The sequence below is a fragment of the Enterococcus sp. ARL09-542 genome, from assembly GCF_005234805.1.
GTDB lineage: Bacteria > Bacillota > Bacilli > Lactobacillales > Enterococcaceae > Enterococcus_D > Enterococcus_D gallinarum.
The window spans coordinates 1-230,686 of record NZ_QPQX01000002.1 but is presented as its reverse complement, the minus strand read 5'-3'; the positions used below and the strand labels follow the sequence as shown (position 1 = coordinate 230,686).

Here is a 230,686-nt window from a genome sequence, read left to right as displayed (position 1 = left end):
CGATCTATCGTTCTTGGATCAGAAGTTATTTTGCAAATAAGGGAAGTTACACGAGTACACTTCGCGATGCTGAAAAGGATGAGAAAGGTGTTTATGAAATGTATTACGATTTTCAGCACCCCATCAATAAAATGGTTTCTCATCGTATTTTGGCAACGAATCGCGGTGAAAAAGAAGATGTTTTAAAGGTTGCCTTAGTCGTCGATGAGTCAAAAATCACTGATTATTTTGAACGGCAACTCATTAAGCACGCCAATTCACCAGCAACTCCATTTGTTCGTGAGGCTTATCTTGATGCTTATAAACGATTCATTGCACCATCGATTGAGCGGGAAATCCGCAATGAATTAACAGAGAAAGCAGATGAACAAGCAATTGCCATCTTCGGTGAAAACTTGCGAAATCTTTTGCTGCAGCCACCTTTAAAAGGAAAAATCGTCTTAGGGTTTGACCCGGCTTACCGAACAGGTTGTAAATTAGCTGTGATTGATGAAACTGGGAAAGTATTAGCCATCGAAGTTATTTACCCTCATAAACCGGCACCGATGAATAAACGCCAAGCAGCTGGTCCAGCACTGCAACGTTTGATCAATCGATACGGTGTCCAAATGATCGCTATTGGGAATGGGACGGCAAGTCGTGAATCAGAACAATTCGTTGCCGAACAATTGAAACAAATCGATCATGAAGTATTTTATGTGATTGTGAATGAAGCGGGTGCATCCGTGTATTCCGCCAGCCCAATCGCCCGTCAAGAATTTCCGGATCTGCAAGTGGAAGAACGCAGCGCCATTAGTATCGGGCGCCGACTCCAAGATCCTTTAGCTGAACTGGTCAAAATCGATCCTCAATCTGTAGGGGTTGGTCAATACCAGCACGATGTTTCACAAAAACGATTGAGTGACCAACTTGATTTTGTGGTCGAAACTGCCGTCAACCAAGTAGGGATCGATGTCAATACTGCTAGTCCTCAACTGCTGCAGCATGTCTCAGGATTGAATAAAACGACTGCACAAAATATTGTTGCTTACAGAGAAGAAAACGGTAGCTTCACGCAAAGAAGCCAATTAAAAAAGGTGCCTCGTTTAGGACCTAAAGCTTATGAACAAGCGATTGGATTTTTGCGGATCCCTGGTGGGAAGAATATTTTAGACAACACTGGAATCCATCCGGAAAGTTATACTGCAGCCAAAGAAATTTTAGAAGTTGCTGGAGTTAAACTAACTCAACTAGGAGCCCAATCAGCAGAAGCCAAAGAACGACTCGCACAGTTAAATGTTGCTGATCTTTCTAAACAACTAGCGATCGGAAAAGAAACGATCACAGATATCTTGAAATCACTGATGCAACCTGGAAGAGATATGCGAGATGAGATGCCGGCACCATTATTGCGTAAAGATGTCCTGAGCATGGAAGACCTTAAACCAGGAATGGAATTGATGGGAACTGTCCGGAATGTGATTGACTTTGGTGCGTTTGTTGATATTGGTGTCAAACAAGATGGTTTGGTTCATTTATCAAAATTAAGCCGAAATTTTGTCAAGCATCCGAAAGACGTTGTCGCTGTCGGAGATATCGTTACTGTCTGGATTGAACAAGTCGATACCACGAAAGGCCGAATCAGCCTGACAATGGTTGATCCAACGCACGGAAAATGACCACCAAAGAATTGCAGCAGCTCGTTGAAAAAGTTTCTCTAGAATCGTTTGGCAAACCATTTCAACATGAGGCGTATTTCAATGGGCGGCTAAAGACCACCGGTGGACGTTATCACTTAAGCGATCATCATTTAGATTTCAATCCGCATTTATTAGCTGAATTTGGTGTAGATACATTCATTCAAATCATCAAGCATGAGTTGTGTCACTATCATCTGCATTTAGCTGGCAAAGGCTACCGACACCGAGATCCAGAATTCAAAGCTCTTTTGGCAGCTACTGGTGGACTTCGTTATGCTCCAAGTATGATGAAAAATGCGAAGTATCAGTACCAGTGTCAACAATGTGGAGCTGTGATCAAGCGAACGAGAAGGCTGAACACTAAACGTTATGGCTGTGGAAAGTGTCGCGGACGCTTGAAAGAAATAGCGATTTGAGCAAAAAGTCAAGCCCAAAAACAAAACTCGTTGCTATTTTTTTCATTTTGTATGATAATGTAGGACGTGCAACAAATCTAAATGTTAATAAACATGCGTTTATTGTAATGTGAACTTGAGAAAAGAGGATTTTAAAAAATGGAAAATCAAGACAAAGTATATCATTTTGTTGGAATCAAAGGTTCCGGCATGAGTTCATTGGCTTTGGTTCTGCATGAAAAGGGCTATCATGTACAAGGTTCAGATGTGGAAGAGTACTTCTTTACACAGCGTGATCTGGAAAAAGCCGGAATCACATTACTGCCTTTCGATAAAGAGAATATTCAGCCAGAAATGGTGATTATCCAAGGAAATGCCTTTCCGGATACCCACGAAGAAATCCTTCGTGCGAAGGAATTAGGGTTAGAAATTACGCGTTACCATGATTTTATTGGTAAATTCATTCAACCTTACACAAGTATTGCAGTCACTGGTTCTCATGGTAAAACCAGTACGACAGGTCTATTGTCCCATGTGTTGAGCGGTGTTCGTCCAACTAGTTTTCTGATTGGCGATGGAACAGGTCATGGAGACCCTAACGCAGAGTTCTTCTCATTTGAAGCCTGTGAATATCGTCGTCACTTTTTAGCGTATTCTCCAGATTATGCGATCATGACGAATATCGATTTTGATCACCCTGATTATTATCAATCGATCGACGATGTTTTCTCAGCTTTTCAATCGATGGCCAAGCAAGTCAAAAAAGGAATCTTTGCGTTTGGTGACGATGCCTATTTAAGAAAATTAGAAGCAGATGTACCGATCTATTATTATGGTGTGAATGATGATGATGATGTACAAGCAAAAAACATTCAGCGTACAACGACAGGTTCTGAGTTCGATGTCTATATCCATAACGAAAACATCGGTCATTTCGTGTTACCGGCATTTGGCCAACATAATATCAACAACGCTTTAGGGGTCATTGCAGTAGCCTATAAAGAAGGGCTGGATATGACAGAAGTTGCGGAAGAAATGTTGTCATTTCCTGGTGTTAAACGTCGTTTCAGTGAGAAGAAAGTCGCTGATATGACAATCGTTGATGATTATGCTCATCATCCGGCAGAAATCAGAGCAACAATTGACGGCGCACGCCAAAAATACCCTGAAAAAGAAATTATCGCTGTTTTCCAACCCCATACCTTTACCCGAACGATTGCATTGATGGACGAATTCGCAGAGGCATTGGATCTAGCCGATAGCGTTTATCTATGCGATATCTTTGGCTCGGCTCGGGAATCTCGCGGCGATGTGAAAATTGAAGATCTTGGGAACAAGATTCAAAAGGGTGGACAAGTGATCAAAGAAGAGAATGTGTCACCATTATTGGATCATCAAGATGCTGTGATCATTTTCATGGGTGCCGGGGACGTACAAAAGTTTGAATCAGCCTATGAAAAGTTGTTGAGTAATACGACTCGAAACGTGTTATAAAAAATACGGAGCGATGACCAAATCAAATCACCCGAGCAGATCAACGAAACAAATGGTATCTCATTTGCACTGGCTGTCAACAGAACTATGATACAAAATCAACCAGTGAGACTTACTATTTAGCCTTCGTTGCTATTGCTCGCATCGATTTGACAAAAGTCAGCGCCCCGTTTTTGCTTTTTTGGGACATCGCACCACGAACTTGCACTTTTATCTGCATCTGATAAAATGAAATCAGAGTAAAATTATTTATTTTGGAGGAAATAAATTTGAACATTGGTAAACCGCGAAAATTAGGTAAGAAAATTGATGAAATCGAGGAAGGCGATTCGTTATCTTTAACAGAATCGATCGAAGACAGTCAGCTTTTGTTGTATCTCGGTTTGACAAATGATGCCAATCCGCTTTATATTCAGCATGACTATACCCAAAAAACAGAATACCAACGGCCAATCGTGCCTTCGGTAATGTTGATGGGGATTATTACAAGTGCGATTTCTAAACATTTGCCAGGACCAGGTTCTCATGTGGTGAATTTTTCGGTGAACTTTATTGAACCTGTTTTTCATTATGAGACGTTGACCTTCGATTTCGAAGTGATCAAAGTCGATAAGATGAAAGACGTAGTGACGATCTCTGTTGAAGCTGTCAATACGCAAGAAGATCGTGTGTTGGATGCAGTAGTGATGGTCCAACCTCCAAAAATCGTAGAGGAAGGTGAAGAAAATGAACAATGAAGTAGTTAATGCCCAAGGGCTCAATCGTTTTTATTCCAAAGTCTATCTATTTTTTGCTGTAGGACTAGGAATTAGCGCAGTGTCTGCCTACTTTTTCGGACAAGTATTTGCAGAACAAACAATGAATTTTATCCGTAATTTTCCACTAGGCTATACAGGGTTATGGATCCTTCAAATTATTTTGGTCTTGGTATTAGGCGCAAAAGCGCAAAAGAATCCTTCGCTGACCATAGCAGGATATCTGGTTTACTCCCTTTTAAATGGGGTGACGCTGTCAGTTACATTAATGTATTATGACTTCGGATCGATCGCAGGTGCATTTGTTTCCGCAGCGATCACTTTCGGCGTAATGTCAGCATTTGGTATCATGACAAAACGTGATTTAAGTGTTGTGGGACGAATCGGCTACGGCATATTGATCGGGATCATCATTTCGACATTGCTGAATGTGTTTATTTTGCATAGTGGTCCAGTTGACTTTTTCTTGTCGATCGTGACAGTATTTGTCTTTATGGGAATCACTGCCTATGACAACCAACAGATCCGTAATCTATACCAAGCAACGAATGGCCAAGCAAATACTGGAATTGCTGTCTTCATGGCATTACAGTTGTATCTTGACTTTATCAACTTGTTCTTAGCGATTTTGCGAATCTTTGGTAAAAACAACTAATGAGGAAATGCGAGGAAACTCGCATTTTTTTTTGCAATTGGCTTAATCGAACAAAGGCAATCCATCGCTTTTCATGGATTTCTTTGATAGAATAAGAGAGAACTTTTGAGGTGAGGAGTTATTCAAATGACAAAAAATAAATTATTGCTAGTTGACGGAAATAGTGTCGCATTTCGGGCTTTTTTTGCACTGCACAATTCATTGGAACGTTTTAAAAACAACAATGGTTTGCATACCAATGCGATTTACGCTTTTCACACCATGTTTGAAAATGTAATGGCAAAAGAACAGCCAACTCATGTCCTGGTGGCTTTCGACGCGGGCAAAACAACTTTTCGGACTGCGATGTATGAGGAATATAAAGGCGGCCGTTCAAAAACGCCTGGAGAATTCAAGGAACAAATGCCCTATATTCGCGAATTGATCACCGCTTTAGGTGTTCGGTATTATGAACTGGACAATTATGAAGCGGATGATATTATCGGCACATTGGCACAAAAAGTTGACAAAGAGCAATTTGATGTTGTGGTATTATCTGGAGATCGCGATTTGACCCAATTGACTACCGACCATGTGAAGGTTGATATCACAGTAAAGGGTGTCAGCGAGATCGAAAGTTATACGCCAGAACACGTTGCAGAAAAATATGATGGTTTAGCGCCATTACAGATCATTGATATGAAAGGATTAGCTGGAGATGCCTCTGACAATATTCCCGGTGTCACAAAAATCGGTGAAAAGACGGCCATCAAACTTTTGAAAGAATATGGTTCAGTTGAAGGAATCTACGAGCATATCGATGAGATGAAGCCAAGCAAGATGAAAGAAAACTTGCTCAATGATAAAGAGACAGCCTTTTTGTCAAAAAAATTGGCAACGATCGATGTGGATGCGCCAGTGGATGTGGCCATTGATTCATTGAAGTACGAAGGAAAAGATCTGGATAAATTGATTCCATTCTATCAAGAAATGAACTTCAATTCTTTCTTGGAAAAATTAAATGTGGTGACTGAACCGGAAGAAATGGAAGATATTCTTTTTGACGTTGTAACAGAGGTCACTCCGGAAATGTTTACTGAGGATATGGCTCTTTATATCGAGATGCTGGGCGATAACTATCATTTAGAAGATATCGTTGGTGTCGCTTGGGGGAATCAGCAAAAAATTTATGTGACCAATCAAGATGATCTCTTTGAAAATGAGTATTTTATTGCTTGGCTAAAAAATGCCTCTTCACAGAAGAAAGTCTATGATGCAAAACGAACGTATGTGGCGCTGAATCGTTATGCGGCTGCACCACAAGGGATTGTTTTTGATACATTATTAGCTGCTTACTTGCTAGATACCAATGATTCAAATAATGATATTGCTGGTGTTGCTAAGCATTATGGATTTGATGCGATTCAATCGGACGAAGCTATCTATGGCAAAGGTGTGAAACGAGGACTACCGGCAGATGAAGAAGTCTTTTTCGCTCATTTAGCTCGAAAAGTTGCGGCGATCAACTACCTTTCTGTCCGTTTGGCGAAAGAGCTAGCAGAGAAAAATCAGACTGCACTCTTTACTGATATGGAATTGCCATTATCAAAAATTTTAGCAGAGATGGAAATCACTGGGATTCGCGTGGACGCTTCTCGTTTGCATCAGATGAAGGGCGAATTTGCAGAACGTTTGCATGAAATCGAACAAAAGATTTATCAAGAAGCTGGCGAAGAGTTCAATTTAAATTCGCCAAAACAATTAGGCGTGATTTTATTTGAAAAAATGGGGCTGCCAGTGATCAAGAAAACTAAGACTGGCTATTCAACGGCAGTGGATGTTTTGGAACAGTTGAAGGAACAGGCACCGATCGTCGAAGACATTTTGATCTATCGTCAAATTGCCAAAATCCAATCCACCTATGTGGAAGGACTGCTTAAAGTGATTCAAGGAGATGGCAAAGTCCATACCCGTTACGTGCAGACTTTAACACAAACTGGACGTTTGAGTTCCGTTGATCCAAATCTGCAGAATATCCCAATCCGATTAGAAGAAGGGCGGAAAATTCGAGAAGCCTTTGTTCCAAGAGCCAAAGATTGGGTCATTTATTCTTCGGATTATTCTCAGATCGAGCTGCGGGTTTTAGCCCATATCTCGAATGATGAGCATTTAAAAGCGGCCTTTGTAGAAGGACAAGATATTCATTCAAGTACCGCTATGCGAGTCTTTGGGATCTCCACTCCAGAAGAAGTTACACCAAACATGCGACGTCAAGCAAAAGCGGTCAACTTTGGGATCGTTTATGGTATCTCTGATTATGGTCTCTCCCAAAATCTTGGGATCACTCGCAAAGCGGCGCAGCAATATATTGATACCTACTTTGAAAAATATCCAGGGGTCAAAACTTATATGGAAGAAGTTGTCCGTGAAGCGAAAGACAAAGGCTATGTGGAAACATTGTATCATCGTCGCCGCTATTTACCAGATATCAATTCCCGCAATTTTAATTTGCGGACATTCGCGGAACGTACAGCAATCAATACACCGATCCAAGGCAGTGCTGCAGATATTTTGAAAATTGCCATGATCGATTTGGATCGTCGTCTAAAGGAAGAAAAATTACAAGCAACGATGCTTTTACAAGTCCACGATGAACTTGTCTTCGAAGTACCAGAAGATGAATTAGAACGCTTAGATGCTCTTGTCAAAGAAGTCATGGAAAATGCTGTCTCACTGCATGTGCCATTGTTGACAGATAGTAACTGGGGCAAAACGTGGTATGAAGCAAAATAAATGAGGTGAAATGTTGTGCCGGAATTACCAGAAGTGGAAACAGTTCGCAGAGGACTAGAGAAACTGATTTTAAATAAAACGATCAAAGAAATGGAGATTCGTTGGCCCCGGATCATTGAATCTCCAGAAGTACCGATTTTTGCAGCGATGCTAAAAGGACAACAATTTCAAGCTTTTGATCGTCGAGGCAAATTCTTGATTTTCAAATTGACCGATTATGATCTGATTTCCCATTTACGCATGGAAGGCAAGTATGAATTTTTTGAAAAAGAAGGGGTGCCGGACAAACACACCCATGTGATTTTTCAATTCACTGATGGCAGTGAATTGCATTATCGGGACGTGCGAAAATTTGGACGTATGACTTTAGTTGAAAAAGACCAGAGCAGTACGTATAAAGGAATCATGCAGTTGGGGCCGGAACCATTGCCGGAACTGTTTCTGTTGACAGACTTTACTCGTGACCTAAAGAAATCAAAAAAAGCCATCAAGCCGCTGCTTTTAGATCAAAAGCTTGTGACAGGTTTAGGCAATATCTATGTGGATGAGGCTTTATGGGAAGCAAAGATTCATCCCGAGCAATCGGCAGCGACACTGAATGAAGCCGAAATTAACTTGTTGCATCGGGCGATCATTGATGTCTTAGCCCGAGCAGTGGAGGCAGGAGGCACAACGATTCGGACCTATTTGAATGCGTTAGGCGAAGCGGGGCATTTCCAAGTCTCTCTACACGTTTATGGTCAAACCGGCAATCCTTGTGTCCGCTGTGGTACCCCGATCGTAAAAACAAAAGTTGCACAACGAGGGACCCACTATTGTCCATTCTGTCAGCAATTACACGCGGGGACAGAAAGATGAGCTTGGTTGTAGGTGTAACGGGCGGGATTGCTACTGGCAAGAGTACCGTTGTCAAGTGCTTTGAAGAAGCTGGTATCCCAATCATCGATGCTGATATCGTTGCTCGCGAAGTGGTGGAGCCAGGGATGCCAGGGCTTGAAAAAATCAAAACTGTTTTTGGGCCAGAGGTCATCAATCCCGATGGGACACTAGCTCGGAAAAAATTAGGAAAAATCATTTTTGCGGATGACAATAAACGGGAATTGCTGAACCGCTCATTAGGACCCTTTATCCGTAAAGAAATCCTACGACAGATTGAAGTCATGAAAGCAAAAGCTGATCTTGTGATCGTAGATATTCCTTTGTTATACGAAACTGGTTATGAATCCCTGCTAGATCAAGTAGCGGTCGTCTATCTTCCGGAATCGATCCAGTTGCAGCGACTGATGAAGCGAGACCATTTAACCAGCATCGAAGCCCAACAACGTATCAATAGTCAGATGCCAATAGAAGAGAAGCGCAAACGGGCAGATATCCTCTTTGACAATCAAGGAACCATTGAAGAAGTTAAGACGCAAGTACAAGAATGGCTTGCTAAAAGAAAGAATTAAGACAGAGACACCGGCACAAAGGAGCCCCCTTTATTTCTGAAAAGCTAACAGTTGACGCATTATTTTGTCGTTTGCTGGAAACTGAAGTTAGAAAGGATATCTGGAAAGAGGCTTTGGTTGTCGCTGTCTCTTTTTTTGTTTCATTTTTTGTTTAGTGAGTTGCTTTTTGGTAAAACTGCCAGGCGATCGGAAGTGACTTCATGGAAAAAAACAGGTTTCCCATAAAAAGCAGATAACGTTTTTTCGTTAAAAATTTGCTGGCGCTTGCCAGAAGCGTGGATTTTACCATTTTTCAGCATCATGATATGGTCAAAAATCGGTAAAATCTCTTCTGTATGGTGGGTCACATAAATCAACGTAGGTGATTCCTTGTGCGCCATCTCGCCAATTCGACTTAGCAATTCTTCTCGAGCAAAAAGATCCAATCCATTACAAGGTTCATCTAAAATCAACAATTCGGGATTTGCCATCAAAGCGCGGCTGATTAAGACTAATTGACGTTCCCCTTGAGATAACTGATGAAATGGCTGGCCAATCAGTTGACTGCCGCCAGTTGAACAAAGAATGGCAATAGCTTGGTTCAAGTCTTTCATTTGGTAGTCTTCATATATACCGATACTAGCATATTTTCCCGATAGAACGACCATTTCTGAGAGCTCCTGAGCAGGAATCTTCTCTTGCAAGGTCGCACTTATCCAACCAATTCTGCGCTGAAGGTCTGGCACAGATGTTTTTCCGTAGACTTGACCTAGGACTTGCCGTTTGCCAGAAGTCGGCCAGATCATCCCAATGATCAGTTGTAATAAAAGTGTTTTGCCAGCACCATTTAATCCTAAAAGTGCCCAATGCTGATTTTTAGCAATTTGCCAGTTGATGTCTTGCAACAAAACAGTTTGCTTGCGAACCAACTGGATGTCTTCAAAATTTAAGATGTCCATAAACTGCTCCTTGTCAAAGAATATTCTGAAAATTTGATTCAGTATACCATATCTTTAAATGAAGCGCATACGTATCTTTTGTCAATCGAAGAAATTCTTGCTATGCTAATAAAAAAGGAGGAATCATCATGGGATCATTGAAAGACGAAAAAGATGTAATTGTTGGTTCTGCAAAAGAAAAAATTGGTGAATGGATCAATAATGAAAAAATGGAACAAGAAGGAAAAGAACAGGCAAATGAAGCAAAAGCCAAAAAAGATCACCGTCAACAACAGGTAGACGAAATTGAGGATCGGCATGATGAATTAGATGCTCAACCAGGTGATAAAACATTAGAAACACTTGGTCGGGACCGATTGCTAAACGAAAATGAAGACACAGATGCTGCAAAGATCTCTTCAACCGAACGACGGGATGCTGATCATTTGAAACATTATACAGGAATCGAAGAAAAACTCTAGACAGGATCTGGAGTTTTTTTTATGATAAACCATATTCGTCAATCAATATAAATAGATAAAAAAGAAGAAAATCCTGTTTTAAAAGGTATCAATAATTCCACTTTGACAAGAAAAGAATGCTGTCTGCGGACAATGATTGACAACCCCTGAAGGAAAAACTATAATAGCCAATGACTTTCCACAAAAAAGGGAAGTCCAGGAGGTGGTCAACAAATGCTGAATTCTGCATTGTCCTTGACTGTGATCAGAGGAATTTATCAGTAATATCTTTTGTTTTTTCATTAAAGAGAGGATCGATATCTATTATGATTACCATTGAACCCTATCAATTTCATTTCATCAAACATCAAGTCCAACAATTAGTTCGGACTTATCAGTCTGTTAATGATCGCCATACGATTCGCACAGTTGAAATGTTAACTGAAGAAGCCATTCAACCATTTTTTTCTGAGGAGGACAAAGAAGCACAGTCTCTGATTCGTCAATTTTTTGATTCATCTTTGACGATGTCAAAGAGCTTGACCATTCTTGAAGCACTAAAAAAGAATGTCCGACCTTTTCAAGTGCTTTCAGTCAAACAAACAGAGAAACTGTTTCGTAAAGTAAAAAAATTAAAAGTACCTGATTTTTCCCAAACAGACCTTCGTGATTATACGTATTTGGCTTGGGATGACATCGGCAGTCAAAGTAAATTTATGATCGTAAATACTCAAAAAGGCTACCAAGGAATCTATGGTCATTTATCTACAGAAGTAAAAAAAGGAATCTGTCCTTTATGTCAACATGAGTCTACTGTCTCCATGTTTTTATCGTTGACAAAAAGTGGTGGCGATGGAACATACACCAAACGAGGAAATTACATTTGTCGCGACAGTGAGCAATGCAACCAACAAATGGAACAACGGGAAACTCTGGATGAGTTTGTGTCACTGTTACAAATGAGATAAGGAGGAGAACGACAGAATTGATTCTGTCGTTTTTCTTTTGTGGCTAAAAAAACAACCGTCACATTATTTAAATTTGTAATATTTCTTTCGCTTGAAAGACTTTACCTATTAGATAGAAGAATTTCATGTTATAATTAAGCATATAAATCATCGCTGTCTCGCTATCATTCGAGACACGGAAGAGAGAACGGGGTGGAACTATGCAATGTCCAAAATGTCATCATAACAATTCTCGAGTGATTGATAGCCGCCAAGCCGACGATGGTCGCGTGATTCGCCGCCGCCGCGAATGTGAAAACTGTGGTTATCGATTTACCACATTTGAACGAATTGAAGAAGCACCATTATTAGTTATTAAGAAAAATGGCGCTCGTGAAGAATTTAATCGTGAAAAGATATTAAGAGGGTTGATACGCTCTGCTGAAAAAAGACCCGTTACAATGGAACAAATGGAAAAAATTGTTGATCATGTGGAGAATCGTGTGCGAGCACTAGGTGAAAATGAAGTTTCGACAACGATGATTGGCGAATATGTCATGGAAGATCTAGTCGACTTAGATGAGATTGCTTACATTCGGTTTGCTAGTGTCTACCGCCAATTCAAAGATATGTCAGTCTTCTTAAAAGAATTGCAGGATATCGTTGAAAAGGCAAAAGAACCAAGTGATCCGCAAGAAACAGCAGACAATCAAGAGGAATAGGAGGTCCCTGAATGGTGGGCAACATATTACCAAATCAATTGTATCGTGTCTTCAAAAGTCGTCCACTAACAACTGAAGGGAAGGATGCGCTGATTCATCTTTATCAGCCAATCATCGAAAGTGATGCCTTAGCACTCTATCTGACACTGACTGCGGATCAGCAGGATCCGCAAGAAAGTGAGTTTATTCATCTAGATATTTTGAATGCGATGAATGTAGGGTTACAGCGTTTTATTCAAGCGCGAAATAAGTTAGAAGGAATCGGCTTACTCAAAACGTTTGAAAAAGAAGATGACGAGTTGGGAATCACATTTTTGTATCACCTGCAAGAGCCAGTTCATGCGAGCGATTTCTTTCAAGATGAACTCTATAGTTTCTTATTGCTTAACCATGTTGGAGAGCGAAAGTTTCGACAACTTGTTTCGTTGTTCCAACCAGCAAAATGGCAAGCAGAAGGCTATCAAGAAGTTACGGCTTCTTTTATGGATGCTTATCGCTTGGATACACAACAATTTGCAGCCAATGAAGAGGAATTACAGGAAGTCAATGGCAAATTCCAAGACACTCAAAGCAGACTGGTGTTAGATGAACAACAACTAGATTGGGATTTTCTTCTTTATGAAGCTCAACGTCGCTACATCCGTGCAGACAATTTCGATAAAGATTTTCGGCAAAAACTACTCCTATATCATTCATTATACGGCTATGATGTGATGGAGCTGTTGGATCTGATGACAGATTCGGTTTCTTTAACTACTGGGAAAATCGATCAGAAGGCATTAGAACAATTGATTTTACAAAAAGCACGGACGCGTTTTACCAAAACTGAAAATAAAGTGGATCCCACTTCAGATGAAGAGATCCGACGATTTAATACATTAAAACAAAATGGGTATAGTGATAACGATCTAGCATTGATCCGCGAAAGTGAGAATAATGCGCCGATGGCATTCTTGAAAGCAATCAAAGCTGAAAAAAAGAGCTTTGTCACAGACTCCGAACAATGGCTGCTAAAAAGCTTAGTGGAACGCTCGCCATTATCCAATAGTGTGATCAATGTTCTTATTCATTATGTGTTAGTGGTACAGAACAATGCGGCTTTGCCAGCAAGTTATGTCAATAACATTGCGGCACAATGGTCTGAATTGCAAGTAAAAACCGCGGAAGAAGCGATCAAGCATGTACGGGACTTAGTTAAAGAAGCAAAAGAAAAACGCACACGGCCGCAAAGCCCGTCTAAAAAGATCATTCGTGAAGAAAAACTGCCAAGCTGGGCCGAAAAACCAGTTGAAGAAACGACATTATCCCCAGAACGTCAGGCAGAGATCGACAAAAAACTGCAAGCCTACTTGCAAAAGAAAGCAGGTGACAATTAATGGAAGATGTTGGGAAGAATCTATCAAAAATTTTAGACAAACGAAACTATCGCGATCGTTTCTCAGAAATGATGGGGGACGTATTGAAAGATCCGGATGTCAAAGAATTCATTTCAGAACATCGGGAGGAACTGACAGATGCAGATATCCAAAAAAGTTATGCGAAACTCTATGAATTTGTTCAAGAAAAACGAAAGTTTCGTTTGAATGACCCTACGATGATTGCACCTGGATATGAGCCACGACTAGCGTTGAACTTTCATTTTATCGATGTCACTTATGTGCCCACGCAAGAGCTTTTAGCGCATCAACGACAAGAAGAGATCCGTAGTCGCATCAAAGCAATGGATATGCCGAAAGATATTCAAGAGGCCAATTTTGCTCAGTATGAAAGTACTCCCGGCCGGGGCGAAGCTTTGATGGCTGCAGTCGAGTTTATTGAAAACCTAAAAAACGATCCAAGGGCTTTTCACAAAGGATTATATCTGGTGGGTAGTTTTGGGATCGGCAAAACTTATTTACTAGGGGCAATTGCCCGGGACCTTGCGGAAGCAGGTTATACGACGACCCTTGTTCACTTCCCGACATTTGCTGTCGAAATGAAACAAGCAATCGGCAAAGACTTGGTTGGCGACAAACTCAATGCAGTTAAAAAAGCCCCCATCCTAATGATGGATGATATTGGTGCAGATGCCATGAGCAGCTGGATCCGTGATGAAGTCTTTGGTGTCATTCTGCAATATCGGATGCAAGAACAACTGCCAACGTTCTTTTCCTCCAACTTTTCCATGCAAGAGTTAGAGAAGCATCTATCCGTTACTCAACGTGGAGAATCAGAGCCATTGAAAGCCAAGCGGATCATGGAACGAATTCGTTACTTGACAAAAGAGATCCAAATGACTGGCAAAAATCGCCGGAATTCGGAAATATAGAAGAGAGGAGAACTTCTTATGAAGAAATTGACGATTTTAGGTTTGGCTTTGACAACCTTATTATTAGCTTCCTGCGGTTCGCCGTCAGATAATGATTCGATGAGTGAAACAACTAAAAACGATGAAAGCACAACAAATAGCACTGTCGAAAGCGAGGCAACGACTATTTTTACAGGAGTTCTTCAAGAAAATGCAACAGCTGGCGACAACGAAACGATACAGATTTTTCTAAATGATATCGAAGCAGTCGACGATCAAGAAACGATTGTTTCTAACTTTCAAACAGACGGCGTGATCCTACACGCACCGCAAGAATCATTTGAAGGTCAAGTTTCTGAGTTGACCAAAGGAACAACGGTCCAAGTCACATTGTCAGGCTTGCCAGTAATGACTATGTCAATCCCACCTCAAGTTCCAGGAAATTCAATCAAAACAGTTGAAATCGTGCAATAACCCCACGCGTTGTCCCAACGGACAACGCGTTTTGCTGCGAATCACTGCGATTGGCTTGCGAAGCAAGACAGAGCAGATGATGAGCAGTACTAGACGACCGAAGGGAGAGTAGTAACCTTCGTATGAATCACTGCGATTGATACTCAACTGGGTGACGGGAGCGCAGTAACCTTCATATGGATCACAACGATTGGTTTGAAAAGCAAGATATGCAAGTTTTCTTTACGAAAAGTGCAAAAGCAACTCTAGGTGAAGTAAAGCCGTAAATAAAAGGAGTAAAAACTCTCCCTTTAAAATGCAATAAAGAATGATATACTATTTCTGAAGGAGTGACGTTATGAACGAACAATCATTATCCCTGCGATTGACTCGTGTTGGCGAACAGATTCCGGATCAAGCCCGCTTGGCAGATATTGGATCAGATCATGCCTATTTACCCGTGGCATTGATGCTACAAAATAAAATTCAGTATGCAGTAGCAGGTGAAGTTGTAAAAGGACCATTCGAATCTGCTTCACGGCAAGTCAAAAAAAATGGCTTGAGCGACAAAATCACTGTTCGCTTAGCAGATGGGTTAGCTGCAATCCAACCTGATGATCAGATTGATACGGTGGTTATTGCTGGTATGGGTGGCACTTTGATTCGAACAATTTTAGAAAATGGAAAATCTCAGCAGAAAATTACTGGGAAGGAGCGCCTTGTCTTGCAACCCAATGTGGGGGAGCGGACTTTGCGAGAATGGCTTCAGGAGAATAATTACATGATTTTACACGAAGAACTGATTGAAGAAAACCATAAAAACTACGAAATCATCGTAGCTGAAGAAGGCAGTAAAATCTATACACCACAAGAATTATTTTTTGGCCCGTGTTTATTGAAAGAAAAAAATCTCGTTTTTTATAAAAAATGGGCCCATGAATTGCAGCAGCGAGAAATCGTTTTGCAAGAACTAGAGAAAGCGGCAATTCCTCCTCAAGATAAAATAAGTGAGTTAAACGAACAGATTGATTGGATCAAGGAGGTGCTGGAATAATGTTAGCTAGAACGTTTATTGAACGTTTCGAAAGATATTGTCCGCAATGGTTAGCAGAAGATGGTGATCCAGTGGGATTGCATATCGGAACGTTGGACAACGAGATCCAACGGGTAATGATGACATTAGATGTTCGTCCAGAAGTCGTTGCAGAAGCAATTGAAAAACAAGTAGACTTCATTGTTGCCAAACATCCACCGATTTTTCGTTCCATACGTCGTTTGAGAGCCGATGATCCGCAACAAAAAATGTATATGGATCTGATCAAACATAATATTTCGGTCTATGCTGCGCATACGAATATGGATATTATTCATGATGGGTTGAATGACTGGTTTTGTGAAATGCTTGGAATAGAAGAAACCACGTATCTCGTTCCCACCCATACAATCAAAATGAAAAAATTGGCTGTTTTTGTTCCAATTGAGCAAGGCGCATCAATGAGGAAAGCTTTAGGAAAAGCTGGAGCTGGACAGCAAGGAAATTATCAAAACACCAGCTACTCACTGATTGGTACCGGCCGTTTTACTCCTCAAGAGGATGCGCATCCTGCGATTGGTGAAATTGGGGAAGAAGAGTCGGTACAAGAAGCAAAAATCGAAGTGATTTTCCCAGAAACCATCACCGAAAAGGTGTTGCAAGCGATGGTTGAGGCGCATCCCTATGAAGAACCCGCCTATGACCTTTATTCCTTGGATAACTTGTCTCAGCATTATGGGATCGGGCGAGTAGGTCAATTAAAAGCACCTGTTTTGTTGGAAGATTTCATCGATGAAATCAAAAGTGTTTTTCAGTTAGAGGGGTTGCGTTTGATCGAACCAAAAGCAAAGCGGCAAAACGTTCAACGGATTGCTATATGCGGCGGCAGTGGCGAACAGTTTTATCAAGAAGCCGTGAATGCCAAAGCAGATGTATATATTACTGGAGACATCAGTTATCACACCGCTCATGATATACAAGCAAACAGCTTGACGGCAATCGATCCAGGTCATAACATTGAACGGGAATGTATCCCTCGTTTTATCAAAAAATTCAATGAATGGAAAGCGGAAGAAGGTTGGCAGGTAGACTTTATTCCTTCAGAGACTTCCACAAATCCATTCCAATATAAATAGGAGTGATCAATTATGTACGAAAATTTATTACCGCGTTTTTTAAGATATGTAAAGACGGAAACTCGTTCTGATGCGACAAGCCAAACAACACCCTCCACACAAACGCAAGTGGCGTTTGCCAAGACATTGCAAAAAGAAATGGAAGAATTAGGACTTCATGATGTCCATTATAATGAGGAAAATGGTTTTGTGATTGGTACGTTACCAAGTAATGTTTCCGAACCAGTTCGTTCCATTGGATTTATCGCACATATGGATACGGCGGATTTTAACGCGGTGAATGTGGATCCCCAAATTATTGAAAACTATGACGGTGAGTCAACGATCAAATTGGATAAAGAGGGCAAATTTACACTGAATATCAAAGACTTTCCTAATTTGAAAAATTATCGTGGAGAAACATTGATTACGACAGATGGCAGCACGCTTTTAGGAGCCGATGACAAAGCAGGTATCGCAGAGATTTTGACGGCGATGGAAATTTTGCTTAACCATCCTGAAATCAAACACGGAGAAATCAAAATCGCCTTTGGACCAGATGAAGAAATTGGGGTGGGGGCTGATAAATTTGATGTGGCTGATTTCAATGTTGATTTTGCTTATACCATGGATGGCGGTCCAGTGGGTGAGTTGCAATATGAAACTTTCAATGCTGCACAAGCTGAACTAACGATCCAAGGGAAAAATGTGCACCCAGGAACCGCAAAAGATACGATGATCAATGCTTTGCAATTGGCGATTGATTTTCATAATCAATTGCCAACAGATCAAGTGCCAGAAAAAACCGATGGTGCGGAAGGCTTTTTCCATTTGATGGCGTTGAACGGAACCGTCGAAGAAGCAAAAATGGCGTATATCATTCGTGATCATGATCGTGAAACGTTTGAAAATCGTAAAAAACAATTGCTTACAATCCAAGAAAAAATGAATGCCCAATTTGACGAAGCAAGAATCCAAATGGATTTATATGATCAATATTACAACATGAAAGAAATCATTGAAAAAGACATGAGTATTATTGAGTTAGCTAAGTCTGCAATGGAAGATCTGGGTATCGAGCCAGTGATCGAACCAGTTCGAGGCGGAACAGATGGATCGAAGATCTCTTATTTAGGGATTCCGACACCAAATATTTTTGCCGGTGGTGAAAATATGCATGGACGCTATGAATTTGTTTCCTTGGAATCAATGAAAAAAGCAACTGATGTAATCGTGAAGATTGCCGAAAAAAACGCACAGTAGAACTTTATTTTGTTTCGTTTTCAAGTGGAAAAATATCGCTTGATAATGAAAAATGAGTTGAATAATGGGCTGAGACTTGATGCAGAAGTCTGCACCATTCGCAGCCCTATTTTATTTAGGAAGTGAAAAATATGAAGATCATGGTTTTATATAATGATACGGCTGGTAAAAGCGATGCCAAGGATACTGCAGAGTCTTTTAAGAACTATCTAGAAGAACATGATCCTAAAAGTGAAGCAGTCTTGCAACCTTCCAATCCTGATATTGAGCCGGAAACAATCCAAAAAAATGCGAAAGAACATCAAATCGATACGATTGCAATCATTGGTGGAGACGGTACAATCCATCATGCGCTGCAAACATTTGTGGATCAGTTAGATAAGCTGACAGTGGCAATTATTCCAGGCGGAACGGTCAATAACTTTGCCCGTATGTTAGGGATTCCTCTCAAACCTGAAGAAGCATTTGAAACGATATTGAATGGGACTGATCGACAAATTGATTATGGATTGGTCAATGACTCCATGATGATCTCGACGATGACCATCGGATTGCTGGCCGATACGGCAGCGGCTACTTCGCAAGAAGAAAAACAACAGTTCGGACCACTCGCTTTTACCAAGCGGTTTTTCCATTATTTATTCAAAAAGAAACAATACAAATTAGAAATTATTGCAGACGGAAAACGCTGGCGTGGCAAGAGTCAATTGTTAACAGTAGTCATGTCCAATTCAGCTGGCGGATTTACCAATTTCGACGAGTTGGCACGACCAGATGACGGGCTGTTTCACATGATTTTATTGCCAAAACTCAATCTATTGGAATTCATTATTTATTTGCCCCGGATCATACGTGGTCATATTGCGAAAGTGCCAGGTGTCGAGTACTTTACTGCAAATGAAATTGAGATTCGTGCTCAGGAAAAAACTGTTTATACACGAACTGATGGCGATCCGACAGATAATCTGCCTGTTAAAATGAAGGTGATGAAACAGGCCCTTCGTGTCCGTGTTCAAGAAGAAGACTTGGATGCTAAATAATATCAACCAGAGGAGAAATGATGACAGAATTTATACAAAATCCATTGTGGTTTTATTTACTTATAGCGAATCTTTATCTTTTTGGCTTGATGGGGTATGATAAATACCAAGCCGTAAGAAAAAAATGGCGTGTCCCTGAATGGAATCTGTTGTTTATGGGATTGATTGGCGGCGGAATCGGTGGATTGATCGCGCAACGCGTTTTTCACCATAAAACACGCAAACGTAAATTTTATATTTTTTTTGCTTTCGGTGTGATTGTAGATCTTCTATTGTTTATTAAGTTTGCCTAAGGAGTTAAAAATGAAAGCAAAAGTGAAATTTGCCTTAAACCTGCTATTAATGGTCGTGATCTTAGGTGCGATGTACTATTTTATTCGCAGCTCTATGACTGATATTTTGGCGGAATTAAGACAAACCAGTCTGTCGATCGTTACAGCAGTGATGGCGTTAGGAACAATTTACTTATTTATTGAAGGACGTTCCGTCAAAGAGATCGCTGTAGGATTTCAACCGGAGTTTACAACGAAAGACGGCTTATTTACCGTTTGTTACTCTGGATTCTATCGAATTATTACTTTTGGTGCTGGGACGTTGATATCAGAAGTCAATTTTTATCGTAAAAATGGATTGAAATTGTCACAAGGTGTAGGTGTGACTACGTTGCATATGGTCATGTATAAATTGGCGGTCTTGACTTATGCTATCGCAGGGCTAGTGATTCAATTTTCTTTATTCTTTGAGAAAGCCCCAAATATGATTTGGGTGATATTAGCTGGTATGGTCGTTACTTTTCTGATTATTGCCTTTTTACTTGCACTTTCTGTAAGTGTCAACGTTCAAGTCGCTTTTGTGGTAATCAGCGACAAACTTTTCAAAAGTAAGAGCATGCGCAAAATCATCGATACTTGCAATACGCAGATTTACTCGTTACGGGAGACAGTCTATTCGATTCTCCGTGATCGTACGGCTTTTTTACGGATCTATTTCTGGAATGTCGTTAAATTGGCTGCTTGGTATGTGATTCCTTATGTAGTATTGGCACCTAAACATCCAGAAATCGACTTCTTACTGACGCTTTCTTTTGTCAGCTTTGCAGTGATCCTATCGGGTGTTATTCCTACGCCGGCTGGAATCGGTTCGTTTGAATTTGTTTATATGTTACTTTTTGGACCAATGGTAGGGACTGTTGATGCAGCGTCATCGATGTTGCTTTATCGATTTGCTACTTTTATTTGGCCATTCGTGATCGGTTTCGTCTATGTCATTTTGGAAAAACGCAAAACCATGAGTGCTGAGTTGGAAGAGTTGAAGAACGAAAAAGCGTGAGCAAAGGAATGAAACTTTTTCTTTCTCCTATTAAATCTAAATCAAAAAAATCTCGAAGGCATGCCTCAAAAACTTCAGCTAGTTCGCTGAAATTTCGGCACTTCTTCGAGATTTTTTAGTGTCGTACTTATTCACTTAATTCAATAATTCGATCTGCAAAGTCTTCGTAGAAATCGGCTTCGTGGGAAACCACTAAGACAGTTCCTTGAAAATCAGCCAGTGCTGCATTCAGATTATCTTTGGTTGCTTGGTCAATATGATTAGTAGGCTCATCCAATAGAAGAAAATTGCTTTTGATCATCATCATTTCGGCAAGTTTGACTTTTGTTTGTTCGCCACCACTCAATGATTTTAGCGCTTCTTGTGCCAGCTGACTCGGCAATCCTGCACGGGATAATTGGCGGCGTAGTTCTTTGATTGTAGCTTTAGGAAATTTATCGTTCATATAGTGCAAAGGATTTTGTAATGGTTGTTCCCAAGTTAAGTCTTGCGAGAAATAATTGAATTTTGTGTGTTGGGGAAATGAAACCGATCCATTGATAGCCGGTATCTGACCTAAGAGTGTCTTGATCAACGTTGATTTCCCAATTCCATTAAACCCGCGAATAGCGATTTTTTCACCGTAGCGTATCGTCAAATCGATCGGTGACAAAAGCGGTTTGTCATAGCCAATTTCTAAGTGTGTTGTTTCCAACGCCAATGTTGTGACGATAGGGGCATAAGGAAAAGCAATATGCGGTGTCGGCGCATCTGTTGGTGGCGTTAATCGTTCGATTTTCGCTAATTGTTTTTCTCGGCTTTTAGCCATCGTAGAACGAGAGCCCGCTTTATATTTTCGAATATAGGCTTCCGTTTTCTTGATATGTGCCTGTTGGGCTTCATATTGTTTCAAATAACTTTCATTTTGCAACGCTTTGAGTTTCAGTGATTTTTCAAGATTGCCGGTATATTTCGTTAATTTGCCAAATTCAATATCAATGATATGCGTCGTGATCTGGTTGAGAAACTGTTGGTCATGAGAAACCACCAAATAGGTGCCATTGAAATCTTGGAGAAATTGAACCAGCCACTTGATGTGCTCATCATCTAAGTGATTGGTTGGTTCATCCAAGATCAGCATATCGGGTTTTTCCAATAACATTTTTGCTAAGATTAATTTTGATCGCTGACCACCACTTAAATTGACCAGTGGGGTTTCCATACCAAGAATGGCAATGCCCAGACCTTCCGCTAAGTCAGCAATCAGTGTGTCCATTTGATAGAAGGAACCTTGATCCAATTGATTTTGTAATTCACCGGCTTTTTCAAGTAACTCATCATCCAATGTTTCAGCATATTCACCATATAGTGAAGCAATTTTTGCCTCTTTTTCAAAATCAGCAGCAAAGGCTGAGCGTAAGAAATCGCGAATGGTTTGGGTTTCGTCCACATTGACATATTGATCCAAATAGCCCATTTTCAGATTTTTTGGGAAAGTGACCTGGCCTTCATCAGGAAGAATCTCCCCGGTAATGATTTTGATCAAGGTACTTTTTCCGGCACCGTTTCGTCCAATCAGTCCGACTTTCTCGCCACGATTGATTTGAACGCTGACTTCTTCATACAAGATTTTGTCGCCGAATTGTTGCGATAGATTTGATAGTGTTAACATGATTTTCCTCCATATAAAAAAGCCATAGACAGTCATTGTCTACAGCTTACAATCTTTTTAGTATCCACCAAAAACCAGGGCATGAGAAAGAAACCTCACTCCGAGTCTTTGATGAAGCAGATGCGCTAGGCGCTTGTAGGCTCTTAACAATGCTTCATCGTGTTCTTGTTAAGAGCAGATTTTCTGATAAATTTAAAGATAAATTTAAAATAGTAGCGTGACATCTGCTTTTCCTCCGTTGAAATGGTTCATTAAGCATACCATCTTAGCTTTCCTTATGTCAACTTTTGCTGATAGTTTGCTAAAAAAGAAAGTCAAAAAGTGCTTGCATATCTTTTGACCATTACTGACCAAAATGGTATACTACAATGTAGGAGAAATCCTAGAAATGACGGGGAGGTAGAACAATGAACCCAGAAAAAATGACAACAACTTTACAAAGTGCCATTGCAGAAGCACAACAAGTAGCGATAACACGCCATCATCAGGAGATAGATATCGCTCATTTATGGAAAATTTTATTGCAAGCCAATCAATTTGGCCGCAATTTTTATACGGACGCTGGTCTTGATGTCGATGCTTTCGAGAAGGAAGTTGACCGACTATTGGATGAAATCCCATCTGTTGAAGGTGGCAATGTTCAATACGGACAAAGCATGAGTCAAAACTTATTTCGTTTGCTTTCTGAAGCAGACCAACTAAAAAAAGGGTTCAATGATGAGTATTTATCGACTGAAGTCGTTTTACTCGCATTAATGAAACTAAAAAACCATCCATTGACCAATTACTTAAAAGGTCAAGGAATCAATGAAAAAGAATTAAAAGCAACCATTGAATCTTTGAGAGGGGGAGAACGTGTGACATCTCAAAACCAAGAAGAACAATACAAAGCCTTAGAAAAATATGGTGTGGACCTCGTTCAACAAGTCCGCAGTGGAAAAATGGATCCGATCATTGGCCGGGATGAAGAGATCCGCGATGTGATCCGTATTCTTTCAAGAAAAACCAAAAATAATCCTGTTTTGATTGGAGAGCCTGGTGTCGGTAAAACAGCGATCGTTGAAGGACTGGCGCAACGAATCGTTAGAAAAGATGTACCGGAAAACTTAAAAGACAAAACGATTTTCTCTTTAGACATGGGCGCATTGATCGCTGGAGCAAAATTCCGTGGTGAATTTGAAGAACGGTTGAAGGCGGTCTTGAAAGAAGTCAAGAAATCTGAAGGACGGATCATCTTATTTATTGATGAGATCCACAATATCGTGGGTGCCGGCAAAACGGAAGGCAGCATGGATGCTGGTAATTTACTAAAACCAATGCTGGCTCGTGGTGAACTTCATACGATCGGTGCAACAACATTGGACGAATACCGTCAATATATGGAAAAAGATAAAGCTTTGGAACGTCGTTTCCAAAAAGTTTTAGTCAAGGAACCAACGGTTGAAGATACCATCTCGATCTTGCGGGGACTAAAAGAACGCTTTGAGATCCATCACGGGGTCAACATTCATGACAATGCACTAGTTGCTGCAGCGACATTATCCGATCGTTATATCACAGATCGCTTTTTACCGGATAAAGCAATCGATCTGATTGATGAAGCGAGTGCAACGATCCGCGTAGAAATGAATTCAATGCCAACTGAACTCGATCAAGTCACGCGACGTTTAATGCAGCTGGAAATTGAAGAAGCCGCATTGAAAAAAGAAACGGATGATGCTTCTAAAAAACGGTTGGCAAACCTGCAAGAAGAATTAGCTGATTTGCGGGAAGAAGCCAATACCATGAAGATGCAATGGGAAACTGAGAAAGATGAAGTCAATGCGGTTTCCAATAAACGGGCAGAAATCGACAAAGCCAAACATGAATTAGAAGATGCTGAAAATAATTATGATTTAGAGCGCGCTGCTGTTTTACGCCATGGAACGATTCCGCAATTAGAAAAAGAACTTGCCGAATTGGAAGCAAAAAACCAAGCGGAAGGCGTTCGAATGGTGCAAGAATCTGTGACTGAAAACGAAATTGCACTAGTTGTTGGTCGCCTAACAGGCATTCCGGTTGCGAAATTGGTAGAAGGCGAACGGGAAAAACTACTGAAATTGAATGAAACACTCCATCAACGCGTGATTGGCCAAGACGAGGCAGTCGATGCAGTAAGTGATGCGGTGATCCGTTCCCGTGCAGGTCTCCAAGATCCAAATCGACCATTAGGTTCTTTCCTATTCTTAGGACCAACAGGAGTCGGTAAGACCGAGTTAGCCAAAGCGTTAGCCGTCAATCTGTTTGATTCAGAAGATCATATGGTGCGGATTGACATGAGTGAGTACATGGAGAAACATTCTGTGTCACGTTTAGTCGGAGCACCTCCAGGTTATGTTGGTTTTGAAGAAGGTGGCCAACTGACAGAAGCTGTTCGCCGTAACCCTTATACGATCGTCTTATTGGATGAGATCGAAAAAGCCCATCCAGATGTTTTCAATATTTTATTGCAAGTATTGGATGACGGCCGATTGACGGATTCAAAAGGTCGAGTGGTAGATTTCAAGAACACGGTCTTGATCATGACGAGCAATATTGGCTCGCAAATACTATTAGATGGTGTGACTGGGGAAGGAACGATTCCAGAATCGGTGGCTGAAAATGTTCGTTCGCTATTACGCGGTCATTTTAAACCAGAGTTCTTGAACCGTATCGATGATACAATTTTGTTCACGCCACTAAGCCTAGCCAATGTTACAGGTATCGTGGATAAAATTATTGCTCAATTGTCTCAACGATTGGAAAATCAAGACATTCAATTATCCATTACAGAAGAAGCCAAAAAATGGATCGCAGAGCATTCGTACGAACCCGCTTATGGCGCAAGACCATTGCGACGTTTCATTACACGGGAGGTAGAAACACCTCTGGCTAAAGAAATCGTTGCAGGACGTGTTCTGCCGAAAACAAAAGTGACGATAGAAGTGTTGAATGACCAGCTTGTTTTTGAAAATACACCGATAAGTGAATAAGAGATTTCTTAGTCATCTAACTTAAACGAGAAAAATAACCCTTGAATTACCTGAATGATAGACGGAATGATACTGTGGGAAAGACCTGAATAAAGTCTTCTGCCTATTCCGCTATTTTTCAGGTTTTTTCTTTTGAATAAAAAAATCATCATGTTATTATGCTACGTCAATGTGGTTTAAGAACTTCCTTTTTATTAAACAAAGATTGGTAAATTTCTCCTAAAAAAAAACTTTCGTAAAAAGATTTTACTTGCCGAAAAGGCAAATTAAACGTAAGATTGAGAAGTAAACGCAAAACGCAGGTCTATTTTCTAATGAAGGATCTACTGAGAAAATAGTTGAAGGAGCAAATAAAATAAGATGCAGAAATTTTTAAAAGAGAATTGGTTTATTCTCGCTTTTATTGTGGTGATTGTTGTCGTTCGATTGTTTATTTTAACGCCTGTCAAAGTCAGCGGGCATTCAATGGATCCGACTTTGTCTGATGGGCAACGCTTGATTGCTTCCAAGATTTCAAGTTATCAGCGGCAAGACGTGATTATTTGCGTAGAACCGGATGATACCAGTAAAATTGCGGTGAAACGCCTAATTGGTTTGCCTGGAGATAAAATCGAGATGAAAAATGACGTCCTGACAATCAATGGCAAAGAGTATCACGAAGAGTACTTAGAAGATTTTAAGAAGCAATTTGCGGATGATCAGTTGCAAAAGGAATATAGCTACCGGGAATTATTCCAGCAAATCGCGGCCAGTGCAACCCAATTCACTGAAGATTTCTCTATTACCGTCCCTAAGGGAAAATATTTTGTTATGGGAGACAATCGTCTGATTTCAAGAGATAGCCGTTCTTTCGGTGTGGTGGATGCCGATCAAATGCAAGGAAAAGTTATCTTGCGTTACTGGCCATTAAGTGAAATTTCATTATTTTAAAAGCACAGTAAAAAAGCATTCTTGCACAGGAGCGAGTCTTCACTCGAAACATGCAAGAATGCTTTTTTAAACGACCCAAGCTACTAGCGCAATCACGGAAAAGAACATTGTCCAAACGGCAATCGCCGCAGAAGCAATGAAAATGATTTTAATAGGCAGGGGTTGGACGAATTTTCGTGCATCTTTAGAAAAGGCATAGGTAATAGATGAAAAGATCATGCAGCACAAAAGAAAAAATACCGTCAAAATCATGGCGATCTCCTTACTGACTTCCAGGTCGACTTATTGTTAAATATTATAACAGACCTTTTGAAAATCGTGAAATCAAATACACTGCATTTCAGGCAATTCTTTTTGCAATTATTGGTATAAAGAGGACTCGTCCAATAACATAAATTATTAAATAACGTTTATTCCTTTATTAATGAAAGCGGGTTCAATGAATTTGGGAGATTTTTGCTAAAAAAAGATCATTGTCAAAATTAGTTTTTGCGAAATCATTCGGATAAAAAAACTGTCTGAACTAATTTTATTAGTTCAGACAGTTGATAAAAATCACTGTTCAATTTTTTTGATACGATAGCTTTCAAAATAATCAGGCTTGCCTCGCCCTTGGAAGTAAGCAATCAATCCCATCAATACAGCTCCGATCGTGTTGGTCAAAAGATCACCCATCGTATCCATCAATGCCTCGCGGCCAATGAATGGGGTGCCTTCTAGCGTCGCATAGCGCTGCAGATTCATTCCACCAAGCGAATCGCAGATAAACTCCCAGAACTCCCAAAAAACACCACACAGGCCTGCAAAAGCAAATCCCATCAGAAGAAAAAGCCATGGAGAAACTTCTCGTACTGGAACATCTTTTAGGAACATACAGATCAGCCCATAACCAACTGCTGTCAGAACCATCGGACTAACTGTGTGCAGTACTTTATCCCAGAAGGAAATAATTTCAATCAGATGCAAAATCGTTCCCATAAAGACCGAGATCAACAGAAAGAACCAATAAAAGTAAATAGTCGCATTGGGCAGTTGAATACGGAACAGCTTTTTACTGAATTCAGGTACATAGATCAACAAAATACCTAGTAATGCTTGAACTAGAAAAATCAGTGCTTGCTGTTTAGGATAGACACCTCGAAAGAATTCCCAAACAGAAAATGCGAAAACAAGGAAGCCAAATAGTGTAAATAGTTTTAATAAACGTTTATAATTCTCACCCATTTATTGTTCCTCCCCGAGATAGGCAGCCAAGCCTTCTAGTAAAGCGTTTTCTGAAGAATAGATCTCTCCATTCAGTTTGATCAAACCGACTGTATAGAGATTCAAATAATGAAATTGATTTTCGGCTACAGTTTTCAGTGCAGTAATCTTTTGCTGATTATCTGCTCCTTGTTGGCGACTGTCTGTATATAACCCTAAGACAGGGATTTCTTTGGCAAAAGCCACGCCGATTTCTGAAGCTACGCCTGGATCGATCGTTAGACCATCTAATAATGCAATCATTAGGTCACTTTCCAAAACTTTTTCTGTATCAGCTTGAGCTATCATTTTACTATCAGCATAAGCAGACTTATCATTAATGGATGCATTTTCTTGTGGCAAATAGATATCTGCTTGTGGATAGGTGCTTCGGATTTGATTGACTAGATCGGCATTATAAAGCAGATCACTTTTAGCAAAGAGGGGGGCTGCAAAGTAAATATTCATTTTCATTCTCCTTCATTTTATCAACATGATTAAAAATAGTCGCCAAAATAAGCTTCCATATCAGGAATAATAGTCTCCAATAACTGTAACGTATCCGAATCGGTATGGAGACGCTCGATTCGAGCCAAATACGCAGGTCTTCGATAATTCATCAGTACGCAAGTTAACGTTTGGATATCTAATTGGACCGCTTTTCCGATCGGATCATTCGAAACGATGACTTCACCTTTAGCATAGTTCAATCCAAAAATACCATTATTCCATTCAGCAACAGGATCGGAGACAACGAAATGAAAAGGCTGATCGAATGCTTTAAAGGGGAATTTTTTCAAAAACTCTGTTACGTCAACGATGCGTGCCATATAGTAAGGTTCGATCGTTTCTTTGATTTGGCTGTCTTCCAACAAGAAAGCCAAAGGTTCATTTTTATAGATATCGCCTTTGACCCAGTAGACCATAGAGAAATGAGCCGAGATAAAGTTCCATAATCCATTGCGGGCTTCTTGATTCAAGTAAAACATTTCTTTTACGTGAAAGACTTCTTCGGCGACCCAATAAAAAAGCACACCAGTGGGGTGACCACTTTTATTATAATAGACAGCTGCTGTTCGGCTTTCTTCGTTTTCGTAGCGCCAGTATTCTTCCCAGTGGAAAGCGGTCCGCTGTAATGCGCCATGATTTTCTCTTGAGAATTGATTATAGACAGTGAAAACGTCAGGATCATCTACCTCTTTTCGTTCAACGATCCCTGGAACTTCCACCGTTTTTGGTAACTGGGTATCACGTATTTTGAAGGTTAATTTATCTGACATCATCTCCCAGCCCTTACGACGATAATAAGGAACATTATAAGGATAGAGATAAGAGATCCATTGCTGATCTGCTCGCATCGTTTCAAGAGCGAGTTTGATCAAGTCTTTCATCAGTCCATGTCCCGCATATTCAGGGTAAGTTCCGACACCGGTCACGCCGCCCATTTTGTAAAGAGTTCCATGAATGTTCACTTCACAGGGATAGACAGCAATTTGTGAAACAAGCTGATCACCGTTGAACCACCCGAACACTTTAGATAATTCCAAGATTGGTCGTTTTGATTTGATCATTTCACGCTTGCTTTCATAACCGCTTTCCTCGATGTCCGACTCAGTGATTTGAAAAACATAGCTTAGAAGCTCATTGAACTGATCGACATCTTTTTCTTCTACTGGTCGAATATGCAAATCTTGATGAAAATTATTGTCCATTCTTTCAACTCCAATTTATTTACTAGCTATAGTATAGCAAAACCTGAACAAATTTGTTTAGATATCGGTCAAGAAAAATACTTTAATTATCAGCATTTCGTTGGTATAATAGAAAAGCTGACTAAAAGAAATGAGGAACGTATCCATGAATATAGAAGAAATGAAAAAACGACAGGAAAAGATTCGTAACTTTTCCATTATCGCTCATATTGACCACGGAAAGTCTACGCTAGCCGATCGGATTTTGGAACAAACTCATACGGTAACGTCCAGAGAAATGCAAAATCAATTATTAGACTCCATGGACTTAGAACGGGAACGGGGAATCACCATTAAATTGAATGCGGTTGAGTTGAATTATACCGCAAAAGATGGTGAAACCTATATTTTCCATTTGATCGACACACCAGGACACGTGGATTTCACTTATGAAGTATCGCGGAGTTTGGCTGCGTGTGAAGGTGCTGTATTGGTTGTGGATGCAGCTCAAGGGATTGAAGCTCAAACATTAGCCAATGTTTATTTGGCTCTGGACAACGACTTAGAGATCTTACCAGTCATCAATAAAATCGATCTGCCAGCAGCAGACCCAGAACGAGTACGTACAGAAATCGAAGACGTTATCGGTATCGATGCAAGTGAAGCGGTTTTAGCTAGTGCCAAAGCCGGAATTGGCATCGAAGATATCTTAGAACAAATTGTCGAATATGTACCGGCACCAGCTGGAGATATTGAAGCGCCATTGAAAGCATTGATCTTTGATTCTGTCTACGATTCTTATCGAGGGGTTGTTCTGAACGTCCGTATCATGGATGGGATGGTCAAACCTGGGGATAAAATTCAAATGATGAGTAATGGAAAAACCTTTGATGTCACCGAAGTTGGGGTATTTTCACCTAAAGCGATCCAACGGGATGCATTGATGGTGGGAGATGTTGGTTATATCACAGCAGCTATCAAAACAGTGAAAGATACACAAGTAGGGGATACTGTGACACTAGCAAATAATCCAGCCCAAGAAGCTTTGGAAGGGTATCGTCAAATGAATCCAATGGTGTATTGTGGACTCTATCCAATCGATACTTCTCGTTACAATGATCTGCGGGAAGCATTAGAGAAGCTGCAATTGAATGATGCGGCACTCCAATTCGAGCCTGAAACTTCTCAAGCGCTAGGCTTTGGTTTCCGTTGTGGTTTCCTAGGTCTCTTGCATATGGATGTTGTTCAAGAGCGTTTAGAACGTGAGTTCAATTTGGAATTGATCACGACAGCGCCTTCTGTTATCTATCATGTCAACAAGACAGACGGAACAACCGTGACAGTCGATAATCCAGCAGATTTCCCTGAACCAGGTACTATTGAAAATGTCGAAGAACCTTTTGTCAAAGCACAAATCATGGTACCAAATGACTATGTAGGTGCGGTTATGGAACTCTCACAGCGTAAGCGGGGAGATTTTGTCACCATGGACTACCTAGATGATTATCGGGTCAATGTCGTCTATGAAATTCCATTATCTGAAATCGTCTTTGATTTCTTTGACAAACTGAAATCCAGCACAAAAGGTTATGCATCACTGGATTATGAAATGTCCGGTTACCGTACCAGCAAGTTAGTTAAAATGGATATCTTGTTGAACGCTGAAAAAGTCGATGCATTAAGCTTTATTGTTCACCGAGATTTTGCCTACGAACGCGGAAAAGCCATCGTAGAAAAATTGAAAAAACTCATCCCGCGTCAACAATTCGAAGTACCGATACAAGCAGCGATTGGCCAAAAAATCGTGGCTCGCTCCGATATCAAGGCTCTGCGCAAAAATGTTTTAGCGAAATGTTATGGTGGGGATGTTTCTCGTAAACGGAAACTCCTAGAGAAACAAAAAGAAGGTAAGAAACGCATGAAACAAATCGGTTCAGTAGAAGTTCCACAGGAAGCCTTTATGGCCGTTCTGAAAATGGATGAGGATGAACCGAAGAAATAGCAAGGGGTTCTTGAAAACAATTGTTGTTTCTTTGTGAATTTTCAAAAACATTCGCCCGATTGTCGCCCATAAATTTAAATGGGCGACAATTTTTTTATCTTTCAGCGGATTTTTTCAATCGTTGGGCGAATATATCAACGGCTTCTGTTTTCATCTTTCTAGTTACATGGACATATTTGTCCATTGTAGTAGCAATCCTTGAATGGCCCAATCTTTCTTGAACAATTTTTGGCTTGACTCCATCTTCTAAAAGCATGGTAGCGTGAGTATGTCGAAGAGAGTGAAAATTAAAATCAATTCCGAGTTCCTTTTTTATTCGAGAAGAGTGCCATTTAATAGAATTTGGTGTCACTGGTTCGCCATTGTCTTTTGTACAGACAAAAGTTGAATCGTAATAGAATTTACCATACCTAAGTTTATTCTCTGATTGACTCTTTCTTGCTCTTCTTAATTCAGCTGCTAATACATCATCAATTGCTATTGTTCTGAAACTTGCTTGTGTTTTGGGAGTGCCAAGCTGAATTCCATGCTTGTCCTGTAACATTATTCGATCTACTGTTATTGTTCGCTCATCCAAAGAAATATCTGACCACTGTAGACCACATACTTCACCTCTCCGCAATCCTGTATGAAAGCCAATCATGAGTGGTAATCTGAAAGGACTGGATGGGGGATTAAATTCAAGTATTTTTTGATACTGATCCATAGTGATAATTTTCATGTCATCCCTTGTTTGTTTGGGTTTATTTTCGAAGGCTGGCATTTCAACGTATACCATAGGATTTGAATTGATTGCTTGCCATGGATAGACAGCTCTTTTAAATGCTCCTTTTAAAACAGTAAGTACAATTTCTACGGAATGTTTAGCAAGAGGGCGGTCAAATCCATTGGGTAACTTGTTCATTAAATCTTGAAGACGAGAGGGGCCGATAGAGCTCAAGTAATACTTGCCTATTTCTGGTTTAATGTATTTATTAATGATGTTTAGATAATTTTTCTGAGTATTGTATTTTAGCTTTTTTTCAACGTAGTTTTCAAACCAATAATCAAAGTAATCAGCAACACTCATGGCATGAGTAAAGTAGAAGATTGGTTTGAGGTTCCGACCGCCGAAAAGAAAGAATCGTCGAAACTAGAACAAGAATTTTCTCAAACAAAGAAAGATCCTTTGAAAGAAGCGAAGGTGACGGATACCGATGGACTTAAACAAGAAGAACTATTATAGCAATGAAGCTGACTGGCAGTATATGTCAGTCAGCCAATTCAAAACATTTCAAGAATGCGAAGCAGCGACTTTGGCAAAATTAAAAGAAGAATGGTCGCCAGAGAGTGATCCTACGACTTTACTAGTTGGAAACTATGTCCATTCCTATTTTAAGTCTCCTGAGGCACATCAAGAATTTATACAAGAGAATGCAAGTGCTATTTATAAAAAGAATGGATCAGAACGGGCAGAGTTTGCTCAGGCGATCAATATGATTGAAACCTTAGAATATGATGATTTTTTCGTTTTGTCTATCAAGGCGAGAAAGAACTGATTCTAACAGGAACGCTATTTGATACGGAATGGAAAGCCAGAATTGATTGTTTCAATTTAGAGAAAGGTTATCTTGTTGATTTAAAAACGACTCGGAGTCTTTCTCAGAGATACTGGTCACAAAAATATAGTGGCTACGTTTCGTTTGTTGAGCAATATGGCTATATTCTACAAATGGCTGTTTATAAAAACTTACTCGAACAAACCTATAACAGGGAAATTACACCTTATATCTTTGCAGTAACAAAAGAGTCGCCTCCTGATATTGCTGGTATCAGTATTTATCCTGGACGCTTTGATTTTGAACTTCGATTATTGGAACAAGAATTACCTCATATCTTACGAGTGAAAAATGGAGAAGAAGCGCCGAAAATGTGCGGGAAATGTGAATACTGTCGCCAACATAAGTCTTTAACAGGATTTTTAGAAGTAGGCGATTTATTGGAATAAGGAGGAGTCGCTTAAAGAATGGCTATTTATAGACAACTCCATACCACTTTTTGGAAAGACAAACGAGTCGGTGAATGGAGCAAAGATCAAAAACTTTTTTTCCTATATCTCTTATCGAATGATTACACAACTCAATGTGGTGTTTATGAATTCAATCTGAGATATGCAACGTTTGAACTAGATATGACTGCAGAAGAAATAAAAACAAACATTGACTTCCTCGTTAGCGAAGGCCGAATCGTCTTTAATGAAAAGTCGGAAGAGTTGATGATAGTCAACTGGCTCAAATACAACAGCGCCAGATCTCCTAAAGTCGCAGCGGTCATCGACAAAGAATTAAAGGAGATAAAGACACTTGAATTTGAGATTGAGGTCATCAAGAAGTGTCAAGAATATAAATACCCTATCCAAACTTTGAAACCAAAAGAAAATACCGTATCGATAGGGTATGGATATGGTATCGATACGATAACGCAACCAGCATCATCACCAGCAACAGCAGAGAATGCGCAGAGCGCTCCGGCTGCTGCTAATCCTTTCCAGCTCTATCAAGAAGTCTTTGGAGTGATTAACGGATTAGTTGCTGATGATCTACGTCATTGGGTTGAGGATATTGGCGAAGAAATGGTTTGTGAGGCTATGAGACGGTCTGCTATAGACCAGAAGTCATACGGATATGCCAAAGGAATTATGCAAAGCTGGGTAAAGAAAAATATCAAAACTATGGCGGATGTTAGAGCAGATGATGTAAGGCACAAGAACCAAAATAGCTATTCTAAGAAACCAATTCGCACAGAACCTATCCCAGAATGGCTCAACGATCCAGAAGGATATAACGCTCAAAAGGAAGCTGAGATCATGGAACGACTACGAAAAGAAGCGGGGGATGATCCATTTGGAAATTGATCAATTAAACCGAATCACTGTAATTAAGCAAATCTACGCTGCATTAGACCCTAGTCACAAGAACTTGATGGAAAACGTTAAGCGAATCCTTGACAGCAATCAGCCAGAAGAGGTCCGCTTTCGAATCTTCATGGTAATGTATCGTCACACTCGAATCAGCTTGGGAAAAGTATCGAAGACGCACTATGGCGAGTTTCTCACTGCCGGAACCACTGAATCAATGTGGCAAGAAGCCAAGTTGCTATATCGAGGACTGATGGCAAGAGAAGGTGCGGCAGTATGAGAGCAACTAAACTATCCAAGAAACCAAAATATAGCAATCGAAAAACTGTTGTCAATGGCATTAAATTCGATAGTGTTGCTGAAGCACGATACCTTCCATTCGCTGCTAAATATGCGGAAACCAATGGTCTTGAACTTCGATTACAAGAAAAATCCGAGCTTCAACCCAAATTTCGCATAGGGAATAAAACCATACGTTCAATCACTTATACTCCGGACTTCACATTTTGGGATGGAAACAAATTGGTCCAAGCGGTTGATGTTAAAGGAGTTCAAACTGAGGCTTTTAAAATAAAAGCTAAACTATTTTGTTTTAGGTACCAAATCGAATTGATATTGGCTAAATATGACCGAAAAACTGGACTATTTATCGAAAGTAAGTTTTATGAGGAAAAATCATGAGAATACAAGACTCTTTTGTTATTCATCCAGAAGGACGTCGCTTCGAGATTCAACCGAAGGTCAGACCAGCAAAAACGAAAGTAAAAGTCGGCAAGATCTACAACTGTGCCATCGAAGGATTTTCGGAATTGGTTAGAGCGGAATGTCTGAAAATTTATGAGAAATCGGCACATGTGAGAATTATTGTCTGTCACAAAGAACAGGACGAGTGGCGGCAGAAAGTTCTTGGTGATCAAACTGTTGTTAAGCTGAAAAATATGATTTTGGCTAAATAAGGGGTTTGTAATCGGAAGAAAGAAGGTATTTTATGGGAGAAATGGCTGAATACTGGAAAGATGCGAAGCCTTACCTGAAAGAGCGTAGAAAGCAGCATGTTATGCGCATGGGCGATTCAGCGATAAAAAATATCAAGTCTTTGGGTTTTGAGTTTACCCATTATCCAATAATCATCAATTTGCGATCAATACGCCAAAAGGCATGATTGATTATTGGGGAACAACTGGTACTTGGATTAATCGGAAATCGAAAAGACGTGGCAGAGGTCTGCATAGTCTGAGGAAATTCGTTAGCGGTCGTTAGTCAGCAATTGGAAGAAATTACCAACTTGGAAAGAAAAAAGACCAACACAAGTTGATCTAATTAATCCTTATAATGAATACTTCCATCTGGCTCTAGTCTTGGTGTAATTGCGACGCCTTTTCCGTCAGAACCGATAACAATTGTTTGAATATATTGTACCTGTGTCTCGGGATCAGTAATAACAAAGATTTCGTTGGTTCTGCCTTTATAAACTTTTTCAACTTCAAATTCAATATTGTTCGCCATAGAATCACTCCTTTTAAATAAAGTACCATAATAAACAAACAAAATAAATAAATACTATAAATGTTTGTAGATATGAAAATTTAGTAACGACAGAAATACACAACTAGAAAGGAAGATGAAAAATGAGATTTTTTGAAATTAATGAGCCATATTTTGCAATTGTAGCAGCTGAAATGAGGGAAAATGTATGGAATTTTATGAAGAAGTAGTGTGTGACGTAGAAGATAAAGAGGACTTTGTAGCTAGTATGAAAGAACTTGAGACGACAGTTGCCATTACAAAAGTTGCGAATACAGTGAGTGAACAAACAGGGGAGCCAGTCGGTAGTGAAGAGGCAGAGGTGCAAGTTTTTGATTGTATTAATGACAATGAACCGACATTATTGGCAGTTGACGGATCGCTGGTTTAGTCAGTTACCCACCAAAAATTGCGGAAATAAAAAAACTACTCTAAAAGAGTAGCAACAGAATCATAAATTATTTTTTTTGGAATCGGAAATTCCGTGTTTAACTGCCAATCTGATGATTCCATAAAGCATAAATCCTATAAAAATATACCAAATAAAAGCTAAAAAAGTTCCCAAAGCAATACCTCCTTTTAGGTATTGTAACATATTTTATATTTTACCAAGTCAGTTATCCGACGAAATGCTTTAATCAGAACAGATAATTAAAAGGATTCAAAATTTCTAAAAACAAGTTAAGAAACAATTCTTTAAAGTTTACAAAGAAAGGTTCTCTTTTAAAAACTAATCTAAAAAAACTGATTATGAGAGATGCGACGAGACACAACAAAAAATATATCAAAGCAAATATTAGTATTACTGAAACTACTTCTTTTACTTTGTCCATAAAAAGACTCCTTTTTAATTAATAATCAAATTATATCATTAAGGAAAGTTAGCAACCCTTACAGTATTGCAAGACGGTAAATAATAAAAGATAGTAGTAAATTTCCGCAATCGTCAGCGATAGCAAACAGGAGGGATAAGATGTCTAAGAATAGTTTTGTGTATTTAGTTTATGTTGAGAATCCATTTTCTGGGAGAGTTCAACTGAAAAAGGTTTGCGAGAGTTTAAAACTTGCGAAGAAGTTGGCGAAAGAAATCGAAGAAAAAAAGGATACATTCACACAAATTGAAATAATGCCTTTGGAGCAGGAGGGATAAGATGGTACCAAAATTTAGAGCGTGGGATAAAGAAAATGACAGAATGATTTATCCAAGTACAGAAGGCGTTTGTTTTGAGTTAGATGATGACGGTACAAACATACTTGATGTAAGCGGAGATTATCCAGAAGATCATACTTTTCCAGCAATTGATTCATTCCTCATGCAATCCACTGGCTTGAAAGACAAGAACGGCGTGGAGATTTTTGAGGGGGATGTTCTTTTGCATACAAGTTCATCCGTTAATTACAGTGATACTTACTGGCACAGCTATGTACAAGTATACAGAATCGATAGCGGTGCATATAGAATCAAAGGGAAGCATATTTATGATACAGAGTTGATGAGTGCTAGAAACCGATTAGAGGTAGTAGGAAACATTTATCAAAATCAAAACTTGTTAGATAAAGAATACTTTAGTACTTCTGACGGCATTGTGGAGCAAGCCAATAAACAGCCCATTCCTAGCGCCGCTTTTGAAGCATTGAACAACTATTGTCAACAGCAAAATGTTTCACCCGGCGGAAGTGCCAATTTATTAGCTGCCAGTTTCTTTCTGCTTTCTTTGGAAAACTTAACGAGTCAGAAACTTTATTTCACTACAGCAAAATAACATATTTATTCCATTCACAAGACTTTTAAAGAGAGTGTTTCTTAAACTCTTTAAAAGTCTTTTTTTATCTGTTCGAAAAACGTGTTATTCAATCGAAATAAATAAAATATAAAAAGAGAAATAATTTATCCGGGGAACCTCATTTAATTGTTTGTTTGGAGGCCGCTAATTCCTAAAAAACTTTTTAAAGTCTTCTCCGATAACGGCGAATGTTGTACTTAAACATTTTCCTTAATTGTTATTTAAAAAGGATAGAAGAGGGGTTTGACACCTGAATTAAAAAATAGTAGTATCTAACGTGAATTGAATATGTTTCTTCGGGGCAGGGTGTAATTCCCGACCGACGGTGACAAGCAATGCTTGAAGTCCGTGACCCGCATTCGTGCGGTTGATCCAGTGAAACTCTGGAACCGACAGTTAAAGTCTGGATGGGAGAAGAAAAACTTACAAGAATATTGACGGGAGGAGTCTATCCTTTTTGTCATCGTTTCTTTGAGTTTGTCTAATCAAGACCTCGTGTACTTATGCACGAGGTCTTTTTATTTAAAGAAAGGAGGAATGTTTATGCATGAAACGTATATGAAGCGCGCCATATCCGAAGCACTAAAAGGCAAAGGACAAACCTTCACGAACCCTTTAGTCGGTGCTGTCATTGTGAAAGATGAGGAAATAGTTGCTGTAGGCAGCCACATGGCTTATGGCCAGCCACATGCGGAAAAGAACGCCATCGATTCATGTAGTTCCCCCGAAAAACTAATTGATTCAACCATTTATGTGACCCTTGAGCCTTGCCACCATTACGGAAAACAGCCACCTTGTACAACTGCTATTCTACAAAGCGGCATCAAAAAAGTGGTAATTGGTCAATTGGATCCCAATCCGTTGGTATCTGGCAAGGGCAAAGCGTTTTTAGAATCACAAGGAGTAGCAGTGATCACCGGTGTTTTAGAAAAGGAGGTACGTGAAATCAATCGCCACTATAATACGTATCACGAAGAGCAACGTCCTTTTGTGGCTTTAAAGCAAGCAACCACACTTGATGGAAAAATCGCTTTGGCTGGTCAGCGAGCAAGGATAACCGGTGAAGCTGCATTGCGCCGGGTTCGTCAGGAACGTTCAGACTACCAGGCTATTTTGATAGGGAGCCGCACTGCCTTAATCGATAATCCTACTTTGCGGACAGAGGCTGCCTTTCCGACTTATCGAGTGGTCCTAGATCGTAAAGGAGAAACCTTGAAACAGCAGCTAACTCTTTTTGAGGATACCAGTAGTCCTGTACTGGTCTTTACTACGAAAAAAGTCCAATCTGTTTTCTCAAATCACGTGAATATCATTACCATGCCTTCACTGACTCTCTCGTTTGTCATGAAAGAATTGTATCGACGCAAGATTCAATCGGTTTATGTTGAAGGCGGAAGCAGCATTCATGATGCCTTTCTGGCGGATGGTTATTGGGATCAAGTTATCACCTATCTTTCGCCAAAACTTATCGGCGGCAATGGAACAGCGAGTTTTGCTAGTTCTCGAGAAGTGAATCAGATGTTTGCGCTAACGGAAGTCACTGTTGAACCGGTCGGAGAAGAGTTAAGGATCGTTGGAAGGAGGCAGGAAAATGTTTACCGGACTCATTCAAGAAAAGGGTAAGATCACACGGATCGTGCCTAGTGGTCGCACCATTGCATTGACTTGTCATGCTTCTGAAGCATTGTTAACGGATTATCGGGTTGGTGATAGTATGGCGATCAATGGCGTATGTTTGACAGCGATCAAGACTGGCAAACAAGAATTCACTGTCGAGATCATGCCGGAAACTTATCAACGAACCACCTTTTCGACCGCAAAAATCAATGACGAAGTCAATTTGGAACGAGCGTTAGCTTTCAACGGCCGCTTGGAAGGACACTTGGTGGCAGGTCATGTAGATACTACGACAACGCTGCTAGAAAAGCGTGTGTTGGAGAATGCGCTGATTCTGACATTTGCTTATCCCGACGAACTGAGAAATGAGATCATTCCACAGGGCTCTATCGCATTGAATGGGGTTAGTTTGACGATTATCGAGACCACACTGCGCTATTTCTCCGTTGGACTGATTCCTCATTCCAAAAATCAAACCAATCTGGGGCGACTTAACCGCGGTGAAGCAGTGAATGTTGAAACAGATCTATTAGGAAAATATGTCAAAGCCAATCAACTGATCCGTGGCGGAAGAAAGGAAATGTCCTATGAGTAAAAATAAAATCGAAACAGCATTAGACTATTTAAGAAATGGGCAATTAATTATTGTTGCTGATGATGACGACCGGGAAGCGGAAGGAGACCTTGTTGGGATCGCTAATCTAGCTACGATGGAAAGCGTGAATTTTATGACGAAATTTGCTCGAGGGTTGATTTGCGCACCTATCTCAGCTCAACTAGCTGACCGCTTGCAGCTAACTGAAATGGTCGCGCAAAATACGGATACTTTCAAAACAGCCTTCACTATAAGTGTCGATCACCGTTCAACGACAACAGGAATTTCTGCTGAAGAACGCGCGCGAACGATCCGAGCATTGGCTAATCCTCAAACTAAGGAAGAGGACTTTCAAAAACCAGGTCATATTTTCCCGTTGATCGGAAGAATAGGCGGGGTGCTGGAAAGAAGGGGCCATACCGAGGCTGCATTGGATTTAGCAAAATTGACCAATCAAAGTGAAGCGGCCTATATTTGTGAGATTCTAAATGAGGATGGCACGATGGCTCGCCGCCCACAATTGGCTCAATTCGCGGAAAAATGGCAGCTGCCGATGATCACTATCGAAGAGTTAGCGACTTATATGGCAACAAGTCAGTTAACCGTTCAATTGCCAACCGCATTTGGATCCTTCGATTTAACCTTATTTGAAGATCAGCATCATCTTGAACACTTAGTATTAGCAAAAGGGGATTTGACTAATCCCGCAAAACCATTATTGGTTCGTCTTCACTCAGAATGCTTGACCGGAGATGTTTTCGGATCCCAGCGGTGCGATTGCGGGGAACAACTACATGAAGCCATGCGTCAAATCGAAAAAGAAGGTACCGGAGCCATCTTGTATTTGCGTCAGGAAGGCCGAGGTATCGGCTTGAAACAGAAACTGCAGGCGTATCAATTACAGGAAAAAGGCTTGGATACGTATGAAGCCAATGTTGAATTAGGTTTTCGTCCAGATGAACGGGATTATGGTTTTGCGGCGATTATTCTGAAGTCTCTTGGCATCGATACGATTCGCTTGCTGACAAATAATCCAGAAAAAATCACCGAGTTAGAAGCTCATGGCATTCATGTTGCTGAAAGAATTCCGTTAGAAATAACTCCAGTTGCAGAAAATAATCGTTATCTTCAAACAAAAAAAGAAAAATTCCATCATTTATTATCACTTTGAGAAAGAAGGAGAGCACAACATGACACAATTTGAAGGAACATTTGACGGACAAGGAATGAAAGTAGGGATCGTGGTTGCGCGTTTTAACGAGTTTATTACGGCGAAACTTTTGAGTGGCGCCCAAGACAATTTGATACGGCATGGAGTAAAAGAAGAAGACATTGATGTTTACTGGGTACCCGGTGCCTTTGAAATTCCCTATATAACAAAAAAATTAGTCAACGTGAAGCAATACGATGGCTTGATCACACTGGGTGCAGTTATCCGCGGTGCGACTACCCATTATGAGCTTGTTAGCAATGAAGTCGCGAAAGGCGTGGCCCAAGTTGGATTAGCGGCAGACATTCCAGTCATGTTTGGCGTTCTAACTACAGAAACTATCGAACAAGCCATCGAGCGGGCCGGAACCAAAGCGGGCAATAAAGGTTCAGAAGCGGCGCAAGGATTGATCGAAATGATTTCATTGAACCGGGTGATTTAATGTTTTAAAGCCTGTCCGCGACTTTCTTATAGTTGCATTTATTTGCTAAAGGCATTCAATTTTTTCTGAAAAACTGCTATGATGAACAAAAAAAACTAGGGGCGAAACGAACGGATGCAAGAAGGAAAAAGACAAGTCAAAGCGATGGGAACGATCATTCAGCTTTGGATCCAACATGAAGATCCCACACCAATTTTGGAAGCAGCAGTCCAACAAATCAGAGCGTTTGAAAAACGGTTTAGTGCCAATGATCCTGCTTCAGATCTGATGAAAGTCAATCAAAACGCCGGAATTCAGCCGACCAAAGTAGCCAAAGACTTGTTTGCTTTGATCGCCTTAGCAAAAGAGCACAGCTTGCCAGAGGATAGTTTCTTGAACATCGCGATGGGACCCCTGATTCAGGAGTGGCGTATTGGTTTCTCAGATGCCAAAGTGCCGACTGCCGAAAAAGTGACGGAATTACTACAGGTGACCGATCCTCAACGAATCGAATTGGATAACAAACAGCAGAGCGTTGCCTTAGCTGCCGGTATGTCAATAGACCTAGGTGCTGTGGCCAAAGGCTATTTCGCAGATCAGCTGGCAGATTTTTTTAAGCAATCTGGTGTCAGTGCCGCTTTGATTGATCTGGGCGGGAATGTTGTTACCTTTGGTGAAACACCAAATCATGCGGATCACTTATGGCGTATCGGAATTCAGAATCCTTTTTTGCCAAGAGGAAATTTCGTGGCAGCCTTAAAAATCCGCGATCGTTCTATCGTAACCTCAGGGATCTATGAACGTTCCCACACCGTCGACGGTAAGACCTATCATCATATTTTCAATCGTAAAACCGGTTATCCGATAGAATCAGCGTTAGCAAGTATCACGATTATTTCCGATCGTTCAGTGGATGGCGAAATTTGGACCACACGTCTCTTTGGTAAAAAACCTGAAGAAATCATGAAACAACTCAGCCAACTCGATGGCATCACTGGATTAATCGTAACCCGACAAGGCCAATTGCTTTATCCCTCTACGCTACAATCACTGATTGAGTTACCTGAAACGAATCAAAAAGTCTAATTGAAACATACTCAAAGATAGAGACGAAACTGCCTTGACAAAGCAGCTTTCAGAGTCTGGTAAATGAAGTAAAATGAAGTATTTAAACTGGTGAAACAAGATAGCAGAACGACTGCGCCCCCTGGCAATTGCACGATCTTAAAGTACCTGCTTAATCTGTTTAGCTCGTTTGACATACCATTACTTCTGACTCTTTCTTCTTTGAGTATGTTTTTTTGACTTTTGATGGCGGTTTTAGCGATCATACTTTTTCTAGAAAATAGCGAATCAAGTTTTGATCAGCTATCGATAACGGACGCTCTGCTTGATGAGCGATAAAATAATTTAACGTTAGCATTTCTTCAGGTATCGGATAAAGGTTGAAAGGCGTCATTGTCGCTGCTTGTAAAACACTTTCAGGAACGATGGCCAACCCGAGATTGTTTTCAGCAAGTGCTGCTGCAGTATAAATATTGCTGCTTTCTACGAGAATGGTTGGTTCAACTTTGTACTTTTTCAATAATTGATCAATTTGCCGACGAATCGCGGAGCCGCTTGTCGTCAATATCAACGGGCTTTGTAACAGTTCTTTCATTGAAACACTGTCTTGAGAGAGAAATTTTTTGTTTGCTTGATACAAAGGCAAAATAGGGGGGATGATCGCAAAATAATTTTCACTCTTTGTGGCGTAAGTCGTCAAATTAGGTGAAATAGTCTCCGGGTTCTGGCCAACAAAAAAATCCAATTGATTACTTAATAAACGTTTCTCATTGTGCTTCGGCAAATCTTCACGCAAAAAAACGGACACATCCTGGTGTTCTGCCAAATAGTCAGGTAAAAAAAGTGGGAGCAAGAACGAGCCCAGACTGGGCAAGATACCCAATCGCAATGTTTTGGTTTCTGGTGATGTGTAGCGCAGTAACCGATGACGAAATTTCGCGGAAGCGGTTTCCAATGTTTCAAGGTATTGATAATAGATTTTACCGGCTTCAGTCAAATGCAAAACACCTGACTGACGAATAATGATGGCCGTTCCCAACTCTTGTTCGACTTTTTTGATGGCTTGCGTAAGATAAGGCTGAGAAATAAATAGGTCTTTCGCTGCTTTGGTATAGTTATTGTACTTTAGTAATGTGTCGATGTACTGCAGCATCAAATGGGAATCTTTAAGAGACATAGAAGTTGCTCCTTCCGTAGAAATATGTCTATTATAACAAAAAAGTTATCATAATATAATTAAATAAATATTTCACAAATGTAAATGGTCAGACTAAACTGTAGAAGTGCTTAATTGGAACAAATAAATTGTCCTTCAGATTCTTCTATCGGAATGAAATCAGAGAGATTTAAGCTGAGTTTGACCATTTTTATCTTTCTAAGACGACTATTTGTACGATTAACTTTTGAAACAATTGATCTAAAAGCGAGTTATAATCGAATCAATTGTTAAATTTATCACATTTAGGAGAGATGAGTATGAAACTGATCGGAATCGTTGGCACTAACTCTGCACGTTCGACCAATCGCCAGTTATTGCAATTTATCCAAACCCATTTCAAAGATCAGGCAGAAATCGAGCTTTGCGAAATCAAAGATCTGCCAGCATTCAATGAACCAGAAGACAGAACAGCACCTGAAGCAGTTCGAGAATTAGCAGAAAAAATCGAGGCTGCTGATGGCGTGATTATCAGTACACCTGAATACGATCATTCCATTCCAGCAGTACTAAAAAGCATGATTGAATGGCTTTCTTATACGACCCGTCCCTTGATCGACAAACCAGTGATGATCACTGGTGCCTCACTTGGTGCTTTAGGTTCTTCCCGAGCGCAAGCACACCTTCGCCAAATTCTTGATGCACCGGAAGTCAAAGCACGAATCATGCCTAGTGCCGAATTTTTACTCGGTCATTCGATGCAAGCCTTTGATGAAGAAGGATGCTTAAAAGATGAGGAAAAAGTCGCTGAATTAGAAGACTGCTTCAATGAATTCAAATTATTCGTGGAAATCACGAATCGTCTCGTCAGTGAATATTCGACTGCCAAAGAGCGCTCAAAGAAATTTTCTTGGGAACAGGTATAAGAAAGAGAGGAAATGTCCATGAAATTTGTCGGTATGATCGGTACAAATGCAAAGAAATCGACTAATCGCCAACTGGTGACATATATGCAACAAGCATTTGCCGATTTAGCAGAAATCGAAATTTTAGAAGTTGATCAAGTTCCTATGTTCAATGAAACAGAGGATCAAACCAATAGTGAAGTCATTCAAACATTAAATCAGAAAATTTTGGCTGCCGATGGCGTGATTATCGCGACACCAGAACACAATCATTCCATTCCATCCGCACTAAAAAGTGTCTTAGAGTGGTTGTCCTTCAATCTACACCCGTTTGATGGCAAACCAGTGATGATCGTGGGTGCTTCTTATGACGTCCAAGGTTCTTCACGGGCACAACTACACTTGCGTCAAATTCTTGATGCACCTGGTGTCAATGCAACGGTTATGCCTGGTAATGAATTTCTTTTAGGTCGTGCGCATCAAGCATTCGATGAAAATGGGCAGCTGAAAGATCAACGGACTGTTGACTTTTTGGAAAGCTGTTTCAGAAAATTCATTCGCTTTACAGAAGTTGCTAATATCTTGAATGTTCCCGAAGAAGTAGTTTATCAGCCTGGGGATTATACTGTCACGGCACCAGGACACAATGGTGATTTACCAATGGTGGTTACATTAAGTGAAGAACGGATCGAAGCAATCAATATCGATACTTCCGGTGAATCGGAAGGAATCGCAGATGTAGTCTTTGCGCGTGTTCCACAAGAAATCATTGAAGGCCAAACATTGAACGTCGATGCGATCTCAGGTGCTTCCGTTACCAGTAACGGTGTCGTTGATGGTGTCGCGAAAGCAGTGAAAATGGCTGGTGCAAACCCAGATGTTTTAAGAAAACGTCCTAAGGCAGCCAGTGCGCTAAAAACGGAAGATGAAACTTACACCACGGATATCATCGTTGTCGGTGGTGGTGGGGCAGGATTGAGTGCCGCAGCAAGTATCCTCCAAGAAGGCAAAGAGGTGATTTTAGTTGAAAAATACCCAGCCATCGGTGGGAACACCGTTCGCACGGGTGGACCAATGAATGCCGCAGATCCGGATTGGCAAAAAACATTTGCTGCGCTTCCAGGTGAACGGGCTGCGCTAGAAGAAATCATTGCCGTAGATGAAGCAACCATTGATGCAGAATACTTGGCTGATTTTCGATTGTTGAAAGAACAAATCACAACGTATTTACAAGCAACGACTCCAGAAAAAGAATTCTTATTTGACTCTGCCATCTGGCATCGTATCCAAACTTATTTAGGCGGCAAACGGACCGACTTAGAAGGAAATGTGATTTACGGTCAATATGACTTAGTAAAAATCCTAACTGATCGTGCACTAGAGTCTGTGAAATGGCTAGAAGAAATCGGCGTTGAATTTGATTACAAACATGTCGATATGCCGGTTGGAGCAAAATGGCGCCGAGGCCATAAACCATTGAAAAATGAAGGGTACGCTTTTGTTTCTGCCCTACACAATTTCGTCAATGAAAATGGTGGAAAAATTCTTACTGACACACCAGTCAAAGAATTGATCATCGAAGAGGGACAAGTCGTAGGGATCATTGGGGAAGGTCGCAATGGACAAAAAGTAACGATCCATGCCAAAGCAGTTATCTTAGCTTCTGGTGGCTTCGGTGCGAATACACAAATGCTGAAGCAGTACAACACGTATTGGACTGAAATCGAAGATGACATCAAAACTTCCAATTCGCCGGCAATCACAGGGGATGGTATCAAACTAGGGGAAAGTGCCGGTGCGGATCTAGTTGGAATGGGCTTCTCACAAATGATGCCGGTATCTGATCCGAATACGGGAGCATTATTCAGCGGTCTGCAAGTACCTCCCGCAAACTTTGTGATGGTCAATCAAGAAGGCAAACGTTTCGTCAATGAATATGAAAGCCGTGATGTATTGACACAAGCAGCAATCGATAATGGTGGCCTATTCTATTTGATTGCTGATGAAGAAATCAAGAAAACAGCGTACAATACGTCCCAAGAAAAAATCGACAAACAAGTAGCTAACGGAACATTATTCCGCGCCGATACCCTTGAAGAATTAGCAGAACAAATTAATGTTGATCCAACCATCTTGAAAGAAACGATCACTGCATACAACGCCTATGTCGATGCAGGAAAAGATCCTGAATTTGGCAAAGATGTGTTTGATCTTAAAGTAACGACTGCTCCATTTTATGCAACTCCAAGAAAACCGGCAGTACATCACACCATGGGGGGGTTAAAGATCGATACACAAACCCATGTGTTATCAAAAGAAAATCAAGTGATCAAAGGTCTATATGCAGCTGGTGAAGTAGCAGGAGGAATCCATGCAGGAAATCGCCTTGGTGGTAACTCATTGACTGATATCTTTACCTTTGGACGGATCGCTGGTAAGACAGCAGTTGCAGAAAATTTTTAATAGGTTAAAAGAAATGTGCAGAGAATCGCACTGCACATTTTCTTTCAAAACGTTATGTGAAATAAGTAACATGAGGTGTATTCAATCAATTTATTTAAACAAAACTATTTTTTGGGGGTAAAACATGGAAACAAAACTCAACCGTTGGCTAGTCTTGATTGCTTCAACTGCTGTTCTGTTATGTACAGGTGCCGTTTATGCATTTAGCGTTTTCGCTGGACCGCTTAGTCAACTAAAAAATTGGACAATGGAAGAAATCATGCTGGCATTTACAATCAATGCTGCTGTCGGACCTATCACAATGATTTTAGGAGGATTCTTGACCGACCGTGGATTGGCAAAATGGACGATTACTTTTGGTGGTTTATTATTTGCGCTAGGTTTCTTCTTAACTGGATTTGTGGAATCACCTGGGATGCTCTATCTAACTTATGGTGTGCTTTCAGGTCTTGGTCAAGGATTTGCTTATTCTGCTTGCTTAAGTAATACGATTCGTTTATTCCCAGACAAACGTGGACTTGCTTCAGGATTGATCACTGCAGGTATGGGCGGTGCAGCCATCATCGCCGCACCGATCGCGAATGCAATTATTGAATCAAGAGATGTGTTGACTGCTTTTCGTTTTATCGGTATTGCTTATATGATCGTCGTTGTAATGGCAAGTTTCTTTATCAAAAAAGCCCCTGCAGATTATCGTCCAGCAGGATGGGTCCCACAAACTTCTGCGGCTAAAGGAACCGCAGCAAATTATTCCTGGCAAGAGATGATGAAAACACCTGCTTTTTATTTGATTATCTTGATGCTCGGTGTTGGTGCATTTTCTGGTTTGATGATTGCTTCCAATGCTGCTGTGATTGGGCAGGAAATGTTCGGATTAACAGCTACAACAGCCGCTTTTTATGTTAGTCTATATTCTTTAAGCAATTGCTTAGGTCGAGTGATTTGGGGAACAGTTTCTGATAAGATTGGGCGTTCCAATACATTGATGATCATTTACGGTGTCGTTGCGTTATCTTTACTCGTTTTGACACTTTCAAGTGCAGCGATGATCTTTGCAGTGGGAATCATTGGGCTAGGACTCTGCTTTGGCGGAGTGATGGGGGTTTTCCCATCGATCGTAATGGAAAATTACGGACCAGCTAACCAAGGAGTCAACTATGGAATCGTCTTTGTTGGTTATTCTACAGCTGCTTTCTTTGGACCACGAGTAGCAGCAGGAATGGCTGCCAGCAACAATGGAGATTTTACAAACGCATTCTATACAGCAATTGCTTTGGCAGTCGTCGGCTTTATTTTGAATATTGCTTATGTTCAACTAAAAAAATCACATAACGTTTCAATCGCCAAATAAACAGCGCAGCATTGAAAGGGCTATAAGTCTCTATAAAAAGATAAATAATCAGTAGTACTAATATAGATATATGCGGATTGACAGACTTGATTGACCATGATCATGGTCAATGAACTTAGAAATGCTTGTACCGGTGACAGGAGTTAGTACGATTGATTGATCAGTTAGATGGAGTAGCTTTTCAAGTACTGAGAATAAAAAAGTGGTAAAGTCTTTAATTTCTTTTTTTTCATGTTCCAGTGCAAAAAGTGATTATACTATTTTTTCCCTAAGTGATAGGATATCAGGTAGAAAGATGATTTTATAGAAGGAAACTCGAATCAGCTGATTATTCATTTTTATACGATAGTCATAATATTCATGAAGGAATGAAAAAATAGATTTGGTAGTGTCAATACACGTCGCTTATCATAAAAAGGCAACGTGAATTTTAATAACCATCAGTAATAGAAGTGCTTGGGGAAGTCTTTTCTTTTTCTGATGGTTTTTTCACAGCGACATCGGATGTTTGACTAAAATAAGAATAAAGAAGGACACTAATCTGCTTTCCTAAGATTAGTGTCCTTCTTATCTTTCATTCAAGTTGGAAGTTAGCAATAATTTTCTGGCTGACCATTTCGGGTGACAACTCAGTATTATCGATTTTCATCGTTTTTACTTTTGGAAAAAGGGATGCCAATTCCGTCGAATGGCTTTCCAAACGGTATTTTTCATTAAAAGTAAGAAGTTCTTGATGCGAAAAAGCAAGATCCCGTTTTGACGGCTTCGCTTTTAAACGTGCTTCCTGACGGTTACGTGCGATGCGCTCCTCTAATTGCGCAACAAGTTCAACAAAATAAACCGGTTGTCCAGCGCTTAAAAAGATCTCACAAATTTTGTGTAAAAAAGCAATATCTTCTTTCTGATCAAATCCCACTAAAACAGTAAATATGATTGTCTTAACTGTATTCTGTTCACCAGCCACAAATGCTTTGAAAAGTTCGATCCTAGTGGAATCAGACAACTTAAATGCCGCAGGCGTATACCCAAGATAATTGGCAAATAAATCAATAGTTTGATGATTAAATAGTAATTTACCATCAATTCTTTTTTAAAGTTCGCGACCGACAGTCATTTTTCCAACAGCCTGAGCACCAATCAAAACCAGTAATGGCATAGAAGCACCTCATTCTTTTAGACTTATTGTAACAGAATGTCAGGAAATAATGGATCCTATTTAGATGCGAAAGGCCAACTTTTCTCCCAATCCTGCTGAGCGTATCTTTTTGTTGCGTTTGGGCATTCAGCTATACTTAAGGCAGACTAGAATAGTGGAGGATGGAATATATGAACGAAATCATTCAAACGTTTAGCGAGCGAAAGGAGGAGTTGCTGCGGGCAATCTTTCAACACTTGGCCATTTCGCTGAGTGCGTTGATTTTAGCCATTTTAATTGCTATTCCATTAGCAATTTTGTTGAGCCAAAAGAAACGAATGGCAGAATTTGTTTTACAGATCACAAGTATTCTACAAACAATTCCATCATTGGCATTATTGGGATTATTGATTCCTTTTGTTGGTATTGGCACCGTTCCCGCTCTAATAGCATTGGTAGTTTATGCGTTACTGCCCATTTTTCAAAACACGTATATTGGGCTTTCCGAAATCGATCCGTCGATTGAAGAAGCGGCGGATGCATTTGGTATGTCTCGCTTGCGAAAACTCTTCAAAGTTGAGTTACCTATTGCAATGCCTGTCATCATTTCTGGGGTACGTACAGCATTGGTGTTGATCATTGGAACGGCCACGTTGGCAGCATTGATTGGTGCTGGTGGATTGGGAACCTTTATTTTGTTAGGGATCGACCGTAATGATCCGAGTTTGACACTCATAGGGGCGGTTAGTTCGGCTCTATTAGCAATCTTATTCAGTGGACTGATTCGTTTTTTACAAAACCGCAGTATGAAAACCACACTGATCTCTTTAGGTGTTATCTTTCTTGGAATCGGCGGAATTCTTTTCGCACAGTATAATCCTATTTCAAATAAAACGGTAACGATTGCTGGTAAACTCGGTTCAGAACCAGATATCCTTATCAATATGTATCAAGCAGTGATCGAAGAAGAAGATCCTAGTTTAACCGTCGAGATCAAACCAAACTTTGGTAAAACAAGTTTCTTATTTAGCGCCCTTGAAAATGACCAGATTGATATTTATCCCGAGTTTACGGGAACAGTATTAGAAAGTCTAGTCAAAGTCCCAGAAAATACCCAAATAGATGGTTCTCCAGAATCAACTTATCAAGAAGCAACAAAACTGCTTAGTGACCAGTTTAATATGCGCCTGTTAGAGCCGATGACCTACGAAAACACCTATGCTTTAGCCATGCGTCGTGAACAAGCAGAAGAGTTGGGTATAACGAAGATTTCTGAATTAGTTGCTCACGAGTCAGAGCTTCGGGCTGGTTTTACTTTAGAGTTTATTGATCGGGAAGATGGCTATCGCGGGATCCAAAAACAGTACGGGCTGACTTTTGATTCTGTCCAAAGTATGGAACCGGCACTGCGCTATCAAGCGATTCAAAGCAAGGATGTCGATGTGATCGATGCTTATTCGACAGATAGTGAGATCAAACAATACAATCTCGTCGTTTTAGAAGATGATCGACAGCTCTTTCCACCTTATCAAGGAGCCGCATTGATGAAAGATGAATTTGCTGCAGAACATCCGCAAGTCGTCAAAGCATTGAAAAAACTATCAGGAAAAATCACAGAGGACCAGATGATTGACATGAACTATCAAGTGAATGTGGAAGGAAAACAACCGGCAGATGTTGCTCGTGAATTTCTAAAAAAAGAAAAGATTATTGGGGAGGGAAACTAAATGGAACCAATTATCGAATTTAAACAAGTTGTCAAAGAATTTGAGGGACAAGTCGTATTAAAAGAATTGGATCTCTCCATTCATCAAGGAGAAATCTTTGTCTTAGTAGGTCCCTCAGGAAGCGGAAAAACAACCTCCCTTAAAATGATCAATGGGCTGATCGAACCGACGGAAGGCAATGTTTACTTCAAACAAAAACGAGTGAAAGACTATCAACTCCAAAAGTTACGTTGGAAAATTGGTTACGTGTTGCAGCAAATTGCTTTATTTCCAACGATGTCCGTCAAGGAGAATATTGAAATCATTCCAGAAATGCTCGGTTGGGATAAAAATCGTCGCAATCAACGTGTCGATGAACTACTCACTGAGGTTGGACTTGAACCAGAGACGTTCAAAAAACGGATGCCGGCTGAACTTTCAGGTGGTCAAAGTCAGCGGATCGGAATCTTGCGAGCGTTGGCTGCAGAACCGGACATCATCTTGATGGATGAACCTTTTAGCGCCCTTGATCCGATTTCTCGAACCAATCTTCAGGATCTCGTATTAGATTTGCATAATAAATTAGGCAATACGATCGTCTTTGTTACCCATAATATGAATGAAGCCTTAAAATTGGGAGATCGAATCGGTGTGATGAATGAAGGCAGACTGGTACAATGTGATACGCCTGAAAAAATACGGACAGAGCCAAAAACGGATTTCGTTCGCGCCTTTTTTGACGAAACACAAGGAGCACAGCAAGAACAACGTCTTCAAGCGATTATTGATTCTGGTTACTACCAACAATCAACTACACAAGAGGGAATGTCCCTCGATGTGAAAGTCCCTCTTTCACAAGTATATGAAGTCTTGGCCAACCACGAACATTTGGTTGTTACAGAACAAGGACAAGCGATTGGTGAAGTTAGCCGTACAGATATCTTTCATTTTCTAAGTCAGGAGGAGCAAGATGCAAAACTATGATGTAATCGTTGTGGGTGGTGGACCAGCCGGAACTGCTGCGGCTTATTCTTTCAGCGAGCAAGGGAAGACTGTCGCAATCGTTGAAGCCGATCTCTGGGGAGGAACTTGCCCCAACCGCGGGTGCGACCCCAAGAAGATTTTAATGAGTGCCGTTGAAGCAAAGGCGAAGGCTGCTCACTTAGCAGGAAAAGGGATCACTGGAGAGCTGGGTATTGACTGGAAAACTTTGATGGCTTTCAAGCGCAGTTACACGGACACTGTTCCCACACAGACGAAGCAGGGCTTAGTGGATACTGGAATCACGACCTATGAAGGAGAAGCGGGATTTATCGATGAACAAACGCTGCGGATTGGTTCAGAAATCGTTTCAGCTGATCAGTTCTTGATTGCTACAGGACAACGACCTGCGCTACTCCCGATTAAAGGACAAGAATATTTGCATACAAGCACCGATTTTCTTGCAATGGAAAAAATGCCCGCGAAAATCACTTTTTTAGGAGCGGGGTATGTTGCTTTTGAACTTGCGACAATCGCTCAAGCAGCAGGAGCAGAGGTACACATTATTCATCATAACGACAGACCACTGAAAGCATTTGATCAAGAATTGGTGAATGCCTTTGTTGAGCAATTACAAAAGCAAGGAATTTCCTTTCATTTCAATGTAGAGATTGAAAGCATCAGCCAAATCAATGAAGGATACACGCTGCAAGGTACAGGCTTTGAGCTGGACACCGATTACGTGGTAAGTGCTGCTGGACGCGTCCCAAATGTTGAATCCTTACACTTAGAAAATGCAGGAGTTGATTATTCCAAACGCGGGATCAAAGTCAATGACTATTTACAAACATCGAACCCACGAGTTTTTGCCTGTGGAGATGTATTGGATAAGGAACAACCTAAACTGACGCCTGTTTCAAGTTTTGAAGCAAAATATGCGGTCGCTTCAATGAGCCAAAAAGGTTCTCGTTCTGCAATCACGTATCCCCTGATTCCTACAATCGTCTTTGGTGGGTTGAAATTGGCTCGGATCGGTCAAAGTGAAAAACAGCTCGCTCAAAATCTGCAGATCCATAGTGAAACAATCAACCTTGCCGATTGGTTTACGTACCGTCGCATCAACGATCCTGTTGCGATGCTTAAACTTGTTTACAATCAAGAGGGACAAATCATTGCGATTACCTGTCTTTCAAGTATCGCAGATGAATTGATTAATTTGTGCTACTTGATTCTGGAAAAACAGCTCACTCACCAAGAAATTGAAGCGCTGATCTTTGCTTATCCAACTCCTGCAAGTGATTTGACTTACATCATTTAACGCTGGAAAACGATCGTGTCTCATAACGAATGCTTTTGAAAGAGTCTCTCCTTCAACTTTTCTGCTGATAAAACAGATCACCATGACAAGTTGAAGGGTGGGCTTTTTTGTGTTCATGTGTTCTACCTGTCTGTTGCTTACTTTCGTGAAAAAGTTTCAAAAGTTTCTTGACTTAAAGTGAAGGTGAAGCAGTATACTATCAAACAGAGAAGGGAGTTTTTTGATGTTATTAAAATCAATTACAGATCCAGCAGATTTAAAGAAGTTATCCGTTGCAGAACTACAACAAGTTAGTGAGGAAGCAAGAACCGTGTTATTAGAAAAAATCAGCCATCATGGAGGACATAACGGACCGAATTTGGGCGTTGTCGAAATGACAGTTGCTTTACACGCTGTCTTTGATTCTCCAAGAGATAAAATGATTTTTGATGTTTCTCACCAAACCTATATTCATAAAATGCTGACTGGGCGAGGTCAAGCCTTCTGGGATCCAGCGCATTATAGCGATGTCTCTGGTTATACCAATCCAAAAGAAAGTGACCATGACTTGTTTACAGTGGGGCATACATCCACGTCATTGTCTTTAGCAAATGGGGTTGCCAAAGCACGAGACTTAAAAAATGAAGAAGGGAACGTAATTGCGGTCATTGGTGACGGCTCATTATCTGGTGGTCTGGCTTGTGAAGGATTGAACAATATCGCGGAGACTGGAACAAACACTATCGTGATTGTAAATGATAACGACCAGTCGATTGCGGAAAACCACGGAGGTCTCTACAATAACTTACGAGCATTGCGAGATACGAATGGTCAAGCGGAAAACAATTTCTTTAAGTCATTAGGGTTTGACTACTATTATCTTGCTGATGGCAATGATCTGACAGCCTTGATGCATCTATTCAAACAAGTGAAAGACAGCAATCATCCTGTTGTCCTTCATATTCAGACCGTTAAAGGAAAAGGCTTCAAATTTGCCGAAGAAAATCGCGAGAAATTCCATGCTGGTGGACCATTTAGTCTTGAAACAGGGGATTATCTTGCAAATTCTGGTGGAGAGACTTATTCAACGGTAACGACCGATTATCTTTTAGAAAAAATGGCACAGGATCCAACAGTCGTTGCAGTAAATGCTGGCACGCCGATGATCCTTTTTACCCCTGAACAACGAAAAATCGCCGGCAGTCAATTTGTTGACGTGGGGATCGCAGAGGAACATGCTGCAACCATGACTGCCGGTCTGGCAAAAAATGGAGCAAAACCCGTTTGGGCAGTTTTTTCAACCTTTATGCAACGAAGTTTTGACCAAATCTCTCATGATTTGTCTTTGAACAATGTGGCGGGAACTATTTTAGTTTATGGCGCTTCAGCTTATGGCATGAATGATGAAAGTCATTTAGGGATCTTTGATATTCCATTTTTGAGTCATATTCCGAATCTTGTTTATCTTGCACCGACCAATAAGGAAGAATATTTAGCGATGCTGGATTGGTCTATTGACCAATCCCAACACCCAGTGGCAATTCGCGTTCCTGTCGGTCCGTTAGAATCAGGTCGTGTCGATCAAACAGATTACAGTCAACTAAACAAAAATCAACTCATTCAAGCGGGCAGCAAAGTTGCCTTACTTGGTGTAGGAAATGCTCTTGGCCTGGCAAAAAAAGCAGCTGCCATGATAGAAACCGAGCTTGGGATCACACCTACGGTCATTAATCCTAGATTTATTTCTGGATTAGATACTGACACATTGTCTGGCTTAATTGCTACACATCAATTGTTGCTCACTCTTGAAGATGGCCTTCTTGAAGGAGGCTATGGACAAGCTGTCGCTAGTTATTTAGGAAAATCTCCGATCAAAATTGTCAATTTTGGTTTAGATAAAGCCTTTCATGACCGTTATCAAGCAAATGAGTTGCTACAAGAAAATGGGTTGACCGTTGATGCCATTCTTCGAGAAGTTCGTCAAGAATTGTCTCTTTAGTCATAGTGAGCTAGTCGCATAGTGAGCGTCCTTTTAAGGAAAGCAGACAATTCGTCTAGGAGTAACAACTGATAAGAATAAATATAGAATCGTTTAAACTGCCCTTTGTTCGATACAAACCGAACAAAGGGCAGTTTTTGATAAAAAAGGCGTCTGCCTTAGTTTCCGCTAAGACAGACTGTAAATTATTCTGTCAAGGTCTATTGTGTCATAGTAACCTTAAAACAACCATAAACTTTTCGAAAAAATAGGCATTTATCTTTTGAAAATAATCATCAGTCCTTCATTCACGATACTTGGTCCAGTTGCCACTGACAGCAGGCTGCTTTTGCTTTAGCATATGACTCTACCCACAATAGTCTTCTTAATTGATTTGAGTTGATAATTGCTTCAAAAAGTGGTTAGATTAATTGGGGAATGAAGTAACAGTCGTTGATTGACGACTTGAAAAAAGGAGCGTGTTCATGAATTACTACCATCGGTTTGTTGCCAATGTTCCATTAAGACGTTGGACAGTGCTGATCTTTCTTTGCGGGATCTTATTTCTGCTTCGCAGTATGATGACTATTATTTTATTAACCTTTATTTTTACTTATTTGATTTTCAAACTGGTCCAGCTAATACGCAAGAAAGTGAATGTGTCAATCAAACTTCTTTCAATCGTGTTGTACTTGATCGTTGTCGCTTTGGTTTACTTAGTCATTACCAAGTATGCACCGATTCTTTTGAACCAATCCGCGCAACTGGTTAAGTCAGTGACCGATTTTTATCAAAAAGCAGACTCTAACAATGAGTTATTAGAGTATTTGCTACATTTGGTGCAAACAAGCGATTATGTCCAAAAAATCCAAAATGGAGTCGTCGTCGTCATCAATTATCTTTACAACTTCGGTGAATTGGCTTTGACTGTATTGATCTCTTTCTTATTGAGTTTTTTCTTTATGATTGACAACAAAAAAACAGTGGCATTTTCTCAGCTCTTTTTGCAAGGGAGTGCTTCCTGGTTTTTTGAGGATGTTTACTATCTCGCAAGGAAATTTACCCGCGCATTCGGAAGTGTGATCGAAACCCAGCTATTGATTGCTATCGTTAATACAGTGATCACAGTGCTTGCTTTAGCTGTCATGGGCTTTCCTCAGCTGTTAAGTTTGGCCATGATGATTTTCTTCTTAAGCTTGATTCCAGTAGCAGGAGTCATCATTTCTTGTATTCCATTAACCTTTATTGCCTATACGATTGGCGGACTCAATGATGTTGTCTATGTTTTATTAATCATTATTTTTGTTCATGCTCTCGAGTCCTATGTTCTCAATCCGCGGCTGATGTCCCATAAAACAGAGATTCCCATGTTCTATACGTTCATTGTTTTATATCTGGGTGAGCATCTCTTTGGTATCTGGGGTCTGATCGTGGGGATCCCACTATTTACTTTCTTATTAGATCTAATGAAAATCAAGCAAGTCCCATCAATCCGCAATGCACTTAAAAAAAGTGAGTCGAATGAAAAAGTGTAAATAAAAAGAAACGTCTAGAATGATTTATCTCAACTAGACGTTTCTTTTTATTTTCTGGTACACTGTCTGTGATAGCTTCACCAATTTAGTGATAGGAGAGAATCATGCAAAAAATATACCTTGTAGAAGATGATGCTACGATCGTTTCAGTACTGGCTGATTATTTAAGACAATGGGGATATGAGTGTTATCCCGCCAAAAAATTTGCTGAAATTTTGCAGGAATTTCGTGCGGTAAGTCCCGACTTGATTCTTTTGGACATTTCTTTGCCTTATTACAACGGGTACCATTGGTGCCAAGAAATTCGTAACATTTCTGAAGTGCCAATCATTTTTCTTTCTTCAATGGATCAACAAATGAATCAAATCATGGCAATGAACATGGGAGCCGATGATTACCTAACAAAACCTTTTGATTTGGCGTTTGTTTTGGCTAAGATCCAAGCGCTGTTGCGCCGCAGCTACCAATATACCCATCAACAAGTCCAGACGTTTTCATTAGGAGATGTCACTTTTCATCCAATAGAAAATTTGCTGAAAAGTAAAACGGAATCTTTGCCGCTGTCGCCAAACGAATCTCGAATCCTTTCCTTACTCTTGCAACAGCAAGGGAAAATCGTTCCCAAAGAAACGATTATTGAAATGCTTTGGAATAGCGAAGAGTTTATTGATAATAATACATTAGCCGTTAACATGACCCGCTTGCGAAAGAAATTAAGTCAAACTGGATTGTCTGATTTGATTCAAACAGTGAAAAACAAAGGCTATTTGATTGAAAAGGAACAAGCCTATGATTAACTTAAAAGAGTATTTTTTGCTTTACGGCAAGTTCTATTTGTTTTTAATTTTGTTTAGTAGCGGTCTTTTAGGCTTGTTCTTTCTCCATGAGCTTCCTTTAGAGCCCTTCATCGATTATGTGATTTTCACAGGAGTGATTTTAGGTATTTTCTCTGTCTGGCAATATATGCGTTATCTACAAAAAAGACGTCAGTTACAAAACTTATTAGCCAAGAAAATGATCACTGAAGCAGCTTTGGCTTTCTTGCCGATTGCGCGAAACAGTATCGAAGAAGAATACCAGCAGCTAATCAAACGACAAGCTAAAGAAAAAACCGCCTCCGAGTATCAAGCAGCCTTGAAGAATGAAGAAATCTACGAAGACTTCGGATTATGGCTGCATCAGATCAAAACACCATTAGCAGCGATGGATTTGTTAGTGCAAAGTGATGGCCTATCGCCCACTGAAGTCAAAGCAGAACTATTTAAAGTGAATGATTATTTGCAAATGATGCTGAATTATTTACGACAAAACTTGAAAAATGATGACTTTGTTTTTGAACCGATTGTGTTAGCACCTCTCATTCACCAAGCAATCAAAAAATATGCCTTGTTTTTTTCAAAAAAAGACTTGCAACTGGATTTGGCTATCGACTTGACCGTTACTTCGGATCGTAAATGGCTGACTTTTATCTTTGAGCAGTTGCTTTTTAATAGCCTGAAGTATACAGAAAAAGGCGGAATCCGGATTTTTACCGAAAACAATTGTCTTTTGATTCAAGACACAGGGATCGGTATTCGTCAAGAAGATTTGCCGCGGGTTTTTGAAAAAGGTTATACAGGACAAAATGGACGCTTTCAGCAGCGTGCTAGCGGATTAGGATTATATTTGAGCCAGCAAGCAGCAGAAAAAATCGGCTGTCAGCTAACGATTGACTCCGAAGTAGGGAAGGGAACTACGGTGACGATCCATTTTCCCACTAAAAATTTTATTTGACCGCAAACTTTCAACACTGTAAGTTTGCGTTTTTTATTGTAAGTCGCTTTTTTCTTCTAAACAGCTTATGCTAAAAAAGAAGGGGGAGAGAACAATGCCACTATTAAACATTCAACAAGTAAAAAAAGTGTATCAAAGTCAGTTGAACGGCCAGCCGGTCGAAGCATTGAAGAATATCACGTTTTCAGTAGAAGAAGGCGAATATGTCGCCATTATGGGAGAATCAGGATCTGGAAAAAGCACCCTACTGAACTTGATGGCCACGTTAGATCAACCGACAGCGGGAGAATTAGCGCTTAATGGTATCGATTTGACGACCATCAAAGAAAAAGACGCTGCAAGTTTTCGCCGAGATCATTTGGGCTTTGTTTTTCAAGATTTCAATTTATTGGATACTTTTTCTGTCAAAGACAATATCTTATTACCATTAGTCTTATCGAAAGTGCCGGTCAAACAAATGGACCAACGACTGCAACCATTAGTGCGAACACTGGGAATTACCGACTTGTTACAACACTATCCCTATGAATTATCCGGCGGCCAGAAACAACGGGTAGCTGTCGCACGCGCGATTATCACAAAGCCGGATCTCTTACTAGCAGATGAACCAACTGGGGCGCTAGATTCAAAAACTTCCGATCAATTGCTGACGTTGTTTCAGCAAATCAATCAGAATGGACAAACGATCATCATGGTTACTCATAGTTCCATTGCTGCAAGCCGCGCGCAACGAGTATTATTCATCAAAGACGGTCACGTCTTCCATCAGCTTTATCGCGGAGAACGAACGAATAGCGCTTTTCTAGAAGCAATCTCAGAAACCATGACAGCTGTCTTTGCAAGGGAGGAGTAAGGAATGTTCTTTCAAAAAATCGCCTTTTCCAATTTGCGAAAAAACACCAAAGCTTATACTCCTTTTTTACTGTCCATGAGTCTTCTAGTTGCAGTGATAATGATGACACAAATCATTGTAAATAATCCAGGAATGAATAAACTGCCAAGCAGTCAAAGTGCTATTTTTATGTTTCGACTAGGAAATATCATTTTAATGATTTTCGCCGCCATTTTTTCGTTTTACACCAATAACTTTTTGATCAAACAACGAAAAAAAGAATTTGGACTTTACAATGTTCTAGGATTAGGGAAACGAGAAATTGCGTTAGTGGTCTTTTGGGAACTTTTTTATAGCTGCCTCATCAGTCTGGCCGCAGGGCTAGTTGGAGGTCTTTTGTTTGCACGATTGGGGTTCTTGATTTTAAAAAGAATTCTAGAGGTGGGAGAATCTTTCGTCTTTGAACTTTCTGTAGAAAGTATCGGTCTTGTGATCCTTTACTTTTTGATGGTTTATGGCTGCCTTTTTCTATTCAATATGCTGCAAGTCCGGCGAACCAAGCCGATCGAACTGCTGCAAGGTAGTAAGCGCAATGAGCAAGAGCCGCGAGCAAAAGGCTTTTTAGCCCTTCTAGGGATCATTTGTTTAGCGGTAGGGTATACGATTTCTGTCACAATCAAGTCGCCCATCAGCGCCTTAGCACTCTTTTTTGTCGCTGTGATTCTTGTGATCATCGCCACGTATCTGTTGTTTATTTCTGGCAGTATTAAAGCATTGCAGTTTTTAAGAAAGCGATCCACTTATTATTATCAGACGACCCATTTCATCAATGTATCAACGATGCTTTATCGAATGAAACAAAATGCAGCAGGTCTAGCAAGTATTTGTATTTTGTCAACAATGGTTTTAGTGACTGTTGCCACAACAGCTAGTCTTTATTTCGGACAGAAGAATGTGGTGGAAACACGATTTCCTTATGACTTTCAGATCGAGTCAGAGGCGAATCTGCAACAATTGAACCAAGCCATCGATAGTCTTGAAAATAAAGTAACGCTCAAAAACCGGAAACAAGTCACTGCTACTAAAGACTTACTTTTTACGGTTGAGGGAAACACACTTACTCCTTCAACAACTTTTGAAGATAACAGCGAGAATTTAGAAAAAGCGGTCTTTCTCACATTTGTTACTAGTACGGAGTACCAAAGAATCACAGGAAAAGAAGGACCAGAAAAAGATGAATTGTTGGTCTTTCCAGAAACTTGGACCCATCAAGCGTTGCCTAAAGAGCTGACGATCGATCATAGTCAGTTCACTCTTCGATCACTAACTGAGCTGCCACCTTTTACTCAAGTGGAGAATCCCGTTCAACAACTTGTGGTGGTAGTCGATGATACTTGGCTTTCTGAGAAATTAACTAGTTGGTATCAGGAAAAAGAATTCCTTATCTATCAACAACCAGTGATCACTACTGTTTTTGACTTCCAAGTGCCTGAAACCAGTGATCGAGAAACAATGGGCAAAGAGATACGAAAGGACCTTCAAGCAGCTGATCCGAATGCACGCATTGAATCAAAAGATCTCTTCCAAGTACAGACCAAAACGTTTACGGGAGGATTCTTTTTCTTAGGGTTGATTTTTGGACTGATCTTTATTTTGGCAGCTACATTAATCATCTATTACAAGCAAGTCTCTGAAGGAATAGAAGATAAAGAACGTTTTGAGATCTTACAGAAAGTTGGCTTAAGTCATAAAGAAGTCAAGCAAGTGATCCAACAACAAGTATTGATGATTTTTTCTTTTCCATTGGTAGCTGCGATCATCCACCTTGCATTCGCGTTTCCGATGATTCGCAAGCTGCTTTTGCTTTTCGGGTTGACCGACCGCAATCTGCTGATCAGTGTGACTGTTGTATCAGTTGCTCTTTTCGCAGTCATTTATCTGTTGGTATATCTTATCACAGCAAAAGTCTATTACCGACTTGTTGAACGAGAGCAATAATTGTTTGTCACTCACTAAGTTAAATTAGTTAAATTGAACAAAAAATACCCAAAGGAATAGAGCCCTCAGTGTTTGCATTACTGCAAAGACCTATCGTCAATGACAACGTCATGACTTGCTCTTTTCTCTGGGTTTTTTTTTAAGAAAATTCTCTATGCTAGCTTCTCCGATTCACTTTCGATACGAATAAATGAAAACTAATCACCGAAGCACGAAAGGTAGCATCCAGATGCCATAAAGAAGACAAGCAACCAGAACACTGCCTAAAAAAGAATTTTCTGAATGCCACATAAATGCAAGTTCGATTGCAAAAAGAACGAGAAGAATAGCGACAGCAAGTACCGCTGACTGATCAGTAAACAACAACCAGCCATAAATAAGTATCAGACAGATAAGATAGAGAATGTACCATTTTCTTAACTTTCTTGGTAGATAACGAACATTGCCAATCATCTGATGCTCCTTTCAATAAATCCACTCTCGGAACTATTTGTTTTTCTTGATCGTCATGACTACTAACGGGATCGTTAATGTGATATACCCAATAATAGAGGCCACCAACAAATAAAATGGCATAGTTGAAATATTGAATAAGTTGGTCAGTAAAACAGCAACCACCATAGATACGAAATAGCAAATAAACAATTGTACAAAACGTTTGAGATTCATCGATTTTCCTCCACAACAAATTTTTGATTATTCCTGCAATATTGTAGTCAAGCTAAGGTTCTGAAAGTTAGGTTCTTCTGAAGTGATTTAGGGAAGAACTTCCTGCATGACATCCATCTGATCTGCAGGAACGTTGCCAGCATAGTTCGGCGTTGCTAGGGAAAGCCCACCATCATGGTTGTAAAACAAATACATTGTACCATGGTAGTCTTTACGATCTTGGGTTCCACCCAGTATTTTACCGATTGAGATTTGTGTATTCACTTTGACTTCACGAATTTGATTCGTTCCTACACTAAAAACGCGAATTGTTTTTGTGGGAACCGTTGCGATTGTTGCTCGGTAGCGGCTAGTCACGGAATCATCGGGTGTAGAACTTTCAAAAGTAACTTCCTCTTTGCTCTGATCAATAGTAACAGTGTCAGGAACGTTGAATCCTTCAAAAGAAACTGTCAGGACATTGGATTGTTGTGACATATCTATTTGATAGGGATATGCGCTTGCTGTTTCTGGAGTCTTTGGTGACTCCGTCTCTGATACCGATTCACTGGTAGACCCGCTAGCAGAAGCCCTCGTAACAGTTTTTGTATCTGAAAGAGAAGATTGCGATGATTCTACGGTTTCGCTAGGCATTTGTTTTTGGCTGCTCGAAGATGTGGTTGCTTCTTCTGGTACGTTTGCAGAACAGCCGCTTAATAGCAAGGATAGCAGCAATGGGACTAGTACCTTTCTTTTCATAAAACAGGTAGACCTTCTCTCGTTAATTTTTGACTATTATAACATAATTATCGGACAAAAAATGATCTCTGATCAACAAACCCAATCAAATCACGATAGTACCAGTCTTTAAAAATCCCAATTCCAAAGACGATCCCCAAGACTAACCCAATAGCTAAAAGAATTAGTAAAAGATTGACGAATATCATCAATCGATAATTGAAATGCCAATTACTGATTATGTAATCTAAGGGATTTTTACGGTGGATTTTTTCAGTGATTGGAATTTTTTTGAGTGCAGGAATCGTGTCATGGAAATGTTGAAACAGTTGATAGTCTTTCTTTGTCAATACATCACTAAAAATATGGCTATCCGATTGAAAATCAAAGTAAGCCCAAAACATGATTTCCTCGTCTTCTGGTTTCTCAAAGCGATTCAGTTTACGCGTCTTCAAAGAAAATGCCGGAATCGAGGAGTAGGGGTAACTGAAATAGGTTTGATCATCTAAAAAGTCGATGATCACAAGAAAAAGGATCCGTTTTTCTGAAAAAACAAATAGACGATTACTCCGAGTATCATTGAACTGTACGACATATTGCTTTGCTCTTTCTGTACGTGCATAAGACAAACCAGCTATCCCTTGATTACTGATTGCAAGGTTGCCTGAAGTTGAGAGAGGGAGATAGCCTTGAACTGTTTCGTCTTTATCTAAGAGTGATTGAATTTCAGTCATCAATTCTTGAAAAAAGATATATGTTTTGCCATTAGCTAAAAGACGATTTTTTTCATCTTGCGTTACTTCATTTCTGAGACGACGATTTTCTGAATCAACGATCTGTTTAAAATTCATCACGATTCATCCTTTCTTTCCAAATCTTTTTCAACAATTTTCTGCCGCGAGATAAGTGATTATAAATAGCTGTTGTCTGCAAATCCAGTTGTTGCGCGATCTCTTCTGGACTTTCTTGATAAAAATAATATAAAAGAAAAATTTGTTGATCGACTTGGGATAACTCTTCGAGCCAAATCAGAAATTCTTCTTCACTTAACGGGGATTCCGTAATAGCTAGCTCTTGATATTCTTCAATACTTTCTTGTTGAAATGCTTTATTTAACTTACGCTTGCGATCGATTCCGCGACTTCGAGTAATCAGCAAGATCCAAGTGATAAAACTACTTTTCTCAGGATCATAGGCCTCGATTTTTTGCCAGATTTCATAAAATACTTCATTTGCTACATCTGACCATTCACTTTGTTCAGGAGGGGCTTGTAAGATTCGATGGATGGTCATAAGAATACTTGACCCGTAGCTATCAATTAGTTGTTCCAAGCCGGTATAATCTTTGTTCTTGATCAAATGAATCATTTGATGATCGTTCATTTTTTCACCTCTTTGTCTATTATACGGACGTCTCAACTGTTTTCTATCAGAGTTGTGAAAAATTCTTTTATCAACAAAAAAAGCTCCTGGTCAAGAGCTCTCATTGATCACCGGGAACGGATTCAGTCAAAGAAGTCGTGATTCGCTGACGTATGAGGTGATGTTTCTCTTCATCATAGGTATTCTGCGGACATGTCCAATATGTTGCTGGATATAGCCAAACAGGTTTTGAACGACGCTCTTCGGTCTCCCAAGAATATCGTGGAAAAACGTGTGCATGAAGAAATTGATCCGTGTTGCCAAGAATATCGTAATTGACTCGCAGTGGTGAACAGGCGGCTAAAATGGCATCACCCAGAACACTCATCGAGACGAGAAATTCTTGTCTTTCTTCCAGTGATAAATCATTTAGGCTTCCGACTGATTTTTTAGGTAACAACACACAGTAGCCTGGTAAAAATTGGGTATCGCCAAAAACCGCAAAACCACCCGATAATTCCTTCATTAACATGGGATTTGTTCCATTTTGACAAGCTTTGATCCGATCATTGCGCCAATCCATCGAAATTCGCTCCTTTAACGAATTATTTTATCAATAAACCAACGAAGTCTAAATCGTTGACAAAAATGATCCCACAAAAATGTACCAAAAAACGCACCCACGAAGTAGAGTGTCCATGAAGCAAGTTCAAAGGGATTTCCAAATAAAAGAGACATGATTCCACCGATAATAAAAAGATAAGTACCAATCAGAATCTTTCGCAAGGTAGAAGGTAACTGGCGAATGAAAAAGGAGAGTAGAATAAATATTAGGAAATTCATTAATTGCAGCACGTCTAACCAAGCGAAATGATGAACGATAACCTGTTTCATAAGATCTGCTCCCATAAGAATCAAAAAGAAAAAAAGCAGTTTTATCCAGGATGGTTGATGTTGTTCCATAAATCCACCTTCTCTTATAGTAATTATCTAGTTTTAAAATACATAATTAATTATAACATAAGATCAGCAACATTATAGAAAGATGATGAAAAGGAACTAGGAAATAAATTGCATAAATAAGGAAAGAAACTGATAAAAGCTAGTTGAGAAAAACGAATGAGTGGGTCCAAAAAACGCTTGTATGAGACCTTTTCGTCAAACTCGTTTGAACTTTCTCTCGAAAAGTATCAAGGAAACAAGAAGTGTTTTTTATTTACCAGTATAATATTATGTAAACAAGATTACCTATGACAGTCGCTCTTTAAGAGACTCTGTCATAGGTAATGGGGAGAAAAGACAATAAGTAATGAGTTTTAGTGGATATGTTTGGTAAGAAATACACGATCCATACCAGTCACAATCGGACTCGTACGATCTGATAGCTGATAACCGAGTGTTTGATAAAATGAAAGTAGGCGGGTTTCTTGCAAAATCGTACTTAGCTGCCATGTCTTAATAGACGAGAATTTAGCTTCGACTAACTGAATGGCCATTTTACCAATCCCATGATTTTCATTAGCAGGCAAAATACAGATGGGGGCCACTCGAGCTACCAGCGCCGGGGCTTCTGATAGAACGATTCGTACAAAACCTACTGCTGATCCGTCGGCTTGGATCAAATAGAAATAATTATTCTCTCGTTGGTACTTTTTAGAGAAATTCTCATACGTTTCCAGATAAGGGGAGGTTTCTGTATCCTGATAGTGTTCAAACAACTGTTTAAAACTTTCTTTTTGTATCCGATACGCTATCGGTAATGTTTGGTAGGTAACTTTTTCTAACTGAATATCCATTGATCATTCTCTCTTTCATTGTTCAATTGACGACTCGTTAATAACCTTCTTACTTTTTACTGTCATGAAAATCGGGCCAAGCATTGATGCCGTCGCCTTCTTTTCGAGGAATCAAATGGATATGCAGATGATTGACGGATTGTTGGGCAGCAGCGCCATGGGCACTTAAGAAATTGATACCTTCAAAGTTACCAGATTTCACGCAATCTGTTGCCACCTTTTTTGCTGTCTTGGTAACTTGCATCCATATTTCTTCGTCACAAGCAAGAATAGAAGTTACATGTTGTTTCGGTATAACTAAGAGGTGACCGTCTGCAGCGGGATTTTTAGGAAGAATCGCCATTGTCCATTGATTTTCATAAATGATTGTTGCAGGAAGCTGTCTGGCTGCGATCTGACAAAAAGGACATCTCATCGTTTTCTCCTTTTTGAATCAATCATAGCCTATTCGTTTCAAAATGATAAGCGCTTTGTTTCATTAGTTAATTAAGGAGACATACAAATAGACAGCGAGAAGGATTCTTGCTTCCATCTGATCGTTTGTTTGACTATAATGGAACTATCATGAAAAATGGGGGCTTTAAACTATGCTAACAATTGCTTATATTGGCAATGGAAAAAGCACTAATCGCTATCACTTGCCGTTTGCTACTAAATTATCCGACAAAATCTACGTAAAAACAATCTATTCCCGAGTGATTCGCGATACTTGGGCAAAACTTCCTGGAACGACCTACACAACAGATATCAACGATATCTATGATGATCCAGCGATTCAATTAGTCGTTGTGACTACTCCTAACCATCTGCATTTTGAAACTGCCAAGGATGCATTGCTTCACGGAAAGAATGTATTGCTAGAGAAACCTTTTACTGAAACATATGCACAAGCTCAAGAACTTTTTGCTTTGGCTGCAGAAAAAGGACTGTTGATTCAATGTTATCAAAATCGCCGCTACGATTCTGACTTTCTGACTGTCCAAAAAGTTATTGAAAGTGGCGTTCTAGGGGATTTACTTGAAGTAGAAATGCACTATGACTATTATCGCCCCGAAATTCCAGAAAATACACAAGAATTCTCATTAAATAGTAGTTATCTTTATGGACATGCTTGTCATACCATCGATCAAGTGCTGTCTTATTTCGGCGAACCAGAGACATACCATTCAGAAGTTCGCCAACTTTTAGGTCCGAATCGCATGAACGATTATTTCGATCTGGACTTCTTCTATGGCCCTTTAAAGGTATCGATCAAATCAAGCTATTTCCGAATCAAAGAACGACCAAGCTTTGTCGTTTATGGTAAGAAAGGCATGTTTGTCAAACAAACCAAAGATCGCCAAGAAGAGCATTTAAAAATGTTTTATATGCCTGATCATGCGGACTTTGGAATTGATCTTCCTGAACATTATGGCTGTCTGACGTATTATGATGATGAAGGAATCTATCATGAGGAAAAAGTAGTTTCTGAAGTAGGAGACTATAGCCGTGTTTATGCCGGACTGTATGAAGCTATTATTAATGGAAAGCCTAAAACAGTCAAAGACGAAGAAACCCTAGTACAAATGAAGATTCTTGAAGACAGTATCCAAGCAGTTTATCCACGATAATTTCACTTCTGGTAATTCTCGTCAGAGAGCAGGCCAAAAGCCATCTGATTCTATTTTTTTAGAGACAGATGGCTTTTTTCAATTAGCGTTTTCTATTTTTTTGCTTAACAAAAGCGATATATTCTAAGATATCCGTGATTTCTTCCTCGGTCATATCTTTGATTTGATGGGCCACTCGCCGTTGATTTTCGTCATAATCCCATTCATCATATGAAACGGATTCACCAATCAATAAAGGCAATGGGACTGAGAGTGCTTTTGCCAATTTTTTTGCAGTATCCACATGGGGTGTCTTACGCTTACCATTTTCAAAGCGGGAAATTTGCGCTGCACTGACTCCAGATTTCAAAGCCAACTGATTGACGCCGAGCTGTTTTTCTTCTCGGAATTTTTTTAGATTTTCGCCAAAACTCATACCAACGCCTCACTTTTTTCTTCTACTCTTTTCATCATAAAGTCAAAAGAAAACAAATGCGATGAAAAGCCAGCGACTTCTTCAAAAACTGTTGTTCCAAGGGAATTTTTCATTTATAATATTACCTATAGGAAATAAACGCTTAGGTTTTTCAATTGTCCGTTGCTTTTGTCTTCTACCCCCTGGAGGAAAATATGATTAGAAGAGATCGGATCTTATTTTTTATTGATGCTTATCAGCAAGAACAGAAACGAGCACCATCTATTCGAGAAATTTGTGCCCATGAAGGAATCAAATCAACTTCTCTCATTCACCGTCATCTACTTCGGATGGAAAATAGAGGCCTAATCACGAGAGAAAAATTTCCAAAATCACGCACATTGCGTTTAACAGAAGCAGGAAATAACTATTTGACAGAGTTACAAAAATCAAGGTGCGAGCAAGCGCTATAAGGTTAACGTGTCGAATAGGGATGCTCTCAAAATAAAAAAGCCATAGGCTTTTTTATTTTGGTGCTCGATAACCAGCAGCTTTGGCTTCCGCAATCGTTTTGAACCATTCTTTTGGATTTGTCGTCTGTTCATAGCCTCTCGTACCTGGCAGATGATAAATGCCATTTTTTGACCCTTTGATCAGACCATTTCCCTTCGCGTCTACATATTCTTTTTCATCTTCAGCAACATTCGATGTAGTATTTTTTGCCGAAGTGCTAGTCGCATCAGATGCTTCTTCAGAAAGCACACTTGTCCCATCTTGGTAATGGATCGTCACACCATCTTGAATATTGAATATATAAATATTGAAGCGGATCGTATTATCGCCAATCGATTGGGCTTGCATTTGAACGCCTCGTGCCACTAATTCATCACCGCGGTAAATAGGAGTCACCGAATAACGAACATAATGGCTGGGATCTTGTTCTAAATAGTATTTGATATCCATTTCATAGCGTAACATTTCGGGATTATTCAACTGTTGTGTACCTGTGATCAGATTTTTCCAGTTGGCATTTTCTCCCGCCAGAGCAAAGCCGATCAAATGAGTTCGATTATAAAGATAACCTTTTTTCAGCTTTTTATTGTGCCAGCCTGTAGGCGTGACACTAGAGATATCCCCGCGTTTTTCAGTAGGCATCAGGGATTGATTCAACATAGCTTCCGCAGAAGTGGCTCGATTTAAGCGATCGAGATCACCATATTTTTCCCATGCACCATTTTTTATAGAGAGGGTATCTTGTGAGAAGGAGGGGACATTGTTGTTGATAGTAATGGTTTGTGTCCCTTGATATGTCAATGCAGCGAGATTATTTGCTGACTGGGTTTCTTTTGTATGCGAATCTGATGCTTTAGAAGACTCTGACTGTTTCACCTGTATAGTAGATGAGTGTCCAGGTGATGAAGTGGGGTTCGGGTCTTTTTGGGTTTGCGTGTACAAGCTGATACCAAGTACAGCAGCAATCAAAAGACCACTGATTGTACCAAGAAGTTTCTTTGCCATGATTTTCTCCTAACATATGGTTTGCTCCTTTGTAAAATCGCGAGCGTAAGATGGGGTTGCGAGTTTCAATAAAGGAGGAAAAAATAAATATTCTGCTGCTATCATACCATTTTTTAAATAACAGTTGAAAAGAAAAAAACTTTTTTTACCAAATATTTCTTATATGAATAAATAGAAAAGAGAATATTATATAACGAATTATTCACAAAAGAACTAAGATTATTCACTAATGGGTAAAGGAGAATGGTCAAAAGTTAATGAACATAGGGAAGATAGGGCAAGAATGGGGATCTCAGAAGAAGATAGGAAGGAACAACGATAATAGTAGAACAGTGATACAAGGGGAGGCTTATTGCTTAATGAGCGAGGAGCTATCTTGAAAAAATCGTAGAGGATGAAGAGAGTTTAAAGAGGACTGTCTATCGCGTGAGTTTCAGCTTTTTCGTTTTAGTGGTTTTGAAGCCATTGACAGGGGATATTCAACGCTCCATAGCATTTCTTGCGGCTAATCATTATTGAGCTATAAAAGAAAAGCTGGTCTGACAATCGCAAGAAATGCTATACTAGGGATACATCAATCGATGAATTTACTCACGAAAGGGGAAATGTCATATGAATACTTATAATGGACGTCAAGATCATGGAGGTTTCCCTTTATAGAGTGGCACCTCCAAACATAAATGGAGGAAATTCATGGAAAATCAAGGAATTGTTATCTTTCAAGCGAAAGATCTGGCAAAAGTAGTCTTGTCTTCAGGAGAAGAACGTTATGCCCGTGTCTCCGGAAAGTTTCGCCAGCAAGCAACAGCATTGAAAGACTATCCGATCGTAGGCGATCGGGTAATGGGGCATTGTTATGATCAAAATCAATTTTTGATTGATACCGTCTTGCCGCGAAAAAGTTTTTTACAGCGGAAAGTAGCTGGAAATCGACCAGACGAACAAGGAATCGCTGCTAATGTGACGACTGTCTTTCTTACAACAAACGCCAATGAAGAGTTTAATCTCGCTCGCTTGGAGCGGTTCGTTACGATTGTTTGGAACAGTGGAGCCAATCCAGTCATTGTATTAACAAAAATCGATCAGATGGACACAACAGAAACAGAAGCAATCATCAACCAGCTGAAGCTGACATTCGCTTTGCCGGTTTTAGCTACCACCATCTACAAAGATGAGCGGACGCAATTCGAACCATTTTTGACGCCAGAAAGCATGGTAGCCTTTATTGGTTCTTCAGGGGTTGGTAAATCTTCTTTACTCAATCAATTACTAGGAGACGAACGGCAGACAACCAAAGCCATTCGTGAAGAAGATGGGCGTGGTCGTCACACTACCACGAGTAGACAGCTGTTCCGCTTGCCAAATGGGGCAATGGTCATCGATACTCCTGGCATGAGAGAAATCAGTTTGGAGACGGTTGCTGCTTCTTCATTAGATCGGCATTACCAGATGATTGAACTTTTAGCAGAAAAATGCCGCTTCAAAAATTGTCGTCATGAATCAGAGCCAAATTGTGCAGTCAAAGAAGCGTTAGCTTCTGGAGAACTCTCGCAAGATCTATTTAACCGTTACCGTAAAATGGAGAAAGAATTGGTCTATTTGAGACACAAAGAACACCTGCAAGCACGTAAAAAAAGAGAAAGATAGCAATACTAAAAGCGCTGTGACCTGAATGCTGTATACATTTTGACTCGTTTTCCTAATCACATTAAGAAAGGGAGGTACCAAAATGGGATTCCTGCAAAAGAGCCACAGCGCTTTTTTTAGACTGAAGTTAAATAAAAAAATCCGTCGGACAGGAATGCCCAACGGATCGAAGCAAACGATTTGCCCCTGCCAAGGTAGTCTCATTTATACGTAATGGACCAATGAAACGCAATAATTATAGAATAGGACCACTTAAAAACTATCCTCGCAAAATTTTTTCAATTGTTTTTCCTCTGGCTAATTCATCAATCAATTTATCCAAGTATCGAATTTCTTGCATTAAAGGTTCCTTGATCTCTTCTACACGAACGCCACAGATAACTCCTTTGATCATTTTTCTTTTCGGATTCAAGTCAGGCGCCTCTGCGAAGAAACGTTCCATTGAAACTTCTTCTGCTAATTGTCGGGACAGACCTTCTTTCGAATAACCAGTTAACCAAAAAATAATCTGATCCACTTCATCTTGGGTACGATTTTTGCGCTCCGCCTTCTGTACATAGAGGGGATAGACACTTGCAAAAGACATGGTGTATATGCGCGGATTTTCCATTTTTTACCTCCGTTGAAAATGTTTTCTTGATCTATAGTATACCATGAATGAAAAGAAGAATGATTGGTTGGTATCTCACAGAAAAAAGATCAGAGAATGATCTGTCGATCTTCTTCACGAAACCCATAGACCTTTTGTCGTTCTTCACCGTCCCAATAGAGCAAAGGTAAGTTTTTGTGCAACATTAAACTCGTATAAAGTTCTTTGATGGATAGTGGGGGACGATTAGGTTCAAAAAATAAAATCAAGTTCCCAGAAGCATCTTGTGCAATCGTCGTGAAAGGGACCAAGGTTTCCTTACGGCTTAAGTAAATTCCCTGATACTCTTGTTGTGTCGTTGTCGTTAATGCTGTCAGCAAATCCCGCGCTCTCATGAAAGAACCGCCTTTCCTCGTTGTTGAGACAATTGTTCGATGTCCATCATAATTTTCGTTTTCCCCCGAACAGCATATTTACGGACAATAAATTGCTTGCGCGCATTCCACTCGCCAACAGCCACCAAAGACATGCCTTCCGTGACATCTGCTAAAAAAGATAAGCTATGGCGATTGATCAAACAATTCGTCGTTCCTACTGTAAAACGGACGAGGGGAGAAGAAGTAAACGTCAGCAATCGAATCTTTGTCACTGTTCCTTTAATCGTTTGCATAGGGGAAACCTCCTTTAAAAAAATAGATTTGCACATTCCGTAAAAAACTTTCCGATAGTACGCTTGTCGTGGCTCATCGCCTACGATTCATTCATCCAGTGCGAACCATTTCGTCTCTTCGAAAAAGGAAATATGCCGGATCTCATCGTAATGTACTTTACGTCCATCAATATAAATGCCTAAAGAATCGTAGCTTTGGATCATGCCGACCACGTCAGGAGGGTAGAGACCGTCTTCATTGACTTCTTCACATTGGATCGCTACTGCTCGACTTTTGATCCTAGCTAAAGTCAACACTTCATTGATCTCTTCGCTAGTCATGGCTGGCTTTGCAGGCCACACAAAGTGACGCTGGCGCTCATCCTGTCCGACTTCTGTTGTATGTTCCGATAGAAAGAATCCCTGCCATTTTAATTTTTTTCGATCTTCGTAGGGTTGGAGCATGCCCATAAGAATCACCTCTCACCACTATAATACAAACATTCGTTCGCATTTGTAAAGCGAACAGTTCTTTAAATTTTGCCGCAAAAATAGATAGGAGTGAGGGCGATCTTAAACTCAAACAGGACAGGGATGGATAGATACACTTTTTTAATGACTTTTATCAGCAAAATCTTTTTCCCTCAACTCACATCAGGTCAGTAGTAAACCAATTTATTTATATGTTGATGAGTAAAGATTATTGAATTAAACAAGAATTAAATTTACAATAAAAATAACATAAAAACCAATAAAAATAAAAAGGATGGAGAAATAATATTATATGATAACGCTTTATTGCAAAACTAATTGTATTCAATGCAAAAAGACAAAATTATTTTTAGACGCTCATCGAATCCCATATATCGAAAAGAACATTGAAGAAAAAGAAGAATTTCGCGAAGAAGTGAAACTATACGGATTCCAGTCCGTACCAGTTTTAATCCCTAATGCCTCAACTGGTTTGAACCCGTGGTTTGGCTTTCACCCAGATGAATTAAGAAAACTCAAACAGAAATGATCGTCGCAGCCGCCAGACACAACCACAGAAATGCATTTTATAACAATCGATCGCTATTTTTTGAAGTAAACTCAAGAATTGATTTTAAGGAAATTAACTCAGCTTAATCTGATACCTGATAAACTTATAAACGAAACATATACAGCAATAGCAACAATTTTATGAAATCAAACAAATGAGTCACTTAGTAACAAACGAAAGATCTTAATGACGAGACCCAATCAAATGAAATCGATGTATTAAACTAGTGATCAGTGACATACACCAAGACAATACATCAACTAGCAGCCAAATAAACACCAATGACAGGAAAATTGGCGAATCGTTGTTGATTTCAACATTCATAAGGGAAAAAAGACAGCGAGAGAGGGTCAAAATGCAAAAATCAAAAACATTTTGAACCGTCTTTTTCCAAATATAACTTTGTATAATATATATTATGTAAACTAAAATAAATAATTTTTAAAGTTCTGAAAAAATCTGGTGAATTTACTTCTCCTCCCTCTGATTGAGCTGTATTTTTCCTTAAAAACAGCGATTTTTCTTAAAGTGAACCATTTTGAGTAAAAAATGAGTCTTTGCCGCGCAGATTGATGATTTTTATGTATTGAATGCCAGTATTGTACAGTTGGCTTCCTAAAACAAATTTTAGCGTGCTTCAGCTGCTTATTAGGATTTTTGATGCATGACTGATTGGTGATTTCAGTGATGATTGAACTGCAACCAAAATCTATGATTGTAGCTGCAGTTAGATTTCAGCTCCTGAGAGAAACTTTTCTTTATATGACTGATGACATAACTAACAATCATGTAAAATGATAACGGCTGATTAATTCCAAGTGGTTCATGACAGCAGCTTTCCGCAAAACACCCATACCTGGAAACTTATCCTTTTTGTATGCTTCAAGTAATAACTCTAAGCCTGATGTTTGAGTTGGATAGATTTCTTCATGTTGCAAAACTTGTGACATGAGCTGTAGAAACTTTTCTTTTTGAGTTTCTAATGATTCGTCCGAAACAAAATGAGTGATTCGCAACTTCTGCTGCTGATCAATAAATAGCCAGTGTAAAACAATTGTTTTAGAGGGATAACTATGTGCATAATAGATTTTGCTGTCGATAGAAAAATCACTATAGCCGGAAAATCCTTGCTGCTCGTAGTGCTGATAAACGGTTGGTAACACTTCTTCTGGTACTTCCTGATAGAAGCTGTTTCTAGGCAGTCTAGTAAAAAAATCATGCATGAGAATCTTTGGTCCCTGGATTTTTTTCAATAAACGGAATTCTTGTCCAACTAAGATCGGTGTCTGATTTTTACTCCAGTCACTGGCCAACGCTGGAGCAGATCCATGAACAACCCAAAGGTCCGGCTGACAGTCAATGGTTTCAATTGGCTGATCGATGATATAGGCTTTAGCGTTAGGCAGTGTTTGTAATAAACGACTTCCTTCTTCCGTCAGAAAGTCCCCCGCCTGTGGATTGACGATAACAAAAAAAGGATGCGCTTTTTTCTGAAACAGCTCAACTGTATCCCAAAAAGTCTTGGATTGCCGGATAGGCTCAATGACGGGTTGAACTTCTAAAGACAGCTGTTCCATTTCTAATAGACTTTTTAATGCCAACAAGTCAAATTGTTTGCCGCGAAAATATGGATAATACATAGTGCTACTCCTTTTCTTGTGTCAAAAAACGCTGTTCCAATTCGAAATAAGCTTCTCGCGTTGCAACCAGTTCTTCTTTTAGCGCTTCAATAGCTTGTAGCTGCGTATCTTCAATAAAACGGTCGTAGTAATTGACCCCGCCGCCAAATAAATCGTATTCTGGTTCCCTTTTCTTTAGTTCTTTGTACAATCGTTCCGTCGAGAAAACGCGCAAACCTCGTGCTGTTTGCTTGGCCTTCCCCACTTCTCGTGCTTGTGCAGAGATCAAACGATACAACAATGCGTTTTCGTTGACGAGTAAAGATTGCCGCTGCGGTTTTTTCTCGACGCTAAAATAACCAGGGCTCCCCTTTTCTTGATCAGCAAATGCATGGTAAACCAATACACCGATGGCAGCAGGAATCTCTTCCTTGACCTTTACATATAATGCATGCGGCAAAACAAAATAATTATAATGCCCAATAAATGACAGCTTCGCTTTTGAACGAAAATCCGCTAGGCTGACTTTTAATTCATAACAGCGCCATTCAAACAAATTTTCTGGTGTTAAGCGACAACTTAGAGTATCAACGATTCCTTGATCGTCCGGCATGATTACCTCTTCGATGACAATATCACTGTTTTCGCGACAGTAATAATAAAGGGCTTCTTCCATTTCAAGAGTCAACGTAGTTTTCATCTGACTAGACCCTCCTATTCACAACTTTCTCTCATTATAAAACATATGTTCGCATTTGTGAATAGGTTTTATAATGCAGTCCTGATTCTCTCCTATTCTTTGATTTTAAAGGTCTTCGGCGCGAAGCGAATGATTAGTACATATCCGACAAAAACATAGAGTAATAAGACCATTGAGACAACGATCGAGTAAGCAAATCCAGAAACATGCAGGCGCAGGTTGATATAGCTGATCCAATACAATACTCCACTGACAAATTTGTAGACCGGATTGACCACTCTCATATCTCCAGTAAAAGGTTGTAGCAAGTAATAGATAAATAATTCATGAAATGAGAACAATGCTGTCAAACTCGTCAATAATAAAAATAAGACCCCAATGAAATACCAGCTAGCTTGCAATCCATTTAGCAAGTCCCATAATAAGAAGCCGACAAAAATACTTCCCGCAAAGACTCCGTTGTAAAACATTGATTTGATAAAACGGTAATTAAACCCACTGAGGATCGTTTCTTTCTCCCGATAAAAAGGATAGTAAAGCATGGAGATGTCACAGTTAACAAAAACCATTTGGACGATTGCTTTTCCCAATGAACCAAAATACATAACTAAAAATAGAGCTGGCAGTAGTGCTGTCAGATCCTCTTCATTAGGATATGGAACAATCTTCAAAAAGGATAATAAAATCAATCCTAGAAATAGAATAGACACAATACCGACACGGTTCAGCAATTTTTTGCGCAACAGTTTACGGTATCTTTGAAAGAGCAATCCGTTGAGGTATTCTGATCCTTGCAAATGAGTGAGTGGCTTCTCCTGATCCAAAGAAAGTTTTTTCTGCATTTCAATCCCTTCATTGAGATATTGACTTGAATCTGAACTGATGGTTTCTAGCACACTAAATTGCTGATAGCTTTTTTCAACAGAATAAAGGAAAAAATCATTTTCTTGTGTAAAGTGTTTTAGGTAGTAAAAACAGCCAGTGCCGGCAATCAGAAAGAACGCCAAAAGTCCCAACCCGAATGTCATAGTTGGAATAATCTGTTGAAGCAATAAGCCGTAGAGCGACGCTAAAATCAGCATAGATATGGCTAGTCGCCAACCGATGCGCCAGCCACTGCCCCATTGCTTTTGGAATCCCCAGCGAATTAGACTGGCAGCTGCCACACAAGCAAAGCCAGCACCAAAGATACCAACGAGGGTCAGCCAACTATTGCCAGCAAAAAAGCTGTACAACAAAAATGCTGGTAGATAATAAATAATGGATTGGATCGTCTTAAAGAAAAGATTCATTCGCAAATACTGTCGTTTTGACACCATGAAGTAATCCGTGAATTCAATCGCTTTTTGATCTAATGTAAATGAGAACAAAGAAAAAAAATTGCTGGCTAGTGCAACGACCACTAGCCAAGTATAAAAACCAGCAATCATTATTTGTTCTTCAAACTGATCAAAAGAGCCAAATAAATTCTCCCAACCATGAAAAGCAACCAAGGCAATTGCATAATAAAAAAGCAGCCAAATAATTTTTGTGAAAAATGGCAAGATCAAGCGCAAGCTAAATAATACAGTAAAAAGCATTTTTTTGAGACCGTATTGCCCATAAAGATCACGGGGAAGATGTTTTCCAATCAAAGGAATTTTGGTCAAAAAATAGAGAAATCCATTCGCTTTCGTTGAAAAAATCGTCTCTTCATAAAGCCAATAAAGTTTAATCCATTGCAGCATCGGGCTCCCCCTCCGTCAGCAAAGTAACGATTTCTTTCTCAAAATCTGGTTCATGAATGTGAGAAGGATCAATCCCGGTCAATTGATGATTATTTAGTAGGACCACTTCATCACATAAATCTTGTGCAAGCTGTAAAATATGAGTGGAAAACAGTATGATCGAATCCTCTTTTGCTGATCGGATCATTTGTTTGATTTCATGGGCAGCTACAACATCGAAAGAGGTCAATGGTTCATCAAACAACATGATTGGTGGCTGCACCATCAAAGAAAGAAGCATTTGTACTTTGTTTTTCATGCCATGGGAATAATCTTTCATTAAACGATGCTGCTCTTCTGAAGAAATTCCTACAGACATTAAAAATTCTTCTGGAGAAAGCGACTGTTTGATGCGCTCCCGATTGACATCCATAAAAAAGCGCAAAAACTCAATCGCCGTCATAAAACCTGGCAGATGCGGTTGCGTGAATGTAAATCCGACATCTGTATTTTCATAGGTTCGTTGATTGCCGTCTTCAACTAAATAAATACTCCCGCTATCAACGGTCATATTCCGAGCGATACATTGGAATAACGTCGTTTTCCCTGCCCCATTGCGCCCTAAAATACCATAGATTTTTCCGGTTTCAAATTGATAACTTACCTGATCAAAAATTTGTTTCTTGTCAAAGCTTTTGGAAATAGCATTGATCTCTAAAAACAAAAAAACACCCCTTCTCTTTAAAAACAAAGATTATTAACTAGAGATCCCGCTTGCAAGGTTTTCTAAGTGAAACGATTTACGTTGGTAGCCGTCATCATCGTAGCAAGCAAGTGCAAACGAGACTCGTTCATTTTTTTCTCATCGATAGAACATTATCCTTTCACATCAACTTACTTCATGGCGATTGACGATTTCAGACAACCGGCTCCTGTAGCCAAGCCAACAGCCTAGGACCCCTAGCAGACCAATTAGTAAATGCCATGCCCAAGATATCACTGAAGAACCGCTATTCAGTAATCCAGCAGGCAACTGATAAAAACTGGCTAAAATCATGAAAGGCTCGTTCAAAAACAATCCCGCCTAATGAATCGCCAATCTAAAAAGCCAAACCAATCCCGTTCAAGGAAAAAAGAGTCTCCTCGATAGCCATCAAATGAAGCGATTGTCCTACTAAAAATCGGATCGTCACGGATTTTTCCCCTTCGGAAAAAAGGAATTGTTTGTCACATGAACGACTATATAGGAAAAAGATAACTGCCATGCCGATCCATAGAATACCGACCACCCCTAGGAAAATAAGGAGTAAAAAGAGCCAACTTTGAAAAGAACTGTCTTGTGAAGTCTGTTTTAAACGCCGTTCAAGAGCATACCAACGAAAAAAAAGAATGTCCACTTTTCACAAAAAAATAAGAGCGAACTCACAAATGTAAATAGTCCATAACTCATCCGCAATGTTCTTCTTCAAATGTTCTTCTTCGAATGAAATAAGCTCCTGCATTAGAGAAAGGATAGATATAACGCCAATTCAAAGTCATTGTTGTTCCTCCTTTGTGATCAGTTTAGCATACGAAGCAGAAATTGAAAACGTTCGTTTAATTTAGCTTACATATTCTTTTTATAAGAAACAAATAACATCCGCCTCCCACTTCTATGCAAGACGGATGTTATTTAAAAAGCAGCCGAATGAATCGTAATTTAGAAATAACGGCTGATCAGTGTTAATAATTGTTTGGGAAATTCTTTAAGATTGCTGATATCGATATATCTTTCCGCGCCATAGATTTCTTTGATGACGTCTTTGTCTTGTCCGATGGCAGCGGACAAAAAGATGATTTCCTGGCGTTCATACTCTTTGATGACTGCTTGAATATCCGCTTTCGCCTTATTGCCCGTATAATCTGGCATTGCCTTTGGCTGACCATCACTAATCGTCAATAGTAATTTTGTCGTAGCAGATTGTTGGGAAAGTTTTTCAGCTAGTACCCGCAGCACTGCCCCATCACGATTGTTTTGTCGGGGTTGAAGAGACATCAGCTTTGCCGGCACATAATCAAAAGGTTCAGCAAATTCCTTATAAGAATAGAGAGAAGTCTTCTCTCGTACAGACAAATCGGCTGTGTCGCCATAAATCATCAGCGGGAGATCTAGGCGCTGTGCAAACACACTCACTGCGAGTGCAGCTTGTTGTGCAGCGGTGATCCGTCCCTCCCGTACCATGGACCCTGATTCATCGATTCGTAAAGCGATCGCTAATGAAGGCTGTTCATGAGGAGGATTTTTCTTATCAAATGTTCGAAAGTCGCCATAAGCAACACGACTTGCATCAAAGCGTGTCCCGCTATATTTTCCTTTGCCATAAGAAGAAGCTGCTTCATTTTCTAATAATTCAAGCAACTGTTTTGTTATTGTTTCAACCACAGGCAACAACGGTGCTAGAAGTTGTTGGGCTTTCTGAGAAGCATTTTCTTGGAGTTTTGGCCGATGCACAATCAATCCTTCTTTCGCATGGATAGATTGTTTTAGCGCTTGCCGCGCTTCTTGATTTGCTTGTTTTCTTACTTCTTTATCCAATTGCCTGAATTCTTCGATCGAAAGATGCTGACTGGAAGGTTCTTGAGCAGATTGTTCACTTCCTTCCTTTGTGTGTCCCTCATCAGACGAATGTTGGCTCTCTAAAGAGTCTCCATCTATAGTGTCTTGAGGCACCGCTTCCTGATTATCTTGGTTTGTTTCCTGTGTATCTAGCACCTCAGGTGTCTCCAGTGTCTCTGCTGTTTTTTCAGTACTAGCTGCTGTCCCCATCTGCAAGGATGCTTCTTCAATATTTCGCGCATCCGCCTCTTCAGCAGATACGATGCGTCCATGTATTGGTTGTCGATGACTCATTTTCTGTCCTTGATACAAACGTCTTAGCTCTAAGAGCAATTCTGATTGATCGAGGGCTTCTTGCAGCAGACGCAATTCGTCTGGATCTGTCGTTAACTTGTATAAGACTTTGACCGCTAACGTATTTAAAGGTGATTGCCCATTTTTAACCGTATTCAGCCAATAAAAATAAGATCGCATACCAGCCACACCCTTGATGGCATTTGCTCGTGCAGAAGTATCGAGAAGTCGAATAATCTCTGCCATTTTGCTAGCGATCGCTTGATCTTGAAAGCCGGTTTTAGCAAGTCCCCGTGCGACCATCACAGATAGTTCAGGAAGGTCCATTTTTTCCGCATGTTGCATCCGATCTCTAAGAGATTCATTCAATGGACGATTGCCCTGATAGTTCCGATTTGTTGTGATAATGACGACACAATCCGGATGGCGCCTGACAACGCCAGTTGGCAGATTCAGCATCCCATTTTGCTCCAATGCAGAGTTGAGAGCGACGAGTACCGAGGCATCCCGGATGACTGTTGGTTCTTGGATTTCTAATAGATACCCTTTTTCCATCGCACGAACGATTTCCGAAGGATAAAATTTATAATGAACGACATCGGTCGTATCTATTTCTTCAAGTCGTCGAATCAAGTCTGCTAATTTTTCTCGGGCACCCTCACTGGTGAGCGAATAGTGATCCGCAATCACTTGAATGACCTGATCTAAGCTATTACTCAAATAGATCGCTTCTAACAATTCACTGTCTTCTTCTTGATCTGTTGCTACGATCGGCAACAATGCACCAAAAACATCTGATTTATCCATATCAGCAAAACAGGTGATTTTGGTATAAGGCAATTGAAGATCATAGGAGAGAGCTTTGGCTAATTGCGTTTTTCCAGAGCCAGCATCTCCTTCCAATAAAACATTGAAAATCTTCATCTCTGGATCTTGCCAGTTTAGCTTGATTTCTTGAGCGATCCGCAGTTCTTCTTGACTTGTCTGATGACTCGCTGGTTTTTTCCAAATCATTTGCTGTTCTAACTTGCTGAACTGTCGACCTTCTGTCAAAGTAAAAGGGGTACGATTGATCCCCATGTAGATTCCTCCTTTCTTAATAGCCCAATTCGTTTAACAACCGACTTAAAATTCGAAAACGTTCACCGATCAATTCACCATCTTTTTGCAAGGCATCATAGAACAATAGAATATCCTCATCAATTTTAGGATTGTCTGTATCAACTTCTACTGTCATCCGATTTCCTTGCAGTCCAATAATATCGATGAGTGGGTTTTCTGGATCATAAAACTTTTCATGACGATAGGCATCTTGAAAATAGAGGCTAGATTGCGCGACAAGGATCGCTAAGTCAAGAATCCGTGATAATGGGAGTTCTTCTGATTGACGAGACCACTTTTCCCCCGTGTGCCGCCATACTTTCCCTGAGATATCTACCTTTCCTCGATCATTCCATTGTGCCAGACCCAACGATAAGCCTTTCGCATCCGTATGAAGCGCATAGCGTCCATCTACTGTATCATAGTCTTCAACTTTGATGACGGGTTTGTGTTTTAAGTTTTCTGGTATTTTCATTTTCCATCCTCCTGTTTAGTAATTTACTAAAGTAGTAATTGGATTAAGTATAGTCAGTGTGAATCGGATAAACAAGCAAGATGCTTTTAAAGCAAAAAAATACCCATGTGACCAGAAACTAGCAAAAGGAATCCCTTGACAAGCTTCTAAGTAACATAGGTATTTTTATAAAAATCAAATAATTGCATAGGAATAAATAACTCACTTTTATTATTGCGCTGCGATGGCAATCCCAATCGCTTTTTCACCCAAATGAGAACCAATCACAGGACCAAAATGACCCACTTCGATTTCGGCATCAGGGTATTTCTTTTGCAGCTTTGCTTTTTCCTCTAAAGCCACAGACAAGTTATTGGCATGGATCACATAGAATTTCACTGGGTAAGCGATTTCTGATTCTCTTTGACCAATAATGTCTTCTGCGCGATTAAAAGCTTTTTTACTGGAACGAATCTTCTCATAAAGCACGATTTTTCCTTCGTCAAAAGTCAAGATCGGTTTGATCTTCAATAATCCGCCGATCAATGCAGCACCATTTGTTAAACGTCCGCCTCGCACGAGATTGTTTAAGTCATCTACGATCAAATAAGCATACGTATTATCGCGGATGCGATCGATGTGGGTCACGATCTCTTCAATGGTTTTGCCTTGTTGGTTCAGATCCAACGCAGCTTCTACCATATGTCCCATTGGCATGCTGGTGATTTTAGAATCATAGGGAATAACCCGCGCGCCTTTGATATCATCTTTGATACCATATAACGTATTGATAAAGCCAGAAATGCCGCTAGAAAGGTGAATACTTAAGATCGTATCATAACCTTTCTGGGCAAGGGTTTCGTATAATGCAATCACTTCACCAAGGACAGGTTGAGAAGTTTTAGGAAATTCTTTACTGTTTTTCAGCAAAGAGTAATATTCATCTGGCTGAATGTCGATCCCTTCGTTATAGCTTTTTCCATCTAAAATAACAGGTATTGGGATAACGAACAAGTCAGCGTGATCCTGGATGCGTTCAGGCAAGTAAGCTGTACTGTCAGTAACAACGGCTAATTTCATTTCTTTTCCTCGTTTCAACATATTTCAAACGTCATTAATAATATAGCATAAACCAGTAAGCTTTCAAAACTCTTTTCAAAAAGTTTTCAGTTAAACTTACTGATTTAAGAAACTTTCGATGGCTTGTTTATTGGTATCAAAGTTGATGACCAGCACACTTCCTGCTTCATAGGTTGAGCCATACTGCCATGAATCATCGACAGGAACAGTTAAGCGATCAATGCCCCCTACGCCTTTGGCAATCGAAAATGTGTTTCTCAGCAAGAAGCTAACTGGCAGATTAGTAGAAGCATACCCTAGGACTTTCCCTGCTGCGTATGGCAATTTAACGATGGATAAAGGATTCTTCATGGCATTAAACACAGCATCCATCACTTGTTGTTGTCGACGCACACGCCCAAAGTCGCCTTCTTCATCCATACGGAACCGCGCATATTGCAATAATTCTAAACCGTTCATATTCTGTTGCCCTTTCTTGATAGGGACTTCAAGGTTTTTACTCATATCTTTCTCAGCGTTGATCGGTACACCACTAGGAAAAAGAGTGTCAATCACTTTTTCGAAAGATTGAAAGTCTACTTTGACATAATAATTCGTTTGGATTCCGAAATTTTCAGCTAACGTTTGCCGAACTAACTCTGCCCCGCCAAATGCATAAGCTGCATTGATCTTGTTTTCTCCATATCCCGGAATCGTGACTAGCGTATCCCGCATGAAAGAAAGCAGCTTTGGTTTCTTTGAAGGGCCATCCAATTGCAGCACCATGATCGTGTCTGCACGACCAGTTTCGCCTTTACGGCTGTCGCTTCCTAAAAGCAAAATATTTTTTGCTCCGTTCGCAGATGCTACACCATCAAACGTTTCCGTCTCTGAGACTTGTGCATCGCTTTTGGCCACCTGCTGCCCTGCCACAAAAGCCACGATCGAGTAAGCAAGTACAAACACTAGCACATACAGGATGAAACGCAAAATTGGCCGTTTCTTACGTTTAGCTTCTTTTGATTTTACTTTCTGCTCTTGTTTCGCTGGCTTCTTGTTAACAGACTGACCATTGTTGCCGAAATCCTTTTGTTTACCAAAGGATTTTGACTTGTTTTTTTTGCCAGTTAACAGATTCGGCCGCTGAAGGGTTGTTTTTTTTGACGAATGATTGCCAGAAGACCGCTTCTGACTTGTTTGGTCGTTCTCCCTTTGTTGTGCAAAATCGTTTTCTGCTGAATACTCTTCTTCCTTTTGAGGTCTTCTCACAGATTTTGTTTCTCGACGAGCAAAGATCGTTTCTTTATGAGCAGCTCGTTGCTCTTCTTTCGCTAATTGTTCATGCAAGTTTTTGTTGCGGTCCATTCGACTCATAGGACAGTTTCCTCCAAATAAAAAAAGCTTTTCTTTCTTATAAGAATACCTTACGAAAAAAAGAAAGAAAGCTATTTTTTTAAATTTTAAGATTTTCCTAGCAACTTTTTGATAGAAAGATGAAAAGCGGCTCATAAAATCTTGCTTGCTCTGTAACGTTCAACTTGAAAACCATTTCGTTGGTAAAAATCAGCCACTTGGTTTTTGGCCCAGAAATTCAAAGTGAGGGTTGCAAACTGCTTTTCTCGAGCAAAATCTGCGGCATGGGTTAATAAGGCTTCACCGACCCCTTGCTTTTGGTACGCATTTTCAACCGATAACGCTTCGATCTCAAGTCGACGTTGAGAGACCATTTGCGGTGTATCCGATAACTCAATCTCTTTTAGATGAATAAATCCGCAAGGTTGTTTTTGCCAGGCTACAAAAAAATGATGCGTTTCTGCGGCAAGCAAATCCTGTAACAAGTCGCGGAATGCCTCGTAGTCAAAGGATTTGAAAACGTTAGGTATCAATTGATGATGGACCTCTTGAACACTTTGATAAAGTTTAGCTAATAAATCAGCATCCTCGCAAGGACTGATTTTCCTCTCTTTCATTTCCTTCACCTATTTTCTTCACAGCATACGAACCTAGAAGATGGACATTACAATTTAACATCCTGATTTCTTCTAAGGCATTCTCAACCAAGGCCCAAGGCTGATTTAGCACTAAATCTATCACAAAAAAATATTCCCCTAGACTCGTTTTTAATGGTCGGGATTCGATTTTGCTCAAGTCAATGCCGCGCCAGCCAAAAGCGGCCAAAATCTGATGCAGACTACCTGGTCGATTGGTAGGCAAGGTCACATAGATCGTGGCTTTCGTTGCCTTATCATGGAAAACGCTCGATTCGTTTGTGTCTTTTTGCAAGATCCAAAAACGAGTTTGGTTGCTAGTCGTATCCTGGATATTTTTTTCCTGAATGAATAGACCATAAGCATGGGCTGCTTCTTTGGAAGCAATGGCTGCTACCGGCTCCGCTGGATGCTCTGCGACAAAGACGGCAGCAGCAGTCGTCGATGCCACCGCTTCAATAGGAACATCTGGGAAGTTATGTTGCAAAAACTCCGCACATTGGGCCAAAGCCTGTGGATGAGAAATGATTTTGGAAATCGGCTGTCCTGACTGAATGGTCAGTAGCTGATGGTTGATAGGCAAAATCACTTCTTGTTCAATGATCAGTTCCTTTTGTCGGAAAAGTGTATCGATTGTTGCATGAACCGAACCCTCTAATGAATTTTCATTGGGGACTACCGCTCGTTGGATGTCCCCTGCTACTAATGCTTGAATACATAATGGGATCGATCCAAAAGGAACCATTTCTTCATTTAAAAAAGATTCACAGGCGGCTCGATAAGTGAAGGAGTTTTTTGGGCCTAGATAACCAATCTTCATTTATTCACCTGCTTTTTGAATGATTTCAGTCACGATCTCTGCTGGAGATTTGCGGGTGGTATCGATCACTACTGTCGCACTTTCTTCGTATAGTGGCATTCTTGGACGATAAATATCAATGATTTCTGCCGGCGATTTCGAAACGACAAGCGGACGAATATTGACCGTATCCTTTTTCAACCGATCGAGCAATTCTTCTGGCTCCGTTTTTAAATAGACGACTTTCGGAAATTGCTGCAATAGTTGCCGATTTTCTTCTTTTAGGATGATGCCGCCACCAGTAGAGATCACTTGATCAAGTGTTAATGAATGAGTCAAAATCTCCGTTTCTTTTTCTCGAAAAGCGGCTTCCCCGTAACGATCAAAATAGTCTTGGATCGTCATGCCGATCGATTCAACGATCAGATCGTCAAAATCAACATGTGCCAACTGTAATCGTTCTGCTAATAAGCGGCCAATAGTTGTTTTACCAGCACCCATAAAACCGATCAAAACGATTCCTTTCATTCAACATCACCTCCAGTTAATTGGCGGAGATCCTCAAAGAAGTGGGGGTAGGAGACCGCTACTGCTTCCGCCTGTTCTAATTCCACATCTTCTTGCGTCAATAAAGCAGCTACTTGCAGCATCATACCAATTCGATGATCGCCGCGACTGGACACGTTACCACCATGAAGGGGCGTCGGACCATTAATAATCAATCCATCTTCCGTTGGCGTGATATCTGCTCCCAGTTTCGTTAATTCTTCTGCGGTCGCATCGATTCGGTTCGTCTCTTTGACTTTCAATTCTTCAGCATCACGAATCACCGTTTGGCCGACAGCTTGTGTAGCTAACAAAGCGATGATTGGTAATTCATCAATGAGTCGAGGAATGATCGCGCCTTGGATCTCTATTCCTTTTAATGCAGAAGAACGAATAGTAATCGTAGCTGATTGATTGTTCTGATCGATCGCTGTCAGTGAAATCTGAGCACCCATTTGTTCCAGCACATCTAAAATTCCTGTTCGCGTCGGATTAATCCCAACATTTTCTAGCGTGATTTCACTATTGGGTAAAACAGCTCCTGCGGTTAAGAAAAAAGCAGCTGAAGAAATATCACCTGGTACAATCACTTCTTGTCCAACAAAGGATTGAGGACCTGTAATTTGAATCTCCTTTCCTTTAACCGTGATCTCGCCGCCAAATTGACGAATCATTTCTTCCGTATGGTTGCGGCTCGGTTCTTTCTCGACGATTCGGGAGGTACCCTGTGCTTGCAATGCGGCAAAAAGTAACGCTGATTTGACCTGTGCACTAGCAACAGGCATTGAATAATCGATTGGGCTTAAATCGCGTGTACCTTGAATAGTAATCGGTGGAAACTCACTTTCATTGCTGCCGTTAAGTCTCGCACCCATTTGATTCAATGGCAACATCACTCGATTCATTGGTCGCTGATTCAACGAATCATCCCCCAGTAAAGTAGTCGTGAAAGGTTGCCCGGCTAAAATACCCATCATTAAACGAATCGTTGTGCCTGAATTTCCTACATCAATCGAACGGTCAGCAGCTTTCAAACCGCCAAACCCTTGACCAGTGATCGTGATCGTCTCGCCGTCATCTTGAATGGGGACTCCCAATTCTTGAAAAGCGTGAAGGGTACTAAGACAATCTTCCCCTCTTAAAAAATTACGAACCGTCGTCGTCCCTTCTGCTAATGCACCAAACATGATGCTGCGGTGAGAAATAGATTTATCTGAAGGGACTGTCAGTGTGCCTCTTAGGTGGTTAGCTTTAAGTAGTTTCATCATTGTTCTCCTATTTTATCCGACATTGATAGGTCGTATTTTCAGTGATCAGCTGCTGGGCTTGCTGCAGCTCTTTTTGACTTTTGAAAGAAATCTGCAAGACACCAAGTATATCTTCACGCGTCTCTAAAATTTTTAAATTGATCAATGAGAGATTGCCCGTGCTTAACAGCTGGGTGACCTCTGCTACCACACCCGGATGATCCGGAACATCGATCAATAGATCATAGAACGCTGGAATTGCTCCAGTTTGGTGGATAGGTAAATGGTCTCTTGTTTCTTTAGCATCTTCAAAAAAACGGAATATTGCTTTTTCATCTTTGGTCAGCAACCACTGTGATACTTGCTCCATTTGTTTTTGCCAGGTTGCGATTAGCTGCAAAAGCTCCTGTCGATTACTTAATAAAATATCCGTCCACATGCGGGGATCGGAAGAAGCAATGCGAGTGATGTCCCGAAACCCTCCTGCGGCTAGTTGCTGAGCCCTAGGCTGTGATTGATTAAACGTATTCGCCTGATTGACTAACCCGGAAGCAATAATATGAGGTAAATGACTTAGCATTCCAGTGATTTGATCATGCTCGTTTGGTGCCAATTCGACGTATTTTGCTCTGGTCCCTTGAAACAATCGCTGCAGTTCATTCATGCGGTTGCTAGTAGTCGGGGTGAAAATGTAGTAGGCATTTTCGAATAAATTCTCATCTGCTGCTAAAATACCCGATTTATGAGAGCCAGCCATAGGATGACCGCCAATAAAATCAAAGGAGAATTGCTGCGCAAATTGAACAATCTCTGCTTTTGTACTACCAGTATCCGTTACTAAGACATTTGACTTTAAAGTTACTCTTCCCAATTCAGCCAAATAAGCTTTCGTGATCTCCACTGGAAGTGCCAAAATGATGATATCTGATTGGATCGCTCCTTCAGTAAATGAAGCTGGCACGAAGTCAACAATCTGTGACTGTATGGCAATTTCATTGGTCGATTCACAATGATCCCAGCCAATCAGATAGCTGTCAGCAACAGCTTTTTTGATGCATTTTGCCAACGAAGCACCGATCAATCCTAGACCAGCGATCATGATTTTTTGTGACATTGGAATGTCCCTCGTTTCCTTTTTCTCAAGATATTTTTTAGTAGTGGGATAAACTCTACTACTTTTAGTAATGAATTTTAGTAATGAAGCAAGTAGTCACGGTATTCTTGGACAGCTGTTTGTAATTCTTCAAAGGAGTCACTCGGAAATTTTTCGAGTATTTCATTGGCTACTACTGTAGCAACGACATTTTCACAAACCACACTGGCTGCAGGAACTGCCGTACTATCTGAACGTTCAACACTTGCTTTGTAGGGCTCTTTGCTATCGATATCAACGCTTTGCAACGGTTTGTATAACGTTGGAATGGGCTTCATCACTCCACGAACAACAATCGGTTCTCCATTTGTCATTCCTCCTTCAAATCCGCCCAAATTATTGCTGCGACGCGTGTATCCTTTTTGCTGATCCCAGAGGATTTCATCCATCACTTGCGAACCGGGTAAGACTCCTGCTTCAAATCCGACACCAAATTCAACACCTTTAAATGCATTGATACTAACCACGGCCTGCGCAATTTTGGCATCCAATTTTTTATCCCACTGCACATAACTGCCTAGACCAGCGGGGACACCCCCGATTAGAACTTCTACGACGCCACCAATCGTATCCCCATTTCTCTTGGTTTGGTCGATCAATTGCTTGATTTCTTCTTCGACAGAAGGATCCAACACCCGAACTTCAGATGCTTCGGAGCGCTCGGCAATTTCTTGAACAGTCAAACCATCAGGAATAGCTGCTTTTATGCCGCCAAGCATTGTCACATGGCCAGCCACTTCAATCTCTAATTCCTTTAAGATTTTTTTGGCAATTGCACCAATGGCCACTCGCATCGTTGTTTCCCGCGCAGAGGAACGCTCTAAGACGTTTCGCAAATCCTGATGACGGTATTTCATGCCTCCGACCAAGTCTGCATGTCCTGGTCTAGGCCGAGCCACTCGTCGTAATTTCCGATCTTTTTCAGGAACTTCCTCGATTGCCATCACTTTCGTCCAATTTTTCCAGTCTTTATTTTCCACCACCAATGTCACAGGCGACCCTAATGTTTTTCCATGTCGGATGCCGGAAGTAATACGGACTTGGTCTTTTTCAATCAGCATGCGACCGCCGCGGCCATAACCCGTTTGTCTTCTCGCTAGTTCGTGATTGATATCTGCTGCTGTTAAGGGTAATCCCGCTGGTAGACCTTCAATAATTGCGGTCAATTCAGGTCCGTGGGATTCACCTGCTGTAATATAACGCATCATCCGTCGCTTCCTCTCTTTTTTATAAATAATTTTTAATTTCTTCTGTAGGGATCGTAACGATCTTCGCTTGACCGATTTTTTCTAACAAAATAATCTTCAATTGGTTTCCTCGGGTCTTTTTATCATGAGTGATCGCTTGATACAACTGATCTTTGTCAAGCGATTCTGACTGAGTAGGCAAATGAAACTTGCTGATCATTTCTATTAATTGGGCCGTAGTTCCTTTTGGAGATAATCCGATGGACTCCGCGTGTTGGGTGATCATCACCATGCCGATTGCTACTCCTGCACCATGGCTGATTTCAAACGCTGCTGTTTTTTCTAGCCCATGTCCGATGGTATGGCCGAAATTCAACATCAAGCGACTGTCATGATCGAAAGGGTCTTCCTCGACAACTTTTCGTTTGACCGTTAAAGCCGCGGTGATCACTTGTTCTGCATGGTCCAATAATGCCGCCTCATCTTGCAATTCGGCTAGTTTTTGCCATAGCTGGTCATCAGCGATTGCTGCCGACTTAATGATCTCCGCAATTCCTTCTTGTACGCGATAAAGTGGTAATGATCGTAAAAGTTCTGGATCGATCAAAACACCAGCGGGTTGGGCAAAGGTTCCAACCAAATTTTTAGCATTTCCAGTATTGACAGCTGTTTTGCCGCCAATACTAGAATCTACTTGCGCCAATAAAGTCGTGGGAATCTGAAGAAAATGGACCCCTCGCATATAGGTCGAAGCCACGAAACCTGCTAAATCACCGATTACTCCGCCGCCCAGCGCAATTATTCCATCGCTTCGGGTCAACCCAAGTTCTGCTAAACGATCATAAAGAATCGTCGCTTGCTCAAGAGACTTGCTCTTTTCGCCCGCTGGAACAACAAGTAATTTTGCTGCAAATCCTTCATGAGTAAGCGCATCAATAATGACTTGTCCATAGATTGGGGAAACGTTACTATCCGTAATCACTGCAATCCTTTGAGGTTGCCAAAGTCCTTTGACCCATTTCCCTACTTCTTGAAAGGCACCTCGTTGAATGACAATATCATACGAATGTTCTGCTAAATTTATGTGTAACATCAAATGGTACACTCCTTTTTTTAGACTTCACAATGACTTGATTTCTTCTGAAATAGCTGTCACTCTCAGCTGAAAAACGACGATTATTTTTGCAGTGCTTTGATTTCTTTCATCGCTTTTTCCATGATATGGACTTCATTCATCATATTCATGTAGGTTTTTTCGTTCAATGATTGAGGACCATCAGACCAAGCATTTGCCGGATCTGGATGGATCTCAACGATCATGCCGTCTGCGCCCGCAGCAACCCCAGCTCTAGCCATTGGCGGAACTAGATCCCAGATACCTGTCCCATGACTAGGATCAACGATAATTGGGAAATGACTCAACTTTTTGATGATCGGTACAGCACTAAGGTCGAATGTATTCCGCGTTGCTGTTTCGTATGTTCGAATTCCCCGCTCAATGAAGATCACTTCACTTTTATCTTGAACAGCAATGTATTCTGCAGCATTCAACCATTCATCAATTGTTCCTGAAATTCCCCGCTTCAATCCAATAGGTTTTCCTGTTTTACCGACAGCCGCTAATAGTTTGAAATTCTGCATGTTACGAGCACCGATTTGCAAAATATCGCTGTATTCCGCAACCATATCGATATGTCCTTCGTCCATTACTTCAGTGATGACTTTCATCCCTGTTTCATCAGCAGCTTGACGGATGTATTTCAGCCCTTCTTCTTCCAGACCTTGGAAAGCGTAAGGAGAGGTCCGAGGTTTGAAAGCACCTCCTCGTAAGATTTGAGCACCGCCAGCTTTGGCGATCCGTGCACATTCACGGATTTGTTCTAATCCTTCGATCGAACATGGGCCAGCCATTGTTACGAAATGTCCATCTCCGATTTTGACACCATCAACATCAACTACCGTGTCCTGCGGATGAAATTCCCGCGAAGTCAATTTGTACGTATTGGAAATACGAATTGCGTCTTCTACACCATCGTAGCTGCGAAAAGCGACATCTTGGATCAGACGCGTATCTCCTTTAAGTCCAATGACGATTTGTTCCTTCCCTTGATTGACCTGTACATCTAATCCTTCTTTTTTGATTCGTTTCACAACAACTTCTACTTGTTCTGCCGTGGCATTTGGTTTCATAATTACGATCATTTTTTCTTCCTACCTTCATAGTTATTAGTTTTTTTACATTTTTTCAATCAGTGTTTTGACTTTCTCAATCGGCATTTTTTTATCAGTCCATAGCTCAAAAGCCGCCGCGCCTTGGTAAAGCAACATACTTAACCCATTGGCTGTTTTTGCTCCCGCGGCTTTTGCATCACGCAACAGCCGTGTTTCTCGCGGATTATAGATCACGTCATAAACTGCCAACGATTCTCGTAACATTCCGCGGTCTTTTAATGGGCTGGCATCTTCCTGCGGCTTCATTCCAACACCAGTCGCATTTACTAGCAATTGGCTCTCTTTGATCGCCAGGCCCAATGCTTGCTGATCATCTAGATCACCAAGTGTGATATTGCAGGTAGTAGCCGCCGCGATTTGTTGCAGCTTGCTTTCAATCACTGGATAAAATTCATCGTTTCGATTAAAAACATGAATGGTTTCTACCCCATCTAAGGCAGCTTGACTAATAATTGCTGTAGCAGCTCCACCAGCGCCGATAACTGTCATGGTACCGCCAATAATCGAGACCTCGATGTCTCCTAGCGCTCGCATAAATCCAATCCCATCCGTATTGTGACCGATCAAATGACCTTTGTGGTTGACGATTGTATTGATAGCACCAATCAGTTCTGCGGCAGGAGATAATTCATCGACTAAAGGAACAGCTGCCATTTTGTGCGGCATCGATAAATTGACTCCTAACAAATCAAGCTGACGAATACTTTGGATACTTGCTGCTAAACTTTCTGGATCAACATCAAAAGCTAGATAGACAGCATCCACTTTTTGATCTTCAAAAGAAAGATTATGCATGGCTGGCGAGATACTGTGTTTGGCAGGTTTCGCAAACAACGCTGCTAAACGGGTGTGTCCAGTGATTAATTGGTTCATCCTATTCATTCCTTTCAACAAAAAAAGATGTCCACTGTAAATTGATAGAATCTACAGTGAACACCTTCAAACATTACATATCAGCTGATATGTGAATATAAAAAATAGCCACTATAGATTTTACGATCTACGTGGCTTTAAAGTCATTACGAAATGCTTTAGCCATCATAGATACAAACGAGTGTTTGTACCCATGTCTTTCATGAATACAAACCTATCTAAAATAGCTAAAGTAATATTTATTCAGTTGTGAGGGGTTCTCTTGCAATTGTTTCATGATTGTTCGCTCCAAACTGATGTAAGATTGTCCTAAGTATAGGTTGAACTTTGAAAGTTGTCAATGATTTTTTCTTATTTTTTTCATTTCACTGGTTTTCATTTATTTTTTTCTGCGATTTTCACTGGTAGATTCGGTTTTCTAAAGGTCGTCTTCAAAGAATAGTAATAGATCTTGCAAACGAAGCTGCGCTTTTTCTGCTGCGGATAAATCTTTCACGATCTGCCCTTTACGAAGCAAGATCAATCGGTTGCCATATTTTAGAGCATCTTCCATGCGATGAGTGATCATCAAGCAAGTCAACTGTTGTTGTTCCACTCGATCTGCAGTGATTTGCATCAACTGTTTAGACGTTTTCGGATCCAATGCCGCAGTATGCTCGTCTAAGAGCAGCAATTTTGGGGTCTGGATCGTTGCCATCAAAAGACTCAATGCTTGGCGTTGCCCACCAGATAAATTTCCTGTTGGTGTATCCAAATGTTGTTCGAGCCCGTTGCCCACTTCTTGACATAATTGGTAATAAACATCTTTTTGTGCTTGTAATTGGCGCAAATGCAAATTCCTTTTCTGTCCACGACGTTGCGCCAACAATAGATTTTCAGCGACGGTCATTCGCGGCGCAGTGCCCATTTTAGGGTCTTGAAAGACTCTTGACAAGTAAGCAGCTCTTTTTTCTTCTGACAACTGCGTGACATCTTGGTCATCGATCAAGATCTGACCACTAGTAAGTGGCAGTGAACCGGATATACAATTAAACAATGTACTTTTTCCAGCACCATTGCCGCCGACTACAGTCACAAATTCCCCTGATTGCAGTTTTAAATCTACTTTCTGTAAGAGCGTCTTCTTTTCATGAGGACCATTGCCAATGATTTTGGTTGCTTTATTGATCGTTAACATCATTCTTCCTCCTTTTCGAAACCCGTCCGCAAGTGCAGTGCATTTTTGAATTGCGGGATCAATAGACAAAGCGTCAAGACGATCGCCGAAAAGATTTTTAAGTAAGTAGTATCAAAGCCAGCTCTGATCACAAATAGGATCAACAGCTGATAAATGATACTGCCCACAACAATCGCTACGAGCCGCTCCAATAATGTTAGTTCGCCAAATAATACTTCACCGATGATAATCGATGCTAACCCTATTACAATGACGCCGATTCCTTTACTAACATCTGCGTAACCATCATTTTGGGCGATCAATGCCCCAGATAATGCAATCACTCCATTGGAAACAACTAAGCCAATGATCTTCATAGTGTCTGTATTGATCCCTAGTGATTTAGCCATATGCTCGTTGTCTCCTGTAGCAATATAGGCTTGCCCAAGATTGGTATGGAAAAAGAATAGCAAGACAGCCCCGATCACTAATACCATCACTAATCCGATCAACACAGTATCAAAGTAATTAGGCAAATTTAGCTTCGTGAAGAAATCTTGGATTTTTGGTTGATTCAATAGAGAAAGATTTGGCGAGCGCATCACAAACAGCATCACTGAATTTAGTCCCGACATCACAAGGATTCCAGCTAGAATTACTGGGATCTTGCCTTTCGTATATAAGAGACCAGTTACTAATCCGGCACACATCCCCGCACCAACCCCTAAAAGAGTAGCTACTATCGGTGAGACACCTTGCGTGATAGCAGTCACACAGACCGCGCCGCCAAGAGGAAAAGAGCCCTCAGTAGTCATATCTGGAAAATTTAAAATTCGATACGTCATAAAAATACCTAACCCAAGAATCCCCCAAAGGAATCCTTGCCCAATCGCTGAAACGATCATTTTTTTTCCTCCTCGTTACTTGTTTTTCTATCTGTCTTCCAAACCCCTGTCCTGACAACAAGAAGTTTCTGTCAGGACACATATTCCTTAAAAGCAATAGATTTTTTTCTTGTTTCTTTATGAAACGTTAGTTAGCATTGCTATAACCCTTTTAAGAGCAGCTGTTTCAATGGTTAGTCTGTGCTTGATGTTGTTTCGGTCGCTTCGTCAGAAATGAGTCTGGCTTTTTCTTTGAGTGCTTCTGGAATAGTGATGCCAAGAAATTCAGCTTGCTTTTCATTAATGACCGTATCGCCATCTTTAAAAGTATAGATGGGGGTTGTTGCTGGATCAGATTCCCCTTTTAAGATCGCAGCTGCCATTTTACCTGATTGGACACCTAAGCTAAACTGATTTTGACCCACAGTCGCCAAGCCACCTTGTTGCACCATGGTTTCTGCAGAGGTGATGATTGGTGTTTTCGTTTTGTTTGCTTCTCCGACAACCGTCTGCATCGCATTGGCAATCGTATTATCCAATGGGATAAAAATGAAATCGACGGTTTCTGCCATCACCTGTACCGTCTGAGCAATTTCATTGCTTGAAGGAACTGCATATTTTTTTGACGTCAAGCCATATTTTTCTGCGGCCGCTTCTGCTTCTGCTGCTTGATACTTGGAGTTATCCTCTGTTGAAGAATATAAGATACCAACTGATTTTGCCTCTGGCATCAATTCTTGGGCTAATTCAAACTGAGTAGCTACTGGTGTTTTATCTGATACTCCAGTGATATTTCCTCCAGGTTTATCCATATCAGCTACTAGATTGGCCCCAACCGGATCGGTCACCGCGCCTAAAACGATTGGCACATCCTTAGTAGTATTAGCCAATGCTTGAGCAGCAGGTGTTGCTATCCCTACTAATACATCAGCGCCTCTGTTCAGCAATTGCTGACTCATGGTCGCTAATTTACTTTGATCCGCTTGGCCATTTTGAAATTCGATTGTTAAATTATCCCCTTCGGTATAACCCGATTGTTTTAACCCTTCTTTGACGCCTCGAGTGATTTCGTCGAGCGCTTCATGACTGACAAATTGCAGAATACCCACCGTTTTGTGTTCTTTTTTTGCTGTTTGATCCGTCGGTTGTTCAGCGGATTCTCCTGTTTGTTTTGCTCCCATTTGGTACCCAAAAGCCGCCAATAAAAATCCAAAAATAACAATAACTGCAGCAATTAATCCTTTGTTTTTCATTTTTAACTCTCCTCGCTTCTTTCTCATTTTTTTGTTTATACTTGAGAACTAAAAAAAGCAACTGCCGACAATCCGGCAGTTGCTTCAAGCAAAAACCGCATAGACTAATCGTTCTATGCGGTGAAAGATTCATTTACCAGCATAGATACAGCACTTTAGAAGGTTCTCTAAAAAGTTGTATCTATGGATTGAGGTCCACCAATACAACTATCTACGCCAGTTTTGCCATGAATTTGATTGCAATGCGTAAAATAGTCTCATATTAGCTCCTCCTTTTTCCATTTGTTTAACTTTGTTTCACTTAGTTTAGCGTATTAATAAAAGAACGTCAATAACTTTTATTCAAATTGTCAGATTTTTTCTTACTCTGCTAATTTGCGAATATTCCACATTGGTAACCGATTCAATTCAGGAATAAATTCTTCTGCAGGATCTTTAAGTGATTGATAAGTAAACCGATTTTTCTCTTGCCCGTTTTCAAAGAAAACAAAGGTGATTTCATTTGCTTTTACACCGTAAGTATCTAAAAAAGACTGTGTATCATATACGATCGGATAATAGTACACGGATCGATTCATTTCACTCTCTTTATCATTAAACAATTGAAACACTTCTGCCAACTCTTCGCCATTCGGTTTACTAAACATCACCGAAATGGCTTTTATGTCCCGAATCGTTTGATCTGCTTCTGCATATTCTAATGGTTCGATCTTATCAGAAGGCAATTCTTCAAAAGCCATCTTGTGGATCAGCGATGTTTTGATCCTCGTTTGAGAAGTAATAATCACTACAGCAAATAGCACAGCAAGTAGAATACCTGTACCTAAATAATACATGGTCTTACGCTGATTTTGGTAGACACTTTGGACAAAAGCTTCCCAGCTTTCTCGCATCTTCACTTTTACCAACTGAAAAAAATTCTCGAATCGCTCCATCCTAAACCCCGCCCTTTTCATCTGCCATCAACTTATCTTTATACTAGCAAGATGTCTTTGGAGCGTCAAGAAACTTCCCATATAACTTCCCATATTAAGTAAAATTCGATAAGATAGAGAAAAAACCAAAGGAGTTAGTCATGGCTGATCTTGCTGAACTTTTAATGGATAATGCAATCCCCATTTTAGATTTAATCGTCGTTTGTCTGAATCTGCTTTCAATTTTAGTGCTTGTGTGGGGAGTTGTAAAAGCTGGTTTTGATTTTATTCGTTTTGAAATAAAAGCGAAAGACCGTATGAGTGCGGCCAGAGAAAACAATTTTATTCGAAATTTTCTCGGCAGTTATGTTTTGCTTGGTTTGGAGATCTTGATTGCTGCAGATATCATTGAGACCATCATCCATCCGACATTTGCCGATATCGTCCGCTTAGCAGTAGTCGTAGTCATTCGAACAGTCATTTCCTATTTCTTGAATATGGAGATTGAAAAAGCCCTAAAGGATGCACAAAACAATAAAACGGACTCTTAGTGAATGCTTCAATATATCCTAAATCTGATGGGGTATGTCCTGCTTGGATCAGGATTGGTCTTTCTGGTTTCTTTTCGTTATAATAGAACTACTCGATTCAATCTGGATTCGTTAATTTTACTTGCCTTTATCGGTCAAATGTCTTGACCTCAAAAATTGAATGAGAAAAAAGTTTGATAAAACAGAAATGAGGGAAACAAATGTCCTTCGATGGCATCTTTACCCACTTGATGGTTCAGGAATTACAAAATGAACTCGTTAATGGTCGAGTGAATAAAATTCACCAGCCTTATGAGAACGAAGTGATCTTCGTGATCCGTTCTCAAGGGAAAAATCACAAATTATTGCTATCTGCCCATCCGAGCTATGCTCGGATTCAATGTACACAAGCTACCTATACCAACCCAGAAACACCTCCAACATTTTTGATGATGTTACGGAAGTATTTAGATGGCGCAATCCTGGAAACGATTGAACAAGTTGCGAATGATCGAGTCGTTCATTTCCATTTTACTCGTCGTGACGAATTAGGCGATTTACAAAACTTTGTTTTGATCGTTGAATTGATGGGCAGACACAGCACGATTCTCTTAATGAATCGGGCAACCGGTAAAATCGTTGATACGATCAAGCACATTGGCCATTCGCAAAATACGTATCGTACCTTGCTGCCAGGGTCCCTTTATGTTGCTCCGCCAAAACAAGACACTGTTGATCCGTATACACTCAATCAAACAAAAGTCTTTGAAATGCTGTCTCGTCTAGAAGAATTGTCGCCCAAAGTCTTGCAGCAGACTTTTCAAGGATTTGGCAGGGATACGGCAGATGAGCTGGTATCTCGTCTGAAAGAACGACCAAATGAAAAAGTAACCGTTTGGGAAGAATTTTTTGCCGAGCTAGCGGATCCTGTTCCTACCTACTTAAAATCCGGGAACAAAGAATTCTTTACTCCGGTCCCCTTTCATTCACTGATGGAACAAGCGGACTGGCAGGAAACTTACCAGAGTCTAAGCGAATTGCTTGATGCGTTTTATCATGAAAAAGCTGACCGTGACCGTGTAAAACAGCAAGGCAGTGAATTGCTGAAAAAAATCGACAATGAGCTGAAGCGAAACAAGCACAAGCTAGAAAAAAGACAGCAAACTTTGCGAGAATCTGAGAATGCGGAAGAATTCCGTCAAAAAGGCGAGCTTTTAACGACTTTCATGGCGCAAGTCCCTCGCGGTGCAGGCGAAGTGGAATTAGCTAATTACTATGATGAGAACAAACCAATAAAAATTGCCTTAGATCCGGCCTTGACACCCAACCAGAACGCGCAAAAATATTTCCAGCGTTATCAAAAGCTGAAAAATGCTGTCAAACTGATTCATCAGCAAATTGCTGAAACAAAAGATGAGATCGCCTATTTGGAATCAGTAGAAGCACAGTTGGAAATTGCCGCACCGAAAGATCTTTTGACGATTCGCGAAGAACTTGCTGCCCAAGGATATGTCAAAAATCGGACGAAACAACGGAAAAAACAAACGCCCTCGCAACCGGAACGTTTTCTCTCTTCTGATGGAACGAAGATTCTGGTAGGCAAAAACAATCTGCAAAATGATCAGTTAACTTTAAAAACGGCACGTAAAACAGATTATTGGCTCCATACGAAAAATATCCCCGGGTCTCATGTGATCATTCGGTCGGATTCACCTAGCGAAGAAACAATCTTGGAAGCCGCAGAATTAGCTGCCTACTTCTCGAAATACCGCCACTCCGCACAAGTACCTGTGGATTTGGTACAAGTCAAACATATTCGCAAACCAAATGGTGCAAAACCAGGCTTTGTGATTTATGAGAACCAGACGACTTATTATGTAACACCTGAGGAAACAATTTTGGATTTAAAACAAAACTAACGCTGTTCTTTTGCTGATGTTCCAAAAAAGTTGGCGAAGAATTAAAAAAATGACCCGCTTACATGTCTCTAACACACAGCCTTCTCGTCAATCGCTGAGAATGGGTGGATAGAACAAATCCGTAAGCGGCTCATTTTTTATGGAAAAATACTTGGAAACGCTAAGAAGCTCTCGGACACATCAGCCAAGCCATTTCATCGAAACAACGCTAGTCCAGATGACTGATCAATGGAATCGATGCATTGTTGGTGGTTAAAAAGTATCATTTTGATCAATCATGCGCTTATTTTCAAAATCAAAATGATAGAGCTTTTCCCAGTGATTGATATTCAATGTCCCTTTCGTTAACCAAATGGCAAGAAAACAACAGCCTTGATCCGCTTCATCATTAACTTCATCGTACCAAACAAACGCCTTGCGAATTTTCTTTCTCAATTCCGCATTTTTTGGATCCAAGACCCATCCTAGATTTTCTCCGATGCCATTAGCGGTAAACCATTCGCCACAGACTGCGATAGAAACTTCGGGATTTTCTTTGATTTGCTGGATTTTGTTGGAGCTTTCATGGGTCGATACATAAAAGACACCATTCTCATAATAAGCATCGACATCCCGCACCATAGGACGAGGCAGCCCATTTTCACCGCAATTGCGCGCAATCGTTGCTAAAGAGATCAAATTGTCTTTGTCGTTACCAAACTTTTCTTCCAGTAATGTCTGGCCCTCTTCATAATTCATCATTTGTTTTTCCTCCTTGAAAATTTTCTCTTGTTTTAAAAGGAATCCATAATTCGACAATCATGATCTCCGCTTGCGATTGTCGATAAAGCTCAGGAAAAAAGCCATCCGCTATCAAACCGTGTTTTTTTAGCCAAAAACGAGTATACCTCATTGCCTTACCCATCCCGACGATCATTTGTGCTTTAGTCGTCTCAAAGCTGCAAACAACATAGTCACGGGCCGGTAATGTCCAGCTTGTCAGATGGCTCATGTCTTTCTCATATCTTCCGGTGACAGATTCTGCCCCGACAAAATAACTGGAATGACCTGCTGGTGCCTCTCCTGGATAGGAAACACCAATGAGCGTCTCTGCTCGCAAAAATGGATGATTGGCGCAAGCGTGAAAAAAGTCTTGCCAAATCTTTTCAACTGGATCTACGCCGGTTCTTTCTCCTAGCATTTTGCCGTACTTGAAAGGATAATAACCAACGATACCATTGAAAACCCGCGGCTGATCCATTGTTTTCTGCTGTATTGCTAAGACGACCCCTTCACTGATCAACGGTTCCCCTTCCTCTACCACAATATGGCTCAGGGATAAATCTGGTTTATCGAAATTTTGTAATGGGAGCAACTGTTTCTGATAGTGTGAGGGTGAAATGCCATAAACTTCTTTAAACGATCGCGAAAAAGAAATAGGATTATTGAATCCAACCTCCAGCGCAACATCAATGATTCGCCGTTGCTGTTCTTGTAAATAGATTGTACTTTCGTTCACAATAGTTGGTATTTTTAAAAGGATTTTCGTGTATTTTCCACTATTTTAGCATAATTCGGTCGCTATTGTCTGATGATCCCGGATTTAAACCAACAAAAAAGACGAATAAATCGTCTTTTTTGTTGGCCATTAAAATTTATTTTCAGAACGACTATCTAGCGCCAAAAGGTTTGACAATCCGCTTTGTCTTTCATATTAAAACGGATAATGTCGAAGATCAGCTTTTCGTCAACCGGCTGATCCCATAAAATACGAAAAATGTTTTTTGTTTGTGAATAGCCACTTGCTTCAATGCGGGTATTGAACAAGGCCATCGTTTTCACTTCTGGCGAGACTGAGAAATGTTTCTTCGAACTGCTAATCCCCAAGATGAAGGTTCCATGATCCGTAAACATCGGCTGGTTCCAAGCAATTCGAGTCTGCAAATCCGGGAATTCAGTTAATATATGTTCAAATAATGGCTCCAGGACTTTTCGCTGTGCCTCTGACAATTCTTTTGTTAGGTACTCTTGAAACTGATCCATTTCGTAACCTTCCTTTCGTTCGCTAGACCATCAGTAAAAGTAGATTGGTCGGTCTTTTCGATCCTGCAATGGACGATTATTGTTTTCCAAAACTTCTTCACGAAATTCCAGAATAAAGCGACGACTCATCTCGCCTACCCAGTCAAATACAAACCAGTTGATTGGACCTTTAGTTGGAGGAGTTGTCAAAGAACCTACATAGTGAAAATGGTGGGTCATTTCCGGTAAAAACATCGATGGGTCAAACCATTGGGTATGGTTTTTGAAATCCCAAATACTATCATCTTGCTGATTACAGATCCAGTTTAATTTATCTGTTAACCGGAACAAAATACCGACGACTAAGTTTTCTCCTTGTTCATTCATATGTACCAAATGAAATTCAAGTTCTTGCTGCTCATCATCGATGATATGCTCAGAAGGCATATGAAAATGAATATCCGTTAGGTAGTAATTGATGCCTTGAAAGGTCACGTAACTTTCTTTATTATATGGAACAAAATGAATCGTATTTTTAAATTCTTTTTCAGTAAAGCGTTCCCGATGGTAATGGAAGCTTAAATCCTCATCGACAGGTTCCTCTGTATCGTCATGGTAAAGCGCAATGGGCGATTGCAATGGAAACTTCGCTCCTTCAGCATACCAGTCACACAATGTGTGCCAATACTCAGGACCATTCTCCCCAGAATAACTCCATGGAACATCCATATTTCTTTTCAATAAAACTGCCTCCCTATTGAAACTGGCTGCCTTTCAACTGCCAGATAACTTTTGATGAATCGTCTCAAATCGTATCAGAAAAAAGATAAAAATAAAACGAATATGCTCTTGGATCACTCCAGGCATATTCGTTGTTCTTATTTACCAGTCCAAGTTTGAGGTGACTGTTTCCATTGCTGCAGCAATGCAATATCTTCTTTTCCGATATAGTCCATCTCTAATGCAGTATCGATCATTGTTGAATAGTTGGTCAACGTCACTAATGGCAGCTGGGCCTTTTCAAAGTTGGTTAATCCCTGCGGCAATTCATAGGTAAAGATCGCTGCCACCCCCAGAACATTTGCCCCTTCGCGAGCGGCTGCTTCGCAAGCTTCTAACACACTGCCGCCAGTAGAGATCAAATCTTCGATCACAACCATTTTCTGACCTTCCGTGATACGTCCTTCGATTTGGTTTCCTTTGCCATGATCTTTGGCTTTGCTGCGGATATAGACCATTGGCAAATCAAGAATATCTGCTACCCAAGCGGCATGAGGGATCCCAGCAGTAGCTGTACCCGCAATTACTTCGACGTCTGGAAAGTGTTCTTTGATTTGCGCAGCCAAACCACTGGCAATCGCTTTACGTACAGCAGGGTAACTCATTGTCATACGATTATCACAATAAATCGGGCTTTTGATGCCGCTTGCCCAAGTAAAGGGTTCATTTGGACGTAAAAATACTGCTTCAATCGTTAAAAGGTCTTTGGCAATTGCTTTACTGATTTCTGTCATTGAATAGCTTCCTTCCATGCTTGTTTAATTTCCTGGTAAGTATCAAAAGGTGTTGCAGATTGTGTGATTGGTCGACCGACAACAATCGCAGAAGAACCAATTTGTCTTGCTTTTGCTGGTGTGACGATTCGTTTTTGATCTCCGGCATCACTACCAGCCGGACGAATTCCTGGGGTTAAGCACATAAATTCAGGATTGGTAGCTACCTTGATGGCAGCAGCTTCTTGGGCGGAACAAACCACGCCAGCTAATCCTGCTTTTTCTGCACATTGAGCATAATGACGCACGCTTTCTTCTAAAGAAACAGAAATTAGCTGTTCTTGCTGCATTTGTTCTTCGCTAGTAGAAGTCAGCTGTGTGACAGCAATCAATAGCGGCACATTTTGGCCTTCCTTGGTTCCATTTTGCAGTCCCCGCTTTGCTGCTATCATCATCTCAATACCACCCGCCGCATGAACATTGGTGATCGCGACCCCAAGATTTGCCAAACGTGTCATGGCCCGCTCAACAGTATTGGGAATGTCGTGAAGTTTTAAGTCTAAGAAAATATCATGGCCTAAATCTTTTAACCAGCTGACGATTTCTGGTCCTTCTTGATAAAAGATTTCCATACCGACTTTGACGAATAATTTTTCTGTTTTAGGAAATTTCTCTAAAAAAAGCTCAATTTCTTTTTTGCTTGGAAAATCCAAAGCAATAATTGGTCGTTCAATCATCTTAATGCCCCTCTCTTACTTCCTTGATCAACTGTGCCAAAGATTCGATACCTAATTCTGCCATTCGTACAGGCAATTCTTCGATCAACTTGGGACAAATATAAGGATCAGTAAAATTTGCGGTACCAACTGCTACCGCACTCGCTCCAGCTAAATACATTTCTAACACATCATCAACCGTCATCACACCGCCCATGCCAATGATTGGCAACAAAGAAACTTGTGCCACTTGTTTGATCAAACGAATCGCGACTGGCTTGATGGCTGGGCCTGAGAGCCCCCCGGTCTGGTTGGCCAAAATAGGACGTCGTGTCTTCAAATCAATGCGCATACCCAATAACGTATTGATCATCGTGAAACCATCGGCACCCCCCGCCTCGATTGCTTTTGCAATGGGTACGATATCGGTGACATTTGGCGATAGTTTGACATAGATTGGCACTTGCGAAACTGCTTTGACCGCTTGGGTCAGTTCTTTCGCCACTTGAGGATCGGTACCAAAAGTAATACCACCATGTTTGACGTTTGGGCAGGAAACATTTAATTCAATGGCTTTTACATTCGGCGCTTGACTGATTTTTTGACAGACAGTGACATAATCTTCTTGAGTGGAACCAGCCACGTTTGCGATGATCGGCAGATCTGGATGCTTTTGCGCTAACTCTGGCAAAATGTCTTCCATGACTACTCGAAGGCCAGGATTTTGTAAGCCAATCGCATTCAACATGCCGCTTGGTGTTTCAGCCACTCGCGGTGTTGGATTGCCAAAGCGTGCTTCTGGGGTCGTGGCTTTGATCATGACGGCACCGAGCTGACTGATATCATAATACTTGTTGTATTCTGCGCCAAAACCAAAACAGCCACTAGCCGGCATTATGGGGTTTTTGAGAGACAACCCCGGTAATTCAACAGCTAAAACCACTTAAATAACCACCTTTCCAGCTTGAAAAACAGGGCCTTCGTCACAGACTTTGACACTTTTGGTCCCTGTTGGATCATCGGCTTTATGACAAACACAAGCATAGCAAGCACCGATCCCGCAAGCCATGCGAGATTCCAATGAAAGTTGCACATTCGGACAGTCTTGGAAAAGTTGTTCAACCGTTTTTAACAACCCATTGTTGCCGCAGGCAAAAACAGCCGCAGGTTTGCTATCGGCTGCTAACAATAGATTACCGACATTCCCTTGAACGCCATAGGTGCCATCATCCGTTGCGATTCGTGTATCCCCTAGAGCTTGAAACGCCTTTTCGTAATACATGACTTCCGAACTAGCAAATCCCAAAAAATGAATCGTCCGTACACCTTTTGCGACTAATTGTTTAGAAAGTTCGTAGAGTGGCGGAACTCCGATACCACCACCTACGATAAAAACAGTCTCATCTTTTTGTAAATCTTCGATATGAAAGCCATTCCCTAGAGGGCCTAAAACATCCAGTTGATCCCCGCTTTGCAGATGGGCGAACCGCTTGGTCCCCTCCCCTTCTATCCGATAAATGATGCGACAACTTTGGCTTTCTTGATCGATCCAGCTAATACTGATTGGTCGTCTTAAGAGAAAGGCATCATCCGGCACTCGAATATGCAGAAATTGTCCCGGTGTGGTCATTTCTTGAACGAGAGCACCAGAGAGAGTCATCTCGTAGATTCGCGGTGCGAGCATTCGCTGTTTTGTAATGGTCATTCGTTCTTGTTTCATGAGCTGTTTTCCTTTCTGACTGCTAGATTGCTTTCGTTGAAAAACCTCTTGATTCCATTACTTGAAGAATGGCATCAGCGGTGTCTAACGAGGTGAAGAGCGGCACCCCATGCTCGACTGCTTCCCGGCGAATAATAAATCCGTCTTCAGTGGCTTTTTGCCGATTTTTGTCCATTGTATTGATCACCACTTGGGTCACGCCTTTTCTGATGAGATCAACGACAGTTTCATCTTCTGTTTCCGAGATTTTCGCTACCCGGGTGACTGGCAAGCCATAGCCTTCAAAGTAATCGGCTGTTCCTTTTGTCGCTAAGATCGAGAAGCCGATTTCGAAAAAGCGCGCAGCCAACACGGCGGCCTCTGCTTTGCTTTCATCCGCTACGGTAAAAAGAACTTTCCCGAATTCCGGAATATGCAAACCAGCTGCTTCAAAAGCTTTATATAAAGCTTTTTCTAAGTTTTTGTCTGAACCCATGACTTCACCGGTTGATTTCATTTCCGGACCTAAGTAAGTATCGACTTTTTGTAACTTGGTGAAAGAAAAGACCGGTGCTTTGATATGAACTTCGTTTGGTGTTGGATAAAGGCCATCACGGTAGCCCAGATCCGCCAATTTTTCTCCTAAAATCGCTTTTGTCGCGATCTGTGCCATAGGAATCTCTGTGACCTTGCTCAAAAATGGAACGGTTCGGCTGGCCCGAGGATTGACTTCAATGACGTAAACTTTTTCCTCGTGGATAACAAATTGAATATTCATCATTCCAACACAATTCAATCCCAATGCTAACCGTTTCGTATAGTCTTCGATGGTGGCAATCGTTGCTTCAGAAAGGTTTTGCGGTGGATAGACTGCCATCGAGTCACCTGAGTGGACCCCTGCTCGTTCGATATGTTCCATGATCCCCGGAATCAGAACCGTCGTGCCATCACAAATTGCGTCAACTTCACATTCTTTCCCTACTAAGTACCGATCGACTAAAACAGGATGTTCGGGAGAAGCTTTTACTGCATGCTTCATATAATCTTCCAGATCCGCTTGGTTTTCAACGATTTCCATTGCCCGACCACCTAAGACATAACTCGGACGAACAAGGACCGGATAACCGATGCGATTAGCGATCGCCACTGCTTCCGTGGTATTTGTAGCAGTATCTCCTGGGGGTTGCGGAATAGCTAATGCCTGTAACGCTTGTTCAAAGAGATCACGGTTTTCAGCACGATCGAGGTCTTCGATACTCGTACCTAAGATGCTGACTCCTGCGGCAACTAATGGCTCCGCCAAATTGATCGCTGTTTGACCGCCAAATTGAACAATGACCCCAATTGGTTGTTCCAGTTCGATCACATGCAAGACGTCTTCTAGTGTCAATGGCTCAAAATACAATTTATCGGAAATCGAGAAGTCTGTCGAAACGGTTTCCGGATTGCTGTTCATAATAATGGCTTCATAGCCCGCAGCCTGAATTGCTTTGACCGAGTGTACTGTTGCATAATCGAATTCCACACCTTGACCGATGCGGATCGGCCCAGAACCTAAGACTAAAACAGATTCTTTTTCACTGCGAACACTCTCGTTCTCAAACTCATACGTACTATAAAAGTAAGGCGTTGCCGACTCAAACTCGGCAGCACAAGTGTCTACCATTTTGTAGACGGGAAGCAACTGATTTTCCTTACGGATGTCTCGAATCTCTTGTTCTGTCATCTGCCATAACTCAGCAATTTTTTTATCGGTAAAGCCGTTTTGCTTCGCTCGTTTTAATGTTGTAAAATCTTGGCTGTTGGCAGCAAGTTCTTGTTCGATTTCATAGATGTGCAGCATTTTATCCAAGAAGAAAAGATCGATTTTAGTCATTTCGTTCAATTCTTCAATGGCATAGCCGCGGCGAATGGCTTCCATGACATAAAATAAGCGATCATCTTGCGCTTTGATCACCTTATCGATCAAGTCATTGTCTGAAAGCTGTTCTAATTCTTTCATTTCAATATGATGTGTGCCGATCTCCAATGAACGCACAGCCTTCAGCAAAGATTCCTCGATATTCCGACCGATAGCCATCACTTCACCGGTTGCTTTCATCTGTGTACCTAAACGGCGTTCGCCGGACTCAAATTTGTCAAAGGGCCAACGAGGGATTTTGGCTACCACGTAATCCAATGCCGGTTCAAACTCGGCATAAGTTGTTTCTGTGACAGGGTTTTTCATTTCATCTAATGTCAACCCAACAGCAATCTTTGCTGCTAGCTTCGCAATCGGATAGCCAGTTGCTTTACTTGCTAAAGCAGACGAACGGGAAACCCGGGGATTGACTTCGATCACATAGTAATTAAAGCTGTGGGGATCAAGCGCTAATTGAACATTACAACCGCCCTCGATTTTCAATGCGCGAATGATTTTTAGAGAAGCATCACGCAACATTTGGTACTCATGATCGGAGAGTGTTTGACTCGGTGCAAAAACGATCGAATCACCTGTATGGATCCCGACAGGATCAAAGTTTTCCATGTTACAGACAACGATCGCATTATCGGCTGAATCCCGCATGACTTCATATTCGATTTCCTTATAGCCGGCAATACTGCGTTCGATCAGACATTGCGTCACTGGTGACAGTTTTAGACCATTCTCAGCAATCACTCGCAATTCCTCTTCATTATTACACATACCGCCTCCAGTACCGCCAAGGGTAAAGGCTGGACGAACGATGATTGGATACCCAATCTTAGTTGCAAAAGTAACTGCTTCTTCCACTGTTGAAACGATCTCCGATTCAGGAATCGGTTGATTTAACTCTTCCATTAATTGCTTGAATAGATCACGGTCTTCTGCTTGATCAATCGCTGCTAATTTGGTTCCTAACAACTCGATTTCCATCTCATCCAAGATGCCGGAATTGGCTAATTCCATTGCCATATTCAAGCCGGTTTGACCGCCTAATGTTGGCAAGATCGCATCCGGACGTTCTTTTCTTAAAATCCGGGAGACAAATTCGAAAGTGATTGGTTCAATATAGACTTTGTCGGCAATTTCTTTATCGGTCATGATCGTTGCAGGGTTCGAGTTGACCAGCACAACTTCATAGCCTTCTTCTCGCAACGCTAAGCAGGCTTGCGTTCCTGCATAGTCAAATTCGGCTGCTTGGCCAATAATGATCGGTCCAGAACCGATAACCATGATTTTCTTAATATCTGTACGTTTTGGCATTTAGTTCTGCTCCTTCCATGCATCGATCATTTCTAAAAATTCATCAAACAAATGTACGCCATCATGAGGTCCCGGTGCAGCATCTGGATGATACTGAACACTAAATGCTGGGTAGCGACGATGACGGACACCTTCAATGGTTCCATCATTGACTTCTACATGAGTGATGATCAGTTTCTCTTGATCAATCGATGCTTCTGCTACTGCAAAACCGTGATTTTGTGAGGTGAAATCAATTCTTCCTGTAGCGATTTCTCGAACGGGATGGTTCAATCCTCGGTGACCGAATTTCATTTTGTAAGTATCAGCGCCATTAGCTAAAGCAAACAACTGATGTCCTAAACAGATACCGAAAATCGGTACTTTTCCTTGGATTTCTTGAATCATTTTGATGGCTTCAGGGAGGCTTTTCGGATCACCAGGTCCGTTGGTCAGCATGACACCATCTGGCGCGAGATCCAAAATTTCCTGTGCGGTGGTATTGTAGGGTAAAATCGTCAGATTACAATTTCGTTGAGAAAGTTCTCTTAGAATGCTGTGTTTCAAGCCAAAATCGATCACGACGATATTTCGTCCTGTTCCTGGACTTGGATAAGGCTTTGAAGTTGAAACTTGTGCCACTTGATTGGTGGGCAAAACGGCTGCTTTCAATTGATCAAAGGCATGAGCAAATTCATCATTGGCATCCACAATACTAGCTTTCATCGTTCCAAATTGGCGGATTTTACGAGTCAAAGCCCGAGTATCGATTCCTGCGATTCCCGGAATGTTTTTGCGCTTTAGAAATTCGTCTAAGGTCAATTGTTTCCGCCAGTTGCTGGCTACACGAGCATGTTCTTTCACTACAACACCTTTACAAGTGGGAGCGATTGATTCATAGTCATCGCGATTAACACCGTAATTTCCCACCATTGGGTAGGTAAAGGTGATGATCTGACCGTTGAAACTTTGATCCGTAATGGTTTCTTGATACCCTGTCATACTAGTGGTAAAGACAATCTCGCCATAGACATTGATCTCTGCGCCAAATCCCTCACCTTCAAATAATGTGCCATCTTCCAAAATCAACCAGCGTTTCATAAAATCCCCCTACCTTTTTGCCAAACTAATTTTCCATTGACCAATGTATGGGTGGTATCCCCATATAATGGCCAGTTATTAAATGGTGTGTTTTTTCCTTTTGAAAGAAATTGATCCGAATCGACAGTATAAGCTGTCTCTAGATCAAAAATCGCGAGATCTGCCGGAGCTCCCACCATTAATCTGCCAGCTTTCAATCCAAAGATTTCAGCAGGTTTCTCGGTCATCCAAGCCACCGCTTGTTGGAGTGTAAAGCGGCCCGTTTTGACAAAATGCGTATAAATCAATTGAAAAGCATATTCTGAACCGACGATTCCAAATGGTGCTTTTAAAAAACTTTGCATTTTTTCGTCATAGCCATGTGGCGCGTGGTCTGTTGCGATACAATCGATCGTCCCATCCAGTAATCCTTCGATCAATGCCTCGCGATCTGCTCTACCTCTAAGCGGCGGATTCATTTTCCAAAATCCTTCATCGCCAGGGATATCTTCATCGATCAAAAGCAAGTGATGGGGGGAAACTTCTGCCGTCACATGGATTCCTGCTTGTTTAGCTTCACGTATGACCCGCACACTTTCTTTTGTCGAAACATGGCAGACATGGTAATGGGCCCCGGTTTCTTCTGCCAGCAGTACATCCCGGGCAATTTGTGATGCTTCTGTAGCACTAAGAATCCCCGGTAAGCCTAATTCTGCTGCTCTCTTACCCGCATGCATCACACCGCCAAATAACAGAGAGTCATCTTCTGTATGCGCCACTAATGCCATCTGGTTTTTGGCCGCTTCTTTCATCGCCAAGTACATCGTACCAGCAGTTTGGATGCCAACGCCATCATTGGTGAATGCAAAAGCGCCGGCTTCTTTCAATGCTTTTTGATCCGTTAAAACTTCACTACGTAATTCTTCTGTGATCGGTGCATACTGCAAAACATGAACCACGGCGTCTTCTTGGATACGTTGGTAGACTTGTTGTAATTTTTCTGCGGTATCTGGCACAGGATTTAAATTTGGCATGGCACAAACAGTAGTGAAACCGCCACGAGCGGCTGCCATACTTCCTGTTTTGATCGTTTCTTTGTATTCAAATCCTGGCTCTCTGAAGTGAACATGAACATCCACTAATCCTGGAGTGATCAGTTGTTGCTTTGCATCGATCACTTGATCGAACCCTGTTTCTGAAAAAGTCGTTCCGATCGCTTGGATGATACCATCTTCGATCCAAATTTCTGCAGGGATACAATGATCACCGTCAGCGATGATCTTACCGTTCTTAATGAGTGTTTTCATGTTGCTTCCTCCTCTATCTCTATTGGTCGCGTTTCTTATAATTAAGCTTTGCCATTCAATACCGCTTCTAAAATTGCCATCCGGACAAACACGCCATTCGTCATTTGCGTGACAATTCTTGAACGCAGCCCTTCAACTAATGGATCTGCCAGCTCAACATCACGATTGACTGGAGCTGGATGCATGATGATGGCATGGTCTTGCATTTTTGCTGCACGTTCCACTGTCAATCCATAATCCCGTAAGTAAGCCTCTTTTGAGAAACTTTCTGAGCCATCATGGCGTTCGTGTTGGACCCGAAGCATCATCATCACATCGACTTGATTCACTAATTCATCTAGAGGCAACCAGTGTCCATACACTTCAAATTCATTGTCATACCATTGTGGCGGGCCAGAAAAATACACTTTGGCGCCTAATCGTTTGAGCATTTGCATATTTGATTTGGCGACACGGGAATGGGTGATGTCTCCGACGATCGCTACTTTCAGTTGATCAAAGTGGCCAAATTCTTCATAGATCGTCATCAAGTCTAATAAGCATTGCGTGGGATGCTGTCCGCTGCCATCGCCTCCATTGATGATGCTGCATTGGATCGTTTTACTTTGGATCAGCTCGTCATAATAATTCTCGTCTCCGTGGCGGATTACAGCGACATCCACGCCAAGAGCTGACATTGTCAGCACGGTATCATAAAGGGTTTCGCCCTTTTGCACAGAACTCGTTGAGGAGTCAAATTCAATCACTTCAAGACCTAATTTCTTTTCGGCTACATCAAAACTTTTGTGGGTTCTGGTACTATTTTCAAAGAAAAGGTTCGTAGCAAAGTATTGTTCTTTTTTCGGCATCCATTTGGCCCCTCTTTTAAATTCCTGCCCTCTGCGGATAAGCCCCATCACTTCTCGATCTGTTAATGCTTCAACGGTCAAAAGATGCTTTAAACTGATTCTTTCTGATTGGATGATCATGAATAATACCTCCTAGTTTTTCCCTTTTAGTTGACTGCTAGCTATTGTTCTTCACTGCGTGATGTTTCTGGCAAAATTAGATTTAAAATGATTCCTAAGACAGTTGCTAATGCCATGGCTGATAAGGTGAATGTTCCGACCGTAAAGACAAGGCCGCCGATTCCGATCACCAGAATCACAGAAGCAATGATCAAATTCTTTTTGCGGTCAAAATTGATTTTATTGTCGATCAAGATTTTCATCCCGCTTGCAGCAATGACACCGAACAATAGGAAGCTGATTCCAGAAATGACCGGATTTGGGATACTCAAGATCAAGGCACTCAATTTTCCGACAAAGCCTAACAAGACAGCCAAGACAGCCGCACCACCGATAACAAAGACACTGTGCACTCTCGTAATGGCCAAGACACCAATGTTTTCACCATAACTTGTCACAGGGGGTCCTCCAACGAATCCGGCAACGATTTGCGCAAAGCCGTCTCCCATCAATGTTTTGTTTAATCCTGGTTCTTCAAAAAAGTTACGCTTTGTTAGTTTATTCAAAACCATCAAATGGCCAATATGTTCTGTCATCGTGACAAAAGCGATAGGCGCCATCGTCGTGATCGCATTCAAATGTAGCGTTGGCTTGTATTGAACAAAGGGAATTTCGAAGCTTGGTAATGAGAACCAAGCAGCATCAATGATTGGCTGCACATCTACGATCCCAGCAGCTAAAGCTACTAAGTAACCACCAATGATCCCTAGTAAGATGGGGATCAAGCCAAGAAACCCTCGCAAAAACATGTTGAAGAAAATCGTCAATCCCAATGTAACCAATGCAACTAAGATAAATTTAAAATCATAGATGTCCCCATTGTACATTGCGTTTTGAGCGGCATTAGCAGCTAGTCCTAACCCGATAACCATGATCACAGGCCCTACGACGATCGGCGGCAAAATTTTATCCAGCCATGCAGCACCAATCTTTTTGATGATCAGAGAAACGATGATGTAAACCAGTCCTGTTGTAACAGCTCCTTGGGCGATTGCCGGGTAGCCGTCTGATTTCATCAACATTTGCATTGCAGCGATAAAAGCAAAGCTGCTCCCTAAGTATGCGGGAATCTTTCCTTTCGTCGTAACGAGGTAAACAAGTGTCCCCAAACCGGAACTTACTAAAGCGATACTTGGGTTGATCCCAACTAGGATCGGTACTAAAACAGTTGCTCCGAACATCGTGAATAAATGTTGAAGACTTAAGCCTAACCAAGGCAATGCCTTTGGGCGATCATTGATATCTAATACCACATCGGTATTGCGAAATTCTTGCTTTTCCATGTGTCTGTCACTCTTCTTCCTACTCGTTTTCTTTATTGATCATGATTCGATCAGAACCGTCAGATTCTTCCATTTCAACAATGATTTGTTCGCTTAATGCCGTTGGAATATTTTTCCCTACAAAATCTGCCCGAATCGGTAATTCTCGATGCCCCCGATCGACTAGTACGGCTAGTGAAATCCGGCGAGGACGACCGAAATCCATGATGGCATCTAATGCTGCCCGGATGGTGCGCCCTGTAAACAACACATCATCGATCAAGATGACTTCTTTGCCATCGATTGCTGTTGGAATGTCAGAAGAATGGATCTCAGGATCTTCATCTGATTTTTTATCGTCTCGATACAATGTGATATCCAGTTCGCCAACGGGGACTTCTACTCCTTCCAATTGTTTCAAGCGTTCAGCAATTCGTTGTGCGATATAGATTCCCCTAGTCTTGATTCCTACTAAGACTAGGTCATCAATCCCTCGGTTGCGTTCGATGATTTCATAAGTGATTCTGGTCAATGCTCGTTTCATTGTTACTGCATCTACTACTTCTTTGGTTGGCATTTCGTTCCCTCCTAATTTTGAACATAAAAAAACTCCTGCCTAGTGAGGCAGGAGTTATGTTTTCCGATCATACTTTCTGGCGCTGTATACAGCGATCCAGAATATGCGCAATCATCCAGCAAGTTTTCGATGCTCCAACGCGGGAGTCGTCTGCTTGCTCATTTCCTTCTTAGCCTCACGGGACTACACTTAAAGGAGCTATTTATTTGTTACACATACTATACAGTTCTTTGAAAAAAAAATCAATCATTTTTTCGCAATTTTTTTAAGGTTTCCTCAAAAAGTTCGGGTAATGGCGCTTCAAAAACCATTGATTCTCCAGTTGTCGGATGGGTAAATCCTAACAGTTTGGCGTGAAGAAATTGGCCATTGCCTTTCAAAGTCTTTTTAGGGCCATATACAGGATCGCCGGCTAATGGAAAGCCAATGTATTGCATGTGGACCCGAATTTGATGGGTCCGACCCGTTTCCAACTGTAATTCGACTAAAGTAAATTGATCAAAACGTTCCAAAACTGTAAAATGTGTCACAGCTGGCTTACCATCTTCTTGCACTGCTTGCATCTTGCGATTCACTTTAGAACGGCCAATCGGTGCATTGATCGTGCCTTTTTCGTGAGAAATATTCCCATGGACCAGCGCAACATACTTCCGTAAAGAAGTTTTGTCTTTCAACTGTTTGGCTAACGCTTCATGGGCATGATCATTTTTGGCAATCATCAATAGCCCTGACGTATCCTTGTCGATACGATGAACAATTCCTGGTCGTACAACATCATTGATTGAAGATAAATCGGTCATATGATACAACAATGCATTGACCAGCGTTCCGTTAGGATGCCCTGCCGAAGGATGAACGACCATTCCTTGCGGTTTATTGATCACGGCAACATCTTGGTCTTGATACACGATCGTCAAAGGAATATCTTCAGGTTCCAGATCTAGGGACTCTGGTTCTGGTACTTGAATCACTAACTGGTCACCAGCTTTTACTTTGTAATTTGCACGAATTGGATCCCCTTGACAGGTGACCGCACCTTCTTTCAACCATTGTTGAATTTGCGAACGGCTCGCTTCTAGACGATCTGCCAATACTTTATCGACACGCCCTTTTTCTTCATGGATTACTACTTCAATTTGATTATTCATTTATTTTCCCTTCACTTCATCATCAACTAACGCATAGATAAAAATCAATAACACGCCGATCACTAACGACATGTCTGCAATATTAAAAATCGGAAAATTGATAAAATCTAGCTGAAACATATCCACGACGTACCCCAAACGCAAGCGATCGATAAAATTTCCGATCGCTCCGGCTAAGATAAAGGATAGTCCCAATCGAAACCATATACTGCTTTTACGATGACGGATCAATAAATAAGTTACAACAATAACAGCAGCAACCGTGATGATCGTAAAGAAGGTCATCTTCCCTTCTAAGATACTCCATGCGGCACCGGTATTCCGAATATAAGTTAGTGAAAAGACATGGTCGATCAACGTTTGAACATCACCTAATTCAAAATTGCTGACGATCCAAAACTTCAACCACTGATCAAGTCCAACAATTATGGCACTTAGTAAAAAAAACAAAGCTATCATTTTTTTTCCACACTTTCTTCGTTAAAAATATCCCGCGGACGAACGATGCCTAATAAATTTCCATTAGGATCGCCATTTTTTGTGATTAATACCGCTTCAAGTAAAGCATTTTTATGGAACAGGTCTTCTACTTCAGTGACCGTTGTTGTTGCGGGTACAAACTGATAATTGGACTCTTTACCGTCTTTGATCAACAAGTCTTCTGCTTTACGCCCTTCTAATCGGATCTCTCCTTTTAGACTTTCTTGAGCAAACCAGTATCCTAACATACGTAAAGTGATCAACCCAACAAAACGTCCTTTGTCATAGAGTGGAAATTGTGAAAACCGCTTTTGAGCGACGATCTTCAAGATTTCTTTCAGCGCCAACGTTTTTTCAAAACCGGTCACTTTTTTACCAAACTTAGGTAAGACCGTTTCAGGCTGCAACAAGGCCTGTTCGATTTGTTGGATTCGTGTCACTACCCATTGATTTGGCTCGGCGATCACAAAATTTTCACCGATTTTTTCATGAACGATGGCGTTCCGCAATTGGGCCATCTGCAATAAATCTTCTTCGTATTTTTTGATGTCTCCTTGCTTCTGTTTTGAAAGACGGCGAACCATCTCTGAAAAACCCATGTTACGAGGATTACCCAAATCGTCTCTCAATTGTTTTTCGATTCGATTGAAACTACTCAAAAAAATATCTGCTCCGCTAGCCATTTGTTGCCTCCTCAATTACATACGCTTGTTTGCTATAATAAAGACCTAAACATAGATAACCTGCTAAATAAAGAAAGATACCCGAAAGGATAATGGACAACTGTCCACTGCGAGTTAAAAACGCGATCATTAGAAACAGACCAATATAAAACAGCACATAAAAAGAAATCAGTCGCGGATTCATTTTTATTTCTAATGGAGTTTCTGCGTGTAAATCAGGCAACGCAATTTCTTTGCTTTTTAGGATGGAAAATCGGACAGACAATCGGTTGTCAGAATTGAGATTCAGCTCGACGGTTTCTTGATGATTGATTCTGGCGACTTTCTGACCATCCACTAGCAAATCCAGCGGACTCCCCATTGCATAAAAGCCGGTATTTCGTATGATTTTACGTTTCATCGTTTTATACGCTCCAATTTTATCAGTATACTTTAATTTTCTTAGAAAGAAAACAGTCTTTTAAATGCACTACTGATTATATTATAACAAAAGACACGTCTCTTGCCTCTTGCTAATATTTAACTTTCAGTCTTTTAATAGATTGAAAACCCAAAAGCGGCAAATCATAAGATAAAAACGAGCGACTTTTATAGCCCTCTTTTTAAAACCATTCTTTTTATAGTCTCTCGTTTAAAAGAGCTTGATAACAATTTCCCCTTCCCGTTTCCTACTTTCGTTTCTAATGTTTCTAAGAGCGACGGATAAATAGGAATGCTGGAGATAACTATGGGAGACTTTTAGAAAACTTCGCAAAAAATCAAATATCCTCGCAGCCTCTTCAATTATTTCTTCCAATTTTTGAAAGTCAGAAGAAAAAGGGAGGTTTTATTCTCTTCCGAATCTCGCAGCCTATATACAGCGTCAACAAAAAACGAACCAAACAAAACCTACTGAAAGACGACGAATCGCTCGCAAACAACACACCACACTTACAGAATCAATAGTGACCTGTAAGTGTGGTGCGTTATAAGAAATTGACTGAACTATTACTGGAGCCTTCGAGAACCTATTTCTTCATCCAGTATTCGCAGATGCGGAGAGAAAATAAGATTAAAAAAGGCCAGATACATTGCCGTCTGCATCGACATCCATATTCAATGCTGCTGGTTTCTTAGGCAGTCCAGGCATTGTCATAACAGTACCGGTCAAGGCAACAATAAAACCAGCGCCTAGTTTTGGTACAAATTCACGGATCGTAATCGAAAAATCAGCCGGTGCGCCTAAAAGCTGCGGATCATCACTAAAAGAGTACTGTGTTTTTGCCATACAAATCGGCAATTGATGCCAGCCATTTTTTTTGAAGACGTTCAATTGGCGCTGTGCCACACTTGAGAAGACCACATTTGATCCGCCATAAATCTCTTTGACGATCTTGGCAGCTTTATCAGGAAGGCTCTCCTCATTTTGGTAAAGCCTACGATAATTGCCGGGTTGTTCATCAATGGCAGTGACGACTTGCTGCGCCAAAAGTTCCCCCCCTGCGCCACCTTTCTCCCAAACTTGCGTCCGAGCGATTGGTACACCAATTTCCTTGCAGCATTGCTCCAACATTTGGATCTCAGCTTCGGTATCAGTGACAAATTCATTGATTGCAACAACAACTGGCAATTGATAATTTTGCATGTTTCTCACGTGACGTTTCAAGTTGGCAAAACCTGCGACTAAAGCCGCTACATTTTCTTCTTTTAAATGTTCTTTATCTATCCCGCCGTGCATTTTTAAGGCGCGAATCGTTGCGACCACTACGACAGCGTCTGGTGCTTTAGAGAGATTGGGTGTTTTAATATCCAAAAACTTCTCTGCCCCGAGATCTGCGCCGAACCCCGCTTCAGTAACCGTGTATTCTCCTAAATGGAGAGCTGTTTCAGTTGCAATGACACTATTACAGCCATGGGCGATGTTGGCAAAAGGTCCCCCATGAATCAACGCAGGCGTTCCTTCGATGGTTTGAACCAAATTTGGTTTCAAGGCATCTTTCAACAATAAAGCTAATGCCCCCTGAACCTGCAAATCCTTGACGTAGATAGGTTGTTTATCATACGTATAACCAATCAAAATATTGCTCAATCGCTCTTTCAAATTATCCAAATTCGTTGCTAGACACAAAATAGCCATAATCTCACTAGCAACGGTGATATCAAAGCCATCTTCTCTAGGTACTCCTTGCAGTGGTCCGCCCAGTCCGACGATCACTTGTCTTAATGCGCGATCATTCAAATCCACGACACGTTTCCAAATGATCCGTCGCGGGTCGATCCCTAATTCATTTCCTTGTTGGATATGATTGTCCACCAACGCAGATAATGCATTATTCGCAGCAGTGATTGCGTGCATGTCCCCGGTAAAATGAAGATTGATGTCCTCCATCGGCAAGACTTGCGCTCTGCCTCCGCCAGTCGCACCACCCTTGATCCCCATGACTGGACCTAATGATGGTTCTCGTAAAGCAATCACGGTTTGTTTTCCAATACGGTTTAAGCCATCTGCCAATCCAATCGTGACTGTCGACTTTCCTTCTCCCGCAGGGGTTGGGTTAATCGCTGTAACTAAGATCAACTTGCCGGTGGGACGTTTCGCGATTTCCTTGATTGCTGGCCAATCGATTTTTGCTTTATACTTCCCATATTGTTCTAGATCTTCTGCTTGTAATCCGATAGTTGCTGCAATGTCAATAATCGGTTTAATTGTTGCTTCTTGTGCAATTTCGATATCTTTTTTCATCAGTAACCCTCTATTCCCGAACTATTATCCCTTATTCTTTCATATTTGTTTGTCCTATTTCTATTATACCGTTTTTCATGAAGATTGAAACCCTGTTTTTCACTGGAATAAAAAAAGAGCCAGAATTATTTTTCTGACTCTTGTCTTTCAAGAATAGGCACTAGATTAACAAAGTGTGTCTGTAATACTTCAAGATCTTTTTTACGCATTACAAACGTATCGCTTCTTTCATTGGTCACGATTCTCAAATGATGATTCTCTATCCCAATGGCTTGGATTTTCTCGAGAGGAATAACTACTCGTTTCCAAAAGCGGGCATAGGTGATTTTGATGGTCTTCTCCGTCAAATAAAGGCGGCGCTGCAATCCTAACCAGACAAGAAATAGAAAAATCCCCAACACAAGATTGCTTTTCCAATAAGGGCGAGTATTTTCCAGTGCCAAAATCAAGCTGTAAAACAAAACGATCAGTGAACTGGACCAATAGATAATTGCGGTGGCTGGTTCTGGTTGCCAAAAATAGTTACGTTTCATAAATAATTTCCTCACGCGATCAATTTCTAGTATACTTATATCCATCATAACAGAAGGAGTCAACTCATGCTAAAAGTGTATCTCGATGCTTCAACCAAAGGAAACCCTGGACCTAGTGGCGGCGGTCTGTTGATTGTAGGGGAAGACCTGCATGAACAGCATGCCTTTGTACTACCCACGCTCACAAATCACCAAGCAGAATTTGCTGCGATGCATCATGCTCTTGAATTTCTCTTAACGAAAGAATGGCAAGACCAGACGATCATGCTTTATACAGACAGTAAAGTCGTCGCTCAAACAATCGACAAAAATGATACGAACAACCCCGATTTTCGGAAGTATTTAGAGGAAATCCAAGAGTTGCTGCCCTATTTCACTTTACTGATTGTCCAATGGATTCCCGAATCTCAAAACAAAGGTGCCGACCATCTGGCCCGTCAAGGGTTAGCTAAGGCTTTAAAATTACAAGATCGGCGATAACAAACGAGAAAAGTTTTGCTTGAAACGCAACCAGTAAGATTGTTTAGCCAGCATTTCATCTGTCAATAAAGTGGACTGCAGCATATCCTCTTCAAAAATCGTTTTTAATTGCGCCGTGACTTCTTGATCATAAACGAATGCATTGACTTCAAAATTCAACGCATAACTGCGAATGTCCTGATTTGTCGTTCCAAACGAGCAGATGGTATCATCCATCATAACAGTTTTGGCATGTAAAAATCCATTCTCATAGATATAGATTTTCGCTCCCCGGCGATGTAAATAGTTGGCATAGTGTTGGGTCGCTCGATAGATAAATGGATGATCCGGCATGCAGGGAATCATGATTCGAACATCTACACCTGAGTGGATGGCGATCTCCAAGGCATTCATCATACTGTCGTCAGGAATCAGATAAGGGGTTTGGATCCAAATCGATTTTTCAGCCGCCAAAATCATCTTGACGAAGCCGCCTTTAAGAATCTGCGTTTCCGTCTCAGGTCCGTCGGCCACGATTTGCATATCGACATGACCTGCCTCTTCTTTAGGCGGTAAAATGAAATAGCGATCTTCATATTCCAGTTGATCTGCTTCATTTCTAATCGAGGCATTCCAATCGCGGATAAAGATTTCCTGTAAGGTAAAACTAGCAGTTCCAACGATTCGCGCATGTGTATCCCGCCAATAACCAAATTTTGCTTTTTTACCTAAATATTGATCCCCTACATTAAACCCGCCGGTCCAGCCAATTTGGCCATCAATCACCACGATTTTGCGATGCAAATGGTAATTCAAACGTGTATTGCGAATCAAATTTTTTGAAGTAATAAAGGGCACGACCTTTCCGCCAGCGTCCATTAATGGCTGAAAGAATTTACGATTTGCTTTGGGAGAACCCCATGGATCGAATATTAGTCGAACTTCTACTCCTTGCTTGGCTTTTTCAATTAGGACATCAAGAAACTGCCCACCAATTTCATCATTAAAAAAAGAATAGTATTCCACATGAATATTGTCTTCAGCATTTTGCATATCTGAAAATAAGGCAGCAAATTTTTCCTTGCCGTCCGTATAAAATTGTACCTGATTGCCTTTTGTCAAAGGGGATTCATCTAAATTTTTAAAATACCGTTCCAATAGATGGTTGTCATCTGAGTATGGATGCTCTGGAAAGAAATAATTGTGGACTTTGATGATTTGATTTAATTCATTGATCCTGCTTTGATGGTGCTCACTGAATTTATAAATGATTTCTCCGTCGATTCCTCGACCACAAAACAAATACAACAAAAACCCAAAACCCGGGATAAAGACTAATGTCATCATCCAGGCAAAAACACTTGCAATTGATCGCGGTTTACGAAAGACAGTAATAAATGCCGCAACTGTATTGACAAACAGCAACGCCAAAAAGACGGTCGAAACCACACTCATATCCATTTTTATCATATTTTCCTCCTACAACAAATAAGTATGATCAAACGTGATCGCCACCTCATACGTGCCGATTTCATGCGTAATCTTTTGATAAATTTTATCTTGCAGTTCACGATCTGTGTAATTTCTTTGCTTTGGGATCACCAAATCAAAAGCAAACTGTTTTTCGTGAATCCGAAAGTCGTGCATCCTTAACTCTGGATCAATCGTCTCAACGATTTGTCTGACTTTTTCCCGCAACTGCCGGTACTGTTTATTTTGGATAGGGACAGGATCAAGATGACAAACCAATTCAACTTGAAGGTTCCTTTGAAAATCATGTTCGATCGCATCAATTACTTCATGGGCTTGTGACAAACTCCAGCTTTCATTGACTTCAATATGAACACTAGCAAAACGATTCTTGGGACCATAGTTATGAACGAGCAGATCATGGTACCCCAATATTGTTGGATAACGATCTAGTCGATCCTCCATCTCACGGATTTCAGCTTCTGTCGGACGTGCACCTAGCAGTTCATTGATAAAGGTACGGATCATCATGATACCACTAAATAAAATGTATAGCGCGATCAGCAAGCCAATATACCCATCCACCCGCCAACCGGTTCCCCATTCAATCAATGCAGAGAGCAAGACCGCAACTGTTGTGAGTACATCATTAAAACTATCTTGTCCGCTAGCTTGTAAGGTTGCAGAGTCAATTTTCTTCGCCAATTGACGGTACATGAGACCTTGCCAAAGCTTTAATCCGATTGACAAGATCAGCACAATAAACAACCATGGTGATAAACGGATCGGTTCAGGAGCAATGATTTTTTCAAAGGCATTTTTTAGAAACTGAAAACCAACAAATGTGATCAGTAAAGAAACCACAAAACCGCTAATGTATTCAAACCGTTCATGGCCGTAGGGATGCTCCCTATCCGCCGGCTTGGCAGCAATCCGAAAACCGATCAATGTCAAAAAGGAGGAGGCGGTGTCAGACAGACTATTGATAGCATCTGCCATGATCGAGACCGATTGTGCCGACAGTCCAATCAGAAACTTTGCGACAAAAAGAAGTGCATTTGAGAGCAATCCCAGATAGCCCGCAAGTTTACCGATCATGGTGCGATCAGTTGCGTTTCCTTTCATTCGCTTTAAAAAGAAGCGCAGCATAACATTCCCTCCAAGCGTAAATTCGTCTTTCTTATTTTACCCCGAATGAAATCAGTAAAACAACTAAAAGCATGTAAAAAACGTATTTTTCTAAAAATGAATGCTTCAGCTATTCCAAAATTTCTCTTTAATAAAATCCAATTTCTGCAAAAACAGAAAAAATACCCGAAGGAATCGCGTTTCGATCCTCTACCGAACGTCTTATAAAAAGACGCGGCAGCTCTCTGACACACAATTCCAGTTCGGATATTTCTTGATGTTATACATTTTTTTATGATTTGCTGTTAAAGAATCAGTTTGCGGCTAACCAATTGGCTACTTCAGTCAATGCAGCGTCGATTCCTTCTGGTTGCTTCCCACCGGCTTGTGCCATATCTGGACGTCCGCCGCCACCGCCGCCGACTTTCGGTGCGATGTGCTTGATCAAATCTCCAGCTTTCAAGCCTTTCTCATTTGCCTGTGGCGTCATTGCAGCCAACAGATTAACTTTGCCATCGTTGGCTGTAGCAAGAACTAAAACATCCGATAATTCTTTTTGTTTCCATTGGTCTGCCAATTGGCGTAACTGATTCATATCTTTGACAGTTACTTTTGCAGCAATAAAACGAATCCCATTCACTTCTTTGACATCTTTGAAAACATCGCCAGCTTGTTGATTGGCTAGTTTGCTCGCCAGTGCTTGATTTTCTTTTTGCAGATCCCGCAGTTGTTGCTGTAATTGTTCTGTTTTGCTGACTACATCTTTGATTTGTGCCGATTTGACGATCCCTGCAATGGCTTTTAGCTGTGCTTCTCCTTCATGCAGCAATGCGTAAGCTTCTTGACTCGTCACTGCTTCAATCCGACGAACGCCAGCACCAATCCCGGATTCAGAAACAATTTTGAAAATACCGATATCTTCTGTATTGGCGACATGTGTGCCACCGCAAAGCTCGATAGACCAATCTGCGACATTGACTACACGCACATCCTGGCCGTATTTTTCGCCAAAGAGAGCCATCGCCCCCATGCCCTTCGCCGTATCGATGTCGGTTTCGATAGTTACGACTGGCAAAGCTTCCCAAATTTTCTGATTGACGATTTGTTCCATCTGACTTAATTCGTCTGCAGTCACTTGGCCAAAATGACTAAAGTCAAAACGCAAGTGTCCAGGTGCAACTAATGAACCTGCTTGATTTGCATGGCTACCTAGCACTTCTTTCAACGCTTTGTGCAATAAATGAGTGGCTGTGTGGTTTTTGATGATTTTGTTCCGACGGTGCTGATCAACTTGCAAGAAATAAGAAGCCCCTTCCGTCAAGTTGCCAGTTACCTTCGCAGTATGCAAAAACTGGCCATTTGGTGCTTTTTTTACATCAGTGATCTCAGCAACGATAACACCAGATTGGTCAACAACAGTACCAGTATCCGCTACTTGACCACCCATTTCTGCATAGAATGGTGTTTCTTTGAAGATCAGTTTGGCTTCACCAGTGGTTACTGTATCAAGCAATTGTTCCTCTTGAATGATCACTAACAATTCGCTGTTGGCTTCAAGGCTTTCGTAGCCAACAAAACGGCTTTCGACTTTGATATCAGTCAAAAGAGCGGATTGAACACCCATAGAAAGCTCAGTCGATCGAGCAGAACGAGCCCGTGCCCGCTGTGCATCCATTTCTTTTTCAAAACCGGCATGATCAACTTTCAACCCTTCATCTTGAGCGACTTCTTCAGTCAATTCAACAGGGAATCCGTAAGTATCATACAACTTAAAGATATCGGCACCTGCTAATGTCTCTTGCCCATCTGCCTTCACTTTAGCAATGACTTGGTTCAAGATCTCTAATCCTTCATTGATGGTTTCATGGAACCGTTCTTCTTCATTACGGATTACTTTTTCGATAAACGCTTGTTGAGCCAATACTTCCGGATAATAACTCTCCATGATTTTTCCTACGATCGGAACAAGTTTATATAAAAAGGCTGAATCGATACCTAATTTCTTGCCATGCATGACGGCGCGGCGTAGCAAACGGCGCAACACGTATCCGCGTCCTTCGTTTGACGGTAGTGCACCATCGCCTATAGCAAAAGAAAGCGCGCGAATGTGGTCGGCGATCACTTTGAAGGAAATATCTGTTGCTTTGCTTTCACCATATGCAAAATTGCCGCTCAATTCTTGAACCGCTTCGATGATCGGCATAAAGAGATCTGTTTCAAAGTTGGTTGGTGCATTTTGGATGATCGACACCATCCGTTCAAGCCCCATCCCCGTATCAATGTTTTTATGTGGTAATGGTTCATACGTGCCATCTGCTTGATGATTGAACTCTGAAAAGACCAAATTCCAAATTTCCAAATAGCGTTCATTTTCACCGCCAGGATAATTCTCCGGATCATCTTCTGCGACATCGTTGAACTCAGGTCCGCGGTCATAAAAAATCTCTGAATCTGGTCCACAAGGTCCAGCACCGATATCCCAGAAGTTGTCTTCGATCTCTACGATGTGTTCTGGAGTCAACCCGATTTCTTCGCGCCAAATTCGTTTTGCTTCTGTGTCTTTTGGATACACTGTGACATAAAGCTTTTCTGGATCAAAGGCCATCCATTCTGGAGAAGTCAAAAACTCCCATGCCCAATGGATTGCTTCATTTTTGAAGTAATCACCAATCGAAAAATTTCCTAACATTTCAAACATGGTGTGGTGACGTGCTGTCTTACCAACATTTTCGATATCGTTGGTCCGAATCGATTTTTGTGCATTGGTGATTCGCGGATTTTCTGGAACAACGGTACCGTCAAAATATTTTTTCAATGTTGCTACACCTGAGTTGATCCACAACAATGTTGGGTCATTTACAGGGACGAGTGATGCACTAGGCTCGATCGAATGTCCTTTTGATTGAAAGAAATCGAGAAACATTTGACGAACTTCGGCACTTGATAAGTGTTTCATATAGTTTTCCTACTTTCTAATGATAAAATCGCTTGGGAGCAAGGAATGCTTTTGTTCTTTGGTGACCTTTCTCTCTGATATCTGTTCATTCGACGAACTCGCTTCTGGGTAGTCAAACAAAAAAACACCACTGCAGAGCAAGGACGTAGCTACGCGGTACCACCTTACTTGCAATGATGTTGATCATTACCTCTCAGACTCGATAACGCAGAGCAGGCGTCAGCATTTCTACTGAATCAGATACCAAAGGGAGCGATCAATTAGGATTCTTGTTTTTCTCTCAGCTTTGAAAAACTTTCTGTAAAGAATGAACAAATCAACCATGTCCTTCGTCTTTAAAAGTATAAGGAAATGTTCACAAAAAGTCAATCCTCAAATCCGTTCTCGATCAATAATAACTGCTTTTCGGTAGCGGTATTTTTCAGGGTCCAACTGCTGGTTTGCTTGCAACATTTTGCGTGACCGATAATAACTAGCATAGGGCAATGTATCCAGTAATGGATTGCCGCACTCTGGCCAATCTTCCATCTTTAGAAATGAACTGTCAGTTAACTCCCATCCATTGGCATACGGATAAATCAAGCCAAACATGTTCGGCTCAGCCAATGCTTTTTTGGTCAATTTGACACCATCCTCACAGGGTTTTTCATTGCCCCAACGAAATAAACGACGGGTCCCGGCGCCCACTACATATTCCCACTGTTCTTCATTCATCAAATCATATCCCTGCTGTCCCAGCCAGTGCTGCAATTCATTTTGGGTCATTCGTTGGTGGGTGTATACATGATAATTGCCAGACACTGGATGCAGTTCCGCAAAGTACTGATTTTCGGCACTGATTGTTCTTGGCATTTCCCACTGCAAACTTTCTTCAAAACTTCGCGGCTGCTGAAATGCCTGCCGTATCTCGGAACCAAAAGTTTCAAATTGATCAACATGACCATGGAATTCTCCCGTGACTGTATCTAGTTCTCCAATCAAACGAGTACCTGCTGGCAATGCCATTTTCTGCACCAACATGGGTGGGATGGTCGCTTTGCGTAATGGGCTCATTGATTCATTTACAAAATCTCCCCACTCCTCAGCGTTTGACAATCCGTAGCCTTCGATCAAGCGACGGAGCGAAGGGCTGAGAGGTTCTTGCCACATTTTAGACCAGCAGGTTATCGGCAATCCCTGAATGCCCAAGTCCCAGCCTAGAATTGTTTCATAATTTCCAGGCACAAAGACGAAGGGTTCCTCATCAATCGTTAATTCAAAGGTCTCACACTTGATTCCTGCATAGCTTGTTTTAATAAAATGAACATCTGTAATTTCTTTCAATGGGCTGACAAAGTACATGACTACTTGCTGAAACACTTGGCTTTTGACTTCAGCAGTCAAATTTTTCCAATTCGTCCATTGCAATGCTTCGAAAAAATCCACGAGCTTTCCCCTTTCATCTGCTACAATCAATATAGATTGAGTATACCATGAATTGGGAGGAAAAATGATGCAGCTTTATTTTGGGCGGGAGGACTGGATTCAGCAGGCTGTTTTTGCACTTAGAAGATCTGTCTTTGTCGACGAACAAGGAATCGCTCCTGAATTAGAATTTGATCAAAAAGATCAGTTCTGCCATTATTTTCTACTGGCAGAAGGCCAAGTACCAATTGCCACTATTCGCTATCAATCGTTGGATTCGCAAACGATCCAGCCCGATCGCTTTTGCGTGGCTAAAAACTATCGAAAGCAAGGGATAGGACGGCAGTTGTTAGCGGCCTATGAGCAAAAAGCGATCACCAATGGCTTTTGCTGGTCGGTTTTGTCTTCTGAAATTGCAGCAGTCGGCTTTTATCAAAAATGCGGCTATGAGATCCTCTCTCCTCCTTTTGAAGAAGATGGAATCCTCTGTGTAAAAATGGAAAAAAATCTTTGCTAAAACGAAGGAACACCCAATAGCCATTGCCTGGCCGATGGGTGTTCCTTAAATTAGATACTGGAATTTTTTTTATTCTTGCGAGCAGAGCGATTCGACTGACGACGTTCGATCTTTCGTTTCTCTTTGTTTTTCTTATCAACAGCCCACTGAATTTTCTTCTTGTAGCCAGGCTTGATTTTTTTCTTTTTCTTCTTGACCAACCCAATCAATGTTGGGTCTAATTCGTCTCTTGATTTTTCACGTTTTTGTCGACGATTCCGATCATATGTTGCAACGATCTCCCCATTTTTGATTTCTTTTGGTTGGAATTTTACACCTAAATCTTCGATTGCTTGAATGGCTTGTTCGTCACTAGGATCATACAAAGTGATCGCTGTTCCAGCTAACTGATTACGTCCAGTACGTCCCACACGATGAATAAAGAAATCCAAATCCGCCGGAATCTCAGCATTGATTACATGCGAAACTCCCTCGATGTCAATCCCGCGAGCAGCTAAATCAGTTGCGACTACATATTGATACTCTAAATTTTGAACCTGACGCATCACACGTTTGCGTTCTCGCGGTGTGATATCGCCATGGATCTTGGCTACTTTCAGCCCTTTTTCTTTCAGATAGTCGGTTAATTCATCCACTCGGGATTTGGTATTGGCAAAAACAATCGCCAAATAAGGATGTCCCGTCGTTAGTAGTTGATAAACCAATTGATTCTTATCTTTTCCTTTAGTTGAGATCAACCAATTTTCAATGGATTCAGAGATGACTGCTTTCGGACGAATTTCTTCGATCAATGGATTTTCGAGATATTTTTTCAAAAATGGACGCAGCTTTTCTGGAATCGTTGCAGAGAAAACTAACATTTGCAGTTTTTCCGGCAATCGACTAGCAATTTGGTCCACTTCTTCCAAAAAGCCCATATCTAATGTCATATCTGCTTCATCAATGACAAAGGCTCGTGCCGTATGCACAGCCAGTGCTTGTTCATTGATCATATCTAGAATTCGTCCCGGTGTCCCGATAACAAGCTGCGGCTGCTGGTTTTGCAAGCGGTCCATTTGTCGTTGTTTATCCGTGCCGCCTACAAAGTTGGTCACACGAATCTCTGGTTGCTGAAATTCTGCTAGTTGTTTTGCCGCTTGATAAATCTGCGTGGCTAATTCACGACTCGGTGCAGTGATCACGACTTGCACTTCATCTTTTTGCGGATCGATTTGATCCATCAAAGGAAGCAAAAATGTATGCGTCTTCCCACTTCCAGTTTGGGATTGTCCCACGACACTGCGACCTTTTTGGATCACAGGGATTAATTTTTCTTGAACTTCTGTTGGTGAAGTAAATTTCTTCTCCGCTAACGCTTCGTAAATAAATGGTTGAAATTTAAATGACTCAAAAGACATTCAAACACCTTCTTTCTATTGACATCTTTTGGATTATAGCATATTTCCAGCTCAATTCCTAACCTTGTTTCGCTGGATCGTGCTTACTACATAAGTAGCCGTTCTTTTTTCGTAAAAGAATCGCGGTTGTTTTTTGAATGCTGCCCAAAGGATGTTGCAATAAAATCCAAGTTGGATCAAACCAAAAATCAACACAACCAACAAACTCACTAGGACGAGCATTTGATTAGTAGATTGAATAAAAGGCGTAAACAACACATTGATGCGTGTCGCACTAACATAGATCAGATAGAGCAATCCATAACGCTTAAAAATTGCTCTGAAACTGACACGGGAATGATTTTCCTCCATCACTCGAATGCGAACAAGTTTTTTTCCTAGCGTTTGTCCATTGAGAATATAATTCAAAAGAATAAAGTAAAGAACTACTTCTAGTAAAAAATACCAATAATCATTCGTAAAGTCATCGATTTCTTTATTCACAGTCACTCTTAACAGAATCATAAGCATCCAAGCGAATAAATTCAATATTCCCCAATCGATCAGCCAAGCAACAAATCGGCGAGTAAACGTCACTCGATTATCTTTGGCATAAGATTCGGCATCCATCTCTTCACGGGTAGGCAACAGGAAGGTGAACAATGGCGTCACCAAAAAGCCAATGGTCCCGCCAAGGGTATTGACAAATAAATCATTGACGTCAAACAACCGATAAGGGCGCGGATAAATAAAGTATAATCCAGTTAACTGAGTCAATTCAAAGAACAGTGATAAGCCAAAGGTTGCCACAATCGTCTTCGGAAAAGACAATTTAAAGTAGTAGCGCATATAGACACCAAAAGGCAGTGTCAAAAAAAGATTGAATAATGGCTCTAAGACTACGTTTTGCTTCAAAGCCGGAAGATACGTAGTGGGATCATTGATTTGTAACACCGTTTGCTGCAAAAAATGCTGCCAGGAAGCACCTAACTGCCACTCCATTTTGGGACCGGTCATTTGAGCGACTTCTTCAATACTCGGCAACGGCAAAATGACCAAGAAATAGGCACAAAGCAGATAAAAAACAAATGAATAAAGTACAATTGCTCGTGAAAAAATAAATCGGCCAAATTTACGGTATTGGCGCACAAAAAATATCGACGAGATTGCAAGTGCCAAGAATGGAAATAACAGTAATGCAACCTTGATTGGCATAAGATAAGCTGACATAACATCCTCCTAAAAATCTATTTCCTTTTAATCTTACACTGTAATTCCCAAAACGTAAATTTTGGAGTATGATAAATAAAAGGAGGTTAAAAAACATGTTGAATCCTTATTTTGCTTTTGGTGTGCCATTTTTTCTTTTATTGCTCTATATCGGCTTTGCGCTTTTTCGCCGTTCTTCTCATATTCCTTATTTAGGGTTTGTACTCTTTATCATTGCTGGATTTATGAGTGTATTCAGTTTCCAAGTGATCCAACAGGCGCTGACAGAAGTAAATAAAACCAATGCTGCTGCGGTAGAGCAGGTCCATGGCTATTCCCTCTACTTATTAGCTATTCCGTTGCTGATCGGTCTCTTGTTAGTGATCCGCAATATTTTTCGGGGTTATGCTAAAATCAAAAAAGTACGTCTCCAATCCAAATGAAAAAGATACAGTTTCACTTTATTCAAATGTTGACTGACAGGCGCTCTGAAAAACAAATGAATCCGTCAAACAAAACAATTATCCGAACGATAGCTGAATGATCAAGCGTACTTACATGCATGCGGACTTAAGTTAAGCGCATCGCATTCTTCATCGACTATCGTTCGGATATTTTTTTGTTTTGTGTTCTTCTGTTTTTCTTTAACCTACATACATTCATTGGGCATTTGCCCCTCTATTCTTACTCCTCGTCTAGAAAATCAGTCTCGGTCTGTGCAAGAAATTGCTCCTTGACTTCATCATCCAGTTGTTCCAAAAGATATTGCCAGTCGCTATTTGACAAAACGACCACATCCAAATCTTTTTCTTCGTCAATCAATTCGAGGTTGCTGTACTTATCACCCAGATCAAGAAATAAATCAGCGAGTGCTGCATCCTCAATGGTTAGGTATTCCGTTTTTTTCATCACCCATCACCTCAAAAATCAAAGAATTCGTAAAACAATATTTCAAACGATTGAATGGTTGTCATTTTTTGTAGCGTCAATAAATCCAAGCGGATAAACTCTTTTTCCACTAGAAAATAGTGATTGTCTTCTAATGCTTCTTCAATGAATGGCAGAATCTGTTCTTCATCTCCTTGCCGTTCCCTGGAAATACTAGAGATCTGATTAAATAAACGTTCATCTTGCAATAAAAAATACTCATCATCGTACCGGTAAATGGCAACTTGATAATTCCGGATGGGTAATGCTGCTCGAATGATAAAAAAACATTCCCCAGAATCAGAAAGTGCAGGTAATAATTCATTCGGTTTCAGCGCTTGTTTGTAATACATATCCATCTCTCCCCTTATTTATAATTATAGATAAATACAGAGGAAACACAAAGGAATCGAACTGAAGATTAAAAATTACTAAACATCCCATTCTCTATAAAATTCAGTTAAAAAGGTTGTCATAAAGTCTTTACGCCGCAGTGCTTCTTGTTTACCAAAGTGCGTGTGCATTTTTTCAGGCAATAAAAACAACTTTTCATAGAAATGATTGATCACGGTGGTCCCTTTTCGGTAGTCAGCGTGGTTTGTGAACGTTTTCGGCGCTCGCTCTGATTCATGGATCGGATGCTGATGTGCACCGCCAAAGTAACTAGTACGCAAAATACCAATTGCGCCTAATGCATCTAAGCGATCCGCATCTTTCACGATTTGTCCTTCTAAAGAGGAGACTTGTGCCCCTGCCAGTAACTCTTTTGAGAAAGAGAGATTCTCAATGATTGTAAATATATGACTGATTTGTTCTGCTGTGGCTCCAGCAGCGAGAAGGCATTGCTGCACTTCTTCTTTGGCTTTCACCACATCTTTCACCACCTTATCATCGATGGTATCGTGTAAAAATGCCGCTGCTTCCACAACATAATCATCTACTTGCAGTTGATCTTCGGCAATGATCTGTTTGGCCATTGCGGCTACTCTCTTGACATGATCAAAGCCATGCCCTGTGTGATCAGTTCCCAAAATCAATTTGGCATATTCATAAATTGGTGCTATATCAGCCATTTTTTGAAACTCCTGTCTTTTTTATCTTGTTTCTATTGCTAGCATTCTGATTCAATCGTCCGATTCCATCAAAGTATCAGAACCTAAAGTCAATAAAGACTATCGTCTAGCTAACTAGTTTCCCGTGCGGTTTTTTTAAAGATGAGAAGAAGCCTTTCGAGTGAACGAAAGGCTTGCTCATTAGCGGATTTGATAAACAGAAAAATAAACCTTCCGCAGATAATCCAATAAATATTGCGGATTTAACAGTTCTCCTGTCGCATCCAGAATCAATTGATTTGGTTTTTTAGAAGCCCCGTATTGATGAATGTGCGTGGTCAACCATTGGCGGATCTCTGAATAATCATCAGAAGCCAATACAGCATCGACATCGATCTCTTTTTCCATTGCATGAAAAAGCTGTGCCGCATACATGTATCCTAACGCGTATGATGGGAAATAGCCAAAACTTGACCCTGACCAATGAACGTCTTGCAAGATACCTTCTAAATCATTTTGCGGACGTACGCCTAAGTATTCTTCATATTTATCATTCCAAATAGTTGGCAGATCTTCCACATTCACTTCTTCATTGAAAATCATCTTCTCAATCTCGTAACGGATAATGATATGCAAAACATACGTCAGGCTATCTGCTTCGATCCGAATCAAACTTGCTTGGGTAAATTTTAATGCATTGTAGAAAGTCTCAAAGGAAACATCATCGAAAGTTCCTTCTGCACACTCTTGAAAATAAGGGTATTGTTTCTCCCAAAAATTACGATTGCTACCGATAATGATCTCATTGAATAAAGATTGCGATTCATGGATTCCCATGGATGCTCCTTCGTGGATCGGCGTTCCTTCAAATTTTTCATCAATGTTTTGTTCATACATGCCGTGGCCTGCTTCATGAATCACGCCGAATATTCCCATCGAAAAATCTTCTTCATTCCAACGAGTCGTCAAGCGAACATCATTGTGGTTAATGCCGGTCGCAAAAGGATGCACCGTATTGTCCAACCGCCCGCGAGAAAAATCATACCCTAAGTCTGTGATGACTTTCGAGATGAATTTCCGCTGTTGCGCCTCTGTCATTTCACGAGATAAGATCGTTGTATCTGGTGGAGTACCTTTTTCTAACTGGCGACGAATATCCATGATTCCATCACGAACTTGTGAAAACACATTATCCAAGATTTCAACGGTCATGTTCGGTTCATATTGATTCAAAAGAACATCATAATTTGTCCGTTCCTCTTTTTTCCAATAAGGGATCAGCTCTTTTGTCAAATGGATATTCTCAGCTAATGCTTCCTTGAATAAAGAGAAATCTTTCGCTTTGCGGGCTTGCGTCCAAGCAGTATGAGCTCTAGAAGTAGCAGCAGAAGCTGCGATCGCTAATTCATTAGGAACATTTTTTTGCAGCTCATATTCTTCTTTCACCAGCTGATAAGCTGCTTGACCAACTTCAGATAATTCATCAGGGTGCTGACCAAAATAAGTAATGGCTTCTTGGATCGTTGGTCCGACTTTCTTTTCGAAATACAAGCCATACAAGTAGCTGTCAACTTCACTGCGATATTCGCTGGCCTTTTCAGGCATTCCCGTCTGAGTATCCCAACCAAGGATTCCCATTGCTTGTGACAGCAAATCGAGCTCTTTTAATTCTTTTAGAAATTCTTGTTCTTTCATTCAACCGTCTCCTTTTTACGCGGTGGGCGACTGCCCCAATACTGGAAGAAATCCGTACGCAACGCACCATTATATAGTTTGCGCTTCTTGGTTGCTTTTTCACCATAGTGGGTCTCAAATGTAAGGTCACTGGTCAAAATGTATTTGCTCCAAGTTTTTAATGGTCGAAAGACTTCGCCCATTTCACGGTACAAGCGCTGTACCGTCTCTTCTTCTCCTAAACGTTCCCCATATGGTGGGTTGGCAACGATCACGCCGTATTCTTTGTCTGTTTTAAAATCTTTGACTGCTTGTTGTTTGAAGGTGATGGAATCACCTAGACCAATCTCTTCCGCGTTTGCTTTGGCGATTTCGATCATCCGTCCATTGATATCTGAGCCCATAATGTCCAGTTGGCTATCGTAATCGGCTGCTTCGTCTGCCTGAGCTCTTACAGTCTCAAATACTTCAGCTGGAACCCAATCCCATGTCTCACAGACAAAGGAGCGATTGAATCCAGGGGCAATATTATGTCCGATCAGTGCTGCTTCGATGCACAGTGTACCGGAACCGCATACAGGATCAACAAACGGTCGGTCTTTGCGCCAGTTGGTCAACATGACTAATGCTGCAGCCATATTTTCTTTTAAGGGTGCGCCCCCTTTTTCTAGTCGATAGCCACGTTTGAACAAACTCGGTCCTGTCGTATCGAGTGTGATCATGGCATGATCTTTCAACAAAGCAACTTCCAACTGAAAGAAAGCACCACTTTCAGTTAAAGGAACACTTGCAGGGCGATGATAAACTTCCCGTAATCGATTAACGATCGCTTTTTTTGTGATTGCCTGACAATCAGGCACACTGAATAACTTCGATTTGATCGATTTACCTGCCACAGGAAACTCTGCGTCTAGCGGCAGAAAGTCTTCCCAAGGTAATGCTTTGACTTGCTCAAATAATTCATCAAAGGTGTATACATCAAATTCTCCCACCACAATCTTAATGCGGTCAGCTGTGCGTAACCAGAGATTGGCGGTTGCAATGGTCTCCAACGTTCCTTTGAAACGAGCCCGTCCATTTTCTACTTGGCATTCAATGCCTAAATCTCGCAACTCCTTACCAACTAGCGCTTCTAACCCACTAGCAGCGGTTGCGACACAATCAAATACTTTTTCTGTCATAGATTTCTCCTTCTTGATATAAAAAAACCTTCCGTTGCTGGAAGGATTCCCTGATCTGCTGTGATTTTCTATAAGCCATGTTCTGTCCACGTCTTCCTCAGGGAGAAGAAAACGTTGGGTAATTATCTATCTGCAATTACTTGCCTTTTTGCTCCGTTCATTTCCGTGCAAAAAGCGCCCCTACCATTGTTTGGGTTGCTCGCTCGAGGGGTTTACCGCGTTCCACCAAGACGGTTTCCCGTCTTGCTTCGTCACTGTGGCACTTTCAAGGATACTTTGGCATAGCTCGCGCCTTAGCCATTTTTCCTGCCGTTACTCTTTCAAGTACCCTAGCTTATTGTTTCGCTAGGCACGATCACTACAAGCATCTCAGCTTGTGCGAGCATGGACTTTCCTCAGCATAATCAAAGTTATGCCGCAATTACCCGAAAACCACAGCAATCAAATTGATTAGAATTGACGTGTTTTTTCGTTATCGTCTTCAAAATCAGCATTTGTGTAGTTGCTGTTGTATGAAGAGGAACGTGTAACTGGTTCTTCTTGATCCAATTTTTTGCCAAAAACTTCTTTTTCCAAATTAGACAAACGTTTCAAAATATCAAAATTTGTCACTGTTTGACTTTTTGGCGCTTCTTGTTGGACCCGTGATGCAATCGCTTGGTTCTTAGAAAGTTGATCGATTTTTGCATTCAAACGATCGTTTTCTTCTTGCAATGCTAAAATCTCTTTGTTGTAGCTCTCGTAGTCTTTGATGATATTGTCTAAAAATTCATCGACTTCCACTGGATCATAGCCGCGCATTTTTGTTTTAAATTCTTGTTGAAGAATATCCTTGGGACTAAAAATTAGATTTGCCATTATTTACACCTCATTGATTTTTCCAAATGATTTTCACTTTCTAGACCATTCTATCAAAAAACTCTCAGAAATCAAAGTAAATTACTATCAAATGTTGCGTTTTGCAGATCATCCATTGTAATTTGATCGATCTCGTAAGGATGATCCTCCCGATATTTCTTCGCATCTTTCAAAAAAAAGCTGGTTTTTCCAGGGAATTCTTCATCATAAAGCAGCAACGCACCATCTGTGTGTTCCAATAGAAACTGGGTATGATTTCTTAATTGGCTTGGTTCTTTGTAGGGTTGATGGCTAGTGGCATTCACATAATCAGCGCTCATTTGCACTCGTTGCAACATTTGCTGGTTCGCTTCATTCCAGTTTTCACCAAATCCTTGAAACGGATAAATGATCCCTAGTTTGATTTCTGGATAGTCTTTTTGCAAAAGCTCCACCACTTCTGCACACCATATTTCTGCTCCTAGATTGCCACTGATCAGCACCCATTCCAGTCCTTGTTCAATGTAAGAAAGTAAAGACATTTTTATTACTTTCTTAATAATTTTGATTTTAGGATCTTTTTCTTGAAATACACCAAGTTCAAAGCTGCGGTAGCCGGTAAAATATAAGGTTTTCATTGTTTAAGCAGTCATCTCTTTTCTTTCCAAACGTCTTTTTGGTATAATGATGCCTAGGAGTGTGAATAACATGGTCATTCGATACCCTAACGGTCAGTCTTCTGCTTATGATGGCGGTAAAAAACAAAAATTGCAAGAAAAAATAGCTCGGCCAAAAACTTTCGCGAACCGCGGAATGCGTTTTGAAGAAGCAATTAATCAAAGCAATGCCTATTATTTGAATCGTCAAGCAGCAGTCATTCATAAAAAACCTACACCTGTTCAGATCGTTAAGGTGGATTATCCCCGCCGCAGTGCAGCTGTGATTAAAGAAGCTTACTTCCGAGAAGCCTCTACCACGGACTATAATGGTGTTTATCGCGGATATTACTTGGATTTTGAAGCCAAAGAGACACAGAACAAAACCTCTTTCCCCTTCAAAAATTTTCATGAGCATCAGATTCAGCATATGGAAAACTGTCTGACGCAGCAAGGAGTCTGCTTTGTCTTGTTATGGTTCTCAAGCTTGCAACGCTGCTTTTTTTTGACGAGCAGCAACTTGATCACAGAGTGGCATCAACAAAAAACAACAGGTAAAAAATCGCTGCCTCTTGCCTATATAGAGAAAAACGGCATTGAGATCATCCCAGGAATCGCTCCGCGTATTCCTTATTTAAAAGCAGTAGATCAATTTTTGTCAATGAAGGAGAATGATTAGTATGGCGAAAGAATCGCAATCGAGAGCTTCTCGACATGATTCTAAGAAAGCGGCGGCTGCATATAAAGGCCCCAAACAAAAAAAGCCGAAAGGAAAACGAACGATTGGCAGTATTTTACTTCGTACCTTTATGGGGCTCTTCTTTTTAGGATGTCTCGGTCTCTTATCAGGGATGGGACTTTTTTGGTGGTACGCTAAAGATGCACCACCATTAGATGAGAAACAGCTCGATTCTGCTGCTTCCTCCAGGTTCTACGCCTCAAACGGAGATCTGATCCTCGATTTTGGTAGCGAGACCCGTGAAAAAATCACTGCGAATGAAATTCCGCAGCAATTGGAAGATGCGATTGTATCTGTAGAGGATCGTCGTTTCTATCAACATATTGGAGTAGACCCTATCCGTATCATTGGATCGGCATTGTCGAACGTGACGACTGGTGGCATGCAAGGTGGGAGTACCCTAACACAGCAATTGATCAAACTATCCTTCTTCTCTACTAGTGCAGAAGATCAGACGTTGCGAAGAAAAGCGCAAGAAGCTTGGATGGCCGTCAGACTGGAACAAACAAAATCCAAACAAGAAATCTTGACCTACTATATCAATAAAGTGTACATGTCTAACGGTGTCTATGGGATGCAGACAGCTGCCATGAAGTTCTATAACAAGACATTGGATCAACTAGATTTGGCTCAAACAGCATTAATCGCTGGATTACCAAACGCCCCTTCTGCTTATGATCCATATGCTCACCCAGACAAAGCTAAACAGCGACGAGATCTTGTTCTGTTAACCATGTATGAGAATGAAAAAATCACTAAAGACGAATATGAAGCAGCCAAAGCCGAAGATATTTCAGAAGGATTGCAAAAAAATCCGCAACGAAATAACGAATGGAAATATTATGACAATTACTTTAAAGAAGTGATTGATGAAGTAAAAGCAAAAACCGGCAAAGATGTCTATACGGATGGATTGGACATCTATACGAATCTTGATGTCAATACCCAAAAACGATTGTATGACATCGTTAATAGTGACGAATACATCAATTTCCCAGATGATAAAATGCAAGTAGCCGCTACTCTGGTAGATGTTAATAGTGGTAAAGTTGTCGCGCAAATCGGTGCTCGTCATGTGGAAGACGATGTTGTCTTAGGTAATAATTTAGCAGTCAACGTCACTCGTGACTTTGGCTCAACCGTTAAACCACTGACAGACTATGGTCCAGCCTTCCAATTTTTACAAAATTCAACAGGCCGCATGATTTTGGACGAACCCTATAATTACGTGGGGACGAACACACCAATCTACAACTGGGATCGACAATATATGGGAAATATCACTTTGCGGACAGCACTGGCTCAATCGAGAAATGTTCCAGCAGCAAAGCTTTTTGAAGAAGTAGGTGCTGACAATATTTCTTCCTTCTTGAAAGGCCTAGGTATTGAATACAAAAACATTGAACAGTCCAATGCAATTTCCAGCAACACATCAGAAATCGATGGCACCAAGTATGGGATCTCTAGCTTGAAAATGGCTGCTGCTTATGCTGCCTTTTCAAATGGCGGAACCTATTACGAGCCGCAATATGTCAATAAGATCGTTTCGCAAGATGGAACAGTTGATGAAGACTCCTTCAAAGTGGAAGGTCAAAAAGCGATGGATGATACGACAGCCTATATGGTCACCGATATTCTGAAAGACGTGATTTCTGTCGGAACAGGAACCAATGCCCAAATCGATGGACTTTACCAAGCTGGGAAAACCGGGACTTCCAACTATGATGACAATCAATTGGCTCAATTGGATACGTCAAACGGTGCTTACCCGGATATCACGTTTGCAGGTTATACCCCATCCTTTTCTTTAGCTGTTTGGACAGGGTATAATGATAAAATGACGCCGATCACAGACAGCAGTACTCATGTTGCCTCAGATGTTTATCGGGAATTGATGCAATTTGTCTCAGCCTCTGTTGAGAACCGCGACTGGAAAATGCCCGCAGATTTGACCCGGATCGGCAATGAGCTTTACATCAAAGGGACTTACCAGCAACCAAGTTCTAGCACAAGATCAACGATCAGCTCTTCTTCGCTTCCTGAATCAACACCAGAAAGCAGTTCTGAAATCGTTGAATCTAGCAGTTCAACGGAAGAATCGATTCCACCAGTTGAATCTTCTTCTGAAAGCTCACAATCTACACCGCCACCGTCAGAAAGTGAAAGCACACCATCGTCTTCTTCGGAGTCAAGTTCGACGCCATCATCTTCGTCGACTACTCCAGGGACAAATGAAACAAATCCTGAATAAAAAAAAGTTCAGCCGCCTCTCATTGAGGTGGCTGAACTTTTTTTGCGCGCATCCGCAGTTGTCCTTCTTGGCACATTGTCAATAATGGGCAAACTTCACATTTTGGCGCTCTAGCTGTGCAATGGTATCGTCCAAAGAAAATCAGTGTGTGATGTGTTTTGACCCAAAGATCTTCTGGCACTTTTTTCATCAATGTTTGTTCTACTTCTAAGACATTTGCATCTAATCGGCAAATCCGTAAGCGCTTGGTTACTCGTTCGACGTGGGTATCCACAGCGATTGCCGGAATACCAAACGCATCGCCCAAAACAACGTTGGCTGTTTTTCTTCCGACCCCCGGTAATGACACTAATTCCTCGCGGGTTCTAGGTACTTGGCCATTGAATCGTTCGATAAGCTGGGACGCACAAGCCTTGATATTTTTTGCTTTGTTGCGATAAAGACCGATCGTCCGTATTTTCTCAATGATTTCCTCAACAGGAGCTGCTGCCAAGGCCTCAGGTGTCGGATAGGCAGCAAATAGTGTGGGGGTCACTTTATTGACCGACACATCCGTAGCCTGAGCACTTAAAATCACAGCAATCAACAGTTCAAACGGATTTTTGGAAATCAGTTCTCCGTGAGCGTCGGGGAACATTTGGTACATTTGTTCCAATGCGATCATAGTTTTTGCTTTACTGATCATGGCAACTCTCCTTTATTCCCCTTCTAACCAATTATGCATAGGAATCTTAGGAACCGGTCCATTCGTTTGTTCCAAATTTTCTTTCTGCATAAACTGTTTTTTACGGCGTTTTTGTTCTTCTTCTACTTGTTCTTTCGAGGTAATATTTTTCCGTTCCCAAGAAAGTAAAATGCGATCAATATAATTCAAACTGTAGGCTTGATTCAAAACCGCCTCACGTAACGCAAATTGAATCAAATCCGGCTGGTATTTATCTTCTTCCAGCCATTGTGATATTCGCTGGTATTCGATTGCTGAAAGCGGACGGCCAAATTCGGACTCAAACATTTGATAAAGCGAACGTACTTTTGAATCATAGCTCTGCTTTTCCTCCTGCTGATTTTTTTGCCGCAAACAAACTTCCAGTCGTTCATAGATTCCAGAAAACTCATAGTAATCCACCATCTTCCCTGCTGAATCTTTCTTGGATTCGATGGCGATGATCTGTTTATTCAATAGCTCATTCAACCATTTATAGATTTCTTTTTGCTCACTTCCCATCCCTTTAGCAATCATCGCTAAATCTGGAAAATCATTGCCTTGTTCGTGGTAACGATACAACTGAAGCCATAATACAAATTCATCATTGGTTAAACCAAGGCTATGATAGTTTTCCAAAAGCAGATTGGAGACAGTTGTTTGCCCCTGGGCTAAATATTCTTGTAAAGAAATCATCTTATTGTCCTCTTTTCCCATCGTTACATAAAAACCATTTTCAATTTTATTTTGGCATCATCAAGAATAAAATCCATTCTCAACAAAAATGGGACTGCGCATATATACGACCGTCCCATTGACTCCTTTATTGTGCCACCACAGCAATGATCTCTACTTCCACCAATACATCCTTTGGTAAACGGGCCACTTCAACTGCTGAACGTGCAGGCAAATGTTCATGAAAAAGTGTGCTGTATGTATTATTGAATGGAACAAAATCATCCATGTTTTTTAAGAAACATGTTGTTTTGACGATTTCATCTGGTGTAATACCGGCGGCAGTTAAAATTGCCTCGATATTTTTGAGAACTTGCTGTGTCTGAACTTCGATAGTTGCTCCCACAACTTCTCCTGTAACAGGATCTAACGGCACTTGTCCGGAAGCAAACAAGAAACCATTAGCAATCCGTGCTTGTACATAAGGACCAATTGCTTGCGGTGCTTTATCCGTTGAAATAATTTTCATTCCTCTTCTCCTTTACACTCTGGACACAATCCATATACTTCTAAGCGATGGCTTTGGATTTTATATCCGGTCAGTTGGGAAGCGGCCATTTCGACATCTTCCAATCCAGGATAGTAAAAATCAGAAATCTTGCCGCAACGTTGACAAATTGCATGATAATGCGGCTCTGTCTTAAAGTCAAAGCGACTGGATGCATCGCCGTAGTTCATTTCTTTCACAAAACCGATCTCCGTAAACAGTCGCAGATTATTGTAGACTGTCGCTACACTAATACCGGGAAAGTGGACTTCGATCGCTCGGTAAATTTCTTCTGCGGTAGGATGTGATGCGTGGCTAGCCAAAAACTCAAGTATCGCAACCCTTTGTGGAGTGATACGGATATTTTCTTGTTTTAATTGTTTGATTGCCTCATCATATATCGTGTTCACAGGAGTTCCTCCAATTCTCTTATCTGTAATATCATACTATGTAGATGATAAAAATTCAAACAGCTTTCTCTAAAAATTCTTAATCAACCACAAAACAAACACGAAAAATTCCACAGTCCTTAAGAAAAGGGGAGAAAAAGCAGGCATTCTGCCAATGCCCGCTTTCCTTGTTATTCTTCCACTTGATATAAAGCAGTCGATAGATAGCGTTCTCCATTGTCCGGGACGATCGCTAAGACTTTTTTGCCTTTTCCCAGTTCTTTGGCAACTTTGAGTGCTGCATGGATCGCTGCTCCAGAAGAAATACCTACGAGCAAGCCCTCTTTACGGCCGACTTCTCTCGCTGTTGCCATCGCATCTTCACTTGATACGGCAATTGCTTGATCAAAGATCTCTGTATCAAGAACTTTAGGTACAAAGCCGGTTCCAATTCCTTGGATTTTGTGAGGACCAGGTTGTCCGCCTTCTAAGATAGCCGATTCTGCCGGTTCAACGCCATAGATTTTTAAGTCTGGATACACTCGTTTTAATTCTCGACCCGCACCAGTGATCGTGCCGCCTGTACCGATACCAGCGACAAAGGCATCTAATCCTTTTGATTCAAAGGCATTCTCTATTTCTTTCCCAGTTGTTTTCTCGTGAATCTCGGGATTTGCCGGATTTTCAAATTGCAGCGGCATAAAATAGCCCTCTTGTTCAGCCAATTCCTTGGCTTTATTGATTGAACCTGTGATTCCTTCTGAGCCTGGTGTCAAAATCAATTCAGCACCATAGGCTTGCATCAGCTTGCGCCGTTCGATACTCATGGTCTCAGGCATCACGATCACCACTCGGTACCCTTTCGCTGCACCGATCATCGCCAAGCCGATCCCAGTATTACCGGAAGTTGGTTCCACGATCGTATTGCCTGCTTTCAAAGAGCCGTCTTTTTCGGCTTTTTCGATCATAGCCAAAGCGATCCGGTCCTTCACGCTGCTCCCTGGATTATAAAACTCAAGTTTAACGTAGACATCAGCGGAATCCTCTCCAACCACCTTGTTTAATTTGACGATGGGCGTATGCCCAACTAGCTCGGTAACAGATTGATAAATCTTTGTCATTTGCAATCCCTCCAGTTCATATTCCTATTCTACCCAAAAAACGGCAGACTTGCGAACAAAAAGTTAGCGTTTTCCAAATATTTATGTTTTTTTCACAAAGAAAAAAACTTTTGCTTTGCTTCTTTTAGTTACTAAAAGAGAACAAAAACAAAAGTTTTTGTGAAATTTCATTTGGCGTTTAGCTAATAAATAGCGAAAATCAAACGATCAATTCCTGTCCTACGACGATCAAGTCACTGCTTAATCCATTGGCAGCCATGATTTGATCCACCGTTGTTCCAAAACGTGAAGCAATATCCCAAAGACTGTCGCCAGATGCTACGACATAACTTTGTCCCGTACTTTGTGTCGTTGTTGTCGTCGATGTGGATTGCGTTGTCGTTGTCGTTACAGAAGTCGTTGTGGCACCAGTACTTGGTGTATCAAAACGAGTTAGTTGATACGTTTCAATCAGCCAGTTTAATTTTTGTGCGTAACCTGGATCAGTGGCATAGCGTCCTGTCAGATAGCTGGTCGCATCGTAAAAAGAAGTCGTTTGACTTTTCCAGACCCCACTATAATGTGCTTTACCTGAAGTGAAGCTTGTACTTCTTAAAACGTTGGCGTGATCTTGAAAAGACTCCCAGTAGGAATTATATTGGCGGAATGGTTCATTCATTACGACCCATTGTCCATTGATATACTCATCTGTAGGCAAATAGACAGATTGCCCGTTATATGATCCTTTGACCCCAAAAAGATTGTAGTAAGGCGCATTGGATAATGTAGATGAGCCATAGCCACTTTCCAAAATGGCTTGCGCGATCATCACCGATGCATAAAGATCATTATTGGCCGCAACGTCTTGTGCTGACCAACCAATCTGTTCGATAAAACTAGCGATTCCTTGACTAGTGGTCTGATATTCACTTGCTTGGACCTGTTCGGGAAGTAGCGTGACCACCGCTGGTGACAATGCTAATCCAGCCCCAATAAAAGAAACCACTGCTCGTTTACTTGGTCGTGGCATCACTGCTTTTTGTTGGTGGATATGTCTTTCACTGCGGGTTTGATAATTTTTCATTCTTTTCCTCCATCGTCCCAATACTATTCAACAATATAGACATTATACGGAAAAAATTTTTTCTGTGCAACTTAAGCAACTCAATAGTTTTTTAAAAGTCTTTTCGCAAAAACATCTTGTTCTACCTAAAAACGAAAAGACTTTAAAAAAACAAGCGAAATCAGCTGCGATTTCGCTTGTTTCTTACGCTTATTTGATCGATTGGAAAGTGGCAACCACATTTTCGACTGTAAAGCCGAACTCTTCCAATACTTTGTTTCCTGGAGCAGAAGCGCCAAAATGATCAATGGCGATGACTTTGCCTTTGCAGCCTAGGTAACGATCCCAACCAAATGGGGAAGCTGCTTCGATGGCAACCCGTTTTTTCACGGCTTTCGGCAAGACACTCTCCTTGTACTCTTCTGACTGTGCTTCAAACAAATCAAAGCTTGGCAGTGATACGACAGACACATCCACTCCAGCTTCTGCGAGTTTGGCTTGCGCTTCTACCGCTAGATTCACTTCTGAACCAGTAGCGATCAAGATGCCTTCTGGTGTCTCACCGGTTTGTTTTGAAAGGACATAGCCACCTTTAGCCACGTTTTCTTCGACACCACTTAGCGTCCCTGCTAACACTGGCAGGTTTTGACGGCTCAACACTAAGACCGTTGGTTTATTCGTCGTTTGCAAGGCGATCTTCCAAGCTGCCCGAGTTTCGTTGCCATCTGCTGGTCGGATCACTTGCACGTTTGGCATGCAGCGTACACTCGCCAATTGTTCAATTGGTTCGTGGGTCGGTCCGTCTTCACCAACAGCCACAGAATCATGGGTCAGAACATAGATAACTGGCGCATGTTGGAGAGCCGACAAGCGAACTGCTGGACGCAAGTAATCAACAAAGACGAAGAATGTCCCGCCATACACGCGTGTACCGCCATGAAGTTGGATCCCGTTCATGGCTGCGGCCATCGCAAACTCCCGCACACCGAACCAAATGTTGCGGCCTTCATATTGACCAGGTTCAAAATCTTTTTCCGCTGCGACCATCGTATTATTGGATCCGGATAGATCGGCCGATCCTCCCCATAGGCTTGGGATAGCTTTTGAAAGAGCTTGGATCATTTCTTTACTGGAAACACGACTCGCTTGTGAGCTGCCTACTTCATAAGTTGGCAGTTCTGCATCCCAATCTGCTGGTAGTTCGCCAGCCACTGCTTGTTCGAACTGCGCAGCTAATTCTGGATAAGCCGCTTTGTAAGCAGCGAATTTCTCGTTCCACTCCGCTTCGGCTTTTTGGCCTTCATCGATCATCGTTTCTTTGAAACGAGCCGCTACTTCTTCTGGCACGGTGAATTCAGGATACTCCCAGCCATAGATTGCTTTAGCGGCTGAAATACCTTCCGCACCTAATGGAGCACCATGGACAGCAGAGGTTCCTTGATTTGGGGCACCGTAACCGATGACTGTTTTGATTTCGATCAATGTCGGTTTCTCTGTTTCAGCTTTAGCTGCTTCAATGGCTTGTGAGATTGCCTCTAAGTCATTGCCGTCTTTGACCAACAAATGTTGCCAACCGTAAGCTTCAAAACGGGCACCAACGTTTTCTGTGAATGCTTTTGAAGTAGGTCCATCTAATGAGATATCATTGGAATCATATAAAACGATCAATTTGTCCAGCTTCATATGACCAGCCATTGAAGCTGCCTCTTGAGACACACCTTCCATCAAGTCGCCGTCGCCACATAATGCATACGTATAGTGGTCGATCACATTGTATTCATCCCGGTTGTATGTCGCCGCTAGATGTTTTTCCGCCATCGCCATCCCGACGGCCATTGCGATTCCTTGTCCTAATGGACCAGTCGTTGCTTCCACACCATCCGTATGCCCAACTTCTGGGTGTCCTGGTGTGCGGCTGCCCCACTGACGGAAATTTTTCAAGTCTTCCGTGGTTACTTGATACCCTGAAACATGCAGTAAGCTGTAAAGCAAAGCAGAACCATGTCCAGCAGACAAGACGAACCGGTCGCGGTCGATCCAGTTTCTAGAAGTGGTCGGATTAACTTTCAAATGCTTGGTCCACAAGGCATACGCCATTGGCGCTGCCCCCATTGGCAGACCGGGATGACCTGAATTTGCTTTTTGTACGGCTTCGATACTCAATGTACGAAGGGTGTTGACACCTAATTGATCGATTTTATCAAACAATGGTAATTCCTCCTAATTTAGGTTTTTTTTACCTTTATTACATCTCATATTATACGGGATTTCTTTCAGGATTTCAATAGGAATGAAAAGGAATTCATCTTTATCTGCCATGCAATCCTTTTTTCTTTTGAATTTCTTTTAATTTGTCTGGAGTGACATCTTGTCCTTCAGGATCGACGATTTTCATTCCTTCAATGTGGTGTCGCATTCCTCCACGAAAAGCTTGTAAATATTCTTCGCGAAGCTTTTGCTGTTCGATCGTTTCATCAGCAGATAGACCTTGCACTTTTTTCTTTTTGGCTAGCTCATTAATGCGGGCTAATTTTTCTTTGGATAACATTTCGACACCTCCTTTTCACTACTTTATCTTATACAAAACCTGACAAAAAAACAATAGCAACAAAAAGCGAACATTTGTTTGAATTGTCGTTTCTCCTATGGTACACTAAGACTATCAAATGAAAGAAGGTGTCAGTTTTGGCAAAACGAACAGAAAATCGACAAATCGAGATTCTTAAGTTTATTCATACACGAGTCACTGAAAAAGGCTATCCGCCGACTGTTCGCGAAATTGGCGAAGCCGTTCAGCTATCCTCTACTTCTACCGTCCACGGACATTTATCCAGGCTTGAAAAAAAAGGCTTGATTTTACGCGACCCAACAAAACCAAGAGCGATTGAATTGACTTCCTCCGGATTAGAAAAAATCGATGTGCAGCCAAACTCGATCCCAATGCTAGGAGTCGTTACGGCTGGTGAACCGATCTTAGCTGTAGAAGACGCCTCCGATTTTTTCCCGATACCGCCTGATTTAGCAAATAGCACCGGCAGTTTGTTCATGTTGACGATTCGCGGTGAAAGTATGATCAACGCTGGAATCTTAGACGGTGATCAAGTCATCGTTCGCAAACAGCAAAGTGCTCAAAACGGGGACATTGTCATTGCAATGACGGATGAAGATGAAGCCACCTGTAAGAGATTTTTCAAAGAACAGGATCACATTCGTTTGCAACCGGAAAATGATTACCTAGAACCTATCATCTTGCCAGATGTAACGATTTTAGGCTTAGTCGTTGGTCTCTACCGTCACTTACTTTAATCGATTCCTTAAATCTTCGAACCTTCGAAGATTTTTTTTATTTCCTCTTTACAAACCGAACAAACATTCGTATAATAGTTTTACAAACATAAGTTCGCATTTTTATAAGGAGTGAAAATAATGAAAGCAGTTCGTCGATTTGGTTTTATTTTGTGGGTGTTGTTAACAGGGATCATTATTGGTTATTTTGGCGTACTCAGTGCAGTTCTGATTTTTTGCCCTTTGATGATGCTGTGGTTCATGCTATGGGATGAAAAGAAATTCCGCCAAGCAGAACGAAAGAGAAACCAAACTTATTACCACGACCATGATTTTTATCATTACGAACAGTAGGTCGATTATTTCAGTGTTGCTGCCAAACAAACAAAAAAAAGCCAGATCAAAATTGATCTGGCTTTTTTCGATTAATATTCCATCAATGTTTTAATTTCGTATCCAGTGATTTTGTCTCTGCCTTGCAAGTCCATCAACTCGATCAGAAAAGCACAGCCAACTACGATGCCGCCTAATTTTTCCACAAGTTCGATCGTTGCTTTAATCGTGCCGCCGGTTGCAAGTAAATCATCACAAATCAATACCCGTTGGCCAGGTTTAATCGCATCTTCGTGTAACGTCAAAATATCCACGCCATATTCTTTCTGGTATGTTGCTTCAATCGTTTTTCGAGGTAGCTTGCCTTTTTTACGTACTGGCGCAAAACCAACACCCAGTTGATACGCCACGGGACAACCAACAATAAACCCACGAGCTTCAGGTCCAACCACCATGTCGATCCCTTTTTCCTGAGCGTACTCGACGATTTGCTGTGTTGCATAACGATAAGCTTCTCCATCAGCCATCAATGGAGAGATGTCGCGAAAGACAATTCCTTCTTGCGGATAATCCGGAATGCTGGCAATATAGTCTTTTAAATTCATGTTTTTTCCTCCTAAGATATCAACCATTTGCGAATCGTTGATAAATCACTCATTAGTAAATCTTCTTCTGTTTTGATTTTTGCAAGTCGCTGTTGATACAACACACTCTCAGTAAGCGGCTTATTCTCTGGATCAGGGACTTTTTTCAAAACGCCATCTTTTATTGTAACAAATTTCAAATCAAAAAACACTTGAATCATAAAAATTAATAATTTTTCTGGAATCTGCAAGTAGTTAGCTACCATTGGCAGTTTATAGCGAATATCAATCCCATTCTGCTGATTGATCAGTTGAAACAAACGGCCGTATTGTTCCCTAGTCCCGACACCATCCAGATAAGCATCCTCTGTGGATACTAAAATCAAATAGATACGATTGACAGGTATTTCTTGAATGATTTTTCTCAAAAGCTCTTTCTCGCTAGGACAGTCTAGAAAAGCGAGTTGCGTATAATTTCCTGAACCAAAAAAAGCTGTCAAATCGTCTAACGTTTGATAAACATGAACGTTCGGACAAAATCGTTCTATCTCTGAAGGCAATTTATCCGAAAAAGCAATACCTAATGTTTGGGCATCAAGGATCAACCCTTGCCGATTTTTCTTTGAACGCAAGTCGAACAGCTGTATGCCGTTGACTTCAAAATCTTCCAACATCAGCTGTGGTTTCTTCTTGCCGTTCCATTCATTGACAGATAATTGCCCCACAACGGCCAATCCTTCACTCTCAAATTCTACTAGCTGTGATCCAAAACCAAAACCGATCACATCTAATTGACCATTTTCTCCATCTGTAAGACTGACTTTTAAATGCTGATTCTCTGTACCAATTTGTCGGCCATTATCAGCAGAAATATTCGTAATCAAAAACTTTGGGATTGGGTTGTCTGTACCAAAGGGAGCTAAAATTTTCAGCGACTCGATAAAATTTGTCGTAATTTCTGCTAAAGACAATTCTTCATCAATCGGTAACGGAATCCCGCTAGAAAGGTCGATCCGATTATCGACCACGTATTGATTCATACGTTCTTGGAGCATCGAAAGGTGATCAATGGGCACACTGAGCCCTACTGCCGCATGGTGTCCACCAAAGCTGGTAAACATTTCACGCATTCCAGAGAGCATGTCAAATAGATTTAATGCTGCAACACTGCGCCCAGAACCTTTAGCAATACCGTTGCTTTTTTTGGTTAAAACAAGGACCGGTCTGCCAGTCTGTTGCATCAATCGTCCAGCAACGATCCCTAAGACACCTTCATGCCAATCATCTCCCACAATTAAATGGACTTGATTTGAATCGGAAAGCATATTCTGAGCTTCTTTCAAAATCGTTTCCACATATTGCTTTCTTTGAAGATTGATCGTATCTAATTGATTGGCTAACAATTGGGCTTCTTCTGGATCAAATGTCGACATAAGTGTTACCGCAGGATTGGCATCTTCCAAGCGTCCAATCGCATTCAAACGAGGTCCGATGGCAAAACCAATATCCGTTTCATTGATTGCCCGTTTCTTCAGACCACTCACTTCGATCAGTGCCGAGAGCCCCGCACGTTCGGTTTGCTGGATCATTTTTAATCCGTTAGTGACCAGAATGCGATTCTCACCAGTGAGCGACACCATGTCGGCGATCGTACCAATTGCCACGAGATCTAATAATTCGACTGGCACTTCTTCTAATAACGCAGTAGCGACTTTGAATGCGACTCCGACACCCGCCAAATCTGAAAAAGGGTAATTTCCTAATGGATGGCGAGGATGAATGATGGCATACGCATCGGGTAATTCTGGTGGCAACTCATGGTGATCTGTAACGATAACATCTACCTGTGCTTCTTTGGCATAAGCCAATGCCTCATGACCAGATACACCATTATCAACAGTTATAATCAATTGCACACCAGCTGCGATTTTATCTTGATAAACGGAAAGATTGGGCCCGTAGCCATCGGTAAAGCGATTGGGCAGATAAAATTCAACATCCGCACCCAATAATTCCAGCGCTTCTTTTAAGACAGTCGTGCTCGTAATACCATCAGCATCGTAGTCTCCATAAATCAGAATACGCTCTTCATTCATGATCGCTGTCTGAATTCTATCGACGGCTTTTTCCATATCATAAAACAAAAATGGATCATGAAGTCCCTGCAAATCCGGTTCTAAAAAACTTTGCAAGTCTGCTGCTGTTCGAATATTCCGCTGCCATAATAATTGACCTATTAATGGTGACAAACCTCTTGCTTGGATCATTTCCTCGAAATTAGCTGATAATTCACTTTTTTGTGGTCTCAGCCAATGAAAGTTCGCGCGTTTCACACAATCACTCCTAACTTGGTAATTATAGCAAATATTTTGGAGAAAAGAAAAGCGTTGACCAAAAAAGCACTACCAGCTTCTATCCTATTTCTAGTACAATAAAAACGACATCCTTCGGTCGTTTATCGAAAGACCACCGAAGGATGTCGTTTTTATTTCGCTCATTTGTTGCAAAAGAGTGGTGAGCCAATCTTGCGCCTCACTTCAGAGATTTACCGTTCTGGTTGGAGTCCCAAAACCCTCTTTTGAAAAACAAGAGTGCAAGCTTACCATTACTCTGGAAACGTATCTTGACGATTTTCTATAATTGGTGGTTCACCAGGCACAACTGCCGCAGTTTTTGCTTCTGCTTCAGCAATTTGTTGTTCCCTCAAGGCGAGGTCTGCTTGCTTGTTTGCATATTCCCGTTCTAATACCTCACGCTGTTCTTGAAATTTTTCTTCATTATTTTGTTGAAAGTCAGCCAATTCTTTCCGTAATCTTTTTAATTCTTTCTTTTGTTGGAACATCGTACTAGTTGACACTAGTAAGATAATCAGTGCCCCCAACAAAGCCGCCCCAATGATAATCAAGATCAGAGGCGCTTTGATGCTAGTAAAGCCAAAATTGATTGGAACAGTCATATTATTGGCGACCGCAAAAAGGACGATCACTAAAACCAACAAAATACCTACGATTACTCGCCATTGATTTTTCATCAAAAACAACTCCTATTTTTTATTGAATAGACTTCCAGCCAAGTAGTCCCCAATAGCTGGGAATAGTGTGTAGAATTTTGCAGCTACTCCCATCACTTGTGGGCGATTGATCTCTCGTTTTGGATGAATCATCGCTTTAACGATGGTCTTTGCCAGTTTTGTTGGTTCAAGAACAAATGTCCCTAAAGAAGCTAAATAATTGCCACTAGGATCTGCTTGGTCAAAGAAGGCTGTTTCGATAGGCCCCGGATTGACAGTTGTCACATGAATGCCGAAAGGTTTCAACTCCAAACGCAACGCATTTGAAAAACCTAATACAGCAAATTTGGTTGCCGAATACACTGCAGTTTTTGGTGTAGCAATTTTCCCAGCCATCGATGCCACATTGATGATATGACCAGAGCGCTGATCGACCATTTCTAAAGCAATTTGCTGTGTTAAGACCATCATCCCTAATACGTTCACTTCAAACATATTGCGGATCGTTTCTGGTTTCATTTCTGTAAATTCTTGAAAAATACCAAAACCAGCATTGTTGACAAGAATGTCCACTTTTCCGACCTTTTCACGAATCGAAGCAATGACATTTTCGACACTTTCAGGGTCTGCAATATCCAATTGAAAGGCATAAGCTGGTTTGCCACTTAATGTCATACAATGTTCTTTGACTTTGTTGATCAACTGACTTCTACGGGCACAAATCACCACGATCGCACCGCGACGCGCTGCTTCATAACAGATTTGTTCCCCTAAGCCAGCAGATCCGCCAGTTACGACAATTACTTTATTTTCTAACAACATCTTGATCTCCTTTTTCTGCAAATGGGACATCGATGACATCGAAGTCTTTCACGATCACCGTATTAGGAAACACAGCTTTTGCTTCATTTGCCAGAATTGTAATATCTTTCCCAACATAGCGTGCACTAATGTGCGTCAAAAGCAATCGTTTTACCTGCGCTTGTTTGGCTACTTCAGCCGCCTGCACCGTTGTAGAATGAAAATAGGCGCGAGCCATTTTAGCTTCATCTTTATTGAAGGTACTTTCGTGAACCAGTACATCTGCATTTTCAGCCAGTAAGATCGAATTGGCACAAAGGCGAGTATCTCCTAAAATCGTGACGGTACGTCCCTTTTTCGCTTCACCTACATAGTCACTTCCGTTGATTTGTCGTCCATCTTCCAACGTGACGATTTCGCCTTTTTTCAGTCGACCAAAAACTGGACCCGGTTTGATTCCTAATGCAGTCAAAGCTTCTACCTGAAGCTCTCCTTGGTGACTCGCTTCTTCAACTCGATACCCAAAGCTTTCAATTCCGTGATCCAACCGACGGCAAGAAACGGTAAACTGTTTGTCCTTGAAGAGAATGCCTTCTTTTGTGATCTCATGAAAAACTAACGGGTAGCTCAATTTTGTTTGAGAAATTTTTAACACGGTCCGCACAAATTCTTCAATACCTATGGGCCCATAAATCTCTAACGGTGAAGCGCCCCCTTGAAAGGAGCGACTGCTGATCAATCCAGGCAATCCATAAATATGATCTCCATGTAAGTGAGTAATGAATATCTTTTCGATTTTCCGTGGGCGAATCGTAGAATGCAAAATCTGCATTTGTGTGCCTTCACCACAGTCAAACAACCAAACAGCATTGCGTTCATCAAGTAACCGCAGTGCTGTGCTTGTTACATTCCGATGTTTCGCTGGTACGCCTGCACCGGTACCTAAAAATTCTAATTCCATATACTTCTTTCCTTTCATCTTCCCCCAATTTTAGCGGAAACGAAGGTCAGATGCAATTTATAGTTTATTCCTGTTCTTCTTCAGATTGGGAATGAGACTTTTTCCAATCTTCTTGCGCTTGTGCTTTCGTTTTTTCTTCGACTTTTTTAGCCGTTTCAATTTCTGCTTCTACTTCATCATAGTCAAAGCGAGTAATTTCCCCACCTAATTGATTCATGATCAACTGATTTAGTGGACGATTGTCTTCCTCATCTGCAATCAACAATAAGCCAGTGTCGCCTACCCCAATTTGGGTGCTGACATGTTCAAACAGCAATTGTGCATTTTGGATTTCTTTGGCGTCTCGTGTCGCACCAATCATACTACCGCCGAACCAGCCTAACATGATTCCTAATGGTCCTCCCAGAATTCCTACTAGCATCCCAATCATTCCACCAGTCGATGCTTTGTTATTACCGGTAAAGTCTAGAAAATCTTCGATCTTGAACTGGTGCGCACCGGATTCTGTATGAGTGATCACAGCCATTTGTTCTCCTTTGATTTTTCGTTCCATATGCATGCGTTTTACTTCAGAAAATGCTTGGAATGCTTCCGAGTTTGCGTTGAAATTCATTACAATCACACGTTTTGTCATAATTTTCGCTCCCTTTCTTTTCTTTATTTTACCAGTATCTTGTCTATTTGAAAAAGAAAACAAATAAAAAAACGAAGTCATCTCATAACTCCGCTTTTTTATAAAGATTCCCTAGTTGTATCAAGAGTTGTTCCTATTGATAGGATTAGGCGCTAACGCTTTAACTCTATCTAAAGCAGCAACTAAGCTTACTCAACTAATCTTATTCAACAAATTCAAACTCAAAATTACCGATGCGCACGATATCGCCATCTTTGGCTCCTCGCGCACGTAACGCTTCGTCTACTCCTAACCCGCGTAATTGACGGGCAAAACGCATGACTGTTTCATCATGATCAAAGTTAGTCATTTGGAAGAGTTTCTCAATCTTTTCACCACTCAAGATCCAAGTAGCATCTGGATCACGATCAATGGTAAATTCTGGTTCATCCGAATGGAACCCATATTGAACAACTTCTTCTTCGATTTCCTCATCATACAATAAGAATTCTGGTGTGACTTCTAATAAGTCTGCAGTTGCACTCAGTAAAGCATCAATTCCCTTACGAGTGACACCTGAAATTGGGAAAATCGGCAAAGGATCTGCGAATTCATCGGTTTGTTCTTTTGCTAATTGCTCTTTGAATTTCACCAGATTTTCTTCTGATTCTGGCATATCCATTTTATTCGCTACGATAATTTGCGGACGTTCAAGCAAGCGTAAGTTATGGGTTGCTAATTCTTGATTGATTGCTTGATAGTCTTCATACGGATCGCGCCCTTCCATCCCACTCATATCGATCACGTGCAAAATCACTCGTGTCCGTTCAATGTGTCGTAAAAACTGTGTACCTAATCCAACACCTTGCGATGCCCCTTCAATCAATCCAGGAAGATCGGCCACAGCAAAACTACGACCATCTGAAGTCGTTACCATCCCTAGATTAGGGACTAGCGTTGTAAAGTGATAGGCACCAATCTTCGGTCTTGCAGAAGAAATGACAGAAAGTAATGTAGATTTTCCTACGGATGGGAAACCAACCAAGCCGACATCAGCTAGTACTTTCAATTCCAATTCAATTTTTCTTTCTTGGCCAGGTTCGCCATTTTCAGCTAGTTCTGGCGCTGGATTCTTTGGCGAAGCAAAACGGATATTGCCGCGACCGCCACGGCCGCCTTTGGCAATCGTCAACGTCTGTCCTTGCTCCAACAGATCTCCTAGCAAAGCACCTGTGTCTGCATCGCGGACAGTGGTTCCTTGGGGAACTTTGATATACGTATCTTCTGCTCCGCGGCCATGCATCCCTTTACTCATTCCGTTTTCACCTGGTTGTGCTTTAAAATGACGATTGAAACGGAAATCCATTAACGTACGCAAGCCTTCGTCGACAACTAAAATCACATCACCACCGCGGCCGCCATCCCCACCGGCTGGTCCGCCATCGGGAACGTATTTTTCTCTTCTAAATGCAACCATCCCGTCTCCGCCTTTACCAGCTTTGACATCGATTGTTACCTGATCTAAAAACATGGACATGTTATGTGCCCTCCATTCTCTCTTCTTACCTTCTAATAAACCAATTTGAATACAATTCATGCCATTTGCAGGCCAAAGTTCACCTTTAAGAAAGTCTATTTAATTGTAACGACCGCAAGGCCATTTGTCTATCTTTTCTGCCTCTTTTCCCAAAGAACTAGATAAAAATTTAAGGGTTTTTCTTTGACAGAATCCTGGTTTCGTAGCAGAATTTTAATTGTAAGATCAAAAAAGAGGAGGAACAATAGATTATGACAGTAAAAGTGGGAATAAATGGATTCGGACGTATCGGTCGCTTGGCCTTCCGTCGAATCAAAGAAGTATCAGATGATATCGAAGTCGTGGCGATCAATGATTTGACGAGCCCCGTCATGCTAGCCCAGTTACTCCAGTTTGATTCAACTCATGGTACCTATCCAGGCACAGTCACTGCCACAGATGATGCGATCGTCGTTGATGGAGAAGAAACAAAAGTCTACGCAGAACCTGATGCCAGCAAAATTCCTTGGGTGAAAGAAAATGGCGTGGATATCGTTTTAGAATGTACAGGCTTTTATACATCTGAAGAAAAAGCACAAGCACACTTAGATGCCGGTGTAAAACGTGTCGTTATCTCTGCACCAGCAGGAAAAATGAAAACGATCGTTTACAATGTCAATAGTGATACACTTACTGCAGAGGACAAAATCATTTCAGCTGGTTCTTGTACAACCAATTGTTTAGCTCCAATGGCTTATTTCCTAAATGAAGAATTTGGGATCGAAGTAGGAACTATGACGACTGTCCATGCCTACACTTCTACTCAAATGCTTTTGGATGGCCCGGTACGGGGAGGCAACCTGCGAGCTGCGCGTTCAGCCGCTGATAATACGATCCCTCATTCAACAGGAGCAGCGAAAGCGATTGGTTTGGTCATTCCAGAACTAAATGGCAAACTTCAAGGACACGCACAACGGGTACCTGTTGTCGATGGATCTTTAACAGAATTGGTATCGATTCTGAAACAAAAAGTAACCGCAGAAGAAGTCAATGAAGCCATCAAGAAACACACGATCGACAATCCTTCTTTTGGCTACGATGACCGTGAAATCGTCTCTGGCGATGTTATCGGTACGACGCAAGGATCAATCTTTGACCCGACACAAACAGAAGTAACTACTGCAGGAGACTTCCAATTGGTCAAAACTGTTGCATGGTATGACAATGAATATGGTTTTACTTGCCAAATGATTCGTTTGTTAGAAAAATTTGCTAATTTATAAGCTACTCATTACAAAAAGAGCGAAGATCTACGGATCTTCGCTCTTTTTTTGCTATTCTGGCAAGTGATCATACTTTTCAAGGAATGCCGCAATTTTTTCCTGGTAACGTTTTGGATCTTTCGTGTAGCTTTGGGCATGTTCCGCCCCTTTGACTACCCATTTTTCTTTTGGCGCATCTGTAGCAGCATAAACCTCTGCCAATATTGAATAAGGAACGAAAGTATCCGAATCACCATGGATGAAGAACATTGGACGAGTGTTCTTGTGCAGCTGTTTCACGGCATCTGCTTCGCCAAAGAAGTAACCAGCTCTTAGCTTGGTAACCAGACTAGTGACATTAATCAAAGGAAATGCTGGCAAACCAAATAATTGATCCAACTGATAGCTCAATTCCTCATTTACAGAAGCATAACCGCAGTCCTCAATGATCGCTGTTACGTTGGCAGGCAACTTTTCGCCACTGGTCATCATCACGGTAGCAGCTCCCATACTTACACCGTATAAAACAATGGATTCTTCCTTGCCGCTTTCTTTTAAGATTTGATCGATCCATTGGACATAATCTTTCCGTTCTGGCCAACCAAAGCCAATATAATCGCCTTGGCTTTCTCCATGACCGCGGGCATCAGGAACCAATACGTTATATCCTAGATCATGGAACATCTTCGCATAAACTCCCATCGTCTCTGCGTTTCCCATATAACCATGGGCGACAATCACTGTTTTGTGCTGTGATTTTTGGGCAGGCAAGTAAATTCCGGACAACATCAATCCATCTGAGGATTCAAGTTGCCACATTTGACGATTTTCCGGAGCGGTAAACCACTCCTCCGCTTCAGGATTCGCATTGCTTTTGTCCGTTCCAGAGGTATCACCTTTTAAAAAATCTTTTTCTGATGGGACAACTGCGTAATTATAAAAATAATTTCCGGCATAGCCCAAGCCTACTATCAAAAGCACCCCTACTAAAATGGCGATCTTCCAGCGTAGTTTCATTTTGTTCCTCCTCGACAACTAGTTTACATAATATAATTATTGGTTGTTTATTTCAAGAAACGCGCTTGAATCTGCTCCTTATTCAGGCGATATTTGAAATAAAGATGAAATCCGCCCGCCAACATCAACGTGATCCCATACACCCACATCTGATGCCAAAAATAAAATGTATTGATGACCGCAAAGACCCCTAAAACGGCAAAAAAACAGCCATATAAGCGCCAAAGAAAGCCATCAGTTCCTAATTTGGTAAAATATGTCTCCCATTCTTCACTGGTCATGTGTTGTCGTTTCCGCTTTTGCTGGAAAATAGCAATCAGTAAGAAAATCGACAAAAAACCAGCCAGACGAATGGTAACGATAAATAACAATAACGTTTTAATAATAAAAAACACCGTTCTGGTTGCTCCCTCCTAAAAAACATTCTAGTACAAAATACCCCTTTTACTTTTGATTTGTCAATAGGACCAAAACGAAAAACAGTCAAACTAACACTTCAACAAGCGCTACCAAGTGCTGCTATGTAAAGAGCAGAGAAGTAAAGAGTAAAGAAATTTTTGCTAGCAGGCGGCTCCTTTCAACAGTCCTCACCTTCTTACCATCAATCTCATCCACATGTAGAAACGCGCCTTTTTTCCCCACACTGCACGGACGAAAGCTATTAAACAAAAAGAACCGCTCAAAAAGAGCAGTTCTTTAGAAAAACAAAGCGTCTTATTCGTCTTTGCTGTCTTTTAGTTTAAAGCTTGACCATGGTTTCAAGAAATCCAGTAGAAACAGTTCATCTGCAGCAATTTTTCCTACGACATTGACACGGCCATCATTCTTCATTTCTTTCAATGCGATCTGAGTTTCACCTTTGTATTGCCCATAACCGACGTTATCGATCAAAATATCACCGCGAGTCATATCATGGGTATCATGTGCTGGGAATGGCTTATCTTTGTAGTAAATTCGAGTCATCGTCGACCGCAAAATATATTCTGAGCGATCCCCGCGATAACCATGAAGATTATCAAACAAACAGATGCGTTCATCTTCCGTGATTCCTTCAGCAACATCTACTTTTAAGGTAGGATAGTCCGCATTGAAGGCTTCTGCCATTGCAGCTAACTCTTTTTCTGATGCATAGGCATTTCCCACTGAAATATCATCGATTAATCCTGTCAAAACCAAATGTTTGACTTGAGTAGCGATTGGCAGATCACGATGATCTTCCAACGAACAAAGCCCATCTTGTGTTGGCCAAGGACCAAATGTTGCCTCGTGAGAATTCACAAAAGCCATTGTGTTCAAGTTGTAACGACGGAACTTTTCTGAGCAATACACAAAATGGTCATAACCCAAACCTGAATATCGATGAGGGTAAAAATTGTGAGAGCCTAATAAATTATTCGTATTTGGCGAATAACTCATGATATTGTCTACGTAGTTTGTCCCACTGCTCATATTGATCTCAATTTTGATGCCATAAGGATTACGCGTCATACGCGCTTCTTCGGCACCGGTAAAACCGATATCCAAACGGACACCATAAGCACCCATTTCATCAAAGAATGAAAGATCATCATACGAGATCTCTAATTGATCAAAGAGACCAGGATTGATGTCCACCATGACTTCCATTCCTAATTGATTGGCATAATCCACTACCTGCTTGAAATCTGCCAATACTTTTTCTTTATCATCTTCGATTTGCAGCAAACTTGTAAACACACGCTTAAAGCCGTATTTGTGTGCTAAATCAAGATAAGCCTTGTCTTTCTCAAACGTTGATCGTTCTGGATAAACTGAAATACCTAATTTTCCCATCCGTCAAACCTCCTAAAAATTCTATCCGTTTTTTGTTCATGAATCCTCTTTCATTATAGCAAACAACCGATAAGTGGTCTACACCTTTCCTATTGGTTTTAATAGATACCTGCTTTTCACTCCAGCTAAATTTTGATATGATAAAGACAGTCTAGTAATGAAAGGATCTTACTCAAATGAAAAAAATGATACTAACGTTGGCGGCAGCAACTAGCCTCTTTCTATTAACTGCCTGCAATGATACAACAACTACTTCTAGTTCTTCGGATAAAACAACCACATCAGAATCAGTAGACTTAAATTCTCTGGAACTGCCGCAGTTGTCTACTGAAGTAAAAGAAAATGAAGATCTTGTTGCACTTGAGACCACAGAAGGCACGATCAAAATCAAATTATTCCCAGAAATTGCACCAAAAGCTGTCGAAAACTTTATGACTCATGCCAAAAATGGCTACTACGATGGCTTGACTTTCCATCGAATCGTCGAAGATTTTATGATCCAAGGCGGCGACCCTAACGGTGACGGAACTGGTGGAGAAAGCATTTGGGGCAAAGGGTTTGGCGAGGAAATATCCAAACAGCTTTACCATATCCGCGGCGCGTTATCGATGGCAAAATCCAGCGCTCCCAACAGCCAAGGAAGTCAATTCTTTATTGTTCAAAACCATGATGATGTCTCTGATGGACGAGCAATCCAATTTTATCCTCAAAAAATCATTGACGCCTACAAAGATGGTGGTGCTCCGACACTAGATGGTAAGTACACAGTCTTTGGTCAGGTCATTGAAGGAATGGAGGTCGTAGACAAAATTGCCAAAGCCGAAACGACCGGTGAGGCGAATAGCAACGGAGAAGACTCTACGCCAAAAGATCCTGTCAAAATCAAATCCATCAAGATTTTACAAGAAGCTAAGTAAGCAAAAAAGACCAATGCCTTTGAAAATTTCCCTTAAAGGCACTGGTCTTTATTTTATTTTTGTTCTCCAACAATAAAGGTAAATTCACACTCCGCTGCTTTTTTTCCTTCCACAGTTGCCACAGCATTGGCTGTCCCTACAGAACCTTTGATTTTTGTAATCTCAAAAACAAGTTTCAAGGTATCGCCGGGAACAACTTTTTGACGGAATTTTGCTTTGTTGATCCCGCCAATATAAGCAGTTCTTCCCTGAAATTCATCCGATTTCAAAATCAAGATCGAACCTGCTTGTGCCAATGTTTCTAAAATCAACGCTCCTGGCATCACTGGATTTCCTGGAAAATGTCCTTGGAAAAAATCTTCATTGATCGTCACATTTTTCGTGGCAATGATCTTCTTCCCTGACTCAATCTCATCAACGTAATCGATATAAATGATCGGATAGCGATTTGGAATCAAGTCCATGACTTCTGTTTCTGTCAATAGTTTTTTCATGGGGTTCCCTTCCTTGCTTAAAAAAATATTATAGTTTGATTATCAAAGTATCATAGTTCTTATTTTTTCGCAACTAAATATTTATTAAGAAAAAAATAGTTTGACAATCAAACAATTATGAATAATAATTAGAAATCATGATAGTGGGACCCACTATCGATCGTCATTATTGATTATTATGCAAACTATTAAGGAGTGGAATTATGAGTTTCTTAACTGGAAAAAAAGTTGTCGTGATGGGCGTAGCCAACAAACGCAGTATCGCTTGGGGCTGTGCGCAAGCGCTAAAAGAACAAGGTGCTGAAGTCATCTATACGTATCAAAACGAACGCATGAAAAAACCTCTTGAACGGCTACTAGAGGAAAATGAGTATACGGTTGAATGTGATGTTGCAAATGATGAGAGTATCGCGAAAGCTTTTGAAACCATCAAAGACTATGCAGGCGAAATCCATGGCGTCGTCCATGCTGTCGCTTACGCCAACAAGGATGATCTTTCAGGTGATATTTTAAATATATCAAGAGATGGCTATGCACTAGCACAAGATATCAGCAGCTATTCATTGATCGCTGTTACTAAATATGCCAAACCCCTCTTGGCAGAAAATGCCGGAATCGTTACCTTAACCTATTTAGGTTCAGAACGTGCTGTACCCAACTATAACATGATGGGGATTGCTAAGGCTGCTCTCGAATCAAGCGTTCGCTATTTAGCTGCAGAATTATCCCCGCAAAAAATCCGGGTCAACGCCATCTCTGCAGGCGCAATCAAAACACTGGCTGTGACAGGTGTAAAAGATTATCAAAAGCTGATCCAATTATCTGAAGATCGCACTCCTGATCATGTTGGTGTGACCATCGAAGAAGTCGGCAACACATGTGCCTTTCTGATTAGTCCATTGTCTAGCGGTATCATCGGAGAAGTGATTTTTGTCGATAAAGGTGTTCACTTATCGTAATTCTATGATCACATGTACTCGTGCTCGTCTCTTGACTGGTCTATGCCAAGAGACGAGTTTTTGCTGTTTCTTTGCTAACTAATGATATCCCCTTATTTGTTCATCTTTTTACAAAAATTTAACAAGTGAATTTTGCATTTCTGTTTCTTCTCCTATAAAATAGACCTATTGATAGATGGAGGGATTTTATGTTACGACTTTTGACAGATGCTACAACGGATTCGACAGGATCCAGCTTGACGGAACCTGCCGCAAAACAATTGAATGCCTTGCAGAAATGGTGGCAAAACATTGATTGGGAGGCTATTGTTGGTATCTTGATCCAAAAAGTTCTGATGCTGCTTTTTTTGATTATTTTATTTGGTATTTTGCTGAAAATCAGCAATTATGTCATCGAACGAATTTATCGTTCCTACGAGAAAAAAGGAACCTACAATGCCAGTCGAATCAACACGATCCATGCGCTGATCCGCAATATCGTCCACTATACATTAGGTTTCTTCTTTGTATATGCGTTATTGTCAACGATTGGCGTGCCTGTTGGTTCACTCTTAGCGGGGGCTGGGATTGCTGGGGTGGCACTGGGACTAGGTGCTCAAGGCTTTATGAATGATCTGATCACTGGTTTTTTTATCATTACTGAGCAACAAATCAATGTCGGCGATTATATCCGTTTGACGAATTTGTCATTAGAAGGAACAGTTACAGCTGTCGGTATTCGAACGGTTCAGTTAAAATCCGTGGATGGGACTGTCCATTATATCCCGAATCGGAATATCACTACGATCAGCAACACTTCACGAGCCAATATGCAAGTCGTTGTAGATGTGCGTATCTTGCCATCAGAGGGCTTAGATGATATCCGGTCGATCATTGACGAAGTCAATCAAACAGTGGCTGCTGCTCACGAGGAAGAGATCCAAACGAAACCAGCAATTTTTGGTGTTGTCGACCTTGGCAACAATAATTTTGCGATCCGGACAACGATGTATGTTACCAACGGAACTCAGTGGAAACTAAAAGAAGAGTTTTTAGCGGCTTCAATCGATGCACTGACTGCTAAAGGCTACACCATTCCTAGTGCGCCAATCATTGGCGTCAATTGACCGCTTAAACGTTAAAAGCACCCCGATGATTTTTTCGGGGTGCTTTTTTATCCATTATTAGATGACTTGTAATTCGTCTGTAGGACTGGCCTCTTTTGAGATCAGCATATACCGTTTCTCTAATTCATGTGCTAGGTGATTGACAGATTTTAAGATTTCTTTTCGGGTAATGATTCCTACAAAGATATTTTCCTCATTGACGATGGGCAAAAATGCCTGATCCACTAAGAGATGAAGCATGTCTTCTAATTCGCCATCTTCTTTGATACAAGCCACATTGACTTCCATCACGTCTGCGGCCGTCAAGCCTTCTAAGTTGTCCATACTAAACCCAGTCAGGTCCATCATTCTTTCGACCACGTTCGATAAACTGATCAATCCAACAAGATGATCCTCACTATCTAGGACCGGAATCTTGGAATAGCCGACTTTCGATAAAACGAGTAACGCATGGTTTAATGGATGATTGTAAAGAACCGTTGCAACGTTTTCTGCAGGTACTAAAAAACTTTCTTGATTTTCTAATAATATTTTTTCTACTGTTTGACCAATCAATCTGAATGCCTCCATTTCACAGCTACTTTTCTATTTTACTAGAAAAATCAAAAAGATATCGTAAAACTGCTTATTTATAATGAATTTTTTACTTTTGATTTCGCTTTCTTAGCGCTCAAAAATAAAATGCAAATCAGCGATTTCATTAAACGTACGATCATAATATTGAACGATCCACTGCTTTTCAGTACTTTCTATGATGGCAAAACTTTTGATTTGAATAGGTCCCCGCGGTTGAGAAATACTGCCCGGATTCAAGAATAGGCGATGCCCCACCTTCTCACAAGCAATCTGGTGGGTGTGACCAAATACAGCAATTGATGCATCAGCTTGTTGTGCTTGAAGTCCGAGTGTTGTCACGCCAAAACGAACATCTGCCAAATGACCATGGGTCACATAAATCGTGTCGAGAGGCGTTTTGATAATCTTTGTATCCTCGTATTCCGGACTGTAATCACAATTTCCGCCAACCACTTGATAGGTTTGCCAAAGGGGATCGCTTGGTTGCAGTTCCGAATCTCCACAATGGATAAAGGTATCCACTTTCCCAGAAAATTCTGCTAGCAAATCAACGAGAATTTGACGATCGCCATGGTTATCGCTAACGATTAAATATTTCATGCTTGTTCTCCTTCCAACCACTCTTGCCATACATTGCGTAGTTTCGCGATGGCTTGACCACGATGACTCACTTGATTCTTTTCTTCTCCACTCATTTCAGCAGCCGTTTTATCTGAACCAACAGGGATAAACAATGGATCGTAGCCAAAACCGTTCTCTCCCCGAGGAATGCGGCCAATTCTGCCTGGCCAATCGGCAGCGACTACGAGACTTTCTTTGTCAGGAGCTGCAAAGACCAATGTACAATGGAATTGTGCTGTTCGTTGTTCATCTGGGATATCAGTTAATTCGTACAACAATTTGGCATTATTTGCAGCATCGCTTTTTTGTTCACCCGCAAAACGTGCCGAGTAAACACCGGGTCTACCACCTAATGCATCCACTTTTAAGCCCGAATCGTCCGCTAGAACAGGTCGCCCAAGAATTTTTGCAATCGTTTCTGCCTTCAGCCGAGCATTTTCTTCGAAAGTCGTTCCTGTTTCCTCAACATCAGGTAATGCGGGATAATCTTTCAATGTCCGAACGTCATAGCCAGCAGCACCAAAAACTGCGGTGAATTCTCGTGCTTTGCCAGGATTACCAGTGGCAATCACGATCGTCTTCTCAGGAATAACGTATTGGGGCTGTTCTTGGATCAGCAATGCTTCTTTTTGATAGGCAATCAGCTCTTCAATGGCTGTCTTGCCATAAATCAGCATTTCGTTCAATTGCTGACCATCAAATGTCGCTTCTTCCCCAGTTCCTTGAATCTCAATGAAACGGCCTGACTCTGTCATTACGAGATTCATATCTACAGCAGCCGCAGAATCTTCTTCGTAGTCTAAATCAGTGACACAAGTGTTATCAGGTAAAATTCCTACGCTGATGGCAGCAAGATGTTCTTTAATAGGATCTTCCGTTAGCTCATGGTTGGTCAATAATTGATCGATCGCCAATCGCAAAGCCACAAAAGCACCGGTGATACTAGCTGTTCGAGTGCCCCCATCCGCTTGGATGACATCACAATCGACTACAATGCTACGTTCACCTAACTTTTCCAAGTCTACCACTGCCCGTAACGAACGAGCGATTAGTCGCTGGATCTCCATTGTCCGACCAGACAGCTTTCCTTTTGCACTTTCTCGACGATTACGGGTATTCGTTGCTCGCGGCAGCATGCTGTATTCTGCCGTCACCCAGCCTTTCCCTGAGTCCCGTAAAAAAGGCGGCACTCGGTCTTCGATCGTTGCGGAACAAATAACTGTGGTATCACCAAATGAGATCACGACGGATCCTTCTGGATGTTTGAATACATTTGTTTTGATTTCTACTGGACGGATACTTCCCGCTTTTCTGCCATCATGGCGCATTTAATTTCCTCCTAATGTGATATGTTGCGAATGGACCGGTACATTCAACCATTCGTTCGCAATTTCATCAAATAATTTTGTTGAACCTGTCGTATAAAAAAAATATTCCGGTTCTTGGGTCATTTGGCTTGTATTGGCAATAGCAAAGTAGTCCAACAGCATGCTGACTTCACCCACTGTTTCTGCACCGGAATCAATCAGCTGGATCTGGCTCCCCATCTCGTTCTGGATTAAAGACCGCAACAAAGGATAATGAGTACAACCCAAAATCAACGTATCTAATTTCTTATTTTTGAGGGGGCGCAGTGTTTCGGCAACGATTTTTTTGGCAACCGATGATTGCGCTTGATTGCTTTCAACGATAGGCGCGAATTTGGGACAAGCCAAGCTAACTACCACAGAACGAGGTGATTTAAGCTTGATTGCTTCTTCATACGCATTGCTCTTAATAGTACCCGCAGTTCCAATGACACCGATCTGTTGGTTTTTTGTTGCTTTGACAGCAGCTCGAGAGCCAGGCAGTATGACTCCGATTACCGGAATCGATAATTTTTCTTTGATTTCTTCTAATGCGACAGCCGTAGCCGTATTACAAGCAATCACCAACATTTTGATGTTTTGCTGCAATAAAAATTCGGTCATCTGCCATGTATACTCGATGACTTGTTCTGCCGGACGCGGCCCATAGGGACAGCGTGCAGTATCACCAAGATAAATAATATGTTCATTGGGCAATTGCTTAATCGCTTCTTTAACAACGGTCAATCCGCCAACACCAGAATCGATAAAGCCAATGGGTTGTTTATTTGTCATAGTTGTCCATCCTTTTTAATGAAAGAAAGAAATTTGTCTAAGTTCCATTTTGGACTTTTTTTACTGATTTTTCAAGTATTGCTTTATCCAAGAAAACAATGAACCTATTGCGGTCAAAAAAAGATCCGAAAACCTCCGATGCTCTGGCTACTCTCGTCCAAGGAAAGCAACTGCATGACATCAAAGGTCATTCGGATCTAGTAATCACTGTTTCTATGCAGCCTCAAGAAATCAGTAATTATACTGACGTGCTTCCAAGAAGCGAGAAAGCAGCGATAAGGCATAGCAGACGATGAAGTACAGCACAGTCATCGCAAGAAACATTGGCAATACATAATTGGTATTTTGTCCATAAATAATTCGAGCATGGTGAGTCAGTTCTGGAAGTGAAATAATCACTGCCAATGACGTATCTTTGATCAATGAGATCAATTGACTAACGATCGAAGGCAGCATGGCTTTAAAAGCTTGCGGCATCACAATGCTTCGCAACACTTGGACATAACTCAAACCGGTAGACAAACCAGCCTCCATTTGCCCTTTCGGTACGGCATTAAGCCCCGCTCGAAAAATCTCTGAGAGCATGGCAGATTCAAAAATCGTCAATGCCACAACTGCAGACCAGAAAATATTGAAACGAATACCGATCTGCGGCAATGCAAAGTACGTGAAGAAAATAATCAGCAGCAACGGCAGGTTTCGAATCACATCGATCACTACACCTAAAATCTTTGAAAAGAACGGAATGTTAGTGAAACGCAAGACTCCTGCAAGGCCGCCAATCAGAAAACTAAAGATGATCGATAAGACGGAGACTTCGATCGTTACTCGGAGACCGTCGATCAAAAACCGAAGATTGATGGCAGAAAAAGCTTCGAAAAATTCCATTTAGTGTCTCCTTTCTATGAGCGTACAGCCCAACGTCTTTCAAGATAAACCATTAAATAGGATAATGGTAATGTGATAATCAAATAAAAGATTCCGACAATAATATAGGTGTCGAAAGTATTAAAGGTTTCACTGGCAATCAAGTCACCTTGATACATAATGTCAAGACCAGCTACCATTGCTAAAATCGATGAATTTTTGACCAAGTTGATAAACTGATTTCCTAGTGGCGGAACAACGATTTTAAAAGCCTGCGGTAAAATAATGTAGCGCATGGCCTGGCTGTAAGTGAATCCAGAGGACAAAGAAGCCTCCATCTGCCCTTTAGGAACTGTCTGGATTCCAGAACGAATCGTTTCTGCAATAAACGCAGACGTATAGATGGTCAAGCCGATCGTTCCCGCTTGAAATCCATCAAAAGTCACCCAATACATCGGCACCACGACATAAAAGAACATCACGATGATCAACAAAGGAATATTTCGGAAAAACTCGACATACGCTTTAGCGATCCCTTTGACCCATCGATTGGTAGACAGCTGAAATATCGCCATCAATGTACCAATCACTAAACTAAAGAATAAAGCCAGTAAACTGGAGAAAATCGTATATTTGAAACCAGAAAAAAACTGGTCGCCGTAAGTTTGAAACAATTCAAGCATGCAAATTTCCTCCTTTAATCAACTTTCCCAGATGCATCATCAGGGAACCATTTCTGATAAATTTCATCATACGTACCGTCTTCATGCATTTCTTTCAATGCCTGGTTGACGGCTTTCAAGAAAGGCTCTTGTCCTTTATCGATAGCTATTCCGTAAGGTTCATTTGTAAATGTACCGCCAACTAAATGATAGTTGGGATTTTCACTGGCCATCCCCAATAAGATCGCATTATCTGTCGTCATCGCATCGCCTTGTCCTGACTGTAATGCAGTAAAGGCTTCGGCATAATTTTCTAACTCCAAGATTTTTGCTTCCGGCGCTGCCTTGCGGATATTGATCGCTGATGTCGATCCCTTGACGACTAAAACCGTCGTATTGGCATTTAAATCTTCGATTCCCTGAATCGGGCTATCTTTGGCTACTAATAAAGATTGTCCAGCATCGAAATAAACATCAGAAAAATCTACTTGTTTCTTCCGTTCATCCGTGATGGTCATCGTAGCGATGATTGCATCGATATTGCCATTTTTTAATAGCGGAATTCGAGTTTTTGATGTGACTTCGACAAAAATAGCACTTCCGTCACGTCCTAAAATATGCTCAGTGATTGCTTTAGCGATATCGATATCAAATCCGCGGACTTCAGCTGTCGCAATATCCATCAATCCAAATAATCGGGTATCATTCTTGACTCCCCAGATGATTTGGTTGCTTTCTTTGCTGCTCGCTAACACATCACGTTCTGCAGCACTTTGGCCTTTACAAGCAGAAAAGGTCATGAGCGCGAATACAAGGAGCAGCACTGTACTGATTTTTTTGCTCATAGCTACTTTCCTCCTAATGATTGGTTACCTTGCTTAAGAATTGTTTGGCCCGTTCGTCTCTTGGGTTTTCAAAGAAGCCATCGACGTCGCGACGATCTTCTAATACTTGGCCTTCTGCCATGAAAACGATCCGGTCGGCTACTTCACGGGCAAAACTCATCTCATGAGTCACCACGATCATGGACATGCCTTCACTGGCGATTTTTTTCATCACGTCTAAAACATCACCGATCATTTCTGGATCCAGTGCAGAAGTTGGCTCATCGAAAAGCAACATTTCTGGTGTCATGGCTAATCCTCGGGCAATAGCCACCCGCTGTTGTTGTCCGCCAGACAACATGGATGGATAAGAATCTTTTTTGTCCAGCATGCCTACACGGTTCAACAGTTTTTCGGCTAAGGCAATCGCTTCTTGTTCATTTTGTTTTAATACTTTAATGGGAGCCAAAGTGATGTTTTCTAACACGGTTTTATTGGGGTAAAGATTGAAATGCTGGAAGACCATTCCGATGTTTTTTCTAATCTCTGTCAATTTGACATCTTTACTGAAAAGATCTTTGCCATTGATCAGTAAGTGACCAGAAGAAATCGTTTCTAATCCATTGATTGTGCGAAGCATCGTGCTTTTTCCGGATCCTGAAGGACCAATCACAACAACGACTTCACCTTTTTCAAATTCAATATTTATGTTTTTTAATGCATGGAATTTGCCATAGTACTTTTCCACGTCTTTAAATTCTATCATTGCCATTCATTCACACTCCAAGTCTATATTTAAAAATAAATGAGTAATTGAAAAGATTTGATTCATATTATAGCTCAAAATTTTTCTATTTGTAAAGGTAGTTTTAATTTCCACATCATCCCCAAAGAAAAACCTTCATTATTTTAACCTCATGTTAGGTTTTTGTCCATCGTTTTTTTTCGACCCTTAGTAGAACAAGTTGTTTCTTTTGGAAAAACAAGGTAAGATGAACTATATATTGAATTTAGAGGTGGATGAAACGTGAACACAATATTAACCGGAGACCGGCCTACAGGGCAACTTCATTTAGGGCATTATGTCGGCTCATTAAAAAAACGAGTTGAGATGCAAGACGACCCTAACAATCAACTTTATATCATGATCGCTGATATGCAAGCATTGACAGACAATGCCAAAAATCCACAGAAAGTGTCAGAAAATATCTTGCAAGTGGCACTTGACTATTTAGCGATTGGTCTCGATCCGACCCGCTCGACTTTATTTATTCAATCACAAATCCCTCAGTTGTCGGAACTAACCATGTATTACTTGAATTTAGTCAGTGTGGCACGGGTTCGCCGCAATCCGACCGTCAAAGCCGAGATCGAACAAAAGAAATTTGGGGAAGGTGTCCCAACTGGATTCTTCATCTACCCTGTCTCACAAGCAGCAGATATCACTGCTTTCAAAGCCAACTTAGTTCCTGTCGGTGAAGATCAAAAACCAATGCTAGAACAAACACAAGAAATCGTTCATAGCTTTAATTCTATCTATAGTGACGTATTGGTGGAACCTAAAGCAGTTCTTCCGCCTAAAGGAATGGGACGTTTACCTGGTATCGATGGAAATGGTAAAATGAGCAAATCATTGAACAACGGAATCTATTTGGCAGACAATGCGGATATCGTTCAAAAGAAAGTCATGAGCATGTACACTGATCCAAATCATATCCATGTAGCAGATCCTGGCCAAGTCGAAGGCAATATGGTCTTTACTTATTTAGATGTCTTTGGCAAAGATTTAGAAAAAATTGCTGCATTGAAAGAGCACTATCGTCAAGGCGGTCTAGGCGATGTAAAAATCAAACGCTATCTGATCGATGTCTTAGAAGAAGAATTTGCTCCGATCCGTCAGCGACGAGAAGAATTTGCTAAGGACCCGGCTGAAGTCATGAACCTCTTAAAAAAAGGCAGCGAAAAAGCAGAACAAGTCGCAGCACAAACCTTGGCAGAAGTGAAAGAAGCAATGGGGATCAACTACTTTGCATAAATATGAACAACCAACAAACCCACCAGTATGCTTGGTGGGTTTGTTTTTAATTACTATCTTTTATTTAAAGATCCCTAAATAAAAAAGCGAACTGCTCAACTACCATTGACATGTGAGCAAACACCATTCGAGAACATTTTTCTCAATCACGACAGAATCGCTTTCTATCAAAAAGAAGCTACCATCACGAGTAAGAACTTAGACCGGAAAATATTCCCCAGGATGACTTTGAAGCGAGAAAACGATCGGTGCATATAAGTAAGGAATAAATTTATACCCATTGATCAATGCGCGATACTCTTTTTCATTGACCCACTTTGCTGCAGCAACTTTTTCTTACTGCAAACAAAGTTCAGGGTTAGCGCCGGTCCATTGAACAAAATAGAGTTCATTCCAGCCTTCTTCAAATTTCACTGTTAAACGACTAGGGATTTTCTCTAAAGAAAGTGTCATCCCTAACTCTTCTAATAGTTCCCTTTCTGCCGCTTGATAACAGCTTTCACCAGCTTTGACGGTCCCGCCAGCAGGATAATCCCAATAACTAGGCCAGCCTTTTTTTGTGGATTGTCGTTTTTGAATCAGTAATTCTCCGGCTTCATTAAACAATAAAACAGACACCACAACTCGGTAGCCGTCATTAGGAACTGGCGTATCCCGCAACATCGTCGCAGCTGTTGGCTGCTTTTGTGCATCGTAAACCGTCAGTTGTTCCATCAATCGATCCTTTCTTCCATAAAATAAAACTGGAAAAGCAACTCTTCGAGCTGTGGTTATCCATGAGAATATTTACTCTATCCATTATAAAAAAAATTGTAGCATAGCAAGGGAGAACACCTTCCCCCTGCAAATGCTACAATCTTGCTGATTCCTCAAGATCACTCTTTTTTTATGTCACTGTTTCCTATCACAGCAATGGGACTAACGAATTTCTACTTGTAGTGATTCTTCTAGCACACGTGTGATCTTCGACATTGCTTGATTGATTTCTTCATCTGTCAATGTCGCTTCAGGATTAGCAAAAGTCAATCGATAGGCCATTGATTTTTTATTGCTATCGATGTTCTTTCCTTGGTACACATCAAATAGATGAATGTCCGTCAAGAAACGGCCTGCTGCTTGTTCAATGGTTTGCAGGATTGTTTGGTTCGACGTCTTCTCATCCACCAACAGTGCAATATCCCGGTTAACTGATGGGAATTTCGAAACTGCTTGATAAATGAGCGCTGCATTTTCAGTTGCTATCAAACGATCCAAGTCCAATTCAGCAACATATGTCTCAGTCAGATCATAGGCTTTTGCTGTACTTGGATGGACTTGGCCTAGGTAACCGATCACTTCATCCTGTAAGAGGATAGCAGCGGCTCTGCCTGGATGAAGTTCTTTGATTGCTGTTGTCTTATCATAAGTAATCTGATCCGTAAGAGAAAGACTTGCAAACAAGTTTTCCAAGATCCCCTTAATATGATAGAAATCGACTTTTTGTTCAGCTTCTTGCCAATCTTTTTCGGTGATGGCGCCAGTGATGGCTAGTCCTAGATGATTGTTTTCTGTTGGTAGCTCCCGAGGGTCATCACTTGTTTTGTAAAAGACGCGCCCCACTTCGTACAACGCAACATTGGCATTTTTGCGGGCCAAGTTATAGGCAATGTCGTCCAGCAGTCCTGAAAGTAGATTCATTCTTAAGACACCACGCTCTTCTGTCATTGGCCAATCCAGACGGGTAACCTGACTCTCTAACCAACAAAATTGACGGGCTTTTTCTTCGGTTGTCAATGCATAGCTGATAGCTTCACTCACACCATTTCCTTCTAGGAGTGTTCGTACTTTGCGAGTCAAGCGTTGTTCTTTGGTTAAGCTCCCCGCAACTGTCTCACCACTTGGAAGTGTCGATGGCAGACGGTCATAGCCATAGATACGGGCGACTTCTTCAATGATGTCAGCTTCGATCTGAATATCCCAACGTCTAGGTGGCACCACAACTTGATAGGTACCTTCATTTTCTTGGTAGCCAAAACCTAAGGCGTCAAAAATCTCATTGGCTTCGGCAATCGTGATTTGTGTTCCTAAGTAGCGATTGATCCGATCTAATGTGATCGTGACTTGAACATCCTTAGGGGTCACTTCAGCGCCTTTGACAGCACCTTGTAGAACTGTACCGCCAGCTAGCTCCGCAATCATAGCAGCGGCTGCATCACAAGCCTCCGCGATCGCAGCCTGATTGATACCCTTTTCGAAACGGGAAGATGACTCACTGCGCAAATTGAATTTTTTAGACGTCAAACGAATCGCTAGGGGGTCAAACAAGGCGGCTTCTAAAGCAACAGTTGTGGTATCTTGTGTGATTTCTGAATCTAACCCACCCATGACACCAGCTAAAGCGACTGGTTCTTTTCCATTAGTGATCACAATGTTCTTATCATCTAGCGTTCGTGTCTCTCCGTCCAAAGTGACCAACGTTTCTTGCGGTTTGCCACGGCGAACGACGATTTCTTGGCTGCCCAATTTTTGATAATCGAATGCATGAAGGGGTTGTCCAAACAGCAGCAAAATATAGTTGGTAATATCAACGACATTGTTGATTGGTCGAATGCCTTCATTCATCAAACGGTTTTGCAACCATTGCGGACTTGGTGCAATCGTTACGTTTTCAATGATCCGAATTTGATAGGCTGGCGCATCCTTTTGATTTTCTACGCTGACTTTGATCTTGTCTGCGGCTTTCACAGCACTTTCATTCAGTTGAATGGTCTCAAATTTTGGTGTTTGTCGATAAATGGCTCCTACCTCGTAAGCGACCCCCCGCATACTTAAGGCATCGGCCCGGTTTGGAGTGATCGACAACTCGATGATGGCATCATCCATATCGAGATAGGGAAAGACTTCCTTCCCCACTTCGGCATCGGTAGGCAAGTAATAAATACCCTCCGCATATTCTTTAGGGATCACACTATCAGAATAGCCTAATTCCTGCAGCGAACAGATCATCCCATTGGATTGTTGTCCGCGCATCTTGCCTTTCTTGATTTTGACATTGCCCGCGATCCGTGAACCTGGGAGTGCCACAATCACTTTGATGCCGCTTTTGATATTCGGCGCACCGCAAACGATTTGTGATAATTCAGATTCACCGATATCTACTTGGCAGATCGATAAGTGATCTGAATCTGGATGTGGCACACATTCTTTGACTTCCCCAACAACGATTTTCTTCAATCCCGCTGCTGGCATTTCGATTCCTTCGACTTCGATCCCTGTGACTGACATTTTATCTGCCAGCTCGTTTGGTGAGATCTCAGAAAGGTCAAGATAGTCATTTAACCATTTGTAAGATACTAACATATTTATTCCCCCTTGAACTGACTGATGAAACGTACATCATTTTGATAGAAATTCCGAATGTCGTTGACGCCATAGCGCAACATCGCAACCCGGTCAGGTCCTAAACCAAATGCAAAACCTGAGTATTCTTTGGAATCGATCCCGGACATTTCCAATACATTCGGATGTACCATTCCAGCGCCTAAAATCTCGATCCAACCGGTGTGTTTGCAGACATTACAGCCGGCTCCCCCACATTTGAAACAGCTGACATCTACTTCTACTGAAGGCTCTGTAAATGGGAAGTAGCTTGGACGCAAACGAATGCTGCGATCAGCCCCGAACATTTTTTGCATCATGACTTCTAGTGTCCCTTTAAGATCACCCATCGTCACATTCTTATCGATTACGAGTCCTTCAATCTGATGGAACTGATGACTGTGAGTCGCGTCGTCGGTGTCTCTCCGGAATACTTTTCCTGGTGAAATCATTCGCAATGGCCCTTTGCTGAAATCATGTTTTTCCATGGTACGAGCTTGCACCGGTGAAGTGTGTGTCCGAATCAAGACTTCATCTGAAATATAAAAAGTATCTTGCATGTCTCTTGCTGGATGATCTTTTGGCAAGTTCATTCGTTCAAAATTGTAGTGATCTTTTTCGACTTCGAATCCTTCAACCACTTGATAGCCCATCCCCACAAAAATATCTTCGATTTCTTCCATGATTTGCGTCAAGACATGACGGGTCCCTTGTGGCATCCGCTTGCCAGGCAATGTCACATCAATCGATTCTTCAGCCAATGCCTTTTCTAGTGCGGCTGCTTCTAATGAAGTTTTTGCTTCCTCAATCGCTTGTGTAATCGCATCCCGGATCTCATTGGCATAGCTGCCGACTTTTGGACGCTCTTCTGCTGACAACTCTTTCATTCCCCGCAAAACTTCCGTGATGGGTCCCTTTTTACCAAGGACATCCACACGAATTTGATTCAATTCATTGATTGAACGGCTTTCTTTGATCTTTGAAAGCGTTACTTCTTTCAATGACTCTAGTTTCTCTTGTAAAGACATGTTTTTCCTCCTTATTCTTTGTGAATAGCTGATAAGTCAAGACGAAAAAAAGACCCCGTTCCTAAAAAAGGAACGACGTCTCGTGTTACCATCCTCATTCGTGGACAAAGTCCACGCACTCACTTCTACTAACGACAGCAGGACTGCCGACTGATTCTTGTTCAGTAAGCTCCAGAAATGAAATTCATTTTTCGAATACAGAACTTGCTTTCAGTCTATGACAAGTCTCCCTTTCCTGTTTCAGCCAAACTACTAGTTTCCATCAACGCTTTTTAACTATTCGATTGACCTTAGTGTACCTAATTATTTGCCAGAAATCAACTGCATTCTTCTTCTCTGACCCAAGTTTCTGCCCAGCGCTTCACACTCATCATACTTTTTTCAAGTGCGACCCCTTTTGGTGTTAAACAGTAAAGATTGTTTTCTTTGCAGACGATTTCTTCACGTTCTAATTCTTTCAAGCGCTCCACCAATACCCGATCGCTCACTTGGGGGATTTTTTTGGCAAGATCCACAAACCGTTGTTTGCCATCTTCAAGAAGCACATCAATGATCAAGCCATTCCACTTTTTCCCTAGAATCGAAAAAGCTTTTTCAAATTTAGGACAAAGGGCGTAATCTGTTTCCACTTTTATCATTTTCTATCACCTCTTTGCATCATTATAGCACATCGCTTACGAATTGTAAGGAATCCCGTTCGAGGGCCTACCATTCGATTATTTTCTTAGCGGCTAGTAAAACCAGATATGTCTCAGTCACAGGTTTCTGCAAAGCTTGTTCTAACGCTTGGCAATACAGTTTTAGCTGTCCAAAATACCGATCCCGCATGCGCTTTTCAATCTGTGCTTCACTGCCAAATACAGCATCCGTCTTAAAATCATACAAAATGATTCGATCTGGCAACTCCACATAGCCATCAATAATCCCGTGGATCAATAATTCGGCATCTGGTTCATCAAATCCTTCAAAAATAGTGGCAGCTTCTTTTAGCATTGAAAATGGCTGCTCCCGTTTTACCTGTGTTGCATACTTGATCAAAGTTTGCCCCACGGCTGTTTGATAGAACCACACGATGCTCGCTTGATCAATTTTGTCGGCAACATCTTTCGTAAAGAGCTGACGTTCAACCAATTCATCGATAAAAGCTGCTAAGGATGCTTCCGTCGGTACTTCAGTCAGCGGCAGCATTTGCATAACTAGATGCGTAGCACTCCCGATCGAAGCAGCTTGCGGTTTTTGTTCTTGTAAAAAACGCGGTTTAGCTAATTCAGTCTCAACATAACGAAAGCGCTGAGGTGCCAATTTTTGATCCGCGGAATGCCATTCCAGTAAAGTAATATCTTGATCGTCCGGATCATTATATAGACGTTTTAACTCTGAGACCGACTGATAGCTGGTGGTTTGAGTCGCTTTGCTGTAAGGATACTGATAGTCTAAACGGTTCAGCAATCTTTCTGGGGCTGTAGTACTTGGTGTCGGAGCCACAACTGCCTCTGTTGGCGGCTGCACCTGCAATTGCTGATCAATCTGATCCTGATTCCACCAATGGATCTGGAATCTTGCAGGATGATGGATCGTCATTTTTCGTTCACTGGCATCAGTAAAAAACTGCTCCATCTCTGGATGACGAATCAATGTCAAACCGACCCAATCCATTAGACTGCCTCTTGCAACTAAACGTAAAGCCGGGTCAAGGACTGTCTGACTTTGTGTCAACCCCGCTTGCCAAGCTTTAAAGGCTGCCTGCCGATCCTTATAAGAACCAACTAAATACAGTTTCTGCTCGGCCCGTGTCAATGCTACGTATAGTTTACGCATTTCTTCAGAGAGGGCTTTTTTCAAACGAACTTGTTTGATGGCTTGAAAAGGAATCGTTTCATATTTGATATTTTCCGAAGCATCGATATATTGGATACCTGCGCCAAGTTGTTCTTCAAAAATATAACGCTTTTGAAAGTCTTGGTAATTGAAAAATTTCGTTGTATCCAATAAGAAAACAACGGGAAACTCCAACCCTTTACTAGCATGGACAGTCATGACCCGCACAGCATTTTCAGCTGGCGTCGCCAACGGTTCTGCCAAATCTTTATCTTTTTCTTGCATTTTTTCAATAAACCGAATGAATTGATACAATCCTCGGAAACTGCTTTTCTCATATTTCTCTGCTCGGTGGATCAATGCAATCAAATTGGCATAGCGCTGTTGCCCTGCTGGCAAGCCAACCACGTAATCCAAGTAAGCCGTTGTATCATAAATATCCCATAATAAATCAGGGATCGGCAGTCTGCGAGCTGCTTCCCGCCAACGATTCAATTCGCTTAAAAAATCATCCACTCGTTTGCTTAAAGCGGAAACAGTCCCCTTTTGGTTGTCTTGATAAGTCAAGACCGCTTTGTAAAACTCACTGGTACGATCCGCTAGCCGAATCTCTGCTAGTTCGTCTTCCGTTAGCCCTACCATAGGTGAACGGAGAACAGCCACTAATGGAATGTCCTGATAAGGATTATCAATGATTTGCAACAATGCGATCATTGTTTGGATCTCTGTTGCTTGAAAATAGTTCTGGGCATCATTGACTTCCAGAGGAATCCCGAATTTTTTGAAAACATCTAAGATGACCAAATTATTTTTGCGGGTAGGAGTCAGTAAAACGATATCCTGATAAGTGACTGGACGTTCTGCCCGTCTTTTTTTATCATAGATCATAAATTGGGATTGGATCAGTTCTTGAATTTTGATTGCGGTGACGTGAAGTTCTCCTTCCGTTTTGTCTTCAATCAAATTCGTAGTACTTTCAGCTTCTTTTTCATAGAGCAAAAGTTCCGGAATGAATGCGTCGCTTTCAGGAAAACTCGGAAATCCCGGAACTAAAGCCGCTGCGTCATCATAAGGGATCTGTCCAACTTGTTCGTCCATCAATTGTTGAAAAACCAAGTTCGTAAAATCAAGCACTTCGCGGCGCGAACGGAAATTTTCTGCTAAAACGATTCTTCGTCCCCCGTTTTGATGTTCAAATGCCAAATATTTTTCTATAAACAAAGTGGGGTCTGCTAAGCGAAATGAATAGATCGATTGTTTGACATCCCCTACCATGAACATGTTTCCATGGTCTCCTGAAACTTGCCGAACCCAATACAGAATCGCTTCTTGCAGTCGATTGATATCCTGATACTCATCCACGAGCACTTCTTCAAATTTATCGCGGTAATAAACAGAAGCATCGCTGCCTGTGCCATCACCCAATAAGATTTTCAACGTGAAATGTTCCAAATCATTGAAATCCAACAACCCTTTTGCTAGCTTGCGGGCTTGAAAAGCAGTCAAAAACTCTTTGGTCATCTCTGCCATAGTCGCAACGATCGGTTCAGATAGTTGCAGCATTTGCAGCATGTCTGCTGGTGGATAAGGAAAATATCCCTTGAGTTGTTCTAATAGTTTTTTGGCATCATCCCGCAACGGTTTGATTTCCTGTGAAAGTTCTTTTTGTTCTTCTTTCCGATAGCTTGGGTAGCGATCAAAGGTCAAATGAGTCAAGCGATCATATAAGACGGATAGATCGTCTGTTGCCAGAACTCGTTGAATTTCTTGGACTTGAGAAATCTCTGCTTGAACGAGTGCTGCTGCTTTTTCCATTAATGGTGACTGATCTGCAAATTGTTTGGCCGCTGCCAGCAAATGCTCTGCCGTTGCGGCAATTTCTACCAACGTCGGTTTGATTTGAGCCTGATAGAGGTGATTCTCCCCTAAATTGTCCGCGGCTTCATAATTTACCGCTAAACCGTCCAGCCACTTTTCTGGATCAGGGTTGGCGCGGGCAAAATCATAGAGTGACAAAATCAAATCACCAACCGTCTCATCGGAACGATCACTGGCGAAGTTTTCGGTTAATCGAAAGAAGGCTTCATCATTTGCTTCGTAGTGTGCATCTCGTAATTGTGTCCAGATTTCCTCTTTCAGCAGCAAAATCTCCGTTTCATCTGTCAGCATCCGAAATCCAGGATCCAAATCGATCAGATAATAAAAACGCCGAATGACCGTTAAACAAAAGGCATGTAGTGTTGAGATATTTGCGGTAGGTAATAATTGCAACTGCCGAACGAAATGTTGTCTTTTTTGCTCTTGGCTTTCTTGATTAATGGCCGTTTGCAGAGCTACTTGGATCCGTTCTTTCATTTCTCTTGCTGCTGCTTCGGTAAAGGTCACGATCAGCAATTCGTCGATCTGAATTCCTGCTTTTAATTTCTCGATCACACGTCGCACAAGGACGGTGGTCTTTCCTGATCCAGCTGAGGCAGAAACAAGGAGATTGTCTCCTTTATCAAAGATCGCTTGCCACTGAGTATCAGTAAATGTTTCATTTTGTGGTTTTAGAGGGATCTTAGTCATTCTCTTCCTCCTTTAATCGCTGTAAAACCTCTTCTTTCGATAAATTCTCTAGACGATGATAATTATTTTCTTGCAGCATCACATCGAAATCGCAAATACTGCGAAATGGGCAAAACTCACAGGCGCGCTTTTTGTCTTTCAGCTTATAAGACGGATTCAAGGCAATTTCGCCACTGAGAAGTTTCTCCGCACCTTGCTGCATATTTTTGCGGTTGTGCTGCCTCAACAAGCGAATCTCTTCTTCAGTGTAAAACTTGTTTTTGGCTTGTGGTGTCTTTTGGTACGTCCCGCTTTTGTCTTTGCGAATCGGAAAAACTGCCGAATTGCTGCTGTCTGACAATTCATGATCCAAAAGTGGAAACAATGAGGGTTCATCCAGAAACAACCCATCATATTTGAATTGCTTCAACCGTTCCTCTTCAGAGGATTTTTGACCATCTAAGACTGGATCATGGACATGTAAATAATAAGCCCCAGCCGGGCGCACATTTTCTGTACCAACTAGCTGCACAGCATCATTCAGCGCAACGTCTAAATAAGTGATCAACTGCATTGCTAAGCCATAGTAAGCTTCTGTCAAATCAAATTCACGACTGCTTGATTTGTAATCTACGACTGAAAGCCACTGCTCTTCTTCGGTTTTTGCTGCATCTACCCGATCGATTTTTCCTCGCACATGCAGTTTGCCCCCACTGCTTAAAGGCAGCTCGATGCCATTGATCCCTTGAGCGCCAGCGATCTGTCCAAACAGTACTTCGGTTTTTTGCGGTGAGAAGTGCATTTTTTGTCCTTGCTTCGTTAATGCCCAAGCTACTCGCTGAATCGTCTTACCTAGTTGATAACGAATAAAATTCATTCTGGCCGAACTGGACAATAATGTATAGCGGACTTCTCCAAAAATCTCTTGCAACACTTTTTCAACAAATTGGAGCCGTTGATCCATGGTCAACTGCGTCAATGAGATGTTCTCACTGATCAATACTTTGACAAAGCGATCGAGTGCATCATGGAAAAATTCACCAGTCATCGCTGAGTTAAGTCCATAGATTTCCCGCTCTTTCAAGCGTAGTCCATAACTGACAAAATATTTGTATTCACACTGGTAGAATGTCTCCAGTTGCGAGATCGAACTGTAGATGGATGGCCCATATAAAGCAACGGCTTTATCTTGAGACAACGGGACTGGAATGTTTTGATGGGTCTGGCTTTCAAATACTCTAAGGGCTAATTGTTTTTCAGGCGAATGCAATAAAGCCTGTTTGAACCGTTGCCACTGTGCCGGCAAATTCTGTCGTTCTTTTCTTGCCTGCTGACTTAGATTATTCAACTGATAGATTAATCCCCGATACGTGCCGACGTAGGCTTCTGGATCACTGGTTAAAGATAAGATGCCCCGGTCTTGTAAAGAAACATCTAACCATTCAAGCAGACGAGCCAGATATGGGGACAATTTGATATTTTGCTGGGTATCAAAATTGCATGCATAAGACAAATAGAGTTTATCCGTGGAAGACAATAAGATCGCATAAAAAAGAAACGGCTCTTTGGCGCTACTTTCGATAATCGTATCGCGTAGATATTTTTCTCCCGCAAACAATTGATTGAGATGTTGTCTTTCTTCGTTAGTCAACAATGTTTTATTTTCGATCCTTCTTGGCAACACCGTCTCATTCAATCCTGGTACGAAAGTGATTTTTGCTTGCCGAGGTCGTACTAGATCAAAACGATTAATATTGACTTGATCGATTGCTGTCGGAATTTTCCCGAAAGTCAGATTCTCCAAACCCGTCATCAATACTTCTTCAAAGAGTGACTGTTCGAAAGGATCATCGCCATAAATAGCCACAAATTCATCTAAAAGATCGATCAAAGCTTGCCATGTTTGTTCATGGTTGCGAGCTTGCTCTAGTTTCCCTTGTGAGATTGCTTGATCTCGCCAATGAATCAATTGCTGTTCAACACCTGCTGAAAGTAAAAATTGGTATAAAGCACCTGCAGCTTCCCGGTTCGTCTTTGTCTCTTGAATGTTTTTTAAGGAGCCAAAAATATCTTGACGGAAATAGCGGCGCAATTGATTCGTATAATCTGTCAATTCAGCGATGCCAGATGCGTTTTCTCCTGTCAATGTATAGTCCACTAAGAGCCAGTCTCTCTCACGGGTCCAATCTTTTCCTTGGAAGTTATGAGCCAGTGCTTGGTTTTCTGTAATGTCTACTAATTGTCGAAATGCATCCCGGGCAGCCAGCCAGTCTTCTTGTTGTTGGAATGCTGGTGGCAAATAAAGTTCCGTACGCAACAGTCGAAAAATGTCATTTAAACGAAAGCCATAATCTGCACAAGCAAAGAAGGCATTCAAGAATTCAACGAGCGGATGCTGAGCCATGAGTTGCTCTTCGTCAATATAAAACGGAATTTCATATTCTTTAAAAATCGTTGGAATATATTGATGGTAGATCTCTGGTTGCAGTGTCAAGACTTGAATGTCTCGATAACGCAGTTTTGCTCCTTTTTGCTCGCTGATCAATGCGCGGATTTTCGCAGCTATCTGCCGGACTTCTTCTTCAGGATTGCCAACTTTCCACATTTCTAGATACGGTGAAACTGATTGCTGCTGCTGATAATGGAGCTGATTCTGGGTTTTACGCCAAAAGGATTCCACTTCATTGTATGCGGCAGCTTTCTCTAGTGTCACTTGCTGTGCTTCAGAAGGTGAAAGCTTTTGATCCAAATAAATGGCGACATTTTCCGTTCTAGCATCAAGAAATAATTGATGGTAACTGCGGCCCGATTCATAGAACAAATCTAATGGTGAAGGTAATTCTTGGGGATATCCATGATCTAAAAGCAAATCGACAACGACGTGCCCATGTTTCATCAATTCTTTTAATACACTCTGTTCTTGAGTTGAAAATGCTGAAAAACCACTGATGATAAATAATGATTCCGAAAGATCAGGCCGATCGTTCATTAATTCATTGGGTTTAGACCCTTGCTGCAGAAAACGTGTTAGTAGTGCCAGCGGTTGTTCCACTTGCAGTTCCCGGGTCACCATTTCTAATTCGAAACGCTGAAAGATCAATGCGAGTTCGGAAAACTTTAACGCATCCTCTCCGTTGCTCCTATTCATCGTTCCACCGAGATGCAGATCTTCGGTTGCGATATTACTTGTCTGCATTTCTTGATAAAGAGACAACAGTTGTTGAATAAACCCAGGTTTATTGATTTCTCCTCGAAAAAGAATCAACTCCTCTTCCAAATCGAGAAGTATTTTGCGAAGGATCATGGTTGCACCGGTATCTGTAATGGCCGTTTTTGACAACCAGCCAGTTTGTTGAAGATAGAACCAGGCCAGACGGTGAAAACTATAGACTTGAGCTCGAATCGAGGCAAAATCTCCAGTGCCTTGTTTTAGCGCCTGCAGAATCTCTCTTTCTCGTTCAAACTTATTGTAGTTAGGGACAAGAAAAAAGACTTCTGTTTGTGGCTTTTCCAACCAAGCGTTAGCTGCGTCCAAAATCGCTTGTTCGTGATCGCAGCGTCCATCGCCTAGTATAAATCGTAAACTCATACGAAGACTCCTTTACTTTTATCGTCGCTTCTATCGTAAGTAAAGATCAACTCCTGCATCTACCAAACCTGCTCATGAAAAATAACAGTTTTGATGCTCTCTATTGATCCGTTGACAATTTTTCTTCCATTGTCTTCATAACAAATAGTATAACAAATTTTCTTTTAAAAAAAAGCTCTGAGCGAGTCGGACTTCCGCTTACTCAGAGTGTTGATTCGGAATGCTTCCGAAATCTTTAAGGGGCCAAAAAATAAATTTGACATCTCCTAATACGGCTGACTGATCAATCAAACCAATGGTCCGGCTGTCTTTAGAGATTCGGCGATTGTCCCCTAACACCAACAATTTTCCTTCTGGAATTTGTTCAACACCGAAATCAGCCATCGTAAAGTCAGAAGTCAGTGGATAACCATCGGTTAATTTTGAACGAAAAGCAGAAAGATAAGGCTCTTCATATGCTGCCCCATTGATGAATAAAGTGTCTTCACGGTATTCCACCACATCACCAGGTAATCCGATCACACGCTTAATGTAGTTTTTTCCCACCTCATCAGGGGCTTCAAATGTGATGATATCAAACCGGCTGATCTGGGTGTTTTTCATAGCGATCACACGCTCCCCATCATGCAATGTTGGATCCATAGAATCTCCTTTAACGATCACAGGAGTGAAGACGTATTGTCGCAACGAAAACAGTAACAGCCCAAACAGAGCAACGAACAAAACGGTTTTGAGGACCTCTTTTATTTGTACCAACAGCATCGTCCTCCTTTGTATGTAAACCTATTCAATTAAAACAATAAAGTTGATACTCAATTCTACCATATTCCCTTTATTTAAGGGTAAGACCCTGTTCTTCTTAAACAAAAAATAGCAAAACGTTCGGTCAGAAACCTAGCTTGCTTCCTGTATTCGGCGTACTCGAATTTTGCCAAAAAAATCAACTGGATAGTCCCTTAAATTAAAAAATTGACCGGGTCTCTTTGCTTTTGCAGTCAAAGGGGCCCGGCCAATTGATTCTCTCAATTTATATGATCGCTTAAAGAAATTCAATGACCTTTTGGCTCTTGATCAACTAGAATATCGATCGGTGTTCCTTCATTTAGATGCTCCGTCAAAAACAGGACCAATTCTTCCATTGGACGCTCGAATTTCAACAGTGGTCCTCGCATCCCTCTTCGAAAGAAATTCATTTTGATCCATTGGTCCTTGCTCTCCTGATACAGTACCACCCGATCCACTTCCTGATACAAGATCCCGCGAATATTTAGTGGATGAATAATGAATCGATCTTCAGCTAACCCTCTGCTATCAAAAACAAAACTTAAGAAAAGCAATCCAGATACGACCCCTCGCAAGCGGTTCTCAAAGGTTTCTTCCATAAAAAACATTGCTATAATGACCACCAATGAAAAGAAAGCAATTGCTGCTTTTCCGCCTTTACGGCTGGCTGCAACAATTTGAATGTCTTTGCGGACGACAGCGAGAAACAAATACAAGACGACCGTGAACAGACACATTAAAAGCGTTAATACACTCATAGTTTTCTCCATTCTTTGTTGTTTCATCTATCTTACCAAATAATTTGCTGCTTCAAAAGCAGAATTATCCTACAACGCGTTTCTATTTTCTATTTTGAAAGAAATCCGCTACAATAGTAAAAAAAAGGAGGAACTGAACTTATGAATACTTTTTTCGAGAAAATCCAACGATACGATTTATTACGAGCGATTTTATTTTTGATTGCTGGATTGATTATTTTGATTGCTCCTCGCAGTGTCTTTAATACGATTGTCTATTTAGTTGCCGGATATGTTGCCTGCCTTGGGGTGATCAACCTCTATTCCAGTTACAAAGAAAAACGGCAAACCGGCTATGTGAATATGCAGATGACAACGGGGATCCTGCTTTTGATTGCCGCCGCAGCTATTCTCGTTTTTGCAAAGGGACTATTATCGATCGTACCATTCTTTTTGGGAATCATGATCACGATCAGTGGCTGTACGCGTTTGATGGCAAGCTTTAATCAAAAACGCAATGGCTTACCATTTATCACTGGTTTGCTTTTCAGTTTATTCGTGATTGTGGCAGGTATCATTCTTGTTTTCAATCCGTTTCAAACGTGGCTTTTGTTCTTCCAAATTTTTGGCGGAGTCTTGATTTTTATGGGGATCTCGGATTTAATCAATCATTTTCAAAGAAAACGTAGTTATTAAGATGAGAATGCGCTAAAAGAACAATTCTTTTGACATCTTCATGTAGACTTTTTGTTGCTTTGCTTTTACAATAGACTGTATCAACGAGAAATGATCAGTAAAAACGGAGCAAAAAACGCAGGAGGTACGACATGAAAAAAATCAAACAAGAAACAAAACATCCCAATGACGTCCCTGTGATTTTTTTGTATGACGATTTGGGAAATATCCAAAAAAAAATTTCAATCAACGAATGGCGGGATTTAAAAGCAAATTCCCAAAAAATCGAAGAATTTGAAATCAAGTTATACCGGGAAGCGATCACTTATTATACGCAAGAAGCGTATATGCAGGCAGCAGATCTATTGAAGTTTTTGATCAGCCAGACGGACTACACCCATTATGAATATGTGGAACGCTTAGCCAATATCTATCGAATCCAAGAAGATTTGATGCAAGAAAAACAATTATTGCTTGCGGCTCGCTCTTCTATCCGGAATCTCGAGTTTTCAGAAGGCATCATCAAACGAATCGATCAGCGCTTAGCAAAAATCGACCAATTTCCTCGCTCTTCTGCAGCGTACAATCAATGACATTGTTTACTAAAAAAGCGAACGCTTATGCTGGATGGCCATTAAATCAGCATAAGCGTTTTTTGATTATTTTTTTGATGTATGGGCGACTGTCTCACTCATTGGTGCAAGCATGCGCAAGCTGTTGAATAAGACGAGTAATGTACTGCCTTCATGAGCAAAGACGCCTAACCCAATATTCATTTTGCCTAGCAAATTCAATACGATCAATAATGCCACAATAAACATGGAGAAAAAAATATTTTGCCAAATAATCCGATCTAGTTTTTTTGCGGTCTTTAGTGCGTAGGTAAAGCGTGTTAGATCATTTTTCATGATCACCGCATCCCCCACTTCAATTGCAACATCCGATCCTTCCCCCATAGCAAAACCGATATCGGCCTGTACCAATGCAGGCGCATCATTGATACCATCTCCAACCATGACTGTCTGACCGTATTCATTTTGCAACTGCTGGATAATCTGAGCCTTATTTTCTGGCAGAACATTTGCAGCAACTTGATCTACTCCAAGCTGATCACCAATCGCTTGTCCAGCTGCTTGACTGTCTCCTGTGATCATGACTGTTCGAATACCAGATTGCTGCAGTTCATCTATGACCGCTTTAGATTGAGGATTCGGTAAGTCCATCAATGCGATCAGTCCAACTGGCTGATCATCCACCGAAAAAACAACCACCGTTTTGCCTGATTGTTCCAGGGTTTCTCGTTGCTCAGCAAATGATGAATGCGCAAACGTCGCCGCTGGCTTGCCAATTCGATAGGTTTTTCCCTCAACTACAGCCGTCAGACCGGAACCAATTTGGTTGTTAACGGAAAGTTCTAATGGTTGTGCCTTTTCTTGTTTCTCAAAATGCTCTACGATGGCAGCCGCTAATGGGTGATTTGCTTGCTTTTCCATGGCCAAGATCAGCGATACCCACTCTTGACGGTGCGCTTCAGTTGTTTCTTCAGCAAAGAAAACATCGGTCACTTGTGGTTGACCAATCGTTAATGTGCCAGTTTTGTCAAAGGCGGCTACTTTTGTTTGTCCCATATTTGCAAGATAAGAACTGCCTTTAAATAAGATGCCCCGTTTTGCTAAGTTTGAGATAGCAGACAAGCTAGCAGGTACTGCACTAGCGGCTAATGCACAGGGCGAAGCAGAGATCATCATCACTAGTCCCCGGTAAAAACTGGTTGACCAATCCCAACCAAAAAGAAAGGGTGCTGTCAAAATAAATAAGGGTACCAAAATCAAGACCGTTGTCACATAAAGCGGCTCGATTTTTTTGATGCGGGTTTCTGTTTTTGATTGATTGTTTTGTGCCGATTCCACAACAGAGAGTATTTTAGCAAAAACTGTCTCACTGCTGTCTTTTGTCACTTCCATCATAAAAGTGCCGTTACCGTTGATCGTACTTCCGAAAACTTCATCCCCTACAGTTTTTTCACGGGGAACACTTTCACCGTTGATGGAGGCTTCGTTGATGCTGCTGATTCCCGAGAGAATTTTACCGTCTGTTGCGATTTGGTCCCCTGGTAAAACTTGCAGCCTATCCCCTTTTTTGACTTGCTCTGCTGCAATTTTCTCAATGCTGCCATCTGCCTTAACCAGACGGGCTTCTGTCGGATTCAACTTCAAGAGGTTCGTGATTTCTTTGCGGCTTTGGCCCTCTGCATACTCTTCCAAAAAGTGAGCCCCGGCAAAAATCAGAATCAGCAAGGCAGCTTCATTGAAGTTGCCGATCAATACTGAACCAAAGGCAGCCAATGTCATTAATAAATGAACATTCGGTTTAAAGTGTCTGCTTTTGCGGGTATCTTTGATGGTGTCTTCGATCCCTTCCCAAATAATATGATACCCTGCTAAAAGAATAGCGGCACTGTATAATAAATCTTTAACGACCAATTGCGGTACCAATAAAGCAGCAATAAAAAGAATAACTCCTACTAAATAATTACGTAACGGGGCGTTGCCATGGGAATGGCTTGCCTCTGCTGCATGGGTGTGTGGTGTTGAATGATTGCAAGAGTGGGTAGACATAAGAAAAGCCTCCTTCAAAGTTAGTGCATCATTTGCTTACAAATGAATATATGTTCATATCTACATTTTTATTATATATGAACGTACATTCATGTGTCAAGCATCAATTACTACTTTTGTCAGCGATCCCATCATTGCACAACGATCCTTCGTTCTTGTCGCTCTTCAGGTGACAGGATCATTGTTTTTGTTTGCAAAAAAAGCCACAAAAAAAAGACAGGCCCTCTGTGCCTGTCTCTCACTACATCCTATTTTTGGTCGAATTTATCTTTGACATCTTGTGCCATTGACTCAGATTTGTCTTTAAGATCTGCAATGATTTCTTTAGAATGCCCTGCTGCTTGATCAACAAAGCCTTCTGCTTTTTTTGTCGGATCATCCGTGATATCGCCTGCTGCCTCTTTGGCTTTACCAGCCACCTTGTCTGGAGTTCCAACCCCAATGGCAGAGGACACAGAATTTTTCAAGTCCATTAGTACTTCTTTAGAAGCACCGACAACCTGATCCAATGTTCCTTCTGCTTGCATTTTTTCGTTGCCAACGACATTTCCCGCAGCTTCTTTTGCTTTGCCTTTAACAGAATCTTTGTTGACAGTCATCTTCTGCATTTTATTATAAACTGCCAGACCAAAAGCCGCGCCAATCAAACCTACTACGAATCCAGATTTTTTCATATGTGTCTCCTCCAATTCTTTTATAGTTATTATTTTAACAGAAATCTGCTGAAATGCCTGTTTTCAAGCTTGCAGTCCTCGTTCTTTTACAGGTGCCATTTCCTCTAGAAGAACGTATTTCTGCTTAACTCCCTTTCTCTAAGCTACTTCAAACAAAAAGTTGCCTTTTTTAAACGTTAAGAAATGATATGTTTTCACACGCTTTCTCTTTAAGCGCCATCAAAAATCCTTGTTTATTCGTGTGCTTCTTATTTATTCATTCTTTGTGTTCATTCCTTTTGTCTCGCCGTTTCAGATCTCTTTATTCTGTCTTTTTTTCTGTATCTTTTTTTCTGTGTCTTTTTTCTGTAAAAACTTTCTGCCATTCAATCGTGTAGTGATTCCTCTTCACCAGTTGTTTTATTCCGTGATTTGCGTTGCTAGGTGTTTTTCCAGAATTGCCTTTCCTAGATAAATCGGGTAACATAGAAAAGAAGAATATTCGAGAATTTATTTTTCTCAGAAAGGATCGAATAATGAATGAAACACATGTAGGATTGTTAGTCAACAGTCGTGTTTTTCAAGAAACTCCGATGATGCTGACTGGAATCCAATTATTAGAAGACCATAAAATCATCAACTGTATTATTAAAGACCGTTACCTTTCTAGTTACGTTTTACGCTTACCTCTCAACAAGTACCAGCTAGAAGTCGAAGGCAAATGGAACAAACGTGAACAGTTAGTGATCAAACATATGAAAATCAAAAATATCGATGAATACATCAAAATTGTGGGAACCCCAGAATAAACGAACGGATCAATCCGCCAGCTTGGCGTTTGATCCGTTTTTGATTTTTCCTCTAATCTTAATCCGCTCATCATGAGGATCACGACTGTATAACTTACTGCCTGAGCAATCGTCCAAATCCCCATCCCCATGTAAAAATTCGTAATCAAAAGGGATAACAATGCGACGATCAGTCCTCTGACACAGCCTAAATAAAGAGCCACCAATAAGAAAATAGCGGTCATTGGTTGTACATTTGGCAGTGGTTGAAACAATGTACGCCCCACCACTGATGCTGCTACTAGCAAAGCAAGATAAGCAATCTCTTGCACGGAAAAAGACATTTTTGTCGGTTTAAAATTTCTCATAGGTAAAAACGACTCGATCCTTTTCGGTAAGAGATGTATCTTTTGCGCCGGTATTGACCATCTCGTCATTGATCGTATAGGTCCAATAATAACCAGCCGCTTCATCTTGCGCTAATCCTTCAATACTGGTGATCATGCCTTTGTCTTCCACTAAATCAAAATTTTCCTTCATTATCTCCATTAAAGAGGTTCCTTCTTTGAATGACACCGTTTTGGCTGGTATTTGTTCAGGCTGCGCATCTGTCTTGTTCACAAATGAGATCTCAGCCGTCTGTTGCTTAACCACCGAGCTAGCTGTAGCTTGATTGCTGCCAGTCGTTGTTGTCTGGGTAGTAGCTTCAGAACAGCCGCTCAACCCAATCCCTGCCAGCCACAGCAAACTAAAAATAACGATTCGTTTCATTTTCTTCACTCCTTCTTTCCTATTTTACTAAAAGTCACACAGAAAGCGAACTAATTTTTAGTCGAAAGTTGATTGTCAATTTGTCTTTTACTCGCTATACTATGTTCAATTATCAACAAAATAATCTGAAGATCGGAGTTTTGTCAATGACACGCAAATCAGCTTCTTGTACAACCATGCTGGTAGGCAAAAACGCATCACTCGATGGCTCGACCCTCATTGCTCGCAATGAAGATGCCGGGGCAGTGTCCCTACCACAAAAATTTGTCGTAATCCAACCTGAACAACAGCCTGCTACGTTCCATGCTGTTTTAAGCGGGTGCAGTATTCCTTTACCGAAAGATCCCCTAAGGTATACTTCTACGCCTGAGGCAGATGAATCTCAAGGAGTCTGGGCTGCTTCAGGAATCAACAGCGCCAATGTCGCCATGACCGCCACAGAAACGATCACTACCAATGCGAGAGTTTTAGCTATCGATCCTTTGGTAACAGAAGGCATTGGAGAAGCAGATTTTGTCAGTATCGTGCTTCCCTATATCCGTTCTGCTCGAGAAGGAGTCTTACGCTTAGGCGAGTTACTAGAAACTTATGGTACCTATGAGTCTAATGGTTTGGCTTTTGCCGATCGAGAAGAAATCTGGTATATGGAAACGATTGGCGGACATCATTGGGCAGCGATCCGAATTCCTGATGATGCTTATGTGATCGCCCCGAATCGAATGAATATCGCTACCTTCGATTTTGATTCTCAAGATACTTTATTTTCCGACGATTTACCTGATATGATTGTCAGCAATCACTTAAATCCAGACTTTGAAGGAATCAATTTACGTCATATTTTCGGCAGTGCAACAGAAAAAGATACTCGTTATAACAACCCTAGAGCTTGGTATATCCAAAAACAGTTCAGCGAAACCGCGTCGGATCCGCTTGACCAAGATCTACCTTTCATTTGTCTTCCGAAAAAGAAAATCAGCGTGATGGATGTAAAGTGGGCGTTGAGCAGTCATTTTCAAAATACCCCTTATGATCCGTACGGGAATGGAACGGCTAGTGAGAGAACTCGCTTTCGTTCGATTGCTCTCAATCGCAATCAGCAAGTGCATATTCTCCAAGTGCGCAGTCACGTGCCTGATGAAATTGCAGGCGTTCACTGGCTAGCTTTTGGTCCCAATACCTTCAATGGAGTGGTCCCTTTTTACAGCAATGTGAATGAGACCCCGAAAGGTTATTGTGATACCACCACTACTTACGATCCGGGAAATAGCTATTGGTTGACTAAAACATTAGCACTGATCGGGGATCAAGACTATGATCTATACAGCGATCTAGCAGAACGGTTTGAACAAACAATCATGGCAAATTGTCTAGCGATTCAGCAGAAGATCGATCAGACAATCCCATTAACAAATCAGTTATTGGAAGAAGCCAACCGTGAAATGGCCCAGCTTTACTTATCACATGCCACTCAATTACTAGGGGAAATGGTGGAAAGAGGCAATACCAAAATGAAACTGCGTTTTTCTTTGACAGATTGATTCTCCTTTAACCGATTATTTACATGAAATTGACTAGAACTCAATATCTTGCCTGTATACTATAGCTACCAATTAATTTTCTTTTTGCTTTGCAGCACGGCTTTTTCTCTACTGTCGTGCTGCCCCCTTCTGAAAATAATTGGAATCTACCTTGGAGGTATCGAAATGAATAAAGAAGAATTTCGCACAGTCACCAATGAGGTCGTACAAGGAATCGTCATCGTCAAGAATGACAATCAAAATGTCTGGATCATTCAAGACAAAGAAGGCTATTTCCACGTAGTAAGCAAAACGGCGTAAATCACTCACTGAATCCTATCAAAAAGAACCCGTGCTGCGAAAAGTTATCTTTTCGTTTACCACAGGTTCTTTTTAACTAGCAGTGTCTTTTCTATGAAGAAGCATATCAGCGGCAATAGTTCCCATTGACCCAAGCCATGCTAGTATTTTTGCATCAAGTTTTCAGTACCCTCTTGCCCATCACCATACACTGTCGATTGAATCGATGCAGTCGTATCAGCATGCTCTTTCCAATGCCCGAAAAAATACGTTCCGCATACTAAACTTGTTAGGAGCCCGATCCAGCCGTTGCTGTGCCATTCAACCAAAATCAGCAGTAAATAGATCAACTGCTGCGATTTTCTTGAAAGTTTCCGTAACAAGTACAGCCATTCTAGTAAAAAAACGACTAGCAGCACGGTCACAAAAGTTTTTCCTACAAACCACAATTCCCACAAGCTCATGGTCTTCCCACCTTTGGATTGTCCTAGCAGCTCTAACGAAATGCTGCAACTGACTCATTTAGTTCTTAGGAAGATCTTAGACGAGAAACCTTAAACTAACCTAAAAGTCGGCAATATTTTTCGGGGATGATTTCCATTGATCCAAAACAACTTTTAATAACAGATCTTAGCCAATCATGACCGTTTCATCCGGGAATTTGTATCCGGCTTCTCGGCGGTTGGCTTTTGTCATCAATGAAAAAGCAACCGTCATGATGCCCACACGACCAATAAACATCAATAAGATGATCAATAATTTACCAAATACAGAAAGATACGGAGTCAATCCCATTGTTAATCCAACTGTTCCAAAAGCCGAAAAAACTTCAAAAGCAATGTACTCCAGTCCAAACTGAGAATTCCCCGGCATCGATTCTGTGATGGATAATAAAAAGATGGCAATAAAGCAAAGACTCAGTGTTAAGAAAAAGAGCGTGAACGCCCGCGAAACAGCCGCCTCTTTGATCGTTCTGCCAAAAACTTCAGCTCGTTTGCGCCCTTTCAACAAACTGCGAATCTTAATGATCAACACTGAGACCGTCGTGGTTTTCAGCCCTCCGGCAGTCGATCCAGAAGTACCGCCGATATACATGAGAATCATCGTCAACATTAACCCAGCCTGACTCATCTGGCCATAATCGATACTATAAAATCCAGCCGTTCGAGGGGTCACAGCAAGAAAAAATAACTGGAAAAAGCGACTAACAATGGAATCGCCTGATACGATACTGGAGTGATATTCGGTCACATAAAAACCAACCGTCCCTAAAATCAGCAAAACAATCATTGCCAACAAGGCAATACGGCTGTGCAACGAGCGTCTTTTTGAAGTAGCTAACAAGTCAAACCAGACCAGAAAGCCTAAGCCGCCGGCAATGATCAAAAGACTAATGACCCCTAAAACAAAAGGATCCGACTGAAAAGAGACCAGACTATTCCCAAAAAGATCAAATCCAGCATTACAAAAGGAAGAAATGGCGTGAAAAATACTAAACCATAGGCCTTGCTGCCAACCAAAGCGTGGCACAAAAGACAGAGCCAACAGGCAGATCCCTAAAAATTGAATCAAAAATGCGATGCGGATAATGTACCAAGCCAATTGAAATTCGCCAGACATTCGGTCAAGATTGAGGGATTCTCTTAGAATCATCCGAGTGCTTAAATTGACCCTTTTTTTTGCTAAGATATAAAAGAAAACTGGGATCGACATAAAACCGATCCCCCCAATTTCGATCAAGATCAAAAGAATCGCTTGTCCGCCCATATTATACTGTTCAGAAATGGAAAAAGTCGAAAGTCCTGTCACACAAATCGCGGAAGTTGCGGTAAACAATGCATCTAAGAAAGGCACACCTTGCCCATCATTTGTTACAACTGGTAACATAAGCAACCCAGTTCCCATCAAGATCAACATCATAAAGACCAGTGTAACCAGCTGCGGTGCACTGATTTTTTTGGACATTCTTTTTTTCATCTTTCTTTCCTACCTTTGTGCCAAGCAGATTTTCGACTGACGTGGCATTCACTTTGTTTTATTTTTTACCTTGATCATCCGAGTAACATTGGCGCGTTCATTTTCCTCAAGACGCATTTTGATCCCATAGATCGTCTCTTCCAATTCTGGTATCGTCAAATATTCTAGCGCATTGACCCGGCGGCGTGTTCGTTCTATCTCATCCGCCAGCAATTGACAGGTCTTTTCGATCTCTGTCAAAGACAATAGTTTAGGCAAGACATCGGTGAAACGTCCCATTGCCAGATCCAAAGGAACATTCGAGTTCACAAACCCATACTCGATCGGTGCCTGCATCACCACATCATCATAGTCGAATTGCATCACAGGCACTTCCACACTCATGATATTCTTGGTTGAGACATCAAGAGAAACTTCTGTTGCTGGCAAGATGAACATTTCTTCAATGTACTTTTCATTGATCGTGGCATTGGCTAGGCGAAAAGCCTTCATGGCACGATGTAGTTGTGTTTCTACTTCTTTACGCAAAAGGTTGTTTTGTTTGATCAGTTCGATGAACTGACGCATCAACTCATCTTGTTTGTCTTTTAACAGTTTATGACCTCTTTTGGCAGTCGTCAACTGTTTGCTGAGGCGGCTTAGTTCCATGCGAGTTGGATTAACGGTTTGTCTGCTCATCTGCATCCTCTCCTTGTGGTAAAAACGCCTCTAGTAACGCATCGCTGATCCGTTTCAATTCTACTTTCGGCAGCATCGCCAACAGTTCCCACCCAAGATCCAACGTTTCTTCAATGGACCGATTTGTTTGATAACCTTGATCCAGGTATTCATTCTCAAAGCGTTCCGCAAACTTGGCATAGATTTTATCGACATCAGATAGTGCTGACTCCCCTAAAACGACTGCGAGTTCTTTGGCTTGCTTCCCTTGCGCATAAGCAGAGAAGAGTTGATTCATCGTTGATGCATGATCTTTACGAGTTTTGCCTTCACCTGTTCCCTTGTCCTTCAGCCGAGAAAGAGAAGGCAAGACATCAATCGGCGGCTGGATGCCGTTTTTGTATAACTCTCTTGAAAGAATGATTTGACCTTCTGTGATATAACCAGTCAAGTCAGGAATAGGATGGGTCTTGTCATCTTCTGGCATCGTCAATATAGGGATTTGGGTCACCGACCCTTTCACTCCCCGTAAGCGGCCAGCTCGCTCGTATAATGTGGAAAGATTCGTATAGAGGTAACCAGGATAGCCTCGGCGCCCAGGTACCTCACGACGGGCAGCTGATATTTCCCGCAACGCTTCACAGTAGTTGGTCATATCCGTCATGATAACTAAGACATGCATCCCTTTTTCATAAGCTAAATATTCGGCAGCTGTGAGAGCCATTCGAGGCGTAGCAATTCGCTCAATTGCCGGATCATTTGCCAAATTCATAAAGACAACAGACCGATCAATCGCTCCGGTTTGGCGAAAATCTTCCATGAAATATTCTGCTTCTTCAAACGTAATCCCGATACCTGCAAAAACAACCGCAAAGTCGTCCTCTGTGTCGAGCACTTGCGCTTGACGAGCGATTTGAGAAGCTAATTCTTTATGCGGCAGACCAGAACCAGAAAAAATCGGTAATTTTTGACCGCGAACAAGCGTATTCAAGTGATCGATAGAAGAGATGCCAGTTTGAATAAATTCATCTGGGTAATCTCGAGCCATCGGGTTGATTACTTCCCCATTAATGTCCATTCGTTTCTCAGCAATGATTTCTGAACCACCATCTTTGACTCGTCCTAACCCATCAAAAACCCGGCCAATCATTTCTTCAGAAACACCTAGCTCTAACGGATGTCCGAGGAAGCGCACACTGGATTCTCGTAAATTAATTCCGCCAGTACCTTCAAAGATTTGCACCAGTGCTTTATCTTCCTGAATTTCTAAGACTTGACCTTGACGAATTTCACCATTTTGCAGACGTACTTCGATCAGCTCTTCATATTTCACTCCTGAGACACGATCGACCGCCATCAAAGGACCGACAACTTCCCCGATCGTTTTATATTCTTTGATCATCCGTACGATCTCCTTTCTGCAAGATTTCTTTCATCGTATCTTTTATCTCGCTTTCCAATTTGCGGATTCCTTCTAAATCATCTTCCGGAAGATATTTCATGCGAGCGATTTTATCTCGCAGACGTTCTGTTCCCTGATAGATTTCTGTCAAATAGGCGCCTAATTCTAAAGCTTTTTGACCTTCGTCATGAAACAGTAAGATGGTCTGCAGCATTTCAAATTGTTTTTCTCGAGAAGTGAAAGTATCAACAGCATCAAAAGCATTTTGTTGTAAATAATCTTCTCGCAATGACTTCGTGATCTCTAACAATAGTTGATCTTTATCCGATAAGGCATCAATCCCAACTAGACGCACAATTTCAGAAAGTTCAGCTTCTTTTTGCAGCATCCGCATAGCCGTAGTCACATTTTTCGACCACTCCACTTGCAACTGACGATCCAGATAAGCGCCCATTTCATTCTCATACAGGGAATAGCTTTTTAGCCAATCAATAGAGGGAAAGTGCCTTTTTTGAGCTAACGTGGCATCCAGCCCCCAGAAAACTTTCACCACTCGCAGGGTGTTTTGCGTGACAGGTTCGGAGATGTCCCCTCCAGATGGAGATACTGCACTAATGGCAGTGATGCTCCCTTCTTGTTCCGAGCCTAAACAAATCACTTTACCGGATCGTTCGTAATACTCGGCTAAGCGACTGCCCAAATAGGCAGGATAGCCTTCATCACCTGGCATCTCTTCCAAGCGACCGGACATTTCTCGCAACGCTTCCGCCCAACGAGATGTGGAATCGGCCATAATCGCTACAGAATACCCCATGTCTCTGAAATACTCCGCAATCGTGATTCCGGTATAGATAGAAGCTTCCCGAGCGGCAACCGGCATATTGGAAGTGTTCGCGATCAGTACAGTACGAGCCATCAAGGATTCGCCACTTCGTGGATCAATCAGTTCCGGAAATTCATTCATTACATCCGTCATTTCATTGCCCCGTTCTCCGCAGCCTACATAGACCACTAAGTCCACATCTGCCCATTTAGCAATTTGATGTTGGACCACTGTTTTTCCCGCACCGAAGGGGCCAGGGACCGCAGAGGCTCCCCCTTTTGCGATTGGAAAGAAAGTGTCGATCACTCGCTGCCCAGTGATCATTGGCTCTACCGGATTTAATTTCTGTTTGACTGGACGACTGTGCCGTACGGGCCATTTTTGCAACATCGAAAAGGAGCGTTCTCCTTTTGGTGTCTCAAGAATATAAACCGTTTCATCAATCGTAAAATCACCAGCAAAAACTTCTTTGACCCGTCCTGTAACGCCATTAGGCACCATAATTTTGTGGAGGAGCAATGGCGTCTCTTGGACGACCCCGATAACCATTCCTGGAGTAACTTCCGTTCCCACCGCAATGGTCGGTTCAAAGGTCCATTTTTTCTCATGATCCAATGCAGGCAGCTGGACCCCTCGTTTCAAAAAGTTACTTTGGGTCAGCTCCATAAATGTTTCTAATGGCCGTTGAATCCCGTCGAACATTTGAGACATAATTCCCGGTGCTAACTCAACAGACAGCGGTTCTCCTGTTGTTCGGACGGGTTCTCCTGGTCCGATACCTGACGTTTCTTCATAAACTTGGATCGAAGCGATCGTTCCTCTCATCTCGATGATTTCTCCAACAACCCCCAGATCACCGACATAACAAATATCTTCTAAACTTGCATGGCCCATATCTTTTGCTAAAACTAACGGACCTGACACTTTAATTATTGTTCCTGTTTCCACAACATCAGCTCCATTCTATAGTATGTTTTGCCCAACGGCTTTTTCGACATTTTCCTGGATCATTTTCAGCCCTACCCCTTGGGATCCATCGTAATCTGGGATCAAGATGATCGCTGGTGAAACTTGCTGTTGGTATTTGGCAATTTCTTCTGGAATCAATGCCGCACATTTTTCTGTTACGTAAATCACCGCATACTCTTCTTTCACTAAGCACTGAAAGGCACGAGTCACTTCCGCTTTTGCGGTTGCGTAACACACTTGAAAGCCAAACAGCTGAAAAGGTAACACGGATTCTTTGCTGCCGATCACACCAATCTTAGCTGCCATAGTACCTCATCCTCTCTCTCAGCTCTTCTTCTGTGAAGCCACTGCGCTTTCCTACCAAAATCAGCCGCAAGTTCTGAATCTCCAATGTTTTGGCATTTAAAAACGCGAGTAATGGCATTGGTCCCAACGCTTCAGCAGCTACGAACTGCTGAGTAACTAAGTCATCTTTCACCAGTGCCAATGCAGCAAAATCGATCGTGGTCTCTTGTAATAGCGGCAGTAGCGCTTCTTGATAGCCAGTTTGTTTCAAAAAGGCGAGATAGTCAGTGAAGGAGGTTTCCGCAAAAGCGAGATAATCTTCTTTGGGAATACTTCCCACACTGACTAAAACAGCCGCCATAAAACTTTTTGATCTTTTTTGCAGCAAACAACGTGCAGCAATCGTGATATTCGTAAGGTCGATTCCTGTGATCACCGCATGTGTCAGTGCTGGAATATTTATTTTTTCGGCTAGGCGTCGTTGCTCATGTAAAAAGCGGCGATCGTAAATAATATCGATCCCTTGCAAAACAGCAGAACCTTCTAAGTATTCCCTTACTGCTTGGATCGTTTCAATGACTTTAGACGGTATACTTTCCGAAGATCCTGTTTGGATGGCATTTCTTAGTTCATCGATCGTATAGAATCCATCTTCGATCAGTAAATTGCTATAATCTCTCCCTGTTACATCTTCTTTGGTCAATACCTTCAAATTATGAAAGGTATACGGCAGCATGATCAAACGAAGCACATCAGGATCTGGAACGTTTTCTGCTAATTCTTGTATGGTTGTCAGCATTTCTTGATCCAGATACCCCTCAAATTTTTCGGAAAAATCAGCGCCCAGATAACGTTGATAATTCGTTTGCTGCAAGATTGCCATTACTTGATCCATAGACTCTGCTGCAATCAGCTGCTGCCAATCTTGCATTTGAAGCAAGGTTGTCTCTTTGATCCGAATCAGTGGATTCAATTGATGATAGCTCGCCATAGCTTACCCTCCTTTTTGGATCACTTTCAGCCAATGTTCTCTCGTTTCATTTTTGTATTCTTCTAGTAAAGCTTGGTAGGTGAAATTGTAGAAAACGCCATTGTCTTCTACTATAAACCCTGCTTGCTCCAATGGTTTGCCCATCCTTGCAAGATAAGGCAACCTTTGATTGACAGCAGTCAACCAATCTTTTGTCAAACTTGCTGACTGTTGCTGTCCACAACGAAAGATTACTTCTCCCGAAACGGGTAATTGCATTAATGTATTTTCCGCCAGATGTTGGACTGTATCAGGCGCCAATCCATTCATTTTTTGATAAGCTGCCGCGAATAATGTCTCCAGTTCTTTATGAGCTTGTTTAATCCCTTCTTGTTTGGCTGCTTTTATTCGCCGATTCATGTCTTGCTGATAGTTTTTTTCGATTTGTTTTTTTGCTTCTACTGAATGGCGCTTGATTTCTAGTTCTTTTTGGGACCAGGCAGCTGCAAAATCGGCATCGATCCTTGTTTTAGTGTCCGTTTCGATTACTTGCCGTTTTTCTTTTGCTTCCCGATCTAGTTCAGCAATCATTTTGTCGATGGCATCCATTGCCTCCATTGCTTGTCGCCTCCTTTAAATGGACCCTAATAGTAGGAAAGAAATAACGAAGCCTAAGATCGCGTACATTTCCACCATGACTGAGAACATAACTCCTTTGAAAAAGTGTTCCGGTTTTTTAGCTAAGATTTGAATCCCTGATGCGGCCACTCTTCCTTGTGCGATCCCAGAGAACAATCCGGTAAAAGCTACCGGCAATGAAGCCATCAAATAGGCCATTCCGGTCACCGTCGACATCTCTGCTGCCAAACTGCCGTAGATCATAAAGGCAATCACAAAACCATACAAACCTTGGGTTCCTGGCAGTAACTGTAGAATCAGTGCCTGCCCAAATTTCTCAGGTTGATTCGTTGTCAACGCCGCAGCTGCTTCCCCTGTCATTCCAACACCCTTTGCTGAACCAATTCCAGAAAAAATCGTTGCGATTCCCATTCCTATAATCGCAAATACCATTCCACCGTTGTTATTAATCAAGTAATCAATCATCTTTCTTTCCTCCGTTTTCTTTTTCAAAATCGACATATTTTTCACTCGGCTTAAAGGTGTCAAACGCCCGGCCGCCACCTGTAAAGAATTTGCCAAAAAATTCTACATATTGTAAACGCGCTGCATGCACGTAAGCACTTAGTAATGACAAAAAAATATTTAGCGCCTGTAAGATCACTAACAGAATGATCCCAACAGAAAATCGTGCTACCGGCGGCATATAGCCCACTAATAAATTAAAGGCAGCGGCGATACTGCCGCCAGAGATCCCTAACGCCATCAAACGACTATAGCTGACAAAATCGCCAATATAGCTTGTTACCCCATAGAGATCATAGATCCCCATGAAAAAACCGCCAACTTTGGACTTTCCTTTAATGATCGGCACAATCACGATCAGCAGCCCGCTAAGTCCTGCTATAATCAATCCTAATGTGACGAGTGCTGGGGCGGTAAAGAGCCAATTTCCAGCAGCAGCAACCAAAAGTCCCGCCAGCAAGCCTTGCCAAGAAAAGCCTTGATTGACAGCTGCTAAAAAATCTTTCTTGCGAATATTTTCCTTCGCGGCCAAATAAAGACCTGTAAACAATTGGATCCCTCCAAAAATCATGGATAATCCAAAAATAGCCATAAAGTCTTTCGCTGGCGATAACAAATGAAATGGCAAAGTCGCTCCGAAAAACGAGCCATAGATCAATCCCCAAATCATCGTAGGACCGGATAATGTTTGAAACAGCTTCATAAACCGTTTCGTCCCTTTAGGTAAACGGAAAAAGTGCAGGCCAATAGTGGTCACCAGTGCCATCAATCCGCCATAGCCCAAATCAGCAACCATCATCCCAAAGAAGACATAATAAAAAGGTGTCATCCAAGGCGTTGGGTCGATCTCATCATATTTAGGCAAACTATACATTTCCGTCAACATTTCAAATGGTTTGATAAACGAAGCATTTTGCAGTTTGACTGGAACTTGATTCGCAGTCAATTCTTCTAAGGTAGGTTCATTGAATGAGCAATAGACTTCGCCGTTAAAAGAATCTGCCAGCTCTTTTTCAAGAGTCTGTTGATCTTGTTGCGCGACCCAGCCTCTCAAAACAGTATGATGTTTGCCAGTGACCAATCGTTTTCGTACCATTTTTCGTTGTTCTTTTGTCAAAAAATATTCTTCTGCTTGCTGCAAACAAGCAATCTTAGTTTTATACGTGCCAATCTGATTTGCCAGCTGTTTTCGCTGATCCGCTAGCTCTCGCAGTTTTGCCTGGGCCTCGTGCAACAGCACTTTTGGTTTTTTCAGACTGTCCGTATTTTCTTTTTTTACACTATATCGCTGAAAAACATTCTCAACTTCTGCAGAAAGCTTCTTCGGGTAAAGACAACTGAAATTTGTCTTTTTTGTATCCGAATAAATCATTTCCAGGTAAACAGCATCAAGTTGTTTGAGGGTCGCTGATATGGCTTCCCAATGAGAACTTTCAACACTGCCACAAAAGAAAGTGGCAAATGCCAACTCTTTTTCTTCGAGAGAAACATCCAGGTTTTGCCATTCCATTGCCCAGGTTTCTGATTGAGAAGCGGCTTGCATCGCTTCATGATTTTTTTGCCATTGTAACTGCAACTCTTCAATTTGTTCGACAAGCGTCAAGACAGTTTGCTCTTGAAAGGAGTCTTCAAATGCAGGCAGTTGTAAAGATTGGCGTTGCCACTCTCGTATTTTGCCGCTTCCGCCTTGTCGCCGGATGAACAAGATTGCTTCTTGGATCCTGCGAAGCGTCTCTGCGTAGCTAGTCGCTGTCTCTTGTTGATAATCAGCAAAAAATTCTTTGAGCCATGGTTGATTTTCTGCATTTTCAAAGACATCTTCAATCTCAACCATCTGTAAGCTTTGCAGTTTTTTCAATAACCGCTCTTGATGGTTTTCGGGGGCGATCAAGGTCAGCTTACTTAGTTTCGTGACTGCCATAAGTTTGGATCACTCCTTCAACGATCTGATCGACCATTTGTTCTTGACAGCGACGAACATTTTCTTGGAGATCTGCAATAAACTGTTGTTTCTCTGCTTCGATCTGTTCCGTCGTTTTTTGCAACGTTTGTTGTAATTGTTGTTCAAGTGCGGACTGTTCACGCAGACATGCTGCTCTCAATTCAAGTACACGCTGTTGTAGTTCCTCCTGCTTCTCTTCTTCGTAATCAGACAGCGCCCGTTGCAATTGCTGCATCTGCTGTTGATTATAGGCTTCTGCCTCTTGCAGGCGTTTCAGTGCCTCTTCCATCAAAATATCCCTCCTATTGTCAAAGTAAACAAGACAATTGAAAAATAGACACAAAAAAGGCATACCTCGTAAAGAAGTATGCCTTCAAAAAAAAGATCGGCACGCCTTCAAGAATGTTCTCCTCACCCCTTGGAGAACGTGATCCTTGAAGCATCGAAATGCTCAACCTTTGTCTGTCTTCTATTCAATTCACTAAACAGTATAGCAAAAAAAGACGGACGATTCAAGTCAGTAAAGATTTCACTGAACCAATAATGACTTTAGCCTCTCTCACATTTATCCTTCTAATTTAAAAGCAGAGTAGTTCCGTTTTTGGCAGAATTATGTTACATCTATAGGGAAAGGATTGATTTTCTTTATGATTAGAACATTAGTTATTGCCAGTCATCCGTCCTATGACGACTCTTTATCTCAACGTTTTTTTAGCGAAAGTGCCAAGATGCCTAATGTCAGTGTTCATATGCTTGACAAAGTTGCGGGGGATTTTGATTTAGAGATTGAGTTAGAACGATTGCAAACGATCGATCGTCTGATTTTCCAGTTCCCCCTTTATTGGTACCAAGTTCCTGCAAAAATGAAATGTTGGATCGATACGGTTTGGGAGGCAGCCAAACCCTACTTATTAAATAAAGAAATCGGCTTTGCTCTTTCTACAGGCGTTGCAGCCAAAGAATTTCAACTAGGTGGAAAAGAAGGAGCCAGTTTTTCTGAAATTTTGCGACCTCTAACTTTAATGGCACAAAAATACCAAATGACCATCTTACCGGTTCTCGTTCTCGATCAGTTAATGTATAAAACAGAAAAAGAGAAACGGCGATTTGTGATCGACTATCAGCAGCTGCTGACAATGGAAGCCCCCTTTTCATTTGCTGCCAAACAACAGTGGTTTATTCAAAGACTAGAAGCACTGACAGCTGAAAATCCAAAACTCGCTCCTCTTCTCGATCAACTTATCCAAAATCAGGAAACCTTACTTGAATTAGATGAAGCTCTTGCTGAAATGGAGGCTTACGAATGAATGAGGCATGGATCCACTCCTTGATTGAAGAACAAACCGAGGAGACACTCAATTATCATGAGAAAGCCTTCTTGCAAGAATTAGAAGTGCTTTTGACACAACAACAAACACGAATTCAACTGAAGCAAGGCGAGTTGGACAGTAAATTATGGAATCCCCAAGACTGGTAAGACCATTTTTGACAACATGAAACGCCCAACAATTGATTGCTAAGCACAGTAAACGACGTGGCTGAATGAAACAGAAACTTGAAAAAACTAAGTGTTCTGCTAGCACGTCTCTGATTCCTATTTCAACTAACATCTACTAAATGGTAAAATCCCCCTAAGAGGTCGCTAGTCAGCTAACTCTTAGGGGGATTTCTATCTCAGGTGGGTGTATTGTTTGGAGTCAGTTCTTTTTGGTTGCTTCAATATACGCTTGTTGTAGTTTAGCAGTCACAGCTCCTAGCTGTCCAGTTCCCACCGGATGACCATCGATACCAACAATTGGCACGATTTCCCAGACAGAATTGGTAATAAAACACTCATCAAATTCTGCTAATCGATCAATCGCAACGGCTTCTTCCTTAACTGGTAGCTTCAATTCCTGACACAAGCTTAAAACTTTCATTTTTGTGATCCCAGGTAAAACCAGATTGCCATCCGGATGCGTATACACCGTTCCTTTGGAAACAAACCATAAATTTGAAGCGGAAGCTTCCGTAAAAAAGCCCTCTCGATGCAGTAGTGCTTCATCATAACCATTGGACCGAGCCTCCTCTAAAGAGAGCAGATTCCCCAAAAGGCTTAATGATTTGATGTCACAATGAAGCCAACGCTGGTCAGGGATTAATGTGGCTTGAAGACCATTACGCTGCATGTCCACTGGACGATGGAATGGAATAACATTTGCAGTAAGGACACTTTTTATCGTCCCTTGAGGAGGAAAAACATGATTTCGCGGACTTAAAACCCCTCTTGTCACTTGCAAATACACTTCTCCGTCAGTGATTCCCTCAATGTCGATCAATGAACGTAATCTGTCTTTGAGAATGGTGGTTTCATAAGGCAATGTCATTTTTATTTTAGCGGCACTGTTCTCTAGTCGCTGCAAGTGCTCTTCGGCCATGAACATTTTCCCTTGATAAATGCGAATAACTTCGTAGATTCCGTCTCCATACTGGTAGCCGCGGTCTTCGATATCGATTTGAACCTCTTGTCGATCAACGATCTCTTCATTCCATAAGACTTTCATGATAGCCTTCCCTCACTTTGCGATTTTATCAAAATTTTTTTTGGTAGATATAGGATAGGTCTTTACTATACCATTTTTCACCAATTTTTTTAAAGCCATTTTTTTCGTAAAAACGCTGGTTTCTAAGGGAATATGCTGGTGTTTCTAGTATCCAGTAATCGACGGGAAATCGTTTTTCAAATAATTGCCAAGCAAGAGTCCCAACCCCTTTACCAATAAAATCAGGGTCGAGACAAAAGTAGCAAATCTGGTGTTTACTAGGATTTGCCACAATCAAACCAATAATGCCATTTTCTTGCAGCAGGTAAAGACTGAGATCTGGATCTTGCTTCACTCGTTTCAATAATTCTCCATTATGATAGCCAGATGGACCGTCTCGTTTGTCTGCCCCCAAATGGCATGCGGTATCTGCATCAAAAGAGGTCCGTATTATTTTTGCTAGTACAAAATCTTCTTTGTCCCCTGCATATTCAACGATTTTCATTTTCTTTTCCTTCTTGCTTTACATGTTTTTGCTGTTGATAATAGCGGGTCAAAGTGCCTGCCATGGCCATCACGATCGAATAGACCGGCAGCGCAACGATCATTCCTACAAATCCTAATAAATTCCCGGCGATCAATAATAAGAAGACGGCAATGATAGGATGGATATGTAGCACTTTATTCATGACGATTGGTGAAACAACATACGACTCGCCAAATTGAATGATCGTAATGCCAATAACTAACAAGACTGCTGTTTTCATATCTTGACTCAGAGCAAACAAGAATGCTGGTGCCGCGCCGATAAAAGGACCAAAATACGGAATGATATCTAGAACACCACAGATTAAGCCTAGTAACAAGGCATTTTGCAAGCCTAAAAATGTAAAGATTAGATAGCTGAAGACGCCAACATACAAACAGACAAGTAGCTTTCCGCTAATATATGCTGAAGCAGCTTGATGAAAATCTTGACACAACTGCAGAATAAGAGAGCGAATTTTTTTTGGTGCTTTCGAGACCAAAAGATCAGGAACCTTATGTCCATCTTTAAACATATAAACCAATAGCAACGGAATCGTGAACAAAACAATCGCTGAATGAGAGACGATTGCTACCAAACTTGTCAGACTATTCGTAGCCCCAGTGATAAACTGAGCAGCGAGATTACTGATTTGGTTGATATCCAATGAATCTAACAGTGGACCAAATAATTCCTCAAAAGAAGAATGATCGATATTGTCAATGATTCTGTTGATGATGTAAGGAATCTGATTGATAAAACGTGCCATTTCGTTAATCAGTGCCGGACCGATCACCTGAATGATTAAATAAGCAGCAAAGAGGATCAGAAGCAATGTGACATAAAGAGCGAGATGTTGATTGCTGCTCCTTTTTTTGATCAAATTGAAAAAAGGCAAAAAGATATAAAAAATAAATACAGAAATCAAAACGGGTAAAAAGACACTAGCAAAAATGGCTTCTAGCGGGCGGAAGACAAACAGAATATTTGAATAGATCCATATGCCTAGTCCCACCAAACAAATAAACACAAGTACTGCAAATAATTTCGACTTTTTTAATAGCTCCAAAGAAAAATCTCCTGTTTTTTTGTTAAACAATCATTACTAGTTTAGCATATTCACTATGTCTTAACCGATTTTTTTGTCACAAAAACAAAATTTCAATAAAATTATTTCATTAATGTTATTAAATTTGACGTTTTCTGAGTTCCCGCTAGAAAAATGAAACAAGAGGTTTGCTAGAGACAAGTCCTTGCTACGATCAAAAAAACTAGTGGCATCAGTCTGATAAACCTTCGATCACAACAGTCAAGATCAGCCATTATAAGACGACATCCAGAGGACGGCTTCTTTAGTGATCGAGTGTGTCTTCTTGGTTAAGACTTATGCCACTAGTTTTTCCTACTTCTTTTCTTACTTATTTACCTACTTACTTCCCTGTTTACTTTCCTACTTCTTTTCCTATTATTTATTAGGAAGATAGACCTTCACTAACTTTGTTAGCGGCATATAAAAAGGCGACCGCATGACTTTTCTCCACTGTTTGGAACCCGCAAGCTTCGTAGAAAGCCCGCGTTTTTTTCGTATCGTCAGTTAATAAAATTTTTTGACGAATTTTCGGGTAGTCTCCTACTATTTTTTTTAGTAACGTTTGCCCGATTCCCTGCCGCTGGAATTCTTTCAATACGAGTAAATCTTGGATATACAAAATCGTTTGCTGATCCGTTATTCCTCGCACCAAACCAACTAAGCGCTCTTGCTGCCAAGCAGTGATCATGTGGGATTGCTGAAGTGCTGCCCACAAGACTTCTGGTTCGCGAATATACAAGGACCAGCCAGCATCTTGATACAACGAAAGGATTTGTTGTGGGTCCTCTGGAAGGTGTTTGCTATAGTGAATCGTTGATGAATTGCTTTCTTTCTTTTGAATTGCTGTTCCTTGGCCGTTCTCTGAGACAGCTAGCCATTGGTTATACGTGAGGCTAGTAAAGTGTTCTTTTCTTTGTTCATTTAACAGAGGAACCTCGACTGTTTGAGTTAACTGATAGACAAAACCGCATTTCTGTTGGACGCGCCAAGATTGTTCATTACCATCATAATAGCCTGCCCAAACCGTTAGCTTCGGTTCCCTGGCAAACTGATCAGCAAGGATCGCAGTCAACGCCTCCACTGTATAGCCTTGTCCCCAGTAAGCTTTCCCGATCCAGTAGCCTACTTCAACTGCAGGCGGGAGCATAAATTCTTTGCTGATTGGCATAATACCAATACTGCCAATCGGCATGCCATCTTTCAGACAAATAGCATAAGTCGTTTCATTCGTGTTAAAAACATCCGTAATAATTGTTTCGCTTTCTGCCACAGATTGATGCGGCGACCAGCCGGCTCTTGGGCCGATAGCAGGATCTTTTGCCAACTCAAACAACTCTTTGGCATCAGAATTCTGCCAATGTCTTAAAATTAAACGCGTTGTTTCTATCATCTCTTTCCCCTCTTTCGGACCTTTGCTGTGAGCATCCTATATATTTATTGCATTTCTAGCGCTATTTCTACCATTATTGGAAACACTTGCGTATTGTTGCAAAATAGCTTGATTTTTACTGAAAGTTATCTTCGCTAGCTTATTTCCTGCGATCAATTACGTTTGCGCGCCGTCGCCTTTCGCAAATGCTTGCCTTTCCTGTGCTTGTTTTCTTAATTTCTTTTGCGCTTTCTTCGATCCACGGTCGATATCTCGGTTAAATTTCCGTTCTGCAAATGAATGGAACAGACTCTCCAAGTCATACCCTGCTGGATATAATTCTTCTCTAGACATCAGAAGCTTGACTCTTCTAGTGGGAACGATAACCAATGATTCATCCAGCAAAATCTGTGCTTGATTGCTTTCTAAATAGGCATAAAACAAGCCCGTTTGATTTGTCTCTGTGTAAGAGATGCGATCGCCTTTTTTTAAAGTAGCCACGGATACTTGCTGTCGTTCTTTCTGGATGCCTTTAAATACTGCTTTTTCCGTTGGATACTGTTTCGTTTCTAAGTATCGTTGTGCTTTAGCAACGATTTCTTTAGAGACTGACATCTTTTCTGCGATCCAAAAGGCATTACTGGTACCCACAGCATCAGAAAGCAGCCGATATTTAGGTGTCAATGTTTCTGGATCAAAAGCCATTGCAGCCGTATGGAAATCTTGATGATCAATAGCAAACTGTTTGATTTCCCCATAGTGGGTAGTAGCAATCAAAAGCGCACCTGAATGATAGATGGCTTCCATGATCGCAATCGCTAAAGCAGCTCCTTCATTTGGCTCTGTTCCGCTGCCGATCTCATCCAGCAATACAATGCTTTGCCGTGAAGCATGCTTGACGATTTGGGCAATGTTGTTCATATGTCCCGAAAAGGTACTTAATGCGTTCGCTAAACTTTGTTGATCCCCAATATCCATCCACAGATTTTTCAAAAATGGAACCTGACTTCCCCCAGCATGTGAAGGAAAGAGACCATAGTGCGCCATCACACAAACCAGTGCCACAGTTTTTAACACCACCGTCTTCCCACCGGCATTGGGACCTGTGATCACCAGACAGCGAGCATCGTAACCAAGTTGTAATGACAGAGGAACTGCTGCTGCTCCTAACAATGGGTGTCGAACTTCCTGTAAGTCGATTACTTCTGCTTCATTGATTTCTAGCGGAACACCATGAATTTCACGACAGTATTTTGCTCGAGCAAAGATGATGTCCAATTCAACCAATACATCCAGACAGGTAAAAATTTCTGTTAAGTTTTCTGCAAGCAGTCCAGTCAATCCAGCTAAAATTTGATACTCCTCGGCAGTCTCCTCTGCTTTGGCCATTATCAAGCGATCGTTCAAGCGAATCGCTGCTTCTGGTTCAATGAAAACTGTTGCCCGTTTATTGGAGCGTTCAATAATCTGCCCTTTGATCTGATGTTGAAATTCGGAGCGCACAGGTAGTGTGTAGCGATCATTTTTTTGAATGATTCGTGCATCTTGTAATAGTCGTGGATCTTGCAAAAACTTTGAAAAGACTTTTTTCAATTCTGCTTCATGCTTGGCTATTTGTCCCCGGATTTTCCTAAGTTCACGACTGGCATCGGTGTCAATCCGGCCATTTCGGATTTTGTCAAAAATTGTTTGTGCGGTGTCTGAAAAATCCGTTAATCCTTGCGCATAGCCAGTAAGCCGCGGTGTCTGCCACTGGTTTTTTTCAAACATCTGACGGATCAATCGAAAAGACCGTAAAAAGTCTCCATAATCGATCAATTCTCTCGGCTCTAAAATCAAGCCTTTTTCGATTTTTGTCGTATGATGCAAAATATCAGACAGGCCCATGAATGGTACTTGTTGCCCAGAGCCTAAGAGGGCCATTGCTTCTTTTGTCTCCGCTAGTCTTTTTCTAGCGGAATGAATAGAAGAGGCCGGTTGTTGTTCGGCAAATCGTTGCTTGCCATAATCACTAAGGATTCGTTGACTAACAGTTGTTTTAATTGTGTCAAATTCAGTTTCTTGTGGGATATTCATATGAGGTCCTTTCTTGTGCCCGTGAAACGTCTCTCCTCCACGTTCAAAAAAAGTGTACAAAACAGGTGACAGTTCCCCATCACCTGTTTTTATCAATAACGATTTTGATCGGTATCTGCAGGCACAACAAATAAACTTAGTATTGTTTATTTGTTTAAATTTGCTGGTTAGATACCTAAGACACTCATCAAGAGACCTCTTTCTTTTTTTGAACGATTTTCTTTATTTTAGTATATCTATGATCGAATTGTCAACATCATCTATTCTGCCGGTTCATTATGTGTTTGCATATCCAATTCAGAATGTAATCGCTGGATCACTAGCTGTCGTTCCTCATCAGAGATTGCTTGGTAAGAAATCCCTGCTTCTCCTTGCAATCCATCTCCCGTAAAGCCTGTCCCCTGTATTTGATAGAGATCAACTGTTGTTAGGGTAGACTGGTAACTCGTTATTAATCGTGAGATCTGCTGAAAAGTGAGATCCGTTTGGCCGTTTTCTCCAACGATCGACATGAGCTCTTGGTACTGGAACAAACTTGACAGAGACAGCAATTCTTTAGCGAGGAGCTCAGTCACTTGTCGTTGTCGTCTCTGCCGGCCATAATCCCCTTCTGGATCATCTTTACGCATCCGAGTATACTGAAGTGCTGCCCAACCATCTAATTGAAGCTCCCCCTCTGGGTAATGAATTTTCTCAGCCGTAAACTCAAAATCGTTGTAAACTGTGATTCCGCCAATCGCATCTACAAGATCTACCATGCCATCCATATTGATCGAGAAATAATGATGAATTGGGATCTGTAAAAATTGTTCGATCGAAGCGATCATCATTTCGGCGCCCCCAAATGAGTGGGCATGATTGATTTTATCTTTGAAACCTTTACCAACAATCTCTACATAAGCATCACGAGGAATACTTGTAATGGATGTCCGCTTATTTTTTGGATTCAATGTCACGATCATGATCGTGTTCGCACGATAGTCTGTTTTTCGCTTGGAATCATTTGCGATACCCAAAAGGAGCAGACTTAGGGGTTCTACCTCTTCAATTACTGTTGCTTCTCGCCCTTTAATCGGTGCGTGCATGGTTTGAACCGTTTGTTCTGCACGAAGAACGATGCGCAGCGCATAGACTGTTCCAACGGTCACAAGCAGTGTTAAACTAACCAAAAGCGTCAGCCAAACTTTCTTTCCATTCGTCATGGTCTTCTCCTTTGCTTGAATTTATCGGATAAATTGTTACTTTTACTCGTAAGAATCCTTTCAGTCCATTCATAAGTCATCAATGTGATCCCACTTGCTAAACAGATACTTGCGAGGGTATCGCTTGGGTAATGAACGCCTAAATAAAAGCGGGAAAATATTACTAAAAAAATGAAAGAGCCGCCGAGGATAGCCAACAGACCTTTTTTCTTAAACAAAAATCGAGTGAAAAGCAAACAGGTAGTCACCAGTGTAACAGCTAGCAGGGTATGGCCACTGGGAAAGCTGTGTGAATCGCGAACCATCCCAGCTTCTAGGACTGGGCGTGGCCGCTGAATCAGCCATTTCATCACTTGACCGATACCACTCACTACAATCAGATTTCCTATTCCCCAGATTGCCCAAACTCGTTGCTGCTTTTTCCATAAATAGATGCCCAAAAGCAGAAATAAACCAGTTATTGGTAGGATCGTAGCAGTCGAAGCGATGCCCAACATGATTTGGCCTCCTAAAGCAGTGCGCATCTGAGGCAAATTCCAAAAGAGTCGGTCTATCCTTTGAAACCAGTGTGGCTGATGCAAGACTAGGATCGTCAATAAAAAAAACAATGCAATAAAGCTAAGACTGACCGTCATCCGACGAGTTCGATTGAACATTTTAGTAAACTCCTTTAATTTATTGGGAAAGTTTTTTTCGGGGCATACGCCTTCTCCAGCCCAAAAATAATGCCTAAAGAGAGACCAACTGCAATCAGCGAGGTCCCACCTTGACTCAGAAATGGTAGTGGAATACCCGTCAAAGGCAGTAATCCAATCGCCGCCCCGATATTTTCAAAAATTTGAAAAACCAAACCAAAAACAAACGTGATCGATAGATAGACCGAGGCTTTATTATTTGTCCGCAATGCTGCAAAAATGATCTGATAAATCAAATAAAAATAGAGAAAAATTACTAATGAACTGCCTAAAAATCCAAATGATTCTCCGATGACTGTAAAGATCATATCGGATTCACGCACAGGAACGTAGACAGGAATGTGCGTGTCACTTGCCCCGAGGAGACCACCTGAACCAATTGCCCACATACTTTGTACTTGTTGGTAAGCAATCGAGTCTTGATAAGCAAAAGGATCTGCCCAAGCTTTGACTCGATCCAATTGATAGGGTTTAAAATGCAATCGAAACAACATCGTATTCCCCCAATCAGTAAAGACTAATAGCAATAACAGTCCGCCAACCACAGCCAATACCGTAAAAATTACTGTCAACAGTTTCCAATGGACACCGGAAATAACAAATAGTGCGCCGAGCATTACGATGAAAACCAAACTAGTACCAAAGTCCCGTTGCATATACATCAATAGAAAAGTCGGCAAACTATAAAGCACTATTTTTAGAATGTAGAAACAGTCAGATTTGATTGTTCGCTGAATCTGTCTTTTTTCATATAAGAGTGTGAGATACACCATAAACAATACAAAAGCCAATTTCATAATCTCAGAAGGCTGCAATGTGAAACGGCCGATTCGGATCCAACGTTTTGTATGGGTCAACTCAAACATGACGGGATCATAAAACCAGTACAATAATGTCATCAATCCTAGAGAAAGAACATAAAAGATGCCAGAGAACCGCAATAAAAAAGTCGTCGAAAGTAAACTGCCCGCAAACAATGCGATTGCGGCAATGATGCAAAAAAAGAGTTGCCGCACAACAACCGGTCCCGGATCAATGCCATCCAGCACACTGGCACCATATTGAACCGCAATACTCAATAAAAAAAGTAAGAAAACCGGTAGAATCAGTGCATAATTCACTTCATGTCGTTTGAAGTACTTCATTTGCTTCCCTCCCTCTTTCCAATTTGAGGCAAATACCAAAAGCAAACGAAAGAATAAAGTAACTGGAGCCACCATAACTAATAAATGGTAAAGGAACCCCTGTCATAGGCATTAACCCTAAGATACTTGCGATGTTGATACTTGTTTGCAATAACAACAATGTGGCAGTTCCTAATAGAATCAAGCCTATTTGTGAATCAATAGCTGTTGCCGAACGAATAAACAGGCGCAACACAATTAGAAATAATAATCCAATTACAAAAATCCCTACCAAAAGGCCAAGCTCCTCTACCAATACCGAAAAAATGAAGTCTGTCTCCGCAACGGGTAAGAACCCTTTTTTCGTGATGCTATTGCCTAAACCCAACCCGCTTAATCCGCCATTGAATAATGCATAATAGGAATGAATCATTTGGAAACCTTGACCATATGGGTCAGAAAATGGATCTCCAACAAGTTGGATCCGGTTGTATACATGCATGAAGAATTGTGGTAACCAGCCGTGTTGTCCTAAAAAGAGGACCGCACCTCCTAAAAGAAATAAACTGGAAATCAGTGCAGTAAATAGCAGGAATGTGACTTTGACTGGCACTTGAACAGTCGTGATCATAACAAAAGCCAAAAATAGTAAAATCATTACTCCTGCAACTTTAGGCTGCATTAGAACCAGCCCACAACATAGAAATAAGAGAAAGAGCGGCTTTTTTAATTCATTGAAAGATCGTTTGTCCTTAAAATAGTTTGCCAAATAAAGAATCATACCGACATTTGTTATTTCTGAAGGCTGAAACTGAATGCCAAAAATCGAAATCCAGCGCTGAGCACCGTTAACTGATACCCCGAAAAATGGCAGGTAGGCCAACAGTAACATGACAATGCCAAAGGCCAATAGTCCCACAGCTAACTTTTTGCTTAACAAAATTTCGACGCGGGTTTTTTGAATCAAAAGAATCATTCCCCAACTCAACAGCAGAAAAATCAGTTGTCGCTGGAACAACGCGGCCGGTGCACCCCCAGCAGTCATCAACCGGTAAGAACTTGCACTATAAATCATTAAAAGACCGATGATACTCAACAGCAAATAAGCTGTGATAAGTAACCAATCGATCTTTCTCTTTTTACTCATATCGTCCACTCCTTCCCTTGGAGCAGGTGATTTCAGACGTTATTTATTTTATCCATTTACGTTTTGAAACATACTCAAGAAAAGAAAAAAAGCCAAACTTCTCTCAAGACGTTCGACTTCGCAAGCAATCTCATCGTCCGAGTTTTGGCACTATACAACGTAAAGAAGAAGCAAATTAGTAGTATTTATTTCTTCTTAGCTATTTTATGAAGAGCCTTAATCCGACAATTCCTGTTTTACACATTGGCGTCTTTCGACGTTTCTGCGCAATAGCTTATGTTTGTATAGGAGCCTCACCTAACAAGGTTATCCGTTATTTTTATTCATCCTGAATGTTACCTTTTGTTCCTCATGATGACAACTGAATTCCGCAATTTTGTGTTTTTCTTTAATTATTCTTAAACATCTTTAAGCAATTGACTAATTCCCCTGTTTTCTCACAGCTCATTGAATCGCTGCCTTTTTTAGTTAGAGATTTCTCGTTATTTTCAGGACAAAAAAACTGCAACAGCCATTTGCCATCGATCCATCGAGACCCAATCAACTGGCAACTATTTGACCGAAGTTCAGCCATCAGCTGCAATGATCATGGATCAAAAATGAATCAAATTGGTAAACGGCGTTGCAGTCATTCCTTGTACCTATTTAAAGGATCAGTCCGCATTTGATTATTGGCGAATCAAATAATCAAATGCGCCTAACGCTGCTGTTGCTCCTGAACCCATCGAAATAATAATTTGCTTGTAGGCACTGTCTGTACAATCTCCGGCAGCAAAAACTCCAGCAAGATCTGTAGTTCCATGTTTGTCGACAATGATTTCATTGCGTTCATTCAAAGCCACTCGATCTTTCAGCCATTCTGTATTCGGCATCAAGCCAATCAAAATAAAGACGCCTTCCACAGCTAAAGTGGCTTCACGATTTGTCTGCCGATCCACATAAGTCAGCTGCTCCACATGATCGGAACCCGCAATTTCCTTGGTAGCAGCATTGGTGATGACCGTCACGTTTTCCAATGTTGCTAGTCGTTTTTGTAAAACAAGGTCTGCTTTTAATTCCGGCAAGAACTCCAATACATAGACATGTTTTGCCATACCTGCCAAATCAATCGCTGCTTCAATACCAGAATTACCGCCACCAATAACTGCCACTTCTTTACCAGCAAACAACGGACCATCGCAGTGAGGGCAATAAGCAACCCCTTTATTTTTAAACTCTTGCTCTCCCGGAACGTTAATGTTCCGCCACCGTGCACCAGTGGCAAGGATCGCTGTCTTTGTTTTCAAAACAGCACCATTCTCTAATTCCACTTCCACGAATTCATTTTTGCGGATATCTTTGGCACGTTGTCCTTTCATGACATCTACATTATACTCATTGACATGTTCTTCCACTTGACGCATTAATTTTGGTCCTTCTGTGTAAGGTGTACCGATCATGTTTTCGATTCCTAATGTTTCCATCACTTGACCACCGAAAGTTTCCACCACCATGCCTGTATTGATCCCTTTACGGGCAGCGTAGACAGCAGCACTTGCACCCGCTGGACCGCCCCCTACGACCAACACGTCAAACAGATCTTTATCTGCAAACGAGTCTTTGCTAGTCGGACCAGCAGCTTGTTCAAGTAATTGTTCGATCGTCTGACGACCGCTAGCGAATTCTTCCCCGTTCAAAAAGACGGTTGGTACGGCCATAATTTTTTTGGCATCTACTTCCGCTTTGAACATACCACCTTCGATCATCGTATGACTGATATTCGGATTCAAGACAGCCATGATATTCAACGCCTGTACGACATCCGGACAATTATGGCACGTCAGACTAACATATGTCTCAAAATGCAAAGGCTGAGAGATTTGTTTGATACGGTCTTGAATCGCTTGTTCGACCTTTGGCGCCCGGCCACTAACTTGCAATAAAGCTAAAATAAATGAAGTAAACTCATGCCCGAGTGGAAGACCTGCAAAAGCAATGCCACTGTCGATACCTGGTTGCATAATTGTAAAGCTGGGTGTCCGATCTGCAGTTACTTCTTCGATCGTAATACGTTCGGACATTTCTGCGATTTCTTCTAAGAAATCACGAACTTTTTGTGAGGCGTCATCTGTACCAAGACTAGCTGCGAAAACAATTTCAGATTCCAGCATTGCCAGATACTGTTTCAGTTGTTCTTTAATTCCATTATCTAAAGCCATGTCAACCTCCTATATTTTTCCAACTAGATCAAGACTTGGTGTTAAGGTGTCTTCTCCTTCTTTCCATTTAGCTGGGCAAACTTCACCTGGATGTGTCCGCACGTATTGGGCAGCACGAATTTTGTCGATCAATCCACTAGCATCGCGTCCAATTCCATCCGCATTGATTTCAACCGTTTGAACAACGCCATCAGGATCGATAATAAAAGTACCTCGTTGCGAAAGGCCACTTTCTTCATCCAGTACATCAAAAATACGAGAGATCGTGTGAGAAGGGTCAGCAACCATAATGTATTCGATCTTGCTGATTGCATCAGAGTGATCATGCCATGCTTTGTGGGTATAGTGAGTATCTGTCGAAACAGAATAAACTTCAGTTCCTAGTTCTTTCAATGCTGCATATTGACCTTGTAGATCTTCTAATTCCGTTGGACATACAAATGAAAAATCTGCTGGGTAAAAACAAACCACATTCCATTTTCCTTTGAAATCTTCAGATGAAACGTCGATAAATTTTCCGTTGTGATAAGCTTGTGCTTCAAATGACTCAATTTCTTTTCCAATTAATGACATAGCGATTCCTCCAATTAGAATTATTATTTGAGAATAATCTCTCTTAATTATTAGTCTAAAGCCAGTGGAATTGCAATAGTCTCTTTGCATTTTTTTAAACAAAATGAATTTCTCCTCATAAATGAGCGTTTCACTTTCATTTTAAAATGATTTCTGGGAAAATAAATATATTCACTTTTCTAACAATTATACCCTCAAGGCTACTCATTCTCATTTACAAGGATATTTTCTCAATAACTTTAAGTCACTTTTCACTTTGTCAAATTCATCAAAGTGAAAAGTTTTTATTTGTCCAAACCGATAAGAAAAACACCTGAAGGACTCCTCTTCTGCTCTAGCAGAACCTCGGATCTTTCAGATGTTTATCAAAAACTATTTCAAGAAATTCCTTAGCGCTTATTTTTCTGATGAGGCAAAAAGAAATCTTGAAAAACCCCACCCAAGATGAAGATTACCCATGAATAGGCCCAGCTTCCTGTTGAAAATGACCAGAGGAAGTAAACCACAAGGATCACTGGCCAATAAACCGTATTAAAAAAGCGAACTTTTCCTGCGGATTCTCCATAAATGTGTTGCGCTGCCCGTGGTCCGGGTTCATCTTCATTAGAAATAAAGTAAACGCCATCGGCCATTTTGGCAAATCCTGTGCGGATGATACTGACATAGACGATAAAGAATACTCCTAATGCAACTGCCGCAAAAAACAGTCCTAAAGCTAAACCACTGGGAATGTAAAGAATAGCTTCCATCAAGAAAAAGGGTGTCACCGACAGAATACATGCAGAAATCCCTAGCACCAGACCAAATCGAAAACTCTTTTCATAATCTTCCAATTGCTTCCGCGCCTCTTGTTTTACTTCTTGATCAAATGGACGATCGTTTAATTTTCGTTTTGATGCAGAATAGTTCAAGCCGGAGGTAATAATAAAGCCCACGCCCAATGCAACAAACATGAACATGACTAATAGTCCTAAGCCACTATCGATTTCATTGGCAAAAAAGAGAAATATTCCAAGAGAAGCGATACATAACGCAATACCTAAAGAAAGTGAGAAGGCAAAACGGCGAATCTTCCCCCAAAAATCAAAGGCTTCATCGATTGTAATAGCATCTAACCAGGCTTCTTCTGCAGTATCTTCTGACTGCGCTACTTGCAGTTCTTGAAGCAACTCATCAATTGATCCAAATTCACTGATCACAGCCCCGATTGCTTCATGCTCGCTTTTTCCTTGTTCAATCAATTCATGGTAATGGTCTTCCATGATCGCAGCCAAATCCTCTTTGGCTTTCTTTGTTTCTGGCGTGGTGGGTACATTCAAAAACAAACTATCTAAATAATCCCGGATGGTTTTCATTTTGCTCCTCCTTGTAAAAAGCGCTCAACAACAATTTTTGTTTGCTGCCACTCTTGTTTTTTTACTTCTAAAAATTCTCTTCCTGCCTCACTGATTTGATAATAGGTGCGTTTCTTTCCATGAGTCACTTCTCCAGGATACGAGCGGATCAATCCTTGTTTTTCCAAACGTGTGAATGCAGAATACAATGTTGTTTCCTTAATGATATAGAGCGAATCTGTTTTTTCACGTATCTGTTTTGAAATGTCGTATCCATAGGAATCATCTTTGGAAAGAATCGATAAGATGATTGCATCATTGTATCCCCGAATTCCATCGCTGGATATCACTCGATCCCCTCCTTAAAATTACTTTACCTGTCGTAATAATTATAAATCAATTACTACGACAGGTAAAGTAAATCTGTGATTCTTTTTTTAATTCAGTCTTGAGACCGAGAAACATCCGCTAACGGTTGAACATCAATTACCGGTAAAAACACTTCATCAAATTTTATGAAACTCCCACCTTCTGTTAAAACTTTGATCTGCTGTCCTTCTCGAAGCTGCCAACTGTCGCTGCTTTCGAAATAATACAGACCAAAATCTGATGAATAACGTGATTCCGCGTTTTTCTTCGTCTGAAAACATGCATACCCATCCTCATAGACTTTCATGACCGTCCCTTCGACCCATTCCTTTTGAGGCGGGAAAAAAATCATCTTTACGCAGATTATCCAAAGCGCAAGTAAACCCGCACCGACCAAATAGTTTTTGTGCCCCGGTTTGGAGGGCCAATAATAGGAAATGAAAACCAACAACAAAATAGCTAATCCGCTGCCCATTAAGACTGTCCCCCACTTTGGCGCGAGCCCCACCTCTGTTTGTAATGTAATTTTTTCTGCCAAAGTCAATAGCTCAAAGTCTGCGATCGGGATCAGGTTCACCCGAAGAAATAATCCCCCTATTAACAGTACTAAACCTAAGGCAGCCGCCAGCAAATATTTGTGCATTTCGGAATCCGCTCCTTCCCTTTGAACCTAGCATACCTGAAAAAAACTAAATTTGGTTTAAATTGAATAAATTGTTTTCAATACAAAAACAGTTGCGAACATCCAACATTCGCAACTGTTTCTCATTTAAGCCATCCTTATTCGATAACAAGCCTTTAATCTTTTGCAACAGCCGGTTCAACATCAGACAACATAATGTCCAATGATTCGATCCCAGATCCTGCTAAATACCAAACTTGCGGATTTAATTCGATCACTTTCCCGTTTTTTCCAGCAGTTGTTTGCTGAACCAATTCATTTTCAGTCAACGTACTCTGGCTTGTATCCCCACCGATTGCTTTTGTACGATCAATAACAAAAATAATATCGGGATTTTTTTCCAGTAAATATTCATAAGAAATATTCTGCCCATGAGTCGATGCTTCTAATGTATCATCGACTGGCGTAAACCCAAATGTATCATAAACAATGCTATATCTTGATCCCAAACCAAAGGCAGAAAGACTACCTTCATTCATCATGACAACTAATGCTTTTTCCTTGCTGGCTTCTGCAGTTTCAGAAAGATTCGCGATTCTTGTTTGCAGAGCAGTCAACTGTTTCTTGGCTTCCTCTTCTTTTCCGAAGATTTGGGCAATAGTTTGAATGTTGTTATCGATCGATGACCAAGTGTTTTCGTTGTCTACACTTAGAAAAATCGTTGGTGCAATTGCTTCCAGATCTTTTTGAAAGTCTCTTTGGCGGCCAGAGATAATGATCAAATCAGGTTGGATCTGATTGATTTTTTCTAAGTCAGGTTCTTTGATACCACCTGCAGAATCAACCGCAGCATAACTCTTTAAATAGTCAGGCATATTGCTCGTAGCAGCTCCTACAACACGATCTCCTACGCCTAAAGCATCCATTGTATCAAGTGCACTGTTATCGAAAACAACGACTTTTTTTGGTGAAAATGGCACAGTCACTTTGCCATTACTATCTGTCACTTCGATTTCGGCAGGCGCCGCTGCAGCCGTTGAGGCACTTGTTGACTCTCCTTTTTCTTGAGAGCCGCATCCTGCTAACCCCGTGATCATTACCAATACAGCCAAACTAAATACTATTTTTTTCATATACTCCTCCTATGGTCTCTTAATTAAAATAATAACAAAAGCGCTGTCCATCCACTTCGACTATCTTAACTTCTAAGTCATAAAGTTCTTTTAAAACAGGCTCTTGGATCACTTCTGCAACTGTGCCTGTTTTGAACAAACTTCCTTCTTTCATCGCTACGATATGGTCTGCATATCTGGCAGCAAAGTTGATGTCATGCAATACGATCAATACGGTTTTCCCATGATCTTTGACTAATTTCTCCAATAAGTGCATCAACTGATTGGCATGTTTCAAATCCAAATTATTCAGCGGTTCATCCAAAAGGATATACTCGGTATCTTGGGCAAGAATCATCGCCAAATAGACCCGTTGAAGCTGCCCACCAGATAATGCATGGATCGAGCGTTGCCGAAATGATTCTAAAGATAAAAGTGTTAATGATTCTGAAATGATTTGTTCATCTTCTGGCGTTGATCGTCCCCGATTATAGGGAAACCGACCAAAAGACACCAGTTCTTCTACGGTCATATCAACCGTAAAACCGTTACTCTGTTGCAAAAAAGCGAGATTCTTAGCTAATTCTTTCGAACGCCATTGTCGAATCTCCTTTTCTTTGAAATAAACTTCTCCAGTAGTCTGCTCCAACATGCGGCTGATAATCGAAAGCAATGTACTTTTTCCGGCACCATTTGGACCAATAAAGGCAATCAATTGATTTTCCGGCAACTGCAAGGACAAATCAGTCAACACGCGCTTGTCTTGATAACTCTTTTCGATTCCTTTTGTTTCAATCATTGTCCTTTCCTTTCTTTGACTAGTTTTCCTAAAAAGAAGATTCCGCCTAAAAATTGAATCACTGTATTGATCGTTGTGTTCCATTGAAAGACTTGCTCAACAAAAAATTGGCCGCCGACTAGTAATAAAAACCCTAAAAGTGCTGATCCAACAAACAATGTGCCATGTTTATATGTTGGAAATAACTGATAGGCAATCGTTGCCACGACAAATCCTAAAAAGACGGATGGTCCTACTAAAGCAGTAGCAGTCCCCGATAATAAAGACAGCAAGAAAAGACAACTCTTCTGGATCATTGAAACCGATAGGCCTAAACTTTTTGCATTTCGAACACCCAAGACCATAACATTCAATTCTGGAATCAATAGCGATAATCCAATCAGCCCAATTAAAATAATTCCAGCAGCCAGTAATAAATGCTGACTATTGACATTGCTAAAACTTGCAAATAGACGCCCTTGCAACAAATCATATTCATTGGGATCCATGATGACTTGAAGAAATGAACTGATACTAGTGAACATAGTACCGCTGATCATTCCCGCCATCAGTAATAGAAACAATTGATTATTGGCTTTTTTATAAAAGGTCTGAATGATGACACTGCTTAATGTCCCGGTAGCTAAAATCGAAAACAAAAAAACGAAAGGTGTTTCCTGACTCAACATGCGGATTCCTCCTAAGAAGAAAAATAGTATCGTCTGGATCAGCACATATAATTGATCCAATCCTAAGATACCGGGAGTCAGATACCGATTTTGTGTCAGTGTTTGTAAAGTGATCGTGCTAAACGAGACAGCTATTGCTACTAAGCCAAAGGCCACTATTCGCTTTCCCCGTAATTGCAGTGCGAAGGACCAATTGCCATATGTATTGTAGGTAAGGTATGCGCCAACAGCTATCCCGATGAGTATGAACAAGAACATATAACGCCGGATAATTCTCATACCATTTTTCTCCTCATCAATAAGACTAGAAAGCTAATACCGCCAATCGTTCCTGCTACAACGCTGACCGGCAATTCATATGGGGCTATTAAAATCCTTGCTAGCAAATCACACAAGAGCAAAAAGGCACTGCCGGAAAAACTGATCAGAAAAAGGTTGTTTCGAACATGGTCTCCTGCAAATAAAGCAACGATATTAGGGATGATCACACCAAGGAATGGAACACTGCCTACTAAAAGCAAGACCACACTACTGGCAAAAGCAACCAGTGCAAATACGAGCAAGCGTAAAACGTGGTAGTTGATGCCAAGATTTTTTGCAGCTGTCTCTCCTAACCCGGCAATCGTTATTTCATAGGCAAGGAAATACAAAAGAGCAAAAATTGGTAGTGTCAGATAAATCAATTCATAATTGCCCTCGATCACGGTAGCAAAGTTCCCCTGTAACCAGGAAGAAACATTTTGCACAAGTTGAAAGCGGTATGCAAGAAAGGAACTGACTGCGCCAATCACATTCCCGAACATCACACCCGTTAAAGGCAAAACCATCGGATCTTTCTTAGGGATCAAGCGACTTAGCCATAAAAATAGCAAAACCCCCGCATAAGAAAATAAGAAAGCAGCGGTTGTTCGCAGGAGTCCAGATGCATTGGGCAGCCATAACATGACGATCAAGATCCCTAGGCGGGCACTGTCAGTCAAACCGATCACGTCTGCTGCAACAAATTTATTTTGCATCAGATGCTGAATGATTTTTCCACATAAGCTCATGACAGCCCCTGCAAGCAAGAGACTAATCGTACGAGGAACGCGTACTTTCAGCAATATCATCCAATGACTCTCTTCTCCTGCCATTAAACCAGCTAGAGACATGTCATGTGCGCCCACAAATAAAGACCCAGTGATCAACAAGAGAAGCAAAATGGCCAGACTCATTTTTCTCATATACTAACCCTTTCTAATGAGAACGATTCTCATTCTCTCTAGTTAGTTTAAGCGATTCCGCTTTTAATGACAAGGCTTTTTGCAAAAAAAAAAGATAAACCTACTCTTAACGTAGGTTTATCGAATAAAAAAACTTTTAATATATAACACATTTAATTCACATGAGATTTCAAGAGACCTTCGATGGCCAATTGATTCAAAAAGTGCAGCGGAAAAGATATCGTTGGATTGAAAAAGTAATCCATCGTAGCCAATTGATCAAGAGTCATGTAAGATGTGATCAACGTAGAGACCGTATTGATGATCTCCAAACTGCCGCGATCGCTTGTAATGATCTGCCCTCCCATGATTACTCGTGTTTCCTTGTCAAATACCAGTTTCAATGTCACTTCAAAATTATTTTCTACTTCGAAAAACGTACGTGCATGGAACGTACGTGTGACAGAATCGACGTCAAAGCCATAATAAGGTGCTTCCGTTTCATTGATTCCAGAGCTGCTCACAAAATATCCAAAGAGCTTGCTGACCACTGTGCGCTGCATTTTAGGAAAAGGGATTTTTTTTGCAGACAAAATATTTGTTGCCGCGACGATACCGGTTCTATACGCATTGGTCACCAGCGGTACATAGAGTGAACTGTCTGAATGATTGAATGGGATCGAGACTAAGTCGCCGACAGCATAAATGCTTGGATCGGAAGTTTGCAAGAATTCATTGGTGTCGATCGTCCCATCTGGGTTCAACTTCAGAAAGTCAGCGACCAGGTCAACATTCGGTCTTGGATTGACTGCATAGACAACGATATCCGCTGGCAAAAAAGTGCCATTGGCAAGTTCAATTCCCGCCAGCTCTCCGTTCGTAGTTTGTTTTGCTGCGACCACGCTGCTGTTCAGATAGATTTGTAAATTTTCTGGAAAACGTTCGATCAAAATCTGAGAAATCTCTTGGTCGAAGTAGCGGAAAAGCAAAGTATCCATCCGATCAATCAAGAAGACCTCTTTATCCTGTCCACTTAGTGATTCCGCTAATTCAAAACCTATCAGACCGGCACCCACAATGGCCACTTTCTTGGCTTCCTGTACTTTGCTCAGAGCTGCTCGAGACTGGGCAATCGTTTTGTACGTGGTAATGTGCTCTTTGACTTCTTCCGTAAAAGCATTCCGAAAATTACTGGACCCCATAGCTAAAATCAAATAATCATATGAGATCGTGTCTTTTTCGACACAACTAGCCGTTGATGTTTCAAAAGAAACGTTTTTTTCTGCCGCTGCAATCTTTACGACGCGGCTATTGAGCATCACATTGATCCCTTCTGACAGTAATTCACTGGCAGTAGCAGTGCGGGAATCTTCTAGACGCTCAATATATCCCTCTAATACTAAGTTCAAACTGCTAGCGATATAGCCCAATACATTGGATTTTTCAATGATGATCACTTCAATTTTATCATCCATCTGTTTTAAATGACGGGCTGCTGCTATACCAGCATGAGAGCCTCCAATAATGACAATCCTCATAACTTCTCCAACTCACTTTCAAGATTTTCCCTTCGAATTTCATCAATCACTTGATGCAGCCGTTGCTCTTCAAAACGATCGATCACACCTGTCAAGACCAGGAGCTTTTTGTAGTGATAGTTTTCGGCAATCTGCGGTTGATCCACAATCAGCAGATCATAATCGGTTGATTGTGCAGTTTCCACCTGCATGTAAGGATATCCAGAAAGCTGTTTGGCCAAAAACCGCCGCAAAACATCCGTACGTAATTGATTTTGAGACAGCAGAACACCGATTTTCAGCTCTTTTTGTTGTTTCTCTTGCAACCATTCAATAACAAACGACAAATCATGGATGAGCTTTCTCTGTTTCTCCTCAGAAAAAGGCCCAGTGGCTTGTGCCAATGTTTCAACTGCTTGATTCGCTACTTCCGTGATGGTTCCCCGCAAAAAATGCGGAGGAAAATCGGCAAATGAAGTCAACGAGCCCTTCAAGTAGCGTGCTCTAAGAACGATGATTGCTAAAAAACGACTGATTTCTGGATAATGAACTTGTATATCAAGAGATTCATCCGCAAAAGTTTTCATCAATACTTGACTCTCAGCGGCTAAATCTAGCATAAATTCCGAATCAGTGTCCTGCTGGTGATCCATGACTACTAATCCTTCCATCATCAAAAACAAATAGAGGTAAACAGCTTCGTAGTCACTCCACGAAATGGCAAAACGGCTGAGATAACGTCCTAAAATATTTCGTAGCACTTGAAAAGTAGGATCATTTTCTACTTGTTTTAAGAGGCCTTTCGATGACTCATGTTGCTGGGAACTCCTAAAATCGAAACGGGCTTCCATCAAACCAAACCATAAGACCAATTTCCAATTATTCCGTGGATCAATTGATAAGCCAAGTTGCTGTTCAATCACCCGAATCAAGTTTCGAATAGCTGGACTCTTAAAGGTTTCATTGATTTTTGCTAACGGATAACTCTGCGAAAAAAACGAATAAAAGAAAAAGCGGATTTGGCGCTCATCGCCGATCAGTTTCTTATTTTTCAATTGAAGACTAAATTCCTCCAACAAGTGATTGATCGATTTGAAATGACGAAAAAGCGAGGCCTCGCTAAGCGTCAAATCCAACATGAGTTTCGTTGTCGATCCTTCGCGATGGAAAAAGAGATATTCAATAATTTGAAAATCCACCGCTTCTGATAAATACGCATAAAAAAAATGCTGAATAGAAAAATCAAGCGGTAATGTTAAATGCAAACGATCATTCTCTTTTGTTTCTAACAATGCCTCTGCATGGAAAACAGAAAGATTGTCACTCAAATGCTGAATCTCCTTTTGGAGCGTCGGTGAAGAAATGGATAACTTATTTGCAAGAGTTTTATAGGAAATTTCTGAACCATGCTGAAAGAAGATGGTCAATATCTGAAAATGGACTTGCTGATTTTTTTCTAATAGTTGCATCAAATTCATCGATTCTGCTCCTTTTTCATTCTAGTTCTAATTTCCCAATAAACGCTTCGTTTGTCAACCATATTGAGCGATAGGATTTCACAGTATATGTCAAAACCGAGAATATTTCTTTGCTTCTCTAAAAGAGTCCATGGTAAAATTTGAAAGAAAGGAGCACGCATGTTAAAAAAATATTCTTCTTTTTCCAAAGCGATTTATTATTTTCGATTTCTTTCTTTTTGGCGCTTGTTGCGAGTTCATTTGGACGTTTTGATGTCCACTTTATTGATTTTCAAGTGATTTTGACCTTGTTTGGTCTCATGCTGACTATTAATGGGCTTGAAAAAGCCGGTTTGTTGAATTTCATTGGTCAACGTTTGCTCTCTAAGAGTCATTCTCTCCGAGCACTGATTCGAACGATTGTTTTATTAAGTTTTTTCAGCTCGATGGTACTAACGAACGATGTGGCGATCCTGACTTTACTACCTATGTATCTTCTGATCACCAAAGGCATTCAGGAACAAAAAAGCGTTCTTCTCGGCGCAGTTTACCTGATTGTAGCCGCTAATTTAGGCAGCAGTTTATTTCCCTTTGGGAATCCGCAAAATCTCTTCTTGTTTTCTTTTTATAATTTACCTTTGACTACTTTTTTGCAAACGACAGGTATGATGGTTGTCCTATCATTAACTCTGTTAGTAGGATCCATTCAATTATTGCCAGCATCCCCTCTCATCATCAAAAAAACCACGCATTTTTTTGAGAAAAAATACATGGTACTTTATCTTGGTTTAATGGCACTGATGATTTTGGGAATCTTTCATGTCGTTCCTTTCGTCCTCTCGGCATCGATCGTAGCATTCGTGGTCTATTTTTTTCAAAAAGAGCTCTTTCGTTCAGTGGATTACCGTCTCTTAGTCACATTCGCTTGTTTCTTTGTGATTATCGGAAATATCAACGAACAAGACAAGTTGATTGAAATGATCCAACCCTTCTTCCAAAAAGAACAACAAGCCTTTTTAGGCAGCATCACCCTTTCTCAGGTGATTTCCAATGTCCCAGCAGCGATTCTGATTGCTCCTTTTACAACCTACAAGAAAGCTGTTTTGTTGGGGGTAAATGTGGGTGGCTTGGGCACATTGATTGCTTCGTTAGCGAATTTGATTGGTTACAAATTGATCAAGCAAGCTCTCCCTCAAGAACAAAAAAGATTCCAACACAAGTTCTATATGGTGAATATCCTTTACTTATTCATAATCGGTTCAATCGGCTATCTCTATTTAGGGATAGGCTAATAGACACTAGTAGGCAAGCAGCTGTCCCTGAATATACAGGACAACTGCTTGCCTTCAAACGATTAGGAGTTCATAATCGATCTCCGTCTTACTAATTGCTTTTTTCTTTTCTCTAAAAAGGGAACGGCTTAGCTGCAGCAATTCTGACTGTGGAATATCCAGTTGAAAATAGCGGTAAAAAAATTCCCGATCAATGATTTCTTCATAAGCATAAGAAAAAAGATGAGTAGAAAAACTGATTTGTTCTTCCAGAAGCCATTTCTTATAGACAGAAAGTAGCTTTTCATCTTTGTGATCGTTCTGTTCCAGTGGTTGAAAGATATTTTCTTTGGTCCGAACGATCCGCAAAATCAATAAGCGACGACTTTTTTCTACCAGAGAAATCAGCTGATCTTTCTCGGTCAACGCTGGATTCATTGCAGTAAATATCAAGGGATAGGTGATCTTATCAGCAAGAAACTCTGCTTGTGTTTGCAGTCGAAAGTCTACTTTTTGTTGAGGATCTTTTACATAACGTCTAGCTGCTTTCAACATTTCCACTGAAAAATCAATGGCCAAATAACGCTTTGTATCAGGTAAAATCGCTGGAATATAGCGGCCACTTCCCGCAGCTAAATCAACAAAAGAGCTTATTGGCAAAATTCCGTTTGTCTTTAAAAATGTTGCTAGATCCTCAGCAATCGTTAATTGTGATTCTTGCTGGATCTCTGCATATTCTGCCGCAAAATCATCCCAAAATTCTTGTTCCTCACTCATGGAATCCTCCGGAGATGACTACCTTCCCTGGACTGCCTTTTTCTACTAATGCGGTTGCTTCAATCAAATTTTCGATCGTCAGGCCTGTTTCAAAACAGGTGGTGATCGTAGAATGGATTTTTTGTTCATTGACTAGATCAACAATTTTTTTTAAGATCGCTCCTTGACTAGCCAAATCCACTTGATAATCGGTTTTTGCAAACATATATTCCCAGTAAAAGTCCACTCCGATATTTTTAAATGGGTTAAGATCTAATGGACCGCGCGTATTAACGATCATTCCGATTTTACCAAATGGGCGGATCAATTGAGCAAATTGATCGATGTAATCGGAAATGTCATAAAAGACAGCAATATAGTCAAAGGTGGTTTCAACCTGATCTTGTAGCGGGTAATGGTAATCGAGTGGGTGCGCTACCCCATTTTTATCTAGCCATTCATGATTTGTGGGGCTGGCAGTGCCATATACTTCAAGCCCGGACCAATGTGCCAGCTGGGCGGCAATCGATCCCACTCCACCACTTGCATTGATGATCAATAGTTTTCCTTGATTGGCTTTTTCTTTAGGAATCAACCCAAATTTCTCAAATAGAAGTTCCCAGGCAGTGATACTTGTTAAAGGCAATGCTGCCCATTCCGCTAAATTTTCTAAAGAGACTTTCGCTACTAAGCGTGCATCCACCGCTTGATATTTCTGGTTCGCCCCGTCTCGCTGTGTTGTTCCACTGTACATCACCGGGTCGCCCACTTGAAATTCTGTGACCTGATCGCCAACTTTTTCAATGATTCCGCAAGCATCATATCCTTGGATCACGAAATGACCAGATTTGGTCGTCGTTTGGCGACGCTTCGCATCAATGGGATTGACCGATACGGCTTCAACTTTTATCAATAGATCATTTGCTCCTATTGAAGGCATGTCCAAATCTTTCGTTTGAAAAACATTACTGTTATCTAAAGGCATTCCCTCATAAAATCCGATCGCACGATTCAACATTACATCATTCTCCTCTCCTAAAAAAAGCTAAAATAACCTTAATGATTATTTTAGCTCTTATGCTTGTTTAATGCGAATAACTAGGTACTACTAATGGAACTAAAAATTCGTAAGAAGTGAAGAAATCTAACAAGGAACGTTTTCTTCGATCTGAATCAATAAACAAATGGGTCCGATCATCAGCCATCCGAATCGTCAAGCGTTGTTTTTTATCTAAGAAGATCTCATAGTCTTCATACTCTGCTTTGACAAAATCATAGCCTTGATTTTCCATCGTAGTAATAAAGATTTGGTCCAAAATGTCTGTTGTGATCGGAAACTCAGTCTCTAAATCCACTGCAAGTTCTTGCGTATTATCAATGAGACTTGGTGAAACCATAAATGAAGATGCGCGAAAATGAGTTAAGAGTAAATTGATATCGTAATTAAACAGTGACAATTGATTGACCGTAAATATTTTATCTGTATACCATTGCCGCAATAGATATAAGATTTGATGGTCGTTGACCCGCACTTCTCGTGTGTCAGAATAAATCGTGAGTAGCGGCAAGTACTGTGATTCATATTGAGAATTGATCGGATTTAATTTAAAATATAAATCCATTGCTTTTTCCTCATTCAATTGAAACTTCACCAAGAAGTGCTTTGTTTTCCAAACATCGTAGTTGTCGGTTGGCATCAATCCAATCGATCGCAAGGGTTTCAAGAATTCATAAGCATAGTATTCCAGTAACGTCTTTTTTGCGATAATTGAAATATCCTGGTTGCCAATGATCAATGTTTGGTAGTGATGACATAATTCATCAAAATCAGCTTCCATAATGGCTTTGCGTAAGCGCAAATCTGCTAATTCAATTTCTGCTTGTTCAATCAAGCTTTCAATTCTTTGGTGATCGCTTTCTTTCGTTTCATAGTATTCATCATAAGGTTCTCCAGGTTCTCCAGGTGCTTCAGGTGCTTCAGGTATTTCAAGCTCTGCAGACTCTGTAGAGTCAATGATTAGCCTTTCGCTATGGCCTTCTTCAGCAGATTGTTGGTACAAGTCTTCCTGATCAATTGCCGTTGCTTCAAGCTCATCCGATTCTATTTCAACTGTTTTTAGTTCATCAGCGGCGGTTGCCCACTCATTTGTTTCCATTATTTCCAGTTCGCTCTTTGACGTAGCTGTTTCGCGAATCCCATCTTCTGTTTGTTCTTTCATTAGGGGCGTTTTTTCTTCCTCATTATTCATCTGCGATCGACTCCTCTCCTAGATAGCTCATTAAGAAAGCTTGCAATCGTTCGTTCATCTCTTGCAACGAACCAAAATAGTGATCGATTTGACGAAATTCTTTTTCGACGATTGCCTTTTTTAAGCGCAAGGCGTGATATTGCTGCATTAATCGTTCTTTTTCAAGAAGCACGTCTTGTTCGTTTTGGGAATAGCGAGACCATTCTTTTTGTTTCGCTTCTACTTTTTTTCGTTCTTGGACTAATGCTTCTAATTCCTCATCGATTTTTCCGCGATTAAAAAATCCTTTTGATTCTGACAACTCGTTTTCACTACGCTTAATGCGATCGATCTCCTCTTGCAGTTTTTGAATCTCGGATTGAGCCGCAATGGCTTTGGCGTCTAAATTATCCATCTGTTGTTCAATGGCTGTCAGCATATCACGATTGCCGCGTTGAAATTTACGCCACTCATCATCAATAGCAGGAATCACAAAGATTTCTGGAACACTGGCATCAATGCCAATTGTCGGACGTTCATGGTAGTATTCACCTATTTTATAATAATGAACCGTAGGTGAAATTCGATCGGCATGTATCATGAATGGAAAAGTAGCGACAAAACTGTCATGGATTTTCCGCGCCAGCAACTCATCGATTTCATGATTTTGATTGGATGTTTCTTTCAATTCTTTGTGCAGGCGGCCATTGTAGATTCGATAAATCTCCGGAATGTCTTCCTTTTCAATCGCTGTTTCGAACGCTTGCAGGTCTTGAAGCATCTGACCAATATTTTTTGAAGCGACTTCTTTGATTTCTGTAAATGGAACTGCCGACGACGTTTCGTTACGTTCATTGTCTACTGGATCCTGTTCTTTTTTAAGCTCCTCAGTCATACTATCCCTCCTAAAAACTCTTCATAAACAGTGTATCATTTTTTCGCAAAAAAAGTTATTTTAAGTCACCTAAATTTTTTGCACCATGTTTTTGGCAGACTCATCGCTGATCCCGTTACTTTTAAACAAAAAAAAACCTTATATCAAATATTTGATATAAGGTTAACTTGCGTGGCGACGTCCTACTCTCACAAAGGGAAACCCTTCACTACAATCGGCGCTAAGAAGCTTAACTTCTGTGTTCGG

General features: G+C 41.1%; 228 protein-coding genes, 1 rRNA gene, 1 other RNA gene, 4 pseudogenes, 2 riboswitches and 1 other annotated feature (1 of these 237 cut by a window edge). Of the genes and pseudogenes, 78 read left to right on the top strand and 156 right to left on the bottom strand.

What is annotated here, in order from left to right:
• From DVW06_RS03580 to coaE, 8 genes are all read left to right on the top strand, one after another.
• On the top strand, positions 1-1,658 hold the 3' portion of the coding sequence (locus DVW06_RS03580; RefSeq protein WP_081132030.1) for a Tex family protein. Its footprint begins 526 nt before the window's first position; only the last 1,658 of its 2,184 coding nucleotides appear in the window; its start codon lies beyond the left edge, outside the window; the stop codon is at positions 1,656-1,658.
• Positions 1,655-2,095 (top strand): SprT family protein, encoded by a 441-nt coding sequence (locus DVW06_RS03575; RefSeq protein ID WP_003126483.1) that lies wholly within the window; start codon positions 1,655-1,657, stop codon positions 2,093-2,095. Before DVW06_RS03580 ends, DVW06_RS03575 begins: the two co-directional genes overlap by 4 nt.
• A gap of 138 nt (positions 2,096-2,233) precedes the next feature.
• Positions 2,234-3,568 carry a UDP-N-acetylmuramate--L-alanine ligase gene (gene murC, locus DVW06_RS03570; protein ID WP_003126484.1) on the top strand — a complete coding sequence of 445 codons (1,335 nt, stop codon included), beginning with the start codon at positions 2,234-2,236 and terminating at the stop codon, positions 3,566-3,568.
• 269 nt (positions 3,569-3,837) lie between these two features.
• Positions 3,838-4,305, top strand: coding sequence for a MaoC family dehydratase (locus DVW06_RS03565; protein ID WP_003126486.1), 468 nt, complete (start codon positions 3,838-3,840; stop codon positions 4,303-4,305).
• Positions 4,286-4,978, top strand: a complete 693-nt coding sequence (locus DVW06_RS03560; RefSeq protein WP_137264417.1) for a Bax inhibitor-1/YccA family protein — start codon at positions 4,286-4,288, stop codon at positions 4,976-4,978. Before DVW06_RS03565 ends, DVW06_RS03560 begins: the two co-directional genes overlap by 20 nt.
• Before the next feature lie 126 nt (positions 4,979-5,104).
• A complete protein-coding gene (gene polA, locus DVW06_RS03555; RefSeq protein WP_137264416.1) occupies positions 5,105-7,750 on the top strand; it encodes a DNA polymerase I in 2,646 nt (881 codons plus the stop codon).
• 15 nt (positions 7,751-7,765) lie between these two features.
• Complete coding sequence (gene mutM / locus DVW06_RS03550) at positions 7,766-8,608, top strand: DNA-formamidopyrimidine glycosylase (protein WP_003126490.1); 843 nt, start codon at positions 7,766-7,768, stop codon at positions 8,606-8,608.
• Entirely contained in the window at positions 8,605-9,198 is a 594-nt protein-coding gene (gene coaE / locus DVW06_RS03545; protein ID WP_029486781.1) for a dephospho-CoA kinase, read from the top strand. Before mutM ends, coaE begins: the two co-directional genes overlap by 4 nt.
• A 140-nt stretch (positions 9,199-9,338) precedes the next feature.
• On the opposite strand, the gene DVW06_RS03540 is transcribed toward coaE, so the two are convergent.
• Complete coding sequence (locus DVW06_RS03540) at positions 9,339-10,136, bottom strand: ABC transporter ATP-binding protein (protein ID WP_003126492.1); 798 nt, start codon at positions 10,134-10,136, stop codon at positions 9,339-9,341.
• A 128-nt stretch (positions 10,137-10,264) separates the two neighbouring features.
• On the opposite strand from DVW06_RS03540, the gene DVW06_RS03535 reads away from it, so the two are divergent.
• From DVW06_RS03535 to DVW06_RS03480, 12 genes are all read left to right on the top strand, one after another.
• Positions 10,265-10,597 carry a CsbD family protein gene (locus DVW06_RS03535; RefSeq protein ID WP_003126493.1) on the top strand — a complete coding sequence of 111 codons (333 nt, stop codon included), beginning with the start codon at positions 10,265-10,267 and terminating at the stop codon, positions 10,595-10,597.
• A gap of 305 nt (positions 10,598-10,902) precedes the next feature.
• On the top strand, positions 10,903-11,544 hold the full coding sequence (locus DVW06_RS03530) for a FusB/FusC family EF-G-binding protein (protein WP_137264415.1): 642 nt from the start codon (positions 10,903-10,905) through the stop codon (positions 11,542-11,544).
• A gap of 200 nt (positions 11,545-11,744) precedes the next feature.
• Positions 11,745-12,245 carry a transcriptional regulator NrdR gene (gene nrdR / locus DVW06_RS03525; RefSeq protein WP_003126495.1) on the top strand — a complete coding sequence of 167 codons (501 nt, stop codon included), beginning with the start codon at positions 11,745-11,747 and terminating at the stop codon, positions 12,243-12,245.
• A gap of 14 nt (positions 12,246-12,259) precedes the next feature.
• Positions 12,260-13,621 carry a replication initiation and membrane attachment family protein gene (locus tag DVW06_RS03520; protein ID WP_029486784.1) on the top strand — a complete coding sequence of 454 codons (1,362 nt, stop codon included), beginning with the start codon at positions 12,260-12,262 and terminating at the stop codon, positions 13,619-13,621.
• Entirely contained in the window at positions 13,621-14,553 is a 933-nt protein-coding gene (dnaI, locus tag DVW06_RS03515; protein WP_003126498.1) for a primosomal protein DnaI, read from the top strand. Before DVW06_RS03520 ends, dnaI begins: the two co-directional genes overlap by 1 nt.
• A gap of 18 nt (positions 14,554-14,571) precedes the next feature.
• Positions 14,572-15,006, top strand: coding sequence for a hypothetical protein (locus DVW06_RS03510; protein WP_137264414.1), 435 nt, complete (start codon positions 14,572-14,574; stop codon positions 15,004-15,006).
• Positions 15,007-15,343: 337 nt separating this feature from the next.
• Positions 15,344-16,039 carry a tRNA (adenine(22)-N(1))-methyltransferase gene (locus tag DVW06_RS03505; protein WP_003126501.1) on the top strand — a complete coding sequence of 232 codons (696 nt, stop codon included), beginning with the start codon at positions 15,344-15,346 and terminating at the stop codon, positions 16,037-16,039.
• On the top strand, positions 16,039-17,154 hold the full coding sequence (locus DVW06_RS03500) for a Nif3-like dinuclear metal center hexameric protein (RefSeq protein ID WP_041120192.1): 1,116 nt from the start codon (positions 16,039-16,041) through the stop codon (positions 17,152-17,154). The genes DVW06_RS03505 and DVW06_RS03500 overlap by 1 nt, the downstream gene beginning before the upstream one ends.
• Positions 17,155-17,166: 12 nt before the next feature.
• Positions 17,167-18,396 carry a peptidase T gene (pepT, locus tag DVW06_RS03495; RefSeq protein WP_003126503.1) on the top strand — a complete coding sequence of 410 codons (1,230 nt, stop codon included), beginning with the start codon at positions 17,167-17,169 and terminating at the stop codon, positions 18,394-18,396.
• A 131-nt stretch (positions 18,397-18,527) separates the two neighbouring features.
• Positions 18,528-19,436, top strand: coding sequence for a diacylglycerol/lipid kinase family protein (locus DVW06_RS03490; protein ID WP_005471407.1), 909 nt, complete (start codon positions 18,528-18,530; stop codon positions 19,434-19,436).
• A gap of 20 nt (positions 19,437-19,456) precedes the next feature.
• Entirely contained in the window at positions 19,457-19,729 is a 273-nt protein-coding gene (locus DVW06_RS03485; protein ID WP_005471409.1) for a DUF1294 domain-containing protein, read from the top strand.
• A 10-nt stretch (positions 19,730-19,739) separates the two neighbouring features.
• Positions 19,740-20,765 carry a lysylphosphatidylglycerol synthase transmembrane domain-containing protein gene (locus DVW06_RS03480; protein ID WP_005471411.1) on the top strand — a complete coding sequence of 342 codons (1,026 nt, stop codon included), beginning with the start codon at positions 19,740-19,742 and terminating at the stop codon, positions 20,763-20,765.
• 127 nt (positions 20,766-20,892) lie between these two features.
• Here DVW06_RS03480 and DVW06_RS03475 read toward each other — a convergent pair whose 3' ends face one another.
• Complete coding sequence (locus DVW06_RS03475; RefSeq protein WP_137264413.1) at positions 20,893-22,416, bottom strand: ABC-F family ATP-binding cassette domain-containing protein; 1,524 nt, start codon at positions 22,414-22,416, stop codon at positions 20,893-20,895.
• Positions 22,417-22,823: 407 nt separating this feature from the next.
• Between DVW06_RS03475 and clpB the strand changes: the two genes are divergently transcribed.
• Positions 22,824-25,427, top strand: coding sequence for an ATP-dependent chaperone ClpB (gene clpB, locus DVW06_RS03470; RefSeq protein WP_005471414.1), 2,604 nt, complete (start codon positions 22,824-22,826; stop codon positions 25,425-25,427).
• 360 nt (positions 25,428-25,787) lie between these two features.
• Positions 25,788-26,357, top strand: a complete 570-nt coding sequence (gene lepB / locus DVW06_RS03465) for a signal peptidase I (protein ID WP_003126510.1) — start codon at positions 25,788-25,790, stop codon at positions 26,355-26,357.
• 66 nt (positions 26,358-26,423) lie between these two features.
• On the opposite strand, the gene DVW06_RS03460 is transcribed toward lepB (DVW06_RS03465), so the two are convergent.
• The 4 genes from DVW06_RS03460 to DVW06_RS03445 form a co-directional block, all read right to left on the bottom strand.
• A complete protein-coding gene (locus tag DVW06_RS03460; RefSeq protein ID WP_003126511.1) occupies positions 26,424-26,609 on the bottom strand; it encodes a hypothetical protein in 186 nt (61 codons plus the stop codon).
• A 303-nt stretch (positions 26,610-26,912) separates the two neighbouring features.
• Positions 26,913-27,581, bottom strand: a complete 669-nt coding sequence (locus DVW06_RS03455) for a hypothetical protein (protein ID WP_003126512.1) — start codon at positions 27,579-27,581, stop codon at positions 26,913-26,915.
• Positions 27,582-28,067 (bottom strand): nucleoside 2-deoxyribosyltransferase, encoded by a 486-nt coding sequence (locus DVW06_RS03450; RefSeq protein ID WP_005471421.1) that lies wholly within the window; start codon positions 28,065-28,067, stop codon positions 27,582-27,584.
• 29 nt (positions 28,068-28,096) lie between these two features.
• Positions 28,097-29,311 (bottom strand): GNAT family N-acetyltransferase, encoded by a 1,215-nt coding sequence (locus tag DVW06_RS03445; RefSeq protein ID WP_005471423.1) that lies wholly within the window; start codon positions 29,309-29,311, stop codon positions 28,097-28,099.
• Here DVW06_RS03445 and DVW06_RS17400 point away from each other — a divergent pair.
• Positions 29,294-29,500, top strand: a complete 207-nt coding sequence (locus DVW06_RS17400; protein ID WP_021149742.1) for a hypothetical protein — start codon at positions 29,294-29,296, stop codon at positions 29,498-29,500. The two genes, DVW06_RS03445 and DVW06_RS17400, sit on opposite strands and share 18 nt — an antisense overlap.
• Positions 29,457-31,292 carry a translation elongation factor 4 gene (lepA, locus tag DVW06_RS03440; protein ID WP_003126516.1) on the top strand — a complete coding sequence of 612 codons (1,836 nt, stop codon included), beginning with the start codon at positions 29,457-29,459 and terminating at the stop codon, positions 31,290-31,292. Before DVW06_RS17400 ends, lepA begins: the two co-directional genes overlap by 44 nt.
• 94 nt (positions 31,293-31,386) lie before the next feature.
• Here the strand turns inward: lepA and DVW06_RS03435 are convergent, their stop codons facing one another.
• Positions 31,387-32,361, bottom strand: coding sequence for a tyrosine-type recombinase/integrase (locus DVW06_RS03435; RefSeq protein ID WP_137264412.1), 975 nt, complete (start codon positions 32,359-32,361; stop codon positions 31,387-31,389).
• A gap of 3 nt (positions 32,362-32,364) precedes the next feature.
• Here DVW06_RS03435 and DVW06_RS17395 point away from each other — a divergent pair, with 3 nt between their 5' ends.
• The 7 genes and pseudogenes from DVW06_RS17395 (at position 32,365) to DVW06_RS17180 (ending at position 35,350) form a co-directional block, all read left to right on the top strand.
• Positions 32,365-32,517 carry a hypothetical protein gene (locus DVW06_RS17395; protein WP_021149739.1) on the top strand — a complete coding sequence of 51 codons (153 nt, stop codon included), beginning with the start codon at positions 32,365-32,367 and terminating at the stop codon, positions 32,515-32,517.
• Positions 32,489-33,279: pseudogene (locus DVW06_RS17820) on the top strand (PD-(D/E)XK nuclease-like domain-containing protein). Before DVW06_RS17395 ends, DVW06_RS17820 begins: the two are co-directional and overlap by 29 nt.
• An 18-nt stretch (positions 33,280-33,297) precedes the next feature.
• Complete coding sequence (locus DVW06_RS03425) at positions 33,298-34,185, top strand: DnaD domain-containing protein (protein ID WP_137264411.1); 888 nt, start codon at positions 33,298-33,300, stop codon at positions 34,183-34,185.
• A complete protein-coding gene (locus tag DVW06_RS03420) occupies positions 34,166-34,468 on the top strand; it encodes a hypothetical protein (RefSeq protein ID WP_003126520.1) in 303 nt (100 codons plus the stop codon). Before DVW06_RS03425 ends, DVW06_RS03420 begins: the two co-directional genes overlap by 20 nt.
• Positions 34,465-34,869, top strand: a complete 405-nt coding sequence (locus tag DVW06_RS03415; protein WP_003126521.1) for a DUF1064 domain-containing protein — start codon at positions 34,465-34,467, stop codon at positions 34,867-34,869. Before DVW06_RS03420 ends, DVW06_RS03415 begins: the two co-directional genes overlap by 4 nt.
• Positions 34,866-35,144 carry a hypothetical protein gene (locus tag DVW06_RS03410; RefSeq protein WP_003126522.1) on the top strand — a complete coding sequence of 93 codons (279 nt, stop codon included), beginning with the start codon at positions 34,866-34,868 and terminating at the stop codon, positions 35,142-35,144. The genes DVW06_RS03415 and DVW06_RS03410 overlap by 4 nt, the downstream gene beginning before the upstream one ends.
• Positions 35,145-35,176: 32 nt before the next feature.
• Entirely contained in the window at positions 35,177-35,350 is a 174-nt protein-coding gene (locus DVW06_RS17180) for a hypothetical protein (RefSeq protein ID WP_003126523.1), read from the top strand.
• 158 nt (positions 35,351-35,508) lie between these two features.
• Here the strand turns inward: DVW06_RS17180 and DVW06_RS03405 are convergent, their stop codons facing one another.
• Positions 35,509-35,694, bottom strand: a complete 186-nt coding sequence (locus tag DVW06_RS03405) for a DUF6440 family protein (RefSeq protein WP_003126526.1) — start codon at positions 35,692-35,694, stop codon at positions 35,509-35,511.
• 187 nt (positions 35,695-35,881) lie between these two features.
• On the opposite strand from DVW06_RS03405, the gene DVW06_RS03400 reads away from it, so the two are divergent.
• The 8 genes from DVW06_RS03400 (at position 35,882) to DVW06_RS03370 (ending at position 42,425) form a co-directional block, all read left to right on the top strand.
• Positions 35,882-36,103 carry a hypothetical protein gene (locus tag DVW06_RS03400; protein WP_003126527.1) on the top strand — a complete coding sequence of 74 codons (222 nt, stop codon included), beginning with the start codon at positions 35,882-35,884 and terminating at the stop codon, positions 36,101-36,103.
• Positions 36,104-36,685: 582 nt separating this feature from the next.
• A complete protein-coding gene (locus DVW06_RS17175; protein ID WP_003126528.1) occupies positions 36,686-36,862 on the top strand; it encodes a hypothetical protein in 177 nt (58 codons plus the stop codon).
• A gap of 1 nt (position 36,863) precedes the next feature.
• Positions 36,864-37,475 carry a YopX family protein gene (locus tag DVW06_RS03395; RefSeq protein WP_003126529.1) on the top strand — a complete coding sequence of 204 codons (612 nt, stop codon included), beginning with the start codon at positions 36,864-36,866 and terminating at the stop codon, positions 37,473-37,475.
• A 309-nt stretch (positions 37,476-37,784) separates the two neighbouring features.
• Positions 37,785-37,919: riboswitch (FMN riboswitch) on the top strand.
• A 120-nt stretch (positions 37,920-38,039) separates the two neighbouring features.
• A complete protein-coding gene (gene ribD / locus DVW06_RS03390; protein WP_137264410.1) occupies positions 38,040-39,119 on the top strand; it encodes a bifunctional diaminohydroxyphosphoribosylaminopyrimidine deaminase/5-amino-6-(5-phosphoribosylamino)uracil reductase RibD in 1,080 nt (359 codons plus the stop codon).
• Positions 39,088-39,708: a riboflavin synthase gene (locus DVW06_RS03385; protein WP_021149731.1), complete on the top strand. Its 621-nt coding sequence runs from the start codon at positions 39,088-39,090 to the stop codon at positions 39,706-39,708. The genes ribD and DVW06_RS03385 overlap by 32 nt, the downstream gene beginning before the upstream one ends.
• On the top strand, positions 39,701-40,879 hold the full coding sequence (locus DVW06_RS03380; protein ID WP_005471510.1) for a bifunctional 3,4-dihydroxy-2-butanone-4-phosphate synthase/GTP cyclohydrolase II: 1,179 nt from the start codon (positions 39,701-39,703) through the stop codon (positions 40,877-40,879). Before DVW06_RS03385 ends, DVW06_RS03380 begins: the two co-directional genes overlap by 8 nt.
• A 19-nt stretch (positions 40,880-40,898) precedes the next feature.
• Positions 40,899-41,360: a 6,7-dimethyl-8-ribityllumazine synthase gene (ribH, locus tag DVW06_RS03375; RefSeq protein WP_003126533.1), complete on the top strand. Its 462-nt coding sequence runs from the start codon at positions 40,899-40,901 to the stop codon at positions 41,358-41,360.
• Between the two features lie 114 nt (positions 41,361-41,474).
• Positions 41,475-42,425 carry an FAD:protein FMN transferase gene (locus tag DVW06_RS03370; protein ID WP_137264409.1) on the top strand — a complete coding sequence of 317 codons (951 nt, stop codon included), beginning with the start codon at positions 41,475-41,477 and terminating at the stop codon, positions 42,423-42,425.
• Between the two features lie 241 nt (positions 42,426-42,666).
• Here the strand turns inward: DVW06_RS03370 and DVW06_RS03365 are convergent, their stop codons facing one another.
• A complete protein-coding gene (locus DVW06_RS03365) occupies positions 42,667-43,581 on the bottom strand; it encodes a LysR family transcriptional regulator (RefSeq protein ID WP_137264408.1) in 915 nt (304 codons plus the stop codon).
• Between the two features lie 299 nt (positions 43,582-43,880).
• Between DVW06_RS03365 and DVW06_RS03360 the strand changes: the two genes are divergently transcribed.
• The 3 genes from DVW06_RS03360 to DVW06_RS03350 all read left to right on the top strand — a co-directional run bounded on the left by DVW06_RS03360 (position 43,881) and on the right by DVW06_RS03350 (position 48,279).
• Positions 43,881-44,486, top strand: coding sequence for an NADPH-dependent FMN reductase (locus tag DVW06_RS03360; RefSeq protein ID WP_103300839.1), 606 nt, complete (start codon positions 43,881-43,883; stop codon positions 44,484-44,486).
• Positions 44,487-44,504: 18 nt separating this feature from the next.
• Positions 44,505-46,928: a flavocytochrome c gene (locus DVW06_RS03355; protein ID WP_137264427.1), complete on the top strand. Its 2,424-nt coding sequence runs from the start codon at positions 44,505-44,507 to the stop codon at positions 46,926-46,928.
• Positions 46,929-47,052: 124 nt separating this feature from the next.
• Entirely contained in the window at positions 47,053-48,279 is a 1,227-nt protein-coding gene (locus tag DVW06_RS03350; protein WP_137264407.1) for an L-lactate MFS transporter, read from the top strand.
• Between the two features lie 574 nt (positions 48,280-48,853).
• Here DVW06_RS03350 and DVW06_RS03345 read toward each other — a convergent pair.
• Positions 48,854-49,435, bottom strand: a pseudogene (locus tag DVW06_RS03345) (hypothetical protein).
• Between the two features lie 170 nt (positions 49,436-49,605).
• Here DVW06_RS03345 and DVW06_RS03340 point away from each other — a divergent pair.
• From DVW06_RS03340 to DVW06_RS03300, 9 genes are all read left to right on the top strand, one after another.
• A complete protein-coding gene (locus DVW06_RS03340) occupies positions 49,606-51,141 on the top strand; it encodes an ABC transporter permease/substrate-binding protein (protein WP_005471534.1) in 1,536 nt (511 codons plus the stop codon).
• Positions 51,142-52,104, top strand: a complete 963-nt coding sequence (locus DVW06_RS03335) for an ABC transporter ATP-binding protein (protein ID WP_003126542.1) — start codon at positions 51,142-51,144, stop codon at positions 52,102-52,104. It abuts the gene before it with no gap.
• Positions 52,091-53,419 carry a dihydrolipoyl dehydrogenase family protein gene (locus tag DVW06_RS03330; protein WP_137264406.1) on the top strand — a complete coding sequence of 443 codons (1,329 nt, stop codon included), beginning with the start codon at positions 52,091-52,093 and terminating at the stop codon, positions 53,417-53,419. Before DVW06_RS03335 ends, DVW06_RS03330 begins: the two co-directional genes overlap by 14 nt.
• A 223-nt stretch (positions 53,420-53,642) precedes the next feature.
• Entirely contained in the window at positions 53,643-55,397 is a 1,755-nt protein-coding gene (locus DVW06_RS03325; RefSeq protein ID WP_137264405.1) for a 1-deoxy-D-xylulose-5-phosphate synthase, read from the top strand.
• Between the two features lie 464 nt (positions 55,398-55,861).
• A complete protein-coding gene (locus DVW06_RS03320) occupies positions 55,862-56,911 on the top strand; it encodes an AI-2E family transporter (RefSeq protein WP_137264404.1) in 1,050 nt (349 codons plus the stop codon).
• A gap of 104 nt (positions 56,912-57,015) precedes the next feature.
• On the top strand, positions 57,016-57,708 hold the full coding sequence (locus tag DVW06_RS03315; RefSeq protein WP_003126547.1) for a response regulator transcription factor: 693 nt from the start codon (positions 57,016-57,018) through the stop codon (positions 57,706-57,708).
• Complete coding sequence (locus tag DVW06_RS03310; protein WP_005473115.1) at positions 57,701-58,684, top strand: sensor histidine kinase; 984 nt, start codon at positions 57,701-57,703, stop codon at positions 58,682-58,684. Before DVW06_RS03315 ends, DVW06_RS03310 begins: the two co-directional genes overlap by 8 nt.
• A gap of 94 nt (positions 58,685-58,778) precedes the next feature.
• Positions 58,779-59,537 carry an ABC transporter ATP-binding protein gene (locus DVW06_RS03305; protein WP_005473116.1) on the top strand — a complete coding sequence of 253 codons (759 nt, stop codon included), beginning with the start codon at positions 58,779-58,781 and terminating at the stop codon, positions 59,535-59,537.
• Between the two features lie 3 nt (positions 59,538-59,540).
• Complete coding sequence (locus DVW06_RS03300; protein ID WP_029486799.1) at positions 59,541-61,514, top strand: ABC transporter permease; 1,974 nt, start codon at positions 59,541-59,543, stop codon at positions 61,512-61,514.
• Positions 61,515-61,715: 201 nt separating this feature from the next.
• On the opposite strand, the gene DVW06_RS03295 is transcribed toward DVW06_RS03300, so the two are convergent.
• The 9 genes from DVW06_RS03295 to DVW06_RS03255 all read right to left on the bottom strand — a co-directional run bounded on the left by DVW06_RS03295 (position 61,716) and on the right by DVW06_RS03255 (position 66,473).
• The gene (locus tag DVW06_RS03295) at positions 61,716-61,967 is read right to left on the bottom strand and encodes a hypothetical protein (protein ID WP_003126551.1); all 252 of its coding nucleotides are present in this window, start codon (positions 61,965-61,967) and stop codon (positions 61,716-61,718) included.
• A 33-nt stretch (positions 61,968-62,000) separates the two neighbouring features.
• Entirely contained in the window at positions 62,001-62,183 is a 183-nt protein-coding gene (locus DVW06_RS03290) for a hypothetical protein (protein WP_003126552.1), read from the bottom strand.
• An 87-nt stretch (positions 62,184-62,270) separates the two neighbouring features.
• Positions 62,271-62,921, bottom strand: a complete 651-nt coding sequence (locus DVW06_RS03285) for a hypothetical protein (RefSeq protein ID WP_137264403.1) — start codon at positions 62,919-62,921, stop codon at positions 62,271-62,273.
• A 47-nt stretch (positions 62,922-62,968) separates the two neighbouring features.
• Positions 62,969-63,751, bottom strand: coding sequence for a hypothetical protein (locus tag DVW06_RS03280; RefSeq protein ID WP_005473121.1), 783 nt, complete (start codon positions 63,749-63,751; stop codon positions 62,969-62,971).
• On the bottom strand, positions 63,741-64,283 hold the full coding sequence (locus tag DVW06_RS03275) for a sigma-70 family RNA polymerase sigma factor (RefSeq protein ID WP_005473122.1): 543 nt from the start codon (positions 64,281-64,283) through the stop codon (positions 63,741-63,743). Before DVW06_RS03275 ends, DVW06_RS03280 begins: the two co-directional genes overlap by 11 nt.
• A 100-nt stretch (positions 64,284-64,383) precedes the next feature.
• A complete protein-coding gene (locus DVW06_RS03270; RefSeq protein WP_003126557.1) occupies positions 64,384-64,845 on the bottom strand; it encodes an HIT family protein in 462 nt (153 codons plus the stop codon).
• 14 nt (positions 64,846-64,859) lie between these two features.
• On the bottom strand, positions 64,860-65,156 hold the full coding sequence (locus tag DVW06_RS03265) for a hypothetical protein (RefSeq protein WP_021149711.1): 297 nt from the start codon (positions 65,154-65,156) through the stop codon (positions 64,860-64,862).
• Positions 65,157-65,578: 422 nt separating this feature from the next.
• On the bottom strand, positions 65,579-66,058 hold the full coding sequence (locus tag DVW06_RS03260; protein WP_003126559.1) for a GNAT family N-acetyltransferase: 480 nt from the start codon (positions 66,056-66,058) through the stop codon (positions 65,579-65,581).
• Positions 66,059-66,107: 49 nt separating this feature from the next.
• Positions 66,108-66,473: an HIT family protein gene (locus DVW06_RS03255; protein ID WP_005473124.1), complete on the bottom strand. Its 366-nt coding sequence runs from the start codon at positions 66,471-66,473 to the stop codon at positions 66,108-66,110.
• Positions 66,474-66,645: 172 nt separating this feature from the next.
• Here DVW06_RS03255 and DVW06_RS03250 point away from each other — a divergent pair, with 172 nt between their 5' ends.
• The gene (locus tag DVW06_RS03250) at positions 66,646-67,668 is read left to right on the top strand and encodes a Gfo/Idh/MocA family oxidoreductase (RefSeq protein ID WP_137264402.1); all 1,023 of its coding nucleotides are present in this window, start codon (positions 66,646-66,648) and stop codon (positions 67,666-67,668) included.
• 82 nt (positions 67,669-67,750) lie between these two features.
• Here DVW06_RS03250 and DVW06_RS03245 read toward each other — a convergent pair whose 3' ends face one another.
• Positions 67,751-68,083 (bottom strand): helix-turn-helix domain-containing protein, encoded by a 333-nt coding sequence (locus tag DVW06_RS03245; protein WP_003126562.1) that lies wholly within the window; start codon positions 68,081-68,083, stop codon positions 67,751-67,753.
• A gap of 194 nt (positions 68,084-68,277) precedes the next feature.
• On the opposite strand from DVW06_RS03245, the gene DVW06_RS03240 reads away from it, so the two are divergent.
• Entirely contained in the window at positions 68,278-68,535 is a 258-nt protein-coding gene (locus tag DVW06_RS03240) for a LexA family protein (RefSeq protein WP_021149707.1), read from the top strand.
• A 52-nt stretch (positions 68,536-68,587) separates the two neighbouring features.
• On the opposite strand, the gene DVW06_RS03235 is transcribed toward DVW06_RS03240, so the two are convergent.
• Complete coding sequence (locus tag DVW06_RS03235) at positions 68,588-69,580, bottom strand: DNA/RNA non-specific endonuclease (protein WP_005473129.1); 993 nt, start codon at positions 69,578-69,580, stop codon at positions 68,588-68,590.
• Positions 69,581-70,273: 693 nt separating this feature from the next.
• Between DVW06_RS03235 and rsgA the strand changes: the two genes are divergently transcribed.
• Complete coding sequence (rsgA, locus tag DVW06_RS03230) at positions 70,274-71,227, top strand: ribosome small subunit-dependent GTPase A (RefSeq protein ID WP_005473130.1); 954 nt, start codon at positions 70,274-70,276, stop codon at positions 71,225-71,227.
• A 259-nt stretch (positions 71,228-71,486) separates the two neighbouring features.
• Here rsgA and DVW06_RS03225 read toward each other — a convergent pair whose 3' ends face one another.
• The 4 genes from DVW06_RS03225 to DVW06_RS03210 all read right to left on the bottom strand — a co-directional run bounded on the left by DVW06_RS03225 (position 71,487) and on the right by DVW06_RS03210 (position 72,936).
• Positions 71,487-71,837 carry a DUF2200 domain-containing protein gene (locus DVW06_RS03225; protein ID WP_137264401.1) on the bottom strand — a complete coding sequence of 117 codons (351 nt, stop codon included), beginning with the start codon at positions 71,835-71,837 and terminating at the stop codon, positions 71,487-71,489.
• An 89-nt stretch (positions 71,838-71,926) separates the two neighbouring features.
• On the bottom strand, positions 71,927-72,211 hold the full coding sequence (locus DVW06_RS03220) for a hypothetical protein (RefSeq protein WP_005473131.1): 285 nt from the start codon (positions 72,209-72,211) through the stop codon (positions 71,927-71,929).
• Complete coding sequence (locus DVW06_RS03215) at positions 72,208-72,486, bottom strand: hypothetical protein (RefSeq protein WP_005473132.1); 279 nt, start codon at positions 72,484-72,486, stop codon at positions 72,208-72,210. The genes DVW06_RS03220 and DVW06_RS03215 overlap by 4 nt, the downstream gene beginning before the upstream one ends.
• A gap of 87 nt (positions 72,487-72,573) precedes the next feature.
• Entirely contained in the window at positions 72,574-72,936 is a 363-nt protein-coding gene (locus DVW06_RS03210) for a hypothetical protein (protein WP_029486803.1), read from the bottom strand.
• 313 nt (positions 72,937-73,249) lie between these two features.
• On the opposite strand from DVW06_RS03210, the gene DVW06_RS03205 reads away from it, so the two are divergent.
• The gene (locus tag DVW06_RS03205; RefSeq protein ID WP_003126571.1) at positions 73,250-73,486 is read left to right on the top strand and encodes a glutaredoxin domain-containing protein; all 237 of its coding nucleotides are present in this window, start codon (positions 73,250-73,252) and stop codon (positions 73,484-73,486) included.
• A gap of 806 nt (positions 73,487-74,292) precedes the next feature.
• Here the strand turns inward: DVW06_RS03205 and DVW06_RS03200 are convergent.
• From DVW06_RS03200 to DVW06_RS03090, 22 genes are all read right to left on the bottom strand, one after another.
• On the bottom strand, positions 74,293-75,147 hold the full coding sequence (locus DVW06_RS03200) for a sce7725 family protein (protein ID WP_005473135.1): 855 nt from the start codon (positions 75,145-75,147) through the stop codon (positions 74,293-74,295).
• Positions 75,148-75,151: 4 nt separating this feature from the next.
• Positions 75,152-75,826 (bottom strand): hypothetical protein, encoded by a 675-nt coding sequence (locus DVW06_RS03195; RefSeq protein ID WP_003126573.1) that lies wholly within the window; start codon positions 75,824-75,826, stop codon positions 75,152-75,154.
• Between the two features lie 92 nt (positions 75,827-75,918).
• Entirely contained in the window at positions 75,919-77,553 is a 1,635-nt protein-coding gene (locus tag DVW06_RS03190) for a hypothetical protein (protein WP_123867001.1), read from the bottom strand.
• Positions 77,537-78,256, bottom strand: coding sequence for an ABC transporter ATP-binding protein (locus DVW06_RS03185; RefSeq protein ID WP_003126576.1), 720 nt, complete (start codon positions 78,254-78,256; stop codon positions 77,537-77,539). The genes DVW06_RS03190 and DVW06_RS03185 overlap by 17 nt, the downstream gene beginning before the upstream one ends.
• A gap of 165 nt (positions 78,257-78,421) precedes the next feature.
• On the bottom strand, positions 78,422-78,604 hold the full coding sequence (locus DVW06_RS03180; protein WP_003126577.1) for a hypothetical protein: 183 nt from the start codon (positions 78,602-78,604) through the stop codon (positions 78,422-78,424).
• Positions 78,605-79,231: 627 nt separating this feature from the next.
• Positions 79,232-81,502 carry an AAA family ATPase gene (locus tag DVW06_RS03175; protein ID WP_137264400.1) on the bottom strand — a complete coding sequence of 757 codons (2,271 nt, stop codon included), beginning with the start codon at positions 81,500-81,502 and terminating at the stop codon, positions 79,232-79,234.
• Between the two features lie 16 nt (positions 81,503-81,518).
• Positions 81,519-81,998 carry a DUF6530 family protein gene (locus DVW06_RS03170; protein ID WP_003126580.1) on the bottom strand — a complete coding sequence of 160 codons (480 nt, stop codon included), beginning with the start codon at positions 81,996-81,998 and terminating at the stop codon, positions 81,519-81,521.
• Positions 81,999-82,208: 210 nt separating this feature from the next.
• Positions 82,209-83,057, bottom strand: coding sequence for a DegV family protein (locus DVW06_RS03165; RefSeq protein ID WP_005473140.1), 849 nt, complete (start codon positions 83,055-83,057; stop codon positions 82,209-82,211).
• Between the two features lie 96 nt (positions 83,058-83,153).
• Positions 83,154-84,410 (bottom strand): LCP family protein, encoded by a 1,257-nt coding sequence (locus DVW06_RS03160; RefSeq protein WP_123866999.1) that lies wholly within the window; start codon positions 84,408-84,410, stop codon positions 83,154-83,156.
• A gap of 131 nt (positions 84,411-84,541) precedes the next feature.
• The gene (locus tag DVW06_RS03155) at positions 84,542-85,006 is read right to left on the bottom strand and encodes a GNAT family N-acetyltransferase (protein WP_021149691.1); all 465 of its coding nucleotides are present in this window, start codon (positions 85,004-85,006) and stop codon (positions 84,542-84,544) included.
• The gene (gene pheA / locus DVW06_RS03150) at positions 84,969-85,844 is read right to left on the bottom strand and encodes a prephenate dehydratase (RefSeq protein WP_003126584.1); all 876 of its coding nucleotides are present in this window, start codon (positions 85,842-85,844) and stop codon (positions 84,969-84,971) included. Before pheA ends, DVW06_RS03155 begins: the two co-directional genes overlap by 38 nt.
• Positions 85,845-86,351 (bottom strand): shikimate kinase, encoded by a 507-nt coding sequence (locus DVW06_RS03145; RefSeq protein ID WP_003126585.1) that lies wholly within the window; start codon positions 86,349-86,351, stop codon positions 85,845-85,847. It abuts the gene before it with no gap.
• A complete protein-coding gene (gene aroA / locus DVW06_RS03140; protein ID WP_005473144.1) occupies positions 86,348-87,634 on the bottom strand; it encodes a 3-phosphoshikimate 1-carboxyvinyltransferase in 1,287 nt (428 codons plus the stop codon). Before aroA ends, DVW06_RS03145 begins: the two co-directional genes overlap by 4 nt.
• Before the next feature lie 10 nt (positions 87,635-87,644).
• Entirely contained in the window at positions 87,645-88,730 is a 1,086-nt protein-coding gene (locus DVW06_RS03135; protein WP_003126587.1) for a prephenate dehydrogenase, read from the bottom strand.
• A 77-nt stretch (positions 88,731-88,807) separates the two neighbouring features.
• A complete protein-coding gene (aroC, locus tag DVW06_RS03130; RefSeq protein WP_003126588.1) occupies positions 88,808-89,974 on the bottom strand; it encodes a chorismate synthase in 1,167 nt (388 codons plus the stop codon).
• Positions 89,975-89,996: 22 nt separating this feature from the next.
• The gene (gene aroB / locus DVW06_RS03125; RefSeq protein WP_005473147.1) at positions 89,997-91,049 is read right to left on the bottom strand and encodes a 3-dehydroquinate synthase; all 1,053 of its coding nucleotides are present in this window, start codon (positions 91,047-91,049) and stop codon (positions 89,997-89,999) included.
• Positions 91,050-91,132: 83 nt separating this feature from the next.
• On the bottom strand, positions 91,133-92,158 hold the full coding sequence (gene aroF, locus DVW06_RS03120) for a 3-deoxy-7-phosphoheptulonate synthase (protein ID WP_003126590.1): 1,026 nt from the start codon (positions 92,156-92,158) through the stop codon (positions 91,133-91,135).
• A gap of 33 nt (positions 92,159-92,191) precedes the next feature.
• Positions 92,192-93,061 carry a shikimate dehydrogenase gene (gene aroE / locus DVW06_RS03115; RefSeq protein WP_005473148.1) on the bottom strand — a complete coding sequence of 290 codons (870 nt, stop codon included), beginning with the start codon at positions 93,059-93,061 and terminating at the stop codon, positions 92,192-92,194.
• A gap of 418 nt (positions 93,062-93,479) precedes the next feature.
• Positions 93,480-94,238, bottom strand: coding sequence for an ABC transporter ATP-binding protein (locus tag DVW06_RS03110; protein ID WP_005473149.1), 759 nt, complete (start codon positions 94,236-94,238; stop codon positions 93,480-93,482).
• Entirely contained in the window at positions 94,238-95,122 is an 885-nt protein-coding gene (locus DVW06_RS03105) for an ABC transporter permease (RefSeq protein WP_003126593.1), read from the bottom strand. Before DVW06_RS03105 ends, DVW06_RS03110 begins: the two co-directional genes overlap by 1 nt.
• A gap of 173 nt (positions 95,123-95,295) precedes the next feature.
• The gene (trpX, locus tag DVW06_RS03100; RefSeq protein ID WP_137264399.1) at positions 95,296-96,354 is read right to left on the bottom strand and encodes a tryptophan ABC transporter substrate-binding protein; all 1,059 of its coding nucleotides are present in this window, start codon (positions 96,352-96,354) and stop codon (positions 95,296-95,298) included.
• Positions 96,355-96,716: 362 nt separating this feature from the next.
• A complete protein-coding gene (locus tag DVW06_RS03090; protein WP_137264398.1) occupies positions 96,717-97,289 on the bottom strand; it encodes a hypothetical protein in 573 nt (190 codons plus the stop codon).
• A 140-nt stretch (positions 97,290-97,429) separates the two neighbouring features.
• Between DVW06_RS03090 and DVW06_RS03085 the strand changes: the two genes are divergently transcribed.
• Both DVW06_RS03085 and efbA read left to right on the top strand, forming a co-directional pair.
• On the top strand, positions 97,430-97,819 hold the full coding sequence (locus tag DVW06_RS03085; protein ID WP_003126597.1) for a DUF1622 domain-containing protein: 390 nt from the start codon (positions 97,430-97,432) through the stop codon (positions 97,817-97,819).
• Between the two features lie 200 nt (positions 97,820-98,019).
• Positions 98,020-99,717, top strand: a complete 1,698-nt coding sequence (efbA, locus tag DVW06_RS03080) for a fibronectin-binding protein EfbA (protein WP_137264397.1) — start codon at positions 98,020-98,022, stop codon at positions 99,715-99,717.
• A gap of 252 nt (positions 99,718-99,969) precedes the next feature.
• On the opposite strand, the gene DVW06_RS03075 is transcribed toward efbA, so the two are convergent.
• The 20 genes and pseudogenes from DVW06_RS03075 to DVW06_RS02980 form a co-directional block, all read right to left on the bottom strand.
• Positions 99,970-100,458: a pyridoxamine 5'-phosphate oxidase family protein gene (locus DVW06_RS03075; protein WP_029486813.1), complete on the bottom strand. Its 489-nt coding sequence runs from the start codon at positions 100,456-100,458 to the stop codon at positions 99,970-99,972.
• Positions 100,445-101,215 (bottom strand): AraC family transcriptional regulator, encoded by a 771-nt coding sequence (locus DVW06_RS03070; protein ID WP_051661454.1) that lies wholly within the window; start codon positions 101,213-101,215, stop codon positions 100,445-100,447. Before DVW06_RS03070 ends, DVW06_RS03075 begins: the two co-directional genes overlap by 14 nt.
• 155 nt (positions 101,216-101,370) lie before the next feature.
• On the bottom strand, positions 101,371-101,739 hold the full coding sequence (locus DVW06_RS03065) for an iron chaperone (RefSeq protein WP_029486815.1): 369 nt from the start codon (positions 101,737-101,739) through the stop codon (positions 101,371-101,373).
• A 30-nt stretch (positions 101,740-101,769) separates the two neighbouring features.
• Positions 101,770-102,447 carry a carbonic anhydrase family protein gene (locus DVW06_RS03060; RefSeq protein ID WP_034704506.1) on the bottom strand — a complete coding sequence of 226 codons (678 nt, stop codon included), beginning with the start codon at positions 102,445-102,447 and terminating at the stop codon, positions 101,770-101,772.
• 149 nt (positions 102,448-102,596) lie between these two features.
• Complete coding sequence (gene pyrE / locus DVW06_RS03055; RefSeq protein ID WP_005473159.1) at positions 102,597-103,232, bottom strand: orotate phosphoribosyltransferase; 636 nt, start codon at positions 103,230-103,232, stop codon at positions 102,597-102,599.
• A complete protein-coding gene (gene pyrF, locus DVW06_RS03050) occupies positions 103,229-103,948 on the bottom strand; it encodes an orotidine-5'-phosphate decarboxylase (protein ID WP_005473160.1) in 720 nt (239 codons plus the stop codon). The genes pyrE and pyrF overlap by 4 nt, the downstream gene beginning before the upstream one ends.
• A gap of 1 nt (position 103,949) precedes the next feature.
• A complete protein-coding gene (locus DVW06_RS03045) occupies positions 103,950-104,870 on the bottom strand; it encodes a dihydroorotate dehydrogenase (protein ID WP_041120099.1) in 921 nt (306 codons plus the stop codon).
• A pseudogene (locus DVW06_RS03040) lies at positions 104,871-105,659 on the bottom strand (dihydroorotate dehydrogenase electron transfer subunit); the annotation flags it as partial. It abuts the gene before it with no gap.
• A gap of 10 nt (positions 105,660-105,669) precedes the next feature.
• Positions 105,670-108,852, bottom strand: a complete 3,183-nt coding sequence (gene carB / locus DVW06_RS03035; RefSeq protein ID WP_003126607.1) for a carbamoyl-phosphate synthase large subunit — start codon at positions 108,850-108,852, stop codon at positions 105,670-105,672.
• Positions 108,853-109,932 (bottom strand): carbamoyl phosphate synthase small subunit, encoded by a 1,080-nt coding sequence (locus tag DVW06_RS03030; RefSeq protein WP_003126609.1) that lies wholly within the window; start codon positions 109,930-109,932, stop codon positions 108,853-108,855.
• Entirely contained in the window at positions 109,929-111,218 is a 1,290-nt protein-coding gene (locus tag DVW06_RS03025) for a dihydroorotase (protein WP_137264395.1), read from the bottom strand. Before DVW06_RS03025 ends, DVW06_RS03030 begins: the two co-directional genes overlap by 4 nt.
• A 41-nt stretch (positions 111,219-111,259) precedes the next feature.
• On the bottom strand, positions 111,260-112,186 hold the full coding sequence (locus tag DVW06_RS03020) for an aspartate carbamoyltransferase catalytic subunit (protein ID WP_137264394.1): 927 nt from the start codon (positions 112,184-112,186) through the stop codon (positions 111,260-111,262).
• A gap of 41 nt (positions 112,187-112,227) precedes the next feature.
• Positions 112,228-113,508 carry a solute carrier family 23 protein gene (locus tag DVW06_RS03015; RefSeq protein WP_003126613.1) on the bottom strand — a complete coding sequence of 427 codons (1,281 nt, stop codon included), beginning with the start codon at positions 113,506-113,508 and terminating at the stop codon, positions 112,228-112,230.
• Between the two features lie 19 nt (positions 113,509-113,527).
• Positions 113,528-114,064 carry a bifunctional pyr operon transcriptional regulator/uracil phosphoribosyltransferase PyrR gene (gene pyrR, locus DVW06_RS03010; protein WP_003126614.1) on the bottom strand — a complete coding sequence of 179 codons (537 nt, stop codon included), beginning with the start codon at positions 114,062-114,064 and terminating at the stop codon, positions 113,528-113,530.
• Positions 114,065-114,306: 242 nt separating this feature from the next.
• Positions 114,307-115,212 (bottom strand): RluA family pseudouridine synthase, encoded by a 906-nt coding sequence (locus tag DVW06_RS03005; RefSeq protein ID WP_003126615.1) that lies wholly within the window; start codon positions 115,210-115,212, stop codon positions 114,307-114,309.
• Positions 115,213-115,671: a signal peptidase II gene (gene lspA, locus DVW06_RS03000; protein ID WP_003126616.1), complete on the bottom strand. Its 459-nt coding sequence runs from the start codon at positions 115,669-115,671 to the stop codon at positions 115,213-115,215.
• Positions 115,668-116,375: a CBS domain-containing protein gene (locus DVW06_RS02995; protein ID WP_005473174.1), complete on the bottom strand. Its 708-nt coding sequence runs from the start codon at positions 116,373-116,375 to the stop codon at positions 115,668-115,670. The genes lspA and DVW06_RS02995 overlap by 4 nt, the downstream gene beginning before the upstream one ends.
• Positions 116,368-116,775: a hypothetical protein gene (locus DVW06_RS02990; protein ID WP_003126618.1), complete on the bottom strand. Its 408-nt coding sequence runs from the start codon at positions 116,773-116,775 to the stop codon at positions 116,368-116,370. The genes DVW06_RS02995 and DVW06_RS02990 overlap by 8 nt, the downstream gene beginning before the upstream one ends.
• A 651-nt stretch (positions 116,776-117,426) precedes the next feature.
• Complete coding sequence (locus tag DVW06_RS02985) at positions 117,427-119,097, bottom strand: formate--tetrahydrofolate ligase (protein WP_029486822.1); 1,671 nt, start codon at positions 119,095-119,097, stop codon at positions 117,427-117,429.
• Positions 119,098-119,222: 125 nt separating this feature from the next.
• A complete protein-coding gene (locus tag DVW06_RS02980) occupies positions 119,223-119,630 on the bottom strand; it encodes an EbsA family protein (protein WP_137264393.1) in 408 nt (135 codons plus the stop codon).
• A 66-nt stretch (positions 119,631-119,696) separates the two neighbouring features.
• Here DVW06_RS02980 and DVW06_RS02975 point away from each other — a divergent pair, with 66 nt between their 5' ends.
• Positions 119,697-120,110 carry a ribonuclease HI family protein gene (locus DVW06_RS02975; protein WP_003126622.1) on the top strand — a complete coding sequence of 138 codons (414 nt, stop codon included), beginning with the start codon at positions 119,697-119,699 and terminating at the stop codon, positions 120,108-120,110.
• On the opposite strand, the gene cls is transcribed toward DVW06_RS02975, so the two are convergent.
• From cls to DVW06_RS02955, 4 genes are all read right to left on the bottom strand, one after another.
• A complete protein-coding gene (gene cls / locus DVW06_RS02970) occupies positions 120,093-121,559 on the bottom strand; it encodes a cardiolipin synthase (RefSeq protein WP_003126623.1) in 1,467 nt (488 codons plus the stop codon). The genes DVW06_RS02975 and cls overlap by 18 nt on opposite strands.
• Positions 121,560-121,568: 9 nt before the next feature.
• Positions 121,569-122,708 (bottom strand): cation diffusion facilitator family transporter, encoded by a 1,140-nt coding sequence (locus DVW06_RS02965; RefSeq protein WP_003126624.1) that lies wholly within the window; start codon positions 122,706-122,708, stop codon positions 121,569-121,571.
• A gap of 292 nt (positions 122,709-123,000) precedes the next feature.
• On the bottom strand, positions 123,001-125,643 hold the full coding sequence (gene alaS, locus DVW06_RS02960; RefSeq protein ID WP_003126626.1) for an alanine--tRNA ligase: 2,643 nt from the start codon (positions 125,641-125,643) through the stop codon (positions 123,001-123,003).
• Between the two features lie 372 nt (positions 125,644-126,015).
• Entirely contained in the window at positions 126,016-127,068 is a 1,053-nt protein-coding gene (locus DVW06_RS02955; RefSeq protein ID WP_041120086.1) for a DUF7278 family profilin-like fold-containing protein, read from the bottom strand.
• A gap of 64 nt (positions 127,069-127,132) precedes the next feature.
• On the opposite strand from DVW06_RS02955, the gene DVW06_RS02950 reads away from it, so the two are divergent.
• Positions 127,133-127,564 carry a GNAT family N-acetyltransferase gene (locus DVW06_RS02950; RefSeq protein WP_003126628.1) on the top strand — a complete coding sequence of 144 codons (432 nt, stop codon included), beginning with the start codon at positions 127,133-127,135 and terminating at the stop codon, positions 127,562-127,564.
• A gap of 50 nt (positions 127,565-127,614) precedes the next feature.
• Here the strand turns inward: DVW06_RS02950 and DVW06_RS02945 are convergent, their stop codons facing one another.
• Positions 127,615-128,961, bottom strand: a complete 1,347-nt coding sequence (locus tag DVW06_RS02945) for a DEAD/DEAH box helicase (RefSeq protein ID WP_003126629.1) — start codon at positions 128,959-128,961, stop codon at positions 127,615-127,617.
• 51 nt (positions 128,962-129,012) lie between these two features.
• The gene (locus DVW06_RS02940; RefSeq protein WP_003126631.1) at positions 129,013-130,170 is read right to left on the bottom strand and encodes a VanZ family protein; all 1,158 of its coding nucleotides are present in this window, start codon (positions 130,168-130,170) and stop codon (positions 129,013-129,015) included.
• A 95-nt stretch (positions 130,171-130,265) separates the two neighbouring features.
• Between DVW06_RS02940 and DVW06_RS02935 the strand changes: the two genes are divergently transcribed.
• Complete coding sequence (locus tag DVW06_RS02935) at positions 130,266-130,592, top strand: hypothetical protein (protein ID WP_003126632.1); 327 nt, start codon at positions 130,266-130,268, stop codon at positions 130,590-130,592.
• 241 nt (positions 130,593-130,833) lie between these two features.
• Here the strand turns inward: DVW06_RS02935 and DVW06_RS02930 are convergent, their stop codons facing one another.
• The 8 genes from DVW06_RS02930 to DVW06_RS02895 form a co-directional block, all read right to left on the bottom strand.
• On the bottom strand, positions 130,834-131,058 hold the full coding sequence (locus DVW06_RS02930; RefSeq protein ID WP_005473199.1) for a hypothetical protein: 225 nt from the start codon (positions 131,056-131,058) through the stop codon (positions 130,834-130,836).
• 11 nt (positions 131,059-131,069) lie between these two features.
• On the bottom strand, positions 131,070-131,435 hold the full coding sequence (locus DVW06_RS02925) for a hypothetical protein (protein WP_050801524.1): 366 nt from the start codon (positions 131,433-131,435) through the stop codon (positions 131,070-131,072).
• Between the two features lie 72 nt (positions 131,436-131,507).
• Positions 131,508-132,149 carry an HD domain-containing protein gene (locus DVW06_RS02920; protein ID WP_029486827.1) on the bottom strand — a complete coding sequence of 214 codons (642 nt, stop codon included), beginning with the start codon at positions 132,147-132,149 and terminating at the stop codon, positions 131,508-131,510.
• 180 nt (positions 132,150-132,329) lie between these two features.
• Positions 132,330-133,823, bottom strand: a complete 1,494-nt coding sequence (locus tag DVW06_RS02915; protein WP_029486828.1) for a carboxypeptidase M32 — start codon at positions 133,821-133,823, stop codon at positions 132,330-132,332.
• On the bottom strand, positions 133,820-134,983 hold the full coding sequence (locus DVW06_RS02910; RefSeq protein WP_003126638.1) for a THUMP domain-containing class I SAM-dependent RNA methyltransferase: 1,164 nt from the start codon (positions 134,981-134,983) through the stop codon (positions 133,820-133,822). Before DVW06_RS02910 ends, DVW06_RS02915 begins: the two co-directional genes overlap by 4 nt.
• 66 nt (positions 134,984-135,049) lie before the next feature.
• Positions 135,050-135,416, bottom strand: an RNA gene (rnpB, locus tag DVW06_RS02905) — RNase P RNA component class B.
• Between the two features lie 17 nt (positions 135,417-135,433).
• Complete coding sequence (gene gpsB / locus DVW06_RS02900) at positions 135,434-135,841, bottom strand: cell division regulator GpsB (RefSeq protein ID WP_029486829.1); 408 nt, start codon at positions 135,839-135,841, stop codon at positions 135,434-135,436.
• Positions 135,842-135,912: 71 nt separating this feature from the next.
• Positions 135,913-136,458, bottom strand: a complete 546-nt coding sequence (locus tag DVW06_RS02895; RefSeq protein ID WP_003126640.1) for a DUF1273 domain-containing protein — start codon at positions 136,456-136,458, stop codon at positions 135,913-135,915.
• 70 nt (positions 136,459-136,528) lie between these two features.
• Between DVW06_RS02895 and recU the strand changes: the two genes are divergently transcribed.
• Complete coding sequence (gene recU / locus DVW06_RS02890; protein ID WP_005473207.1) at positions 136,529-137,155, top strand: Holliday junction resolvase RecU; 627 nt, start codon at positions 136,529-136,531, stop codon at positions 137,153-137,155.
• 1 nt (position 137,156) lies between these two features.
• Entirely contained in the window at positions 137,157-139,466 is a 2,310-nt protein-coding gene (locus DVW06_RS02885; RefSeq protein ID WP_029486830.1) for a PBP1A family penicillin-binding protein, read from the top strand.
• Between the two features lie 19 nt (positions 139,467-139,485).
• On the opposite strand, the gene nth is transcribed toward DVW06_RS02885, so the two are convergent.
• The 8 genes from nth to DVW06_RS02845 all read right to left on the bottom strand — a co-directional run bounded on the left by nth (position 139,486) and on the right by DVW06_RS02845 (position 146,491).
• Positions 139,486-140,151, bottom strand: a complete 666-nt coding sequence (gene nth / locus DVW06_RS02880; protein ID WP_003126643.1) for an endonuclease III — start codon at positions 140,149-140,151, stop codon at positions 139,486-139,488.
• 12 nt (positions 140,152-140,163) lie between these two features.
• Positions 140,164-140,865 carry a DnaD domain protein gene (locus tag DVW06_RS02875; protein ID WP_003126644.1) on the bottom strand — a complete coding sequence of 234 codons (702 nt, stop codon included), beginning with the start codon at positions 140,863-140,865 and terminating at the stop codon, positions 140,164-140,166.
• A gap of 127 nt (positions 140,866-140,992) precedes the next feature.
• Positions 140,993-141,373 carry a RidA family protein gene (locus DVW06_RS02870; RefSeq protein ID WP_003126645.1) on the bottom strand — a complete coding sequence of 127 codons (381 nt, stop codon included), beginning with the start codon at positions 141,371-141,373 and terminating at the stop codon, positions 140,993-140,995.
• Positions 141,370-141,801 (bottom strand): Fur family transcriptional regulator, encoded by a 432-nt coding sequence (locus DVW06_RS02865; RefSeq protein ID WP_003126646.1) that lies wholly within the window; start codon positions 141,799-141,801, stop codon positions 141,370-141,372. Before DVW06_RS02865 ends, DVW06_RS02870 begins: the two co-directional genes overlap by 4 nt.
• A 170-nt stretch (positions 141,802-141,971) precedes the next feature.
• Positions 141,972-142,901, bottom strand: a complete 930-nt coding sequence (cysK, locus tag DVW06_RS02860) for a cysteine synthase A (RefSeq protein ID WP_003126647.1) — start codon at positions 142,899-142,901, stop codon at positions 141,972-141,974.
• 199 nt (positions 142,902-143,100) lie between these two features.
• Complete coding sequence (locus DVW06_RS02855; protein WP_005473214.1) at positions 143,101-143,964, bottom strand: glucosaminidase domain-containing protein; 864 nt, start codon at positions 143,962-143,964, stop codon at positions 143,101-143,103.
• A gap of 189 nt (positions 143,965-144,153) precedes the next feature.
• On the bottom strand, positions 144,154-146,151 hold the full coding sequence (gene tkt, locus DVW06_RS02850) for a transketolase (protein ID WP_003126650.1): 1,998 nt from the start codon (positions 146,149-146,151) through the stop codon (positions 144,154-144,156).
• A gap of 100 nt (positions 146,152-146,251) precedes the next feature.
• Positions 146,252-146,491: a DUF896 family protein gene (locus DVW06_RS02845; protein ID WP_003126651.1), complete on the bottom strand. Its 240-nt coding sequence runs from the start codon at positions 146,489-146,491 to the stop codon at positions 146,252-146,254.
• A 128-nt stretch (positions 146,492-146,619) separates the two neighbouring features.
• On the opposite strand from DVW06_RS02845, the gene lexA reads away from it, so the two are divergent.
• On the top strand, positions 146,620-147,249 hold the full coding sequence (gene lexA / locus DVW06_RS02840; protein WP_086269194.1) for a transcriptional repressor LexA: 630 nt from the start codon (positions 146,620-146,622) through the stop codon (positions 147,247-147,249).
• Between the two features lie 120 nt (positions 147,250-147,369).
• Complete coding sequence (locus DVW06_RS02835; protein ID WP_003126653.1) at positions 147,370-147,582, top strand: hypothetical protein; 213 nt, start codon at positions 147,370-147,372, stop codon at positions 147,580-147,582.
• Between the two features lie 71 nt (positions 147,583-147,653).
• On the opposite strand, the gene DVW06_RS02830 is transcribed toward DVW06_RS02835, so the two are convergent.
• The 7 genes from DVW06_RS02830 to obgE form a co-directional block, all read right to left on the bottom strand.
• Positions 147,654-148,166 carry an adenine phosphoribosyltransferase gene (locus DVW06_RS02830; protein ID WP_003126654.1) on the bottom strand — a complete coding sequence of 171 codons (513 nt, stop codon included), beginning with the start codon at positions 148,164-148,166 and terminating at the stop codon, positions 147,654-147,656.
• Between the two features lie 11 nt (positions 148,167-148,177).
• Complete coding sequence (gene recJ / locus DVW06_RS02825; RefSeq protein WP_005473216.1) at positions 148,178-150,478, bottom strand: single-stranded-DNA-specific exonuclease RecJ; 2,301 nt, start codon at positions 150,476-150,478, stop codon at positions 148,178-148,180.
• 272 nt (positions 150,479-150,750) lie between these two features.
• The gene (locus DVW06_RS02820; RefSeq protein WP_003126656.1) at positions 150,751-151,176 is read right to left on the bottom strand and encodes a LapA family protein; all 426 of its coding nucleotides are present in this window, start codon (positions 151,174-151,176) and stop codon (positions 150,751-150,753) included.
• A gap of 12 nt (positions 151,177-151,188) precedes the next feature.
• A complete protein-coding gene (locus DVW06_RS02815; protein ID WP_003126657.1) occupies positions 151,189-151,977 on the bottom strand; it encodes an SDR family NAD(P)-dependent oxidoreductase in 789 nt (262 codons plus the stop codon).
• The gene (gene rnz, locus DVW06_RS02810; RefSeq protein ID WP_005473219.1) at positions 151,961-152,917 is read right to left on the bottom strand and encodes a ribonuclease Z; all 957 of its coding nucleotides are present in this window, start codon (positions 152,915-152,917) and stop codon (positions 151,961-151,963) included. The genes DVW06_RS02815 and rnz overlap by 17 nt, the downstream gene beginning before the upstream one ends.
• A gap of 64 nt (positions 152,918-152,981) precedes the next feature.
• Positions 152,982-153,551, bottom strand: coding sequence for a DUF456 domain-containing protein (locus DVW06_RS02805; protein ID WP_137264392.1), 570 nt, complete (start codon positions 153,549-153,551; stop codon positions 152,982-152,984).
• A 202-nt stretch (positions 153,552-153,753) separates the two neighbouring features.
• Positions 153,754-155,067: a GTPase ObgE gene (obgE, locus tag DVW06_RS02800; RefSeq protein ID WP_003126661.1), complete on the bottom strand. Its 1,314-nt coding sequence runs from the start codon at positions 155,065-155,067 to the stop codon at positions 153,754-153,756.
• A gap of 251 nt (positions 155,068-155,318) precedes the next feature.
• Here obgE and gap point away from each other — a divergent pair, with 251 nt between their 5' ends.
• On the top strand, positions 155,319-156,329 hold the full coding sequence (gene gap / locus DVW06_RS02795) for a type I glyceraldehyde-3-phosphate dehydrogenase (RefSeq protein ID WP_003126662.1): 1,011 nt from the start codon (positions 155,319-155,321) through the stop codon (positions 156,327-156,329).
• A 51-nt stretch (positions 156,330-156,380) separates the two neighbouring features.
• On the opposite strand, the gene DVW06_RS02790 is transcribed toward gap, so the two are convergent.
• From DVW06_RS02790 to DVW06_RS02780, 3 genes are all read right to left on the bottom strand, one after another.
• Positions 156,381-157,325 (bottom strand): alpha/beta hydrolase, encoded by a 945-nt coding sequence (locus tag DVW06_RS02790; RefSeq protein WP_137264391.1) that lies wholly within the window; start codon positions 157,323-157,325, stop codon positions 156,381-156,383.
• A gap of 47 nt (positions 157,326-157,372) precedes the next feature.
• Positions 157,373-157,720, bottom strand: coding sequence for a hypothetical protein (locus DVW06_RS02785; protein ID WP_003126664.1), 348 nt, complete (start codon positions 157,718-157,720; stop codon positions 157,373-157,375).
• Positions 157,721-158,039: 319 nt separating this feature from the next.
• Positions 158,040-159,137, bottom strand: coding sequence for a DUF871 domain-containing protein (locus tag DVW06_RS02780; RefSeq protein WP_029486837.1), 1,098 nt, complete (start codon positions 159,135-159,137; stop codon positions 158,040-158,042).
• Between the two features lie 176 nt (positions 159,138-159,313).
• Here DVW06_RS02780 and DVW06_RS02775 point away from each other — a divergent pair, with 176 nt between their 5' ends.
• Positions 159,314-160,054 carry a peptidylprolyl isomerase gene (locus DVW06_RS02775; RefSeq protein ID WP_003126666.1) on the top strand — a complete coding sequence of 247 codons (741 nt, stop codon included), beginning with the start codon at positions 159,314-159,316 and terminating at the stop codon, positions 160,052-160,054.
• A gap of 53 nt (positions 160,055-160,107) precedes the next feature.
• Here the strand turns inward: DVW06_RS02775 and fabZ are convergent, their stop codons facing one another.
• Positions 160,108-160,548 carry a 3-hydroxyacyl-ACP dehydratase FabZ gene (gene fabZ / locus DVW06_RS02770; protein ID WP_003126667.1) on the bottom strand — a complete coding sequence of 147 codons (441 nt, stop codon included), beginning with the start codon at positions 160,546-160,548 and terminating at the stop codon, positions 160,108-160,110.
• Between the two features lie 203 nt (positions 160,549-160,751).
• Here fabZ and fabI point away from each other — a divergent pair, with 203 nt between their 5' ends.
• Positions 160,752-161,507 (top strand): enoyl-ACP reductase FabI, encoded by a 756-nt coding sequence (fabI, locus tag DVW06_RS02765; protein ID WP_003126668.1) that lies wholly within the window; start codon positions 160,752-160,754, stop codon positions 161,505-161,507.
• Between the two features lie 188 nt (positions 161,508-161,695).
• Complete coding sequence (locus DVW06_RS02760) at positions 161,696-162,613, top strand: mechanosensitive ion channel family protein (RefSeq protein ID WP_003126669.1); 918 nt, start codon at positions 161,696-161,698, stop codon at positions 162,611-162,613.
• A gap of 57 nt (positions 162,614-162,670) precedes the next feature.
• Here DVW06_RS02760 and cbpB read toward each other — a convergent pair whose 3' ends face one another.
• The 8 genes from cbpB to DVW06_RS02720 form a co-directional block, all read right to left on the bottom strand.
• A complete protein-coding gene (cbpB, locus tag DVW06_RS02755; protein WP_003126670.1) occupies positions 162,671-163,168 on the bottom strand; it encodes a cyclic-di-AMP-binding protein CbpB in 498 nt (165 codons plus the stop codon).
• Positions 163,169-163,276: 108 nt separating this feature from the next.
• Positions 163,277-163,789 carry a YfcE family phosphodiesterase gene (locus tag DVW06_RS02750; protein WP_123866989.1) on the bottom strand — a complete coding sequence of 171 codons (513 nt, stop codon included), beginning with the start codon at positions 163,787-163,789 and terminating at the stop codon, positions 163,277-163,279.
• The gene (rph, locus tag DVW06_RS02745) at positions 163,786-165,138 is read right to left on the bottom strand and encodes a ribonuclease PH (protein ID WP_003126673.1); all 1,353 of its coding nucleotides are present in this window, start codon (positions 165,136-165,138) and stop codon (positions 163,786-163,788) included. Before rph ends, DVW06_RS02750 begins: the two co-directional genes overlap by 4 nt.
• Positions 165,139-165,951: a glutamate racemase gene (gene racE, locus DVW06_RS02740; protein WP_003126674.1), complete on the bottom strand. Its 813-nt coding sequence runs from the start codon at positions 165,949-165,951 to the stop codon at positions 165,139-165,141.
• Positions 165,952-166,182: 231 nt separating this feature from the next.
• Entirely contained in the window at positions 166,183-166,839 is a 657-nt protein-coding gene (locus DVW06_RS02735; RefSeq protein WP_021149641.1) for an amino acid ABC transporter permease, read from the bottom strand.
• Between the two features lie 14 nt (positions 166,840-166,853).
• Positions 166,854-167,501 (bottom strand): amino acid ABC transporter permease, encoded by a 648-nt coding sequence (locus DVW06_RS02730; RefSeq protein WP_003126676.1) that lies wholly within the window; start codon positions 167,499-167,501, stop codon positions 166,854-166,856.
• Between the two features lie 14 nt (positions 167,502-167,515).
• Positions 167,516-168,325, bottom strand: coding sequence for a transporter substrate-binding domain-containing protein (locus DVW06_RS02725; RefSeq protein WP_003126678.1), 810 nt, complete (start codon positions 168,323-168,325; stop codon positions 167,516-167,518).
• A 13-nt stretch (positions 168,326-168,338) separates the two neighbouring features.
• Positions 168,339-169,076, bottom strand: coding sequence for an amino acid ABC transporter ATP-binding protein (locus DVW06_RS02720; protein ID WP_003126679.1), 738 nt, complete (start codon positions 169,074-169,076; stop codon positions 168,339-168,341).
• Positions 169,077-169,331: 255 nt separating this feature from the next.
• Here DVW06_RS02720 and trpS point away from each other — a divergent pair, with 255 nt between their 5' ends.
• Complete coding sequence (gene trpS, locus DVW06_RS02715) at positions 169,332-170,339, top strand: tryptophan--tRNA ligase (protein WP_005473228.1); 1,008 nt, start codon at positions 169,332-169,334, stop codon at positions 170,337-170,339.
• Positions 170,340-170,675: 336 nt separating this feature from the next.
• On the opposite strand, the gene DVW06_RS02710 is transcribed toward trpS, so the two are convergent.
• From DVW06_RS02710 to DVW06_RS02675, 8 genes are all read right to left on the bottom strand, one after another.
• Complete coding sequence (locus DVW06_RS02710) at positions 170,676-171,053, bottom strand: NUDIX domain-containing protein (RefSeq protein WP_003126682.1); 378 nt, start codon at positions 171,051-171,053, stop codon at positions 170,676-170,678.
• A 204-nt stretch (positions 171,054-171,257) separates the two neighbouring features.
• Positions 171,258-173,678 (bottom strand): phenylalanine--tRNA ligase subunit beta, encoded by a 2,421-nt coding sequence (gene pheT / locus DVW06_RS02705; RefSeq protein ID WP_137264390.1) that lies wholly within the window; start codon positions 173,676-173,678, stop codon positions 171,258-171,260.
• 2 nt (positions 173,679-173,680) lie between these two features.
• Positions 173,681-174,724, bottom strand: coding sequence for a phenylalanine--tRNA ligase subunit alpha (gene pheS, locus DVW06_RS02700; protein WP_113849724.1), 1,044 nt, complete (start codon positions 174,722-174,724; stop codon positions 173,681-173,683).
• A gap of 317 nt (positions 174,725-175,041) precedes the next feature.
• The gene (locus DVW06_RS02695; RefSeq protein WP_137264389.1) at positions 175,042-175,362 is read right to left on the bottom strand and encodes a winged helix-turn-helix transcriptional regulator; all 321 of its coding nucleotides are present in this window, start codon (positions 175,360-175,362) and stop codon (positions 175,042-175,044) included.
• A 67-nt stretch (positions 175,363-175,429) separates the two neighbouring features.
• Complete coding sequence (gene addA, locus DVW06_RS02690) at positions 175,430-179,110, bottom strand: helicase-exonuclease AddAB subunit AddA (protein WP_137264388.1); 3,681 nt, start codon at positions 179,108-179,110, stop codon at positions 175,430-175,432.
• Positions 179,103-182,678 carry a PD-(D/E)XK nuclease family protein gene (locus DVW06_RS02685; protein WP_029486841.1) on the bottom strand — a complete coding sequence of 1,192 codons (3,576 nt, stop codon included), beginning with the start codon at positions 182,676-182,678 and terminating at the stop codon, positions 179,103-179,105. Before DVW06_RS02685 ends, addA begins: the two co-directional genes overlap by 8 nt.
• 198 nt (positions 182,679-182,876) lie before the next feature.
• Complete coding sequence (gene lepB / locus DVW06_RS02680) at positions 182,877-183,434, bottom strand: signal peptidase I (protein ID WP_003126688.1); 558 nt, start codon at positions 183,432-183,434, stop codon at positions 182,877-182,879.
• 293 nt (positions 183,435-183,727) lie between these two features.
• Positions 183,728-184,219: a hypothetical protein gene (locus DVW06_RS02675; protein WP_003126690.1), complete on the bottom strand. Its 492-nt coding sequence runs from the start codon at positions 184,217-184,219 to the stop codon at positions 183,728-183,730.
• Between the two features lie 141 nt (positions 184,220-184,360).
• Here DVW06_RS02675 and DVW06_RS02670 point away from each other — a divergent pair, with 141 nt between their 5' ends.
• Together DVW06_RS02670 and DVW06_RS02665 are read left to right on the top strand one after the other, a co-directional pair.
• Positions 184,361-184,894: an HdeD family acid-resistance protein gene (locus tag DVW06_RS02670; protein ID WP_005473241.1), complete on the top strand. Its 534-nt coding sequence runs from the start codon at positions 184,361-184,363 to the stop codon at positions 184,892-184,894.
• 131 nt (positions 184,895-185,025) lie between these two features.
• Complete coding sequence (locus DVW06_RS02665) at positions 185,026-185,466, top strand: hypothetical protein (RefSeq protein WP_005473243.1); 441 nt, start codon at positions 185,026-185,028, stop codon at positions 185,464-185,466.
• A gap of 66 nt (positions 185,467-185,532) precedes the next feature.
• On the opposite strand, the gene DVW06_RS02660 is transcribed toward DVW06_RS02665, so the two are convergent.
• Positions 185,533-187,491, bottom strand: coding sequence for a heavy metal translocating P-type ATPase (locus tag DVW06_RS02660; protein WP_029486843.1), 1,959 nt, complete (start codon positions 187,489-187,491; stop codon positions 185,533-185,535).
• Between the two features lie 248 nt (positions 187,492-187,739).
• Positions 187,740-188,165 carry a CsbD family protein gene (locus DVW06_RS17750; protein ID WP_081132063.1) on the bottom strand — a complete coding sequence of 142 codons (426 nt, stop codon included), beginning with the start codon at positions 188,163-188,165 and terminating at the stop codon, positions 187,740-187,742.
• Between the two features lie 515 nt (positions 188,166-188,680).
• Here DVW06_RS17750 and DVW06_RS17380 point away from each other — a divergent pair.
• On the top strand, positions 188,681-188,953 hold the full coding sequence (locus DVW06_RS17380) for a hypothetical protein (RefSeq protein WP_003126697.1): 273 nt from the start codon (positions 188,681-188,683) through the stop codon (positions 188,951-188,953).
• Here the strand turns inward: DVW06_RS17380 and DVW06_RS17745 are convergent.
• Together DVW06_RS17745 and DVW06_RS02645 are read right to left on the bottom strand one after the other, a co-directional pair.
• Positions 188,950-189,276: pseudogene (locus DVW06_RS17745) on the bottom strand (ECF transporter S component); the annotation flags it as partial. The gene DVW06_RS17380 and the pseudogene DVW06_RS17745 sit on opposite strands and share 4 nt — an antisense overlap.
• A gap of 10 nt (positions 189,277-189,286) precedes the next feature.
• The gene (locus DVW06_RS02645) at positions 189,287-189,703 is read right to left on the bottom strand and encodes a DUF4430 domain-containing protein (protein WP_005473251.1); all 417 of its coding nucleotides are present in this window, start codon (positions 189,701-189,703) and stop codon (positions 189,287-189,289) included.
• Positions 189,704-189,849: 146 nt separating this feature from the next.
• Between DVW06_RS02645 and DVW06_RS02640 the strand changes: the two genes are divergently transcribed.
• Entirely contained in the window at positions 189,850-191,241 is a 1,392-nt protein-coding gene (locus tag DVW06_RS02640; RefSeq protein ID WP_005473253.1) for a C69 family dipeptidase, read from the top strand.
• Between the two features lie 165 nt (positions 191,242-191,406).
• A complete protein-coding gene (locus DVW06_RS02635; protein WP_005473255.1) occupies positions 191,407-191,541 on the top strand; it encodes a hypothetical protein in 135 nt (44 codons plus the stop codon).
• A gap of 140 nt (positions 191,542-191,681) precedes the next feature.
• On the opposite strand, the gene DVW06_RS02630 is transcribed toward DVW06_RS02635, so the two are convergent.
• The 11 genes from DVW06_RS02630 to DVW06_RS02580 all read right to left on the bottom strand — a co-directional run bounded on the left by DVW06_RS02630 (position 191,682) and on the right by DVW06_RS02580 (position 201,977).
• Positions 191,682-191,984, bottom strand: a complete 303-nt coding sequence (locus DVW06_RS02630) for a hypothetical protein (RefSeq protein ID WP_005473257.1) — start codon at positions 191,982-191,984, stop codon at positions 191,682-191,684.
• Positions 191,985-192,150: 166 nt separating this feature from the next.
• Positions 192,151-193,497: a TrkH family potassium uptake protein gene (locus DVW06_RS02625; protein ID WP_003126705.1), complete on the bottom strand. Its 1,347-nt coding sequence runs from the start codon at positions 193,495-193,497 to the stop codon at positions 192,151-192,153.
• Positions 193,498-193,545: 48 nt separating this feature from the next.
• The gene (locus tag DVW06_RS02620; RefSeq protein ID WP_005473260.1) at positions 193,546-194,175 is read right to left on the bottom strand and encodes a V-type ATP synthase subunit D; all 630 of its coding nucleotides are present in this window, start codon (positions 194,173-194,175) and stop codon (positions 193,546-193,548) included.
• Positions 194,156-195,556 (bottom strand): V-type ATP synthase subunit B, encoded by a 1,401-nt coding sequence (locus DVW06_RS02615; protein ID WP_005473263.1) that lies wholly within the window; start codon positions 195,554-195,556, stop codon positions 194,156-194,158. Before DVW06_RS02615 ends, DVW06_RS02620 begins: the two co-directional genes overlap by 20 nt.
• Positions 195,540-197,327 carry a V-type ATP synthase subunit A gene (locus DVW06_RS02610; protein ID WP_003126708.1) on the bottom strand — a complete coding sequence of 596 codons (1,788 nt, stop codon included), beginning with the start codon at positions 197,325-197,327 and terminating at the stop codon, positions 195,540-195,542. The genes DVW06_RS02615 and DVW06_RS02610 overlap by 17 nt, the downstream gene beginning before the upstream one ends.
• Positions 197,328-197,342: 15 nt before the next feature.
• Complete coding sequence (locus DVW06_RS02605; RefSeq protein WP_003126710.1) at positions 197,343-197,654, bottom strand: V-type ATP synthase subunit F; 312 nt, start codon at positions 197,652-197,654, stop codon at positions 197,343-197,345.
• Positions 197,644-198,624: a V-type ATPase subunit gene (locus tag DVW06_RS02600; protein ID WP_003126711.1), complete on the bottom strand. Its 981-nt coding sequence runs from the start codon at positions 198,622-198,624 to the stop codon at positions 197,644-197,646. Before DVW06_RS02600 ends, DVW06_RS02605 begins: the two co-directional genes overlap by 11 nt.
• A 3-nt stretch (positions 198,625-198,627) precedes the next feature.
• Complete coding sequence (locus DVW06_RS02595; RefSeq protein ID WP_005473267.1) at positions 198,628-199,221, bottom strand: V-type ATP synthase subunit E family protein; 594 nt, start codon at positions 199,219-199,221, stop codon at positions 198,628-198,630.
• A gap of 15 nt (positions 199,222-199,236) precedes the next feature.
• On the bottom strand, positions 199,237-199,707 hold the full coding sequence (locus DVW06_RS02590; RefSeq protein ID WP_003126713.1) for a V-type ATP synthase subunit K: 471 nt from the start codon (positions 199,705-199,707) through the stop codon (positions 199,237-199,239).
• Positions 199,700-201,667 carry a V-type ATP synthase subunit I gene (locus DVW06_RS02585; RefSeq protein ID WP_137264386.1) on the bottom strand — a complete coding sequence of 656 codons (1,968 nt, stop codon included), beginning with the start codon at positions 201,665-201,667 and terminating at the stop codon, positions 199,700-199,702. Before DVW06_RS02585 ends, DVW06_RS02590 begins: the two co-directional genes overlap by 8 nt.
• Positions 201,645-201,977: a hypothetical protein gene (locus DVW06_RS02580; RefSeq protein ID WP_021149619.1), complete on the bottom strand. Its 333-nt coding sequence runs from the start codon at positions 201,975-201,977 to the stop codon at positions 201,645-201,647. Before DVW06_RS02580 ends, DVW06_RS02585 begins: the two co-directional genes overlap by 23 nt.
• A 116-nt stretch (positions 201,978-202,093) precedes the next feature.
• Positions 202,094-202,145: a sequence feature (sodium ion sensor (DUF1646 type); this cis-regulatory element may regulate processes involved in with the transportation of sodium ions), on the bottom strand.
• A gap of 178 nt (positions 202,146-202,323) precedes the next feature.
• On the opposite strand from DVW06_RS02580, the gene DVW06_RS02575 reads away from it, so the two are divergent.
• Positions 202,324-202,995, top strand: coding sequence for an NAD(P)H-dependent oxidoreductase (locus DVW06_RS02575; RefSeq protein WP_034706861.1), 672 nt, complete (start codon positions 202,324-202,326; stop codon positions 202,993-202,995).
• A complete protein-coding gene (locus tag DVW06_RS17170; RefSeq protein ID WP_021149618.1) occupies positions 202,992-203,165 on the top strand; it encodes a hypothetical protein in 174 nt (57 codons plus the stop codon). The genes DVW06_RS02575 and DVW06_RS17170 overlap by 4 nt, the downstream gene beginning before the upstream one ends.
• A 220-nt stretch (positions 203,166-203,385) precedes the next feature.
• Here DVW06_RS17170 and dat read toward each other — a convergent pair whose 3' ends face one another.
• From dat to DVW06_RS02530, 9 genes are all read right to left on the bottom strand, one after another.
• Positions 203,386-204,231 (bottom strand): D-amino-acid transaminase, encoded by an 846-nt coding sequence (gene dat, locus DVW06_RS02570; protein ID WP_003126719.1) that lies wholly within the window; start codon positions 204,229-204,231, stop codon positions 203,386-203,388.
• A gap of 28 nt (positions 204,232-204,259) precedes the next feature.
• The gene (locus tag DVW06_RS02565; RefSeq protein ID WP_003126721.1) at positions 204,260-204,715 is read right to left on the bottom strand and encodes a GNAT family N-acetyltransferase; all 456 of its coding nucleotides are present in this window, start codon (positions 204,713-204,715) and stop codon (positions 204,260-204,262) included.
• Positions 204,702-205,805: an AI-2E family transporter gene (locus DVW06_RS02560; protein WP_005473274.1), complete on the bottom strand. Its 1,104-nt coding sequence runs from the start codon at positions 205,803-205,805 to the stop codon at positions 204,702-204,704. The genes DVW06_RS02565 and DVW06_RS02560 overlap by 14 nt, the downstream gene beginning before the upstream one ends.
• Before the next feature lie 403 nt (positions 205,806-206,208).
• On the bottom strand, positions 206,209-207,216 hold the full coding sequence (locus DVW06_RS17815) for a GNAT family N-acetyltransferase (RefSeq protein ID WP_137264385.1): 1,008 nt from the start codon (positions 207,214-207,216) through the stop codon (positions 206,209-206,211).
• Between the two features lie 156 nt (positions 207,217-207,372).
• Complete coding sequence (locus tag DVW06_RS02550; protein ID WP_005473276.1) at positions 207,373-209,271, bottom strand: endonuclease MutS2; 1,899 nt, start codon at positions 209,269-209,271, stop codon at positions 207,373-207,375.
• Between the two features lie 260 nt (positions 209,272-209,531).
• Entirely contained in the window at positions 209,532-210,473 is a 942-nt protein-coding gene (locus DVW06_RS02545) for an LCP family glycopolymer transferase (protein ID WP_003126727.1), read from the bottom strand.
• Complete coding sequence (locus tag DVW06_RS02540; protein WP_137264384.1) at positions 210,470-211,129, bottom strand: phosphatase PAP2 family protein; 660 nt, start codon at positions 211,127-211,129, stop codon at positions 210,470-210,472. Before DVW06_RS02540 ends, DVW06_RS02545 begins: the two co-directional genes overlap by 4 nt.
• Before the next feature lie 14 nt (positions 211,130-211,143).
• On the bottom strand, positions 211,144-212,313 hold the full coding sequence (locus DVW06_RS02535) for an FtsW/RodA/SpoVE family cell cycle protein (RefSeq protein ID WP_005473279.1): 1,170 nt from the start codon (positions 212,311-212,313) through the stop codon (positions 211,144-211,146).
• On the bottom strand, positions 212,291-213,439 hold the full coding sequence (locus tag DVW06_RS02530) for an FtsW/RodA/SpoVE family cell cycle protein (protein ID WP_021149610.1): 1,149 nt from the start codon (positions 213,437-213,439) through the stop codon (positions 212,291-212,293). The genes DVW06_RS02535 and DVW06_RS02530 overlap by 23 nt, the downstream gene beginning before the upstream one ends.
• A gap of 122 nt (positions 213,440-213,561) precedes the next feature.
• A riboswitch (M-box (ykoK) riboswitch) is annotated at positions 213,562-213,751 on the bottom strand.
• Positions 213,752-213,855: 104 nt separating this feature from the next.
• Here DVW06_RS02530 and DVW06_RS17370 point away from each other — a divergent pair.
• Positions 213,856-214,107 (top strand): hypothetical protein, encoded by a 252-nt coding sequence (locus tag DVW06_RS17370; RefSeq protein WP_238696164.1) that lies wholly within the window; start codon positions 213,856-213,858, stop codon positions 214,105-214,107.
• Here DVW06_RS17370 and ahpF read toward each other — a convergent pair whose 3' ends face one another.
• From ahpF to DVW06_RS02475, 11 genes are all read right to left on the bottom strand, one after another.
• The gene (gene ahpF, locus DVW06_RS02525; protein ID WP_021149608.1) at positions 214,108-215,637 is read right to left on the bottom strand and encodes an alkyl hydroperoxide reductase subunit F; all 1,530 of its coding nucleotides are present in this window, start codon (positions 215,635-215,637) and stop codon (positions 214,108-214,110) included. It lies immediately after the preceding gene.
• A gap of 9 nt (positions 215,638-215,646) precedes the next feature.
• Entirely contained in the window at positions 215,647-216,210 is a 564-nt protein-coding gene (gene ahpC / locus DVW06_RS02520) for an alkyl hydroperoxide reductase subunit C (protein WP_003126733.1), read from the bottom strand.
• A 389-nt stretch (positions 216,211-216,599) separates the two neighbouring features.
• Positions 216,600-217,565 carry a permease prefix domain 1-containing protein gene (locus DVW06_RS02515; protein ID WP_003126734.1) on the bottom strand — a complete coding sequence of 322 codons (966 nt, stop codon included), beginning with the start codon at positions 217,563-217,565 and terminating at the stop codon, positions 216,600-216,602.
• Complete coding sequence (locus DVW06_RS02510; RefSeq protein WP_003126735.1) at positions 217,562-217,894, bottom strand: PadR family transcriptional regulator; 333 nt, start codon at positions 217,892-217,894, stop codon at positions 217,562-217,564. The genes DVW06_RS02515 and DVW06_RS02510 overlap by 4 nt, the downstream gene beginning before the upstream one ends.
• A 92-nt stretch (positions 217,895-217,986) precedes the next feature.
• Complete coding sequence (locus DVW06_RS02505; RefSeq protein ID WP_003126736.1) at positions 217,987-218,556, bottom strand: hypothetical protein; 570 nt, start codon at positions 218,554-218,556, stop codon at positions 217,987-217,989.
• Positions 218,557-218,711: 155 nt separating this feature from the next.
• The gene (locus DVW06_RS02500) at positions 218,712-219,668 is read right to left on the bottom strand and encodes a siderophore ABC transporter substrate-binding protein (protein WP_003126737.1); all 957 of its coding nucleotides are present in this window, start codon (positions 219,666-219,668) and stop codon (positions 218,712-218,714) included.
• A 19-nt stretch (positions 219,669-219,687) separates the two neighbouring features.
• Positions 219,688-220,446, bottom strand: coding sequence for an iron ABC transporter ATP-binding protein (locus DVW06_RS02495; RefSeq protein ID WP_003126738.1), 759 nt, complete (start codon positions 220,444-220,446; stop codon positions 219,688-219,690).
• The gene (locus DVW06_RS02490) at positions 220,443-221,393 is read right to left on the bottom strand and encodes an iron chelate uptake ABC transporter family permease subunit (RefSeq protein ID WP_003126739.1); all 951 of its coding nucleotides are present in this window, start codon (positions 221,391-221,393) and stop codon (positions 220,443-220,445) included. The genes DVW06_RS02495 and DVW06_RS02490 overlap by 4 nt, the downstream gene beginning before the upstream one ends.
• The gene (locus DVW06_RS02485) at positions 221,390-222,337 is read right to left on the bottom strand and encodes an ABC transporter permease (RefSeq protein WP_003126740.1); all 948 of its coding nucleotides are present in this window, start codon (positions 222,335-222,337) and stop codon (positions 221,390-221,392) included. The genes DVW06_RS02490 and DVW06_RS02485 overlap by 4 nt, the downstream gene beginning before the upstream one ends.
• Before the next feature lie 152 nt (positions 222,338-222,489).
• On the bottom strand, positions 222,490-223,854 hold the full coding sequence (locus tag DVW06_RS02480) for an FAD-dependent oxidoreductase (RefSeq protein WP_003126742.1): 1,365 nt from the start codon (positions 223,852-223,854) through the stop codon (positions 222,490-222,492).
• Positions 223,851-225,311, bottom strand: a complete 1,461-nt coding sequence (locus tag DVW06_RS02475; protein WP_137264383.1) for a helix-turn-helix domain-containing protein — start codon at positions 225,309-225,311, stop codon at positions 223,851-223,853. The genes DVW06_RS02480 and DVW06_RS02475 overlap by 4 nt, the downstream gene beginning before the upstream one ends.
• Before the next feature lie 218 nt (positions 225,312-225,529).
• Here DVW06_RS02475 and DVW06_RS02470 point away from each other — a divergent pair, with 218 nt between their 5' ends.
• Positions 225,530-226,582, top strand: coding sequence for an SLC13 family permease (locus DVW06_RS02470; protein ID WP_238696163.1), 1,053 nt, complete (start codon positions 225,530-225,532; stop codon positions 226,580-226,582).
• A gap of 54 nt (positions 226,583-226,636) precedes the next feature.
• Here DVW06_RS02470 and DVW06_RS02465 read toward each other — a convergent pair whose 3' ends face one another.
• The 5 genes from DVW06_RS02465 to rrf form a co-directional block, all read right to left on the bottom strand.
• Entirely contained in the window at positions 226,637-227,338 is a 702-nt protein-coding gene (locus tag DVW06_RS02465; RefSeq protein WP_003126745.1) for a class I SAM-dependent methyltransferase, read from the bottom strand.
• Positions 227,331-228,335 (bottom strand): zinc-binding alcohol dehydrogenase family protein, encoded by a 1,005-nt coding sequence (locus DVW06_RS02460; protein ID WP_003126746.1) that lies wholly within the window; start codon positions 228,333-228,335, stop codon positions 227,331-227,333. The genes DVW06_RS02465 and DVW06_RS02460 overlap by 8 nt, the downstream gene beginning before the upstream one ends.
• Before the next feature lie 67 nt (positions 228,336-228,402).
• Complete coding sequence (locus tag DVW06_RS02455) at positions 228,403-229,566, bottom strand: hypothetical protein (protein ID WP_229078523.1); 1,164 nt, start codon at positions 229,564-229,566, stop codon at positions 228,403-228,405.
• On the bottom strand, positions 229,559-230,440 hold the full coding sequence (locus tag DVW06_RS02450) for a hypothetical protein (RefSeq protein ID WP_003126748.1): 882 nt from the start codon (positions 230,438-230,440) through the stop codon (positions 229,559-229,561). Before DVW06_RS02450 ends, DVW06_RS02455 begins: the two co-directional genes overlap by 8 nt.
• Before the next feature lie 169 nt (positions 230,441-230,609).
• A 5S ribosomal RNA gene (rrf, locus tag DVW06_RS17810) occupies positions 230,610-230,686 on the bottom strand; the annotation flags it as partial.

What these genes read in the sequence shown, in the direction of transcription:
- DVW06_RS03575 (WP_003126483.1), top strand. Translation starts at nt 1,655, where the DNA reads ATGACCACCAAAGAATTGCAGCAGCTCGTTGAAAAAGTTTCTCTAGAA.
- murC (WP_003126484.1), top strand. Translation starts at nt 2,234, where the DNA reads ATGGAAAATCAAGACAAAGTATATCATTTTGTTGGAATCAAAGGTTCC.
- polA (WP_137264416.1), top strand. Translation starts at nt 5,105, where the DNA reads ATGACAAAAAATAAATTATTGCTAGTTGACGGAAATAGTGTCGCATTT.
- coaE (WP_029486781.1), top strand. Translation starts at nt 8,605, where the DNA reads ATGAGCTTGGTTGTAGGTGTAACGGGCGGGATTGCTACTGGCAAGAGT.
- DVW06_RS03540 (WP_003126492.1), bottom strand. Translation starts at nt 10,136, where the DNA reads ATGGACATCTTAAATTTTGAAGACATCCAGTTGGTTCGCAAGCAAACT.
- DVW06_RS03535 (WP_003126493.1), top strand. Translation starts at nt 10,265, where the DNA reads ATGGGATCATTGAAAGACGAAAAAGATGTAATTGTTGGTTCTGCAAAA.
- DVW06_RS03530 (WP_137264415.1), top strand. Translation starts at nt 10,903, where the DNA reads ATGATTACCATTGAACCCTATCAATTTCATTTCATCAAACATCAAGTC.
- nrdR (WP_003126495.1), top strand. Translation starts at nt 11,745, where the DNA reads ATGCAATGTCCAAAATGTCATCATAACAATTCTCGAGTGATTGATAGC.
- dnaI (WP_003126498.1), top strand. Translation starts at nt 13,621, where the DNA reads ATGGAAGATGTTGGGAAGAATCTATCAAAAATTTTAGACAAACGAAAC.
- DVW06_RS03510 (WP_137264414.1), top strand. Translation starts at nt 14,572, where the DNA reads ATGAAGAAATTGACGATTTTAGGTTTGGCTTTGACAACCTTATTATTA.
- DVW06_RS03505 (WP_003126501.1), top strand. Translation starts at nt 15,344, where the DNA reads ATGAACGAACAATCATTATCCCTGCGATTGACTCGTGTTGGCGAACAG.
- DVW06_RS03500 (WP_041120192.1), top strand. Translation starts at nt 16,039, where the DNA reads ATGTTAGCTAGAACGTTTATTGAACGTTTCGAAAGATATTGTCCGCAA.
- pepT (WP_003126503.1), top strand. Translation starts at nt 17,167, where the DNA reads ATGTACGAAAATTTATTACCGCGTTTTTTAAGATATGTAAAGACGGAA.
- DVW06_RS03490 (WP_005471407.1), top strand. Translation starts at nt 18,528, where the DNA reads ATGAAGATCATGGTTTTATATAATGATACGGCTGGTAAAAGCGATGCC.
- DVW06_RS03485 (WP_005471409.1), top strand. Translation starts at nt 19,457, where the DNA reads ATGACAGAATTTATACAAAATCCATTGTGGTTTTATTTACTTATAGCG.
- DVW06_RS03480 (WP_005471411.1), top strand. Translation starts at nt 19,740, where the DNA reads ATGAAAGCAAAAGTGAAATTTGCCTTAAACCTGCTATTAATGGTCGTG.
- DVW06_RS03475 (WP_137264413.1), bottom strand. Translation starts at nt 22,416, where the DNA reads ATGTTAACACTATCAAATCTATCGCAACAATTCGGCGACAAAATCTTG.
- clpB (WP_005471414.1), top strand. Translation starts at nt 22,824, where the DNA reads ATGAACCCAGAAAAAATGACAACAACTTTACAAAGTGCCATTGCAGAA.
- lepB (WP_003126510.1), top strand. Translation starts at nt 25,788, where the DNA reads ATGCAGAAATTTTTAAAAGAGAATTGGTTTATTCTCGCTTTTATTGTG.
- DVW06_RS03460 (WP_003126511.1), bottom strand. Translation starts at nt 26,609, where the DNA reads ATGATTTTGACGGTATTTTTTCTTTTGTGCTGCATGATCTTTTCATCT.
- DVW06_RS03455 (WP_003126512.1), bottom strand. Translation starts at nt 27,581, where the DNA reads ATGGGTGAGAATTATAAACGTTTATTAAAACTATTTACACTATTTGGC.
- DVW06_RS03450 (WP_005471421.1), bottom strand. Translation starts at nt 28,067, where the DNA reads ATGAATATTTACTTTGCAGCCCCCCTCTTTGCTAAAAGTGATCTGCTT.
- DVW06_RS17400 (WP_021149742.1), top strand. Translation starts at nt 29,294, where the DNA reads ATGAAAATTATTGTCCATTCTTTCAACTCCAATTTATTTACTAGCTAT.
- DVW06_RS03445 (WP_005471423.1), bottom strand. Translation starts at nt 29,311, where the DNA reads ATGGACAATAATTTTCATCAAGATTTGCATATTCGACCAGTAGAAGAA.
- lepA (WP_003126516.1), top strand. Translation starts at nt 29,457, where the DNA reads ATGAATATAGAAGAAATGAAAAAACGACAGGAAAAGATTCGTAACTTT.
- DVW06_RS03435 (WP_137264412.1), bottom strand. Translation starts at nt 32,361, where the DNA reads ATGAGTGTTGCTGATTACTTTGATTATTGGTTTGAAAACTACGTTGAA.
- DVW06_RS17395 (WP_021149739.1), top strand. Translation starts at nt 32,365, where the DNA reads ATGAGTAAAGTAGAAGATTGGTTTGAGGTTCCGACCGCCGAAAAGAAA.
- DVW06_RS03425 (WP_137264411.1), top strand. Translation starts at nt 33,298, where the DNA reads ATGGCTATTTATAGACAACTCCATACCACTTTTTGGAAAGACAAACGA.
- DVW06_RS03420 (WP_003126520.1), top strand. Translation starts at nt 34,166, where the DNA reads ATGATCCATTTGGAAATTGATCAATTAAACCGAATCACTGTAATTAAG.
- DVW06_RS03415 (WP_003126521.1), top strand. Translation starts at nt 34,465, where the DNA reads ATGAGAGCAACTAAACTATCCAAGAAACCAAAATATAGCAATCGAAAA.
- DVW06_RS03410 (WP_003126522.1), top strand. Translation starts at nt 34,866, where the DNA reads ATGAGAATACAAGACTCTTTTGTTATTCATCCAGAAGGACGTCGCTTC.
- DVW06_RS17180 (WP_003126523.1), top strand. Translation starts at nt 35,177, where the DNA reads ATGGGAGAAATGGCTGAATACTGGAAAGATGCGAAGCCTTACCTGAAA.
- DVW06_RS03405 (WP_003126526.1), bottom strand. Translation starts at nt 35,694, where the DNA reads ATGGCGAACAATATTGAATTTGAAGTTGAAAAAGTTTATAAAGGCAGA.
- DVW06_RS03400 (WP_003126527.1), top strand. Translation starts at nt 35,882, where the DNA reads ATGGAATTTTATGAAGAAGTAGTGTGTGACGTAGAAGATAAAGAGGAC.
- DVW06_RS17175 (WP_003126528.1), top strand. Translation starts at nt 36,686, where the DNA reads ATGTCTAAGAATAGTTTTGTGTATTTAGTTTATGTTGAGAATCCATTT.
- DVW06_RS03395 (WP_003126529.1), top strand. Translation starts at nt 36,864, where the DNA reads ATGGTACCAAAATTTAGAGCGTGGGATAAAGAAAATGACAGAATGATT.
- ribD (WP_137264410.1), top strand. Translation starts at nt 38,040, where the DNA reads ATGCATGAAACGTATATGAAGCGCGCCATATCCGAAGCACTAAAAGGC.
- DVW06_RS03385 (WP_021149731.1), top strand. Translation starts at nt 39,088, where the DNA reads ATGTTTACCGGACTCATTCAAGAAAAGGGTAAGATCACACGGATCGTG.
- DVW06_RS03380 (WP_005471510.1), top strand. Translation starts at nt 39,701, where the DNA reads ATGAGTAAAAATAAAATCGAAACAGCATTAGACTATTTAAGAAATGGG.
- ribH (WP_003126533.1), top strand. Translation starts at nt 40,899, where the DNA reads ATGACACAATTTGAAGGAACATTTGACGGACAAGGAATGAAAGTAGGG.
- DVW06_RS03370 (WP_137264409.1), top strand. Translation starts at nt 41,475, where the DNA reads ATGCAAGAAGGAAAAAGACAAGTCAAAGCGATGGGAACGATCATTCAG.
- DVW06_RS03365 (WP_137264408.1), bottom strand. Translation starts at nt 43,581, where the DNA reads ATGTCTCTTAAAGATTCCCATTTGATGCTGCAGTACATCGACACATTA.
- DVW06_RS03360 (WP_103300839.1), top strand. Translation starts at nt 43,881, where the DNA reads ATGAAACTGATCGGAATCGTTGGCACTAACTCTGCACGTTCGACCAAT.
- DVW06_RS03355 (WP_137264427.1), top strand. Translation starts at nt 44,505, where the DNA reads ATGAAATTTGTCGGTATGATCGGTACAAATGCAAAGAAATCGACTAAT.
- DVW06_RS03350 (WP_137264407.1), top strand. Translation starts at nt 47,053, where the DNA reads ATGGAAACAAAACTCAACCGTTGGCTAGTCTTGATTGCTTCAACTGCT.
- DVW06_RS03340 (WP_005471534.1), top strand. Translation starts at nt 49,606, where the DNA reads ATGAACGAAATCATTCAAACGTTTAGCGAGCGAAAGGAGGAGTTGCTG.
- DVW06_RS03335 (WP_003126542.1), top strand. Translation starts at nt 51,142, where the DNA reads ATGGAACCAATTATCGAATTTAAACAAGTTGTCAAAGAATTTGAGGGA.
- DVW06_RS03330 (WP_137264406.1), top strand. Translation starts at nt 52,091, where the DNA reads ATGCAAAACTATGATGTAATCGTTGTGGGTGGTGGACCAGCCGGAACT.
- DVW06_RS03325 (WP_137264405.1), top strand. Translation starts at nt 53,643, where the DNA reads ATGTTATTAAAATCAATTACAGATCCAGCAGATTTAAAGAAGTTATCC.
- DVW06_RS03320 (WP_137264404.1), top strand. Translation starts at nt 55,862, where the DNA reads ATGAATTACTACCATCGGTTTGTTGCCAATGTTCCATTAAGACGTTGG.
- DVW06_RS03315 (WP_003126547.1), top strand. Translation starts at nt 57,016, where the DNA reads ATGCAAAAAATATACCTTGTAGAAGATGATGCTACGATCGTTTCAGTA.
- DVW06_RS03310 (WP_005473115.1), top strand. Translation starts at nt 57,701, where the DNA reads ATGATTAACTTAAAAGAGTATTTTTTGCTTTACGGCAAGTTCTATTTG.
- DVW06_RS03305 (WP_005473116.1), top strand. Translation starts at nt 58,779, where the DNA reads ATGCCACTATTAAACATTCAACAAGTAAAAAAAGTGTATCAAAGTCAG.
- DVW06_RS03300 (WP_029486799.1), top strand. Translation starts at nt 59,541, where the DNA reads ATGTTCTTTCAAAAAATCGCCTTTTCCAATTTGCGAAAAAACACCAAA.
- DVW06_RS03295 (WP_003126551.1), bottom strand. Translation starts at nt 61,967, where the DNA reads ATGATTGGCAATGTTCGTTATCTACCAAGAAAGTTAAGAAAATGGTAC.
- DVW06_RS03290 (WP_003126552.1), bottom strand. Translation starts at nt 62,183, where the DNA reads ATGAATCTCAAACGTTTTGTACAATTGTTTATTTGCTATTTCGTATCT.
- DVW06_RS03285 (WP_137264403.1), bottom strand. Translation starts at nt 62,921, where the DNA reads ATGAAAAGAAAGGTACTAGTCCCATTGCTGCTATCCTTGCTATTAAGC.
- DVW06_RS03280 (WP_005473121.1), bottom strand. Translation starts at nt 63,751, where the DNA reads ATGAATTTTAAACAGATCGTTGATTCAGAAAATCGTCGTCTCAGAAAT.
- DVW06_RS03275 (WP_005473122.1), bottom strand. Translation starts at nt 64,283, where the DNA reads ATGAACGATCATCAAATGATTCATTTGATCAAGAACAAAGATTATACC.
- DVW06_RS03270 (WP_003126557.1), bottom strand. Translation starts at nt 64,845, where the DNA reads ATGGATTGGCGCAATGATCGGATCAAAGCTTGTCAAAATGGAACAAAT.
- DVW06_RS03265 (WP_021149711.1), bottom strand. Translation starts at nt 65,156, where the DNA reads ATGAAACAGGTTATCGTTCATCATTTCGCTTGGTTAGACGTGCTGCAA.
- DVW06_RS03260 (WP_003126559.1), bottom strand. Translation starts at nt 66,058, where the DNA reads ATGGATATTCAGTTAGAAAAAGTTACCTACCAAACATTACCGATAGCG.
- DVW06_RS03255 (WP_005473124.1), bottom strand. Translation starts at nt 66,473, where the DNA reads ATGAGATGTCCTTTTTGTCAGATCGCAGCCAGACAGCTTCCTGCAACA.
- DVW06_RS03250 (WP_137264402.1), top strand. Translation starts at nt 66,646, where the DNA reads ATGCTAACAATTGCTTATATTGGCAATGGAAAAAGCACTAATCGCTAT.
- DVW06_RS03245 (WP_003126562.1), bottom strand. Translation starts at nt 68,083, where the DNA reads ATGAGTTTTGGCGAAAATCTAAAAAAATTCCGAGAAGAAAAACAGCTC.
- DVW06_RS03240 (WP_021149707.1), top strand. Translation starts at nt 68,278, where the DNA reads ATGATTAGAAGAGATCGGATCTTATTTTTTATTGATGCTTATCAGCAA.
- DVW06_RS03235 (WP_005473129.1), bottom strand. Translation starts at nt 69,580, where the DNA reads ATGGCAAAGAAACTTCTTGGTACAATCAGTGGTCTTTTGATTGCTGCT.
- rsgA (WP_005473130.1), top strand. Translation starts at nt 70,274, where the DNA reads ATGGAAAATCAAGGAATTGTTATCTTTCAAGCGAAAGATCTGGCAAAA.
- DVW06_RS03225 (WP_137264401.1), bottom strand. Translation starts at nt 71,837, where the DNA reads ATGGAAAATCCGCGCATATACACCATGTCTTTTGCAAGTGTCTATCCC.
- DVW06_RS03220 (WP_005473131.1), bottom strand. Translation starts at nt 72,211, where the DNA reads ATGAGAGCGCGGGATTTGCTGACAGCATTAACGACAACGACACAACAA.
- DVW06_RS03215 (WP_005473132.1), bottom strand. Translation starts at nt 72,486, where the DNA reads ATGCAAACGATTAAAGGAACAGTGACAAAGATTCGATTGCTGACGTTT.
- DVW06_RS03210 (WP_029486803.1), bottom strand. Translation starts at nt 72,936, where the DNA reads ATGGGCATGCTCCAACCCTACGAAGATCGAAAAAAATTAAAATGGCAG.
- DVW06_RS03205 (WP_003126571.1), top strand. Translation starts at nt 73,250, where the DNA reads ATGATAACGCTTTATTGCAAAACTAATTGTATTCAATGCAAAAAGACA.
- DVW06_RS03200 (WP_005473135.1), bottom strand. Translation starts at nt 75,147, where the DNA reads ATGTATTATCCATATTTTCGCGGCAAACAATTTGACTTGTTGGCATTA.
- DVW06_RS03195 (WP_003126573.1), bottom strand. Translation starts at nt 75,826, where the DNA reads ATGAAAACTACGTTGACTCTTGAAATGGAAGAAGCCCTTTATTATTAC.
- DVW06_RS03190 (WP_123867001.1), bottom strand. Translation starts at nt 77,553, where the DNA reads ATGCTGCAATGGATTAAACTTTATTGGCTTTATGAAGAGACGATTTTT.
- DVW06_RS03175 (WP_137264400.1), bottom strand. Translation starts at nt 81,502, where the DNA reads ATGGGGATCAATCGTACCCCTTTTACTTTGACAGAAGGTCGACAGTTC.
- DVW06_RS03170 (WP_003126580.1), bottom strand. Translation starts at nt 81,998, where the DNA reads ATGAAAATACCAGAAAACTTAAAACACAAACCCGTCATCAAAGTTGAA.
- DVW06_RS03165 (WP_005473140.1), bottom strand. Translation starts at nt 83,057, where the DNA reads ATGAAATTAGCCGTTGTTACTGACAGTACAGCTTACTTGCCTGAACGC.
- DVW06_RS03160 (WP_123866999.1), bottom strand. Translation starts at nt 84,410, where the DNA reads ATGAGTCGAATGGACCGCAACAAAAACTTGCATGAACAATTAGCGAAA.
- DVW06_RS03155 (WP_021149691.1), bottom strand. Translation starts at nt 85,006, where the DNA reads ATGAAAGAGAGGAAAATCAGTCCTTGCGAGGATGCTGATTTATTAGCT.
- pheA (WP_003126584.1), bottom strand. Translation starts at nt 85,844, where the DNA reads ATGAAGATTGGTTATCTAGGCCCAAAAAACTCCTTCACTTATCGAGCC.
- DVW06_RS03145 (WP_003126585.1), bottom strand. Translation starts at nt 86,351, where the DNA reads ATGAAAGGAATCGTTTTGATCGGTTTTATGGGTGCTGGTAAAACAACT.
- aroA (WP_005473144.1), bottom strand. Translation starts at nt 87,634, where the DNA reads ATGAAACTACTTAAAGCTAACCACCTAAGAGGCACACTGACAGTCCCT.
- DVW06_RS03135 (WP_003126587.1), bottom strand. Translation starts at nt 88,730, where the DNA reads ATGTCACAAAAAATCATGATCGCTGGTCTAGGATTGATCGGTGCTTCG.
- aroC (WP_003126588.1), bottom strand. Translation starts at nt 89,974, where the DNA reads ATGCGTTATATTACAGCAGGTGAATCCCACGGACCTGAATTGACCGCA.
- aroB (WP_005473147.1), bottom strand. Translation starts at nt 91,049, where the DNA reads ATGTTACACATAAATTTAGCAGAACATTCGTATGATATTGTCATTCAA.
- aroF (WP_003126590.1), bottom strand. Translation starts at nt 92,158, where the DNA reads ATGATCGTAATTATGAAACCAAATGCCACGGCAGAACAAGTAGAAGTT.
- aroE (WP_005473148.1), bottom strand. Translation starts at nt 93,061, where the DNA reads ATGAACCAATTAATCACTGGACACACCCGTTTAGCAGCGTTGTTTGCG.
- DVW06_RS03110 (WP_005473149.1), bottom strand. Translation starts at nt 94,238, where the DNA reads ATGTTAACGATCAATAAAGCAACCAAAATCATTGGCAATGGTCCTCAT.
- DVW06_RS03105 (WP_003126593.1), bottom strand. Translation starts at nt 95,122, where the DNA reads ATGATCGTTTCAGCGATTGGGCAAGGATTCCTTTGGGGGATTCTTGGG.
- trpX (WP_137264399.1), bottom strand. Translation starts at nt 96,354, where the DNA reads ATGAAAAACAAAGGATTAATTGCTGCAGTTATTGTTATTTTTGGATTT.
- DVW06_RS03090 (WP_137264398.1), bottom strand. Translation starts at nt 97,289, where the DNA reads ATGGAGCGATTCGAGAATTTTTTTCAGTTGGTAAAAGTGAAGATGCGA.
- DVW06_RS03085 (WP_003126597.1), top strand. Translation starts at nt 97,430, where the DNA reads ATGGCTGATCTTGCTGAACTTTTAATGGATAATGCAATCCCCATTTTA.
- efbA (WP_137264397.1), top strand. Translation starts at nt 98,020, where the DNA reads ATGTCCTTCGATGGCATCTTTACCCACTTGATGGTTCAGGAATTACAA.
- DVW06_RS03075 (WP_029486813.1), bottom strand. Translation starts at nt 100,458, where the DNA reads ATGATGAATTATGAAGAGGGCCAGACATTACTGGAAGAAAAGTTTGGT.
- DVW06_RS03065 (WP_029486815.1), bottom strand. Translation starts at nt 101,739, where the DNA reads ATGGATCAGTTTCAAGAGTACCTAACAAAAGAATTGTCAGAGGCACAG.
- DVW06_RS03060 (WP_034704506.1), bottom strand. Translation starts at nt 102,447, where the DNA reads ATGGATGTTCCATGGAGTTATTCTGGGGAGAATGGTCCTGAGTATTGG.
- pyrE (WP_005473159.1), bottom strand. Translation starts at nt 103,232, where the DNA reads ATGACAGAAATCAGTAAAGCAATTGCCAAAGACCTTTTAACGATTGAA.
- pyrF (WP_005473160.1), bottom strand. Translation starts at nt 103,948, where the DNA reads ATGATTGAACGACCAATTATTGCTTTGGATTTTCCAAGCAAAAAAGAA.
- carB (WP_003126607.1), bottom strand. Translation starts at nt 108,852, where the DNA reads ATGCCAAAACGTACAGATATTAAGAAAATCATGGTTATCGGTTCTGGA.
- DVW06_RS03030 (WP_003126609.1), bottom strand. Translation starts at nt 109,932, where the DNA reads ATGAAACGCTGGTTGATTTTGGAAGATGGCACATTATTTGAAGGTGAG.
- DVW06_RS03025 (WP_137264395.1), bottom strand. Translation starts at nt 111,218, where the DNA reads ATGAAAACACTCATTAAGAACGGTAAGATCATCGCTGACGGTGATCAT.
- DVW06_RS03020 (WP_137264394.1), bottom strand. Translation starts at nt 112,186, where the DNA reads ATGATCATCCAATCAGAAAGAATCAGTTTAAAGCATCTTTTGACCGTT.
- DVW06_RS03015 (WP_003126613.1), bottom strand. Translation starts at nt 113,508, where the DNA reads ATGGAAAAGCAAGAATTTCGCAATACCGATGTGGTATTAGATATCAAT.
- pyrR (WP_003126614.1), bottom strand. Translation starts at nt 114,064, where the DNA reads ATGCCAACCAAAGAAGTAGTAGATGCAGTAACAATGAAACGAGCATTG.
- DVW06_RS03005 (WP_003126615.1), bottom strand. Translation starts at nt 115,212, where the DNA reads ATGAATAATCAAATTGAAGTAGTAATCCATGAAGAAAAAGGGCGTGTC.
- lspA (WP_003126616.1), bottom strand. Translation starts at nt 115,671, where the DNA reads ATGATAGCTTTGTTTTTTTTACTAAGTGCCATAATTGTTGGACTTGAT.
- DVW06_RS02995 (WP_005473174.1), bottom strand. Translation starts at nt 116,375, where the DNA reads ATGGCTAGCGGAGCAGATATTTTTTTGAGTAGTTTCAATCGAATCGAA.
- DVW06_RS02990 (WP_003126618.1), bottom strand. Translation starts at nt 116,775, where the DNA reads ATGAAACGTAAAATCATACGAAATACCGGCTTTTATGCAATGGGGAGT.
- DVW06_RS02985 (WP_029486822.1), bottom strand. Translation starts at nt 119,097, where the DNA reads ATGAAAAAAGATATCGAAATTGCACAAGAAGCAACAATTAAACCGATT.
- DVW06_RS02980 (WP_137264393.1), bottom strand. Translation starts at nt 119,630, where the DNA reads ATGAAACGTAACTATTTTTGGCAACCAGAACCAGCCACCGCAATTATC.
- DVW06_RS02975 (WP_003126622.1), top strand. Translation starts at nt 119,697, where the DNA reads ATGCTAAAAGTGTATCTCGATGCTTCAACCAAAGGAAACCCTGGACCT.
- cls (WP_003126623.1), bottom strand. Translation starts at nt 121,559, where the DNA reads ATGATAAAAATGGATATGAGTGTGGTTTCGACCGTCTTTTTGGCGTTG.
- DVW06_RS02965 (WP_003126624.1), bottom strand. Translation starts at nt 122,708, where the DNA reads ATGCTGCGCTTCTTTTTAAAGCGAATGAAAGGAAACGCAACTGATCGC.
- alaS (WP_003126626.1), bottom strand. Translation starts at nt 125,643, where the DNA reads ATGAAACACTTATCAAGTGCCGAAGTTCGTCAAATGTTTCTCGATTTC.
- DVW06_RS02950 (WP_003126628.1), top strand. Translation starts at nt 127,133, where the DNA reads ATGATGCAGCTTTATTTTGGGCGGGAGGACTGGATTCAGCAGGCTGTT.
- DVW06_RS02945 (WP_003126629.1), bottom strand. Translation starts at nt 128,961, where the DNA reads ATGTCTTTTGAGTCATTTAAATTTCAACCATTTATTTACGAAGCGTTA.
- DVW06_RS02940 (WP_003126631.1), bottom strand. Translation starts at nt 130,170, where the DNA reads ATGTCAGCTTATCTTATGCCAATCAAGGTTGCATTACTGTTATTTCCA.
- DVW06_RS02935 (WP_003126632.1), top strand. Translation starts at nt 130,266, where the DNA reads ATGTTGAATCCTTATTTTGCTTTTGGTGTGCCATTTTTTCTTTTATTG.
- DVW06_RS02930 (WP_005473199.1), bottom strand. Translation starts at nt 131,058, where the DNA reads ATGAAAAAAACGGAATACCTAACCATTGAGGATGCAGCACTCGCTGAT.
- DVW06_RS02925 (WP_050801524.1), bottom strand. Translation starts at nt 131,435, where the DNA reads ATGGATATGTATTACAAACAAGCGCTGAAACCGAATGAATTATTACCT.
- DVW06_RS02920 (WP_029486827.1), bottom strand. Translation starts at nt 132,149, where the DNA reads ATGGCTGATATAGCACCAATTTATGAATATGCCAAATTGATTTTGGGA.
- DVW06_RS02915 (WP_029486828.1), bottom strand. Translation starts at nt 133,823, where the DNA reads ATGAAAGAACAAGAATTTCTAAAAGAATTAAAAGAGCTCGATTTGCTG.
- DVW06_RS02910 (WP_003126638.1), bottom strand. Translation starts at nt 134,983, where the DNA reads ATGACAGAAAAAGTATTTGATTGTGTCGCAACCGCTGCTAGTGGGTTA.
- gpsB (WP_029486829.1), bottom strand. Translation starts at nt 135,841, where the DNA reads ATGGCAAATCTAATTTTTAGTCCCAAGGATATTCTTCAACAAGAATTT.
- DVW06_RS02895 (WP_003126640.1), bottom strand. Translation starts at nt 136,458, where the DNA reads ATGAAAACCTTATATTTTACCGGCTACCGCAGCTTTGAACTTGGTGTA.
- recU (WP_005473207.1), top strand. Translation starts at nt 136,529, where the DNA reads ATGGTCATTCGATACCCTAACGGTCAGTCTTCTGCTTATGATGGCGGT.
- DVW06_RS02885 (WP_029486830.1), top strand. Translation starts at nt 137,157, where the DNA reads ATGGCGAAAGAATCGCAATCGAGAGCTTCTCGACATGATTCTAAGAAA.
- nth (WP_003126643.1), bottom strand. Translation starts at nt 140,151, where the DNA reads ATGATCAGTAAAGCAAAAACTATGATCGCATTGGAACAAATGTACCAA.
- DVW06_RS02875 (WP_003126644.1), bottom strand. Translation starts at nt 140,865, where the DNA reads ATGATTTCTTTACAAGAATATTTAGCCCAGGGGCAAACAACTGTCTCC.
- DVW06_RS02870 (WP_003126645.1), bottom strand. Translation starts at nt 141,373, where the DNA reads ATGAAAATTATTTCAACGGATAAAGCACCGCAAGCAATTGGTCCTTAT.
- cysK (WP_003126647.1), bottom strand. Translation starts at nt 142,901, where the DNA reads ATGACAAAGATTTATCAATCTGTTACCGAGCTAGTTGGGCATACGCCC.
- DVW06_RS02855 (WP_005473214.1), bottom strand. Translation starts at nt 143,964, where the DNA reads ATGAAAAATTATCAAACCCGCAGTGAAAGACATATCCACCAACAAAAA.
- DVW06_RS02845 (WP_003126651.1), bottom strand. Translation starts at nt 146,491, where the DNA reads ATGTTATCCAAAGAAAAATTAGCCCGCATTAATGAGCTAGCCAAAAAG.
- DVW06_RS02835 (WP_003126653.1), top strand. Translation starts at nt 147,370, where the DNA reads ATGAAAGCAGTTCGTCGATTTGGTTTTATTTTGTGGGTGTTGTTAACA.
- DVW06_RS02830 (WP_003126654.1), bottom strand. Translation starts at nt 148,166, where the DNA reads ATGAATTTAAAAGACTATATTGCCAGCATTCCGGATTATCCGCAAGAA.
- DVW06_RS02820 (WP_003126656.1), bottom strand. Translation starts at nt 151,176, where the DNA reads ATGAAAAATCAATGGCGAGTAATCGTAGGTATTTTGTTGGTTTTAGTG.
- DVW06_RS02815 (WP_003126657.1), bottom strand. Translation starts at nt 151,977, where the DNA reads ATGTTGTTAGAAAATAAAGTAATTGTCGTAACTGGCGGATCTGCTGGC.
- rnz (WP_005473219.1), bottom strand. Translation starts at nt 152,917, where the DNA reads ATGGAATTAGAATTTTTAGGTACCGGTGCAGGCGTACCAGCGAAACAT.
- DVW06_RS02805 (WP_137264392.1), bottom strand. Translation starts at nt 153,551, where the DNA reads ATGACAAAACGTGTGATTGTAATGAATTTCAACGCAAACTCGGAAGCA.
- obgE (WP_003126661.1), bottom strand. Translation starts at nt 155,067, where the DNA reads ATGTCCATGTTTTTAGATCAGGTAACAATCGATGTCAAAGCTGGTAAA.
- gap (WP_003126662.1), top strand. Translation starts at nt 155,319, where the DNA reads ATGACAGTAAAAGTGGGAATAAATGGATTCGGACGTATCGGTCGCTTG.
- DVW06_RS02790 (WP_137264391.1), bottom strand. Translation starts at nt 157,325, where the DNA reads ATGAAACTACGCTGGAAGATCGCCATTTTAGTAGGGGTGCTTTTGATA.
- DVW06_RS02780 (WP_029486837.1), bottom strand. Translation starts at nt 159,137, where the DNA reads ATGGGAAAATTAGGTATTTCAGTTTATCCAGAACGATCAACGTTTGAG.
- DVW06_RS02775 (WP_003126666.1), top strand. Translation starts at nt 159,314, where the DNA reads ATGAAAAAAATGATACTAACGTTGGCGGCAGCAACTAGCCTCTTTCTA.
- fabZ (WP_003126667.1), bottom strand. Translation starts at nt 160,548, where the DNA reads ATGAAAAAACTATTGACAGAAACAGAAGTCATGGACTTGATTCCAAAT.
- fabI (WP_003126668.1), top strand. Translation starts at nt 160,752, where the DNA reads ATGAGTTTCTTAACTGGAAAAAAAGTTGTCGTGATGGGCGTAGCCAAC.
- DVW06_RS02760 (WP_003126669.1), top strand. Translation starts at nt 161,696, where the DNA reads ATGTTACGACTTTTGACAGATGCTACAACGGATTCGACAGGATCCAGC.
- DVW06_RS02750 (WP_123866989.1), bottom strand. Translation starts at nt 163,789, where the DNA reads ATGAAATATTTAATCGTTAGCGATAACCATGGCGATCGTCAAATTCTC.
- rph (WP_003126673.1), bottom strand. Translation starts at nt 165,138, where the DNA reads ATGCGCCATGATGGCAGAAAAGCGGGAAGTATCCGTCCAGTAGAAATC.
- racE (WP_003126674.1), bottom strand. Translation starts at nt 165,951, where the DNA reads ATGACAAATAAACAACCCATTGGCTTTATCGATTCTGGTGTTGGCGGA.
- DVW06_RS02735 (WP_021149641.1), bottom strand. Translation starts at nt 166,839, where the DNA reads ATGGAATTTTTCGAAGCTTTTTCTGCCATCAATCTTCGGTTTTTGATC.
- DVW06_RS02730 (WP_003126676.1), bottom strand. Translation starts at nt 167,501, where the DNA reads ATGCTTGAATTGTTTCAAACTTACGGCGACCAGTTTTTTTCTGGTTTC.
- DVW06_RS02725 (WP_003126678.1), bottom strand. Translation starts at nt 168,325, where the DNA reads ATGAGCAAAAAAATCAGTACAGTGCTGCTCCTTGTATTCGCGCTCATG.
- DVW06_RS02720 (WP_003126679.1), bottom strand. Translation starts at nt 169,076, where the DNA reads ATGGCAATGATAGAATTTAAAGACGTGGAAAAGTACTATGGCAAATTC.
- DVW06_RS02710 (WP_003126682.1), bottom strand. Translation starts at nt 171,053, where the DNA reads ATGGAACAACTGACGGTTTACGATGCACAAAAGCAGCCAACAGCTGCG.
- pheT (WP_137264390.1), bottom strand. Translation starts at nt 173,678, where the DNA reads ATGTTAGTATCTTACAAATGGTTAAATGACTATCTTGACCTTTCTGAG.
- pheS (WP_113849724.1), bottom strand. Translation starts at nt 174,724, where the DNA reads ATGTCTTTACAAGAGAAACTAGAGTCATTGAAAGAAGTAACGCTTTCA.
- DVW06_RS02695 (WP_137264389.1), bottom strand. Translation starts at nt 175,362, where the DNA reads ATGATAAAAGTGGAAACAGATTACGCCCTTTGTCCTAAATTTGAAAAA.
- addA (WP_137264388.1), bottom strand. Translation starts at nt 179,110, where the DNA reads ATGACTAAGATCCCTCTAAAACCACAAAATGAAACATTTACTGATACT.
- DVW06_RS02685 (WP_029486841.1), bottom strand. Translation starts at nt 182,678, where the DNA reads ATGAGTTTACGATTTATACTAGGCGATGGACGCTGCGATCACGAACAA.
- DVW06_RS02675 (WP_003126690.1), bottom strand. Translation starts at nt 184,219, where the DNA reads ATGAGTGTATTAACGCTTTTAATGTGTCTGTTCACGGTCGTCTTGTAT.
- DVW06_RS02670 (WP_005473241.1), top strand. Translation starts at nt 184,361, where the DNA reads ATGAATACTTTTTTCGAGAAAATCCAACGATACGATTTATTACGAGCG.
- DVW06_RS02665 (WP_005473243.1), top strand. Translation starts at nt 185,026, where the DNA reads ATGAAAAAAATCAAACAAGAAACAAAACATCCCAATGACGTCCCTGTG.
- DVW06_RS02660 (WP_029486843.1), bottom strand. Translation starts at nt 187,491, where the DNA reads ATGTCTACCCACTCTTGCAATCATTCAACACCACACACCCATGCAGCA.
- DVW06_RS17750 (WP_081132063.1), bottom strand. Translation starts at nt 188,165, where the DNA reads ATGAAAAAATCTGGATTCGTAGTAGGTTTGATTGGCGCGGCTTTTGGT.
- DVW06_RS17380 (WP_003126697.1), top strand. Translation starts at nt 188,681, where the DNA reads ATGAATGAAACACATGTAGGATTGTTAGTCAACAGTCGTGTTTTTCAA.
- DVW06_RS02645 (WP_005473251.1), bottom strand. Translation starts at nt 189,703, where the DNA reads ATGAAACGAATCGTTATTTTTAGTTTGCTGTGGCTGGCAGGGATTGGG.
- DVW06_RS02640 (WP_005473253.1), top strand. Translation starts at nt 189,850, where the DNA reads ATGACACGCAAATCAGCTTCTTGTACAACCATGCTGGTAGGCAAAAAC.
- DVW06_RS02635 (WP_005473255.1), top strand. Translation starts at nt 191,407, where the DNA reads ATGAATAAAGAAGAATTTCGCACAGTCACCAATGAGGTCGTACAAGGA.
- DVW06_RS02630 (WP_005473257.1), bottom strand. Translation starts at nt 191,984, where the DNA reads ATGAGCTTGTGGGAATTGTGGTTTGTAGGAAAAACTTTTGTGACCGTG.
- DVW06_RS02625 (WP_003126705.1), bottom strand. Translation starts at nt 193,497, where the DNA reads ATGAAAAAAAGAATGTCCAAAAAAATCAGTGCACCGCAGCTGGTTACA.
- DVW06_RS02620 (WP_005473260.1), bottom strand. Translation starts at nt 194,175, where the DNA reads ATGAGCAGACAAACCGTTAATCCAACTCGCATGGAACTAAGCCGCCTC.
- DVW06_RS02615 (WP_005473263.1), bottom strand. Translation starts at nt 195,556, where the DNA reads ATGATCAAAGAATATAAAACGATCGGGGAAGTTGTCGGTCCTTTGATG.
- DVW06_RS02605 (WP_003126710.1), bottom strand. Translation starts at nt 197,654, where the DNA reads ATGGCAGCTAAGATTGGTGTGATCGGCAGCAAAGAATCCGTGTTACCT.
- DVW06_RS02600 (WP_003126711.1), bottom strand. Translation starts at nt 198,624, where the DNA reads ATGGCGAGCTATCATCAATTGAATCCACTGATTCGGATCAAAGAGACA.
- DVW06_RS02595 (WP_005473267.1), bottom strand. Translation starts at nt 199,221, where the DNA reads ATGGAGGCAATGGATGCCATCGACAAAATGATTGCTGAACTAGATCGG.
- DVW06_RS02590 (WP_003126713.1), bottom strand. Translation starts at nt 199,707, where the DNA reads ATGATTGATTACTTGATTAATAACAACGGTGGAATGGTATTTGCGATT.
- DVW06_RS02585 (WP_137264386.1), bottom strand. Translation starts at nt 201,667, where the DNA reads ATGGCAGTCACGAAACTAAGTAAGCTGACCTTGATCGCCCCCGAAAAC.
- DVW06_RS02580 (WP_021149619.1), bottom strand. Translation starts at nt 201,977, where the DNA reads ATGGAAGAGGCACTGAAACGCCTGCAAGAGGCAGAAGCCTATAATCAA.
- DVW06_RS17170 (WP_021149618.1), top strand. Translation starts at nt 202,992, where the DNA reads ATGAATGAGGCATGGATCCACTCCTTGATTGAAGAACAAACCGAGGAG.
- dat (WP_003126719.1), bottom strand. Translation starts at nt 204,231, where the DNA reads ATGAAAGTCTTATGGAATGAAGAGATCGTTGATCGACAAGAGGTTCAA.
- DVW06_RS02565 (WP_003126721.1), bottom strand. Translation starts at nt 204,715, where the DNA reads ATGAAAATCGTTGAATATGCAGGGGACAAAGAAGATTTTGTACTAGCA.
- DVW06_RS17815 (WP_137264385.1), bottom strand. Translation starts at nt 207,216, where the DNA reads ATGATAGAAACAACGCGTTTAATTTTAAGACATTGGCAGAATTCTGAT.
- DVW06_RS02550 (WP_005473276.1), bottom strand. Translation starts at nt 209,271, where the DNA reads ATGAATATCCCACAAGAAACTGAATTTGACACAATTAAAACAACTGTT.
- DVW06_RS02545 (WP_003126727.1), bottom strand. Translation starts at nt 210,473, where the DNA reads ATGACGAATGGAAAGAAAGTTTGGCTGACGCTTTTGGTTAGTTTAACA.
- DVW06_RS02540 (WP_137264384.1), bottom strand. Translation starts at nt 211,129, where the DNA reads ATGTTCAATCGAACTCGTCGGATGACGGTCAGTCTTAGCTTTATTGCA.
- DVW06_RS02535 (WP_005473279.1), bottom strand. Translation starts at nt 212,313, where the DNA reads ATGAAGTACTTCAAACGACATGAAGTGAATTATGCACTGATTCTACCG.
- DVW06_RS02530 (WP_021149610.1), bottom strand. Translation starts at nt 213,439, where the DNA reads ATGAGTAAAAAGAGAAAGATCGATTGGTTACTTATCACAGCTTATTTG.
- ahpF (WP_021149608.1), bottom strand. Translation starts at nt 215,637, where the DNA reads ATGGCTTTAGATAATGGAATTAAAGAACAACTGAAACAGTATCTGGCA.
- ahpC (WP_003126733.1), bottom strand. Translation starts at nt 216,210, where the DNA reads ATGTCATTAATTGGAAAAGAAATTGAGTCATTTGAAGCACAAGCTTAT.
- DVW06_RS02515 (WP_003126734.1), bottom strand. Translation starts at nt 217,565, where the DNA reads ATGAAAACCATCCGGGATTATTTAGATAGTTTGTTTTTGAATGTACCC.
- DVW06_RS02505 (WP_003126736.1), bottom strand. Translation starts at nt 218,556, where the DNA reads ATGCACAAATATTTGCTGGCGGCTGCCTTAGGTTTAGTACTGTTAATA.
- DVW06_RS02500 (WP_003126737.1), bottom strand. Translation starts at nt 219,668, where the DNA reads ATGAAAAAAATAGTATTTAGTTTGGCTGTATTGGTAATGATCACGGGG.
- DVW06_RS02495 (WP_003126738.1), bottom strand. Translation starts at nt 220,446, where the DNA reads ATGATTGAAACAAAAGGAATCGAAAAGAGTTATCAAGACAAGCGCGTG.
- DVW06_RS02490 (WP_003126739.1), bottom strand. Translation starts at nt 221,393, where the DNA reads ATGAGAATTATCCGGCGTTATATGTTCTTGTTCATACTCATCGGGATA.
- DVW06_RS02485 (WP_003126740.1), bottom strand. Translation starts at nt 222,337, where the DNA reads ATGAGAAAAATGAGTCTGGCCATTTTGCTTCTCTTGTTGATCACTGGG.
- DVW06_RS02480 (WP_003126742.1), bottom strand. Translation starts at nt 223,854, where the DNA reads ATGAGGATTGTCATTATTGGAGGCTCTCATGCTGGTATAGCAGCAGCC.
- DVW06_RS02475 (WP_137264383.1), bottom strand. Translation starts at nt 225,311, where the DNA reads ATGAATTTGATGCAACTATTAGAAAAAAATCAGCAAGTCCATTTTCAG.
- DVW06_RS02465 (WP_003126745.1), bottom strand. Translation starts at nt 227,338, where the DNA reads ATGAGTGAGGAACAAGAATTTTGGGATGATTTTGCGGCAGAATATGCA.
- DVW06_RS02460 (WP_003126746.1), bottom strand. Translation starts at nt 228,335, where the DNA reads ATGTTGAATCGTGCGATCGGATTTTATGAGGGAATGCCTTTAGATAAC.
- DVW06_RS02455 (WP_229078523.1), bottom strand. Translation starts at nt 229,566, where the DNA reads ATGAATAATGAGGAAGAAAAAACGCCCCTAATGAAAGAACAAACAGAA.
- DVW06_RS02450 (WP_003126748.1), bottom strand. Translation starts at nt 230,440, where the DNA reads ATGACTGAGGAGCTTAAAAAAGAACAGGATCCAGTAGACAATGAACGT.